General features: G+C 71.6%; 221 protein-coding genes, 1 tRNA gene, 1 pseudogene and 1 riboswitch (1 of these 224 only partly in view). Of the genes and pseudogenes, 154 read left to right on the top strand and 69 right to left on the bottom strand.

The window, feature by feature from the left end:
* The 8 genes from rpsB to rlmN all read left to right on the top strand — a co-directional run.
* On the top strand, positions 1–25 hold the end of the coding sequence (gene rpsB / locus ABD091_RS02475) for a 30S ribosomal protein S2, sunset domain variant (protein WP_343915547.1). Its footprint begins 1,154 nt before the window's first position; only the last 25 of its 1,179 coding nucleotides appear in the window; the start codon falls outside the window, past its left edge; the stop codon is at positions 23–25.
* 80 nt (positions 26–105) lie between these two features.
* Positions 106–915 (top strand): translation elongation factor Ts, encoded by an 810-nt coding sequence (gene tsf / locus ABD091_RS02470; protein WP_343915546.1) that lies wholly within the window; start codon positions 106–108, stop codon positions 913–915.
* A 70-nt stretch (positions 916–985) separates the two neighbouring features.
* Positions 986–2,071 carry a phospholipase D-like domain-containing protein gene (locus tag ABD091_RS02465; protein WP_343915545.1) on the top strand — a complete coding sequence of 362 codons (1,086 nt, stop codon included), beginning with the start codon at positions 986–988 and terminating at the stop codon, positions 2,069–2,071.
* A 60-nt stretch (positions 2,072–2,131) separates the two neighbouring features.
* Positions 2,132–2,845, top strand: a complete 714-nt coding sequence (gene pyrH / locus ABD091_RS02460) for a UMP kinase (protein ID WP_343915544.1) — start codon at positions 2,132–2,134, stop codon at positions 2,843–2,845.
* Between the two features lie 63 nt (positions 2,846–2,908).
* Positions 2,909–3,463 carry a ribosome recycling factor gene (frr, locus tag ABD091_RS02455; protein WP_343920873.1) on the top strand — a complete coding sequence of 185 codons (555 nt, stop codon included), beginning with the start codon at positions 2,909–2,911 and terminating at the stop codon, positions 3,461–3,463.
* A 6-nt stretch (positions 3,464–3,469) separates the two neighbouring features.
* Positions 3,470–4,330 carry a phosphatidate cytidylyltransferase gene (locus ABD091_RS02450; protein WP_343915543.1) on the top strand — a complete coding sequence of 287 codons (861 nt, stop codon included), beginning with the start codon at positions 3,470–3,472 and terminating at the stop codon, positions 4,328–4,330.
* A 52-nt stretch (positions 4,331–4,382) separates the two neighbouring features.
* Complete coding sequence (locus tag ABD091_RS02445) at positions 4,383–4,733, top strand: hypothetical protein (protein ID WP_343915542.1); 351 nt, start codon at positions 4,383–4,385, stop codon at positions 4,731–4,733.
* Between the two features lie 42 nt (positions 4,734–4,775).
* Positions 4,776–5,918 (top strand): dual-specificity RNA methyltransferase RlmN, encoded by a 1,143-nt coding sequence (gene rlmN / locus ABD091_RS02440; protein ID WP_343915540.1) that lies wholly within the window; start codon positions 4,776–4,778, stop codon positions 5,916–5,918.
* Positions 5,919–5,932: 14 nt separating this feature from the next.
* Here the strand turns inward: rlmN and ABD091_RS02435 are convergent, their stop codons facing one another.
* The 4 genes from ABD091_RS02435 to ABD091_RS02420 all read right to left on the bottom strand — a co-directional run bounded on the left by ABD091_RS02435 (position 5,933) and on the right by ABD091_RS02420 (position 11,129).
* Positions 5,933–7,534, bottom strand: coding sequence for a metallophosphoesterase (locus ABD091_RS02435; RefSeq protein ID WP_343915539.1), 1,602 nt, complete (start codon positions 7,532–7,534; stop codon positions 5,933–5,935).
* 22 nt (positions 7,535–7,556) lie between these two features.
* Entirely contained in the window at positions 7,557–8,654 is a 1,098-nt protein-coding gene (locus ABD091_RS02430) for an LOG family protein (protein ID WP_343915538.1), read from the bottom strand.
* A 30-nt stretch (positions 8,655–8,684) separates the two neighbouring features.
* Entirely contained in the window at positions 8,685–9,593 is a 909-nt protein-coding gene (locus ABD091_RS02425) for a serine protein kinase RIO (RefSeq protein WP_343915537.1), read from the bottom strand.
* A 180-nt stretch (positions 9,594–9,773) separates the two neighbouring features.
* A complete protein-coding gene (locus tag ABD091_RS02420; protein WP_343915536.1) occupies positions 9,774–11,129 on the bottom strand; it encodes a rhodanese-like domain-containing protein in 1,356 nt (451 codons plus the stop codon).
* A gap of 99 nt (positions 11,130–11,228) precedes the next feature.
* On the opposite strand from ABD091_RS02420, the gene ABD091_RS02415 reads away from it, so the two are divergent.
* The gene (locus tag ABD091_RS02415) at positions 11,229–12,680 is read left to right on the top strand and encodes a M1 family metallopeptidase (protein WP_343915535.1); all 1,452 of its coding nucleotides are present in this window, start codon (positions 11,229–11,231) and stop codon (positions 12,678–12,680) included.
* Here ABD091_RS02415 and ABD091_RS02410 read toward each other — a convergent pair whose 3' ends face one another.
* Both ABD091_RS02410 and ABD091_RS02405 read right to left on the bottom strand, forming a co-directional pair.
* On the bottom strand, positions 12,681–14,063 hold the full coding sequence (locus tag ABD091_RS02410) for an NAD(P)/FAD-dependent oxidoreductase (protein WP_343915534.1): 1,383 nt from the start codon (positions 14,061–14,063) through the stop codon (positions 12,681–12,683).
* The gene (locus ABD091_RS02405; protein WP_343915533.1) at positions 14,048–14,521 is read right to left on the bottom strand and encodes an Lrp/AsnC family transcriptional regulator; all 474 of its coding nucleotides are present in this window, start codon (positions 14,519–14,521) and stop codon (positions 14,048–14,050) included. The genes ABD091_RS02410 and ABD091_RS02405 overlap by 16 nt, the downstream gene beginning before the upstream one ends.
* A gap of 173 nt (positions 14,522–14,694) precedes the next feature.
* On the opposite strand from ABD091_RS02405, the gene ABD091_RS02400 reads away from it, so the two are divergent.
* Genes ABD091_RS02400 through ABD091_RS02385 form a run of 4 tightly spaced genes read left to right on the top strand, consistent with a single transcriptional unit; the run spans position 14,695 to position 18,668 of the window.
* On the top strand, positions 14,695–15,870 hold the full coding sequence (locus ABD091_RS02400; RefSeq protein ID WP_343915532.1) for a polyamine ABC transporter substrate-binding protein: 1,176 nt from the start codon (positions 14,695–14,697) through the stop codon (positions 15,868–15,870).
* Complete coding sequence (locus ABD091_RS02395) at positions 15,863–17,017, top strand: ABC transporter ATP-binding protein (protein ID WP_343915531.1); 1,155 nt, start codon at positions 15,863–15,865, stop codon at positions 17,015–17,017. The genes ABD091_RS02400 and ABD091_RS02395 overlap by 8 nt, the downstream gene beginning before the upstream one ends.
* On the top strand, positions 17,014–17,874 hold the full coding sequence (locus tag ABD091_RS02390; protein WP_343915530.1) for an ABC transporter permease: 861 nt from the start codon (positions 17,014–17,016) through the stop codon (positions 17,872–17,874). The genes ABD091_RS02395 and ABD091_RS02390 overlap by 4 nt, the downstream gene beginning before the upstream one ends.
* A complete protein-coding gene (locus ABD091_RS02385) occupies positions 17,871–18,668 on the top strand; it encodes an ABC transporter permease (protein ID WP_343915529.1) in 798 nt (265 codons plus the stop codon). Before ABD091_RS02390 ends, ABD091_RS02385 begins: the two co-directional genes overlap by 4 nt.
* Positions 18,669–18,982: 314 nt before the next feature.
* On the opposite strand, the gene ABD091_RS02380 is transcribed toward ABD091_RS02385, so the two are convergent.
* Positions 18,983–20,368: an aspartate aminotransferase family protein gene (locus tag ABD091_RS02380; protein ID WP_343915528.1), complete on the bottom strand. Its 1,386-nt coding sequence runs from the start codon at positions 20,366–20,368 to the stop codon at positions 18,983–18,985.
* Between the two features lie 110 nt (positions 20,369–20,478).
* Between ABD091_RS02380 and ABD091_RS02375 the strand changes: the two genes are divergently transcribed.
* The 13 genes from ABD091_RS02375 (at position 20,479) to ABD091_RS02315 (ending at position 34,658) form a co-directional block, all read left to right on the top strand.
* Positions 20,479–22,101 (top strand): amidohydrolase, encoded by a 1,623-nt coding sequence (locus tag ABD091_RS02375; RefSeq protein ID WP_343915527.1) that lies wholly within the window; start codon positions 20,479–20,481, stop codon positions 22,099–22,101.
* An 80-nt stretch (positions 22,102–22,181) separates the two neighbouring features.
* Positions 22,182–23,615, top strand: a complete 1,434-nt coding sequence (locus ABD091_RS02370) for a gamma-aminobutyraldehyde dehydrogenase (protein WP_343915526.1) — start codon at positions 22,182–22,184, stop codon at positions 23,613–23,615.
* A gap of 1 nt (position 23,616) precedes the next feature.
* Positions 23,617–24,849 carry a saccharopine dehydrogenase family protein gene (locus ABD091_RS02365; protein WP_343920871.1) on the top strand — a complete coding sequence of 411 codons (1,233 nt, stop codon included), beginning with the start codon at positions 23,617–23,619 and terminating at the stop codon, positions 24,847–24,849.
* An 11-nt stretch (positions 24,850–24,860) separates the two neighbouring features.
* On the top strand, positions 24,861–25,964 hold the full coding sequence (locus tag ABD091_RS02360; RefSeq protein ID WP_343915525.1) for an ABC transporter ATP-binding protein: 1,104 nt from the start codon (positions 24,861–24,863) through the stop codon (positions 25,962–25,964).
* A complete protein-coding gene (locus tag ABD091_RS02355) occupies positions 25,961–27,169 on the top strand; it encodes an ABC transporter substrate-binding protein (RefSeq protein WP_343915524.1) in 1,209 nt (402 codons plus the stop codon). The genes ABD091_RS02360 and ABD091_RS02355 overlap by 4 nt, the downstream gene beginning before the upstream one ends.
* A 9-nt stretch (positions 27,170–27,178) precedes the next feature.
* Positions 27,179–28,039: an ABC transporter permease gene (locus ABD091_RS02350; protein ID WP_343915523.1), complete on the top strand. Its 861-nt coding sequence runs from the start codon at positions 27,179–27,181 to the stop codon at positions 28,037–28,039.
* Positions 28,036–28,842: an ABC transporter permease gene (locus ABD091_RS02345; RefSeq protein ID WP_343915522.1), complete on the top strand. Its 807-nt coding sequence runs from the start codon at positions 28,036–28,038 to the stop codon at positions 28,840–28,842. The genes ABD091_RS02350 and ABD091_RS02345 overlap by 4 nt, the downstream gene beginning before the upstream one ends.
* A gap of 36 nt (positions 28,843–28,878) precedes the next feature.
* Positions 28,879–30,213 (top strand): 4-aminobutyrate--2-oxoglutarate transaminase, encoded by a 1,335-nt coding sequence (gabT, locus tag ABD091_RS02340; RefSeq protein WP_343915521.1) that lies wholly within the window; start codon positions 28,879–28,881, stop codon positions 30,211–30,213.
* A gap of 53 nt (positions 30,214–30,266) precedes the next feature.
* Positions 30,267–31,376, top strand: a complete 1,110-nt coding sequence (dxr, locus tag ABD091_RS02335) for a 1-deoxy-D-xylulose-5-phosphate reductoisomerase (protein WP_343915520.1) — start codon at positions 30,267–30,269, stop codon at positions 31,374–31,376.
* Complete coding sequence (locus tag ABD091_RS02330; RefSeq protein WP_343915519.1) at positions 31,373–32,740, top strand: M50 family metallopeptidase; 1,368 nt, start codon at positions 31,373–31,375, stop codon at positions 32,738–32,740. Before dxr ends, ABD091_RS02330 begins: the two co-directional genes overlap by 4 nt.
* A 31-nt stretch (positions 32,741–32,771) precedes the next feature.
* The gene (gene ispG, locus ABD091_RS02325) at positions 32,772–33,923 is read left to right on the top strand and encodes a flavodoxin-dependent (E)-4-hydroxy-3-methylbut-2-enyl-diphosphate synthase (RefSeq protein WP_343915518.1); all 1,152 of its coding nucleotides are present in this window, start codon (positions 32,772–32,774) and stop codon (positions 33,921–33,923) included.
* A 9-nt stretch (positions 33,924–33,932) separates the two neighbouring features.
* Positions 33,933–34,331, top strand: a complete 399-nt coding sequence (locus ABD091_RS02320) for an SHOCT domain-containing protein (protein ID WP_343915517.1) — start codon at positions 33,933–33,935, stop codon at positions 34,329–34,331.
* Positions 34,332–34,334: 3 nt separating this feature from the next.
* Complete coding sequence (locus ABD091_RS02315) at positions 34,335–34,658, top strand: SHOCT domain-containing protein (protein WP_343915516.1); 324 nt, start codon at positions 34,335–34,337, stop codon at positions 34,656–34,658.
* 3 nt (positions 34,659–34,661) lie between these two features.
* Here ABD091_RS02315 and ABD091_RS02310 read toward each other — a convergent pair whose 3' ends face one another.
* The gene (locus ABD091_RS02310; protein ID WP_343915515.1) at positions 34,662–35,597 is read right to left on the bottom strand and encodes an SDR family oxidoreductase; all 936 of its coding nucleotides are present in this window, start codon (positions 35,595–35,597) and stop codon (positions 34,662–34,664) included.
* Positions 35,598–35,784: 187 nt separating this feature from the next.
* On the opposite strand from ABD091_RS02310, the gene ABD091_RS02305 reads away from it, so the two are divergent.
* A complete protein-coding gene (locus ABD091_RS02305; protein WP_343915514.1) occupies positions 35,785–36,630 on the top strand; it encodes a GNAT family N-acetyltransferase in 846 nt (281 codons plus the stop codon).
* Here ABD091_RS02305 and ABD091_RS02300 read toward each other — a convergent pair.
* A complete protein-coding gene (locus ABD091_RS02300; protein WP_343915513.1) occupies positions 36,627–37,601 on the bottom strand; it encodes a hypothetical protein in 975 nt (324 codons plus the stop codon). The genes ABD091_RS02305 and ABD091_RS02300 overlap by 4 nt on opposite strands.
* A 126-nt stretch (positions 37,602–37,727) precedes the next feature.
* Here ABD091_RS02300 and ABD091_RS02295 point away from each other — a divergent pair, with 126 nt between their 5' ends.
* The 4 genes from ABD091_RS02295 (at position 37,728) to ABD091_RS02280 (ending at position 42,220) form a co-directional block, all read left to right on the top strand.
* On the top strand, positions 37,728–39,497 hold the full coding sequence (locus ABD091_RS02295) for a proline--tRNA ligase (RefSeq protein ID WP_343915512.1): 1,770 nt from the start codon (positions 37,728–37,730) through the stop codon (positions 39,495–39,497).
* Positions 39,490–40,203 carry an HAD family hydrolase gene (locus tag ABD091_RS02290; RefSeq protein ID WP_343915511.1) on the top strand — a complete coding sequence of 238 codons (714 nt, stop codon included), beginning with the start codon at positions 39,490–39,492 and terminating at the stop codon, positions 40,201–40,203. The genes ABD091_RS02295 and ABD091_RS02290 overlap by 8 nt, the downstream gene beginning before the upstream one ends.
* A gap of 52 nt (positions 40,204–40,255) precedes the next feature.
* Positions 40,256–41,203, top strand: a complete 948-nt coding sequence (locus ABD091_RS02285; RefSeq protein ID WP_343915510.1) for a zinc metalloprotease — start codon at positions 40,256–40,258, stop codon at positions 41,201–41,203.
* Positions 41,204–41,287: 84 nt separating this feature from the next.
* Entirely contained in the window at positions 41,288–42,220 is a 933-nt protein-coding gene (locus tag ABD091_RS02280) for a zinc metalloprotease (protein ID WP_343915509.1), read from the top strand.
* A 153-nt stretch (positions 42,221–42,373) separates the two neighbouring features.
* Here the strand turns inward: ABD091_RS02280 and ABD091_RS02275 are convergent, their stop codons facing one another.
* Together ABD091_RS02275 and ABD091_RS02270 are read right to left on the bottom strand one after the other, a co-directional pair.
* Positions 42,374–42,808: a ferritin-like domain-containing protein gene (locus tag ABD091_RS02275; protein ID WP_343915508.1), complete on the bottom strand. Its 435-nt coding sequence runs from the start codon at positions 42,806–42,808 to the stop codon at positions 42,374–42,376.
* Entirely contained in the window at positions 42,805–43,341 is a 537-nt protein-coding gene (locus ABD091_RS02270) for a hypothetical protein (protein ID WP_343915507.1), read from the bottom strand. The genes ABD091_RS02275 and ABD091_RS02270 overlap by 4 nt, the downstream gene beginning before the upstream one ends.
* Before the next feature lie 84 nt (positions 43,342–43,425).
* On the opposite strand from ABD091_RS02270, the gene rimP reads away from it, so the two are divergent.
* The 8 genes from rimP (at position 43,426) to ABD091_RS02230 (ending at position 51,615) form a co-directional block, all read left to right on the top strand.
* Positions 43,426–43,917 carry a ribosome maturation factor RimP gene (rimP, locus tag ABD091_RS02265; protein WP_343915506.1) on the top strand — a complete coding sequence of 164 codons (492 nt, stop codon included), beginning with the start codon at positions 43,426–43,428 and terminating at the stop codon, positions 43,915–43,917.
* 1 nt (position 43,918) lies between these two features.
* Positions 43,919–44,896, top strand: a complete 978-nt coding sequence (gene nusA / locus ABD091_RS02260) for a transcription termination factor NusA (protein ID WP_343915505.1) — start codon at positions 43,919–43,921, stop codon at positions 44,894–44,896.
* Between the two features lie 106 nt (positions 44,897–45,002).
* On the top strand, positions 45,003–45,320 hold the full coding sequence (locus ABD091_RS02255; protein WP_343915504.1) for a YlxR family protein: 318 nt from the start codon (positions 45,003–45,005) through the stop codon (positions 45,318–45,320).
* A 133-nt stretch (positions 45,321–45,453) separates the two neighbouring features.
* Positions 45,454–48,261 carry a translation initiation factor IF-2 gene (infB, locus tag ABD091_RS02250; protein WP_343915503.1) on the top strand — a complete coding sequence of 936 codons (2,808 nt, stop codon included), beginning with the start codon at positions 45,454–45,456 and terminating at the stop codon, positions 48,259–48,261.
* 78 nt (positions 48,262–48,339) lie between these two features.
* Positions 48,340–48,786, top strand: a complete 447-nt coding sequence (gene rbfA, locus ABD091_RS02245; protein WP_343915502.1) for a 30S ribosome-binding factor RbfA — start codon at positions 48,340–48,342, stop codon at positions 48,784–48,786.
* Positions 48,787–48,790: 4 nt separating this feature from the next.
* Positions 48,791–49,666: a tRNA pseudouridine(55) synthase TruB gene (gene truB / locus ABD091_RS02240; RefSeq protein WP_343915501.1), complete on the top strand. Its 876-nt coding sequence runs from the start codon at positions 48,791–48,793 to the stop codon at positions 49,664–49,666.
* 9 nt (positions 49,667–49,675) lie between these two features.
* Complete coding sequence (locus ABD091_RS02235) at positions 49,676–50,611, top strand: bifunctional riboflavin kinase/FAD synthetase (RefSeq protein ID WP_343915500.1); 936 nt, start codon at positions 49,676–49,678, stop codon at positions 50,609–50,611.
* On the top strand, positions 50,611–51,615 hold the full coding sequence (locus ABD091_RS02230) for a hypothetical protein (protein ID WP_343915499.1): 1,005 nt from the start codon (positions 50,611–50,613) through the stop codon (positions 51,613–51,615). Before ABD091_RS02235 ends, ABD091_RS02230 begins: the two co-directional genes overlap by 1 nt.
* A gap of 63 nt (positions 51,616–51,678) precedes the next feature.
* On the opposite strand, the gene ABD091_RS02225 is transcribed toward ABD091_RS02230, so the two are convergent.
* The 4 genes from ABD091_RS02225 to ABD091_RS02210 are packed head-to-tail and all read right to left on the bottom strand — an operon-like array spanning position 51,679 to position 55,724.
* Positions 51,679–51,921, bottom strand: a complete 243-nt coding sequence (locus tag ABD091_RS02225; protein WP_343915497.1) for an HPr family phosphocarrier protein — start codon at positions 51,919–51,921, stop codon at positions 51,679–51,681.
* Between the two features lie 30 nt (positions 51,922–51,951).
* Positions 51,952–54,003 carry a PTS fructose transporter subunit IIABC gene (locus ABD091_RS02220; RefSeq protein WP_343915496.1) on the bottom strand — a complete coding sequence of 684 codons (2,052 nt, stop codon included), beginning with the start codon at positions 54,001–54,003 and terminating at the stop codon, positions 51,952–51,954.
* A 12-nt stretch (positions 54,004–54,015) separates the two neighbouring features.
* A complete protein-coding gene (locus tag ABD091_RS02215; RefSeq protein ID WP_343915495.1) occupies positions 54,016–54,960 on the bottom strand; it encodes a 1-phosphofructokinase family hexose kinase in 945 nt (314 codons plus the stop codon).
* Positions 54,957–55,724, bottom strand: a complete 768-nt coding sequence (locus ABD091_RS02210) for a DeoR/GlpR family DNA-binding transcription regulator (RefSeq protein WP_343915494.1) — start codon at positions 55,722–55,724, stop codon at positions 54,957–54,959. The genes ABD091_RS02215 and ABD091_RS02210 overlap by 4 nt, the downstream gene beginning before the upstream one ends.
* A 104-nt stretch (positions 55,725–55,828) precedes the next feature.
* Between ABD091_RS02210 and ptsP the strand changes: the two genes are divergently transcribed.
* The 4 genes from ptsP to ABD091_RS02190 all read left to right on the top strand — a co-directional run bounded on the left by ptsP (position 55,829) and on the right by ABD091_RS02190 (position 61,456).
* Positions 55,829–57,514, top strand: a complete 1,686-nt coding sequence (gene ptsP / locus ABD091_RS02205; protein WP_343915493.1) for a phosphoenolpyruvate--protein phosphotransferase — start codon at positions 55,829–55,831, stop codon at positions 57,512–57,514.
* 43 nt (positions 57,515–57,557) lie between these two features.
* Positions 57,558–59,294, top strand: a complete 1,737-nt coding sequence (locus tag ABD091_RS02200) for an alcohol dehydrogenase catalytic domain-containing protein (protein WP_343915492.1) — start codon at positions 57,558–57,560, stop codon at positions 59,292–59,294.
* 175 nt (positions 59,295–59,469) lie between these two features.
* Entirely contained in the window at positions 59,470–60,981 is a 1,512-nt protein-coding gene (locus tag ABD091_RS02195; protein ID WP_343915491.1) for a PTS mannitol transporter subunit IIBC, read from the top strand.
* Between the two features lie 37 nt (positions 60,982–61,018).
* Positions 61,019–61,456 (top strand): PTS mannitol transporter subunit IIA, encoded by a 438-nt coding sequence (locus tag ABD091_RS02190; RefSeq protein ID WP_343915490.1) that lies wholly within the window; start codon positions 61,019–61,021, stop codon positions 61,454–61,456.
* A 64-nt stretch (positions 61,457–61,520) separates the two neighbouring features.
* On the opposite strand, the gene ABD091_RS02185 is transcribed toward ABD091_RS02190, so the two are convergent.
* Positions 61,521–63,674 carry a molybdopterin-dependent oxidoreductase gene (locus ABD091_RS02185; RefSeq protein ID WP_343915489.1) on the bottom strand — a complete coding sequence of 718 codons (2,154 nt, stop codon included), beginning with the start codon at positions 63,672–63,674 and terminating at the stop codon, positions 61,521–61,523.
* Positions 63,675–63,828: 154 nt separating this feature from the next.
* Between ABD091_RS02185 and ABD091_RS02180 the strand changes: the two genes are divergently transcribed.
* The 4 genes from ABD091_RS02180 to ABD091_RS02165 all read left to right on the top strand — a co-directional run bounded on the left by ABD091_RS02180 (position 63,829) and on the right by ABD091_RS02165 (position 68,383).
* On the top strand, positions 63,829–64,092 hold the full coding sequence (locus tag ABD091_RS02180; protein WP_343915488.1) for a DUF6458 family protein: 264 nt from the start codon (positions 63,829–63,831) through the stop codon (positions 64,090–64,092).
* A gap of 166 nt (positions 64,093–64,258) precedes the next feature.
* Positions 64,259–64,534: a 30S ribosomal protein S15 gene (rpsO, locus tag ABD091_RS02175; RefSeq protein ID WP_343915487.1), complete on the top strand. Its 276-nt coding sequence runs from the start codon at positions 64,259–64,261 to the stop codon at positions 64,532–64,534.
* Between the two features lie 259 nt (positions 64,535–64,793).
* A complete protein-coding gene (locus tag ABD091_RS02170) occupies positions 64,794–67,019 on the top strand; it encodes a polyribonucleotide nucleotidyltransferase (protein ID WP_343915486.1) in 2,226 nt (741 codons plus the stop codon).
* A 95-nt stretch (positions 67,020–67,114) separates the two neighbouring features.
* On the top strand, positions 67,115–68,383 hold the full coding sequence (locus ABD091_RS02165) for a M16 family metallopeptidase (protein WP_343915485.1): 1,269 nt from the start codon (positions 67,115–67,117) through the stop codon (positions 68,381–68,383).
* Between the two features lie 111 nt (positions 68,384–68,494).
* Here ABD091_RS02165 and ABD091_RS02160 read toward each other — a convergent pair whose 3' ends face one another.
* On the bottom strand, positions 68,495–69,010 hold the full coding sequence (locus ABD091_RS02160; protein WP_343915484.1) for a class I SAM-dependent methyltransferase: 516 nt from the start codon (positions 69,008–69,010) through the stop codon (positions 68,495–68,497).
* Between the two features lie 76 nt (positions 69,011–69,086).
* Between ABD091_RS02160 and dapB the strand changes: the two genes are divergently transcribed.
* A complete protein-coding gene (dapB, locus tag ABD091_RS02155) occupies positions 69,087–69,833 on the top strand; it encodes a 4-hydroxy-tetrahydrodipicolinate reductase (RefSeq protein ID WP_343920869.1) in 747 nt (248 codons plus the stop codon).
* Between the two features lie 7 nt (positions 69,834–69,840).
* Here dapB and ABD091_RS02150 read toward each other — a convergent pair whose 3' ends face one another.
* The 4 genes from ABD091_RS02150 to ABD091_RS02135 are packed head-to-tail and all read right to left on the bottom strand — an operon-like array spanning position 69,841 to position 71,645.
* On the bottom strand, positions 69,841–70,146 hold the full coding sequence (locus ABD091_RS02150; RefSeq protein WP_343915483.1) for an AzlD domain-containing protein: 306 nt from the start codon (positions 70,144–70,146) through the stop codon (positions 69,841–69,843).
* Positions 70,143–70,826: an AzlC family ABC transporter permease gene (locus ABD091_RS02145; protein WP_343915482.1), complete on the bottom strand. Its 684-nt coding sequence runs from the start codon at positions 70,824–70,826 to the stop codon at positions 70,143–70,145. The genes ABD091_RS02150 and ABD091_RS02145 overlap by 4 nt, the downstream gene beginning before the upstream one ends.
* 28 nt (positions 70,827–70,854) lie before the next feature.
* Positions 70,855–71,067: a hypothetical protein gene (locus ABD091_RS02140; protein ID WP_343915481.1), complete on the bottom strand. Its 213-nt coding sequence runs from the start codon at positions 71,065–71,067 to the stop codon at positions 70,855–70,857.
* Positions 71,068–71,090: 23 nt separating this feature from the next.
* A complete protein-coding gene (locus tag ABD091_RS02135; RefSeq protein WP_343915480.1) occupies positions 71,091–71,645 on the bottom strand; it encodes a GNAT family N-acetyltransferase in 555 nt (184 codons plus the stop codon).
* Positions 71,646–71,730: 85 nt separating this feature from the next.
* Between ABD091_RS02135 and paaA the strand changes: the two genes are divergently transcribed.
* The 5 genes from paaA to paaE are packed head-to-tail and all read left to right on the top strand — an operon-like array spanning position 71,731 to position 75,310.
* On the top strand, positions 71,731–72,735 hold the full coding sequence (paaA, locus tag ABD091_RS02130) for a 1,2-phenylacetyl-CoA epoxidase subunit PaaA (RefSeq protein WP_343915479.1): 1,005 nt from the start codon (positions 71,731–71,733) through the stop codon (positions 72,733–72,735).
* On the top strand, positions 72,732–73,013 hold the full coding sequence (gene paaB, locus ABD091_RS02125) for a 1,2-phenylacetyl-CoA epoxidase subunit PaaB (RefSeq protein ID WP_343915478.1): 282 nt from the start codon (positions 72,732–72,734) through the stop codon (positions 73,011–73,013). The genes paaA and paaB overlap by 4 nt, the downstream gene beginning before the upstream one ends.
* Positions 73,010–73,753, top strand: a complete 744-nt coding sequence (gene paaC / locus ABD091_RS02120; RefSeq protein ID WP_343915477.1) for a 1,2-phenylacetyl-CoA epoxidase subunit PaaC — start codon at positions 73,010–73,012, stop codon at positions 73,751–73,753. Before paaB ends, paaC begins: the two co-directional genes overlap by 4 nt.
* Positions 73,750–74,229 (top strand): 1,2-phenylacetyl-CoA epoxidase subunit PaaD, encoded by a 480-nt coding sequence (gene paaD / locus ABD091_RS02115; protein ID WP_343915476.1) that lies wholly within the window; start codon positions 73,750–73,752, stop codon positions 74,227–74,229. The genes paaC and paaD overlap by 4 nt, the downstream gene beginning before the upstream one ends.
* Before the next feature lie 22 nt (positions 74,230–74,251).
* Positions 74,252–75,310 carry a 1,2-phenylacetyl-CoA epoxidase subunit PaaE gene (paaE, locus tag ABD091_RS02110; RefSeq protein ID WP_343915474.1) on the top strand — a complete coding sequence of 353 codons (1,059 nt, stop codon included), beginning with the start codon at positions 74,252–74,254 and terminating at the stop codon, positions 75,308–75,310.
* A gap of 15 nt (positions 75,311–75,325) precedes the next feature.
* Here the strand turns inward: paaE and ABD091_RS02105 are convergent, their stop codons facing one another.
* Positions 75,326–75,925, bottom strand: a complete 600-nt coding sequence (locus ABD091_RS02105) for a DUF3043 domain-containing protein (protein WP_343915473.1) — start codon at positions 75,923–75,925, stop codon at positions 75,326–75,328.
* A 119-nt stretch (positions 75,926–76,044) separates the two neighbouring features.
* Here ABD091_RS02105 and ABD091_RS02100 point away from each other — a divergent pair, with 119 nt between their 5' ends.
* Genes ABD091_RS02100 through ABD091_RS02080 form a run of 5 tightly spaced genes read left to right on the top strand, consistent with a single transcriptional unit; the run spans position 76,045 to position 79,789 of the window.
* Positions 76,045–76,830, top strand: coding sequence for a PspA/IM30 family protein (locus ABD091_RS02100; protein ID WP_343915472.1), 786 nt, complete (start codon positions 76,045–76,047; stop codon positions 76,828–76,830).
* Positions 76,831–76,832: 2 nt separating this feature from the next.
* A complete protein-coding gene (gene pspAA / locus ABD091_RS02095) occupies positions 76,833–77,111 on the top strand; it encodes a PspA-associated protein PspAA (protein ID WP_343915471.1) in 279 nt (92 codons plus the stop codon).
* 1 nt (position 77,112) lies between these two features.
* Positions 77,113–78,018, top strand: a complete 906-nt coding sequence (gene htpX / locus ABD091_RS02090) for a zinc metalloprotease HtpX (RefSeq protein ID WP_343915470.1) — start codon at positions 77,113–77,115, stop codon at positions 78,016–78,018.
* A complete protein-coding gene (pspAB, locus tag ABD091_RS02085) occupies positions 78,018–78,599 on the top strand; it encodes a PspA-associated protein PspAB (protein ID WP_343915469.1) in 582 nt (193 codons plus the stop codon). The genes htpX and pspAB overlap by 1 nt, the downstream gene beginning before the upstream one ends.
* Complete coding sequence (locus tag ABD091_RS02080) at positions 78,596–79,789, top strand: sensor histidine kinase (protein WP_343915468.1); 1,194 nt, start codon at positions 78,596–78,598, stop codon at positions 79,787–79,789. The genes pspAB and ABD091_RS02080 overlap by 4 nt, the downstream gene beginning before the upstream one ends.
* Positions 79,790–79,796: 7 nt before the next feature.
* Here the strand turns inward: ABD091_RS02080 and nadA are convergent, their stop codons facing one another.
* Together nadA and ABD091_RS02070 are read right to left on the bottom strand one after the other, a co-directional pair.
* Positions 79,797–80,969 (bottom strand): quinolinate synthase NadA, encoded by a 1,173-nt coding sequence (gene nadA, locus ABD091_RS02075; protein WP_343915467.1) that lies wholly within the window; start codon positions 80,967–80,969, stop codon positions 79,797–79,799.
* Between the two features lie 122 nt (positions 80,970–81,091).
* A complete protein-coding gene (locus tag ABD091_RS02070) occupies positions 81,092–81,976 on the bottom strand; it encodes a GNAT family N-acetyltransferase (RefSeq protein ID WP_343915466.1) in 885 nt (294 codons plus the stop codon).
* Between the two features lie 36 nt (positions 81,977–82,012).
* Between ABD091_RS02070 and ABD091_RS02065 the strand changes: the two genes are divergently transcribed.
* The 3 genes from ABD091_RS02065 to erpA all read left to right on the top strand — a co-directional run bounded on the left by ABD091_RS02065 (position 82,013) and on the right by erpA (position 83,850).
* Positions 82,013–83,083 carry a glycerate kinase family protein gene (locus tag ABD091_RS02065; protein WP_343915465.1) on the top strand — a complete coding sequence of 357 codons (1,071 nt, stop codon included), beginning with the start codon at positions 82,013–82,015 and terminating at the stop codon, positions 83,081–83,083.
* Positions 83,080–83,403 carry a hypothetical protein gene (locus ABD091_RS02060; protein WP_343915464.1) on the top strand — a complete coding sequence of 108 codons (324 nt, stop codon included), beginning with the start codon at positions 83,080–83,082 and terminating at the stop codon, positions 83,401–83,403. Before ABD091_RS02065 ends, ABD091_RS02060 begins: the two co-directional genes overlap by 4 nt.
* A gap of 90 nt (positions 83,404–83,493) precedes the next feature.
* On the top strand, positions 83,494–83,850 hold the full coding sequence (gene erpA / locus ABD091_RS02055) for an iron-sulfur cluster insertion protein ErpA (protein ID WP_343915463.1): 357 nt from the start codon (positions 83,494–83,496) through the stop codon (positions 83,848–83,850).
* A gap of 56 nt (positions 83,851–83,906) precedes the next feature.
* On the opposite strand, the gene ABD091_RS02050 is transcribed toward erpA, so the two are convergent.
* The gene (locus ABD091_RS02050) at positions 83,907–84,119 is read right to left on the bottom strand and encodes a hypothetical protein (RefSeq protein WP_343915462.1); all 213 of its coding nucleotides are present in this window, start codon (positions 84,117–84,119) and stop codon (positions 83,907–83,909) included.
* 64 nt (positions 84,120–84,183) lie between these two features.
* Between ABD091_RS02050 and ABD091_RS02045 the strand changes: the two genes are divergently transcribed.
* Entirely contained in the window at positions 84,184–85,167 is a 984-nt protein-coding gene (locus ABD091_RS02045; RefSeq protein ID WP_343915461.1) for a carbohydrate kinase family protein, read from the top strand.
* A gap of 67 nt (positions 85,168–85,234) precedes the next feature.
* Here the strand turns inward: ABD091_RS02045 and ABD091_RS02040 are convergent, their stop codons facing one another.
* Both ABD091_RS02040 and ABD091_RS02035 read right to left on the bottom strand, forming a co-directional pair.
* Positions 85,235–85,465, bottom strand: coding sequence for a sulfurtransferase TusA family protein (locus ABD091_RS02040; protein ID WP_343915460.1), 231 nt, complete (start codon positions 85,463–85,465; stop codon positions 85,235–85,237).
* The gene (locus ABD091_RS02035; RefSeq protein WP_343915459.1) at positions 85,465–86,580 is read right to left on the bottom strand and encodes a cysteine desulfurase family protein; all 1,116 of its coding nucleotides are present in this window, start codon (positions 86,578–86,580) and stop codon (positions 85,465–85,467) included. The genes ABD091_RS02040 and ABD091_RS02035 overlap by 1 nt, the downstream gene beginning before the upstream one ends.
* 95 nt (positions 86,581–86,675) lie before the next feature.
* Between ABD091_RS02035 and ctaC the strand changes: the two genes are divergently transcribed.
* From ctaC to ABD091_RS02010, 5 genes are all read left to right on the top strand, one after another.
* On the top strand, positions 86,676–87,548 hold the full coding sequence (gene ctaC, locus ABD091_RS02030) for an aa3-type cytochrome oxidase subunit II (RefSeq protein WP_343915458.1): 873 nt from the start codon (positions 86,676–86,678) through the stop codon (positions 87,546–87,548).
* A complete protein-coding gene (ctaD, locus tag ABD091_RS02025) occupies positions 87,545–89,293 on the top strand; it encodes an aa3-type cytochrome oxidase subunit I (protein ID WP_343915457.1) in 1,749 nt (582 codons plus the stop codon). Before ctaC ends, ctaD begins: the two co-directional genes overlap by 4 nt.
* Positions 89,290–89,688, top strand: a complete 399-nt coding sequence (locus ABD091_RS02020; RefSeq protein WP_343915456.1) for a cytochrome c oxidase subunit 4 — start codon at positions 89,290–89,292, stop codon at positions 89,686–89,688. The genes ctaD and ABD091_RS02020 overlap by 4 nt, the downstream gene beginning before the upstream one ends.
* 143 nt (positions 89,689–89,831) lie before the next feature.
* Positions 89,832–91,040 carry a L,D-transpeptidase gene (locus tag ABD091_RS02015; RefSeq protein WP_343915455.1) on the top strand — a complete coding sequence of 403 codons (1,209 nt, stop codon included), beginning with the start codon at positions 89,832–89,834 and terminating at the stop codon, positions 91,038–91,040.
* Between the two features lie 140 nt (positions 91,041–91,180).
* Complete coding sequence (locus ABD091_RS02010; protein ID WP_343915454.1) at positions 91,181–92,104, top strand: type IV toxin-antitoxin system AbiEi family antitoxin domain-containing protein; 924 nt, start codon at positions 91,181–91,183, stop codon at positions 92,102–92,104.
* Positions 92,105–92,175: 71 nt separating this feature from the next.
* On the opposite strand, the gene qcrB is transcribed toward ABD091_RS02010, so the two are convergent.
* From qcrB to ctaE, 4 genes are read right to left on the bottom strand one after another with little or no spacing between them, the layout of a single operon-like run.
* Complete coding sequence (gene qcrB, locus ABD091_RS02005) at positions 92,176–93,927, bottom strand: cytochrome bc1 complex cytochrome b subunit (RefSeq protein ID WP_343915453.1); 1,752 nt, start codon at positions 93,925–93,927, stop codon at positions 92,176–92,178.
* On the bottom strand, positions 93,927–94,994 hold the full coding sequence (gene qcrA / locus ABD091_RS02000) for a cytochrome bc1 complex Rieske iron-sulfur subunit (RefSeq protein WP_343915452.1): 1,068 nt from the start codon (positions 94,992–94,994) through the stop codon (positions 93,927–93,929). The genes qcrB and qcrA overlap by 1 nt, the downstream gene beginning before the upstream one ends.
* Positions 94,991–95,860, bottom strand: a complete 870-nt coding sequence (qcrC, locus tag ABD091_RS01995; protein WP_343915451.1) for a cytochrome bc1 complex diheme cytochrome c subunit — start codon at positions 95,858–95,860, stop codon at positions 94,991–94,993. Before qcrC ends, qcrA begins: the two co-directional genes overlap by 4 nt.
* Before the next feature lie 31 nt (positions 95,861–95,891).
* Complete coding sequence (ctaE, locus tag ABD091_RS01990; protein ID WP_343915450.1) at positions 95,892–96,566, bottom strand: aa3-type cytochrome oxidase subunit III; 675 nt, start codon at positions 96,564–96,566, stop codon at positions 95,892–95,894.
* 38 nt (positions 96,567–96,604) lie between these two features.
* Between ctaE and ABD091_RS01985 the strand changes: the two genes are divergently transcribed.
* The 3 genes from ABD091_RS01985 to trpD are packed head-to-tail and all read left to right on the top strand — an operon-like array spanning position 96,605 to position 98,983.
* Positions 96,605–97,531 carry a cytochrome c oxidase assembly protein gene (locus ABD091_RS01985; RefSeq protein WP_343915449.1) on the top strand — a complete coding sequence of 309 codons (927 nt, stop codon included), beginning with the start codon at positions 96,605–96,607 and terminating at the stop codon, positions 97,529–97,531.
* Between the two features lie 10 nt (positions 97,532–97,541).
* Complete coding sequence (locus ABD091_RS01980; protein ID WP_343915448.1) at positions 97,542–97,955, top strand: Rv3143 family two-component system response regulator; 414 nt, start codon at positions 97,542–97,544, stop codon at positions 97,953–97,955.
* Positions 97,952–98,983, top strand: a complete 1,032-nt coding sequence (gene trpD / locus ABD091_RS01975; protein WP_343915447.1) for an anthranilate phosphoribosyltransferase — start codon at positions 97,952–97,954, stop codon at positions 98,981–98,983. The genes ABD091_RS01980 and trpD overlap by 4 nt, the downstream gene beginning before the upstream one ends.
* Positions 98,984–99,184: 201 nt before the next feature.
* Here the strand turns inward: trpD and ABD091_RS01970 are convergent, their stop codons facing one another.
* Positions 99,185–99,811 carry a hypothetical protein gene (locus ABD091_RS01970; protein ID WP_343915446.1) on the bottom strand — a complete coding sequence of 209 codons (627 nt, stop codon included), beginning with the start codon at positions 99,809–99,811 and terminating at the stop codon, positions 99,185–99,187.
* A gap of 43 nt (positions 99,812–99,854) precedes the next feature.
* On the bottom strand, positions 99,855–103,175 hold the full coding sequence (locus tag ABD091_RS01965; RefSeq protein WP_343915445.1) for an Ig-like domain-containing protein: 3,321 nt from the start codon (positions 103,173–103,175) through the stop codon (positions 99,855–99,857).
* A 271-nt stretch (positions 103,176–103,446) separates the two neighbouring features.
* Here ABD091_RS01965 and ABD091_RS01960 point away from each other — a divergent pair, with 271 nt between their 5' ends.
* Positions 103,447–104,955 (top strand): DUF2142 domain-containing protein, encoded by a 1,509-nt coding sequence (locus ABD091_RS01960; RefSeq protein WP_343915444.1) that lies wholly within the window; start codon positions 103,447–103,449, stop codon positions 104,953–104,955.
* On the opposite strand, the gene ABD091_RS01955 is transcribed toward ABD091_RS01960, so the two are convergent.
* The gene (locus tag ABD091_RS01955) at positions 104,952–105,656 is read right to left on the bottom strand and encodes a glycosyltransferase family 2 protein (RefSeq protein WP_343915443.1); all 705 of its coding nucleotides are present in this window, start codon (positions 105,654–105,656) and stop codon (positions 104,952–104,954) included. The genes ABD091_RS01960 and ABD091_RS01955 overlap by 4 nt on opposite strands.
* Before the next feature lie 80 nt (positions 105,657–105,736).
* On the opposite strand from ABD091_RS01955, the gene ABD091_RS01950 reads away from it, so the two are divergent.
* Together ABD091_RS01950 and ABD091_RS01945 are read left to right on the top strand one after the other, a co-directional pair.
* Entirely contained in the window at positions 105,737–106,084 is a 348-nt protein-coding gene (locus tag ABD091_RS01950; RefSeq protein ID WP_343915442.1) for a DUF2304 family protein, read from the top strand.
* A 1-nt stretch (position 106,085) separates the two neighbouring features.
* Positions 106,086–107,570: a DUF2142 domain-containing protein gene (locus tag ABD091_RS01945; protein WP_343915441.1), complete on the top strand. Its 1,485-nt coding sequence runs from the start codon at positions 106,086–106,088 to the stop codon at positions 107,568–107,570.
* Here the strand turns inward: ABD091_RS01945 and ABD091_RS01940 are convergent.
* Positions 107,567–107,845, bottom strand: coding sequence for an Lrp/AsnC family transcriptional regulator (locus ABD091_RS01940; protein WP_343915440.1), 279 nt, complete (start codon positions 107,843–107,845; stop codon positions 107,567–107,569). The genes ABD091_RS01945 and ABD091_RS01940 overlap by 4 nt on opposite strands.
* Before the next feature lie 9 nt (positions 107,846–107,854).
* A complete protein-coding gene (locus tag ABD091_RS01935; protein WP_343915439.1) occupies positions 107,855–109,627 on the bottom strand; it encodes a DEDD exonuclease domain-containing protein in 1,773 nt (590 codons plus the stop codon).
* 63 nt (positions 109,628–109,690) lie between these two features.
* On the opposite strand from ABD091_RS01935, the gene ABD091_RS01930 reads away from it, so the two are divergent.
* Both ABD091_RS01930 and ABD091_RS01925 read left to right on the top strand, forming a co-directional pair.
* Positions 109,691–109,951 (top strand): hypothetical protein, encoded by a 261-nt coding sequence (locus tag ABD091_RS01930; RefSeq protein ID WP_343915438.1) that lies wholly within the window; start codon positions 109,691–109,693, stop codon positions 109,949–109,951.
* 49 nt (positions 109,952–110,000) lie between these two features.
* A complete protein-coding gene (locus ABD091_RS01925; RefSeq protein WP_343915437.1) occupies positions 110,001–110,207 on the top strand; it encodes a hypothetical protein in 207 nt (68 codons plus the stop codon).
* A 4-nt stretch (positions 110,208–110,211) separates the two neighbouring features.
* Here the strand turns inward: ABD091_RS01925 and ABD091_RS01920 are convergent, their stop codons facing one another.
* Entirely contained in the window at positions 110,212–111,027 is an 816-nt protein-coding gene (locus ABD091_RS01920) for a class I SAM-dependent methyltransferase (protein ID WP_343915436.1), read from the bottom strand.
* Positions 111,028–111,239: 212 nt separating this feature from the next.
* Positions 111,240–111,389: riboswitch (cyclic di-AMP (ydaO/yuaA leader) on the top strand.
* Positions 111,390–111,414: 25 nt separating this feature from the next.
* Here ABD091_RS01920 and ABD091_RS01915 point away from each other — a divergent pair.
* Both ABD091_RS01915 and ABD091_RS01910 read left to right on the top strand, forming a co-directional pair.
* On the top strand, positions 111,415–112,407 hold the full coding sequence (locus ABD091_RS01915; protein ID WP_343915435.1) for a C40 family peptidase: 993 nt from the start codon (positions 111,415–111,417) through the stop codon (positions 112,405–112,407).
* 37 nt (positions 112,408–112,444) lie between these two features.
* Positions 112,445–113,647 (top strand): gluzincin family metallopeptidase, encoded by a 1,203-nt coding sequence (locus ABD091_RS01910; protein ID WP_343915434.1) that lies wholly within the window; start codon positions 112,445–112,447, stop codon positions 113,645–113,647.
* A 101-nt stretch (positions 113,648–113,748) separates the two neighbouring features.
* On the opposite strand, the gene ABD091_RS01905 is transcribed toward ABD091_RS01910, so the two are convergent.
* The 10 genes from ABD091_RS01905 to ABD091_RS01860 all read right to left on the bottom strand — a co-directional run bounded on the left by ABD091_RS01905 (position 113,749) and on the right by ABD091_RS01860 (position 124,953).
* On the bottom strand, positions 113,749–113,961 hold the full coding sequence (locus ABD091_RS01905) for a Flp family type IVb pilin (RefSeq protein ID WP_343915433.1): 213 nt from the start codon (positions 113,959–113,961) through the stop codon (positions 113,749–113,751).
* A gap of 99 nt (positions 113,962–114,060) precedes the next feature.
* Complete coding sequence (locus ABD091_RS01900; RefSeq protein ID WP_343915432.1) at positions 114,061–114,279, bottom strand: Flp family type IVb pilin; 219 nt, start codon at positions 114,277–114,279, stop codon at positions 114,061–114,063.
* Positions 114,280–114,430: 151 nt separating this feature from the next.
* Entirely contained in the window at positions 114,431–115,060 is a 630-nt protein-coding gene (locus tag ABD091_RS01895) for a response regulator transcription factor (RefSeq protein WP_343915431.1), read from the bottom strand.
* 14 nt (positions 115,061–115,074) lie between these two features.
* Positions 115,075–116,679: a sensor histidine kinase gene (locus ABD091_RS01890; protein WP_343915430.1), complete on the bottom strand. Its 1,605-nt coding sequence runs from the start codon at positions 116,677–116,679 to the stop codon at positions 115,075–115,077.
* On the bottom strand, positions 116,679–117,599 hold the full coding sequence (locus ABD091_RS01885) for a type II secretion system F family protein (protein WP_343915429.1): 921 nt from the start codon (positions 117,597–117,599) through the stop codon (positions 116,679–116,681). The genes ABD091_RS01890 and ABD091_RS01885 overlap by 1 nt, the downstream gene beginning before the upstream one ends.
* 2 nt (positions 117,600–117,601) lie before the next feature.
* Positions 117,602–119,491 (bottom strand): type II secretion system F family protein, encoded by a 1,890-nt coding sequence (locus ABD091_RS01880; protein ID WP_343915428.1) that lies wholly within the window; start codon positions 119,489–119,491, stop codon positions 117,602–117,604.
* On the bottom strand, positions 119,488–121,002 hold the full coding sequence (locus ABD091_RS01875) for a TadA family conjugal transfer-associated ATPase (protein WP_343915427.1): 1,515 nt from the start codon (positions 121,000–121,002) through the stop codon (positions 119,488–119,490). Before ABD091_RS01875 ends, ABD091_RS01880 begins: the two co-directional genes overlap by 4 nt.
* A 3-nt stretch (positions 121,003–121,005) precedes the next feature.
* On the bottom strand, positions 121,006–122,193 hold the full coding sequence (locus ABD091_RS01870) for a CpaE/TadZ family protein (protein ID WP_343915426.1): 1,188 nt from the start codon (positions 122,191–122,193) through the stop codon (positions 121,006–121,008).
* A 6-nt stretch (positions 122,194–122,199) separates the two neighbouring features.
* The gene (gene cpaB, locus ABD091_RS01865) at positions 122,200–122,934 is read right to left on the bottom strand and encodes a Flp pilus assembly protein CpaB (protein WP_343915425.1); all 735 of its coding nucleotides are present in this window, start codon (positions 122,932–122,934) and stop codon (positions 122,200–122,202) included.
* Positions 122,935–123,141: 207 nt separating this feature from the next.
* Positions 123,142–124,953, bottom strand: coding sequence for an AMP-dependent synthetase/ligase (locus ABD091_RS01860; protein ID WP_343915424.1), 1,812 nt, complete (start codon positions 124,951–124,953; stop codon positions 123,142–123,144).
* Between the two features lie 91 nt (positions 124,954–125,044).
* Between ABD091_RS01860 and ABD091_RS01855 the strand changes: the two genes are divergently transcribed.
* Genes ABD091_RS01855 through ABD091_RS01835 form a run of 5 tightly spaced genes read left to right on the top strand, consistent with a single transcriptional unit; the run spans position 125,045 to position 129,047 of the window.
* Positions 125,045–125,485 carry an SRPBCC family protein gene (locus ABD091_RS01855; protein ID WP_343915423.1) on the top strand — a complete coding sequence of 147 codons (441 nt, stop codon included), beginning with the start codon at positions 125,045–125,047 and terminating at the stop codon, positions 125,483–125,485.
* A complete protein-coding gene (locus ABD091_RS01850) occupies positions 125,482–126,720 on the top strand; it encodes an ArsA family ATPase (RefSeq protein WP_343915422.1) in 1,239 nt (412 codons plus the stop codon). The genes ABD091_RS01855 and ABD091_RS01850 overlap by 4 nt, the downstream gene beginning before the upstream one ends.
* On the top strand, positions 126,717–127,121 hold the full coding sequence (locus ABD091_RS01845) for a hypothetical protein (RefSeq protein ID WP_343915421.1): 405 nt from the start codon (positions 126,717–126,719) through the stop codon (positions 127,119–127,121). The genes ABD091_RS01850 and ABD091_RS01845 overlap by 4 nt, the downstream gene beginning before the upstream one ends.
* Positions 127,118–128,071, top strand: coding sequence for an ROK family glucokinase (locus ABD091_RS01840; RefSeq protein WP_343915420.1), 954 nt, complete (start codon positions 127,118–127,120; stop codon positions 128,069–128,071). The genes ABD091_RS01845 and ABD091_RS01840 overlap by 4 nt, the downstream gene beginning before the upstream one ends.
* The gene (locus ABD091_RS01835) at positions 128,046–129,047 is read left to right on the top strand and encodes an ROK family protein (protein ID WP_343915419.1); all 1,002 of its coding nucleotides are present in this window, start codon (positions 128,046–128,048) and stop codon (positions 129,045–129,047) included. Before ABD091_RS01840 ends, ABD091_RS01835 begins: the two co-directional genes overlap by 26 nt.
* Here ABD091_RS01835 and ABD091_RS01830 read toward each other — a convergent pair.
* Genes ABD091_RS01830 through ABD091_RS01820 form a run of 3 tightly spaced genes read right to left on the bottom strand, consistent with a single transcriptional unit; the run spans position 129,032 to position 131,504 of the window.
* The gene (locus ABD091_RS01830) at positions 129,032–130,276 is read right to left on the bottom strand and encodes an ornithine cyclodeaminase, nickel-pincer nucleotide-dependent (RefSeq protein ID WP_343915418.1); all 1,245 of its coding nucleotides are present in this window, start codon (positions 130,274–130,276) and stop codon (positions 129,032–129,034) included. The two genes, ABD091_RS01835 and ABD091_RS01830, sit on opposite strands and share 16 nt — an antisense overlap.
* Positions 130,277–130,307: 31 nt before the next feature.
* Positions 130,308–130,700, bottom strand: coding sequence for a hypothetical protein (locus tag ABD091_RS01825; protein WP_343915417.1), 393 nt, complete (start codon positions 130,698–130,700; stop codon positions 130,308–130,310).
* 15 nt (positions 130,701–130,715) lie between these two features.
* A complete protein-coding gene (locus ABD091_RS01820; protein ID WP_343915416.1) occupies positions 130,716–131,504 on the bottom strand; it encodes an alpha/beta hydrolase in 789 nt (262 codons plus the stop codon).
* A gap of 126 nt (positions 131,505–131,630) precedes the next feature.
* Here ABD091_RS01820 and ABD091_RS01815 point away from each other — a divergent pair, with 126 nt between their 5' ends.
* The 6 genes from ABD091_RS01815 to ABD091_RS01790 are packed head-to-tail and all read left to right on the top strand — an operon-like array spanning position 131,631 to position 136,088.
* Positions 131,631–132,389, top strand: coding sequence for a lysophospholipid acyltransferase family protein (locus tag ABD091_RS01815; protein WP_343915415.1), 759 nt, complete (start codon positions 131,631–131,633; stop codon positions 132,387–132,389).
* A complete protein-coding gene (gene macS / locus ABD091_RS01810) occupies positions 132,386–133,552 on the top strand; it encodes a MacS family sensor histidine kinase (RefSeq protein ID WP_343920867.1) in 1,167 nt (388 codons plus the stop codon). The genes ABD091_RS01815 and macS overlap by 4 nt, the downstream gene beginning before the upstream one ends.
* Positions 133,549–134,058: a flavin reductase family protein gene (locus tag ABD091_RS01805; protein ID WP_343915414.1), complete on the top strand. Its 510-nt coding sequence runs from the start codon at positions 133,549–133,551 to the stop codon at positions 134,056–134,058. The genes macS and ABD091_RS01805 overlap by 4 nt, the downstream gene beginning before the upstream one ends.
* Positions 134,059–134,068: 10 nt before the next feature.
* Positions 134,069–134,746 carry a response regulator gene (locus ABD091_RS01800; protein ID WP_343915412.1) on the top strand — a complete coding sequence of 226 codons (678 nt, stop codon included), beginning with the start codon at positions 134,069–134,071 and terminating at the stop codon, positions 134,744–134,746.
* On the top strand, positions 134,743–135,213 hold the full coding sequence (locus ABD091_RS01795) for a GNAT family N-acetyltransferase (protein ID WP_343915411.1): 471 nt from the start codon (positions 134,743–134,745) through the stop codon (positions 135,211–135,213). The genes ABD091_RS01800 and ABD091_RS01795 overlap by 4 nt, the downstream gene beginning before the upstream one ends.
* Complete coding sequence (locus ABD091_RS01790) at positions 135,210–136,088, top strand: hypothetical protein (protein ID WP_343915409.1); 879 nt, start codon at positions 135,210–135,212, stop codon at positions 136,086–136,088. Before ABD091_RS01795 ends, ABD091_RS01790 begins: the two co-directional genes overlap by 4 nt.
* 1 nt (position 136,089) lies before the next feature.
* Here ABD091_RS01790 and glpK read toward each other — a convergent pair whose 3' ends face one another.
* The gene (gene glpK / locus ABD091_RS01785; RefSeq protein ID WP_343915408.1) at positions 136,090–137,562 is read right to left on the bottom strand and encodes a glycerol kinase GlpK; all 1,473 of its coding nucleotides are present in this window, start codon (positions 137,560–137,562) and stop codon (positions 136,090–136,092) included.
* Positions 137,559–138,380, bottom strand: coding sequence for a DUF1028 domain-containing protein (locus ABD091_RS01780; RefSeq protein ID WP_343915406.1), 822 nt, complete (start codon positions 138,378–138,380; stop codon positions 137,559–137,561). The genes glpK and ABD091_RS01780 overlap by 4 nt, the downstream gene beginning before the upstream one ends.
* Positions 138,381–138,497: 117 nt before the next feature.
* Here ABD091_RS01780 and ABD091_RS01775 point away from each other — a divergent pair, with 117 nt between their 5' ends.
* Complete coding sequence (locus tag ABD091_RS01775; RefSeq protein ID WP_343915405.1) at positions 138,498–139,526, top strand: 6-phosphofructokinase; 1,029 nt, start codon at positions 138,498–138,500, stop codon at positions 139,524–139,526.
* 3 nt (positions 139,527–139,529) lie between these two features.
* Here ABD091_RS01775 and ABD091_RS01770 read toward each other — a convergent pair whose 3' ends face one another.
* The gene (locus tag ABD091_RS01770) at positions 139,530–140,012 is read right to left on the bottom strand and encodes an SRPBCC family protein (protein WP_343915404.1); all 483 of its coding nucleotides are present in this window, start codon (positions 140,010–140,012) and stop codon (positions 139,530–139,532) included.
* Positions 140,013–140,143: 131 nt separating this feature from the next.
* Between ABD091_RS01770 and ABD091_RS01765 the strand changes: the two genes are divergently transcribed.
* The 3 genes from ABD091_RS01765 to ABD091_RS01755 all read left to right on the top strand — a co-directional run bounded on the left by ABD091_RS01765 (position 140,144) and on the right by ABD091_RS01755 (position 144,253).
* Positions 140,144–141,592 carry an APC family permease gene (locus tag ABD091_RS01765; RefSeq protein ID WP_343915403.1) on the top strand — a complete coding sequence of 483 codons (1,449 nt, stop codon included), beginning with the start codon at positions 140,144–140,146 and terminating at the stop codon, positions 141,590–141,592.
* 102 nt (positions 141,593–141,694) lie between these two features.
* Complete coding sequence (locus ABD091_RS01760; RefSeq protein WP_343920865.1) at positions 141,695–143,008, top strand: class II 3-deoxy-7-phosphoheptulonate synthase; 1,314 nt, start codon at positions 141,695–141,697, stop codon at positions 143,006–143,008.
* Positions 143,009–143,071: 63 nt separating this feature from the next.
* Entirely contained in the window at positions 143,072–144,253 is a 1,182-nt protein-coding gene (locus ABD091_RS01755) for a hypothetical protein (RefSeq protein ID WP_343915402.1), read from the top strand.
* 4 nt (positions 144,254–144,257) lie between these two features.
* Here the strand turns inward: ABD091_RS01755 and ABD091_RS01750 are convergent, their stop codons facing one another.
* Complete coding sequence (locus ABD091_RS01750; protein WP_343915401.1) at positions 144,258–144,605, bottom strand: hypothetical protein; 348 nt, start codon at positions 144,603–144,605, stop codon at positions 144,258–144,260.
* Positions 144,606–144,666: 61 nt separating this feature from the next.
* Here ABD091_RS01750 and ABD091_RS01745 point away from each other — a divergent pair, with 61 nt between their 5' ends.
* Positions 144,667–145,662: a threonine aldolase family protein gene (locus ABD091_RS01745; protein WP_343915400.1), complete on the top strand. Its 996-nt coding sequence runs from the start codon at positions 144,667–144,669 to the stop codon at positions 145,660–145,662.
* A 6-nt stretch (positions 145,663–145,668) separates the two neighbouring features.
* On the opposite strand, the gene ABD091_RS01740 is transcribed toward ABD091_RS01745, so the two are convergent.
* From ABD091_RS01740 to pknB, 3 genes are all read right to left on the bottom strand, one after another.
* Entirely contained in the window at positions 145,669–146,688 is a 1,020-nt protein-coding gene (locus tag ABD091_RS01740) for an NADase-type glycan-binding domain-containing protein (RefSeq protein ID WP_343915399.1), read from the bottom strand.
* Between the two features lie 47 nt (positions 146,689–146,735).
* Positions 146,736–147,785: a 3-deoxy-7-phosphoheptulonate synthase gene (gene aroF, locus ABD091_RS01735; RefSeq protein WP_343915398.1), complete on the bottom strand. Its 1,050-nt coding sequence runs from the start codon at positions 147,783–147,785 to the stop codon at positions 146,736–146,738.
* Between the two features lie 69 nt (positions 147,786–147,854).
* Positions 147,855–149,858: a Stk1 family PASTA domain-containing Ser/Thr kinase gene (gene pknB / locus ABD091_RS01730; RefSeq protein WP_343915397.1), complete on the bottom strand. Its 2,004-nt coding sequence runs from the start codon at positions 149,856–149,858 to the stop codon at positions 147,855–147,857.
* A gap of 127 nt (positions 149,859–149,985) precedes the next feature.
* Here pknB and ABD091_RS01725 point away from each other — a divergent pair, with 127 nt between their 5' ends.
* Genes ABD091_RS01725 through ABD091_RS01715 form a run of 3 tightly spaced genes read left to right on the top strand, consistent with a single transcriptional unit; the run spans position 149,986 to position 151,188 of the window.
* Positions 149,986–150,345: an Rv2175c family DNA-binding protein gene (locus tag ABD091_RS01725; protein WP_343915396.1), complete on the top strand. Its 360-nt coding sequence runs from the start codon at positions 149,986–149,988 to the stop codon at positions 150,343–150,345.
* A gap of 4 nt (positions 150,346–150,349) precedes the next feature.
* Positions 150,350–150,751, top strand: coding sequence for a guanyl-specific ribonuclease (locus ABD091_RS01720; RefSeq protein ID WP_343915395.1), 402 nt, complete (start codon positions 150,350–150,352; stop codon positions 150,749–150,751).
* A gap of 5 nt (positions 150,752–150,756) precedes the next feature.
* Positions 150,757–151,188 (top strand): barstar family protein, encoded by a 432-nt coding sequence (locus tag ABD091_RS01715; RefSeq protein ID WP_343915394.1) that lies wholly within the window; start codon positions 150,757–150,759, stop codon positions 151,186–151,188.
* A gap of 9 nt (positions 151,189–151,197) precedes the next feature.
* Here the strand turns inward: ABD091_RS01715 and ABD091_RS01710 are convergent, their stop codons facing one another.
* Positions 151,198–152,259: a polyprenyl synthetase family protein gene (locus ABD091_RS01710; RefSeq protein ID WP_343915393.1), complete on the bottom strand. Its 1,062-nt coding sequence runs from the start codon at positions 152,257–152,259 to the stop codon at positions 151,198–151,200.
* Positions 152,260–152,286: 27 nt separating this feature from the next.
* Between ABD091_RS01710 and metF the strand changes: the two genes are divergently transcribed.
* Positions 152,287–153,174: a methylenetetrahydrofolate reductase [NAD(P)H] gene (gene metF, locus ABD091_RS01705; protein ID WP_343915392.1), complete on the top strand. Its 888-nt coding sequence runs from the start codon at positions 152,287–152,289 to the stop codon at positions 153,172–153,174.
* A gap of 12 nt (positions 153,175–153,186) precedes the next feature.
* Here metF and ABD091_RS01700 read toward each other — a convergent pair whose 3' ends face one another.
* From ABD091_RS01700 to ABD091_RS01690, 3 genes are read right to left on the bottom strand one after another with little or no spacing between them, the layout of a single operon-like run.
* Positions 153,187–154,482: a phytoene desaturase family protein gene (locus ABD091_RS01700; protein ID WP_343915391.1), complete on the bottom strand. Its 1,296-nt coding sequence runs from the start codon at positions 154,480–154,482 to the stop codon at positions 153,187–153,189.
* Positions 154,483–154,512: 30 nt separating this feature from the next.
* On the bottom strand, positions 154,513–155,094 hold the full coding sequence (locus tag ABD091_RS01695; RefSeq protein WP_343915390.1) for a DUF4126 domain-containing protein: 582 nt from the start codon (positions 155,092–155,094) through the stop codon (positions 154,513–154,515).
* Complete coding sequence (locus tag ABD091_RS01690; RefSeq protein WP_343915389.1) at positions 155,094–155,591, bottom strand: YbaK/EbsC family protein; 498 nt, start codon at positions 155,589–155,591, stop codon at positions 155,094–155,096. Before ABD091_RS01690 ends, ABD091_RS01695 begins: the two co-directional genes overlap by 1 nt.
* Positions 155,592–155,641: 50 nt before the next feature.
* On the opposite strand from ABD091_RS01690, the gene ABD091_RS01685 reads away from it, so the two are divergent.
* The 7 genes from ABD091_RS01685 (at position 155,642) to ABD091_RS01655 (ending at position 163,487) form a co-directional block, all read left to right on the top strand.
* Positions 155,642–156,145, top strand: a complete 504-nt coding sequence (locus ABD091_RS01685; RefSeq protein ID WP_343915388.1) for a hypothetical protein — start codon at positions 155,642–155,644, stop codon at positions 156,143–156,145.
* Between the two features lie 175 nt (positions 156,146–156,320).
* Positions 156,321–156,704 (top strand): DUF6504 family protein, encoded by a 384-nt coding sequence (locus tag ABD091_RS01680; protein WP_343915387.1) that lies wholly within the window; start codon positions 156,321–156,323, stop codon positions 156,702–156,704.
* A 14-nt stretch (positions 156,705–156,718) separates the two neighbouring features.
* Positions 156,719–157,165, top strand: coding sequence for an SAV_6107 family HEPN domain-containing protein (locus ABD091_RS01675; RefSeq protein ID WP_343915386.1), 447 nt, complete (start codon positions 156,719–156,721; stop codon positions 157,163–157,165).
* Positions 157,158–160,931 (top strand): DNA polymerase III subunit alpha, encoded by a 3,774-nt coding sequence (locus ABD091_RS01670; RefSeq protein WP_343915385.1) that lies wholly within the window; start codon positions 157,158–157,160, stop codon positions 160,929–160,931. The genes ABD091_RS01675 and ABD091_RS01670 overlap by 8 nt, the downstream gene beginning before the upstream one ends.
* 22 nt (positions 160,932–160,953) lie before the next feature.
* Entirely contained in the window at positions 160,954–161,682 is a 729-nt protein-coding gene (locus ABD091_RS01665; protein WP_343915384.1) for a methyltransferase, read from the top strand.
* 24 nt (positions 161,683–161,706) lie between these two features.
* The gene (gene dinB, locus ABD091_RS01660; RefSeq protein WP_343915383.1) at positions 161,707–162,933 is read left to right on the top strand and encodes a DNA polymerase IV; all 1,227 of its coding nucleotides are present in this window, start codon (positions 161,707–161,709) and stop codon (positions 162,931–162,933) included.
* 92 nt (positions 162,934–163,025) lie between these two features.
* On the top strand, positions 163,026–163,487 hold the full coding sequence (locus ABD091_RS01655) for a DUF3040 domain-containing protein (protein ID WP_343915382.1): 462 nt from the start codon (positions 163,026–163,028) through the stop codon (positions 163,485–163,487).
* Positions 163,488–163,769: 282 nt separating this feature from the next.
* Here ABD091_RS01655 and ABD091_RS01650 read toward each other — a convergent pair whose 3' ends face one another.
* From ABD091_RS01650 to ABD091_RS01640, 3 genes are read right to left on the bottom strand one after another with little or no spacing between them, the layout of a single operon-like run.
* A complete protein-coding gene (locus ABD091_RS01650) occupies positions 163,770–166,169 on the bottom strand; it encodes a transglutaminase TgpA family protein (protein ID WP_343915381.1) in 2,400 nt (799 codons plus the stop codon).
* Positions 166,166–167,437: a DUF58 domain-containing protein gene (locus ABD091_RS01645; RefSeq protein ID WP_343915380.1), complete on the bottom strand. Its 1,272-nt coding sequence runs from the start codon at positions 167,435–167,437 to the stop codon at positions 166,166–166,168. Before ABD091_RS01645 ends, ABD091_RS01650 begins: the two co-directional genes overlap by 4 nt.
* Before the next feature lie 27 nt (positions 167,438–167,464).
* Complete coding sequence (locus ABD091_RS01640) at positions 167,465–168,463, bottom strand: AAA family ATPase (RefSeq protein WP_343915379.1); 999 nt, start codon at positions 168,461–168,463, stop codon at positions 167,465–167,467.
* Positions 168,464–168,852: 389 nt separating this feature from the next.
* On the opposite strand from ABD091_RS01640, the gene mraZ reads away from it, so the two are divergent.
* The 28 genes and pseudogenes from mraZ to ABD091_RS01500 all read left to right on the top strand — a co-directional run bounded on the left by mraZ (position 168,853) and on the right by ABD091_RS01500 (position 199,168).
* Positions 168,853–169,281 carry a division/cell wall cluster transcriptional repressor MraZ gene (gene mraZ / locus ABD091_RS01635; protein ID WP_343915378.1) on the top strand — a complete coding sequence of 143 codons (429 nt, stop codon included), beginning with the start codon at positions 168,853–168,855 and terminating at the stop codon, positions 169,279–169,281.
* Positions 169,282–169,547: 266 nt separating this feature from the next.
* The gene (locus tag ABD091_RS01630) at positions 169,548–169,703 is read left to right on the top strand and encodes a hypothetical protein (protein ID WP_343915377.1); all 156 of its coding nucleotides are present in this window, start codon (positions 169,548–169,550) and stop codon (positions 169,701–169,703) included.
* Positions 169,704–169,705: 2 nt separating this feature from the next.
* Positions 169,706–170,662 (top strand): 16S rRNA (cytosine(1402)-N(4))-methyltransferase RsmH, encoded by a 957-nt coding sequence (gene rsmH / locus ABD091_RS01625; RefSeq protein ID WP_343915376.1) that lies wholly within the window; start codon positions 169,706–169,708, stop codon positions 170,660–170,662.
* Entirely contained in the window at positions 170,659–171,240 is a 582-nt protein-coding gene (ftsL, locus tag ABD091_RS01620) for a cell division protein FtsL (protein ID WP_343915375.1), read from the top strand. The genes rsmH and ftsL overlap by 4 nt, the downstream gene beginning before the upstream one ends.
* Before the next feature lie 13 nt (positions 171,241–171,253).
* Entirely contained in the window at positions 171,254–173,041 is a 1,788-nt protein-coding gene (locus ABD091_RS01615; protein ID WP_343915374.1) for a peptidoglycan D,D-transpeptidase FtsI family protein, read from the top strand.
* A 48-nt stretch (positions 173,042–173,089) separates the two neighbouring features.
* Complete coding sequence (locus ABD091_RS01610; RefSeq protein ID WP_379189103.1) at positions 173,090–174,613, top strand: UDP-N-acetylmuramoyl-L-alanyl-D-glutamate--2,6-diaminopimelate ligase; 1,524 nt, start codon at positions 173,090–173,092, stop codon at positions 174,611–174,613.
* 5 nt (positions 174,614–174,618) lie between these two features.
* Positions 174,619–175,977: a UDP-N-acetylmuramoyl-tripeptide--D-alanyl-D-alanine ligase gene (locus tag ABD091_RS01605; protein WP_343920861.1), complete on the top strand. Its 1,359-nt coding sequence runs from the start codon at positions 174,619–174,621 to the stop codon at positions 175,975–175,977.
* Entirely contained in the window at positions 175,974–177,080 is a 1,107-nt protein-coding gene (gene mraY, locus ABD091_RS01600; RefSeq protein ID WP_343915372.1) for a phospho-N-acetylmuramoyl-pentapeptide-transferase, read from the top strand. Before ABD091_RS01605 ends, mraY (ABD091_RS01600) begins: the two co-directional genes overlap by 4 nt.
* Positions 177,081–177,194: 114 nt before the next feature.
* Entirely contained in the window at positions 177,195–178,265 is a 1,071-nt protein-coding gene (mraY, locus tag ABD091_RS01595; protein WP_343915370.1) for a phospho-N-acetylmuramoyl-pentapeptide-transferase, read from the top strand.
* Positions 178,265–179,731: a UDP-N-acetylmuramoyl-L-alanine--D-glutamate ligase gene (gene murD, locus ABD091_RS01590; RefSeq protein ID WP_343915368.1), complete on the top strand. Its 1,467-nt coding sequence runs from the start codon at positions 178,265–178,267 to the stop codon at positions 179,729–179,731. The genes mraY (ABD091_RS01595) and murD overlap by 1 nt, the downstream gene beginning before the upstream one ends.
* A 21-nt stretch (positions 179,732–179,752) precedes the next feature.
* Positions 179,753–181,045: a putative lipid II flippase FtsW gene (gene ftsW / locus ABD091_RS01585; protein WP_343915367.1), complete on the top strand. Its 1,293-nt coding sequence runs from the start codon at positions 179,753–179,755 to the stop codon at positions 181,043–181,045.
* A 12-nt stretch (positions 181,046–181,057) separates the two neighbouring features.
* Positions 181,058–182,137 carry an undecaprenyldiphospho-muramoylpentapeptide beta-N-acetylglucosaminyltransferase gene (murG, locus tag ABD091_RS01580; RefSeq protein ID WP_343915366.1) on the top strand — a complete coding sequence of 360 codons (1,080 nt, stop codon included), beginning with the start codon at positions 181,058–181,060 and terminating at the stop codon, positions 182,135–182,137.
* Positions 182,134–183,555, top strand: coding sequence for a UDP-N-acetylmuramate--L-alanine ligase (gene murC, locus ABD091_RS01575; RefSeq protein WP_343915365.1), 1,422 nt, complete (start codon positions 182,134–182,136; stop codon positions 183,553–183,555). Before murG ends, murC begins: the two co-directional genes overlap by 4 nt.
* The gene (locus ABD091_RS01570) at positions 183,548–184,309 is read left to right on the top strand and encodes a cell division protein FtsQ/DivIB (protein ID WP_343915364.1); all 762 of its coding nucleotides are present in this window, start codon (positions 183,548–183,550) and stop codon (positions 184,307–184,309) included. The genes murC and ABD091_RS01570 overlap by 8 nt, the downstream gene beginning before the upstream one ends.
* 201 nt (positions 184,310–184,510) lie before the next feature.
* Positions 184,511–185,450: pseudogene (gene ftsZ, locus ABD091_RS01565) on the top strand (cell division protein FtsZ); the annotation flags it as partial.
* 284 nt (positions 185,451–185,734) lie between these two features.
* Positions 185,735–186,427, top strand: coding sequence for a purine nucleoside phosphorylase YfiH/LACC1 family protein (locus ABD091_RS01560; RefSeq protein WP_343915361.1), 693 nt, complete (start codon positions 185,735–185,737; stop codon positions 186,425–186,427).
* A complete protein-coding gene (locus ABD091_RS01555) occupies positions 186,424–187,122 on the top strand; it encodes a YggS family pyridoxal phosphate-dependent enzyme (RefSeq protein ID WP_343915360.1) in 699 nt (232 codons plus the stop codon). The genes ABD091_RS01560 and ABD091_RS01555 overlap by 4 nt, the downstream gene beginning before the upstream one ends.
* 58 nt (positions 187,123–187,180) lie before the next feature.
* On the top strand, positions 187,181–187,675 hold the full coding sequence (locus tag ABD091_RS01550; RefSeq protein WP_343915359.1) for a cell division protein SepF: 495 nt from the start codon (positions 187,181–187,183) through the stop codon (positions 187,673–187,675).
* Between the two features lie 7 nt (positions 187,676–187,682).
* Positions 187,683–187,970, top strand: a complete 288-nt coding sequence (locus ABD091_RS01545) for a YggT family protein (protein WP_343915358.1) — start codon at positions 187,683–187,685, stop codon at positions 187,968–187,970.
* Positions 187,971–188,060: 90 nt separating this feature from the next.
* Entirely contained in the window at positions 188,061–188,864 is an 804-nt protein-coding gene (locus tag ABD091_RS01540; RefSeq protein WP_343915357.1) for a DivIVA domain-containing protein, read from the top strand.
* A 182-nt stretch (positions 188,865–189,046) separates the two neighbouring features.
* Positions 189,047–189,883, top strand: a complete 837-nt coding sequence (locus tag ABD091_RS01535) for a TraR/DksA family transcriptional regulator (RefSeq protein WP_343915356.1) — start codon at positions 189,047–189,049, stop codon at positions 189,881–189,883.
* Positions 189,856–190,446: a signal peptidase II gene (lspA, locus tag ABD091_RS01530; RefSeq protein WP_343915355.1), complete on the top strand. Its 591-nt coding sequence runs from the start codon at positions 189,856–189,858 to the stop codon at positions 190,444–190,446. Before ABD091_RS01535 ends, lspA begins: the two co-directional genes overlap by 28 nt.
* Complete coding sequence (locus tag ABD091_RS01525; protein ID WP_343915354.1) at positions 190,443–191,378, top strand: RluA family pseudouridine synthase; 936 nt, start codon at positions 190,443–190,445, stop codon at positions 191,376–191,378. Before lspA ends, ABD091_RS01525 begins: the two co-directional genes overlap by 4 nt.
* The gene (locus ABD091_RS01520) at positions 191,365–192,072 is read left to right on the top strand and encodes a GNAT family N-acetyltransferase (RefSeq protein WP_343915352.1); all 708 of its coding nucleotides are present in this window, start codon (positions 191,365–191,367) and stop codon (positions 192,070–192,072) included. Before ABD091_RS01525 ends, ABD091_RS01520 begins: the two co-directional genes overlap by 14 nt.
* A gap of 108 nt (positions 192,073–192,180) precedes the next feature.
* Positions 192,181–193,167: a glycoside hydrolase family 26 protein gene (locus ABD091_RS01515; protein WP_343915350.1), complete on the top strand. Its 987-nt coding sequence runs from the start codon at positions 192,181–192,183 to the stop codon at positions 193,165–193,167.
* Between the two features lie 175 nt (positions 193,168–193,342).
* The gene (gene dnaE / locus ABD091_RS01510) at positions 193,343–196,903 is read left to right on the top strand and encodes a DNA polymerase III subunit alpha (protein WP_343915349.1); all 3,561 of its coding nucleotides are present in this window, start codon (positions 193,343–193,345) and stop codon (positions 196,901–196,903) included.
* Entirely contained in the window at positions 196,888–197,448 is a 561-nt protein-coding gene (locus ABD091_RS01505; protein WP_343915348.1) for a hypothetical protein, read from the top strand. Before dnaE ends, ABD091_RS01505 begins: the two co-directional genes overlap by 16 nt.
* A 94-nt stretch (positions 197,449–197,542) precedes the next feature.
* A complete protein-coding gene (locus ABD091_RS01500) occupies positions 197,543–199,168 on the top strand; it encodes a DUF3352 domain-containing protein (RefSeq protein WP_343915346.1) in 1,626 nt (541 codons plus the stop codon).
* A gap of 10 nt (positions 199,169–199,178) precedes the next feature.
* Here the strand turns inward: ABD091_RS01500 and ybaK are convergent, their stop codons facing one another.
* Complete coding sequence (gene ybaK, locus ABD091_RS01495; protein ID WP_343915344.1) at positions 199,179–199,670, bottom strand: Cys-tRNA(Pro) deacylase; 492 nt, start codon at positions 199,668–199,670, stop codon at positions 199,179–199,181.
* A 2-nt stretch (positions 199,671–199,672) separates the two neighbouring features.
* A complete protein-coding gene (locus ABD091_RS01490) occupies positions 199,673–200,335 on the bottom strand; it encodes an LON peptidase substrate-binding domain-containing protein (RefSeq protein ID WP_343920859.1) in 663 nt (220 codons plus the stop codon).
* A gap of 81 nt (positions 200,336–200,416) precedes the next feature.
* Between ABD091_RS01490 and hisD the strand changes: the two genes are divergently transcribed.
* From hisD to pyk, 20 genes are all read left to right on the top strand, one after another.
* Positions 200,417–201,730, top strand: coding sequence for a histidinol dehydrogenase (gene hisD / locus ABD091_RS01485; protein ID WP_343920857.1), 1,314 nt, complete (start codon positions 200,417–200,419; stop codon positions 201,728–201,730).
* Positions 201,727–202,836: a histidinol-phosphate transaminase gene (locus tag ABD091_RS01480; protein WP_343915342.1), complete on the top strand. Its 1,110-nt coding sequence runs from the start codon at positions 201,727–201,729 to the stop codon at positions 202,834–202,836. The genes hisD and ABD091_RS01480 overlap by 4 nt, the downstream gene beginning before the upstream one ends.
* Positions 202,833–203,438: an imidazoleglycerol-phosphate dehydratase HisB gene (gene hisB / locus ABD091_RS01475; RefSeq protein WP_343915341.1), complete on the top strand. Its 606-nt coding sequence runs from the start codon at positions 202,833–202,835 to the stop codon at positions 203,436–203,438. Before ABD091_RS01480 ends, hisB begins: the two co-directional genes overlap by 4 nt.
* Positions 203,435–204,070 carry an imidazole glycerol phosphate synthase subunit HisH gene (hisH, locus tag ABD091_RS01470; protein WP_343920855.1) on the top strand — a complete coding sequence of 212 codons (636 nt, stop codon included), beginning with the start codon at positions 203,435–203,437 and terminating at the stop codon, positions 204,068–204,070. Before hisB ends, hisH begins: the two co-directional genes overlap by 4 nt.
* Positions 204,067–204,399 (top strand): hypothetical protein, encoded by a 333-nt coding sequence (locus ABD091_RS01465; RefSeq protein WP_343915340.1) that lies wholly within the window; start codon positions 204,067–204,069, stop codon positions 204,397–204,399. The genes hisH and ABD091_RS01465 overlap by 4 nt, the downstream gene beginning before the upstream one ends.
* Before the next feature lie 23 nt (positions 204,400–204,422).
* A complete protein-coding gene (priA, locus tag ABD091_RS01460) occupies positions 204,423–205,181 on the top strand; it encodes a bifunctional 1-(5-phosphoribosyl)-5-((5-phosphoribosylamino)methylideneamino)imidazole-4-carboxamide isomerase/phosphoribosylanthranilate isomerase PriA (RefSeq protein WP_343915339.1) in 759 nt (252 codons plus the stop codon).
* Entirely contained in the window at positions 205,178–205,951 is a 774-nt protein-coding gene (hisF, locus tag ABD091_RS01455) for an imidazole glycerol phosphate synthase subunit HisF (RefSeq protein WP_343915338.1), read from the top strand. Before priA ends, hisF begins: the two co-directional genes overlap by 4 nt.
* 95 nt (positions 205,952–206,046) lie before the next feature.
* On the top strand, positions 206,047–207,861 hold the full coding sequence (locus ABD091_RS01450) for an ABC transporter ATP-binding protein (RefSeq protein ID WP_343915337.1): 1,815 nt from the start codon (positions 206,047–206,049) through the stop codon (positions 207,859–207,861).
* The gene (locus tag ABD091_RS01445) at positions 207,858–209,669 is read left to right on the top strand and encodes an ABC transporter ATP-binding protein (protein ID WP_343915336.1); all 1,812 of its coding nucleotides are present in this window, start codon (positions 207,858–207,860) and stop codon (positions 209,667–209,669) included. The genes ABD091_RS01450 and ABD091_RS01445 overlap by 4 nt, the downstream gene beginning before the upstream one ends.
* 17 nt (positions 209,670–209,686) lie before the next feature.
* Positions 209,687–210,031: a phosphoribosyl-AMP cyclohydrolase gene (gene hisI / locus ABD091_RS01440; protein ID WP_343915335.1), complete on the top strand. Its 345-nt coding sequence runs from the start codon at positions 209,687–209,689 to the stop codon at positions 210,029–210,031.
* The gene (locus tag ABD091_RS01435) at positions 210,028–210,615 is read left to right on the top strand and encodes a Trp biosynthesis-associated membrane protein (protein WP_343915334.1); all 588 of its coding nucleotides are present in this window, start codon (positions 210,028–210,030) and stop codon (positions 210,613–210,615) included. The genes hisI and ABD091_RS01435 overlap by 4 nt, the downstream gene beginning before the upstream one ends.
* A 58-nt stretch (positions 210,616–210,673) precedes the next feature.
* The gene (locus ABD091_RS01430) at positions 210,674–210,874 is read left to right on the top strand and encodes an HGxxPAAW family protein (protein WP_343915333.1); all 201 of its coding nucleotides are present in this window, start codon (positions 210,674–210,676) and stop codon (positions 210,872–210,874) included.
* A 46-nt stretch (positions 210,875–210,920) separates the two neighbouring features.
* The gene (gene trpC / locus ABD091_RS01425) at positions 210,921–211,703 is read left to right on the top strand and encodes an indole-3-glycerol phosphate synthase TrpC (RefSeq protein WP_343915332.1); all 783 of its coding nucleotides are present in this window, start codon (positions 210,921–210,923) and stop codon (positions 211,701–211,703) included.
* Positions 211,700–212,935: a tryptophan synthase subunit beta gene (gene trpB / locus ABD091_RS01420; RefSeq protein WP_343915331.1), complete on the top strand. Its 1,236-nt coding sequence runs from the start codon at positions 211,700–211,702 to the stop codon at positions 212,933–212,935. The genes trpC and trpB overlap by 4 nt, the downstream gene beginning before the upstream one ends.
* Positions 212,932–213,735: a tryptophan synthase subunit alpha gene (gene trpA / locus ABD091_RS01415; protein ID WP_343915330.1), complete on the top strand. Its 804-nt coding sequence runs from the start codon at positions 212,932–212,934 to the stop codon at positions 213,733–213,735. The genes trpB and trpA overlap by 4 nt, the downstream gene beginning before the upstream one ends.
* On the top strand, positions 213,728–214,336 hold the full coding sequence (locus tag ABD091_RS01410) for an SCO family protein (RefSeq protein WP_343915329.1): 609 nt from the start codon (positions 213,728–213,730) through the stop codon (positions 214,334–214,336). Before trpA ends, ABD091_RS01410 begins: the two co-directional genes overlap by 8 nt.
* A complete protein-coding gene (lgt, locus tag ABD091_RS01405; RefSeq protein ID WP_343915328.1) occupies positions 214,336–215,250 on the top strand; it encodes a prolipoprotein diacylglyceryl transferase in 915 nt (304 codons plus the stop codon). Before ABD091_RS01410 ends, lgt begins: the two co-directional genes overlap by 1 nt.
* A 111-nt stretch (positions 215,251–215,361) precedes the next feature.
* The gene (gene gltB, locus ABD091_RS01400) at positions 215,362–219,927 is read left to right on the top strand and encodes a glutamate synthase large subunit (RefSeq protein WP_343920853.1); all 4,566 of its coding nucleotides are present in this window, start codon (positions 215,362–215,364) and stop codon (positions 219,925–219,927) included.
* A complete protein-coding gene (locus ABD091_RS01395) occupies positions 219,920–221,380 on the top strand; it encodes a glutamate synthase subunit beta (protein WP_343915327.1) in 1,461 nt (486 codons plus the stop codon). The genes gltB and ABD091_RS01395 overlap by 8 nt, the downstream gene beginning before the upstream one ends.
* 30 nt (positions 221,381–221,410) lie before the next feature.
* Positions 221,411–222,856, top strand: a complete 1,446-nt coding sequence (gene pyk, locus ABD091_RS01390) for a pyruvate kinase (protein ID WP_343915326.1) — start codon at positions 221,411–221,413, stop codon at positions 222,854–222,856.
* 3 nt (positions 222,857–222,859) lie between these two features.
* Here the strand turns inward: pyk and ABD091_RS01385 are convergent, their stop codons facing one another.
* Positions 222,860–223,606 carry a helix-turn-helix domain-containing protein gene (locus ABD091_RS01385; protein ID WP_343915325.1) on the bottom strand — a complete coding sequence of 249 codons (747 nt, stop codon included), beginning with the start codon at positions 223,604–223,606 and terminating at the stop codon, positions 222,860–222,862.
* A gap of 30 nt (positions 223,607–223,636) precedes the next feature.
* A tRNA-Leu gene (locus ABD091_RS01380) sits at positions 223,637–223,709 on the bottom strand.
* A 298-nt stretch (positions 223,710–224,007) separates the two neighbouring features.
* Between ABD091_RS01380 and ABD091_RS01375 the strand changes: the two genes are divergently transcribed.
* Together ABD091_RS01375 and ABD091_RS01370 are read left to right on the top strand one after the other, a co-directional pair.
* The gene (locus tag ABD091_RS01375; RefSeq protein ID WP_343915324.1) at positions 224,008–224,616 is read left to right on the top strand and encodes an ANTAR domain-containing response regulator; all 609 of its coding nucleotides are present in this window, start codon (positions 224,008–224,010) and stop codon (positions 224,614–224,616) included.
* 159 nt (positions 224,617–224,775) lie between these two features.
* Positions 224,776–226,050 (top strand): ABC transporter substrate-binding protein, encoded by a 1,275-nt coding sequence (locus ABD091_RS01370; RefSeq protein WP_343915323.1) that lies wholly within the window; start codon positions 224,776–224,778, stop codon positions 226,048–226,050.
* Between the two features lie 152 nt (positions 226,051–226,202).
* Here the strand turns inward: ABD091_RS01370 and ABD091_RS01365 are convergent, their stop codons facing one another.
* Positions 226,203–226,466, bottom strand: coding sequence for a hypothetical protein (locus tag ABD091_RS01365; protein ID WP_343915322.1), 264 nt, complete (start codon positions 226,464–226,466; stop codon positions 226,203–226,205).
* Positions 226,467–226,637: the final 171 nt, after the last annotated feature.

Raw genomic sequence — 226,637 nt, 5'->3', positions numbered from 1 at the left:
GGCCGACGAGAAGGCCGACGCCTGATCGACCGCAGTCGCTGGGTGGCCCGGTCCGCCGGGCCACCCGCCTGCTCACCACCACAGAACCACGGAGGAAGAGGGAACATGGCGATCTCCGCCGCTGACGTGAAGAAGCTCCGCGAGCTGACCGGCGCGGGCATGATGGACTGCAAGAAGGCGCTCGACGAGGCGAACGGCGACTTCGACAAGGCTGCCGAGCTGATCCGCATCAAGCTGGGCAAGAAGATGGCCGAGCGGGGTGCCGAGCGCGAGGCGTCGGCCGGCCTGGTCGCCACCTCCGGTGGCGCGCTGGTCGAGCTCAAGTGCGAGACCGACTTCGTGGCCAAGGGTGACGACTTCGTCGCCGCGGCCCAGCAGATCGCCGACGCGGCCGCCGAGGCCAAGGCCGGCGACGCGGAGTCGCTCAAGGCCGTCTCCCTCGGCGACAAGACCGTCGGTGAGGTCGTCGAGGGCCTCGCCATGACGATCGGCGAGAAGATCGAGCTCGGCAACGTCGCCTACTTCGACGGTGAGGTCGTCTCCTACATGCACAAGCGTGCGGCCGACCTGCCGCCCGCCGTCGGCGTCCTCGTCGAGTACGCCGGCGAGGAGTCCGGCGCCCGCACCGCGGCGATGCAGATCGCCGCGATGCGCCCGAAGTTCCTCACCCGTGACGAGGTCCCCGCCGACGTCGTCGAGAAGGAGCGCTCCATCGCCGAGGCCACCTCGCGCGAGGAGGGCAAGCCCGAGCAGGCGATCGCCAAGATCACCGAGGGCCGCCTCAACGGGTTCTTCAAGGAGGTCGTCCTCCTCGAGCAGCCGTCGGTGACCGAGAACAAGAAGACCGTGAAGTCGGTCCTCGACGAGGCCGGCACCCAGGTGACCCGCTTCGTCCGCTTCGAGGTCGGCGCCTGACCTGAGCCACATCGCTCCGCGACGCGCCGGTCGGACCCACGGGTCCGGCCGGCGCGTCCTGCTGTGCGGGGTGCTGCTGCTCCTCGCCGTGGGGTGCACCACGCCACCACCACCGGCCGAGGCCCCCTCCGCCCGGGTGTCGGACTACCGTGCGCCGGCGGGACTGCTGCTTGCCGCTCCAACCCGTGAGGGCCAGGAGGCCGAGAACCGCACGTTCCGGGTCCTGGAGGACCTGATCGCCCACACGCCGGCGGGGGAGCGGATCCGCATCGTCGGCAGCTCCTTCTCCTACGTCCCGGTCGCCGAGGCGCTCGTCGCCGCCCACGAGCGCGGGGTGCAGGTCCAGGTGCTGCTGCACGACGTCGCGAACCGCGGCTGGAAGGCCCCGGAGGTCCTGCGTGCCGGTCTGGGCCAGGACCCCGAGGCCGACTCGTGGGTGCGGCTCGCACCCGGGGGCCTCCACCAGAAGGTCTGGTCGTTCACCCGCACCGGCCGCTCCCGCGACGTCACCCTGACGGGGTCGATGAACCTCACCTACCACTCGGCCGGCCAGTACACCGACATGTGGTCGTGGGTCGACCGCCCCGACGTACGCCGCGCGCTGGACCGCCGGTTCGACCAGCTGGTCCGCGGCCTGCCCGACCCGCCGCCTGCCGGTCCGCGGGAGCTGGGACGGGAGCGGATCTGGTTCCACCCCGGTCGCGACGGCGCTCCGGACCCGGTGGCCGTCCAGCTCGCGGCCGTCCCGCCGGAGGGCGCGCGGATCCGGGTCGTGATGTATGCCTGGCTCGACGAGCGTGGCCTCGACCTGGCCCGGCTGCTGGTCGCGAAGGACCGGCTGGGGGCGGACGTCGAGGTGGTGCTGGGGCGCAGCACGGGCCCCCAGGTCCGGGACCTGCTGGTCGGCTCCGGTGTCGAGGTCCACCCCGGCGTCTTCGAGGACGGTGACGACGTCCACCACAAGCTCACCGTCGTCGCCGGCCCGGGGCGGGGACACGACTTCGCGCTGACCGGTTCCGACAACTTCACGCAGGCGTCCCTCGGCCGGCCCGAGCTGCTGCTGCGGCTCGACCGCCCGCAGGCCCTGGCGGCGTACGACCGCTGGATCGACCGGCTCATCGCCCGGGGCGAGCGGGAGCAGGCAGGCGGGAACTGACCGCGCACCACCGGCCACGATAGGGTCGGCGTGGCCGTGCCCGATCGACGAAGGAGCCCCTTGACCAGGTACCAGCGCGTGTTGTTGAAGCTCTCCGGCGAGGTCTTCGGCGGGGGCAGCGTCGGCGTCGACCCCGACGTCGTGTCCCAGGTCGCCCGCGAGATCGCCAGCGTCGCCCGGCAGGGCGTGGGTGTGTGCATCGTGGTCGGCGGCGGCAACTTCTTCCGGGGTGCCGAGATGCAGCAGCGCGGCATGGACCGCGCCCGCGCCGACTACATGGGCATGCTCGGCACCGTCATGAACTGCCTGGCGCTCCAGGACTTCCTCGAGAAGGAAGGCATCGAGACCCGGGTGCAGACGGCCATCACCATGGGCCAGGTCGCCGAGCCCTACATCCCGCGGCGGGCGATGCGCCACCTCGAGAAGGGCCGGGTCGTCATCTTCGGCGCCGGCGCCGGGATGCCGTTCTTCTCCACCGACACCGTGGCCGCGCAGCGCGCCCTCGAGACCCGGTGCGAGGTCGTCCTCATGGCCAAGCAGGGTGTCGACGGCGTCTACACCGCCGACCCGCGCCAGGACCCGACCGCGACGAAGCTCGACGAGGTCACCTTCCAGGAGGCGCTCCAGCAGGGCCTGCGCATCGCCGACGCCACGGCCTTCGCGCTCTGCATGGAGAACAAGATGCCGATGATCGTCTTCGGCGCCGAGGAGGAGGGCGCCATCGCGCGCATCGTCGCAGGTGAGAAGATCGGCACGCTGGTCAGCGCCGGCTGACCGACCAACCCGACCAGCACCGCACCACCCCACGCACCGACAGCAGCCACAGGAGCAGCCGTGATCAACGACATCCTCAACGAGGCCGACCAGAAGATGGACAAGTCGGTCGAGGCGACCCGTGAGGAGTTCGCGACCATCCGGGCCGGCCGGGCCAACCCGGCGATGTTCGCCAAGATCACGGCCGACTACTACGGCACGCAGACCCCGCTCCAGCAGCTCGCGTCGTTCACCTCGCAGGACGCGCGCACGATCGTCGTGGCGCCGTTCGACATCGGTGCCATGGCCAACATCGAGAGGGCGATCCGCGACTCCGACCTCGGCGTCAACCCGGCCAACGACGGCAAGACGATCCGCTGCGTCTTCCCCGAGCTCACCGAGGAACGCCGCAAGGAGTACATCAAGCTCGCGCGCTCCAAGGCCGAGGAGGGCCGGGTGGCGGTGCGCAACCTGCGCCGGAACGCCAAGCAGAACCTCGAGAAGCTCGAGAAGGACGGCGAGGTCGGCAAGGACGACGTCACCGGTGCCGAGAAGCGCCTCGACGGCATCACCAAGAGCCACACCGACGCCATCGACGACCTGCTCAAGCACAAGGAATCCGAGCTCCTCGAGGTCTGAGGCGCGATGACCACCCCACCCGCGGCGAAGGACCACGGTCGCGCGGGCCGCAACCTCCCGGCCGCGATCGGATCGGCGGTCGTGCTGCTCGGCGCGATCGCGGCCTCGCTGGCGTTCTGGAAGATCGGCTTCCTGTTCATCGTCGCGGCCGCCGTCGTGGTCGCGGTGTGGGAGCTCCACCAGGGATTGCTGGCCAAGGGGATCGACATCCCCGAGCAGCCGCTGATGGCCGGCGGCGTCGTGATGGTGGTCGTCGCCTACTTCTACGGCGCCCCGGCGCTCGTCACCGCCACGGCCGTCACGGCGCTGGTGATCATGCTCTGGTTGCTGCGCCGCGGCGTGGACGGCTACGTGCAGAACGCCACCGCCTCGGTGTTCACGCTGGTCTACGTCCCCTTCCTCGGGTCCTTCGTCGCGCTGCTGCTGGCCGAGGGAGGAGCGACCGACTTCGACCGCTGGGACGACGGGGTCCGCGGCATCGTCACCTTCATCCTGGTGACCATCGCGTCCGACATCGGGGGCTATGTCGCGGGCGTGCTCTTCGGCAGGCACCCCATGGCTCCGGTGATCTCGCCGAAGAAGTCGTGGGAGGGCTTCGCCGGGTCCCTGGTCTTCTGCGTCGCCGCCGGTGTCGCGCTGGTGGTGCTGCTCCTCGAGGGGGAGTGGTGGGTCGGCGTCGCCCTGGGGCTGATCGCGGTCGTCATGGCCACGCTCGGCGACCTCTGCGAGTCGGTGATCAAGCGCGACCTCGGGGTGAAGGACATGAGCCAGGTCATCCCCGGCCACGGCGGCCTCATGGACCGTCTCGACTCCCTGCTGGCCACGATCGCACCGATCTGGTTGCTGCTCCACTACACGGTCTTCTGACGGGCCGGACCACCTCCCCGGCGCTGCGCCCGCGGGACAGTACGGTGACCGCATGACCGAGGCAGACGTGCGCGATCCGGCGCAGGAGCGCCACTGGTGGGACTGGTGGCACGACTCCCACCCCACGTTCGCGGCGCTGACCGGCTTCTTCGCCGGCATGGTCTTCGTCACCGCCGTCCCGGGGGCGTTCGCGGCCCTGCTGCGGCTGCTGTTCACCTACGACCGCGCCACCGAGCTCTTCCCGTGGGTCCTCGCGTTCTTCGTCGTGCCCCTGGCCATGCTGTTCCCGCGCCGGACCCGCCGCTTCGCCCAGTTCGTGTGGCTGGGCATGGTCGTGACCGCGGTCGTGGTGCTCGGGGTCGCCTCGCTGGTGCTCTACTTCATGGTCCGCTACGACGGCTGAGGATGTGACCCCCGCGCGGGGCGGTGCGACACTGGAGCGGTCATGAGCGACTCTCCCCGCACCCTCCCGCTGGTCATGTCCGAGCCGCGCGGCCGCAAGAAGCCGCCGCGCCACCTCGCCGACCTCACCGAGGCCGAGCGGAGCGAGGCGCTGGTCGAGGCCGGCCTCCCCGCCTACCGTGCGAAGCAGCTGTCGAACCACTACTTCACGCGCCTCGTCGACGATCCGGCCGAGATGACCGACCTTCCCGCGGCGCAGCGCGAGGAGCTGGTCTCCACGCTCCTGCCCGAGCTGATGACGCCGCTGCGGACGATGGAGGCCGACAAGGGCACCACCCGCAAGACGCTGTGGAAGCTCTTCGACGGCGCGCTCGTCGAGTCGGTGCTGATGCGCTACCCGAACCGCACCACCATGTGCGTCTCGAGCCAGGCCGGCTGCGGCATGGCGTGCCCGTTCTGCGCCACCGGCCAGGGTGGTCTCCAGCGCAACATGTCGACCGCCGAGATCGTCGAGCAGGTCGTCGCCGGTGCCCGGTCGCTGGCGCGGGGCGAGGTGCCCGGCGGCACGGGCCGTGTCTCCAACGTCGTGTTCATGGGCATGGGCGAGCCGCTGGCCAACTACAAGGCCGTCATCGGTGCCGTACGCCGCCTCACCGACCCGAACCCCGGGGGGCTCGGGATGTCCGCGCGCGGCGTGACCGTCTCGACGGTGGGGCTCGTGCCGCGGATCCGGCAGCTGACCGACGAGGGGATCCCCGTGACCCTCGCCCTCAGCCTGCACGCCCCCGACGACGAGCTGCGCAACGAGCTGGTGCCGATCAACACGCGCTGGTCGGTCGCCGAGACCGTGGAGGCGGCGTGGGACTACGCCGCCCGCACCAAGCGCCGCGTGTCGATCGAGTACGCCATGATGCGCGGCATCAACGACCAGGCGTGGCGGGCCGACCTGCTCGCCGACGTGCTCAACTCCTACGGCGACTGGGGCTGGGTCCACGTCAACCTGATCCCGCTGAACCCGACCAAGGGCGGTCCGGTCTTCCAGGGGAAGATCTTCACCCGCTCCGAGGACGGCGACATGGACGAGTTCGTGCGGCGCCTCGAGGCCAAGGGCGTCCCGACGACCGTCCGCGACACCCGCGGCAACGACATCGACGCCGCCTGCGGCCAGCTCGCCGCGCTGGAGTAGGGCCCAGGCTCGGCTCAGACGAGCGCCGGCATCGGGAGCAGCAGCTCCACGTTGCGCGCGTTCTTCTTGCCGCGGCTCTCGGTGTGGAGCTGCCAGTCGTTGGCGGACAGCTGCCGCGAGAGCGAAGCCAGTCGCAGCACGCCGTCGTAGGTCTTGGCCCGCCGCCGGGCCGCGTGGTCGACCATCGTGCAGAAGATCGACAGCGAGCCGTCCTGGTTGTCCATGAGCTCGATCAGCCGTGACTGCTGGGGCCAGTCGATGTGCGAGGCGGTGTTGATCTCCCAGAAGCCACCGCCCTCGCGGGCGTGGGGACGGACCTGGTTGTCGTGGGTGTGGCCGTTGACCCACGCCACGACGTTCGGGTGAGCGAGCAGCAGGTCGACCACCGCCGGTCCGAGCACCCGCGGCTCGGCACCGGTCTGGAGCCTGTCGTTGCCCATCGACCAGGAGGTGTGGTGGCTGGCCGCCACGACCAGCTTGTCGGTGGCCGCCGCGAGCTGTGCCTCCAGCCACGCGAACTGCGACTCGGGGAGGGAGCCGTCTTGCCCACCGTTCTCGTTCACGGTGTCCATGACCACGAACCGGACGTCGCCCTGGTCGAAGGTGTAGTAGCCCAGCCCGCTGCTGCGGTTGTCCTCGGTGAAGCCGTGGCCGACGGGCGACCCGGTCGTGGTGAAGTGCTCCTCGATCGTGTCCGCACGGGAGAGCAGGCGACGGTCCGGGTCGGGTGTCACCTCGCGGACCGTGGTCTTGTAGGCCTTCTCGCCGCTGACCGCCTTCTCCTGCCAGAGGGCGATCTGCTGGAAGTTGCCCTGCACCAGCTGGTCGTGGTTGCCGAAGACGGCGTACCACGGCATGGCGAGGCCCGTGGCCTGGAACGGTGCCCGAGCGCGGTCGAGCAGCCCGGGGATCCGCGGGAAGCCGTGCTTGGTCATCGGCACGTCCTTCTTCTTGCCCGCCGGCGGCCCGTCGGGGTGCCAGAAGTAGCGGTCGTAGAAGTCGGGGTCGTCGTCCATGACCCCCTCCCACCGGCTGAGGTCACCCGAGTCCGGGGTGATCTCACCGCCGTCGAGGAGGTCGATGTTCCAGCGGATCTCGTTGTACTGGCTGTTGTCGGAGTTGTCGCCGGTCTGGATGGCCAGCGCGAGCGGGACGCCCGAGACCGGCCCGACCCCGATCCTGTTCAGGCGCCGGACCATCGACTCCGCGACGTGGGCCGTGAGCATCTCCTGGGGCCGGTAGGCCGACGACGAGACGCCTTCCTCACGCTCGAAGCGCATCGGCGACTGCGCGTCGAGGACGTGCACGTCGCTGAGCTGGGCGAACGCCAGCAGCGGCGTACGCCGGCTGGCCCGACCGCGCTGGGCGGGGGCACCGAGGCCCGCGCGCACCACGTGGGGCTCGCCGGGCCCGGCCACGACCCGTGACCAGCCACGGTCGTTCGGCCGGCTGATCCGGAAGGTCTTCTCCAGGGTCGTCAGCCGCCCCGTGACGGCCCGGGGGCCGGCGACCGCTCGGGCGGCGAGCCCGGTGCCGGCGACCGCCGCTCCGGAGAGGGCGGCGACCGCGGAGGCGGCGCCCGCGGTGCGGAACAGGTGACGACGGGTGAGATCCATGCGCGAACCCTAGGGCCCGGGGTCAGGTCGCGGGAGGATTTCTGGTGACGACCTTCACAGCGTCGTCGACGTCCTCGACGAGGTGGACGTGGTCCTCCATGCCGCGCCCGGCCGCCAGCCGCTGCAGGAGCGGCCAGACCGGGAGCTCCTCGGTCCAGTGACGGCGCCCCACGAGCACCATCGGGGCGACCCCGGCCGGGTCGGCGTAGTAGTTCTCGCAGGCGTCCTGGAAGACCTCCTGCACCGTCCCGGCCGCGCCCGGGAGGAAGACGATGCCGGCCCGGCAGACCTCGAGCAGCACGGCCTCCCGGACCGCGTTGCGGACGTACTTCGCGATCGCCGTGGCGAAGACGTTGGGCGGCTCGTGGCCGTAGTGCCACGTGGGGATGCCGAGCGACTCGACCGGTCGCGCGACCCGGTCGACCACGTCGAAGCCGACCCGCGCCCAGGCGCCGATGTGGCAGTCGAAGCCCGGCACGGTGGCCAGGTGGCGCAGCGCGTCGTCGAGGACGTGGAGCGGCTCGCGGGAGAGCGCCGCGCCGAGGTTCGCCGCCTCCATCGCACCCGGGCCCCCGCCCGTCGCGACGGTCAGGGAGCGGCCGAGGCCGCGGCCCAGCCGTGCGGCGTCGGCGTACGCCGCCTCGCCGCGGCGAACCGCGTGCCCACCCATCACGCCGACGACGTGCCGCCCCTCGACCCAGCGGCCGAGGGCGCTGTCGACGGCGTGGTCGTGCAGGGTCGCGGCGAGCGCGGCGTCCGGCCCGTCGTGACCCACCTGCTGCGACCACGCGTAGCCCCGGGCGTCCAGGCTGTCGTGGTAGCGCCCCGTGCCGTAGAGCTCACGGGCGGTGTAGAGCTCGCTGCGCCACGAGTCGAGGGGGACGTCGGGCAGCGTCGGGAAGACGACGGCGCCGCGCGACTGGAGGTCGGCCACCGCGGCGTCGCCAAACGTGCAGCCGAGGAAGATGGCGCCCGCCACGCGCCGTCCGCCGAGGTCGACCCCCGTGAGGTCGACCGACCGGATCCGCCACCCCTCGAGGTCGTGGGCCCCGCCGGCGAGCCGCGACTCCAGCTCGCGGCGGGTCTCCACCTCGACGACGCGTCCTCGGGTGTGCCTCATGGGGCCGACCCTAGGTCTCGGCTGGTCGTCTCAGAAGGCGTGGGCCAGCAGCTCCGAGAACAGCTCGTGCTCGTCCGCGGCGAGCCCGCGCGACTGGAACCAGCGGCAGACGTTGGTGCAGTCGCGGAGCAGGAAGTCCATGCCGGCAGGGTTGCCGACCAGGTCGATCACCTGCGGCAGGTCGATCACGACGAGCCGCTCGCCCGCGGCCAGGATGTTGTAGGCCGACAGGTCGCCGTGGACCAGGCCGTGGCGGGCCATCTCGGCGAGGAAGTCCCTCACCTGGTCGAAGTACGACGCCAGCAGGTCGGCGTCCGGCCTGGTCTGCGCCAGCCGCGGCGCGGTCTCGCCGTCGTGGGTGATCCACTCCATCAGCAGCTCGGTGCCGTCGAGCTGGACGGGATAGGGGACGGCCAGCCCGAGGCTCCAGAGCTGCTTGAGCGACTCCCACTCGGCGCCGGCCCACTGACCGGCGGCGACGGCCCGCCCGAAGCTGGACTTCTTCGCCATCGCGCGGGTGTCGCGGGTGTTGCGGACGCGCCGGCCCGACGTGTAGTCGGAGGAGCGGTTGAAGTCGCGGTGGTCCTCGCCGCGATAGCGCTTGGCGACCATGACGACCGACTCGCCTGTCGCGTCGCTGCCGGGGACCGCGCGCTCGAGGAGGAAGGCGTCGGCCTCCTTGCCGGTCTTGAGGACCCCCAGCTCGGTGTCGACCGCGGCGCGGGAGGTCACGACCCAGTCGGGTCGCGGCTCCGGGCCACGGCACAACGGCTCGACGCTGTGCCAGGTCGACCAGCGCTGGGTGTCGTCGTCGGGCTCGTCGTAGGACGCGAAGTCGAAGACGAACCGGGGATCGATCCCCTCGAGGGGATCGGTGTCAGGACGTGCGGTGGAGAAGGGGTCCGGAGATGGGATCTGCGGAGGGAGAGACGTGCTCAACGGTGCTCCAGGGGAGAGAAGGGGTGCGGTCTGCGGGCAGGCCAGCGACAGTCGTGGTCATGTCACCCCTCCTTCTCGTCGGTTCCTCGTCGGGCACAGCACGGGCGACGCCGTGCGGCGCGACCATGGTGCGGTCCGCGCCGCCCGGCGTGCAACCGAATTAACGCACCGATCTGTCGGTCAGGCCGCGGCGGCACCGTCGACCGACAGGTGGACGGCGGGAACCCGGTCCCAGTCGTCGTCGAGGTGGACCACGGCGCGACCGGCGCGCTGCAGCAGGCTCGCTGCGGTGCCCGCCCGGAACCCGGACCGGCAGTGGACCCAGATCTCGCCGTCGGGGAGCTCGGGGATGCGCATCTCCAGCTCGTGGAGGGGGATGTGCCGTGCGTCGGTCAGGTGGCCCGCGTCGAACTCGTCGTGGCGGCGTACGTCGAGCACGACGGGCGGGTCGCCGAGGGCCGCGAGGTCCTCCCATCGGGCACGCCGATAGCCCGCGGGCATCCGGTGGCCGGGCGCCAGGGCGTGGGTGGCGACGCCCTCGATCCCGATCGACTCCAGCTCGCGCACGGCCGCTGCGATCGCCCCCGGCTCGTCTCCGAGCAGCACGATGTCGTCCTGCCACGGCACGAGCCAGCCGACGTAGGTCGCGAACTGGCTGGTGTGCTCGACGGACACCGCCCCCTCGAGGTGGGCTTCCGCGAAGAGCGCCCGGTCCCGCACGTCGATCACCCACTGGCCGGCCCGGAGCGCGTCGGTCACCTGGTCGGCCGTGACCGGGCGGCTCGCCGCGGGGACCTCCGCGCCACGACCCGCGCGGTTCAACCCACCCATGTGGGAGTAGTAGGTGGGCACCGGTCCGTAGCCGGCCACGAGCCGGGCCACGAACTCCTCCCGGTTCGTCGTGAGGGCGGCGTTGGTGACGAGCTGGTGGCCGAGCGTCACGGAAGCCCCGCCCGTGCCCGCGACGTCGCCTCCGGCGCAGAAGCTGCCGAACCCGTGCGTCGGCAGCAGCGCCGTCGTGGTGGGCAGGGTGGCGAGCCGTCGCGCCGACCACCACTGGGCGCGGGCGAGGTCGAGGGTGTGCTCGGGGCCGAGGAGGTCGGTGCGCCCGACGGTGCCGTGGAGCAGGCTGCCCCCGCTGAGGACGGCGCCGCCCGCTCCGGCGTGGGCCCGGTCGGTGACGTGGAAGGACTGGTGGTGGTGGGTGTGGCCGGGAGTGTCGATGACCTCGACCCGGAGCGTGCCGACCGCCAGCACGTCGCCGTCGTGCACGCCGATGCGGGGCACGTCGACGCGCTCAGCGGCCGCGACGAGGTGGTCGGCGGCATGGCGCCGCGCGAGCAGGGGGGCACCCGAGACGTAGTCGTTGTGCACGTGGGTGTCGGCGACCGCGGCGATCTCGACACCTGCCGCGGCCGCCGCCGCCTCCACGACGCGGTGGTCACGGGGCGGGTCCACGACCAGGGCCAGCCGGCCGTCGTGGACGAGGTGGCAGCGGTTGCCCAGGTGGGGGACCGGGACGGGCACGACGTCCATGCACTCACTCCTTGATCAAGACGACTGAATTACTCAACTTTGGCACGGAGCATCGGGTTCGGACCAGCCGGGGTGGGCGTGTCGAGTAGATTTCGGGGCATGACCCACCCCCGCTCGCTGCGTCGCGCCCTCGTGGCGCTCGTGGCCGGCGCGCTCGTGGCCGGGCTCGCGGGGGCGTCCGTGGCGGCGGTCGCCGATCCGGACGAGCAGGTCGGCGCGGACGGCATCGGCGACGGCTACTTCCCGCTCGACGGCAACGGCGGCCTCGACGTCCTGCGCTACCGCGTCCAGGACCGCTACCGCTTCGGAGCCCGCACGCTGTCGGGGACCACGCGTCTGACCGTGCGTGCCACCCAGGACCTCGACGCGTTCCACCTCGACCTGCTCCTGCCGGTGCGTTCGGTACGGGTCGACGGGGTGGCGGCCGACCACCGCCGGCCGTCGCGCCACGAAGTGCTGGTCCAACCGGCGGCTCCCATCGCCGAGGGCCAGGAGTTCTCGGTCCTGGTCTCCTACGCCGGACGCCCCGGGGAGCTCGGCTACCTCGGCGAGCGCAACTGGCTGGCCAACCGCCGCGAGGTCGTGGCGATGAACCAGCCCCACATGGCGCCCTGGTGGTTCGCCGCCAACGACCACCCCAGCGACAAGGCGCTGATGGACATCTCGATCACGGTGCCCCGGCGCAAGCAGGTCTTCGCCAACGGGGAGCGCGTGTCCCGCGAGCGGCGCGGCAAGGTCACCACCCACCGCTACGTCTCGGCCGAGCCGATGTCCACCTACCTCGCGATGTTCGCCGCCGGGCGCTTCGACGTACGCCGGGGCGAGCGCGGCGGGCTGCCGTGGACGGCGGTCGTGTCACGGCTCCTCCCGCCGGCCTCGCGCGAGGCCAACCTGGACCTGATGCGGCGTACGTCGCGCGTGGTGGAGACGCTCGAGGAGGACCTCGGCGACTACCCCTTCGCGCAGGTCGGCGGACTCGTCACCGGCCTCGACGTGGGCTTCGCGCTCGAGAACCAGACGCTGCCGACCTACCCCGAGACGGGACGTGGCTACACCTGGCTGGTGGTGCACGAGATCGCCCACCAGTGGTTCGGCGACTCCGTGGCACTGCGCCGGTGGCGCGACATCTGGCTCAACGAGGGTGCGGCGACGTTCATGGAGTGGCGCTGGGAGGAGACCCACGGTGGTCGCTCCGCCTCGGCGACGCTGTGCCACCAGTACCGTCAGCGACCGGAGTCGAGCAGCTTCTGGCACCTCCGGATCGGCGACCCCGGTGCCGACGACATCTTCGCCGGGGCGGTCTACTACCGCGGGGCGATGACCTTCCAGGCGCTGCGCAACCGCATCGGTGAGCAGCACTTCTGGACGCTGCTCCAGCGGTGGGTCGCGGAGCGCCGCGACGGGCTCGGCACCCGGTTGGCCTTCAAGCGGCTGGCCGAGGAGGTCTCGGGTCGCGAGCTCGACGCCTTCTTCCGGGTGTGGCTCGACACCGGCAGCAAGCCGGCCGACCTGCGCCGCAACGGCCTCAACTGCTCGGTCTCGACCGGCTGATCAGCCCAGCAGGGGAGCGACGGCGCGGGCCACCAGGCTCGGCCGTCCCGTCACCCGCTCCTCGGCGTCCGCCCAGGTCATCGCCCGCAGGCCCGCGTTCACGCCCAGCCACCGCAGCGGTTCCGGCTCCCACCGGGGCGACTGGTGTCCCACCCACGGCAACCGGGTGAGCTCCGTGTCGCGGTCGAGGACGAGGTCGCGGAGGGTGCGGCCGGCGAGGTTGGTGGTGCTGACGCCGTCGCCCACGTAGCCGCCTGCCCACGCCACCCGCGTGTGCCGGTCGAGGCCGACCGACGCGCACCAGTCACGGGCGATGCCGAGCGGACCTCCCCAGGCATGGCTGATCCCGACGTCGGCGAGGACGGGGAACATCTCGACGAGCGTGGCCCGGAGACCCGCGAAGACGCGCTCGTCGCGGTCGAAGGCGGGGGAGACGCGGGAGCCGAAGTGGTAGGGCGCGCCGCGGCCGCCGAACACGAGGCGGTCGTCCGCGGTGCGCTGCCCGTAGATGATCAGGTGGCGGTGGTCGGTGAACGTCTCGCGCTCCCGGAGCCCGATCCGCTCCCACGTGGCGGCGGGGAGCGGCTCCGTGGCGATCACCAGGGAGTAGACGGGGATGACGTCGCGCTGGTGACCCGGCAGGCCCGGCGTGTAGCCCTCGGTGGCGCGGACGACGGTGCCGGCGGTGACGGTGCCGGCGGCGGTCGTGACCGTCCCGGGGGCGATCGCGGTCGCCCGGGTGTGCTCGTGGACCACGACGCCTCGGCCCGTCAGGGAGTCGGCGAGTCCCCGCACGAGCCGCAGCGGGTGGAGGGCGGCGCAGTCGGGGGTGTAGGTCGCTGCGAGGGTGCGGGTCGCGTCGAGCCGTGCCCGGGCTGCGCCGGCGTCGAGCAGGCGCAGCTCGTCCTCGCCGACTCCCCAGCCTCGGGCGTGGGCGAGCTCGGCCTCCGCGCGCCGCAGCTGTGCGGGCGATCGGACCAGGGTGATCGTGCCGCCCCGGGCGGCCTGGGCGTCGACCCCGAGGCGGTCAGCGGTCTCGACGACCTCTCGCACGCTGTCGCGCATCGCCGCGTGCTGCGCCAGCGCAGCGGCACGACCGCCCAGGGCGGCGAGCGAGTCCAAGGAGGCCGGGAAGAGGGCCGAGCACCACCCGCCGTTGCGGCCCGAGGCGCCGTAGCCCACGGTCTCGGCCTCGAGGACCGCGATCCGCAGCGACGGGTCGGCCTCGGCGAGGTAGTGGGCCGTCCAGAGCCCCGTCAGGCCGCCTCCCACGATCGCCACGTCGACGGTCGCGTCGCCGGCCAGCGGAGGTCGGTCCGGCGCCGCGGGTGCGGTGTCGGACCAGAGGGACCTGCCGGTCGTCGCGGTCAGCGGACGCCCCACGAGTAGGTCTGCTTGCGGAGCTTGAGATACATGAAGGTCTCGGTCCGTGCGACGCCCTCGATCTGGCGGACCTTTTCCGAGAGCAGCTCGAGCAGGTGCTCGTCGCTCTCGCAGACGACCTCGGCGAGGATGTCGAACGTGCCGGCCGTGATGACGACGTAGTCGACCTCGTCCATGGCGGCGAGCGCCTCGGCCACCGGCTCGAGCGCTCCCTCGACCTCGACCCCGACCATCGCCTGCCGGGCGAAGCCGAGCTGCAGGGGGTCGGTGACGGCCACGACCTGCATCACGCCGCTGTCGATCAGGCGCTGCACGCGCTGTCGCACGGCGGCCTCCGAGAGACCGACCTCCTTGCCGATGGCGGCGTACGAACGGCGGCCGTCTTGCTGGAGCTGCTCGATGATGGCCTTGGCCACGTCGTCGAGGAGTGCCCCGCTGCGCTCCTGCTTCCTGCTCATGGGGCGTCACTCTGTCACAGACATCCGCCTCACGGCCACGGTTGACCGTGGATTCCGTTGTTTCGTGCATGTTTCCCCACGGAATCACTTGTCAGCGGGGGGTGCCCGTGACACGATCCGAGAGTTCCGGGGGGATCGGGCACTCGCACGACGTCTGTCGACGGAAGGGTCACATGAACGCAGGCAGGGGTGGGACGACGCGGCGCGGCTTCCTCCAGGGAGCCGGGATCGCGGCCTTCGGGATCGGGAGCGCCTACGCGTTGACGTTCTTCGACGCCGAGGGGGCGCAGCAGGACCCGGCACAGTGCACGACCCGCGACCTGTCGGACTCCGACCCGCGGCTCGTGATCTCCAACTGGCCGGCCTACATCGACCCGCGCAAGAAGACGACGTCGACGCTCGCGGTCTTCCAGGAGCAGACCGGCATCACGGTGGACTACACCGACGACGTCAACGACAACGCCGAGTTCTTCGCGAAGGTCCGCAACCAGCTCGGCGCGTGCGAGCCGATCGACCGCGACATGATGATGCTGACCGACTGGATGGCGGCCCGCATGATCTCGCTCGGCTGGATCCAGCCGATCGACAAGGCGAAGGTGCCGAACCTCCACCAGAACCTGATCAAGCCGCTGCGCGACCGGCAGTGGGACCCCGACCTCACCTACCACGCGCCCTGGCAGAGCGGCCTGACCGGCATCGCCTACAACGCGGCCAAGACCGGGGAGGTGCGCTCCTTCGAGGAGCTCCTGACCCGCGAGGACCTCAAGGGCCGGATCACGCTGCTGACCGAGATGCGCGACACGATGGCCTTCATGCTCCGCGTCGTCGGGGCCAGCCCCGACGAGTTCACCGAGGACGAGTGGGCCAACGCGATCGACCGGCTCCGCTCGGTCGTCTCCGCCGGGCAGATCCGGGCCTTCACCGGCAACGAGTACATCCAGGACCTCACGGCCGGCAACATCGTCGCCTGCGAGGCCTGGTCGGGCGACGTGATCCAGGCGCAGTTCGACAACCCCGACATCAAGTTCGTCGCACCCGAGGAAGGGCTGTCGCTCTGGAGCGACAACATGATCGTGCCCAACCTCGCGTCGCACACGAACAACGCCGAGCAGTGGATCGACTACTACTACGAGCCCGAGGTCGCGGCGAAGCTCGCCGCCTGGGTCAACTACATCTGCCCCGTCGAGGGGGCGAAGGAAGCGATGGAGAAGATCGACCCGTCGCTGGTCGACAACAAGCTGATCTTCCCCGAGGACAGCGACCTCGCCGACACCTTCGACTTCATGCCGCTCGACGACCAGCAGTCGATCGCCTACGAAAGGGACTGGTCCAATGTCATCGGTGGCTGAGCAGGAGAAGCCCATGTCCGAGGCGGTCGGGGGCGGCCTGGAGCTGCGGTCCCTCACCAAGGAGTTCGCCGGGTTCACCGCGGTGAAGTCGCTGGACCTCGACGTACCCAAGGGTGCGTTCTTCGCGCTCCTCGGTCCCTCCGGCTGCGGCAAGACCACCACACTGCGGATGGTCGCCGGGCTGGAGTCGCCCACGAGCGGCACGATCACGCTCGGCGGCCAGGACATCACCCGCACGAAGGCCTACCAGCGCCCGGTCAACACGGTCTTCCAGAACTACGCGCTGTTCCCGCACCTCGACATCTTCGAGAACGTGGCCTTCGGTCTCCGCCGTCGCAAGGAGAGCGACGTCGACCGGCGGGTGACCGAGATGCTCGAGCTCGTCGAGCTCAGCAGCCAGGCCCGCAAGCGGCCGGCCCAGCTCTCCGGCGGCCAGCAGCAGCGCGTGGCCCTGGCGCGGGCCCTGATCAACCAGCCGGAGGTGCTGCTGCTCGACGAGCCGCTCGGCGCGCTCGACCTCAAGCTGCGGCGCTCGATGCAGCTGGAGATCAAGCGGATCCAGACCGAGGTGGGCCTGACCTTCATCCACGTCACCCACGACCAGGAGGAGGCCATGACGATGGCCGACACGGTCGCGGTGATGAACGCCGGGGTCATCGAGCAGATGGGCGCGCCCAGCGAGCTCTACGAGAACCCGCGCACGACCTTCGTCGCCAACTTCCTCGGCCAGTCCAACCTGATCGAGGGCCGGATCAAGAGCCGGGACTCCGACGTGGTGACGGTCGACATGCACGGCACCGACGTGTCGGTCACCACCGCGCGGAGCCACGCCGACGGCGAGATGGGCTGGATCGGCATCCGGCCGGAGAAGGTGCTCATCGGCGACGAGGGCGAGAACCTCGACGCTCCCGGCAACTCGATCCCGGGCGGTCGGGTGGTCGACGTCAGCTTCGTCGGCGTCAGCACCCAGTACCTCGTCCGGATGCCGTGGGGCCAGGAGCTCCAGGTCTTCGAGCAGAACACCGGACGCCGCAGGATGTTCCGTCGCGGCGACCAGGTCGAGCTGTCGTGGCGTCCGGAGTTCGCGTTCCTGCTCGACCACAGCCAGGACGCCTCGGCCGGCGCGCAGCGCATGGACGCCTCGTGAGCGAGACCGTCCGCCGGAAGGGGCGGACCGGCTACCTGCTGCTGCTGCCGGGCGTGGTCTGGCTCAGCCTCTTCTTCGTCATCCCGTTCTACTCGCTGGTCGCGACCAGCCTCTACAACGCCGACGGGTCGGTGTTCCGGGGCTACGAGATGTCGTGGGCGTTCGGGAACTACACCAACGCCATCCAGGAGTACTGGGGCCCGCTGGTCCGGTCCCTGGTCTACGGCGGTATCGCGACGCTGATCTGCCTCGTGCTCGGCTACGTCCTCGCCTACGCCATCGCGTTCAAGTCCGGCCGGTGGAAGAACCTGATGCTGGTGCTGGTGATCGCCCCGTTCTTCACCAGCTTCCTGGTCCGCACGCTCTCGTGGAAGCTGATCCTCGCCGACGACGGTTTCATCGTGAACACGCTGCAGGCACTCCAGCTGCTCGGTGACGACGGGCGGCTGCTGGCGACACCCATCGCCGTCGTCGCAGGCCTGACCTACAACTTCCTGCCGTTCATGGTCCTGCCGCTCTACGCCAGCATCGACAAGATCGACCACCGCCTGATCGAGGCGTCGAGCGACCTCTACGCCAACCCGATCGTGGGCTTCTTCAAGGTGACCTGGCCACTGTCGCTCCCGGGCGTCATCTCGGGCACACTGCTCACCTTCATCCCGGCCTCGGGCGACTACATCAACGCCCAGCTGCTCGGCAGCCCCAACGAGCGCATGGTCGGCAACGTCATCCAGGACCTCTTCACCGACGCCGGCGACTACCCGGCGGCCGGCGCGCTGTCGATGATCATGATGATCCTGATCGTGGTGATGGTCCTGTTCTACATCCGCCGCTCAGGGACGGAGGACCTGCTGTGAACTGGATCCGGGAGCGGATCGTGCTGCTGCTCGGCATCGCGGTCCTCGTCTACACCTTCGTGCCGATCTTCGTGGTCGTGCTCATGTCCTTCAACGACCCCGCGAGCCGCCTGGTCTACCGGTTCGACGGCTTCACCCTCCACAACTGGCTCAACCCGTGCGAGGACCCGTCGATGTGCGAGGCACTCGCGCGCTCGGTCGAGATCGGGCTCCTCGCGACGCTGGTCTCCACCGTGCTCGGCAGCCTCGCCGCGTTCGCGCTCGTGCGCCACGACTTCGTGGGCCGCTCGTCGATGAACCTGCTGATCTTCCTCCCGATGGCGACACCGGAGATCGTGATGGGCTCCTCGCTGCTGGCCCTCTTCGTGGCGGCCGGCTTCGCGGGCCAGCTGGGCTTCTGGACGATCCTGATCGCCCACATCATGTTCTGCCTGTCCTTCGTGGTGGTGACGGTCCGCGCCCGCCTGGCCGGCATGAGCGACACGCTCGAGCAGGCAGCCATGGATCTCTACGCCACGCCCCAGCAGACCTTCTGGAAGGTCACCTTCCCGCTGGTCTTCCCGGGCATCCTCGGAGCGGCGCTGCTGAGCTTCTCGCTGTCGTTCGACGACTTCATCGTCACCAACCTCAACGCCGGCACGACCACGACCTTCCCGATGTACGTGTGGGGCGTCGCGCAGCGCGGCGTACCGATGCAGGTCAACGTCATCGGCACCGTCATGTTCGTCATCTCGATCGCCATCGTGCTCGGCGGCGAGCTGCGCAACCGACGCCGCCAGGCCGCCCTCGCCTGACCGCCTCGCCCGCACCTCGACGGCGGGCTGGGGTCGCGAGGGTGCCGGTGGTCGCCGATTGGTCACCAACGGCGATCCTGAGGGCGGATTCTCGCCGTTGGTGACCAATCGGCACGCGCAGCGGCCGCCCAGGCCGCACCGCGGCGTACGCCGGGCGGGGGAAGGAGGCGCAGGGCGGGGAAGTCCCTGGCAGCGGATCGGTTCCGCGCCCTGCGCCTCCGAACGGGGCAGCCGCAACCCCTCCGCCGCGGCCGGCGCCCGTTCCCCTCCCTCCGGGGTCTGCTGGGTCGAGCGTGTCGGGACCCGAGAGCTGCTCAGAGCAGCGTGTAGGCCTTGTCGAGCACGACGCGGAGGATCTGCTCCATCTCGTCGAAGTGCTGCTGGTCGCAGATCAGCGGCGGAGCCAGCTGGATGACCGGGTCGCCGCGGTCGTCGGCGCGGCAGTAGAGGCCCTCGTCGTAGAGCGCCTTGGAGAGGAAGCCGCGCAGCAGCTTCTCGGCCTCCTCGTCGTCGAAGGTCTCCTTGGTGGCCTTGTCCTTGACGAGCTCGATGCCGTAGAAGTAGCCGGCGCCGCGGACGTCGCCGACGATCGGCAGGTCGCCGAGCTTCTCGAGGGTGGAGCGGAAGGCGCCCTCGTTGGCGCGCACGTGCTCGTTGATCCCCTCCTTCTCGAAGACGTCGAGGTTGGCCATGGCCACGGCCGTCGAGACCGGGTGACCACCGAAGGTGTAGCCGTGGAGGAAGGTGTCGCCGTGGAGGAACGGCTCCATCAGCCGGTCCTGGGCGATCATCGCGCCCAGCGGTGAGTAGCCGGAGGTCAGGCCCTTCGCGCAGGTGATGATGTCGGGCTCGTAGCCGAAACGCTCCGCGCCGAACATGTGGCCCAGCCGCCCGAAGGCGCAGATGACCTCGTCGCTGACCATCAGCACGTCGTACTCGTCGCAGATCTCGCGCACGCGCTCGAAGTAGCCCGGCGGCGGCGGGAAGCAGCCGCCGGAGTTCTGCACCGGCTCGAGGAAGACAGCGGCCACGGTGTCGGCGCCCTCGTTCTCGATCGCGACCGCGATCTGGTCGGCGGCCCAGCGGCCGAAGCGCTCGGGGTCGCTGCCGTCGAGCAGTCCGCTGCTGACCTCCTCGGCGCGGTAGATGTTGGTGTTCGGCACCCGGAAGGTGCTGGGCACCAGCGGCTCGAACGGCGCCTTCATCGGCGGCAGGCCGGTGATCGACAGCGCACCCTGCGGCGTGCCGTGGTAGGCGATGGCGCGGCTGATGACCTTGTGCTTGGTCGGCTTGCCGGTGAGCTTGAAGTAGTTCTTCGCGAGCTTCCAGGCGCTCTCGACCGCCTCGCCGCCGCCGGTGGTGAAGAACACCCGGTTGAGGCCACCGGGTGCATAGCCGGCGATGCGCTCGGCGAGCTCGATCGCGGAGGGGTGGGCGTAGGACCACAGCGGCATGAACGCCAGCTCGCGTGCCTGCCTGGCAGCCGCGTCGGCGAGCTCCGTGCGCCCGTGGCCCAGCTGGCTCACGAAGAGACCGGCCAGCCCGTCGAGGTACTTCTTTCCCTTGTCGTCCCAGATGTAGGGCCCCTCACCCCGCACGATCACGGGCACGTCGGCGTGCTCGTAGGTCGAGTGACGGGTGAAGTGCATCCAGAGGTGGTCCTTCGCGGACTGCTGGAGCTGCTCGTGGTCCAGGGGCATGGGCACATCATCACCCTCGCCACTCTCGATCTGCAAGTGAATCCGTGGTGAACTTGGCCTCAGAACTCGAAATCCGTAGTCAAGCATGGAGTTTGCGGAGGGATGGGCGCGTGGAACGCACGGTGTTCGCGGGAGGACGGGTCTTCGACGGCCATCGGTACGTCGGCGCCGCCGAGGTCCTGGTCGAGGGCGGACGCGTCGTCGCCGTCGGGAGCCTCGACCCCGCGCAGCGAGCGGGCGCCGACGTGGTCGACGTCAACGGTGGCCTGGTCGCGCCCGGATTCACCGACGCCCACGTCCACACGATCCAGGGCGGCGTGGAGCGCACCCGGTGCGACCTCTCCGAGGACGAGACCCGCGAGGCCTACCTGACGCGGGTGTCGGCGTACGCCGCCGCCCACCCCGAGCGACCGTGGATCCAAGGCGGTGGCTGGGCGATGGCCGCCTTCCCGGGCGGCACGCCGACCGCGGCCGACCTCGACACCGTGACGGGTGGGCGGCCGGCCTACCTGCCCAACCGTGACCACCACGGCGCGTGGGTCAACAGCCGGGCCCTCGAGCTCGCCGGCATCGACGCCGACACCCCCGACCCGGTCGACGGCCGGATCGAGCGGGACGCCGACGGCCGCCCGACCGGAACGCTGCACGAGGGGGCCATGGCACTGGTGAGCCGGCTCGCGCCCGCCACCACCGAGGAGGAGTACGACGCCGGCCTGGTCGCCGGGCAGGCCTACCTCCACTCGCTGGGCATCACGGCGTGGCAGGACGCCATCGTCGGCGCCTACGCAGGGATGGACGACCCGGGCCCGGCCTACCGGCGTGCGGCCGAGCGCGGCACGCTCACCGGCTGGGTCGTCGGCGCGCTCTGGTGGGACCGCGACCGCGGCCTCGAGCAGCTCGACCACCTGCGGGCCCTCCGGGAGGAGTTCTCGCACGGCCGGTTCCGGGCGACGAGCGTGAAGATCATGCAGGACGGCGTCGCGGAGAACTTCACCGCCGCGATGGGGACGCCCTACCTCGATCGCTGCGGCCACGCGACCACCAACCGCGGACATTCCTTCGTCGACGGTGAGGTGCTGCGCGAGGTCGTGCCGGCGCTGGCCGACGCCGGGTTCCAGGTGCACGTCCACGCGATCGGCGACCGCGGTGCCCGCGAGGCGCTCGACGCGTTCGAGGCGGCCCAGGGGCGCGGCGACGACCTCCGCCACCACATCGCCCACCTCCAGGTCGTCGATCCGGCCGACGTGCCGCGGTTCGCGGCGCTCGGCGTCGCGGCCAACGCCCAGGCACTGTGGGCCTGCCTCGACGACCAGATGGTCGACCTGACCCTGCCGTTCCTGGGCGAGGAGCGCGCGGCCTGGCAGTACCCCTTCGGCGCCCTCCACCGCAGCGGCGCCCGGCTCGTGATGGGCAGTGACTGGCCGGTCTCGACCCCCGACCCGATGGCCGCGATCCACACCGCCGTCACGCGCACGGCGTACGGCGCCGAGGGCCGCGAGGGCAACGAGCCGTTCCTCCCGGAGCAGGCGGTGGACCTGACGACGGCCTTCGCGGCCTACACCTCGGGCAGCGCCTGGGTGAACCACCGCGACGACGCGGGGACGCTCACGCCGGGCGCGGTCGCCGATCTCGTCGTGCTGGACCGCGACCCCTTCGACGGTCCGGAGGGCCTGATCGGGGCAACCCGAGCCGTGTCGACCTGGGTCGACGGAAGGCCCGTCACCTCGTCGTAACAGGTCATTGACAACGGATTCCGTCAGTTCGGTGGGCCTACCTCTACCGAATCCGTAGGGGTGCGGTTAGGGTTCGGCGCATGGCTGACACGAGCTTCCACAACATCGTCGACGGGGAGAAGGTGCCGTCCGCGTCGGGCGAGACCTACGACGTCGTCGACCCCACCACCGGGGAGACCTACGCGACCGCCCCGCTCTCCGGGCCCGAGGACCTCGACCGCGCCTACGGCGCCGCCGAGAAGGCGTTCGAGTCGTGGGGCGAGGCCACCCCGCAGGACCGCTCCAACGCGCTGCTGAAGCTGGCCGAGGCCATCGACGCCCGGATCGACGAGATCAACGAGGTCGAGTGCCGCGACACCGGCAAGCCCCGGGGGCTGACGATGGAGGAGGAGATGCCCTACGCCTCCGACCACTTCCGGTTCTTCGCCGGCGCTGCCCGCGTGCTCGAGGGCCGCTCGGCGGGCGAGTACATGGCCGACCACACCTCGTGGGTACGCCGCGAGCCGATCGGCGTCGTCGGCCAGGTCACGCCGTGGAACTACCCGCTGCTGATGATGATCTGGAAGATCGCCCCGGCCCTGGCCGCCGGCAACACCGTCGTCCTCAAGCCCAGTGACACGACCCCCGCCAGCTCGACGCTGCTGGCCGAGATCGCCCAGGAGTTCCTGCCGCCCGGCGTGCTCAACGTCGTCTGCGGCGACCGCGACACCGGCCGCGCCCTCGTCGAGCACCCGACGCCCCAGATGGTCGCGATCACCGGCTCGGTCCGCGCGGGCATGGAGGTCGCCGGCTCGGCGGCGAAGGACCTCAAGCGGGTCCACCTCGAGCTCGGCGGCAAGGCCCCGGTCATCGTCTTCGACGACGCCGACGTCGAGGCCGCTGCCGAGGGCATCGCCGGCGCCGGCCTGTTCAACGCCGGCCAGGACTGCACGGCCGCCACCCGCGTGCTCGCCGGCCCCGGCATCCACGACGAGTTCGTCGCGGCGCTCGCGGAAGCGGCGAGGGGGATGCCGACCGGTGACCCGCTGGCCGAGGGCACCTACTACGGCCCCCTCAACAACGCCAACCAGCTCAGCCACGTCACCGGGATGGTCGACCGGCTGCCCGACCACGCCAGCGTCCAGACCGGCGGCACCCGTCAGGGCGACCGCGGCTACTTCTACGAGCCGACCGTCCTCTCCGGGCTCCAGCAGGACGACGAGCAGATCCAGACCGAGATCTTCGGACCCGTGATGACGGTGCAGAAGTTCAGCGACGAGGCCGAGGCGCTGCGGTGGGCCAACGGCGTCCAGTACGGGCTCGCCTCCAGCGTCTGGACCACCGACCACGCCCGCGCCATGCGGATGTCCAAGCGGCTCGACTTCGGGTGCGTGTGGATCAACACCCACATCCCCTTCATCTCCGAGATGCCCCACGGGGGCTTCAAGCACTCCGGCTACGGCAAGGACCTCTCGATGTACGGACTCGAGGACTACACCCGCATCAAGCACGTCATGAGCTACATCGGTGAGTGAGATGAGGATCCTCCTGGTCGGGGCCGGCGGCGTCGGTGGCGCCTTCACGGCCATCGCTGCCCGACGTGACTTCTTCGAGGCGATGGTCGTCGCCGACTACGACCTCGAGCGCGCCGAGAAGGCTGCCGCCACCGACGAGCGCTACGTCGCCGCGCAGGTCGACGCCTCCTCCCAGGAGTCGGTCGAGGCGCTCTGCCGCGAGCACCGGATCACCCACGTGATGAACGCGGTCGACCCGGTCTTCAACATGCCGATCTTCGACGGTGCCTTCGCCGCCGGTGCCGACTACGTCGACATGGCGATGTCGCTGAGCAGGCCCCACCCGGACACGCCGTACTCCAAGTGCGGCGTCAAGCTCGGGGACGAGCAGTTCGCGGTCGCGGGGGAGTGGGAGCAGGCGGGCCGGCTCGCGCTGGTCGGCATGGGCGTCGAGCCCGGGCTGTCCGACGTCTTCGCGCGCTACGCCGCCGACCACCTCTTCTCCGAGATCGACGAGCTCGGCACCCGTGACGGCGCGAACCTCGTCGTCCGCGACGACGACGGCCACGAGATCTTCGCGCCGTCGTTCTCGATGTGGACCACGATCGAGGAGTGCCTCAACCCGCCGGTCATCTGGGAGCGGGCGAGTGCCGACGTCGACGGCGGCTGGTTCACCACGCCACCGTTCAGCGAGCCGGAGGTCTTCGACTTCCCGGAGGGGATCGGCCCGGTCGAGTGCGTCAACGTGGAGCACGAGGAGGTGCTCCTCATGCCGCGCTGGGTGGACTGCCAGCGGGTCACCTTCAAGTACGGCCTCGGTGACGAGTTCATCAACATCCTCAAGGTCCTCAACACCCTGGGCCTCGACAAGACCGAGAAGGTGAGGGTCAAGGGCGTCGAGGTCAGCCCGCGCGACGTGGTCGCCGCGGTGCTGCCCGACCCGGCGACCGTCGGGCCCCGGATGACCGGGAAGACCTGCGCCGGCCTGTGGGTGACCGGCACCGGGAAGGACAGCCGGCCGCGGTCGACCTACCTCTACCACGTCGTCGACAACGAGTGGGCGATGCAGGAGTACGGCCACCAGTGCGTGGTGTGGCAGACCGCCGTGAACCCCGTCGTCGCCCTGGAGCTGGTGGCGCGCGGGACCTGGAGCGGTGCCGGCGTGCTCGGACCGGAGGCGTTCGACGCGCAGCCGTTCCTCGACCTGCTGACGGAGTACGGCAGCCCCTGGGGCATGGTCGAGAAGCCAGTCTGAGGAGCATCCTGATGACCGTGAGCACGAGCGCGACCGTTGGTCCGGCGGCAGGGACGGGAGCGGCTCCGGCCATCTCGCTGCGCGAGCTCGCCAAGCACTACGGAGACGTGCGTGCCGTGGCGGGTGTCGACCTCGACGTCGAGGACGGCGAGTTCTTCTCCATGCTCGGGCCGTCCGGGTCCGGGAAGACGACGGTCCTGCGGCTGATCGCCGGCTTCGAGGAGCCGACCGCGGGGCGCGTGGTGCTCGGCGGCACCGACGTGACCGCCCGTCCGCCCTTCGCGCGCGACGTCAACACGGTCTTCCAGGACTACGCCCTCTTCCCGCACCTCGACGTGCTGCGCAACGTCGAGTACGGGCTCCGGGTCAAGAAGGTCCCGCGCGCCGAGCGCCGCGAGAGGGCCCTCGAGGCCCTCGAGACGGTCCGACTGGAGGGCTACGCCGACCGCCGGCCGGCCCAGCTCTCCGGCGGTCAGCGGCAGCGGGTCGCCCTGGCCCGCGCCCTCGTCAACCGGCCGCGGGTGCTGCTGCTCGACGAGCCGCTCGGTGCCCTCGACCTCAAGCTGCGCCGCGAGATGCAGATCGAGCTCAAGCACATCCAGCGCGAGGTCGGCATCACCTTCGTGTTCGTGACCCACGACCAGGAGGAGGCCCTGACGATGAGCGACCGGATCGCCGTCTTCAACAACGGGCGGATCGAGCAGGTCGCCACCCCGGCCGAGCTCTACGAGTCCCCGGCCAGCTCGTTCGTCGCCGGCTTCGTCGGTACCTCCAACCTCCTCACCGGCGACCTCGCGAAGGCGGTCGTCGGTCGCGAGGGCACCTTCTGCATCCGACCGGAGAAGATCCACCTCGGCGCGGACACCGACGCGCCCGTCCGTGCCACGGGCGTGGTCCGGGACGTGGTCTACCTCGGCTCGGTCAACCACTACCTCGTCGAGCTCGACGGCGGCACCACGCTGACGGTGCTCAGCCAGAACCTGCGCGGGGACACCGCCCAGGCCATGGGACGACGCGGGGAGCGCGTCGAGCTCGCATGGGCGGACGCCCACCTCATCGACCTCAGCCGCGGAGAGCCCCTCACCGCGACACCAGGAGAAGGAGAACCCACATGAGAACAACCAGGAGCCTGGTGGGGGTGATGGCTGTGCTGGCCCTGACGGCGGCCTGCGGCACCACCTCCGGCAGCGGTGGCGACGGCGGCTCGGCGTCCGAGGAGCAGGGGGGCTTCGTCGCCCCGGACCTGCCGATGGCCGAGGAGCTCGGCGACTACGAGGGCGAGCTGAGCGTGCTCGCCTGGCCTGGCTACGCCGAGGACGGCTCCACCGACAAGAGCGTCGACTGGGTGACGCCCTTCGAGGAGGAGACCGGCTGCGACGTCACGGTGAAGTACTTCGGCACCTCCGACGAGGCCGTCACCCTCATGCAGTCCGGTGAGTACGACGTCGTGTCGGCCTCCGGCGACGCGTCCCTGCGACTGATCGCCAGCGCCGACGCCGAGCCGGTCAACACCGACCTGATCGAGAACTACGCCGACGTGTGGCCCTTCCTGAAGGACCGCGACTGGAACTCCGTCGACGGCCAGATGTACGGCGTTCCCCACGGCTACGGCGCCAATCTGCTGATGTACAACACCAAGGAGGTCACGCCCGCGCCGACCGACTGGTCGCCGGTCTTCGACGGCGCGTCCGACTACAGCGGCAACGTCACGGCCTACGACAGCCCGATCTACATCGCGGACGCCGCGCTCTACCTCATGAACACCCAGCCCGACCTCGGCATCGAGCACCCCTACGCCCTCGACGCCGACCAGCTCGCGGCGGCGGTCGACCTGCTCAAGCAGCAGCGCGAGCACGTCGGGGAGTACTGGTCGGACTACCTCAAGGAGATCCAGGCCTTCACGACCGGTGACTCCGTGGTCGGCACTACCTGGCAGGTGATCGTCAACCTCGCCCAGGCCGACAAGGTCCCGGTCGAGGCGATCCTCCCCGAGACCGGGTCGACCGGCTGGTCGGACACCTGGATGGTCAACGCCAACACCGAGCACCGCAACTGCGCCTACGGCTGGCTGAACCACATCATCAGCCCGGAGGCCAACGCCGCCGTCGCGGAGTGGTTCGGTGAGGCGCCGGCCAACAGCAAGGCCTGCGACCTGACGAGCAAGGGCTTCTGCGAGAGCTACCACGCCGGTGACGAGGCCTACGCCGAGGGCATCTGGTACTGGACGACCCCGATCTCGGACTGCCTCGACGGCCGGACCGACGTCGAGTGCACGACCTACCAGGACTGGACGCGTGCCTGGACCGAAGTGAAGGGCTGACCCACGACGATGAGCGCCGCAGGGACCGCTCCCGGCCGCCGGTCACGGTGGCAGCTGGGACTGCTGCTCGGCCCGCCGATGGCGTGGCTGGTGGTGGTCTACCTGGGGTCCCTCGCGGCGCTCTTCGTCACCTCGTTGTGGACGGCCGACGAGTTCGGTGGCACCATCAGCCGGACCTGGACGCTGGACAACTTCCGCGACCTGTTCACCCTGGAGGTCTACCGGACGATCACGGTCCGGACGATCCTCGTCGCGGTCGCCGTCACGGTGATCGACGCGGTGGTGGCGCTCCCCGTGGCGCTCTTCATGGCGAAGGTGGCCTCGCCACGCGCCCAGCGGCTGCTGGTCATCGCGGTGCTGACGCCGTTGTGGGCGTCCTACCTGGTGAAGGCCTACGCCTGGCGGGGGATGTTCTCCAACGGCGGCCCGGTCGACTGGCTGCTGGCCCCGCTCGGGCTGGACACCCCGGGCTACGGCCTCACCGCCACGGTCATCACGCTCGCCTACCTGTGGTTGCCCTACATGATCCTGCCGATGTACGCCGGCCTCGAGCGGCTGCCGGGATCGCTGCTGGAGGCGTCGGCCGACCTGGGCGCGACGGGCTGGACGACGCTGCGCCGGGTCGTGCTCCCCGTGCTCTTCCCGGCGGCCGTCGCCGGGTCGATCTTCACCTTCTCGCTGACGCTCGGTGACTACATCGCCGTCAAGATCGTGGGCGGTGCCAACCAGATGCTCGGCAACGTCGTCTACGACAGCTTCCTGACCGGCAACAACATGCCGTTCGCTGCGGCCGTGTCGACGATCCCGGTCGTGATCATGCTGGCCTACCTGACCGGCGTCCGCCGGACCGGAGCCCTGGAGAACCTGTGACCCTCTCTCCCTGGACCCGTCGCCTGCTCGGCGCCTTCACGGCGCTGACGCTGCTCTTCGTCTACGCGCCGCTGATGCTGGTGCTGCTCAACTCCTTCAACACCTCCCGCACCTTCGCGTGGCCCCCGCCTGGTTACACGACCGAATGGTGGGGACGGGCGTGGGAGTCCAGTGGTGCCCGGTCCGCGGTGGTGGTCTCGCTCGAGGCCGCGGTGATCGCGACCGCGGTCGCCCTGGTTCTCGGCACCATGGCGGCGCTCGCGCTCCAGCGCTTCGAGTTCTTCGGGCGCGACACCGTCTCGCTGCTGATCATCCTGCCCATCGCCCTGCCCGGCGTGGTCACGGGCATCGCGCTCGCGAACGCCTTCCTCACGATGTTCGGGATCGAGCTCGGCTTCTTCACCCTGGTCGTGTCCCACGCGACCTTCTGCATCGTCACGGTCTTCAACAACGCCGTCGCCAGGCTCCGCAGGCTCGGCAACAGCCTCGAGGAGGCCTCCGCCGACCTCGGGGCAGGCAGCGTCACCACGCTGAGGCTGGTCACGCTGCCGATGCTGCGCTCGGCGCTGCTGGCGGGCGCGCTGCTGTCCTTCGCCCTCAGCTTCGACGAGATCATCGTGACCACCTTCACCGCCGGCGGCGGCGTCCAGACGCTGCCGATCTGGATCTACCAGAACCTCTTCCGCCCCAACCAGGCGCCGGTGGTCAACGTGGTGGCCGCCGTCCTGGTGGTGCTCTCCGCCGTCCCGATCTACCTGGCCCAGCGGCTCGCCGGCGGCGACGTCGAAGCCACCACCCACTGACCCGACCACCCACCCGAACCTGAAGGAACCACCGCGATGTCCACCGCTCCGACCGTGCACCAGCAACGACTCCTGCTCACCGAGATCCCCGGCCCGGAGTCCCGGGCCCGCCTCGAGCGCAAGAAGCAGCTCGTCGCCGACGGCGTCGGCACGATGCTGCCGGTCTTCGTGACCGAGGCCTCGGGCGGGATCCTCCGCGACGTCGACGGCAACCAGCTGATCGACCTGGGGTCCGGCATCGCCGTGACGACGGTCGGCAACAGCGCGCCGGCCGTCGTACGCCGGGTGCACGAGCAGGTCGACGCCTTCACCCACACCTGCTTCATGATCACGCCCTACGACGGCTACGTCGACGTGTGCGAGCAGCTCGCCGAGCTGACCCCGGGCGACCACGCCAAGAAGTCGGCGCTGTTCAACTCCGGCGCCGAGGCGGTCGAGAACGCGGTGAAGATCGCGCGGGTGGCGACCGGTCGCGACGCGGTGGCGGTCTTCGACCACGCCTACCACGGCCGGACCAACCTCACGATGGCGATGACCGCCAAGAACATGCCCTACAAGCAGGGGTTCGGGCCGTTCGCGGGCGAGGTCTACCGGGCCCCGATGTCCTACCCGCTGCGCGACGGGCTCTCCGGTGCGGAGGCGGCGGCGCGGGCCATCGACCACCTCGACAAGCAGGTCGGCGCCGGCAACCTCGCCTGCCTCGTGATCGAGCCCATCCTCGGCGAGGGCGGCTTCGTCGTCCCCGCGCCCGGGTTCCTGCCCGCCCTAGCGGAGTGGTGCACCGCGAACGGGATCGTCTTCGTCGCGGACGAGATCCAGTCCGGTTTCTGCCGTACCGGTGACTGGTTCGCCTGCGACGACGAGGGTGTCGTGCCCGACCTCGTGACGACCGCCAAGGGCATCGCCGGTGGCCTGCCCCTGGCTGCGGTCACCGGGCGCGCCGAGCTGATGGACTCCGTCCACACCGGCGGCCTCGGCGGCACCTACGGCGGCAACCCGGTCGCCTGCGCCGCCGCGCTCGGCGCGATCGAGGAGATGCGCACCCACGACCTCGCCGCCCGGGCGCGCGAGGTCGGCGCGATCATCCGGCAGCGGCTCGAGGGCATCCGCGCGGTGCACCCGGTGGTGGCCGACATCCGTGGCCGGGGAGCCATGATGGCGATCGAGCTGGTCGACCCGGAGACGGGTGCCCCGGACGCCGCGCGTGCTGCAGCGGTCAACGCCGCCTGCCACCAGGCGGGGGTCGTGACCCTGACCTGCGGCACCTGGGGCAACGTCTTCCGGTTCCTCCCGCCGTTGTCGATCTCCGACGACCTCCTCCACGAGGGCTTCGACGTCGTCACCGAGGCCTTCGCCGCCACGGCGGGCTGAGCGAAACCGTGCCCGGCTCACCCTGACGGAGCACGACTGGGAGGATGACGGCCGTGAGCAGCCGTCGTGACGTCGTCATCCTGGGGTCGACCGGATCCGTCGGCACCCAGGCGCTCGACCTGGTGCGTGCCAACCCGGAACGCTTCCGCGTCGTCGGCCTGTCGGCCGGCGGGTCGCAGCAGGAGCTCTTCGACCAGCAGGTCACCGAGTTCGCGCCGGCCTACGCCGGGCTGGGCGAGCAGGCCAGCGTCGAGGCCGCCTCGATGGAGTGCGACGTCGTGCTCAACGGCATCACCGGGGCGGTCGGGCTGCGGCCGGCCCTCGCCGCGCTCGAGGCCGGCACGACCCTCGCGCTCGCCAACAAGGAGGCGCTGATCATCGGCGGCCCGCTCATCGTCGACGCGGCCAAGCCGGGCCAGATCGTGCCGGTCGACTCCGAGCACTCCGCGATCGCCCAGAGCCTGCGCGCCGGCCGGCGCGACGAGGTACGCCGCCTCGTGCTCACCGCCAGCGGGGGACCGTTCCGCGGCCGGACCCGCGACGAGCTCGCCACGGTCACGCCGGAGCAGGCGCTCGCCCACCCCAACTTCGCGATGGGCCGGGTGATCACCACCAACTCGGCGACGCTGGTCAACAAGGGGCTGGAGGTCATCGAGGCCCATCTGCTCTTCGACGTGCCCTTCGACGACATCGAGGTCGTGGTCCACCCCCAGCAGATGATCCACTCGATGGTGGAGTTCACCGACGGCGCCGTCGTCGCCCAGCTGGGGCTGCCGACGATGCTGGTGCCGATCGCGATGGGTCTGGCCTGGCCCGACCGCGTGCCCGGCGCCGAGACGCCGATCGACTGGCGAACGGCCGCCGACTGGCGGTTCGAGCCGCTGGACGACGAGGCCTTCCCCGCGGTCGAGCTCGCGCGTCGCGCCGGGAGGGCCGGCAGCACCGCGCCGGCGGTCTACAACGCCGCCAACGAGGTCTGTGTAGATGCCTTCCACGAGGGTCGCCTGGCCTTCGTCGACATCGTGCCCACGGTCGCCAGCGTGCTGGGGCGGCACGACGTACCCTCGGAGCAGGAGCTCACCGTCGACGCCGTGCTCGGGGCCGACGCGTGGGCCCGGACCGCTGCCGCCGCACGTATCGAGGGACACACCGACCGACCATGACCGCCGTCTTCTACACGCTGGGCGTGCTCATCTTCGTCGTGGCCATCCTGGCCTCGATCGGGCTCCACGAGTTCGGCCACATGATCCCGGCGAAGAAGTTCGGCGGGAAGGTCACCCAGTGGTTCATCGGCTTCGGGCCGACCGTCTGGAGCAAGCAGATCGGCGAGACCGAGTACGGCCTCAAGGCGATCCCGCTCGGCGGCTACGTCAAGATCGTCGGCATGCTCCCGCCGGGGGCTGACGAGCTCGACGAGGACCGCGACCACCCCGTCTACGACGAGGACGGCGAGCGCGTGGTCCGGGTCCGCAAGTCCAACACCGGCCTCTTCACCCAGCTGATCTCCGACGCGCGGGCGGCGGAGTGGGAGCACGTGAAGCCCGGCGACGAGGACCGGCTGTTCTACAAGATGGCGTGGTGGAAGAAGGTCATCGTGATGGCCGGCGGGCCGACGGTGAACATCCTCATCGCCTTCCTCATCTTCCTGCCGGTCTTCGCGTTCTACGGCAACGCCGGCGACCTGCGCACCCAGACCACGGTCGCCGAGGTCGCACCGTGCCTGGTGCCGGCCGCCGAGGACGGGCGCGCGTGCAGCGCGGAGGAGCTCCGCGACAACCCCACCCCGGCGGCCGCGGCCGGCATCGAGCCGGGTGACCGGTTCGTCTCCTTCAACGGCACCCCGGTCACCACCTGGGACGCGCTGCAGCGCCAGGTCCGCGCCAACGACGACGGCAAGGCCGTGATCGTCCTCGAGCGCGACGGCGAGCAGCGGACCGTCACCACCAACACCACCGCCCAGATGCGTCCCACCTCGATGGAGGACGACACCCTCACGCAGGTCGGGTTCCTCGGCGTCGTCCCCGAGGTCGAGCTCGGCACGGGCGGCCCCCTCTACACGCTCGAGCAGATGGGCACGATGACCGTCGACTCGCTCCACGCGCTGGCGACGCTGCCCGTGAAGGTGTGGGACGTCGGCCAGGCGATCGTCGGGCTCGAGGAGCGTGACCCCAACGGGCCCGTGAGCATCGTCGGCGGGGGTCGGCTCGCGGGCGAGACGGTCGCCCACGACGGGTTCCCCGTCCTGGAGAAGACGATCTTCCTGCTGATGCTGGTCGCGGGGTTCAACTTCTTCATCGGCATGTTCAACTTCGTCCCGCTGCTGCCGCTCGACGGGGGTCACATCGCCGGCGCCCTCGCCGAGGCCGTACGCCGTGCCGCGGCCCGGCTGCGCGGCCGGCCGGACCCCGGCTACGTCGACGTCGCCAAGCTGTTGCCGGTGGCCTACGTCGTGGCGTCGGTGCTCCTCGTCTTCGGCCTGGTGCTGATCGTCGGCGACCTCGTCGTACCCCTCCACCTCGAATCCTGACCGCGGCACGTCCGGCAGTAGTCTCGGAGCCATGACCGAGATCAACCTGGGCATGCCCGAGGCGCCCCCGCCCGTCCTCGCTCCCCGCCGCCAGACCCGTCAGATCAAGGTCGGGTCGGTCGGGGTCGGCAGCGAGAGCCCGATCTCCGTGCAGTCGATGACGACGACGCTGACCTCCGACATCAACAGCACCCTCCAGCAGATCGCCGAGCTCACGGCGTCCGGGTGCGACATCGTCCGCGTCGCCTGCCCGAGCCAGGACGACGCCGACGCGCTCCCCGCGATCGCCCAGAAGTCGCAGATCCCGGTCATCGCCGACATCCACTTCCAGCCGAAGTACGTCTTCGCGGCCATCGACGCCGGGTGCGCGGCGGTCCGCGTCAACCCCGGCAACATCCGCAAGTTCGACGACCAGGTCAAGGAGATCGCGCAGGCCGCGAGCGACCGCGGCACCTCGATCCGGATCGGCGTCAACGCCGGCAGCCTCGACAAGCGGCTGCTGGAGAAGTACGGCAAGGCCACCCCCGAGGCGCTCGTCGAGTCGGCGATGTGGGAGGCGAGCCTCTTCGAGGAGCACGGCTTCCGTGACTTCAAGATCTCGGTCAAGCACAACGACCCGGTCGTCATGGTGCGCGCCTACGAGCTGCTCGCCGAGGCCGGCGACTGGCCGCTCCACCTCGGCGTGACCGAGGCCGGCCCGGCGTTCCAGGGCACCATCAAGTCCTCGGTGGCCTTCGGCCACCTCCTCAGCCAGGGCATCGGCGACACGATCCGGGTCTCGCTCTCGGCGCCGCCGGTGGAGGAGGTCAAGGTCGGCATCCAGATCCTCGAGAGCCTCAACCTCAAGCCGCGCCGGCTCGAGATCGTCTCCTGCCCCTCGTGCGGTCGGGCGCAGGTCGACGTCTACAAGCTCGCCGACGAGGTCACGGCCGGTCTCGACGGCCTCGAGGTGCCGCTGCGCGTCGCCGTCATGGGGTGCGTCGTCAACGGTCCGGGCGAGGCCCGCGAGGCCGACCTCGGCGTCGCCTCCGGCAACGGCAAGGGCCAGATCTTCGTCAAGGGCGAGGTCATCAAGACCGTCCCCGAGAGCAAGATCGTCGAGACCCTCATCGAGGAGGCGATGCGGATCGCCGAGGGCATGGATCCCGTTGAAGGCAGCCAGGCGAACGTCTCCGTGTCGTAGGGTCCGCCCGTGACCCACACCGCGCTCCTCCCCACGGGGCTCGACTACGGCCCGGGCTTCGGTGGCGCGCCCGACCCGGCGATGCCCGACGGCTTCGCGGCGCTCTTCGTGCTGGCTCTCGTCGCAGGGATCGCCACGACGGTCTGGAAGGTCTCGACGGCCCGCAGGATGGCCCGCGACGCCGGGATGGACGAGGACGACGCCACCGCGATGACGCTGCTCACCGACGACGGCTTCGAGGCGGCGTACACGGCCAGCAGCATCCGGGCCGGCCTGCGCGAGCCCGCGACGCCGCCGCCACCGACCGCCGAGGCACGGCTGACCGAGCTCCGCGGCCTCCTCGACCAGGGCCTGGTCACCCAGGACGAGTACGACGCCGCCCGCCGGCGCATCATCGAGGGGCTCTGACCCGTGCCGACCTGGTTCGCCGTGGGCGTCACGCTGATGCTCGTGGTGGCCGTCGCCTCCGCGGTGTGGCGGGCGAGCACCGCTCGCCGGATGGCGCGCGACGCGGGCATGAGCGAGGGCGACGCCACCGCGATGGCGCTGCTGACCGACGACGGTCTCGCAGCGACCTACACCGCCAGCAGCATCCGCGCCGGAGATGACGCACCCACCGCCGCGCCGGCCTCGGCCGAGGCGCGCCTGAGCGAGCTCCGCGGCCTCCTCGACCAGGGTCTGGTCACCCAGGAGGAGTACGACGCCGCCCGGCGCCGGATCATCGACGGCCTCTGAGGCTCAGCGGTAGCCGCTGACGTCCACGTGCTTGTGGTCGAAGCCGTGCTCGGCGATCAGCCGCCAGCAGTCCGGCTGCGAGCCGTCGACGTCGGTGACGCCGTACGCCGCCGCGAGGTCGTGGGACGACAGCGTGGCGCCCCGGTGGCGCTCGTGGCCGGGATCGCCGGCGAGGGCGGCGATCCCGCGTCCGACGTAGGCCGGCGACTCGCTGATCGCGAACCCCGGCACGCGCCCGAGGGCGTCGCGCCAGTTGTCCTCGCGCACCCCGAAGTGCTCGAGCATCGCCTCGGAGCGGATCCAGCCAGGGGTGACGGCCAGCGGCGTGACGGGGTGGTCGCGCAGCTCGTGGGTCAGGGCCATGACGATCCGCGTGACGTTGGCCTTGACCAGGTCGTAGTAGAGGCCGACCCCCTGCCGGAACCCGGCGTTGGCCTCGGCCGTGCCGTCGGTCATCTCGACGAGCAGGCCGGGGGAGTCCGGGGTCGCGGTGCGCAGCAGCAGCGGGAGCGCGTGGTGGGCGGTCACGAGGTGGGTGTCGACCCCCATGCGCAGCATCCGACGCCCACCCTCGAGGTCGTGCTCCCAGAGCGGCTTGTCGAACTCGGCGTAGCGGTCGCCGCCGAAGATGTCGTTGACGAGGATGTCGAGACGACCGTGGTCGCCCTCGATCCGGGCGACCAGGGCCGCCACCTGGTCGGAGTCCTCGTGGTCGACGACGAGCGCCGTCCCGACGCCACCGGCCGCCTCGATCAGGTCGCCCGTGTCCTCGATGGTCTCCGGCCTCCTGATCTCCGAGGCTCCCGCCCTGCTGCTGCGGCCGGTCGCGTAGACGTGCGCCCCCGCCCTCGCCAGCTCGACCGCGATCGCCCGCCCGCACCCCCGCGTCGCGCCCGCCACCAGCGCGACCCTGCCGCTCAACGTCCCCGTCGTGTCCATCTGCCCATCCCACCACCAGCTGGTCGCCGGCGACCTGACCGTGCTTGCGCTCCGCCCCTGCCGATTGGTCCCCAACGACAGTTCTGCCCCCTGATTTCTGCCGTTGGGGACCAATCGGCGACCGCGATGTGACCCGTGGGGCAGGTGAGGCGACCCGGGAGGTGTCGGGAGGTCGTAGGCTCCGGCTGTGCTGTCCACCCGCCACGGGGTCCGGGTGCTGGGCTCGCCGGACCTCGCGGCCTTCGGTGACCTGGTGGCCGAGGACCCGGTCGTCAACGTCTTCGCGGCGCACCGTGCCCGCGTGACGAACCTCGAGCCGCGCTGGCTCGGTGGCGAGGTGTGGGGCCGCTTCGACGAGGGGCGGCTGACGGCGGCCTGCCACGTCGCCGCCAACCTGGTCCCGGTGCAGGCGGGGGAGGACGACGCCCGGGTCTTCGCCGAGCGTGCGCTGACCCGCAGCCGCACCGTGTCCACGATCCTCGGTCCGCAAGCGCCGGTGCGGGCGTTCTGGGACGTCGTGGCCGACACGTGGGGGACACCGCGCGACCAGCGGTGGGACCAGCCCCACCTCGAGATCGACCGTGACCCGCTGGTCGACGGCGATCCGCTGGTGCGGCGTACGACGCTCGCCGACGTCGAGGTGCTCTATCCCGCCTGCGTGTCGATGTACACCGAGGAGGTGGGGGTCAGCCCCGAGCTGTTCGGGGGCTCGGACTTCTATCGCACCCGCGTCAAGAACCTCGTGTCCCGCGGCTGGTCCTTCGCCCGGATCGAGGACGGCCGCGTCGTCTTCAAGGCCGAGGTCGCCTCCCTCAGCCCGGCGGCGGCGCAGGTGCAGGGCGTCTGGGTCGACCCCGAGCTCCGGGGGACCGGCCTCGGTGCTCGCGGCATGGCCGCCGTGGTCGAGGCCGTACGGCGTGACCTCGCCCCGGTGGTGTCGCTCTACGTCAACGACTACAACGTGGCCGCCCGCCGGGCCTACGACAGGGTGGGCTTCCGGCAGACGGCCACGTTCGCGACGGTGATGTTCTAGGGGTTGCTGGGCGCGACGTCCGACGCCAGCTCGCAGACGTCGAGGTCGCAGCGCACGGTCGCCCCGTTGCGGCGGCTGTTCGCGTCGAGCAGCAGGGTGTCGTCGTCCTCCCAGTCGATCCCGCCGAACCAGCGCGACGTGTAGGTGACCAGGGTGCTGCCGTCGACGTTGCGCAGGTCGACCTCGCCGGGTCCGACACCGTCGGTGAGGATGTGCATGGTCACCATCCGCTGGCCGTCGGGCGAGAACGTCGCGACCTTCTGCCGGCACGACTCCCACAGCAGGTCGTCGGGCGCGCTCAGCGTCGAGACCTCGGTGCAGCCGTCGAGGTAGGGGTCGGCGGTGAAGGTCGCGAGCCGGTCGGTCGAGATGTCGGCGAGGTAGGCGTCCTTCTTGGCCACGAGCGTCCGGCCCCCCTCGACGAAGTCCCACGAGACGGCGCGTCCCTCGCCCGCCCACGAGCTCACCACGGCGGTGCCGCCGTCGGCGTCGAGCACGTAGCCGTAGCCGCGGAAGCGTCCGCTGGCGACGGGGCTGCCGTCGCTGGCGTCGTAGACCGAGATCGTCGCCCGTCGACGGTTGTCGTTGCGCAGCAGGTGCTGGCCGTCGGACGACAGGTCCACCCCGAGAGCGTCCTTGCCCTCCAGGAGCACCCACTGCTCGCTCGTCACCGACACCCGCTTGACCCGGTACTTCCCCCGTCGCGACCTGGTCGAGACGACGTAGTCGTCGCCGGTCCGCCCGAGGAGGGACATGACGTTCCGCACCTCGATCCGGCGGTCGCCGTCGACGACCACGTTCCCCTCCAGGTGCGGGGTCCGTACGTCGTCGCCGCGGGTCAGGGTGCCGGGCCGGGTGAGGTCGACGGTCGTGGTGTCCCGGCCGTCGGGGACGGAGGTCGGCGGGACGGTCGGCGCCATCAGGCCGAGTCCGGCGACGGCGGCGACGAAGGTGGTCAGCAAGGTGGACATCGTGTCTCCCCCGAGTCACTGGGCCGGGCGGATCCCGGTCTCAGGCGTGGGACGCCACGTCGGGGCTGTTTGGTTGCGCGGGAACTGGTTCGAGGAACGCGGCAGGTCACAAGTAGCCTTCGCCGCATGATCCTGCGGATGTCCAACCTCTTCGTGCGCACGCTCCGGGACGACCCGAACGACGCCGAGGTCCCGAGCCACAAGCTCCTCGTCCGCGCGGGCTACGTCCGCCGGGCCGCTCCGGGCATCTACACCTGGCTGCCGCTGGGTCTGCGCGTGCTGCGCAACGTGGAGAACATCATCCGCGAGGAGATGAACGCGATCGGCGCCCAGGAGCTGTCGTTCCCGGCGCTGCTGCCGCGCGAGCCCTACGAGGCCAGCAACCGGTGGACGACCTACGGCAACGGCATCTTCCGGCTCCAGGACCGCAAGGGTGGCGACTACCTGCTCGGTCCGACCCACGAGGAGATGTTCACCCTCGCGGTGAAGGACATGTACTCCTCCTACAAGGACCTGCCCGTCTGGCTCTACCAGATCCAGACGAAGTACCGCGACGAGGCACGGCCGCGCGCCGGCGTGCTCCGCGGGCGCGAGTTCATCATGAAGGACTCCTACTCCTTCGACACGACCGACGAGGGGCTCGACCGCTCCTACGCCGCCCACCGCGAGGCCTACGTCAAGACGTTCGACCGGCTCGGGTTCGACTACGCGATCGTCAAGGCCACCAGCGGCGCCATGGGCGGCTCGAAGTCCGAGGAGTTCCTGGCCAAGGCCGACGTGGGCGAGGACACCTACGTGCGCTGCACCCACTGCGACTACGCGGCCAACGTCGAGGCCGTGGCGGTGCGGCCGCCCGCTCCCGTCCCCTTCGACGACGTGCCGGCCGCCCACGCCGAGGACACCCCCGACACCCCGACCATCCAGACGCTGGTCGACCACCTCAACGCCGAGTTCCCCCGTGACGACCGGCCCTGGGAGGCGGGCGACACCCTCAAGAACGTGCTGGTCGTGCTCAAGCACCCCGACGGTCGCCGCGAGCCGCTCGCGATCGGCCTGCCCGGCGACCGCGAGGTCGACCAGAAGCGCCTCGAGGGCCAGCTCGAGCCGATCGAGGTCGAGCCCATGGACGACGTCGAGATGAAGAAGCACGAGGCGCTGGTCAAGGGCTACATCGGTCCCGCGGCCCTCGGTGAGGAGTCGCCGTCCGGGATCCGATTCGTCGTCGACCCGCGGGTGGCCGAGGGCACGCGCTGGGTCACCGGCGCCAACGTCCACGGCAGCCACGTCATCGACCTGGTGATGGGCCGCGACTTCACCGCGGACGGCACCATCGAGGCCGCCGAGGTCCGCGACGGCGACGCCTGCCCGAACTGTGAGGAGGGCACGCTGGAGTCGGCCCGCGGCATCGAGATGGGTCACATCTTCCAGCTCGGACGGTGGTTCGCCGAGGCGCTCGGCCTCCAGGTGCTCGACGAGAACGGCAAGCTCGTCACGGTCACGATGGGCTCCTACGGCATCGGCGTCACGCGCGCCGTGGCCGCCATCGCCGAGGGCAACAACGACGAGCTCGGGCTGTGCTGGCCGCGCGAGATCTCGCCCGCCGACGTCCACATCGTCGCTGCCGGCAAGGACGGTGCGGTCTTCGACGAGGCCGCCCGGATCGCCGACGACCTCTCCGCCCGCGGGGTGACCGTGCTCTACGACGACCGCACCGGGAAGGTGAGCCCCGGCGTGAAGTTCAAGGACGCCGAGCTGATCGGCGTGCCGACGATCGTGACTGTCGGCCGGGGACTGGCCGACGGCAACGTCGAGGTGCGCGACCGGGCGTCCGACGAGCGCACGGAGGTGCCGGTCGCCGAGGCGGTCGACCGGATCGTGGGGATCGTGCGTGGCTGACTCCCACGGCGTCACTGCCGTCATCTTCGACTGGGGCGGCACCCTCACGCGCTGGCACGACGTCGACTTCCATGCGGAGTCGTTCGCGCTGGCGCGCGCCGTCGTCGACAGCCACCACGACGACGACGAGATCTCGGCGCGACTCATGGCCGCCGGCGACGTCGTGTGGGGTCGCAGTCGTGACCACCAGCAGAGCGCGACCATCGCCGACCTCTTCGACGAGGCCGGCCTCGACCACGACCCCGAGCTGCTGAGCGCCTACTACGAGTTCTGGGAGCCCCACACCACGACGGACCCGGAGGTCGGGCCGATGTGGGAGGCGCTGCGGTCCCGCGGCCTCAAGGTCGGTGTCCTGTCGAACACGGTGTGGCCGCGCGCGTGGCACCGCGGCTTCTTCGAGCGCGACGGGGTCCTCGACCTCGTCGACGGCGACGTCTACACGAGCGAGGTGCCGTGGACCAAGCCGTCCCCCGAGGCGTTCCGGGCCGCGGCCGAGGCGGTCGACGTCGACGACCTCGCACGCTGCGTCTACGTCGGGGACCGGCTCTTCGACGACATCTGGGGCGCGACGAACGCCGGCATGAAGGCGGTCCACGTGCCCCACAGCACCATCCCTGCGGGGCAGGTCGGCCACACCGAGGGCACCCCCCACGCGGTCGTCCAGCGGCTGTCCGAGATCCCGGGCGTCATCGACCGCTGGCTCTGACGGGCCGGACCCGGGCTGGTCGCGGTGCCACCCGCTGGTGCACGCTGCTGGCATGCAGCCGAGCGTGTCGTCCACCGCTTCCCGGGCAGCAGCGGTCCTCCTGGCCACGGCCGCCCTGCTGCTGGCGGGTCTCCAGGCGCCGGCCGGGGCCGCGGTCACCGAGGGGACGCCCCCCTGCTTCGACCCGGCCGCCCACGGGCTCGCACCGGCCTCCGGCGCGGCCCGAGGCGGCGACGGCCTCGACCACCGGCCGATCACGGCTGCCGACCAGCAACGCATCGCCGCCCGGACCGCACGCCTGCTCGCGCAGCAGCGGGCCGGCGGACGGCAGCAGCGGATCCGGGTCCCGGTCCGGGTCCACGTGATGGCGGCGAAGAACGGCGCGGGCAACGTCTCGAAGCGGGCGATCGAGCGTCAGGTCGCGGTGATGAACCGGCACTTCGCAGGTGCCGAGTCGGACGTGGCCGCGCAGACCAAGGTGCGCTTCGTGCTCAAGGGCGTCGACCGCTTCCGGAACACCCGCTGGCACCACGACGAGCAGACCAGGAAGTACCGCAAGGCGACCCGGATCGGCGGCGCCAGGACGCTGAACATCTGGCTGGTCGACTTCGGCTACCTCGGCATCGCCACCTTCCCGTGGGACTACCGGGCACGCCCGCACGTCGACGGCGTCCGAGTGCAGTTCACCTCCTTGCCGGGTGGGTCGCAGACCAACTACGACGAGGGCAAGACCGCGACCCACGAGGTCGGCCACTGGCTCGGTCTCCTCCACACCTTCCAGGGCAGCTGTTCGGAGACCAACGACGAGGTGTCGGACACGCCCGCGCAGCTCGACGCCACCTCGGGCTGCCCGCCCGATGACACCGACACCTGCCCGCTCCGGGCCGGGGTCGACCCGATCCACAACTACATGGACTACTCCTACGACTCCTGCATGGACCAGTTCACGCCCGGTCAGAAGAGGCGGATGCGCCAGATGTGGCGCGCCTACCGGGGCTGAGGGTCTTCCCGGTCGGCCCACCGTGCGGCAGGGTAGGGCCGCGGCCGGGTGGTCCGGCCGCACTCTCGGGAAAGGTCCACCGCCATGCCACGCTCGTCCCGCCGTACCGCCGCGGCCGTCCTGGGGGTCGCCACCCTCGGACTGGTCGGTCTCCCGGCCACCCCCGCCTCCGCGGTGGTCACCGCCTCCGACGCCGGCACGACGCCGGTCTGCGTCGAGTCCCACGACGACCACGGGTCGTCCGCCCGTGGCGGCTGGGGGCCCGACACCCGCTCGGTGTCGAGTTCCGAGCAGCGCGCGATCGCCCGCCGTACCGACCGGATCCTCGACACAGGACGGGGCACGTCCGCCGCCGGTGAGGTCTCGGTGCCGGTCTACGTCCACGTGATGGCGGCCAAGGACGGCACCGGCGACGTCACGAACCAGCAGATCGCCGACCAGGTCGCGGTGCTCAACAAGACCTACGCGGGCCAGGAGTCGAGCGCGGCCGCCGACACCTCCTTCACCTTCTCCCTCGCGGGCACCGACCGCTACTACAACAACACCTGGCACCGCGACGGGGCGTCGGCGAAATACCGCAAGGCCACGCGCCAGGGCGGCGCCGGTGCGCTGAACATCTGGCTGGTCGACTTCAGCTATCTCGGCATCGCCACCTTCCCGTGGGACTTCGCCCGGAACCCGGGAGTCGACGGCATCCGGGTCCACTGGGACTCACTCCCGGGCGGCTCGATCGCCAACTACAACCTCGGTGAGACCGCCACCCACGAGGCCGGGCACTGGCTCGGGCTCTACCACACCTTCCAGGGCGGCTGCACCGCCACCAACGACGAGGTCGCCGACACCCCCGCCCAGGGCAGCGCCACCAACGGGTGTCCCGCGGGCCGCGACTCCTGCTCGCTGCCGGGCCTCGACCCGATCCACAACTACATGGACTACAGCTACGACAGCTGCTACACCCAGTTCACCCCGGGGCAGAGCACCCGCATGGACGACATGTGGGCGGCCTACCGCGCCTGACCACCCGTTGGTTGCAGAAACCTGCAATGCGAAAAGGTGAGGAGGCGCGACTCTCGCGCTTCCTCACCGCCACGTGCAGGATTGTGCACGAGGCACCAGTCGTGGGACCCCCACTCCCGCGGCGGGCGACCCGGCCGGCTCGGGTTCCGGTTCTCAACGGTCCGCGTGCTCGCCGATTCCGGGGAAGATCTCGGGACTTCCCCGGAAGGCGAGCGCGCGGACCGCTGCACTCGTCAGGGCGGTGACCGCCAGCTGCCGGTCCTCCCGGCTGGTCTGCTCGACCACCCAGGCGTAGGTCTCCTCGCAGGCGCGCTCGACCGCGAGCGCCGCCGCGGACACGTCGGCGGGGGAGCGCAGTGGCTCCGGCACGGCGTACGCCGCGTCGGCGGCGACCGGCTCCGCGCCTCGGTCGCGCAGCCGGGCCGTGAGGAGGTCGCGCCGCGCGCGGTGCTCGCCGTAGGCGGCCGCGACCGACGCGAACAGGCCGGGGGTCGCCGACACCGACGTCGCGGCGCCGATCGCGCCGTAGACGTAGGTGGCCGCGTGCTCGGCCGCGAGGGCTCGCTGGAGCGCGTCGACCGGGCTCATGCGAGCGCTCCCGTGGCGAGCTGCTGCGCGATCGCGGCCGCCATGCTGGCGAGCAGCGCCCCGAGCGGCCCGCTCCGCGCGTCGACGGCCGCCTCGGCGAGCCGGCGCTGGAGCCGTTGCTCGGCGGTCCGGGTCCGGCGCAGGGCGGCCGCGTCGTCGCCACCGACGCGCACCCGTCGCGTCGTGGGCCGCGAGTCCACGAGCTCGTCGAGGTGGGCCCGGTGGGTGCGCGCCACGCCTCGCAGCGAACGCCTGACCGACGGGCGGCCGCGGCCCGCCGACTCGACGAGAGCGAGCGTGCGCGCGACGTCGTCGGCGACCCGCTCGACGAGCTGCTCGTCCGCGTCGGCGTCCGCGCCGGCGCCCGTGGTGTCCGAGGGCGTCGCGGTGGGCGTGGAGCGATCCTCGCCCGAGGGCTCGGGCACCGGCGCCACCACGTCGCAGCCGGCGGTGCCGAGGACCACGGGCGCGAGGACGGCGGAGGCCGTCAGGACGCGGCGGCGCGACGTACGCAGGGGCGGGGAGGCGGGCACGGCCAGACCCTATCCCCGGTCCAGACGGCACCACGGGGGAGCCGGTAGGGTGACAACTTCCAACTGCACAAGGAGGTCGCCCCCGTGACAGCCAGGCACGACGCCACCCGGGACCGCATCGAGGCGGAGCTCGTCGACCCCTTGGGAGCCCTCGGTCTCGACGTCGAGGCCGTGGAGATCACGCCCGCCGGCAAGCGTCGGATCGTGCGCGTCGCCGTCGACCGCGACGGCGGTGTCAACCACGACGACCTCGTCGAGGCCGAGCACGAGGTCTCGCGCGTCCTCGACGACGCCGATGTGCTGGGTGAGCAGCCCTACACGCTCGAGGTGACCTCCCGCGGAGTCGATCGGCCCCTGACGTTGCCGCGCCACTGGCGCCGCAACGCCGACCGCCTCGTGAAGGTGACGACCACGGACGGTGAGACGCTCACCGGGCGCATCACGGGGTGCGACGACGAGGCAGCCCACCTCGACGTCAGCGGCCAGGGCCGCACCCTGCCCTTCGGCGAGGTCGCCAAGGCGCTCGTGCAGATCGAGTTCAACCGCCCCGGCGGTTCCCCCCACCAGGAGGCCTGACATGGACATCGACCTCAACATCCTGCGGTCGCTCGAGCGCGAGAAGGAGATCTCCTTCGAGGTGCTCGTCGAGGCGATCGAGCAGGCCCTGCTGACCGCCTACCACAAGACCCCGGGCGCGGTGGAGCAGTCGCGGGTGGAGCTCGACCGCAAGACCGGGCACGTCACGGTGTTCGCCGCCGAGCTCGACGATGACGGCAACCAGGTGGGCGAGTACGACGACACCCCCGCCGGGTTCGGCCGGATCGCGGCGACGACGGCGAAGCAGATCATGCTCCAGCGCCTCCGCGACGCCGAGGACGACATCAAGTTCGGCGAGTTCTCCGGCAAGGAGGGCGACATCATCTCGGGCGTGATCCTGCAGGGTCGCAACCCCGACGACGTCATGGTCGACCTCGGGCGCCTCGAGGCGCTGCTGCCGGCCGGCGAGCGCGTGCCGGGAGAGGACTACAAGCACGGAACCCGCATCAAGTGCATCGTGGTCTCGGTCCGCAAGGGCATGCGCGGTCCCCAGATCACGCTCTCGCGCACCCACCCCAACCTCGTGAAGAAGCTTTTCGCCCTCGAGGTCCCCGAGATCGCCGACGGCTCGGTCGAGATCGCTGCCATCGCGCGCGAGGCCGGCCACCGGACGAAGATCGCCGTGAAGTCGACGGTGTCCGGGGTCAACGCCAAGGGTGCCTGCATCGGCCCGATGGGCCAGCGGGTCCGCAACGTGATGTCGGAGCTCCACGGCGAGAAGATCGACATCGTCGACTGGTCCGACGATCCCTCCCAGCTCGTCGCCCACGCGCTCTCCCCGGCCCGGGTCACCTCGGTCCAGATCGTGTCCGAGGCCGACCGGTCCGCGCGGGTGGTCGTCCCCGACTTCCAGCTCTCGCTCGCCATCGGCAAGGAGGGCCAGAACGCCCGGCTCGCCGCCCGGTTGACGGGCTGGCGGATCGACATCCGGTCCGACGAGGAGCAGCCCGCCGACTGAGCCTGCCCGTCGCACCCGGCACCAGCGTCGTGATCGCCGCTGTTCACGACCGTGAGGTCGGGTACGACGGAGCGGGGCGGCAGGAGGTCGGTTCGGTGTTGCACCCGTGGACCGGCTAAGGTTGTCTGCGGTGATCACCCCGACGTCCTCGCCTGTGAAGACACCTGTCCGCACGTGCGTGGGATGCCGGGAGCGGACCACCAAGCGCGAGTTGTTGCGTGTCGTGGCGGGCACGGACGGCGAGGGCCACCCGGCCGTCGTCCCCGATCCCTCCGGCACCGCACCCGGCCGCGGGGCGCACCTGCACCCCACGACCGCGTGCTACGAGTTCGCGGTGCGCCGGAAGGCGTTCGCCAGGGCCCTCAGGGTCCCGGGCGGGCTCTCCGACGAGCCGCTGGCCCAGCACCTCGCACGACAGCAGTGACCGACCAACAGGAACTGGAGCAACAGCTCATGAGCACTCGATGAGTACCTCGCGATGAGCCCGCTGTTCGCAGCACACCCACCAACGGTCTGAGAGTCACCCCGGAATCGGGTCTCAGGCCAGAAGGAGAAACGTGGCCAAGACCCGAGTCCACGAACTCGCCAAGGAGTTCGGAGTCGAGAGCAAGTTCGTTCTCGAGAAGTTCAAGGAGATGGGGGAGTTCGTCAAGTCGGCGAGCTCGACCGTCGAGCTCCCCGCGGAGATGCGTTTCCGCAAGGAGTACGGCGCTGCGCTGAAGGAGGCCACCCCGGCCGCCGGCGCCGCGCCTGCTGAGTCCGCACCCGCCGAGAAGAAGCCGGCCGCCAAGCCTGCTCCGGCCAAGAAGGCGGCTCCGGCGGCCCCGGCCGAGGAGCCGGCTGCACCCGCGCCCGCCGCCGAGGCGGAGCCGGCCGCTGCCGCGACCCCGGCCGCGCCGAAGCCCGCCGCGCCCAGGCCGCCCGCCAAGAAGGCGGCTCCGGCTGCTCCGGAGGCCCCGGCCGAGAAGCCGGCCGCGAAGTCGGCCGAGCCGAAGCCGTCGGGTCCCGCCGGTGGCGCCACGCCCGGTCCCAAGCCGGCCCCGCGTCCCGTCGGCCGGCCCGGCGCCCCGCGCCCGGGCAACAACCCCTTCGCCTCCAGCCAGGGCATGGGCCGTCGGCCCGCCCCGGCGCCGCGTGAGGGCGCTCAGGACGACAACCGTCCGCCGCGCCCGCCGGCCGGTGGCGGCGGTCGGGGCGGTGCCCCCGGCATGCCGCGTCCGAACCCGGCGATGATGCCGAAGTCCCCGGCCGCCTTCGGCTCCGGCCCCGGCGCCCGTCCCGCCCCCGGTGGCGGTCGCGGCGGCCCGGGCGGTGGCCGCGGCGGTGCGCCCGGCCGTGGTCGTGGCGGCGCCCCCGCGGGCGCCGGTGCCCCCGGTGGCGGCGCTCCCGGCGGCGGTCGCCCCGGCGGCTTCCGCGGTCGTCCCGGTGGTCGTGGCCAGACGCAGGGCGCCTTCGGCCGCCCCGGCGGTCCCTCGCGACGTGGTCGCAAGTCCAAGCGGGCGCGTCGCCAGGAGTTCGAGGCCATGGAGGCCCCGACGATCGGCGGCGTGCGGGTCCGCAAGGGCAACGGCGAGACGGTCCGTCTCGCCCGTGGCTCCTCGCTGACCGACTTCGCGGAGAAGATCAACGTCGACGCGGCTGCCCTGGTGCAGATGCTGTTCTCGCTCGGCGAGATGGTCACCGCCACCCAGTCCGTGGGTGACGAGACCTTCGAGCTGCTCGGTGAGGAGCTCAACTACGTCGTCTCGGTCGTCTCGCCCGAGGACGAGGACCGCGAGCTGCTCGAGTCGTTCGACATCGAGTTCGGGTCCGACGAGGGCGACGAGGACGACCTGGCCATCCGGCCGCCGGTCGTCACCGTCATGGGTCACGTCGACCACGGAAAGACCAAGCTGCTCGACGCGCTGCGCGACGCCAACGTCGTCGACAAGGAGGCCGGTGGCATCACCCAGCACATCGGTGCCTACCAGGTCACGACCGAGGTCGAGGGCCAGGAGCGGCGGATCACCTTCATCGACACCCCGGGTCACGAGGCGTTCACCTCGATGCGTGCCCGTGGTGCGCAGGCGACCGACATCGCGATCCTCGTGGTGGCGGCCGACGACGGTGTGATGCCCCAGACGATCGAGGCGCTCAACCACGCCAAGGCGGCCGAGGTGCCGATCGTGGTGGCGGTCAACAAGGTCGACAAGCCCGACGCCGACCCGACCAAGGTCCGCGGTCAGCTGACCGAGTACGGCCTGATCCCCGAGGAGTACGGCGGCGACGCGATGTTCGTCGACGTCTCGGCCAAGGCCGGCACCAACCTCGAGGGTCTGCTCGAGGCGGTCGTCCTGACGGCCGACGCCTCGCTCGACCTGCGCGCCAACCCCGAGCAGGACGCCCAGGGCCTGGTCATCGAGGCCCACCTCGACCGCGGTCGCGGTCCGGTGGCCACGGTGCTGGTCCAGCGCGGAACGCTCAAGGTCGGCGACTCGATCGTCGCCGGTCCGGCCTACGGCCGTGTCCGCGCGATGCTCGACGAGCACGGCGACAACATCGAGGAGGCCGACCCGTCGCGTCCGGCCATGGTGCTGGGTCTGAACGCCGCCCCCGGCGCCGGTCAGAACTTCCTCGTGGTCGAGGACGACCGGATGGCCCGCCAGATCGCCGAGAAGCGCGAGGCGCGCGAGCGTGCGGCCATGCAGGCCAAGCGTCGCGTCCGCCGTACGCTCGAGGACTTCATGGCCTCCATGGAGAAGGGCGAGAGCCAGGAGCTCAACCTCATCCTCAAGGGCGACGTGTCCGGTTCGGTCGAGGCGCTCGAGGACGCGCTGTCGCAGATCGACGTGGGTGACGAGGTCAGCCTCCGGGTCATCGACCGCGGTGTCGGTGCGATCACCGAGACCAACGTCGACCTCGCTGCTGCCTCCGACGCGATCATCATCGGGTTCAACGTCCGCCCCCAGGGCAAGGCGACCGAGATGGCCGACAAGGAGGGCGTGGAGATCCGGTACTACTCCGTGATCTACCAGGCGATCGACGAGATCGAGGCCGCGCTCAAGGGCATGCTCAAGCCGGAGTACGAGGAGGTCTCGCTCGGCCAGGCCGAGATCCGCGAGATCTTCCGCTCCAGCCGGGCCGGCAACATCGCGGGCTGCATGGTCACCAGCGGCGTCATCCGCCGCAACGCCAAGGTCCGCGTGCTCCGCGACGGCGCGGTGATCCAGGACAACCTGGACCTCGCCTCGCTGCGGCGCGAGAAGGACGACGTGTCCGAGGTCCGCGAGGGCTTCGAGTGCGGTCTGGTGCTCCGGAACTACCAGGACATCAAGATCGACGACGTCGTCGAGGCCTTCGAGATGCGCGAGATCCCGCGCGACTGATCGCCTTCGGCACACCCGACGGGCCCGGCCGGAGACGGCCGGGCCCGTCGGGCCCCGCACCACTGACAGGATGAACCGATGAGCTCCACCAACCCGCGCGTGCGCAAGATCGCCGACCGGATCCAGGTGATCGTCGCCGAGATGCTCGAGCGGCGGATCAAGGACCCGCGGCTCGGCTTCGTGACGGTCACCGACGTCCGGGTCTCCGGCGACAGCCAGCAGGCGACGGTGTTCTACACCGTGCTCGGCGAGGCCGAGTCCGTCGACAGCACCGCCGCGGCCCTGGAGTCGGCCAAGGGACTGCTGCGCTCCGAGGTCGCCAAGCAGCTCGGCATGCGCCACGCCCCGTCGCTGGCCTTCGTCCACGACGCGCTTCCCGAGAACGCTCGTCACCTCGACGAGGTGCTGGCCCGCGCGAAGGCGCTCGACGAGGAGGCCGCGGCGCGTCGCGGCTCGACCTTCGCCGGCGAGGCCGACCCCTACAAGAAGCCGCGCGAGATCGAGGACGAGCAGGACGAGGCCTGACGGCGTGGGCGCCACCCCCGGCCTCGTCGTCGTCGACAAGCCCGGCGGCCTCACCTCCCACCAGGTCGTGGGCCGCGTACGCCGCCTGGCCGGCACCCGCAAGGTCGGGCACGCCGGCACGCTCGACCCGATGGCGACCGGCGTGCTGGTCCTCGGCGTCGACCGGGCCACCCGGCTGCTCGGTCACCTGATGCTGACCGAGAAGCGCTACGAGGCCACGGTCCGGCTCGGCGTGACCACGACGACCGACGACGCCGAGGGCGAGGTGGTGGCGACCGCGTCCACCGACGCCCTGGAGGAGGCGGCTGTCCGGGCCGCCTTCGCCGACCAGGTGGGGGAGATCCAGCAGGTCCCCAGCGCCGTCTCGGCGATCAAGGTCGACGGCAAGCGCGCCTACCAGCGGGTCCGTGACGGCGAGCAGGTCGAGCTCGACTCCCGGACGGTGACCGTCCACGAGCTCGACGTGACCGACGTGCGGGGTGACGAGGTCGACATCGCGGTGCGCTGCTCGAGCGGCACCTACATCCGCGCGATCGCGCGGGACGTGGGTGCGGCCCTGGGGGTCGGTGGCCACCTCACGGCCCTGCGGCGTACGGCCGTCGGGCCCTTCGACCTGGCCTCGGCCCTCACCCTCGAGGAGCTCGAGGCCGACTTCCGGCAGACCGCCATCGCCGTCGCGGCGCGGGCGGCCTTCCCCTCCGTCGACCTCGACGCCGAGCAGGCGGTCGACGTCCGGTTCGGCCGTCGTCTCGACGTGGCGCTGCCGGGGTCCGGCCCCGCGGCGGTCTTCGCCCCGGACGGCACCTTCCTCGCCCTCTACGAGGAGTCCGGGGGTCGCGCCCGCCCCGTCGCCGTCTTCGTCGACGGTGCCGGTCAGTAGGGTTCCCCCGTGCAGGTCTGGCGAACCCTCGAGGAGATCCCCGGCGGCCGCGGCCGCAGCGTCGTCGTCATCGGCAACTTCGACGGCGTCCACCGTGGCCACCGCACGGTCATCGACCGGGCCAGGGCGCTCGCCGACCGTGACGGCCACGAGGTCGTCGCCGTCACCTTCGACCCCCACCCGATGGCGGTGCTGCGACCCGAGCACGCCCCGTCCGCGCTCACGACGCTCGAGGACCGGGCCGTCCTGCTCCGGGAGGCCGGGGTCGACCACGTCTTCGCGCTTCCCTTCTCGCGCGACATCGCGGCCTGGTCGCCCGAGGAGTTCGTCGACCGCGTGCTCGTCGGTGCGCTCCACGCCTCCACCGTCGTCGTCGGCGCGAACTTCCGCTTCGGGAGCCGCGCGTCCGGCGACGTGGCGACCCTCGTCGAGGCCGGCGCCACCCGCGACTTCGTCGCCGACGGAGTCGAGCTCGACGGCGGGCCGCAGGTCTGGTCCTCGACCTACGTCCGCACCTGCCTCACCGCCGGCGACGTGGCCGGCGCGGCCGAGGCCCTGGGCCGACCGTTCGCCGTGAGCGGCGTCGTCGTCGAGGGGGACCGCCGCGGCCGCGAGCTCGGCTACCCGACCGCCAACGTCCCGATCCGCAGCGGCAGCGCCGCCCCTGCCGACGGCGTCTACGCCGGGTGGCTGACCCGCCGTGACACCGGCGACCGGTTCCCGGCCGCGATCAGCGTCGGCACCAACCCGACCTTCGCGGGCGACCGCGAGCGCCGGGTCGAGGCCTACGCGCTCGACCGCGACGACCTCGAGCTCTACGGCGTCGAGGTCGAGGTCGCCTTCGTCGACCGGATCAGGGGCATGGTGCGCTTCGACGGCATCGAGCCGCTGCTGGAGACGATGGCCGACGACGTACGCCGCACCCGCGAGCTGCTGGAGGGCTGATGCGCGACCGGGCCTGGCGCCGGGACATCGAGCCGTGGTTCGTCCGCAACGGGCTGCCCTACTTCGTGCCCTCCGAGCGCGCGCTCGCACGGGCAGCGCTCCGACCGCGGCGGACGGTCCCGGTGATGCTGCTCGTCGCCGTCGCGGCCGTCGGGGGAGCGGTGGGTCTGACGTGGCTCACGGGGCAGGCGTCCTTCGCGCCCGCCACGCTCACCTTCCTGGCGGTGCTGGCGGCGCTGTCCTACGGGCTCACGGCCCTGCGGGCCCGGCCGATCCTGGGCTGGGCGCTGCGGCGGACGCGCGCCAGCCTCCGCCAGCTGCTGCCCCTCGTCACCCGTGCCCTGCCGCTGCTCCTGCTCTTCATCACCTTCCTGTTCATCAACGCGGAGGTGTGGGAGCTGTCGGCGAGCCTCGACGGCTCGGTGCTGTGGCTGACGCTGGTGCTCTTCGGCGGCATCGCGGTGCTGTTCCTGCTGGTGAGGCTGCCCGAGGAGGTCGACCGGGTCGACGACGACATCGACGTCGCCCTGGTCCGGCGCGCGGTGCGCGGCACCCCGATCGAGGGGCCGGCCACGGAGATGCTCGACCGGCGGGGGGAGGAGCTGTCGCTGCAGGGCTACGGCGACGTCCCCGGCTTCGAGCGGTGGAACCTGATCCTGGTCCTGCTCGTCACCCAGGTCGCCCAGGTGCTGCTGCTGGCCGTGTCGGTGCTGGTCTTCTTCGTCGTCTTCGGGGGCATCGTCATGACGTCGCAGGTCCAGCAGCACTGGACCGGCGGCACCGTCCACCACCTGCCCTACCTCGACAACCTGTCGGTCGAGCTGCTGCAGGTGTCGGTCTTCCTCGCGGCGTTCTCGGCGCTCTACTTCACCGTCGCGGTGCTGACCGACGAGACCTACAAAGAGCAGTTCTTCAGCGACGTGCTGGCTGAGCTCGAGCGCGCCGTCGGCGTACGCGCCGGCTACCTCGCCCTGCGCGCCGACAGCGACGCCGGCGACGGGTAGTCCGGTTGATTCGTGTCGCGATCGACGACGCGACGAGCACGAATCAACCGGACTACCGCTGCGTCAGGCGTCGAGGTCCTGCTCGACGAGGGCGGCGATGGTGTCGAGCGCGGCCTCGTCGTCGCTCTCGACCTCGACGGTGTCGCCGTTCTTGGCGCCCAGCGTCATGAGCATCAGCGACGAGCTGGCGTCGACGCCGTTGATCGTGACATCGGCGTCGAGCTCACCGGCCTTCTCGGCGATGATGGCGGCGGGGCGGGCGTGGAGGCCGACGGCAGAGCCGACGACGACGGACTTGCTGGGCATGGGTTCCCTCTCCTGTTGGGTGTGGCTGGGTCAGACGGTAGCGACGTCGGTGGTGGTCCTGAAGGCCGTCTTGAGACCGACCACCGCAGCGGTGGCCACGAGCGTGCCGACGACCAGGCTCACGAGGAACCCGAGGATGTTCCCGACGGCGAACAACACGAAGATGCCGCCGTGCGGTGCACGCAGCGTGACGTCGAGCGACATGGCTAGCGCCCCGGTCACGGCCGATCCGGCCATGATCGACGGGATCACGCGCAGCGGGTCGGCGGCGGCGAAGGGGATGGCGCCCTCGGTGATGAAGGAGGCGCCCATCAGCCACGCTGCCTTGCCGTTCTCACGCTCCGGCACGGTGAAGAGTCCGGGCCGCACCACGGTGGCGAGGGCGAGCGCGAGCGGCGGGACCATGCCCGCGAGCATGACGGCAGCCATCACCTTGAGCTCTGGCGCATCGCCGGTCGCGGCCGCGGCGGCACCGAGTCCGGTGGTGGCGAACGCATAGGCCACCTTGTTCAGGGGACCGCCCATGTCGAAGGCCATCATCAGGCCGAGCACGGCCCCGAGCAGGATCGCGAGACCGGGGTTGTTGCTCATGCTGGTGAGGCCGTCCGACAGCGCGCTCATCAGGCTGCCGAGCGGCTTGCCGAGGACGACGACCATGACGAAGCCACTGAGCAGCGTCGCCAGGAGCGGGATCACGAGGACCGGCATCAGTCCACGGGCCCACGAGGGCACCTTCCAGCCCGCGATCCAGTGGGCGACCAAGCCAGCCAGGACGCCTCCGATGATGCCGCCGAGGAACCCGGTCTGCAGCGTGCCGGCGATTGCTCCCATGACGAAGCCGGGAGCGATGCCGGGACGGTCTGCGATGGCGTAGGCGATGTAACCCGCCAGCGCCGGCACGAGGAATCCGAATGCCGCAGCGCCCAGCACGAAGAAGAGGGCGCCGAGGTAGGCGAAGAACGGGCTGCCGAACAGGGCGTGCTCGAGGCCCAGGGCATCCGGGTCGGGGAGGTCGAAGAGCGAGTTGCCGGTGGCGATGTCCCCGCCTGGTCCGGTGATCTCGTAGCCTCCGAAGAGGAACCCGAGCGCGATCAGGAGACCACCAGCCGCCACGAACGGGATCATGTAGGAGACACCGGTCATCAGGACCCGCCGGATCCGGCCGCCCCACGTCTCCTCGGCCGCACCGCCGCCCTCGCTCGCGGCGGCCGATCCCTCGACGCGGGGGGCGTTCGGGTCGTCGGCGTAGCGCAGCGCCTCGGCGATCATCGCGTCCCCGTCGTCGATCGGCCGCTTGACGCCGGAGGAGACGACCGGCTTGCCGGCGAACCGACCGCGGTCGCGCACACCGACGTCGACGGCGAAGATCACGGCGTCGGCCGCGGCGATGACGTCGGGGGAGAGGGGCGTGGAGCCCGCCGACCCCTGGGTCTCGACCTGGAGGTCGACGCCGGCCCGCTCGGCGGCCGCCTCGAGGGCCTCGGCGGCCATGTAGGTGTGGGCGATGCCCGTCGGGCACGCGGTCACGGCGACGAAGCTCCGGCGTCGGCCGGAGTCGGTCGACGCCGCGGCCGGAGCCGGCGCCTCGGCCGGGGCGGCGTGCTTGGGAGCCGCGGCCGCCGGGGCGCCACCCAGGCCGAGCTCGCGGTGGACGAGCTCCACGACGTCCTCGGGGGTCTCGGCCGACCGCAGCGAGTCGGTGAAGGCCGGCTTCACGAGGGCCCGCGCGAGCTGGGTGAGGATCGTCAGGTGGTCGGCGTCGCCGCCGGCGGGAGCCGCGATCAGGAAGGCGAGGTCGGCCGGTCCGTCCTTGGCGCCGAAGTCGACGCCGGGGGAGAGCCGCGCGAAGGCGAGCGTCGGCTCCTCCACGCCGGTGGTGCGGCAGTGGGGGATGGCGATGCCGCCGGGCAGCCCGGTCGCGGAGGTCTCCTCGCGGGCGAAGGCGTCGGCGACCAGCTGGTCGACGTCGGTCGCCCGGCCGGCGTCGCCGACGACGGCGGCAAGGGACCTGATGACGTCCTGCTTGGTGTCGCCGAGCCCGGCGTCGAGCCGGACCAGGTCGGTGGTGATGAGGTCGGACATGGGTGGTGCTCCTCAGGGGAGGTCGGTCACGGAGACCCGGGTGGGGTCGACGTGCTGCGGGGTGGGGATGGTGGTCCCCGGGAGGCCTGCGGCGGCGCTGCCGTAGGCGACGGCGAGGGCGAGACGATCAGCGGGCGGCCGGCCCTCGATGGCCGCCAGCAGGTATCCGAAGAGGCTGGAGTCGCCGGCACCGACGGTGCTGACCACGGTGGTCGGCGGAGGAGCGGCGTGCCACGCCCCGGCCTCGGTGACGAGCACGGCACCCCGGCTGCCCAAGGTGACCAGCACGGTCGCGACCCCGCGGGCGACCAGGTCGCGCGCCGCGGCGGCCGCCGCGACCGGGTCGGCCTCCAGCGCGTCGCCGTCGTGACCGGTGAACGAGGCGAGCTCGTGGCCGTTGGGCTTCATCAGGTGAGGCGCCGCCACGTCGAGGCGGTCGACCAGGGCCTGCAGCGGGGCGTCGCTGGTGTCGACCGCGACGTGGGTGCCGGTGCCGGCCAGCGCGGTCACCAGCTCGGCGTACCACTCCGGCGGTGCACCCGGCGGCAGCGAGCCGGCGAGCACCACCCAGTCACCCGGGGTGGCGCGCAGCCGCAGCGTCTCGGCGACGGCGGCGCGGGTCGCGTCGGTCATCTGGGGGCCGGGGCTGTTGAGCTTGGTCGTGGTGCCGTCCGGCTCGCTGATGGTGATGTTGACGCGGAGGTCGCCCGGGTGGGTGACAGGACGGCAGTCGATGCCGGCGGCGAGGAGCTCGTGGACGAAGGGGTCGTCCTTCGGCGCGGGGAGCACCGCCAGCGTCGGTACGCCGGCCGACACCGACGCGCGCGAGATGTTAACCCCCTTTCCGCCGGCCTGGCTGATGACCGACGCCGCGCGCTGCACCGCACCGCGCTGGAGCGGCTCGGGGAGCGCCACGGTGCGGTCGTGGCTGGGGTTGGCGGTGAGCGTGATGATCATGTGACCACGACCTCGATCCCTGCCTTCTCGAAGGCGCGCTGGTCGGCGGCCTCGATGCCGGCGTCGGTGATGAGCACGTCGACGTCGCCCAGCGAGGCGAACCGCTGGGACGTCTCGACCCCGATCTTCGAGGAGTCGGCGAGCACGACCACCCGGCGGGCCGAGCGTGCGATGGCACGCTTCGTCGCCGCCTCGTCGCGGTCGGGAGTCGTCAGCCCGTGGTCGGTGCTGATCCCGTTGGTGGCCAGGAAGGCGACGTCGGCCCGCAGGTCGTGGAGCGCGGCGACCGTGTCGGAGCCGACCGCGGCGTGGGTCGTGGGCCGCACGCGGCCCGGGAGCAGGTGGAGCTCGATGTGGGGGAGGCCGGCCAGGCGCGCCGCGACCGGGACGGCGTGGGTGACGACGGTCAGCCGGACCTCGCGCGGCAGCACGCCGGCGAGCCGCGAGGTCGTCGACCCGGCGTCGATGACGACGATCGACCCGGTGGGGGGGAGCTGCTGGACTGCGGCCACCGCGATCGCGTCCTTGGCGGCGGTGTTGGCCTGGTCGCGCTCACCGAGGCCGGACTCGATGACCGACAGCGAGCTGGCGGGCACGGCACCGCCGTGGACACGCCGGACCAGGCCGATCCGCTCGAGCGAGGAGAGGTCGCGGCGTACGGTCTCGGTGGTCACCGAGAAGGTGTCGGCCAGCTGGGCCACCGACAGCCGTCCCTGCTGGCCGATCAGCTGGGCCATCGCCTGTTGCCGCTCCTCGGCGTACATGCGCATCCTCCAGCAGTGGTCGTCGGGCCGGCACATCTGTGCATATGTGGTTTTACGTCCGAATGTGTTGACTGTCAAGGGGGGCGCGCGGGTAACTTGTGGTCATGGCCACACTCACCGGCACCCCTGTCGTCCCCGGCATCGCCTACGGGCCGGTGCTCGTCGCCCGTACGGACGTCTCCCCTGACGCCATCGCCGCCTACGACGGCTCCGACCTGACCGAGCCGCAGGCGCTCGAGCGCTACGACGAGGTGGCCGGCAAGGTCGCCGACGGCTTCGCGGCGAAGGCCGCCGCTGCGTCGGGAGCGGCCGCGGAGGTGCTCACCGCCTCGGCGGGGCTGGCCCGCGACAAGGGGCTGCGCGGCGCGGTCGCCAAGCAGCTCAAGGCGGGCGACGACCTGCTCGCCTCCGTGCAGGCGGCCGTCGAGTCCTTCGTCACGATCTTCACCGGCATGGGTGGGCTGATGGCCGAGCGCGTCACCGACCTGCGTGACATCGAGCGACGCATGGTCGCCCGGCTCGTCGGCGAGCCCGAGCCCGGCGTCCCGGTGCCCGAGGAGCCGTCGGTCCTGGTCGCGGCGGACCTCGCCCCCGCCGACACGGCGGGTCTCGACCCGTCGGTCGTGCTGGCGCTGGTGACCGAGCGCGGCGGACCGACCAGCCACACCGCGATCATCGCCCGCCAGCTCGGGATCCCCTGCGTCGTCGGCACGGCCGGTGCCCTCGAGCTCGAGACGGGCGGGACCGTGCTGGTCGACGGCACCTCCGGCGTCGTCGAGGTCGACCCCGACCCCGAGGAGTCGCAGCGCCGCGTCGCGGCCGACGCCGAGGAGCGCGCCGCCCTCGCGTCCTGGTCGGGGCCGGGAGCCACGGCCGACGGCAAGCCCGTGCGGGTGCTGGCCAACGTCGCCGACGGAGAGTCGGCCCGCTCGGCCGCCGGCCAGGCGCCCGTCGAGGGCGTCGGCCTCTTCCGGACCGAGCTCAGCTTCCTCGGTCGCAAGGACGAGCCGTCGGTCGACGACCAGGCCGCGATCTACAGCGAGGTGCTCGAGGCGTTCAAGGGTGCCGGCCCGGGGGACCGGGAGCGCTACGTCGTGATCCGCACCCTCGATGCCGGGTCGGACAAGCCGCTCGCGTTCGCCAACATGCTCGACGAGGAGAACCCGGCGCTCGGCGTCCGCGGGCTCCGGCTCTCCTTCGACAACCCCGGGTTGCTCGACCGCCAGCTCGACGCGATCGCCGCCGCGGCGCGCGCCACGGGCACCGAGACCTGGGTCATGGCGCCCATGGTGGCGACCGTCGCCGAGGCCGAGGCCTTCGGCCAGGAGGTCCGCGACCGCGGCCTCAAGGCGGGCGTGATGATCGAGGTGCCGAGCGCCGCGCTGCTGGCCCACCGGATGCTGGAGGTCGTCGACTTCCTCTCGATCGGCACCAACGACCTCACCCAGTACACGATGGCCGCCGACCGCATGGCCACCGACCTCGCCCACCTCACCGACGCCTGGCAGCCGGCCGTGCTCCAGCTGATCGCGATCACCGCCGAGGCCGGTCGTCAGGCCGGCAAGTCGGTCGGGGTCTGCGGCGAGGCCGCCGCCGACCCGCTGCTCGCCTGCGCGCTCGTCGGCATGGGCATCACGTCGCTCTCGATGGCCGCGGCCGCCGTGCGCCCCGTCGGCGCCCAGCTCGGCCGGGTCACCTTCGACCAGTGCGAGGACGCCGCCGAGGCCGCCCTCGCCGCCCACGACCCGATGGCGGCCCGCGAGGCCGTGCGTGCTGTCCTGCAGCCCTGAGCCCCCTTCTGACCACCACGACCCCGCACCCCTCGGAGGAAGCATGACGTCAGCGTTCGACCACTACCGGGCCGCCGACGGCGACCTGCCCGACCAGAGCTGGGCCTGGAACCTCTGGGGCGCGGGTGAGGACAACCTGGGCAAGGACGGCGGCCCGGAGCTGGTCCCCGTCCCCGAGCCTGATGCCGACCACATGCTCGTGCGCATCGACAGCGTGGGCCTGTGCTTCTCGGACGTGAAGATCATGCGCCAGGGCGGCAGTCACCCCAAGCTCTACAACCGCGACCTCGCCACGGATCCGACCCGGCTGGGTCACGAGGTGAGCCTCACGGTCATCGAGGTGGGTGAGAACCTGCAGGACCGCTACCACGCCGGCCAGCGGCTCGCCGTCCAGCCCGACATCTACCAGGACGGCACCAGCACGGCCTACGGCTACACCATCCCCGGCGGGCTCATCCAGTACCACCTGATGGGCACGGAGATGCTCGACACCGACGACGGCGCCTGCCTGCTGCCGCTCCCCGACTCGATGGGCTACGCAGAGGCCTCCACGCTGGAGCCCTGGGGATGCGTGATGGCCGCCTACACCCAGCGCCGCCGCCTCGAGCCCAAGGCCGACGGGACCATGTGGATCCTCGGCCGGCCCGGCGACGAGCGGGACTACGACTTCTCGGCCGGGCTCGACGCGCCGGGCACGATCGTGCTGACCGACGTGCCCGCCTCGGTGAGGGCGCTGGTGGAGTGCACGTCGGCCGAGATCGTCGTGCGCGACGGGCTCGGCGTCGACGAATACCAGGGGCTGGTGGACGAGCTGACCGACGGTGCCGGCTTCGACGACATCGTGATGCTCGATCCCCGGTCGGCGGCGACGGCCGGTGCCGTGGCGACGCACATCGCCCGACGGGGAACGATGAACCTCGTCGGCGAGACCGCGCTGGACGGGCTGGTGGACCTGGACGTGGGGCGCCTGCACTACGACTACACCGCCTACCTCGGCGGCCGGGGCCCCGACATCGCCGCGTCGTACGGCGAGGCGCGCAACCGCTGCGACCTCCGTCCGCAGGGCGTCACGGTCTTCGTGGGCGCCGGCGGTCCCATGGGGCTGATGCACGTCCAGCGGGCCATCCAGCAGCCCGACGGCCCCCGCACGATCGTCGCCACGGAGGTGAGCGACGAGCGGCTCAAGAGCCTCGAGGACCGTCTGGCCCACCTGGCGGAGAGCAACGACTGCGAGCTGATCACCTTCAACTCCGCGACCTCGGAGGTGTCGCTGCGTGACTTCGTCCTGGAGATCACCGACGGCCAGGGCGCCGACGACGTGGTGGTCAGCGTCCCCATCTCTCCGGTGATGGCCGAGGCCGACACGTTGATGCGGTCCGACGGCATGCTCGTCTTCTTCGCCGGCGTCCCCAACGGCACGCTCGCACCGATGAACCTGAGCGCGGTCTACCTGGACAACGCGCAGTACACCGGCACCTCGGGGCTGACCATCCACGACCAGCAGCAGGTGGTCGACCTGGCCACCCAGGGAGCGCTCTCCCCGGGATCCATCGTGGGCGCCGTCGGCGGCATGCGGGCGGTCAGGGACGGCCTCCAGGCCCTCGTCGAGGGCCGCTACTCCGGCAAGGTCCTGATCTTCCCGCAGATCCACGACCTCCCCCTCACGGGGCTGGACGAGCTCGCGGACACGATGCCGGAGGTGGCGGCCGCGCTCGGCCCCGGTGACACGTGGAACAGCGAGGCGGAGCGGGCCTTCTTCGACAGCCAGCTGAGCGGCTGACCCGAGCTCGCTCTGCGCGAGGGAGCCAAAGCCAAGCATTCGGACACAAAATGTGTGCCCGAATGCTTGGCAATGGGCCCGCTTGTGAGGTTTACTGCCTGACAGAGCGTGTGATCGGAGTCACGGGACACCAGTCGCGGGGTATCGGTCACAAAGGAAAATCCGGAGGAAACACATGTCCACCACCACCGCAGCGGACTCGCGCACCGGCGCGCGGGTGAAGGTGCAGCAGTTCGGGACGTTCCTGTCCAACATGGTCATGCCCAACATCGGCGCGTTCATCGCGTGGGGCTTCATCACCGCCCTCTTCATCGAGGTCGGCTGGCTGCCCAAGCTCGGGATCGGCGACGCGGCCGACAGCTGGGTCGCCCAGCTCGGCGGCTGGGGCGACTACGCGGGCGGCGGCATCGTCGGCCCGATGATCACCTACCTGTTGCCGATCCTCATCGGCTACACGGGTGGCTACAACCTCTACAAGACCCGCGGCGGCGTCGTCGGTGCGATCGCGACCATGGGGGCGATCGCGGGTGCCGGCGTGCCGATGTTCATGGGCGCCATGGTGATGGGGCCGCTCGGCGGCTGGTCGATGAAGAAGATCGACGCGATCTGGGACGGCAAGATCCGCCCCGGCTTCGAGATGCTGGTCAACAACTTCTCCGCCGGCATCTGGGGCCTGATCCTGGCCGTCTTCGGCTTCTTCGTGACGGCCAACCTGGTCGAGCGCGTCGCCGGCTGGCTCGGCAACGGCGTCGACTACCTGGTGTCGAACAACCTGCTCCCGTTCACCTCGGTCATCATCGAGCCGGCGAAGGTGCTGTTCCTCAACAACGCCCTCAACCACGGGGTGCTGACCCCGCTCGGCCTCGCGGAGGCCAAGGAGACCGGCCAGTCGGTGCTGTTCCTGCTCGAGGCCAACCCGGCCGCCGGTGCGGGCCTGCTCCTGGCCTTCATGGTCTTCGGCAAGGGTGCGGCCAAGGCCTCCGCCCCGGGCGCGTTCATCATCCACTTCTTCGGTGGCATCCACGAGATCTACTTCCCCTACGTGCTGATGAAGCCCAAGCTGATCCTCGCGATGATCGCGGGTGGCTTCACGCAGATCCTGATCAACGTCATCTTCGACACCGGGCTCCGCGCTCCGGCGGCCCCGGGGTCGATCATCGCGGTCTACGCCAACACCGCCGACGGGTCCTTCGTCGGGGTGACGCTGTCGGTCATCGGTGGTGCCGCAGCCACCTTCGCCGTGGCGGCCGTGCTGCTGAAGTTCGACAAGACCGACGAGGCCGGTGACCTCACCGCCGCCACCTCGTCCATGGAGTCGATGAAGGGCCGTTCCTCGGTCGCCTCCTCGGTCCTCGCCGGTGGCGGCGCCGCCACCGCGGTGGCGACGGGTCGCATCACCAACATCGTCTTCGCCTGCGACGCGGGCATGGGCTCCTCCGCGATGGGCGCATCCGTGCTGCGCAAGAAGATCCAGGGCTCCGGCCACGACGAGGTGACGGTCGTCAACAAGGCGATCGCCAACCTGACCGACGACGTCGACCTGGTGGTCACGCACCAGGACCTGACGGCGCGGGCGCAGCGGCAGGCCCCGTCGGCGGTCCACGTGTCGGTGGACAACTTCATGGCGAGCCCGAAGTATGACGAGATCGTCGACATGGTCCAGCAGGCCAACGGCGACAAGTCCTGACCGACCCGAGGAATCGACCACACGGAGGAGACACGGAGTGAGTGACCAGGTGCTGTCAGAGGAGTCGATCGTGCTCGACGGGTCCGCGAGGACGCGCGACGAGGCGATCACCGAGGCGGGGCGGCTGCTCGTCGCCGCCGGCGCGGTCGACGACTCCTACGTCGATGCCATGCACGAGCGCGAGACCTCGGTCTCGACCTACATGGGGAACGGGCTCGCGATCCCCCATGGCACCAACGAGGCCAAGCCGTCGATCAAGCGGACCGCGATCTCCTTCGTGCGCTACGCCGACCCGGTCGACTGGAAGGGCCAGCCTGCCGAGTTCGTGGTGGGGATCGCCGGCGCTGGCGACGACCACCTGACGGTGCTCTCCGCCCTGGCGGGGATCTTCACCGACGACGACGCCATCGCGCGGCTGCGCAGTGCCTCGGCCCCCGCCGACGTGCTCGCCGCGCTGGGCGAGGTGAGCGCCTGACCGCACCCCCGGTGAGCCGGGCCCCCGCGACGCCCCCCGTCGTCGCGGAGGCCCGGTTCGTGCGTCAGAGGGGAGTGACGGTGACCGGGACACCGTTGAGGGCGGCGTTGCCGGAGACGTCGAGCCGCTCGGGGTCGGTGAGGTCGTTGACGCTCACGCCCGGGACCCGCGCCGCCCCCGCCATCCGGGTGCCGGGGACCTGGTGGCCGTAGCCGTGGGGGAGCGAGACCACGCCTCGCATCACCTCATCGCTCAGGCGCGCCTCGACCTCCACCGATCCGACCCGGGACACCACGCGGACCCGGACCCCGTCGGCCACCCCGCAGGACGCGCCGTCGTCGGGGTGCATCAGCAGCTGGTGGCGCTGCCGGCCCCGGGTCAGCCGGTCGAGGTTGTGGAGCCAGGAGTTGTTGTCGCGCTGGTGGCGCCGGCCGATCAGGAGCAGTCCCTCGGGGGGCTCGGCCAGCTCGCGGCGTACGCGCTCGAGGTCGGTGAGCAGCAGTGGCTGGGCGAGGTCGATGCGACGGTCGCCGGTCCGGAGCCGGTCCGGCAGCGTGGGGCGCAGCGGCCCGAGATCGACGCCCTCGGGCCGTTTGCGGAGCTCGGTGATGGTGGTGCGACCGCCACGGCGCAGCAACGTCCCGATGGCGAACGTGGGGCTGATGGTGAGTCGCAGGCGTTGCTGGACCCGCTGCTTCAGCGACGGCTGGCGCTCGAGACGTCCCGCGATCCGCAGCGCCAGGTCGCGGAAGATCTCCCAGTCGTGGCGCGCGTCGCGCGGCTTGTCGACGACCGCCGGGGTGAACCGTGCGGTGTTCCGGACGGCCAGCCCGTGGAACACGATGTCGTAGTGGTCGCGCTCGAGGATCGTGGTCGGCGGCAGCACGACGTCGGCGTGGCGCGTGGTCTCGTTGAGGTAGATGTCCACCGCGACCATGAAGTCGAGTGAGTCGAGCGCGGCGGCGAGCCGCCGTCCGTCGGGCGTCGACAGCACGGGGTTGCCGGCGATCGTGAGCATCGCGCGCACCTGGCCGTCGCCCGGGGTCTCGATCTCCTCGCTGAGCACCGCGACCGGCAGCTCCCCGCCGACCTCGGGGGCGTCGCGCACCCGGCTGCGGTAGAGGTCGTGGTGCCCGCGACCGATCAGGCCGGTGGTGACGAAATCGATGGCCGGCTCGGTGAAGAGGACGCCGCCCTCGCGGTCGAGGTTGCCGGTGAGGGCGTTGAGGCAGCCGATCGCCCACTGGCAGACCGAGCCGAAGCCCTGGGTCGACAGCCCCAGCCGTCCGTACGCCGCCGCGCCGTCGGCGGCGACGTACTCACGCGTCAGGCGGCGGATCGTCTCGGCCGGGACGCCGCTGATCCGCTCGGCCCACTCCGGGGTGAAGTCCAGGACCGCCGTGCGCACCGCGTCCACGCCGTCGACGTAGGCCGCCGGCCGGACCGCGCCCTCGAGCTCGAACAGCTCGCGGACCATCGCCAGCAGGACGACCGCGTCGGTGCCGGGCCTCACGAACACGTGCTCGTCCGCGACCTTCGCGGTCTCGGTCCGACGGGGGTCGACGACGACCATCCGGCCGCCGCGGGCCTTGAGGTCGCGCAGCCGCTGCGGGAAGTCCGGCACGGTCATCAGGGAGCCGTTGGAGGCCATCGGGTTGGCGCCGAGCACGAGGAAGAACGACGTCCGGTCGATGTCGGGGATCGGCAGCAGCAGCTGGTGGCCGTAGAGGAGGTGGGCGACGAGCTGGTGGGGGACCTGGTCGACCGAGCTCGCGCTGAACCGGTTGCGGGTGCGCAGCGACTTCACCATCGCGACGCCGTGGGTCGCGAAGCCGAGGGAGTGGGCGTTGGGGTTGCCGAGGTAGACGCCCACGGCGTCCGGTCCGTGCCGGTCGATCGTCGAGGCGAGCCGGTCGGCGACCAGGTCGAGGGCCTCGTCCCAGCCGATCTCCTCCCACTCGGCCTCGTCGGTGGTCGAGCCTGTCGAGCGTCGTCCTGAGCCTGTCGAAGGGACCCGGCGTACGGGACGGCGCAGCCGGTCCGGGTCGTGGTGGAGGTCGCCCAGGGACACGCCCTTGGGGCAGATGTGGCCGCGGGACAGGGGGTCGTCGGGGTTGCCGCGCACCTCCACCACCCGGTCGTCCTCGAGGGTGATCCGCAGTCCGCAGATCGCCTCGCAGAGGTTGCAGACGCCGATCTTCTCGGTCCGGTTCGTCACGCGCTGCATGCTGCCACCCGCGCCGCAGCGGCGACAGGAGGCGTCCTCACCCTTTCGGGTGCTGACGGCGCGGATCCTCGCAGGAGTGGTCCGTGACCGTTAGCGTGCCGGGCGTCCCGGTCACCGAGGACCGGGCGACGAGAGGAGCACGACCATGGGTTACGGAGGTGGCATCGGCCTGATCGTCATCGGGCTGATCCTGGCGCTGGGTGTCAACGAGGAGACGGTCGGACCGGTCAACGTCGGCATGATCGGCTGGATCCTGGTCCTGGGTGGTGTCGTGCTGCTCGTGCTCGCGATCGCGCAGAACAACAGCAAGCGCACGCACACGACGACGGCGACGACCACCCACGCCGACGGCACGCAGACGACGCAGCAGCGCTCGACCGAGCGGCAGGACCCGCCGCCGGCCGTCTGACCGACCGGCGGGAACACCGCACGTGCCGGAGCCGGCTCCCGTTGATTTCGGGAGCCGGCTCCGCCGTTGGTAACCTCCTCCGGATGCCGTGCAACGGCCGCGGACCTGTAGTGCCCGGGTGGACATGCCCCGGCGCGCCGCGCAACGAGAACCCGAAGGAGCCCCCATGTCGATCGGTACCGACGCGGAGACCAAGAAGAAGATCATCGCCGAGTACGCCACCGTGGAGGGCGACACCGGTTCGCCCGAGGTCCAGGTCGCGCTGCTGAGCCACCGGATCAGCCACCTGACCGAGCACCTCAAGCAGCACAAGCACGACCACCACAGCCGCCGCGGGCTGCTGCTCCTCGTGGGCCAGCGCCGCCGCCTGCTCAACTACCTGCGCGACACCGACATCGAGCGCTACCGCTCGCTGGTCGAGCGCCTCGGTCTGCGCCGCTGACGTGAGGATGGAGGGTCTGCCCGAGGGGCAGGCCCTCCTTCTGCATCAGGCGCGCTAGATTGCACAACTGAACACCAGAGAATCCATCCAAGGAGCGATCCGCTCGCGTCGGCCCGGTCCTCGGTAGTGGCTCTCAGATCCGGACCCCTCGGTCCGGTTGCTGCGGGCCTCGATCGAAGACCGGCCGCCCAGCACCTGACACTGGGCGCGGGTCAACCCGCGGGATCGCTCCGCACACAGAAAGTGGAGACCACTCTCCATGTCTGAACCCACCATCTCCGCCGTCGAGACCGTTCTCGACAACGGCAAGTTCGGCACCCGTACCGTCAAGTTCGAGACCGGGCTGCTCGCCCGCCAGGCCGCCGGTTCGGTGACCGCCTACCTCGACGACGACACGATGCTGCTCTCGGCGACCACCGCCGGCAAGCACCCCAAGGACCACTTCGACTTCTTCCCGCTGACGATCGACGTCGAGGAGCGGATGTACGCCGCGGGCCAGATCCCCGGCTCGTTCTTCCGCTCCGAGGGCCGTCCGGGCGAGGACGCGATCCTCACCTGCCGCCTCATCGACCGCCCGCTGCGCCCGACCTTCAAGAAGGGCCTGCGCAACGAGGTCCAGGTCGTCATCACCGTCCTCGCGCTCAACCCCGACGCCCCCTACGACGTGCTCGCGATCAACGCCGCGTCGATGTCGACCCAGCTCTCCGGCCTGCCGTTCTCCGGCCCGGTCGGCGGCGTCCGCGTCGCCCTCATCGAGGGCCAGTGGGTCGCCTTCCCGTCGCACAGCCAGCTCGAGAACGCCGTCTTCGACATGGTCGTCGCCGGTCGCGTGACCGAGACCGGTGACGTCGCGATCATGATGGTCGAGGCCGAGGCGCCCGAGCAGGCCTGGAACCTGATCCAGAGCGGCGCCAAGGCGCCGAACGAGGAGCTCGTGGCCAGCGGCCTCGACGCCGCCAAGCCCTTCATCAAGCAGCTCGTCGAGGCCCAGGTCGAGCTCGCCAACGTCGCCGCCAAGCCGGTCCAGGAGTTCCCGGTCTTCCTCGACTTCGAGGACGACGTCCACGCCGCCGTCGAGTCGGCCGTGAAGTCCGACCTGCAGGCCGCCATGACCATCGGTGACAAGCAGGAGCGCGAGGCGAAGACCGACGAGCTGAAGGCTGGCCTCCTGGAGAAGCTGGCCGAGCAGTTCGAGGGTCGCGAGAAGGAGATCGGCGCGGCCTTCCGCGCGGTCAACAAGGAGGTCGTGCGCGAGCGCGTCCTGCGCGACAAGGTCCGCATCGACGGCCGTGGCCTCGCCGACATCCGGCCGCTGCACGCCGAGGTCGGCCTGCTCCCGCGCGTCCACGGCTCCTCCCTGTTCGAGCGTGGCGAGACCCAGATCATGGGCGTCACCACCCTCGACATGCTCAAGATGGAGCAGCAGCTCGACACGCTGAGCCCGGAGAAGCACCGTCGCTACATGCACAAGTACGTCTTCCCGCCGTTCTCCACCGGCGAGACCGGTCGCGTCGGCTCGCCGAAGCGCCGCGAGGTCGGCCACGGTGCGCTCGCCCGCCGGGCGCTGCTGCCGGTGCTGCCCAGCCGCGAGGAGTTCCCCTACGCCATCCGCCAGCTGTCGGAGGCCATGGGCTCCAACGGCTCCACCTCGATGGGTTCGGTCTGTGCCTCGACGATGTCGCTGCTCCACGCCGGTGTGCCGCTCAAGGCGGCCGTCGCGGGCATCGCGATGGGCCTCATCTCCGGTGAGGTCGACGGGCAGACCCAGTACGTCGCGCTCACCGACATCCTCGGTGCCGAGGACGCGTTCGGCGACATGGACTTCAAGGTCGCCGGCACCCGCGAGTTCGTCACCGCGCTCCAGCTCGACACCAAGCTCGACGGCATCCCCGCCGAGGTCCTCGCCTCGGCGCTGACCCAGGCCAAGGACGCCCGCCTGGCGATCCTCGACGTCATGGCCGAGGCCATCGACGCCCCCGAGGAGATGTCGGTCCACGCGCCGCGCATCATCACCGTGACCGTGCCGGTCGACAAGATCGGCGAGGTCATCGGCCCCAAGGGCAAGGTCATCAACCAGATCCAGGACGACACCGGCGCAACGCTGTCGATCGAGGACGACGGCACCGTCTACATCGGTGCCACCAACGGCGAGGCTGCCGAGGCCGCCCGCGCCGCCGTCAACGCGATCGCCAACCCGACGATGCCCGAGGTCGGCGAGCGCTACCTCGGCACCGTCGTGAAGACCACCAACTTCGGTGCCTTCGTGTCGCTGCTCCCGGGCAAGGACGGCCTGCTCCACATCAGCAAGCTCCGCTCGCTGGCCGGTGGCAAGCGCGTCGACGCCGTCGAGGACGTCGTCTCGGTGGGCCAGAAGCTCCAGGTCCAGATCGCCGAGATCGACGACCGCGGCAAGCTGTCGCTGGTCCCCGTCGTCGAGGAGTCCAGCGACTCCGCGGACGAGGCGGGCGCGGACGAGTCCGAGTGAACTCTCGCACCACACGGCCGACCGGCCAGCAGCGTCACGCTGCTGGCCGGTTGTCCGTTGACCAGAAGATCGGTGCGACCCGCACCCTCGAGACCGTGAGGAACGACGACGGTGTCGTGACCGGTCGCGTGCGGCGTACGGTCCTGCCGGGCGGGCTGCGGGTCATCACCGAGCACATCCCCGGCGTGCGCTCGGCGAGCGTCGGGGTCTGGGTCGGCGTCGGCTCACGCGACGAGACGCCGGCCCTCCACGGCTGCTCCCACTTCCTCGAGCACCTGCTCTTCAAGGGCACGAGCAGCCGGTCGGCGATGGACATCTCGGTCGCGCTCGACGCGGTCGGCGGCGAGTTCAACGCCTTCACCGCCAAGGAGTACACCTGCTTCCACGCGCGGGTGCTCGACGACGACCTGCCGCTCGCGGTCGACGTGCTCGGCGACATGGTCACCGACTCACGGCTCGCCCCCGAGGACGTCGAGGCCGAGCGCGACGTGATCCTCGACGAGATCGCGATGCACGACGACGACCCCGACGACGTCGTCCACAACCTGTTCGCCGAGCAGGCCTGGGGCGACAGCCCGCTGGGCCGGCCGATCGCGGGCACGACGTCCTCGATCGAGGCGCTGAGCCGCGACCAGGTCGCGCGTTTCTACAAGCGTCACTACCGGCCCGCCAACCTCGTGGTTGCCGCCGCGGGCAACCTCGACCACAACGCGGTCGTCCGGCTGGTCCGCACGGCGTTCGGCCGCAACGGGTTCCTCAACCGCGACGAGACGCCGGTCGTGCCCCCGCACTCCAGCCGCGTACGCCGGGTCCACCCCGGCACGAGCACGGTCATGCGGCCCTTCGAGCAGGTCAACCTCGTGCTCGGCGTCAACGGCTTCACCCGCCACGACGAGCGGCGCTACGCGCTCGGCGTCCTCAACACCGCGCTCGGCGGTGGGACCTCCTCGCGGCTGTTCCAGGAGGTGCGCGAGCACCGCGGCCTGGCCTACAGCGTCTACAGCTTCGGCTCCCACCACCACGACGCAGGCCTGGTCGGCGTCGCCGTGGGCTGCCTGCCCCACCGCGTCGACGACGTCCTCGCGACCGTCCGGGCCGAGCTCGCCGCTGTCGCGGCCGACGGCATCACCGACGAGGAGCTCGAGCGCGGCAAGGGCCAGCTGCGCGGGGGACTGGTGCTGGGGCTGGAGGACTCCGGTGCCCGGATGTCACGCCTGGGCAAGGCGGAGCTGATCTACGACGAGCTGATCCCCATCGACGAGGTGATCGCGCGGATCGACGCGGTCACCGCCGACGACGTGCGTACGGTCGCCCGTGCGCTGTTCACCCAGCCCGAGATCCTGGCGGTCGTGGGCCCGTCCTGAGGCCGACCGGGCACTTGCAGGCCCTGGAACAGCATCGACCGGGCACTGGTAGGCATCCCCAGGGACGCCGAGTGCCCGGTCAGGAGGTGTGGTGGGCAGGTGAGTGCCCGGTCAGCGCTTCGCGACGAGGCCGATGACGGGGGGAGCCTTCTGCTCGACGACGGAGACGCGGAAGCCAGCCTGGGTGAGGGACTCCGAGGCCTTCTTGACGATGGTGGGGACCAGCTCGGGCTGCGTGGCCTCGTAGAAGAGGTAGAGCGCACCGCCGGGGACCAGGCGCTCGTGGAGCAGCGCGACCTCGTCGCGCGCCTCGCGCACCCAGAACAGGTTGACGTTGAAGGCGAAGACCTTCGTCAGCCGCTTGACCGGGACGCGGAGGGTCGCGAGGTCGATCTGCCGGACGGTGAGCCGGCCGCTGTCGACGTACTGCTGGCAGCGGCGCTTGGTGCGGTCGACCCCGGACTCGGAGCGGTCGATCGCGAAGAGCTTGCCGGTCTGGAGCCGCTGGCAGATCAGCTCTGCTCCGTGACCGGGGCCGCAGCCGATCTCGAGGATGTTGTCGTTGGGCTGCACGTCCATGAGGTCGACGGCCCACCGGATACGCGGCGGGATCTGCGGCAGGGGCATGGGTCCGATCCTGCCACTACCGGCGCTGCACAGTCAGCGACCCCCGGATAGGTTGGACGCCGTGAGTGACGCACGCGTGACGAGGGTGGCGGTGCTCGGCGCCCTGGGCAAGGTCGGCCGCGAGGTCTGCCGGGCCGTGGAGGAGTCCGACGACCTCGAGCTCGTGGCCCGGGTCGACGCCGGCGACAGCCTCGACGCGCTGGTCGAGTCCGGCGCCCAGGCCGTCGTGGACTTCACCCACCCCGACGTCGTGATGGACAACCTCCGCTTCTGCGTCGAGCACGGCATCCACGCGGTCGTCGGCACCACCGGGTTCGACGACCCGCGGCTCGACACCCTGCGTGGCTGGCTCGCCGACGCGCCCGGCGTCGGTGTCCTGATCGCCCCCAACTTCTCCATCGGCGCCGTGCTGATGATGCGCTTCGCCGCCCAGGCCGCCCCCTTCTACGAGAGCGTGGAGATCGTCGAGCTCCACCACCCCGACAAGGCCGACGCGCCCTCCGGCACCGCCCGGCGTACGGCGCAGCTGGTCGCCGCTGCGAGGGCGGAGGCCGGCAGCGGCCCGGTGCCCGACGCGACGTCGACCGGCCTCGAGGGCGCCCGGGGCGCCGAGGTCGACGGGGTCCACGTCCACGCGGTGCGCTCGCGCGGCCTGGTGGCCCACCAGGAGGTGCTCCTCGGCGGGCTGGGGGAGACCCTCACGATCCGCCACGACTCGATGGACCGGGCGTCGTTCACGCCCGGCGTCCTCACCGGTCTGCGTGCGATCGCCGACCACCCCGGCCTGACGGTCGGGCTCGAGGAGTTCCTCGGCCTCGACTGAGCCCGGCTCAGGTCACGAGCCGCAGCAGCGCCGCGGCCAGCGCAGCCCCGAAGACGACGACCAGGAACGGCGCCCGCAGGACCAGCAGCAGGACGGCCACGGCGAGCCCGGCCAGGCGGGCGTCGACGACCAGGGTGGGCCCGTCGGCGAACACCTGGACCGCGACGAGCGCGGCGAGGAGTGCGACCGGGATGTGGTCGGCGACGCGGGCCGCGACGGGGTGGTCGAGGACCTTCTCGGGCACCGACAACCCGGCGAGCTTGAGGAGGTAGCAGCCGATCCCGCCGGTGACCACGGCCACCCAGACGCTCATCGTGGGCCTCCCCGGCCGAGGACGCCCGCGAGGAGGGCGACGCCGCCCGCGGCGAGCACCGGGACGCCGGCGGCCGTGACCGGCACCAGCCCCAGGGCGAGGGCGGCCGCGACGACGGCCACGACCTGGTTGCGACGTTCCGAGAGCCGCGGCCAGACGAGGGCGAGGAAGGCGGCCCCGACCGCGGCGTCGAGCCCGTAGGCACGCGGGTCGCCCATCGCCGCGCCGGCGACGGCGCCGAGCAGGGTGAAGAGGTTCCAGAGCACGAAGATCGCGATGCCCGTGGTCAGGAAGCCGGTCCGGGCCAGCGATCGGTCCTCGTGGTTCACCGACATCGCCGTCGACTCGTCGATGAGCACGTGGGCCGCCGCCACGCGTGCAGGGCCGCCGAAGCCGAGCAGCGGGCCGACCCGCAGGCCGTAGAGGGTGTTGCGGGTGCCGAGCAGGAGGGCCGTGACCGCGCCGGTGACCGGCGTGCCCCCGCCGGCGAGGACGCCCACGAACGCGAACTGGGAGGCGCCGGTGAACATCAGCAGCGACAGCGCGCAGGTCTGCCACACGTCGAGGCCGGCAGCCACCGAGACCGCACCGAAGGAGGTCCCGTAGAGCCCGGTCGCGATCCCGACGCCCAGGCTGTCACGGACCACGGCGGCGCGGTCGGCCGTGGGGGCAGAGGTCACCCGGCGACCCTACGGCCCGCGCGGTGGGTCAGCGGCGACGGTGGACGCGCGTGGGACGCGGGGAGGAGTCGGAGAAGTCGTGGGTCGCGACGAACGCCAGCAGCAGCCCGGCACCGAGGCCGACCCCGACGCCGCCGAGGGGGAGCGCCAGCCAGCCGGCGAGCCAGACGCCGCCCGCGAGGCTCAGGACGAGCACGACCCCCGCGATCAGGAGTCGGTAGAGCTGCGGCAGCGGGCCCATGGCGCCCATCATGCCCCGGGAGGTCAAGCCTCGCTGCTGATCGCCGTGTGCAGCCGCACCTGCTTGACCGTCACCGATCCGGACCCGTCGAGGTCGAGCTCGCGGTGGGCGGTGTCGGGTGCCCAGCCGGCCGAGTCGAGGAAGCGGCGTACGGCGTCGTCGGCGGCGTTGGTCCAGGCGACGGCCCGGGTGAAGCGGTCGGCGGCGAGGGTGTCGACGGCCGCCTGGAGCAGCCGCGACCCGTGGCCGCGCCCGCGCTCCGGCGGGTCGACCGTCAGCTCGAGGACCTCGCCGTCGGCGACCGGGTCGCAGTCGGGGTCGGTGGCGGGGGAGGTGATCGCGAACCCGACGACGCGGTTGCGCTCGAGCGCGACCAGGACCCTCACCCGCGCGTCGACCGGCCGGCCGAGGACCTGGCGCCACGCGGCCTCGGCGTCGACGGCGTCAGCCGCGAGCGCCTCGGGTGGCAGCAGCGCGGCGAGGTCGACCGCGCGGGCCCGCAGCTGGAGGGCCGCGACGGCGGGAGCGTCGTCGGCCCAGGCGACCCGGCAGGAGACGTCGGCGGAGGGGCGTTCCATGGCCCCATCCTCGCACCGCGCGCGGTTGTTACAGCGATGGCGCTCGATTGTCGATTCGTGTAACAAACGGTGGTACCGTCGAGGCATGTACGGCAACGACTTCAGTGCGCCGGGTGAGGCGCCCGGCGAGGCTCCGCGGCCCCGGCCCGCGACCGCGGACGAGCCCGTCTCGTTCGCGGCGGTGATCGCCGACGACGGCCGGGTGGAGCCGCGCGACGAGATGCCGGAGGGCTACCGTCGGACGCTCGTTCGTCAGATCGCCCAGCACGCCCACTCCGAGATCATCGGCATGCAGCCGGAGGGCAACTGGATCTCCCGCGCCCCGAGCCTGCGTCGCAAGGCGATCCTCATGGCCAAGGTCCAGGACGAGGCCGGCCACGGCCTCTACCTCTACGCCGCCGCCGAGACGCTCGGCGCCGACCGCGCCGACCTGCTCGACCAGCTCCACTCGGGTCGCCAGAAGTACTCCTCGATCTTCAACTACCCGACGCTCACGTGGGCCGACGTCGGCGCGATCGGCTGGCTCGTCGACGGGGCCGCGATCGTGAACCAGGTCCCGCTGTGCCGCTGCTCCTACGGGCCCTACGCCCGCGCGATGGTGCGCGTGTGCAAGGAGGAGTCCTTCCACCAGCGGCAGGGGTTCGAGATCCTCCACACGCTGTCCCACGGCACCGCGGAGCAGAAGGCGATGGCGCAGGACGCCGTCGACCGCTACTGGTGGCCGTCGCTGATGATGTTCGGCCCGCCGGACGACGACTCGCCGAACTCCGCGCAGTCGATGGCGTGGGGGATCAAGAGGTTCTCCAACGACGACCTGCGCCAGCGGTTCGTCGACATGACGGTCCCGCAGGCCGAGGCGCTCGGCCTGACGCTGCCCGACCCCGAGATCCGGTGGAACGAGGAGCGCGGCCACTACGACTTCGGTGACATCGACTTCACCGAGCTGTTCGAGGTCATCAAGGGCAACGGTCCCTGCAACGCCCAGCGCCTCGCCCATCGGGTGAAGGCCCACGACGACGGGGCCTGGGTGCGCGAGGCGGCGTCGGCCTACGCCGCCAAGCAGTCGGCCCGGTCGGAGGGTGCCGCATGAGGGACTGGCCGCTCTGGGAGGTCTTCGTGCGCTCGCGCCGGGGCCTGTCCCACGTCCACGCCGGGTCGCTCCACGCCCCCGACGCGGAGATGGCGCTGCGCAACGCCCGTGATCTCTACACCCGCCGCCAGGAGGGCGTCTCGCTCTGGGTGGTGAGGTCCTCCGACATCGAGGCCTCCACCCCCGACGAGCGCGACTCCTTCTTCGACCCGGCGGCCGACAAGATCTACCGCCACCCGACGTTCTACGACGTGCCCGAAGGGGTCGAGCACCTGTGAGCGCCCCGGTGGTGACCGACCGTGACGGCTACGCGCTCGCCGTCGCCGACGACGCGCTGATCAGCGCCCAGCGGATGGGCTGGTGGATCAGCCGTGCCCCCCAGCTCGAGGAGGACGTCGCGCTGGCCAACATCGGGCTCGACCAGCTCGGACAGGCGCGCGCTCTGCTGGCCTCGGTCGGCGACGAGGACGAGCTCGCCTACCTCCGCGACGAGCGGGCCTTCCGCAACGTCCACCTCGTCGAGCGCGACCAGTCCGACTTCGGGGTCGCGATGGTGCGGCTGCTGCTCTTCAGCGCCTGGCAGAGCGAGCTCTACGCCGCGCTGCGGGCCAGCAGCGACCCCACGCTCGCCGGCGTCGCCGGCAAGGCGGTCAAGGAGGTCGCCTACCACCTCGACCACGCCTCCCGCTGGGTCGTGCGGCTCGGCGACGGCACCGGCGAGAGCCACCGCCGCGTGCAGGACGCCCTCGAGCAGGAGTGGCCGTTCCTCGACGAGCTCTTCGACGGCTCCTGGCTCGACTCCGCGCTGGTCGACCAGGGTGTCGCGGTCGATCCGGCCGGTCTCCGCGACGGCGTGCTCGCACGGGTGCTGCCGGTGCTGGAGGAGGCGACGCTGACCGTGCCCGAGGTCTCCCCGGCGCGCGGCGGCGGCCGCCAAGGCCTCCACACCGAGCAGATGGGCTATCTGCTGGCCGAGATGCAGCACCTCGCCCGTTCCCACCCGGGGGCGACGTGGTGACGACCACGACCGCCCGCGACGTCGCCGGCAGCGTCCTCGACCCCGAGCTGCCGGTCCTCTCCATCGACGACCTCGGCATCCTCCGTGACGTGACCGAGGACGACCAGGGTCGGGTCCATGTCCAGATCACGCCGACCTACTCAGGGTGTCCGGCGATGGAGACGATCCGGACCGACCTCGTCGAGGCGCTCACCACCGCCGGCTACCAGCACGTGTCGGTCGAGTTCGTGCTCTCGCCCGCGTGGACGACCGACTGGATCAGCGACGAGGGGCGCCGCAAGCTCGAGGAGTACGGCGTCGCACCCCCGGCACCCGCCGGTGCCGACGGCCCGGTGGCCCTCACCCTGTCGGTGCGGTGCCCCCACTGTGGGAGTGTCGACACCCGCGAGTCGAGCCGGTTCGGGTCGACCGCCTGCAAGGCGCTGTGGGTCTGCCAGTCCTGCCGCGAGCCCTTCGACCACTTCAAGACCCTGTGAGCGAAGCGAACGGACCCGTGCTGTGACGACCCACTCCGAGCTCCACCGCCTGGAGGTCGCCGCCGTCGACGAGCTGACCGACGACGCCGTGGCGATCACGTTCGCCGTGCCCGACGAGCTGCGGGCGGCGTACGCCTTCAGCCACGGGCAGCACCTCTCGATCCGTGGCGCCGACGACAAGAGACGCAGCTTCTCCATCTGCAGCTCACCCGCCTCCGGGGTGCTCCGGATCGGCGTGAAGCGGCTTCCCGGCGGCGCGTTCTCCGACGGGGTCGTCGGCTCGCTCCAGGTCGGCGACGAGCTCGAGGTCATGACCCCCGCGGGCCGCTTCACCACCGAGCTGGACCCCGAGGCCGCGCGCACCTACGTCGCGGTCGCGGCGGGCTCGGGCATCACGCCGATCCTGTCGATCATCACCGCGATCCTCGAGGGCGAACCCGCGGCGCGGGTGACCCTGGTCTACGCCAACCGCACGAGCCGGTCGGTGATGTTCCTCGACGAGGTCCACGACCTCAAGGACCGGTTCACCGAGCGCTTCCAGGTCATCCATGTGCTCTCACGCGAGCAGCACGACGTCGAGCTCCTCTCCGGACGCCTCGACACCGAGCGGTTCGGCCGCATCGTCGAGGAGTTCGGCCTCGGCGACGCCGACGACTGGTTCCTCTGCGGCCCCCAGCAGATGGTGGTCGACCTGCGGGAGCTGCTCACCGACCTCGGCGCCAAGCGCGTCCACACCGAGCTCTTCCACGCCGACCCCGCGCCGCGCGCGCCGGTCGCCTCGCTCGCCGACGGTGCCGACGGCGCTGCGGAGGTGACGATCCGGCTCGACGGCCGCAGCAGCAGCTTCGCGCTGCGCCCCGACGGCCCGCCCGTCCTCGAGGCCGCGCTCGACGTACGCTCCGACCTGCCGTTCGCCTGCAAGGGCGGCGTCTGCGGCACCTGCCGCGCGCGGCTGGTCGAGGGGACCGTCCAGATGGACGCCAACTACGCGCTCGAGCCCGACGAGGTCGAGCGTGGCTACGTCCTCACCTGCCAGTCGCACCCGACCGCACCGACGGTCGTCCTCGACTACGACGCGTAGGCCGGGTCGGGAACGTCAGCGGTAGCGCTCGGCGAGCGCCTGGCCGATCCGCACCTGCGGCTTCGGCAGCCGCATGAAGCGCAACTGCATCGAGCGCGACACGGCGTACCAGGTCGTGCCCCTGGTCGACTCGCCGGAGTCGGCGAAGCGGCGCTTGAGCTCGCGACCGAGGCGGAAGCGCAGGAAGAAGATGTCGAGGATGATCAGGAAGAACATGCCGACGAGGGTGAAGCTCCCGGCGTTCATCAACGCCGGGATGCCGGAGTACTGCATCACCAGCGTCACGAGCATCACCGGGATCACGATCTCCAGGAACGAGAAGCGGGTGTCGACGAAGTCGCGCACGAAGCGGCGCACCGGGCCCTTGTCGCGAGGCATGTAGTAGCGCTCGTCGCCGGTCTTCATCGCCTCGCGGATCTTCTGGCTCGACTCCATGCGCTGCTTGCGCTGCACGGCGGCCCGCTCCTTGCGGCTCCGGGGCGCCTTCGCCCTCGCCTTGGCCGCGGCCTCGGCCTCCTTGCGGGTCGGCGTCGGACGGCCCTTGCCGGTGGTCTTGCCCTGCTCCTCGGCGGGGTCGGTCGTGGGAGCGGGCTCGGACTTGGTGCGGCGGAACAACGCGAGGGCCTCTACTGGTCGGTGACTGCCCGGTGGCAGGGTGGGAAAGGAACGGGACAACCCTACCGGGGTCGGCCCGGACGCTCGCACGCGTTGGCTCTGGACCGTAGGGTTGGTCCATGAGCCTCATGAAGCGCATCAGCCTCATCTTCCGGTCGAAGGCCAACAAGGCGCTCGACCGTGCCGAGGACCCCCGCGAGACCCTCGACTACAGCTATCAGCGCCAGCAGGACCTGCTGGTGAAGGTACGCCGGGGTGTGGCCGACGTCGCCACCTCGCGCAAGCGCGTGGAGCTCCAGGTCAACCAGCTCGAGCAGCAGCAGGCCAAGCTCCAGGCCCAGGCCGAGAAGGCGATCTCCGTGGGGCGCGAGGACCTCGCCCGCGAGGCGCTGACCCGCAAGTCGGGGCTCAACCAGCAGATCACCGACCTCAAGACCCAGCACGCCCAGCTCCAGGGGGAGGAGGAGAAGCTCACCCTCGCCCAGCAGCGGCTGCAGGCGAAGGTCGAGGCCTTCCGGACCCGCAAGGAGACGATCAAGGCGACCTACACCGCCGCCGAGGCCCAGACCAAGATCAACGAGGCGATGTCCGGCATCGGCGAGGAGATGGGTGACGTCGGGCTGGCGATACAGCGTGCGGAGGACAAGACGGCCCAGATGCAGGCCCGCGCCGGCGCCATCGACGAGCTGATCGCCTCCGGTGCGCTCGACGACGTCAGCGCCCACGGGAGCGGCGACGACATCGCCCGCGAGCTCGACGCCCTCAGCTCCGGCTCCGACGTCGAGGCCGAGCTGGCCCGGCTCAAGGCCGGGTCGCAGCCGCAGGCGATCGAGGCCTCGGAGGGTGACATCCTCCGCGCCGAGCCGGAGAAGGTCGCCGAGTCGGACGACGAGACCAAGGCCTGACGGTGATCATCCGGATCCTCGGCGAGGGTCAGTTCGACGTCCCGGACGACGCGCTCGACCGGCTCAACGGTCTCGACGACGCCGTCGAGTCGAGCGTCGACGCGGGCGACGAGGGCGCGTTCGCCGGTGCGCTGGCGGCCCTGCTCGACGGGGTCCGCGACAGCGCGGTGCCCCACGAGCCCGGCACGCTCGACACCTCCGACCTGATCCTGCCCCACGCGGGGGCCACGCTCGAGGAGGTCCGCGACCTCCTCAGCGGCGACGGCCTGATCCCCGGCTGAGATGGCATCCTCGCGCTTCGTCCCCGACACCGGCCTCACCGTCCGGATGACCACGGTGCTGTTCCTGCTCGGTGGGCTCTTCGTGGCGCTCGTGGTCGCGATGATGTATCTCTTCAGCGACTTCTGGCTGCTCATCGGTCTCGCCGGCATCGGGGTGGCCTTCTACCAGTGGTGGTCCTCCGACACCGTCGCGATGCGCGCGATGCGGGCCCGCGAGGTGACCCCTCAGGAGGCGCCCGAGCTCCACGGCATGATCGACCGGCTCTGCGCGCTGGCCGACATGCCGAAGCCCCGTGTCGGCGTCGCCGACCTGGCGATCCCCAACGCCTTCGCCACCGGTCGCTCGCCGGACCGGGCGGTCGTCTGCGTCACCACCGGGATCCTCGGCAAGCTCACACCCGAGGAGCTCGAGGCGGTCCTGGCCCACGAGCTGTCCCACGTCGCCCACCGCGACGTGCTGGTCATGACCCTCGCCTCGTCGGCCGGCATCGTGGCCGGGATGCTGACCCGCGGCGCCCAGTTCGGAGCCCTCAGCCGGGGTCGCAGCAACAACAACGCGGGAGTGGCCTTCCTGGTCGCGCTCGTCGTCAGCCTCGTCGTCTACGCGATCAGCTTCTTCCTGACCCGGCTCCTGTCGCGCTATCGCGAGCTGTCGGCCGACCGGGCCGGTGCCTACCTCACGATGAAGCCGGCGGCCCTGGCCAGCGCGCTGCAGAAGATCACGGGCGAGATGTCGGCGATCCCCCAGAAGGACCTGCGCGCGAGCAAGGCGATGAACGCGTTCTTCATCGCGCCGGCCGTGAAGGGCGTCGACCTCAAGACCCTCACCTCGACCCACCCGTCGCTCGAGCAGCGGCTCGAGCAGCTGGCGCGGATCCAGGCCGAGCTGGGACGCCCGGAGGCCTGATGGGCCTCTGGAAGGCGATCACCGGCCGCAGTGAGCCGGTGCGCGCGGACCTCGACGCGCTCTTCGAGGTGCCGTCGGCGGCGATCATCCTCGAGACCGAGATGGGGCTGAGCCCGGTCGGCGAGGCGTCGGTCTGCTACCGCGCGGCCGGCGGTGCGGCCTTCCACCACACCCAGCGCGAGGCGATCGAGCTGCTCGAGGCCGATCCGGACGCGCCCGCCGTCCGCACCACCACCGACGACTTCGGCTTCACCTGGCTCACCGTCACGGCGGGGGAGACCGACCCCGTCGACGTGGCGGGGCTCTGCACCGACCTCCACGCCGTCAACACCGCCCTCGAGGGGGCCGGCTTCGGCCCGGCACTGCTGTGCACGCTGGTGCCGTTCGCCGACCCGGGCGGCCGCACCGTCGGGCTGGTCTACCTCTACAAGCAGGGCACGTTCTACGCCTTCGCCCCGACCGGTCCCCAGCAGCGCGACAACCTCACCGAGATCGCCCTGCGGGACGCGCTGTCCGCCGAGCTCCCGATGGAGAAGGACCTGAGCCGCTGGCTCGCGGTGTGGGAGGCTCCGGGGCTGTGAGCGAGACCGGGTCCGACGCCGACGAGCGGCGTATGGCGGCGCTCGAGCGTTACGGGGTGCTCGACCAGGCCGCGGCGCCGGGTCTGCAGGCCCTCGTCGACCTCGCCAGCCGGGTGGCGGGCGTGCCGAAGGCGACCATCAACCTCCACACCGACACCGAGCAGGTGCAAGTCGCCACGGTGGGCTTCGAGGCCGGGACGGTGCCGCGCGAGGCCTCGATGTGCGTGGTGGTGGTGGACCGGGAACAGCCGATCCTGCTGCCGGACGCCTCTGTCGACCCCCGCTACGCCGACAACCCCCACGTGACGGGCGAGCTGGCCAACATCCGTTTCTACGCTGCCCACCCCCTCCGCACTCCCGACGACGTGGTGATCGGGACGCTGTGCGTCTACGACGAGGAGATCCGCCCGGTCGACCCCGGCATGGAGGCGGAGCTGAAGGTCCTGGCCGACCGGATCGTCGACGTCCTCGAGCTCGACCTGACCTCGCGACGCCTGGCGGCCGCCAACGAGCAGCTGACCGTCGCGAACGAGGCGCTGGGTGCGTTCGCCGGCCAGGTCAGCCACGACCTCAAGAACCCCTTGGCCGCCGTCATCATGTCCCTGGGCCTGGTCCTCGAGGAGATCGGCGACCACCCGTCGCGCGACCTGGTGGAGCGTGCGGGCCGCAGCGCCCAGCGGATGTCGACCATGATCGGCGACCTGCTCGACTTCGCGGGCGGCCGCGTGAGCGACGTACGCCAGCCCGTCGACCTCGCCGGAGTGGTCGCGGAGGTCGTGGAGGACCTCGGCAGCGCGCTCGACGGTGCCGAGGTGGTGGTCGGCGACCTGCCCGTCGTCGACGCCGACCCCGCCCCGATCCGGGTGGTGGTGCAGAACCTGCTGGCCAACGCCGCCAAGTTCGCCCGGTCCGACGTCCCCACGAGGGTCGAGGTCGCGGGCTACCGCACCGACCGGTTCTGGCGCCTCGAGGTCGCCGACAACGGTCGTGGCATCCCCGTCGCCGACCGCAAGCGGGTCCTCGAGCCACTGGTCCGGCTCGACCGGAGGGTCCAGGGCTCGGGCATCGGCCTGGCCACCTGCGTGCGCATCGTCGCCGGCCACGGCGGCGCGCTCGGACTCGGTGACGGGCTCGCCGTCGGCGACGGCGAGCACGGCACCATGGTCTGGCTCGAGGTGCCGGTCGGCTGACGCCTGCTCAGTCCTTGTGAGACTTCCCCGGGAGGTCGAGCATCCGCTGGAGCGCGATCCGGGCCCACCGCTCGGTCTCGGGGTCGACCTCGATCCGGTTGACGACCTGGCCGGCGACGAGCGACTCCAGGGCCCACACGAGGTGGGGGAGGTCGATCCGGTTCATCGTCGAGCAGTAGCAGACGTTGCGGTCGAGGAACGAGATCGTCTTGTCGGGGTGGGCGGCCGCGAGCCGCTTGACCAGGTTGAGCTCGGTGCCGATCGCCCAGTGGGAGCCGGGCTCCGCCGCCTCGATCGTCTTGATGATGAACTCGGTCGACCCGATCAGGTCGGCCCTGAGCACCACGTCGTGGGTGCACTCGGGGTGGACGAGGATCTGGACGTCGGGGTCCTTCGCGCGCAGCTCGTCGACCACGTCGGCGGAGAACCGTCCGTGCACGGAGCAGTGGCCGCGCCACAGGATCATCCGGGCGTCGCGCAGCTGCTGCTCGGTGAGCCCGCCGCCGGGGAGCAGCGGGTTCCAGACCACGCAGTCGTCGAGGGAGAAACCCATCTCGAGCACGGCGGTGTTGCGGCCGAGGTGCTGGTCGGGCAGGAAGAGCACCTTCGCGTCGGGCTTCTGGGCGAAGGCCCAGTCGAGGGCGGTCTCGGCGTTGCTCGAGGTGCAGACGACGCCGTCGTGCCGGCCGACGAAGCCCTTGATGTCGGCGCTGGAGTTCATGTAGGTCACGGGGACGACGCTGTCCGCGACGCCGGCTGCGGTGAGGGCGTCCCAGGCGTCCTCGACCTGGGCGAGTCGCGCCATGTCGGCCATCGAGCAGCCGGCGGCGAGGTCGGGCAGCACGACCTGCTGGTGGTCGGCGGTGAGGATGTCGGCCGACTCGGCCATGAAGTGGACGCCGCAGAAGACGATGAACTCCGCCTCGGGGCGCGCTGCCGCGTCGCGCGCCAGCTTGAAGGAGTCGCCGGTGACGTCGGCGAACTGGATGACCTCGTCGCGCTGGTAGTGATGGCCGAGCACGAACACCCGCTCGCCCAACGCCTCCTTGGCGGCCCTCGCGCGTGCCACCAGGGCGGGGTCCGAGGCCTCGGGAAGATCGCCGGGGCACTCCACCCCGCGCTCGGTGTCGAGGTCGCGGCCACGACCGAGGGGGAGCAGGGGCAGGTCCACGGTGCTCATGACCAGATCCTAGAGCGGTGGGGTCTGGGGCCCTGGGGCGGTACTCCGGTGGATTTGTGTCGCGAAACGAGCGCTGGAGGACACAAATCGACCGGAGTACCCGCGTCAGCGGCCCGAGCAGCTCACAGCAGCGTGGGGTGCGGGAGGTAGGGCGCGGGGTCCTTCATCCGGCGCAGGGCGAGGAAGCCGCGCGACCAGACGTCGAGGCGTGCCGCCATCGCGAGGTCGATCGCCCAGTCGTTGGCGGCCGAGACGTGGGGCACCTCGACGGGGACGGCGGGATCGGCGGCGGCGAGCGCCTCCCACGTCAGCGACGCCGCGGCCTTGCGCGTCGTGGCGGCCAGGAGGATCGGGGCGCCGAGGTCGTTGACGTAGGCGTAGCCGGAGCCGGCGGGCCGGTCGGTGACGACCAGCCGGAGCTCCCGACCGAGCACGTCGTGGTCGGGGCCGTGGGCCGCTCCACGCGTACGCCGGTCGAGCGAGTCGAGCAGGTCGCGGTCGCCGGGCGTACCCTCCCGCACGTGGCGGACCACGGGCAGCACGTCGCGGGCCACGGTGCCGTGCAGCAGCATCTGCGGCTGCAGCCGGAAGCCGGCCAGCACGTAGCGGCGCAGCGCCTGCGGGTCCGCCGAGGCGTTGAGCATGCCGCGCAGGCAGCCGCGGCCGTGGTGGAGCGCGGCCTCGAGCAGCGCCCGGCCCAGCCCCTGGCCCTGCAACCCCGGCCGCACGGCGTACGACGCCAGGATCCACATCAGCTCACGCACGAGCGACGTCGCGAACCCGACCACCTCTCCGTCGACCTCCGCCACCCAGCAGCCGCCGGGGTCGGTGGCGAGCAGGTGGCGGGTCCGGACGTGCCACGCCGTCGAGCGGTGGGGTGGCCTGGCCGTCGGGTCGGGCCAGGCGCGCTGGAAGGTCCGCTGGTCCAGCGCCAGGAACGCCTGTGAGCTGAGCTGCTCGCAGGCCTCCACGTCGTCGTCACGCATCGGCCGGATCCGGGGACTCATCGCTCGGCAATGTACGGGGTCGGACAGGATGGGGGCATGCGAGTACTCGTGGCGCCCGACAAGTTCGCCGGCACCCTGACCGCGGTCGAGGCGGCCGAGGCGATCGCCGAGGGCTGGCACCGCCACGCCCCGGACGACGAGGTCGACCTGCTGCCGATGTCCGACGGCGGGCCGGGCTTCGTCGACGTCCTCGCGACCGCGCTGGGGGGCAGCCGCGAGCCCGTCGTGGTGCGCGGCCCCTTCGGCGACCCGGTGCCGGCGGAGGTCCTGCTCGTCGACGACACGGCCTACGTCGAGTCGGCCCAGGCGTGCGGTCTCCACCTCACCGGTGCCGAGCGGGCCGAGGAGGCCACGACGTACGGCGTCGGCGAGCTCGTCGTGGCCGCCCGCGAGGCCGGTGCGCGGACCGTCGTGGTCGGGCTCGGCGGCAGCGGCACGAACGACGGGGGAGCGGGCCTGCTGGCGGCTCTCGGCGCGACCGCCGACCGGCCCCTCGACCGCGGCTGCGCCGGGCTCGAGGGGATCTCGACCATCGAGCTGCCCGACCCCGGGGTCGCGCTCGTCGCCGCCAGCGACGTCGACAACCCGCTGACGGGTCTCTTCGGCGCGACCAAGACCTTCGGACCCCAGAAGGGCATCCCCGAGGAGCGGCTGCCGGCGGTGGACGGCCTGCTGGAGGGCTTCGCCGCGGCGGCGGGTCAGCGCACGGCACTGGAGAAGGGGGCCGGCGCCGCCGGCGGGCTCGGCTACGCGCTGCTGCTGCTGGGCGGCGAGCGGCGGGCGGGGCTCGACCTGGTCGCAGCCGCCACGGGGCTGCTGGAGCGGTGCCGCGCGGCCGACCTCGTCGTGACCGGGGAGGGGGCGTTCGACTTCTCCAGCCGGGCCGGCAAGGTCCCCTACGGCGTGGCGACGGTCGCGGCCGAGGCGATCCGGCCGTGCGTCGCGCTCGCGGGCGCGGTGCTCGTCGGTTCCCGGGAGATGCGCGCCCTGGGTGTCGAGTCCGCCCACTCCCTCGTCGACCTCGTGGGGGAGGAGCGTGCCTTCGCCGAGCCGGCTGCCTCGCTGGCCGAGCTCGCGGAGCGCGTGGCCAGGACCTGGTCGAGGTGAACGACGCGCGGCGGGCGCTGCTCGCCCTCGCCGCGGGCGGCGCGGTCGCCGTCCTCGGGTACGGCGCCTGGCGGCTCGCCTCGGCGCGTTACCTGGAGGACTACTGCCTGACGCGCGCCCCGCTGCCGCTGGGCGACCTCGAGATGTCGGTGGTGCGCGGCCCGTCCTTCGACGCGCCGTGGCGGCTGCGCTGCGACTGGCAGGCGGTCCCGGACGTCGTGGTCACCGACCCGGTCCCGGCCCTGGGGCTCGTGGCGGTCGGGGTGGTCGCGCTGGTCGTCGCGCTGGCAGTGCTGCGCAGCAGGCGAGTGGCCGCCTGACGGTCGGGATGGGGCTGGAATAACCCGCGGTGTGCGACCATTGAGCACGTAGGACCCCGAACCACTCCAGCGAGCCAGGGAGCGACAGACATGACCGAGCAGGTCGAGACCGAGCGCCGTACCGACCAGATCAACCTGAGCGCGGTCGCGGCGTCGAAGGTGAAGAGCCTCCTCGAGCAGGAGGGTCGCGACGACCTCCAGCTGCGTATCTCCGTGCAGCCCGGCGGCTGCTCCGGCCTGCGCTACCAGCTGTTCTTCGACGAGCGCACCCTCGACGGTGACGTCACCACCGACTTCGACGGCGTGACCGTCGTCGTCGACCGGATGAGCGTCCCCTACCTCAACGGCGCGATGATCGACTTCGTCGACAGCATCGAGAAGCAGGGCTTCACCATCGACAACCCGAACGCCACCGGCTCCTGCGCCTGCGGCGACTCGTTCCACTGATCTGACCGCAAGAGCCCCCTCCGGCCGTGCCGGAGGGGGCTCTTCGCGTCTGCTGGTCAGTCCGTGTAGAGCGCCCGCGCGAGTCGTGCGGCGGCCTCGCTGACGCGGATCTCCCGCTTCGGCACCTCGCGGTAGTCCTCGAAGCGGATGCTCGGGGCCGGGGCGACGGCCTTCTCGGCGGCCCGCTCCAGTCGCAGGTGGCGTCCGGCCTCGAGGCAGTCGGCGCGCATCTGGGCCGGGGTGGCGAAGTCGTCGGAGGCGTGGCTCATGTCGACGACGCTAGGGGCTACCGCGGGGTATCCCCACAGGTACCGATCGGTAGTCTTCCGTGTCGTGTCCCTGCTGATCGCCGGTTCCATCGCCACCGACCACCTGATGAGCTTCCAGGGGAAGTTCTCCGACTCCCTCGTCGTCGACCAGCTCGACAAGCTGTCGGTGTCGTTCCTCGTCGACGACCTCGACGTGCGCCGCGGCGGCTGCGCGGCCAACATCAGCTTCGGCCTCGGCAACCTCGGCCTCGAGCCGGTGCTGGTCGGTGCGGTCGGCGAGGACTTCGGCGACTACCGCGCCTGGCTGGAGCGCCACCGCGTCGACTGCGGTTCGGTCCACGTCTCCGAGACGCGGCACACCGCCCGGTTCGTCTGCACGACCGACTCCGCCGACGCCCAGATCGCCAGCTTCTACCCGGGCGCGATGAGCGAGGCCCGCGAGATCGAGCTCAAGCCCATCGTCGACCGGGTGGGGGAGCCCGACTACGTCCTCGTCGGCCCGGACGACCCGGAGGCGATGATCCGCCACACCGACGAGTGCCGCCAGCGCGGCTACCCGTTCGTCGCCGACCCGAGCCAGCAGCTCGCCTTCGGCGACGGCGACATGATCCGGCCGCTGGTCGACGGCGCCCACATCCTCGTCTCCAACGAGTACGAGTCGTCGCTCATCACCCAGAAGACCGGCTGGACCCACGACGAGGTGCTCGAGCGGGTCGGGACGTGGGTGATCACGCTCGGCCCCCGGGGCGTGCGGATCGAGCGACAGGGCGAGGAGCCGTTCGAGGTCGCGGCCGTGCCCGAGGTCGACAAGAAGGAGCCCACCGGCGTCGGCGACGCCTTCCGGGCCGGCCTGCTCGCTGGCCTGAGCTGGGGGCTCTCCGCCGAGCGCGCGGCCCAGCTGGGCTGCCTGCTGGCGGTCTACGTCGTCGAGCAGGTCGGCACCCAGGAGTACACGCTCACCCGGTCCCACTTCCTCGCCCGCTGCGAGGCGGCGTACGGCGGGGACGCGGCCGCCGAGATCGGCGAGCACCTCCGCACCCTGCGCTGACCGAGTCGCGGGTTCGTGACGGCCGAGTCGCGGACTTGTGACCGCCGAGTCGCGGGTTGGTGACGGTCTACGCCCGTCGGCGTACGACGAACACCGGGGTGCCGTCGTCGGCGACCTCCTCGCCGACGTAGTCCTGCTCCCGCATCCGGCACCACGCCGGGACGTCGACCCGGGCGGCGACGTCGGTGGCCGCCACGGCGACGGTGCCGCCGACCGGGACGTCCTCGATGCGCCGGGCCAGCTCGATCACCGGCATCGGACAGCGCATGCCGCGGCAGTCGAGCTCGAGGTCGGCCACTATAGACCCACCTCGGCGCGCAGGTCCGTGACGACGCCGGGCAGGACGGCGAGGAACCGGTCGACCTCCGCCTCGGTCGTGGTGCGCCCCAGCGAGAGCCGGACGTTGCCGTGGGTGAGCACCCGCATCGCGCTGAGGACGGCGCTCGGCTCGAGGGTCGAGGCGGCGCACGCCGACCCGCTCGCGACACCGAAGCCGTGGCGGTCGAGGGCGTGGACCAGCGCTTCGCCGTCGACGTAGAGGAACGAGAAGGTCACCAGGTGGGGGAGCCGGCGGTCGGGGTCGCCGACGACCTCGGCGTCCGGGATCCGCGCCACCGAGGCCCGGATCCGGTCGACCAGGGCGTGCTGCCGTGCGTTGACCTCGTTGCGCTCGGCGACCACCGCCTGCAGCGCCGCGGCTGCGGCGAGCGCCCCCGGCACGTTCTCGAAGCCGGCCACCCGCTCGTCGACCCGGTCGTCGCCGGGGAACGGGTTGCGCCACCGGGCTCCCTTGCGCACCAGCATCACCCCGACGCCGGCGGGTCCGCCCCACTTGTGCGCCGACCCGGCCGCGACCGCCCAGCCGCCGGGGAGGGGGAGGCGACCCATGGAGGCGCAGGCGTCGGTGAACAGCGGGATGTCGTTCGGCAGGTGGAGCTCGCCGACGTCCTGCAGCGTCCCGACCTCGTGGTTGGCGGTCTGGAGGGCGGCCACGGCCACACCCGGCGCGATGCCCTCCTGGACCAGGTCGCCGTCGTGGACCCGGCCCCACTCGTCGCACTGGACCTCGACCGGGTCGCCGGCCCAGGCCGCGGCGTGGCGGACGGCGGAGTGCTCCACGGCCGAGTGGACCACCCGCCGACCCCGCGAGGAGCCCTGCACGAGCCCCAGCAGGCCCCGGTGGACGGCCTCGGTGCCGGAGCCGGTGAACGACACCTCGTCGGGTCGTACGCCGAGCGCCTCGGCGGTGGCCGCGCGGGCGTTGTTCAGCATCAGCCGGGCGTGGCGTCCGGGCCGGTGGAGGCGCCGCGGATCGGCGTACCCCTGCTCGTACGCCGCGCGCAGGACCTCCTGTGCCGCCGGGTGGAGCGGCTCCCCGGACGCCGTGTCGAGCTCGGTGCGGGGCGCGGTCACGGGGGCCAACCTACGCCGGTGCCCCGTGCGCTCCGCGGGGTGACGTTGGGATAGTCTGAGCGAGTCCTGTCCGCACGTGAACGAAAGGCTCGTTCGTGGGTCAGCAACTCCACCGGGCTCCGATGCGACGGCTGCGTCGCGCCGCCCTGGTCGCCACGATGGGTGCACTCGTCCTCCTCGCCGGATGCTCGGCGCAGACGCAGGACGAGTGGAAGAACTTGGCGATGCCCGATCCGGCCACTGAGCAGGCCGTCCACACCTTCGAGCTGTGGCGCTGGTCGTGGGTCGCCGCGATGATCACCGGTGTCATCGTCTGGGGCCTCATCGGCTGGGTCGTGGTGCGCTACCGCCGCAAGCACGACGACGAGATCCCGGTGCAGACGCGCTACAACCTGCCGCTGGAGATCTTCTACACGATCGCGCCGATCGTCATGGTGGTCGTGTTCTTCTACCACACGGTCAACGTGCAGAACATCGTCCTCGACGACACCGACCAGGACCAGACGATCGAGGTCGTGGGCCAGCAGTGGAGCTGGACCTTCAACTACCGCCTCGACGGCTCCACCGACGGCCCCGTCGTGTGGACCTCGGGCACCGGCTCCCAGATCCCGACGCTGGTGCTGCCGGTCGACCAGACGATCCAGTTCAACCTGACCTCGCCCGACGTGATCCACAACTTCGGCATCCCCGCGTTCCTCATGAAGATGGACGTGATCCCGGGCCGGACCAACCACTACGAGGTCACCCCGACCACGACCGGCGACTTCGTCGGCAAGTGCTACGAGCTCTGCGGGACCTACCACTCGCGGATGCTCTTCAACGTGAAGGTCGTCGAGCAGGCGGAGTACGAGCAGTACCTCTCCGACCTCGAGGACCAGGGCAACTACTCCGAGGAGCCCCTGCTCGGCGGCAACTTCGTCAACGAGCAGGCCGGCCTCGACGACCACAGCGAGGAGGAGGCGGAATGACCGCCACCGCAGCCCAGCCGACCGCCACGGCGACGAAGAGGCCGCTGGGCCAGCAGGTCGTCCGGATCCTGACGACGACCGACCACAAGCTGATCGGCAAGCTCTACCTCGGGACGTCGTTCGCCTGGTTCCTCGTCGGTGGCGTCATGGCGCTGCTGATCCGCGCCGAGCTGGCCAACCCCGGCATGCAGGTCGTCAACGACGAGCTCTACAACCAGCTCTTCACGATGCACGGCACGATCATGCTGCTGCTGTTCGCGACGCCGCTGTTCTTCGGCTTCTCCAACGTGATCATGCCGCTCCAGATCGGCTCGCCCGACGTCGCGTTCCCGCGGCTCAACATGTTCAGCTACTGGCTGTTCCTCTTCGGCGGCCTGATCACCGCCTCCGGCTTCCTGACCCGTGACGGCGCGGCCTCCTTCGGCTGGTTCGCCTACACGCCGCTCTCCGACGCGGTGCGCTCGCCCGGTGTCGGCGGCGACCTGTGGATCATGGGCCTGTGGATGGCCGGTCTGGGCTCGATCCTCGGTGCGGTCAACTTCATCACCACGATCATCTGCATGCGCGCTCCCGGCATGACCATGTTCCGGATGCCGATCTTCGTGTGGAACACGCTGATCACCTCGCTGCTCGTGCTGATCGCGTTCCCGATCCTGGCCGGCGCGCTGCTCTCGCTCGAGGCGGACCGGCTCCTCGGGGCCCACGTCTTCGACCCGGCCCACGGCGGCCCGATCCTGTGGCAGCACCTCTTCTGGTTCTTCGGCCACCCCGAGGTCTACATCATCGCGCTGCCGTTCTTCGGCATCATCACCGAGATCCTGCCGGTCTTCAGCCGCAAGCCGATCTTCGGCTACGTCGGCCTGGTCGGCGCGACGCTCGGCATCGCGATCCTCTCGGTTGCCGTGTGGGCCCACCACATGTTCGTGACGGGTGCCGTCGACCTGCCGTTCTTCTCCGGCATGACGTTCCTCATCGCGGTCCCGACAGGCGTGAAGTTCTTCAACTGGATCGGGACGATGTGGGGGGGAAGTCTGTCCTTCGACACACCCATGCTGTGGACCGTCGGCTTCCTGACCACCTTCCTGTTCGGCGGCCTGACCGGCATCATCCTGGCCAGCCCGCCGCTGGACTTCCACGTCTCCGACTCCTACTTCGTGGTGGCGCACTTCCACTACGTGGTGTTCGGGACGGTCGTGTTCGCGATGTTCGCCGGCTTCTACTACTGGTGGCCGAAGATGACCGGCCGGATGCTCGACGAGCGCCTCGGCAAGGTCCACTTCTGGCTGCTGTTCGTGGGCTTCCACACCACCTTCCTGGTGCAGCACTGGCTCGGCGTCGAGGGCATGCCCCGCCGCTACGCCGACTACCTGCCCGAGGACGGCTTCACCACGCTCAACCAGGTCTCCACCGTGGGTGCGTTCCTGCTGAGCTTCTCGATGCTGCCGTTCTTCTACAACCTGTGGGTCTCGCGCAACGCGCCGATGGTCGAGACCGACGACCCGTGGGGCTGGGGCCGCTCGCTCGAGTGGGCGACCAGCTGCCCGCCCCCGCGCCACAACTTCGTGACCATCCCGCGGATCCGCTCCGAGTCGCCCGCGTTCGACCTCCACCACCCTGAGGTCGCGGCGATGGAGCTCGACGACAACGACGCGATGCGCGAGGGGCGCGTCGCCGACGCGCCGGACGTGAACGGTCGCGAGGACGCGATCGCTGACGGCTTCGACGGAAAGGGCGAGACCCGATGAAGGCAGAGGCCTGGATCTTCGGCATCACCGCCGCCTTCCTGGTGGTGGTCACGCCTGCCTACTGGTTCATCACCGGCGACTGGACCGGCACCTCGGCGCTCACCATGACCACGCTGCTGGCGGGCATGATGACCCTCTACCTCGGCTTCCACGCCGCGAAGATGGACCCGCGCCCGGAGGACCGCCAGGACGCGGAGATCGCGGACGGCGCTGGCGAGCTCGGCTTCTTCCCGCCCTACTCGTGGTGGCCGCTGTGGTGCGCGCTGACGCTGGGCGTGATCGTCTACGCGACGGCCCTGGGTGCCTGGTGGATGTTCATCATCGGCGCGGCGCTGGGCGCCATCGCCCTCTCCGGGTGGATCTTCGAGTACTACCGGGGCGAGCACGCCCACTGAGGCACCGCCCGACCCGCTTCTCGGGGCTGTGGGATCCGACGGATCTCACAGCCCCGTGGTTTTGGATCGGGTGAGGGGTGCCCGGTTACGCTGATGGGGACGCCCACCGCACCACCGCACGTCCCTCTGGAGGGATCCCGCCCATGTCCCGGAAGCCGCTGACCGGCCTCGCCGCGCTCCTGCTCGCCTGCTCTGCGCTGAGCGCCTGCACGAGCGCGTCCACCGACTCGACCGACTCCGCCGACCCGCAGGCGGCCGGCTCCGACGGCGTCGAGGCGGCCGCGGAGAAGCCCGAGCCGCTGAAGATCTCCACCAACCTGCGTGGCGACGGCATCGCCGTCGACCGGGTCCTCGAGGTCTCCGCGACGGGCGGCACGCTGCGCGACGTACGCGTGACCTCGGCCGGAGCCCAGCTGCCCGGCAAGCTCACCCAGGACGACACCACGTGGCGGGCCAGCGGGCGCCTCGAGCCCGGTCAGGCCTACTCCGTGAAGTCCGTGGGTGAGCGGAGCGACGGCAAGAAGGTCGTGCGCACCTCGTCCTTCAACACCCAGGACCTCACGCTCGACGAGCAGACCTATGCCTCCGTGGCGCCCCTCCAGGGCGAGACGGTCGGCGTCGGCATGCCGGTGATCGTCACCTTCGACGTCCCCGTGACCGACAAGGCGTCCTTCGAGAAGCACATGCACGTCGACAGCACCCCGGCCCAGGCCGGCGCGTGGCACTGGCTGAGCGACACCGAGGCCCACTGGCGTCCCAAGTCCTACTGGAAGTCCGGCACCGACGTCTCGGTCGACATCGACGTCAACAGCGTCGACGCCGGGGCGGGCATCTACGGCCAGGAGAACCGCGAGGTGGACTTCACCGTCGGTGACGCCAACATCTACCGGGTCAACATGGACACCCACCAGATGAAGGTGTTCTCCAACGGCAGCCTGCTGCGGACCCTCCCGATCACCACGGGGGAGGAGCCGAAGTTCACGACCCGTTCGGGTGTGAAGGTCATCATCGAGAAGTTCCGCAAGAAGCGGATGGACTCCGAGACCGTCGGCATCGCCAACGACAGCGAGGACGGCTACAACATCGCCGGCGTCGAGTACGCCATGCGGGTGACCTACTCCGGCGAGTTCATCCACGCCGCCCCGTGGTCGGTCGGCTCCCAGGGCAGCGCCAACGTCTCCCACGGCTGCACCGGCATGTCCACGGCCGACGCCGGGTGGCTCTACAACATGTCCAAGCGCGGCGACGTCGTGGAATACACCGGCACCGACCGTCCGATGACCCTCGACAACGGCTACGGCGACTGGAACGCCGACTTCGCCAGCTGGAAGCAGGGCTCGGCGCTCTCCTGAGGTCGAGTCGTGGGTGTGTGACACGCGAGTCGCGCATGTGTGACAGCCGAGTCGTGCGCCTGTGAGGCGCTGACGCCCCGTTCTCCACAGGTGCTCGGGGGGCTGGTGTAGGACGGGCCGCGACCGGGCATCTCCCGGTCATGAGGAGACCGCCACTTCCGTCCGCTGTTCCCTTCACGACCCGGGAGGCCGAGACACTCGGCCACTCCCGCAAGGCGCTGTCGAGGCTTGTCGACCAGGGCGAGCTCCGCCGTCTGTTCACCGGCGTGTACGTCGCCGCCGACGTCGTGCTGGACACCGACCTCAGGGCACGGTCGCTCGCGTTGGTCCTGGCTCCTGACATGGTCCTCTGCGATCGCACGGCCGCCTGGATCTGGGGCGTCGACTGCTTCGCCCACGCCGAGCTCGACGGTCCGATGCCGATCGAGTGCGTGAGCCCGCGGTTCCGTCGAGCCACCGACCGCGTCGGCTGCGACGGTGGCAGCCGGGACCTCCTCCCGGAGGACTGGTGCACGGTCGGCGGCGTACGCGTGACGACGCCGCTGCGCACGGCGCTCGACCTCACCTGCAACCTCCCGCGACGCAGTGCGCTGGGGGCGGCGGACGCCCTCGCGCGGGCCCACGGCTTCACGAGCCGGGATCTGCAGCGCCTGCTGCCGCGCTACCGCGGGCGCAGGGGAGTGGTGCAGGCGAGGCAGCTGGTGCCGATGGTCGACCCGCGCGCCGAGTCCCAACCGGAGTCGTGGATGCGCGAGGTGCTCGCCAGCCACGAGATGGAGCTCCCCGAACCGCAGTACTGGGTCCACGTCGACGGAGTGCCGACCTACCGGCTCGACCTTGCGTGGGCCAGGGCGAAGGTGGCGCTGGAGTACGACGGCGAGGAGTTCCACAGCTCGCCCGAGGCCAGGGAGCGCGACCAGCGACGTCGCGCGTGGCTCCGCGATCACGGCTGGTACGTCGTCGTGCTGACGCGGGAGTCCCTCATGATCGAGGCGGTCGACGCATGGGTCCGTGAGCTGCGCGAGGAGCTCGCACGGCGTACCCGCTCACGCCGACGGTTCTGAAACGAGTCACGCCCCCGCGACTCGATGGTCACGGGGGCGCGATTCGCGTGTCACAAGGGCGCGACTCGCCCTCAGTGCTTGCCGCGGAGGGCTTCCTCGTCGACGGTGTGGTGACCGTCGAACTGGTGGCCGTCGGCGGGGTGGTCGAGGCCGGACTGTAGCTCGTGCTCGTGCTCGGCGTGGTGGTGCGCCTCCTCGAGCTCGGCCGCCGTCGGCTTCTGCACGTTGTGCTGGTACCACCGACGGTTCAGCGAGAGCCGCAGCCGCTCGACCCGGGACGTGCCCGGACCGCGGACGCCGTTCTCGTCGGTCGCGGGGGTCTCGCTGGCGATCTCGTCGCGGTCACGCGCCGTGAGGGAGTAGGCGCTGCCCTCGGAGATCGGCAGGTGCCGCTCGGAGTAGCCGCCCTCGGTGGAGCGCATGATGATGCCGGTCTCGTAGCCGTGCATCAGCCGGTCGTTGTCGGCCCGCTGCAGCGAGATGCACCAACGACGCGCGATGAAGAAGGCGATCACCGGTCCGATGAACACCGCCGCCCGCATGAAGTAGGTGATCTGGTTGATGCTGAAGCCGAACTGGATCGCGATGATGTCGTTGCCGGCAGCAGCCCACATCAGGCCGTAAAACGTCATCAGCGCGACGAACAGGGCGGTGCGGGTGGGGGCGTTGCGCGGCCGCTGGAGCAGGTGGTGCTCCCGCTTGTCGCCGGTGATCCAGGCCTCCAGGAACGGGAGCGCGATCAGGATCGTGAGCAGCACCCCGGGCAGGACGATGATCGGCAGCAGCACGTTCCACGACAGCGTCACGCCGAGGAAGTGCGACTCCCAGCCGGGCATGATCCGCAGCGCGCCGTCGGGCATGCCCATGTACCAGTCGGGCTGGGAACCGGCCGTCACCTTCGACGGGTCGTAGGGGCCGTACTTCCAGACCGGGTTGATCGAGAGCAGGCCACCCATCACGGCGGTGAGGCCGAAGACGATGAAGAAGAAGCCGCCGGCCTTGGCCATGTAGACGGGCATCAGCGGGTAGCCGACGACGTTCTGCTCGGTCCGGCCGGGACCGGGGTACTGGGTGTGCTTGTGGTAGACGAGCAGCAGCATGTGGGCGGCGATGAGCGCGAGGATCAGGCCCGGGATCAGCAGCACGTGGGCGACGTAGAAGCGCGAGATGATCGCGTCGCCGGGGAACTCGCCGCCGAAGAGGAAGAACGAGATGTAGGTGCCGACCACCGGCATCGACTTCACGAATCCGTCAGCGGCCCGGACGCCGGTGCCGGAGAGCAGGTCGTCGGGGAGCGAGTAGCCCGTGAAGCCCGCGAGGGCGCCGAGCACGAGCAGGAGGCACCCGATGACCCAGTTGAGCTCGCGCGGCTTGCGGAAGGCGCCGGTGAAGTAGACGCGCATCATGTGGACGAACATCGCCGCGATGAACAGCATCGCCGCCCAGTGGTGCATCTGCCGCATGAGCAGGCCGCCACGGACGTCGAAGGAGATGTCGAGCGACGAGGCGTAGGCCTCGGACATGTGGATGCCGCGGAACTGGTCGTAGGACCCCATGTAGGTGATCTCGGCCATGCTCGGCTTGAACCACAGGGTCAGGAACGTGCCCGTGAGCAGCACGACGACGAAGCTCCACAGCGCGATCTCGCCGAGCATGAACGACCAGTGGTCGGGGAAGACCTTCCGGATCTGCTTCCGCATCCCGGTGGCGAGCCCGAGGCGGTCGTCGGCCCAGGTCGCGGCAGCGCCGACCTTGCTGGGCTTGCTCGCGGTGGCGGCCTTGGTGGAGTTGCTCGTGGCGACCTTGCTGGTGTCGATGCTCATCATCCACGCTCCCAGAAGCTGGGTCCGACGGGTTCGTTGAAGTCCCGCTGCGCTACAAGGTACCCCTCGGAGTCAACCATGAGAGGAAGCTGCGGCAGCGGACGGGCAGCCGGACCGAAGACCACCCGCGCGGAGTCGGCGAGGTCGAAGGTCGACTGGTGGCAGGGGCAGAGCACGTGGTGGGTGGTCCGCTCGTAGAGCGAGATCGGGCAGCCCACGTGGGTGCAGATCTTGGAGTAGCAGAGGATGCCGTCGACGCCCCAGTCCTCCCGGCCCTTGCCGGGGGTGATCTCGTCGGGGCCCATCCGGACGAGGATGACCGCGCCCTTGGACTTGGCCACCTGGAGGTCCACGCCCTCCACCAGCGGCTCGCCCTCCTCGTCGGTCTCGAAGATCGCGGCCGGCTCGGCGTTGATCAGGTCGCCGATCTGCATGTCGGAGGGACGGATCGGCGTACCGACGACGTCGCGCACGACGCGCATGCCCTGCTCCCAGATGGTGTGGAACAGCGCGTCCTTCGGCAGCGGGCCGAGGTCGCGCAGCAGCACCAGCGGCACCGGCAGCGCGAGGACGCCGACGGCGCCGAGCAGCGAGTTGCGCACGAGCGGGCGCCGGGCGATGCCCGACTCCTCGAGACCGGTGGTCAGGTCGGCCACGGCCGCCTCGCGGTCCTCGTCGCTGGAGCGGGCCGGGTGGCGCATCTCCACGATCTCGTGGTCGGCCATGAGCTTGCGCGCCCACTGGATGATGCCGATGCCGATGAGGAGCAGCGCACCGCCCAGGGTCAGGCCGAGGGCCAGGGTGGAGGCGCCGAGGCCGCCGATGGTGGTGGTGACCTCACCGATCTCGAGGGTGAAGTAGGAGACCACGAAGAGCACGGTGCAGACGGCCGAGAGCCCGAACAGCGTCGCGATCTGGCGCTCGGCGCGCTTCTCGGCCTTCGGGTCGACGTCGGTCGGGCGCCACGTGTGGGCGGGCAGACCGGGGTCGGCGATCGGGTCGGCGGCCTCCAGCTCGCCCGACGTGGGCTGCTTCTCCGGGAGGTTGTCGCCCTCGTGGGTCGTCATGACTCCACCTTCTCCTTGCTCGTGCGGGTGGTGTGGGCCGCGATCCAGACGGCGAAGCCGACCAGCAGACCGATGCCGGCGATCCAGGCGTACATGCCCTCGGCGACCGGTCCGAGGCCGCCCATGCCGAAGCCGCCGTACGCCGGGTCGTCGCGCAGCGACTGGAGGTAGGCGATGACGTCGCGCTTCTCGTCGGGCGACAGATTGCCGTTGGAGAAGGTCGGCATCGACTGGGGACCGCTCAGCAGCGCCTCGTAGACGTAGCGCGGCTCGACGTCGAGGATGCGCGGGGCGTAGCCGCCGCGCGGCATGGCGCCGCCGGAGCCGGTGAAGTTGTGGCAGGCGGTGCAGTTGGTGAGGAAGATCTGGCCGCCGCGGGCGATCGCGGCCTCGCGCTCCTCGGCGCTCATGCCCTCGATGCTGTAGTCGGACTCGTCCGGGATCGCCGGGCCGGGGCCGAGGGAGGCGACGAACGCCGCCATCGCGGCGGTCTCCTCGTCGCTGAACGAGACCGGCTTGCGCGGCACCTGGGCGCCGGGCTGGGCCATCGGCATCCGGCCGGTGCCGACCTGGAAGTCGACCGCAGCGGCACCGACGCCGACCAGCGACGGGCCGAGCTGGTCGCCGTCGACCGTGCGCACGCCCTCGCCGTTCTGACCGTGGCAGAAGGAGCAGTTGACGAGGAACAGCTCGCGGCCCTGCTGCACCAGCTCCTCGTCGGAGGCGCTCGTGTCGGCCTGCGCGGGGGAGAAGGCGGTGTAGAGGCCACCGGTCAGCAGCAGGCCCAGGAGCAGCACCATCAGCCCGGCCACGGGGCCGCGGCGGTGGCGGGAGATCCGGCCGGCGGATCGGTTCAGGAAGCGCACATCGAGTCCTTGGTCGGCGAGTCGGCGGGGGTCACTGGACGAGGTAGATCGTGGCGAACAGCCCGATCCACACGACATCGACGAAGTGCCAGTAGTAGGACACGACGATGGCGCTGACGGCTTGCTCGTGGGTGAACTTGCGGGCGATGTAGGTCCGGCCCAGCACGAAGAGGAAGGCGATCAGGCCGCCGGTCACGTGGATGCCGTGGAACCCGGTGGTGAGGTAGAACATCGTGCCGTAGGCGCTGTCCTGGATGGTGACGCCCTCCTGGACCAGGGTGGCGTACTCCAGCGCCTGGCCGCCGATGAAGATCGCGCCCATGACGTAGGTGAGGATGAACCACTCGCGCAGGCCCCACTTGCCGACCTGGAGCAGCCCGCCGGCGCGACCCACCTGACCGCGCTCGGCGGCGAAGACACCGAGCTGGCAGGTCAGCGAGGACAGCACCAGGATCGTGGTGTTGACCGACGCGAACGGCACATCGAGGAAGGCCGTGTTCTGGGCCCAGAGGTCCTCCGACACCGCACGGATCGTGAAGTAGGCCGCGAACAGGGCCGCGAAGAACATCAGCTCGCTGGAGAGCCAGATGATCGTTCCGACCGAGACCATGCTCGGACGGTCGTGGTGTCCGTGGAGTCGGGAAGCCGGGATCGCTGCTGCAGTCGCCACGGGATCATTATGGCTGGTGAAGGACCGCAGGCCCATCCCGCCCCCCGCTTTCCGTGGGTCCTATCGTTCTGGGCGTGGCGAGCGCACTTCCCCCGAACGCGCCGGACCTCCCGAGGTTCACGCTCGAGCGTGCCCTGACCGACTGGTACGTCGCGCCGTTGCCGTTCGTGATCACCGTCTGGGTGGTGGGTCTCTACGTCCTCGGGGTGGTCGTGATGCGCCGGCGTGGCGACGCCTGGCCGTGGGGGCGGACCCTGGCCCTCGGGGTCGGGATGGCGGCGTTCGCCTTCGCCACGATGAGCGGACTGGCGGCGTACGACACGACGCTGCTGAGCGCGCACATGGTCCAGCACATGGTGCTGTCGATGGTGGTGCCGCTGGCGCTCGCGCTGTCGGCTCCGGTGACCCTGGCCTTGCGCACCCTGCCGCGTACGCCGAAGAGGTGGCTGCTCGCAGTCCTCCACTCGCGGGTCGCCAAGGCACTGTCGTTCCCGCCGCTGACCCTGGCGCTCTACATCGTCTCGCCGTGGGCGCTCTACTTCTCGCCGTGGTATCGCGCTTCGCTCGAGTCGGCGTACGTCCACGAGATGATGCACGTCCACCTCGTCGTGGTCGGCGCACTGTTCTTCTGGCCGCTGATGGGCATCGACCCCGTGCCGGGACGCGTGAGCCACGTGTTCCGGGTGTTGCTGGTGGTGCTGACGCTGCCCTTCCACGCCTTCCTGGGCGTCACGATCATGCAGCAGGAGTCGCTGATCGGCGGCGACTGGTATCCCTCGCTCCACGAGGGCCCGATGGGCGCGTGGCTGCCCGACCCGCTCGCCGACCAGCACCTCGCCGGCGGGATCCTGTGGGGGAGCGGTGACCTGATCGGGCTGATGTTCTTCGGGGTGCTGTTCGCCCAGTGGGTGAGGTCGTCGATGGCCGAGGCGAAGCGGGAGGACCGGCGGCTCGACCTGCTGGAGGCGAGGGCGCGCACGGCGGCGGAGAGCGACCGGTAGCATCGGGCGCGTGACCGACCAGAACGCCCGGCCGCTGAAGGTGCTCGTCTACTCGGACGACGTGAACACCCGCCAGCAGGTGATCCTCGCCCTCGGCCGCCGTCCCCACCCGGACCTGCCCGAGCTGCAGTACGTCGAGGTCGCCACCGAGCCGGTCGTCATCCAGAACATGGACGCCGGCGGCATCGCCCTCGCCATCCTCGACGGCGAGGCCGTGCCCGCGGGTGGCATGGGCATCGCCAAGCAGCTCAAGGACGAGATCTACGAGTGCCCGCCGGTGCTGGTCCTGACCGGTCGCCCGCAGGACGCCTGGCTGGCCGCCTGGTCGCGCGCCGAGGCCGCGGTGCCCCACCCGCTCGACCCGGTCCAGCTGGCCGAGACCGTCGTCTCGCTGCTGCGCTCGCGGGTCCCCGCCACGCAGTGAGCGCGCCCACCTGGGCCGACCTGCTCACCACGCTCGTAGGCGGTGGGGACCTCGACGCGGGTCAGACCTCCTGGGTGATGTCCCAGATCGTCACCGGCGAGGCGACGGCGGCCCAGATCGCCGGCTTCGCGGTCGCGCTCCGGGCGAAGGGGGAGACCCCCGTGGAGATCATCGGCCTCACCGACGCGCTCTTCGAGGTCGCGACCCCGATCTCGGTCCCGGGCCGGCTGCTCGACGTGGTCGGGACCGGCGGCGACCGGTCGATGTCGGTGAACATCTCGACCATGGCCGCGATCGTCGCCGCGGGCGCCGGCGCCCGGGTCGCCAAGCACGGCAACCGGTCGGCCTCGTCGCAGTCGGGTTCGGCGGACGTGCTCGAGTCGCTCGGCATCCGCCTCGACCTGCCGCCCGACCGGGTCGCGGCGCTGGTCGACGAGGTGGGCATCACCTTCTGCTTCGCGGCCGCCTTCCACCCCGGGCTGCGCCACACCGCCGTCCCGCGGCGGGAGCTGGCGATCGCGACCACGTTCAACCTGCTCGGCCCGCTGGCCAACCCCACCCGGCCCCAGGCCCAGGCGATCGGCTGCGCCGACGTCACCAAGGCCCCGGTGATGGCCGGCGTCTTCGCCGCCCGCGGGGTCGACGCGTGGGTCTTCCGCGGCGACGACGGCCTCGACGAGCTCACGACCACCACGACGTCGTCGCTGTGGCACGTGCACGGGGGAGAGGTCACCACGGCGACCATCGACCCCCGCGACCTCGACATCCCGACCGCGACCGCCCAGGACCTCCGTGGCGGCGACGCGGCCCACAACGCGGACGTGGTCCGCCGGCTGCTCGACGGTGAGCGGGGCCCGGTCCGTGACGCGGTGCTGCTCAACGCAGGTGCCGCACTGGCCGTCCACGACGACCCGGCCTCGGATCCCGCGACTGCTCTGGCGGCTGGCTACGCCAAGGCAGCCGAAGCCGTCGACTCCGGCGCTGCCCGGGCGACCCTGGACCGCTGGGTCGCCGCATCCTCCGGCTGAGCTCTTCTCAGAGGTGGAGCGAGCCTTGTTCCAGGTGGTCGAGCCGCGAGGAGGCCCAACGAGCCTCGTTCCAGGTGGTCGAGCCGCGAGGAGGCCCAACGAGCCTCGTTCCAGGTGGTCGAGCCGCGAGGAGGCCCAACGAGCCTCGTTACAGGTGGTCGAGCAGCGAGCGCAGCGAGCGACGTCGAGACCTCCGGGCTTTCAGAGGTCCAGAACGTACGACGAGCCCTCGCGACGGAACCCGACGTCGATCCGGTCGTAGTAGGCACCCACCATGTCCGGCGGGGTAACCACCCGTCGGAAGCCGCGGTCGCGCAGGTCCGGCGCGTCCTTCCAGACGAACTCGCCGGGGGAGAAGTCGCGGAAGCGGGGTGTCACGTAGTCCAGCTGGACCCGCGCAACGTCGCCCTCGCGCCGGATCACAACCACGCCGACCGTCTCGTCGCCCCGCAGGACGAGCCAGGCCAGGTCGTCGTCCGACGTGGCGTCGTACGACGGGTAGTAGCGGGAGATGTCGGCACCGTGGACCCCGAGGAAGTGGTGGAGATAGGCGTCGTCGCTGGCGACCCGCAGGACGGTGAACGCGGCCTCGTCGTGCCGGTCACGCGTCAGCCGCACGATGAACCAGATGTTGATCGCACTGAGCACGATGTTCATCGCCACCATCGGCCAGATCCCGAGCAGCCCGTTGAAGCCGGTGAGGATCAGGCACGCGGCCAGGTTGAGCACCCGGAAGCGCAGCACCCGTGCCTGGAGGAGCGAGAAGACCAGGAGCGCGCTCCCCGCCCACCCGACGACGTCGAGCCAGTAGTCAGAGAGCCAGTCCACGGCGGAGAAGGCTAGCGAGCCTTCTCCGCCGAGGAGGAATCGTCTACTTGGCGGTGACCGTCCAGGAGTAGGTCACCAGCGCGTTGCCGGAGTCATCGCTGATCTTCGGAGTCAGCTTGATGGTGTATGACTTGCCCTTCTTGAGGCTCGCCACGGGGTTGAGGACGGCCTTGGTGCGGCTGTCGGACGGCTTCACGACCGCTGACAGCTTGCGCTTCGATCCGGTCGGCGTGATCTTGTACGTCGCCTTGGTGACTCCGTTCACGGGCTCACTGAAGGTCACCGTGAAGTTGGCGCCTCGCTTGACGCTGCCGGTCGGCTTGACCGCGGACACCCGCGGAGCCGTCTGGTCGACCGTGAAGGTCTGCCACGGCGACGACCCGATCTCCCCTCCCACGCTGTTGAGGCTCGTCACTCGCCACTCCCACACGGCGTCCCCGACGCGGGACGGCGCCCAGGCGAGGCCCGGGGTGCGGAAGGTGGAGGAGGAACCTCCGCCGACGACCCGGAGGTCAACCCGGTAGTCCGTGGCCCCGTCGACGCCGGCCCACGTGAACAGGACATCATTGGCGCGCAGCAGCGAACCCGGCGTCGGTGCGGTCTGCACCGGTGCCTGACCCATGACCCGGAACCGGGCGCCGGGATCAGCCAGGTTGGTCCACTGACCGGGGCGGCCTTGGGCATCACGCGGACGCACCCGCCAGGTATACGACGTGGCCGAGACCGGGAGCGGCTTGGTGTTGGTCAGGGCCACCTGCTTGCTCGTGCCCGAGTAGACGAGGTTGGCCGCCTGACCGATGGTGTCGGCGTTCTTGTAGACCTCGACGTCATAGCTGGCGGCGTAGGCCAGGGGGTTCCAGCGGAGAGGCGCAGAACCTCCGGTCGCCGCGTTGCCTGTCGGCGAGTCGAGCGTGACGGCGGGGGACAGCTTCGTCATCGAGCGCACGTCGCTCCATGTCAACGGGTTGCTGCTGCCGTCGATCGCCTGGACCCGCCAGTAGAGCGGACCTTCGGGGTAGGTCTTGTTGAACGCCGTGTAGGTCGTCTGGTCGACCTTGATGTCGTCGACGAGCGACTGGAAGTTGGGGTCGTCGTCGACCTGGATGCGGTAGGTCATCGCCTCCACGTCGGGGTCGGGGGACAGCTTCTCACCCACGCAGTCCTCGTCCACGTCCGCCGTGATGACCTGCACCTGGTTGGTGCAGAGGTAGTCCTGCCACCGGAAGGTGACGTCATTCGACACCGTCGCGTTGGCCGCCGGCGACAGCAGCTCGACCGGCTTCGAGATCTTGTTGAACGCGTGCTGGGCCGCCTTCGGGGCCGTGCAACCGCCGGGGGTCTTGCACGGCTGGATGTGCCAGTAGAAGGCTGAGCCTGCCTGGCTGTCGATGAGGGCATCGGGCGGAATGTAGGCCGACTGCTCAGTCTTCTCCTTGAGGATGACGTTGGTCAGCTGCTGGTCGCGGCTGATCCACACGACGTACTGCGCCACATTCGGGTCCGGCGTCCATCGCAGCACAGGGGTCTGCCGCAGCCCCGTGCATTGGGTCTCGCTCAGCGGCCGGGTCGGGTCAAGAGTCTTGGAGCAGGAGGTACCAGCCGCTCCTGACTCGGTCCCGCTCTGGGCAACACGCTGCCCGGTTGCAGCAGCGGCAGGCGTCACGGTGAAGCTACCTGGACTGGTCGTGTCTGCGAGGAAGGTCGACCCGTTGTAGGCCTCGACCTTCCACTGGTAGGTGCCTTCCGCGAGCCAGCGGTCCGTGATGTCGTCACCGGCGGGGTACGAAAAGTTCGTCGCGACGGTAGTCCAGCCGATGGCCCCAGCGCTCCGCACATAGAGTTGATAGCGCGTCGCGGAGGCGACGGGGGCCCAGCGAAGATTGGGGAATCGGCCCACAGACGGGTTGACGGCACCAAGCGGCTCGGGCGTCGCAGCGGTCGAGGCCGTGGACCCGGTGACAGTAAAGGTGGGCTGAGAACCGGTCATGAGCGTCGGGCCCAGGCGACCCGAGGCCGACACTGAACGCACAGACCACCGGTACTGAACGTCTAGCGGCAGCAAGCTCCGCGAAGTCCAGGTAGTGCTGTAGGTAGTGGCGTTCGCGACAACCTGACCCGTGTCGACCCGGGTCACGCTCACTTGGTACTGGCTCGCGCCCGCTACCGGCTCCCAATTGAGCGTAGGAATCTGTACTGACGCTCCGTCCACGGGTGACAGGGAAGTCACCAGGGCGGGGTTGTAGTTGAACTCGAAGATCTCGGCGTCTACAGCCTCGCTGATCACGGCGGGCCGCCGAGGCCCGTCGTATGCGAGAACGCGCCAGTAGTAGTGTCCCAATGCCTGCGGGAAGCAGTCGCCCGAGGTGGGGATGTATGTCGTCTGCACGGTGGGGCAGGTGCCGAACATGCTGTTCTGGCTAAAGTCAGCAGACGTGGCGACCTGCACCTCGTAGCTGGTCGCGTGCTTCACAGGGGTCCACTGATAGAAGAAGGGGTCGCCGACTGTCGACTCGTCAGCGGGGTACTCCAATCCAGGCTGGAACGGCCAGTTGCGTCGGAACTCCCACACATCCACGGCGTTCCAGTCGAGGGTGTTGCCGGCGCCATCCACTGGTGCCACGCGCCAGTAGTACTGGTCGTTGTCGAGGGTGATGGGCGGCGAGTAGCGCGTGCCCATGACGCCCGTGCGGACGTCATCAAGCGTGTTGAAGTTGCGGTCGGTGCTGATCTGGAGGTTATAGGTCTTGGCGCCGAGCACCGGTTCCCAGTCGAGCACGACGTCCTGCAGCGGCTTCGCCTGCGCGCTGTCGGACGGTGAGGTCAGCACGGGCTTCTCGAGGCCGCCCATCTGGTAGCTCCGGTTGGGCGACCACTCGGTGACGATGCCGCCGCCGAGCGTTGCTCGGACGCGCCAGAAGTACTCCGTCGCGACCAGCGGGTCGGGCACGACGTACGACGAGGACTGCGTGGTGTAGCTCTTGACCTTGGCCGTGTCGACGAAGAGCGGGTCGGTGCTCACCTGAAGGGTGTAGGAGATCGCGCCGTCGACGGGGCCCCAGCTGGTCAGCGCCGGCTCCTCCGGCGGGTTCAGCAACGTGCCGTCCGCGGGGGCGACTGGAGCCGGCGCCGCGAGGGCGCTCCGGGAGAAGTCGGCCTCGCTCCACGCACTGCCGCCGGAGGAGTCCTTCGACCGCACCCGCCAGTAGATCGTGCCGCCGGGCAGCTGGACGTTCGGGGTGGCCCTCCGGTTCTCGGTCGAGGTCGACCAGAGCAGGGTGCCGAAGCCCGAGGAGCTCGAGACCTGGACGTCGTACGCGGCAGCGCCCCGGCTGCGCTCCCACTCGAGGACGGGGATGCCGGTCACGCCTGTGCTGGTGGGGCTCAGGCCCGTCGGGGGCGGGGGCGCCGCCGAGGCGGGCATGAGCGTGAGCAGACTGATGACGAGTGCAGCGACGATGGCGCCCGCCAGTCGCTCGAGGCGATGGATTCGCACAGGGTCCCCCGGTTGATGTGGTTCTCGGCAGGCCGAGGATAGGTCTGGTCCAGTCCGGTGGTCCTCGAAACGGGAAAACTGCCCCGATGGCCTCGTGCGCGTCGCCGGGGCCGTCGCCCCCCGTGCCGGGATCATGGCTCGCATGCCCACCAGCAGGCACTCCTCGAGCGAGAAGCGCGCGGTCTTGCCCGAGCTCGGAAGGCGGGTCCCCGCGTGGGCGGTGGCCGGTGTGCTCGTCGGACTAGCCCTGCTCCAGGCCGCGTGGATCGCGGCCCTCCCTCCCTTCCGCGGCGCGGACGAGGTCGACCACGTGTTCCGGGCCTCGGCGGTGGCGTCCGGGGACTGGAGCTCGCCCGCGGCCGCCGCGACACGGGGGACCGGTGCCCGGGTCGCGGCGAGCCCGGAGATGGTCGAGGCCGCCGGCGAAGCGTGCCTGCGACTCGCCTACAAGGAGCCCGACGACTGCCGGCTCGTTGATCGGTCGGGTGGGCCGGTCGTCGCGTCGGCAGCTGGCCGCTACCTCCCTACCTATTACGTGGTCGTGGGCTACGCGACGCGGCTCGTCGACGGGGCGGCCGGGGCGACGCTCATGCGCGCCTGGAGCGCGCTGCTGTGCCTGGCCTTGCTGGCGGCCGGGCTGGTCGGCCTGCGTCGCTGGGCCGACCGTCGAGTCTTCGCCGCCGCGGTGCTCGGGGTGACACCGACGGTCGTCTACTCCACCACGGTGGTGGCTCCCAACGGGCTCGAGCTCATCGCGGGTTTGGTGCTGTGGACGTCCCTCGCGGGCTTGGCTGCCGTGCCGCCAGCCCGGGCTCGCTACCACTTGGCGACGCTCACGCTCTCACTCTCGGCGTTGATGCTGCTCCGGTCCCTCGGGCCGTTGTGGGCCGCGACGATCGTCGCGGCGTCAGTCCTCGCGTGGCCGGGGCTGGCCGGCCGTCTCGCCAGGCTGGTGCGCACCGCCTCCGGGCGGGCGGCCGGGGGCGTGGTCGCAGTGGCCGCGGTCGTGGGGGTGGGCTGGACCCTCGCCGAGCACTCGCTGGTGATGAGCCAGGACGGACCGGGCGGCTCCCTGCCGCTCGGGTTCCGTGTCGGCAGGGCGCTGCGCGAGGTCCCCCTCTGGCTGCTCCAGGACGTGGCCGCCTTCCCCTTCCGCAACCAGCACGCGCCCCTGCTCGTCTATCCGCTGGCCCTGCTCGTGGTCGCGGCGCTCGCTGTGGTGGGGCTCCGGTCCGCCGCGCGCCGGCTGCGCTGGTCGGTCGCCGTGATCCTGGCCGTCGGCCTCGGGCTTCCCTACGTCGTGACGGTCGCGACGATGTCCGAGATCGGGACGGCTTGGCAGGGCCGTTATGCGCTGCCCCTCCTCATCGGGGTTCCGCTCTTGCTCGGGGCGGGATGGGCCCGCTCGCGCGACGGCGGGTTGCGCCGGCTGGCCGCACTGGTGGTGCTGTCCGCGCTCGCGGTGGTTCATGCCGCCGGGGTGTACGCCGTCGCGGCCGAGATGTCGACCGCGCGCGACTGGACGGTCTCCGGGGACGTCGTCGGTCATCCCCCGGTGTGGGTGGTGGGCGTGCTCGCGGCGGCCGGGTCCGTGGTGCTGGCAGGCTCGACCGTGTTGAGCGTGGCGGGGCGGCCCGCTGACGCGGACTAGCGGGCGCCGCGGAGCCGTTCGACCGCGAGGTCGAAGACGATGTTCAGCGCGTTCAGGTTCGACTGGCCCCGGGCCATGGAGTACTCCGTGTAGGAGATGGTCACCGGCACCTCGGCATAGGAGAGCTGGCGCCGCGCCACGTGGTTGAGGAGCTGGCTCGCGTAGGCCATGCCGTCGAGGGTGAGCTCGAGCCCGTCGACCGTGGACCGGGAGAGGACACGCAGGCCGTTGTGGGTGTCGGTGAGGTCGAGCGCGGTGGTCATCCGGGTGAAGGAGGTGGCGGCCCTTAGCAGGCACCGCCGCGCCCACGGCATGTTCACCGGAGGCGTGTCGAGGAACCGCGACCCCAGCACCACGTCGAGCCCGCGCTCGCGGGCCACCGCCAGCAGCCTCACGGCGTCGTCGACGTCGTGCTGTCCGTCGGCGTCGAAGGTGATCACGTGGCGCATCGCCGCCCGACCGCGGGCCCAGGTGAGCCCGGTCTGCAGCGCCGCGCCGCCGCCGAGGTTGTCGTGATGGCGGACCACCGTCGCCCCGGCGGCGCGTGCGATCAGGTCGCAACCGTCGGTGCTCCCGTCGTCGACGCAGACCACGTGAGGGAAGTGCTCACGCAGCTGGGTGACGACCGCCCCGACGCTCCGAGCCTCGTCATACATGCGCACGACGACGACCACGTCGTCGTTCGCAAGGTCGGGCGCCATGAACCGAGGCTAGGGCGCGCTCGCGACCCGCGTGGCCGTTTCGCCCAATTGTGCGGTGCGGATTCGCCTACCCTCGGCCCGTGACGATCATCAAGGTGCTGCTCCTGCTGGGGCTGCTGCTCGTCGGGCTCCAGGCCTTCCGCGGCAGCTCGCGCCCCGTCCACAAGGTGCTGTGGCGTGGCTTCCTGGTGCTGGTCCTGGTCGTGGGGGCCCTCGCCGTGATCTTCCCGGATGCGCTCACGTGGATCGCGAACCGAGTCGGGGTCGGCCGTGGTGCCGACCTGCTGCTCTACGGCCTGTGCGTCACCTCGATGCTGGTGGCCGTCGTCATGTTCCGACGCCTTGCGGAGCTGGAGCGCCGCTACACCGGACTGGCGAGGGCACTCGCGCTCCACGAGGCGGCCGAGCACCCCGGGGGAGAGGCCTGACATGCGTCCCGTTCGTTTCGCGGCCGTGGTGGCCGTCGGCTACCTCCTGATGCAGACGCTGTGGATCCTCACGGTGCCACCCTTCCGGGGCGTCGACGAGTTCGACCACGCCTTCCGGGCCGCCGGTGCGGCGACCGGCCAGTGGCGACTGACTGAGCCGGCCGCCGACGGACGCGGCATGGAGGTCGTGGTGCCCGCCGACCTGGTCGCGGCGGCCAGCGCCCAGTGCGACTGGCTTCCCTACCCGGGACCCGACAACTGCTTCCCCATCGACGAGGTGGGCGAGGACCAGGTCGTCATCGCGACCTCGGCAGCGCTCTACAACCCCGTCTGGTATGCCGTGGTCGGGCAGGCCGGGCGGCCCTTTGAGGGTGCCGGATCGCTCTATGCCATGCGCATCTTCACCTCGCTCGTCTGTGCGGTCGGAGTGGGCCTGGCCGCCTGGGCGCTGGCCCTGCGACGTCCCGGCCGATGGACCCGGTTCGGGTTCGTCGCCGCCCTCACACCTGTCTGGATCTACAGCACCGTCGTGCCTGGTCCGAACGGTCCGGAGATGACCGCCGGCCTGATCCTCTGGATGAGCTTGCTCGCCGTCTTCGACCCGGAGGTGCCCCCGCGCCACGAGCGATGGCTGCTGTGCCTGGCAGGCGGGGCGGCTTGTGTGCTCGCCACGTTGCGGCTCTTGGGGCCGATGTGGCTGGGCGTGGTCGTGCTCGCGGTGGTCGCGCTTGTCGGCTACCGGCAGGTGTTCGCAGTCGTCCGGCGGCGCGCGCGCTGGTGGGCCGCGGTCAGCGGAGTGGTGGTCGTGGCGGTCGTCGCGGGGTCGTGGTGGAGCCTCGACCAGGGGATGACCGGGACCTCGCTCGACGTCCAGGGGAAGGGCCCGATGCCGGAGTTCGAGGTCGGCACGAAGCCTTTCGCCTGGACCCTCGGCATGGTCGCGGCCTTCCCGCTCCGGCGCGAGACCGCCCACCCAGCCGTCTACATGTGCGTGAGCCTGGCCCTGGGATTCATCCTGGTCGCCGCCGTCATCCGGGCGCGGGGGCGCCACCGCGTCGTACTGGGCGCCATGCTGCTGCTCGTCGTCGCTCTGCCCGTCGTCCTCACCGCCGCCACGATGGACACCCAGGGCGTCATCTGGCAGGGCCGCTACCAGCTGGCTTGGGCTGTCGGGATCCCCGTGGTCGCCGGCGCGGTCCTGGATCACACCGGCTTCCTGAGGGGCGAGCGGGACAAGCCCGTGGTGCTGCTCGTTGTCCTATTGGCGATCGCGCACGGGATGTCAGTGTGGGGGGTCTCCCTCGGCGAGACACGGCGACCTGTGTCCGCGGACGACCCGAGCTGGGTGTCGCTCCCCCCGGTCCTACTGGGGGTGCTGTTCTTCCTGCTGGCTCTGGTGTGGGCGACGTGGCTCTGCACGCGACCTTGGGCGGACGAGGGCGAGGCCGTGGGCAAACCCTCGGCGGTCGAGACAGCCAGGGGCTAGTCGAGGCCCAGGGAGAACGCCGACTCGAGGTCATGCCTCGAGTAGGTGCGGAAAGCGATGTGGGTCTCGGTGGCGGTGACGCCGTCGACCTTGTTGAGGCGGTCGGCAACGACGGCGGCGACGTCGTCGTGGTCCTTGACGCGCACCAGCGTGATCAGGTCGATCTGCCCGGTCACCGAGTAGACCTCGCTGACCCCGTCGATCGCGGCGATCTGCTGTGCAACCTCGGGGATGCGGGCCACGTCGGCCTTCACGAACACGATGGCGGTGATCATGGGGCGAGGCTATCGGGCTGGCCGGTGCACCGGGCTCGGGGCACGACGTTCGTCGAAAGGGACGACCGCGTGACGGGAGTCGGACGCCGCTTCGAACATGGCGAGGTGCCGGCGTGAGCCGCCGACGGGACAGCTCCACTCTCCCTCAACCTCAACCAGGCGGACCCCGTCGGACTCGAGCCAGCGCAGGATCCTTTCGGACTCCTCCGCCGTTGCAGGGGCGCCCGGCACGGCGCGGACCGTCTCGGCGGCGCCCCTGAGCCTGTCGACGTAGCTGCGCGCGTCGGCACCCGCCGGAATCACGCCCGCCGCTGCGAGGCGGCCGTGGCGCACGACGTGAACCGCCCACCGGCCGTCGTCCCCGCGGCGGGTGGCGACGATCTCGCGGCACCGAACCAGCGAGGCGAGCCGCTGGGCCCGCGCGGAGCCGCGCACGAATGCCGCGAGCCGGTCGCGATGAACGCCAGCCTCCTCGAACCGTTCTTCGGCCGCAAACGCCTCCATTCGCCGGTTGATGACCCCGAGCACGTCGTTGGGTTGTCGCAGCAGGCTGTCGCGGATGCGGCGCACGAGCGCGCCATAGGTGGCGGGGTCGACGCTGCCATCGCACGGCGCGAGGCACTTGGACATCTCGGCCAGGACGCACGGTGTCCGGTTGCCGTGGCGCGGGAGTCGGTCAGTGCACTGACGGACCGGGAAGGTGTCGTGGAGGGCAGCCAGACAGCGCTCGGCCGCCTTCTTCGACGAGAACGGGCCGACGTAGTCGGCGTCGTCGTCGACGACCTTGCGCACCAACGAGAGGCGCGGCCACGCCTCGCGGGTGAGCTTGAGGTAGTGGGCCTTCTCCGGAAACCGTGAACGCCGGTTGTAGCGCGGCTTGTGCTCGGCGATTAGACGCAGCTCGCGAACCTCGGCCTCGAGGGGGGTCGCGCACGTGATCGAGTCGACCCTGGAGGCCAGCCCGACCATCTCACCCATCCGCGTCCGCGTCTCCGAGGCGGTGAAATAGGTGCGGACGCGGGTTCGCAGGTCCTTGGACGTGCCGACATAGAGGACACGCTGCTGCTCGTCGCGGAAGAGGTAGACCCCGGGTGCGTGGGGGACCGACTCCGCGAGGTGACGCTTGCGCCGTTGGGCGCTCGAGACCTTGGCCGAGAAGGTCTGGAGCTCCTCGAGCGTGTGGACGCCGAGGCCGCCCAGGCGCTCCATGAGCCCGTGGAGCACGTCGACGGTGGCGCGTGCGTCAGCGAGCGCCCGGTGGTTCGGCGTCGTGGAGGCGTTGAAGACCTTCGCCAGCGACGAGAGCTTGCAGTTGGGGGCGTCGTCACGCGTGATCACCCGGCGAGCCAGCTTGGCGGTGTCGACGACGTCGAAGCGCGGCCAGGCCCGGCCCTGCTGCTCCGCGAAGTGGCGGAGGAAGCCGACGTCGAACGGTGCGTTGTGGGCCACCAGCACGCAACCCTCCGCGAACTCGAGGAACGCCGGGAGGACGGACTCGATCGGTGGGGCGTCGACGACCATCGAGTTGGTGATGCCCGTCAGGACGGCGATGAACGCGGGTATCTCGCCGCGTGGGTCAACCAGGGTCTGGAACTCGCCGAGGACCTCGCCGCCACGCACCTTCACCGCACCGACCTCGGTAATCATCGACCCGCCGGCCGCGGATCCGCCCGTCGTCTCGAGGTCGACCACGCAGAAGGTCACGTCACGCAGGGGGCGCCCCAGCTGGTCGAAGCTGCGCTGCGCCTCCCAGCGGGTCGCTGCCGGTGCGATCGTGCTCACGTCGTCGACGCTAGATCGCACCGCCGACAGTCCGTGGCACGACGCGCCCTACGCTGGCTCGTCGTGAGCACCCAGATCCCCGGTCCCGCCGAGCGTTGGCGCTGCGCCGGCTGCGGCAACCTGACCAGGTTCGACGTCAGCCGCTCGCGGCGCACGACGGAGTACTGGCACTTCGACCTGGCCGGCGAGCACGCTGTCGAGGAGACCCGCCTGCAAGACGAGACGGTCGACCAGGTCACCTGTCGCTGGTGCGGCCGGTCCGACGCGATCGAGCTCGTCGCCCGGAAGGACGCGGCCGCCGCCGAGGTGCGCGACACGCCGTGATCGGGCGCTCGACGCCCCGGTTGTCAGTGGGCTTCCACATCCTGCGGTCATGGCAACCAGAATCGACTGCGACACCTGCGTGGTGCGTGGACTCCACTGCCACGACTGCGTGGTGACCATCCTGCTCGGGCCGCCGCCCGAGCTCACGATCGAGGACGACGAGATGCGTGCACTCTCGGCGCTCGCCGAGGGAGGGCTCGTCCCGCCCCTGCGCCTCGTCGAGCCGGTCGACGGGCCCGACATCGCGTCGGCCTGACGTCTCAGGGACGTCGACGCAGGACGAGGTGCATGATGTCGCCGCCGCGGTTGAGCACCGGCGCGCCGAGCGCTGCGGCCCCGACGCCGGCGACGGTCAGCGGGCTCGGGGACCGGTCCATGTGGGCGCGACCCCACAGGCCCCTCCAGGACATCGTCGGCAGCCGCTGGCCGGCCACGAGGTCGAAGCCCTCCTCGTCGCACAACCGGGACAGGCCGGCGAGATCGAAGAACCACAGGTGGGGCGACGGCAGGCCGACCTGCCAAAGCCGGTCGAAGAGCGCCGTGGCGCGGCCGCGGCGCCGCGCGACCACCGCCGTCCCGAAGAGGAGGCCGGCGCTGCTCGGGATGTTGATGCTCAGGATGCCGCCTGGTGCGAGGTGGTCGCGGCAGGAAGCCACAACCTGGCGGGGGGCCGGCACGTGCTCGAGCACGTCGTTGAACGTGATCACGTCGAACTCCTCGCCGGCATCGACGTCGTCGGGGAAGTAGCCGAGCCTGGTAGGCGTCACCGCGGCCCCGGCCACCGCCGCGTCCGGCTCGATGCCTGCGGCGTCGAACCCGCGAGCTGCCGCCATGGCCACGAACCATCCGTGCGCCGAGCCGATGTCGAGCAGCCGCGGTCCGGGGGGTGAGGCGTCCTGCACGGTCGCGAGAACCTGCCGCCCCACCCGGGCGCGGACGTGCCGCAGACCCGCCTCGCGCGCCGGCTCGTCGAGGGGGTGGTCAGGGTCGTTGATGCCGATCGGGAGGTCCGACCCCCACGTCCCGCAGCGCTCGCACCTGAAGCACCAGGCAGCGAGGTCGGCCTGCGGGGTCATCGGCGCGTGGCATACGCAGCAGGGGGGCACGCGGGCAGCATCGCACGGCAGCTCGGCTGCCGGGGGAGGCCCAGCGGCGAGGGGCCGGCGTAGTACGTATGTACCGACCTGTGAAATCGGCAGGGGAGGAGTTGGACTGCGCCTGCCGACCCATTAGTGTGTCGCGCTAGGTGCTCGTGGACGTGGATCAGACCGGATCCGCGCGGGCACCGCGCCGAGTCCGGGCCAGGGGGATGGCCATGACGGAGCCGGGGAACCACCACCACCTGGGGTGAATCCCCTGCAAGGCGGCCGCACCACGGGCCGAGGAGCAGGGGTAGGGCATGTCGTGCCCGAACCCGTCAGCTCACCCGGTAGGCGTACGACACCCAAGGAGAACGCCCGCTCGTGCTCGACGGTCGGAAGCGACTCATCAGCGTCCTGTCCGGTGCCGCCCTCGTGGCCACCGTGTCCCTCGTCCCCGGGACCGCCCAGGCGGACCCCGACATCGACGACGTGCAGGCGCGCGTCGACGACCTCTACCACGAGGCCGAGGCAGCTCAGGAGCGCTACCACGACGCCAAGCTGGAGCTCGACGAGCTCCAGCAGGACCTCACGTCCCTGAAGGCCGACCAGAAGCGGCAGGACCGCCAGATGGAGGCTGCGCGCGACCTCGTCCGCGACTCGATCATCCGGCAGTACCAGGGCGAGAGCATGTCCGCGGTCGGCGAGGTCTTCGTCAGCGACGACCCGAGCGCGTTCCTCGACCAGCTCTCGACGCTGACTTCCTACAACGACCTGCAGTCGCAGATGTTCTCGGCCTACTCCCGCGAGGCCAAGGCGCTCGACATCCGGCAGGGTGCCACCCAGCAGCGTCTCGACGAGATCGCCGCGGTCGAGAAGCAGCTCTCCCAGGAGAAGGCGACCGTCGACGAGAAGCTCGCCGACGCCAAGGAGCTGCTCAGCGAGCTCGAGGCTGAGGAGCGCGAGGCACTGGAGCGCGAGGAGGCCGCCTCCCGCGACACCACGCGCCTCCCGGACGTCGCCGCATCGGGCAATGCCGCTGCCGCCGTCAACTACGCCATGGCGCAGGTGGGCGACGCCTACGTCTACGGCGCCGCCGGACCGGACGCGTTCGACTGCTCCGGCCTGACCATGATGGCGTGGGCGCAGGCCGGCGTGTCGCTGCCGCACTCCTCCAGCGGCCAGTACGGCTCCGGGCCCCACGTTGCGGCGAGCGCCCTCCAGCCCGGCGACCTGGTCTTCTACTACCAGCCCATCAGCCACGTGGGCATGTACATCGGCAACGGCATGATCGTGCACGCCGCCAACCCGGGTTCCGGCGTGACCACGGCGGGCCTCTACTCGATGCCCTACTCCGGCGCGGTCCGCCCTGGCTGACCCGTCGTCGTCGAAGGCCGGTCGCCCACGTCTGTGGGTGGTCGGCCTTTCGTCGTTCCTGGCCCTCGTCATGGGGGCCACCCTGTGGCTGTTCATGCGGGACGACCCGTACGTCGCGCCTCCGCCCGGTCCGGGTGCCGCTGCAGCGCGACCGGCCGAGGCCGCCGCAGCGCTCCAGGAGCTCCTCAGGGCGATGGAGGCGAACGACCCGGACGCGGCGAGGACATTGGCGGCCGCGGACGACTCCTCAACCGCACAGCTGCTGTCGGCCTTAGTGGAGAATGTCCACGCCATCCCCCTCGACGACGTCGACCTCCGCTACATCGACGAGCTGGACGGGCCGGACACCTCGGGTCGCTGGTCGGCCACCGTGGCCACCACCTGGCGGGTCGCCGACGCTGACGACGAGACCCTCTCGGCCGACGTACGCGTCGACTTCGCGTCCGACGGTGAACGCGTGGTCATCGCCGGGGTCGGGGGAGCGCACGGCACGACGCCGGTATGGATGTCGGGACCGCTTGACGTCCGTCGTGATGGCGCGGTCGTCGTCATGGCGGCTGCGGGGGTCGACCGCTACGCGACGCTGGCACGCCGTGCCGTGGTCGTCGTGAGACGTGTCCTCCCGGGCTGGGACGGCTCTCTGGTCGTCGAGGTGCCGCGTCGGGCATCAGGCGTGGACGACGCGCTCGCCGTCGAGCGCGGGACCTTCCGCAACGTGGCTGGCGTGACGGCAGCAGCCGACGGGAGTGACGGGGGAGGAGACGCGCCCGTTCACGTCCTCCTGAACCCGCAGCAGATGCGCCGGCTCCGCGCCGTGGGAGCCCAAGTCGTGGTGAGTCACGAGGCCGTCCACGTGGCCACGAACGCACCTGCCAAGGAGCTCCCCACGTGGCTCTCGGAGGGGTTCGCCGACTACGTCGCGCTCCGCGATGTCGATCTGCCGGTGGCAACGACCGCGAGCCAGGTCATCGCGCAAGTAAGGCGTGAGGGGCTACCTCGCGAGCTCCCGGGTGATCAGGACTTCAACGAGCAGTCCGACAGCTTCGGTGCCGCCTACGAGGCGGCGTGGCTGGCCTGTCGGCTGCTTGCGCTTCGATCGGGCGAGAAGACTCTGCTGCAGCTCTACCGCCGGGCGGACGGTGCGCGCGACTTCGGGGCGGTGTTCCAACTGGTCACCGGTCAACGCGTGGTGGCGTTCACGCGTGAATGGGGCAGGTTCCTGGCTGACTCGGCTGACTGAGCCCGAGGGGATGGTGCAGCACGTCACGATCTGTGTGACCAGCCTGCAGGTGCTCCTTGGCGACGAGTCTGCGGCTTGGCTGGGTTGGACCGCGCATCCGTTCAGGAGTCGCAGGTCGCCGACATCGAAGCGCCAGCCTCAGCCACCACGGAGTCACACGTGTCGGAGAACACTTCCTTGACGATAGGCCCCATGGCGAAAATCGCAAGGACGATCAGAGCCGCGATTCCGGCGATCAGGAGGCCGTACTCGACGGCGGACGCACCGCGTTCGCTGCTGCGGGACGTACGAAGGTTCTGAAGAAGCTCATTCATCGGGGGTCCTAACGCCGGGGGGTCGGCTTGGTGCTGGGGTGTAGAAGCGTCGACCCCGACCGCCATGGCGACGGTCGGGGTCAACGTGAATGCCTGGGATCAGGAGTCGCAGGTCGACGCGATGTCGGTGTTGCCCGCGACGATCTCGTCACAGGTGTCGCTGAACGCCTCCTTGACGATCGGGCCGAGCGCGAAGACCGCGACCACGATCAGAGCGGCGATGCCAGCGATGAGCAGGCCGTACTCCACGGCCGAGGCGCCGCGCTCCTCCATCTTGGCGAGGCGGGCGTCCAGCAGGATCTTGAGGGTCTTGAACATGGGGGCTCCTTGTGCCTGGTCGGTGTTTCTTCCGAGAGGAGGCGAGGACCTCCATCGAGGAAATCATCGTGGATTCGCTACGCCGTCCGCAGGAGAATTTCGGAGGTTTCCTTCTAGTCACTTCGGGCTATGCGAGGTGGGAGCACCGGGGTCAGAAACCGTTGCGGCGGGGGTCGATGCTCGACAGGAGGCCGATGCGCATGGCGGTCACGAGGGCCTGGGCGCGGTTCGCGGCCCCGAGCTTCTGGTAGATCCGGGCGACGTGGGACTTCACGGTGGACTCCGAGAGATGGAGCCGAGGACCGATCTCCGCGGCACTGAGCCCTTCGGCGAGATGAAGGAGCACGTCGTGCTCACGCTCGGAGAGCCGTGCGGAGGCTCCCGTCGTGCGGCGGACCATCGCTTGCGCGAGCCCTGCACAGAGGAACGATCGAGGCGACACCGCCGCATGCCTGGCGGCCTTGACGACCTCGGTGGACGGAGCGTCCTTCCCGACGAACGCGGACGCGCCCGCTTCCATGGCGGCGAAGATCTGGTCGTCGCCGGCGTGCATAGTCAGCACGACGAGGCCGACCTTGTCGGTCTGCCGGCGCACCCGACGCACGACGTCCAGGCCGGTGCCGTCAGGAAGCTGTAGATCGGTGACGACCACGTCGGGGTTGGTCCGTTCGTAGATCTCGAGCGCCTCGCCGACATCCTTGGCGGCGCCAAGGACTTCCATGTCCTCCTGGGCGGCAAAGACGCCGGAGAGGCCGTCACGGATCAGCTCGTGGTCGTCCACGAGGAGTACGGTCGTCATGCGGTCACCTTGTCAGGTCGGGGGTCCCGCGTATGTGAGGGTCCAGCGTGTCGTGCGGGCACGCGCACCGTCACCACGGTTCCCTGGGGCTCCGCGGCGGAGATAGTGAGGTCGGCGTCGATCAGTCCAGCCCTCTCGCGCATGATGGCGAGACCGTACGAGTCCGGCCGACCGGTACCGAGGCCCGTGCCGTCGTCGCGGACCACGATCTCGGCGGAGGGGGCGGCCACCCGGCAGCTGACGTCGATCGTGCTGGCCGACGAGTGACGCACCGCGTTGTTCATGGCCTCCTGGGCGATGCGCAGCAGCTCGGCCTCGACCTCGGGACGCAGGCGTGCCGTCCGCTCGTTCACCGTGACCCGGATGGGGATTCCCGAACTCTCACTCAATGGGCGGGCGAGGCCACTGATGGCGGCGCCCAGGCTTTCGCTCGCTTGGACGTCGGTCCGGAGTGTCTGCACCGAGATCCGGACCTGGGACACCACGTCGGTGATGCGTTCGCGCAGGCGACGCAGCTGTTCTGCCTGCGCGTCGGACGCCGGCGCCGCGGCAAGCGCGTCGACCAGGTAGCCCAGCGACGCGATGTCCTGAGCCACACCGTCGTGCATCTCTCGTGCGAGGCGCCGCCGCTCGTCCGAGGTGGCGGCATCGCGGAGCCGGGTGAAGAGCATCGCCGTGTCCAGTTGTACGGCGAGCGGTGCCAAGGACGCGCTGAGCTCATCGAGGCGTTCAGCGAGGCCGTCGTCGTTGGCGCTCATGCCGAAGGTACTGGGGATCAGCCCGGTGATCACGGCCACGGGACCGTTGTTCGTGACCAGAGGCAGGGCGAAGGCTGCGCGACTCACCAACCGGCGCTGTTCGTCCCAGGCCTCGAGTGCCAGCGGCTCGAGCTCGGACTGGTCCACCGCAGAGGAGCTCGAGCCCGCTACGAGTGGGGTCAGGTGGTCGCCGCGGAAGACGTGGACCGCGATCGCCGCGACCGGGAGCTCATTGCGCACCGCCACGGCAATCCGGGTTCCTAAGGTGATCGGATCGAGACCGGATCCGAGGTCGCCGGAGAGGCTGAGCAGCTGGCGAATCAGGCGCTGCGCATCTCGGTAGGGGGTCAGCGGATCACCGATCAGGCGCTGGGCCTCCGCCCACAGATAGCTCGCGATCAGCCCCAGGCCCAGTCCCGTGACGATCCACACGAGCGCGTCGGTGGCCTCGGCGGGGGTCAGACGACCCACGCGTGCGAAGTGCACGCCGACCAACGCAAGGATCTCGGTGGACAGCGCGAGAGACACATATCGGACACCGCCGCGCAGCCCCGCCGTGAACGCCGGCACCGCAAGCGCGCCCAGGACACCTGCTTCCTGGGGCAGGGTCAGCGCCGCGATACCGCCCACTAGAACGCCCTCGAACAGGGGGACGAGCAGACTGGTCGGCACGTAGCGGTCAGCGACGGTGGCCAACGTCCACACGCCAGCCAGAGCAGCCAGTGCAGCCACGGAGTAGCCATCGCCAAGGACGACGACGGGGATGGACAGGACCAGCAGGGCAAGGAGGCGGGCACGCACCGCCAGCTGGAGGTGGGTGGCGTCCCGCGCCCGCGCAGGCATCAGCCCAGATTGTCCATGATGCTGATGACCGCCGGTCCCATGACGGCGACGAAGAGGCAGGGGAGGATGGTGAAGATCAGGGGGATGGTGATCTTCACCGGCACCTGCTGGGCCTTCTGCTCGGCCCGCTGCCTGCGCTTGACCCGGATCTCGCCCGACTGGACCCGGAGGACCTGGGCGATGGGGATTCCGAACGCGTCGGCCTGGATCATCGCGCTGACAAAAGTATTGACCTCGGGCACCGTCGTTCGGTTGGCGAGGTTGCGCAATGAGTCGGAGCGGCTGGAACCGATCTGCATCTCGCGGAGCACGCGAGCGAACTCATCGGCGAGCGGCCCCTCGGTGTTGGTCGCCACCTGCTGGACCGCAGCGTCGAAGCCGAGGCCGCTCTCGACGCTGATGGTCATCAGGTCGATCGCGTCGGGGAGCTCCCGCTGCATCTTCGCCGCTCGGTCGTAGCCGACTTGGTAGAGGTAGAGGTTGGGGGCCATGAAACCGATGAACACCCCGACGCCGACGCCGACGATGGTGACAGACACCCCGGCGCTGAAGAGCCGAGTGACGAGGAAGGCGAGCAGGAGGCCGACGACGGCGCCGATCACCTTCGAGGCGATGACTCGGTCGGCATCCCAGCCCGGCGGATTCCCGGCGAGGTCGAGCTTGTGCTGGATCCGATCGGCAGAACCGCGCCCCGTGAGGCGCTTCCCCAGCCCGAGTGACCGCGCCTGTAGGGGAGCCAGCACCCGCTCGCTGAACGGGCGATCGAGCTCCTGAGTCAGCTCGGTGGGAGCGGTGGACATCGCCTCGAGAACTGCTAGAGAGCGGTGCATACCCTGGGGCTGCGGCTTGCCGACCGCCATCGCCACGAGCACGATGGCGGCAAGTACGAGCAACACACCCATGATGAAGACCAGAGTCATGACTAGACCTCTACCTTGACGAGTCGTGACATCCAGAAGGCGCCGACGCTCAGGAGGATCCCGGCTCCAGCGAGCATGATCCACCCGACCGGTTCGGTGAACATCGGCATGATGTACTCCCTCTGCGTCAGCAGTAGGTAGACCATGAACAGGGGCGGCAACAGCCCCAGGACCCACGCCGAGAGCTTGCCTTCAGCGGCGAGCGCCGATACCTGACGTCGCATGTATTCCCGCTCACGCATGGTCGCGGCCACCGTGTCGAGAAGCTCGGCGAGGTTGCCGCCGACCTGACGCTGGATGCGGATCGCCATGACGACCCAGGCGAAGTCCTTGCTTTCGAACCGGCCAGCGACCCCTTCAAGAGCGTCATCAAGACTGATGCCGAGCCGGGTCTCGACCAGCACCCGCTTGAACTCACCAGCGATGGGGTCTTGTCCTTCCTTGACCACGGTGTCGATGGACTGAGCCAGCGATAGTCCGGCCGCCAGTGATCCCGAGATCAACTGGAGCGTTTCAGGGAGCAGGCTTTCGAACTTCTTGCGACGGCGGTTCCGCCGGAAGCCGAGGTACTGCCAAGGACCGAGCGCGCCCACGATCAGGAAGATGATCCCGAGCACCAGATTGCCCCCGCCGAGCAACAGCCCGACGACGCCGGCGAGCATGAAGATGCCCACGTGCATCAGCAGCCACTCGGCCGGCTTGAACGGGTTGCCGGCGCCTTCGAGACGTTCGGCGATGCGAGTTTCGAGCGTCTTGTTGGCGGACAGCACCCTTTCGGCCGTGTGGGTCGCCTGGGCGAGGGCTGCCTCACCTGCGTCGTCGTTGCCACGACCGACGCCCGCGACTCGCTCGGTGTAGGCCGACGCGAGGGCGGCACCCGTGAGGGGTTCGGCCTTCTTGGGCACGAGCATGACCAGCAAGCCGATGAGGCCGAGGCCGACGGCGGCGAGGCCGCCGTAGAACCAGTACGACGTCAACACGAGGCCCGAGTTCTCGGCTGCCACGTCGGGCACGGCCACAGCAGCATCGCCGATCGGGGTGAACGCCTCGGCGGACAGGTCGCCCTGGTCGGAGCCGAGCGTCACGGCGACGGTCGCCTCCGCGGCCGTCACCTCCGAGGGCACCTCGGCAGTGACCAGCACCTGCCGGGCCAGGACGTCGGCCTGGGCGCTGAAGGCAGCAGCCAAGGCGGTCGGGTCGGCGCTGATGACCTCGCCCTCGCCGGCGGCGGCCAGCTCGGACAGCGCGCGGGGCGGCGTCTGCTCGAGCGAGACGACGCTGACCTGGGTCCCCGAGTCGGTGACCGCTTCGGTCACGTCGGCCAGCTGGGTGTCGCTGGTGTCGGCGCCGTCGGAGAGGACGAGCAGCTGACGCTGGCCCTCCGTGCCTGCCATCGCGATGCCCTCGGCGACGCCGTCGTAGAGGTAGGTCTCCTTGGCGAGCTCCAGGTTCTCGATGACGTCGCGGGCGGCGTCACGGTCGAGCGTGGGCTCGAGGGCGTCATCGACCTCGATGTCGAAGGTGATGATGCCGACGTAGACGTCCTCGGGGACGGTCTCGAGGAACGACAGCGCCGCGGCCTGGGCGGACTCGATCCGGTCGCCGCGCATCGAGTCGCTGGTGTCCATGACCAGCACGGCCGTACGCCGGACCGACGTGGTCGAGTCGGCCGGGCTGGCCGTCGCCGGAGCGGCCGTGCCGTCGATGGAGACCGAGACGCTGTCAGTGTCGACCTCGGCCTCGGGCGGGACGGAGACCAGGATCTGGAGGCCCTCGTCGGTGCGCTCGACGTAGTCGATGGTGGTGCCGCTGACGGTGTCGGCGTACGCCGGGGCCGCGGCCGTGAGTGCCGCGGCCGCGACGAGCCCGAGGGCGAGGCCGCGCCGGATCACTGCATCCTGCCGGGGGCGAAGATCAGCGGGTCGACGTGGACGTTGGCGTGCTGCATCTTCTCGAGGAACTTCGGGCGCAGGCCGGTCGAGCGCAGCGTGCCCTTCGACTTGCCGTTCTCGTCGAAGCCGGCGTTGTGGTCGAAGGCGAAGATGTCCTGCAGCGTGATGATGTCGCCCTCCATCCGCTCCACCTCGGTGATGTGGGTGATGCGGCGGGTGCCGTCCTTGAGGCGGGCCTGGTGCACGACGACGTCGACGGCGGAGGCGACCTGCTCGCGGATCGCGCGGATCGGGAGGTCCATGCCGGCCATCAGCACCATCGTCTCCATGCGGGCGAGCGTGTCGCGCGGGCCGTTGGAGTGGAGGGTACAGATCGAGCCGTCGTGACCGGTGTTCATGGCCTGGAGCATGTCGAGCGCGGAGGCGTCGCGGACCTCACCGACGATGATGCGGTCGGGTCGCATGCGGAGGCTGTTCTTGACCAGGTCGCGGATCGTGACCTCGCCCTTGCCCTCGATGTTGGAGGGGCGGGACTCGAGCCGGACCACGTGCTCCTGCTTGAGCTGGAGCTCGGCGGCGTCCTCGATGGTGACGATGCGCTCGTCGTCGGGGATGAAGGACGACAGGACGTTGAGGGTCGTCGTCTTCCCGGCGCCCGTACCGCCGGACACGATGACGTTGAGGCGGCCGCGCACGCAGGCGTCGAGGAAGTCGGCGGTGGCGGGGCTCAACGAGCCGAAGCGGATCAGGTCGTCCACGCCCAGCGGGTCGGTGGAGAACTTCCGGATCGTCAGCGACGAGCCGTCGACGGCCAGGGGCGGGATGACGGCGTTGACACGGCTGCCGTCGGGGAGACGGGCGTCGACCATCGGGCTGGACTCGTCGACGCGGCGGCCGATGCGGGAGACGATCTTGTCGATCGTGCGGCGCAGGTGGGCCTCGTTGGCGAAGTGGGCGTGGACCGGTGCCAGCCGGCCGGAGCGCTCCACCCAGATCGAGTCGGGGCCGTTGACCATGACCTCGGAGACGTCGGAGTCGCGCAGGAACGGCTCGATCGGCCCGTAGCCGAGGATGTCGTCGCTGATCTCCTGCGTGATCTGGATCCGGTCGCTGTTGCTGATCGGACGGTCCTGGCGGGCGAGCACGTCGCCGAGGACGATCCGGACCTGCTTGTCGAGGTCCTCGGGGCTCATCTCCCCGCCGTAGAGCTTCGGACCGAGCTGCTTGAGCAGCTCCGCGTGCACGGTCTGCTTCAGCTCCTCCATCCGGTCCTGGGCGCTGACCGGGAGCGCACGCCGGCCGCCGCCCGAGGACGGCGTGGCGGACTCGGGCTTCGGCGGGGTGGAGCCGCTGGTCGTACCGGCGTGCTTCGCCGAGTACGTCGGGGTCGCGTCGGACTCGGCGACGGGCTGCTCGGCGGTCGCGTCGAGCTGCTCGTCGGCCTCGAAGGGGGTCTCCTCGTCGTCCGTCGACTTGCGCGCGGCGGAGAGGCGGTCACCGAGACTGCTCATGGGTCACTTCTTCCTGCGGAACCGACGTCCCGACTTCTCGGCTTCCTCGGCGGTCTGCGGTCGGCCGGCGGCCGAGGCAGGGGCCGCGGGCTCGCCCGTGAGACGCGACGAGAACTCCCGCAGCGTGGCGCTGAAGGCGTGCTGGGGGTTCTGGCTCATCAGCGGCTGGCCGGCGTTGGTCGCCGCCGCGATGTCCATCGACGTCGTGACCATGCTGGCCACGGGCATACCGAGGATGGACTCGACCCGCTCGGCACCGAGCCCGACGTTGTCGTCGGCCCGGTTGAGGAGCAGGTGGCGGTGGTCCCGGGCGATGTCGAGCATCTCCAGGGTCTCGAGGGCCACCTTGACGTTCTTGAGCGTGGGCACGTCGAGGGTGGCGATGATGACGCACTCGTCGGTCTCGTCGAGCGCGGTCAGCGTCTGCTCGTCGAACGCCGGGGCGGTGTCGACGACGATGTAGTCGAAGGACTCACGCAGGCCCTTGAGGACCCGCGAGACCAGCATCGGGGTCACGCGCTCGCGCACGTCGGGGTGGTTGGGCGCGGCCAGGACCATCACCGAGTCGCCGTGGCGGGTCAGCAGCGTCTCCAGCAGGGGAGCGTCGATCGCGTCCTCGGACCCGATGGCGTGCTCGATCGTGTGGCTGGGGAAGAGCTGGAGCGTGATCGCGACGTCGCCGAAGGCGAGGTCGAGGTCGACCAGGCAGACCTTCCGGGCGCCGCGGTCGGCGAGGGCGAGCGCGAGGTTGACCGACACGGTCGTCTTGCCGACGCCTCCCTTGGGGGAGAAGACGGTCACGATCCGGCCCTGGTGCATCGCACCGCCGGGACCGCGCAGCGCGACGTAGAGCTGGTAGGCGCGGTCGACGGCGGCCTTGATCGACTGGGGGTCGTTGATGGCGACGACGTCGCGGATGCCGGCGTGCATGGCCTCGCGCAGCGTCTGGGCGTCGACCTCCTCGCGGACGAGGATCACGCTGGTGGACGGCCGCGTCAGGCGCATCCCGTCGGCGAGGGCCGTGGCGTCGGCCTGCTCGACGTGCGGCCCGAGCACGACGACGTACTCCTCGGGCCGGTTGTCCAGCCAGGCCGCCAGCCGGTCCATCTGGTCGATGGCGTGCGCGCCGGCGGGGACCGTCGGGAGGAGCTCCTCGATGGTCTCGGACTTGGGGTCGACGACAACAGGCATGTCACATCACCGGAACAGGTCGGCGTTGGTGGTACCGGGCCCAGCCTGCACCCGACTGTCGTCGTTGATCAACGCGAAGACCAGCTCTCCGGCGCCCTGGGAGTAGAGCACCTTCTCGGCGTCGGCCTGGTCGAGCGCCAGGGTCATCAGCGTGCGAGGCAGCTGCTCGACGGTCTGGGTGCCCTCGGCGTCGGTGGTGGTGGTCTGGGTCGTGGTCGTCGACCCGACGGCGATGACCTGGACGTCGTTGAGCAGCAGGCGCGTGTAGGCCTGACCGGTGTCGTCGGTGCCGTTGAGGAAGATCGCGACCCGGCTGCCCGGGTTGATGAAGCCGGCGACACGAGCGGTGTCGCTGAGGCTCACCGAGATCGCGAGCTGCCCGCGGTCCAGCGTCAGCGCCGAGGTGGCCGTCTCGACCTGGCTGCCGAACTTGTCGGCGACGATCTGCTCGCCGGCCAGGATCCGCTGCGTGGCGACGCTGCCGGCCAGCTCCTCGGTCGAGGTCTGGTAGCCGGGGAGGAGGTAGTCCTGCGCGATGGGCTTCAGCGTCAGCTTGCCGTTCGCGGCGGCGTCCTCGATGGTCTCACCGGGCTCGATCGGCTGCACCGCGACGAGCGCGTCGACGGTGTCGAAGCGCGACTCGGCGCGCTGGTCGGCGCCGCGCACGTAGAGGAAGACGAGGGCCGTGCCCACGAGGGCGATGATCACCGCGACGACGAGCAGGATCCTTCTGCGATCCATGGGCACCTCTCCACAATCCAGGCCGATCTCCGGGGTTGGTCGGCTCGTCCCGCCCGTTCGTCGATCCCGAGATCTCCGAACCACTGGGGCAGGCTCGCAAAACTGTAATGAGAAACCTCGTGAGTCACACTTGTTTCACGAAACTGCTGCCATGAAAAGTAAAGAGGGCGTCAGACCCGCCCTGACGTACGCCGCCCGGAGGCCGACTCAGGGCAGGTAGAGGGCCGCGATCTCGTCGCGCTCCTCGCGGGTGACGACGGAGCGCTTGAGCTTGAGGCTGGGAGTCAGCTGGCCACCCTCCTCGGTCCAGTCGTGGGGGAGCACGACGAACTTCCGGATCGACTCGGCCTTCGAGACCGCCTGGTTGGCGTCGTCGACCGCCAGCTGGATCGCGGCGAGCAGCTCGTCGTCCCGGGTGAGCCGGGCCGGGTCGGTGGGCTTGCCGCGCTCCTCGGCCCACGGCGCGACCGACTCGGCGTCGAGGGTGACGAGGGCCGCCACGAACGGCTGCCCGTCCCCGACGACGAGGCACTGGCTGACGAGGGCGTGGGCGCGCACGCGGTCCTCGAGGACGGCGGGGGAGACGTTCTTGCCGCCCGCGGTCACGATGATCTCCTTCTTGCGACCGGTGATCCGGACGAAGCCCTCGTCGTCGACCTCGCCGACGTCGCCGGTGTGGAACCACCCGTTCTCGAGCACCTCGCGGGTCGCGGACTCGGCGTCCCAGTAGCCGGCGAAGACCTGGTCGCCGGAGAACAGCAGCTCGCCGTCCTCGGCCACCTTGACGGTGGTGCCGGGCAGCGGCCGCCCGACGGTGCCGATCTTGTGGGCGTCGGGGAGGTTGACCGTGAGCGCAGCCGTCGTCTCGGTGAGGCCGTAGCCCTCCAGGATGGTCAGCCCGATGCCGCGGTAGAAGTGCCCGAGCCGCTCGCCGAGGGGTGCGCCACCCGAGATCGCGTGGCGGCAGCGCCCGCCCATCGCCTGCTGGAGCCGCGGATAGACGGTGCGGGAGAAGAAGGCGTGCTCGGCGCGCAGCCGCAGCGGGACCCGGCCCTTGTCCTGTGCCCGCGACCACTCGATCGCGCACCGGGCCGCGCGGTCGAACACCCCGCCCTTCCCGTCGGCCGTCGCCCGCTGGGAGGCGGTGTTGAACACCTTCTCGAAGACCCGCGGCACCGCCAGCACGAACGTCGGCCGGAACTCCTGGAGCCGGTCGACGAGGTGGGGGACGTCGCTGGTGTGGCCGAGCCGCACCCGCCGCTTGATGCAGCCGACCTGGATGATCCGCGCGAAGACGTGGGCCAGCGGGAGGAACAGCAGCGTCGAGGGCTCCTCGTCGCCGCCCTCGGGGTCCGACGCCGGGTCGAAGAGGGCCGACAGCTCGTGGGTCGCCACGCCGAGCTCGGTCATGAAGTTGCCGTGGGTGAGCATGCAGCCCTTGGGCCGGCCGGTCGTGCCCGAGGTGTAGATCAGGGTGGCCAGGTCGAGCGGCGTGGCGGCCGTACGTCGGGCCTCGAGCTCGGCGTCGCTGACGTCCGCGCCGAGGCGGGTGAGGACGTCCACGGCGTTGTCGTCGATCGACCAGACATGGCGGAGCTCCTCGAGGTCGCCGCGGACCTCGGCCACCTTGGCCAGGTGGCCCGCGCCCTCGGCGACGACGGCGGTGGCGGCGGAGTCGCGCAGGATCCAGCCGACCTGCTCCGCGGAGGAGGTCTCGTAGACGGGCACGGTCACGGCGCCGGCGAACCAGATCGCGTAGTCCAGCAGGGTCCACTCGTAGCGGGTGCGCGAGATGAGCGCCACGCGGTCGCCGGCGGCGACTCCGGCCGCGACGAGTCCCTTGGCCACGTCGCGCACCTCGAGCAGGAACTGGGCGGCGGTCACGTCGACCCAGTCGCCGTCGGCGAAGCGCGCCAGCACGACGGCGTCGGGGTGGTCGGTCCCGTTGGCGACCACGTCGTCGGTGAGGTTGCCCGTCGTCGGGATCTCGATCACGGACGGCGTGGAGTACTCACGCACGCGGGCCTCCTGGGCGGTGCTGGGACGCTGCTCTGGAAAAGGGACGGTCGCGCGAAAGGCTATCGCCCCGGGTGGGCTAGGCTCGCTGGCCATGGCGGAGCAGACCACTTCCTCGATCGTCGTCGACGCGGAACCCGCCGCCGTGATGGAGGTCATCGGCGACTTCGGGTCCTACCCCGACTGGGCCAAGGGCGTCCAGGAGGCGCGGATCGTCGAGGACGGCCCCGACGGCTGGGCGCGCAAGGTGTTCTTCCGGCTCGACGTCTCGCCGATCAAGGACGAGTACACGCTCGTCTACGACTGGGACGGCTACGACGAAGTCACCTGGACCCTCGACGAGGGCAAGATGCTCAGCGCCCTCGACGGGGCCTACGTGCTCCGCGACCTCGGCAACGGCCGCACCGAGGTGACCTACCGGCTCGCGCTCGACCTCTCGATCCCGCTGATCGGCATGCTCAAGCGCAAGGGCGAGAAGATCCTGATCGACACCGCGCTCAAGGGCCTGAAGAAGCGCGTCGAACAGCGCTCGTGAGGATCCTGCTCTTCACGGGCAAGGGCGGGGTCGGCAAGTCGACGGTGGCAGCCGGCACGGCCGCCCTCGCCGCGGCGTCCGGCCACCGCACCCTCGTCCTGTCGACCGACGCGGCCCACTCCCTGGCCGACGCGTTCGGACAGCCGGTCGGCCCCGAGCCCACGGAGGTGGCGGAGCGCCTCTTTGTCCAGCAGGTCGATGCCCAGCTCCGCTTCGAGCAGTCGTGGGCCGAGATCCAGCACTACCTGCTGTCGGTGCTCGACGTCGCGGGCGTCGACCCGGTCGCGGCCGAGGAGCTGACGGTGATCCCCGGCGCCGAGGAGGTCCTGGCGCTCCTCGAGCTGCGCGAGCAGGCACGGTCGGGGGAGTGGGACGTCGTGGTCGTCGACTGCGCGCCCACCGCCGAGACCCTGCGGCTGCTCGCGCTGCCCGAGGCGCTGGGCTGGTACATGCAGCGGGTGCTGCCGGTGCAGCGTCGTGTGGTCCGCACCCTCAAGCCGGTCCTGAACCGCGCGACCGGCGTCCCGATGCCGGAGGGATCGGTCTTCGACGCCGTCGAGCGGCTCCACGCCGAGCTCGACGAGGTCCGCGCGCTCCTGACCGGGCCGGACGCCAGCGTCCGGCTGGTGCTGACGCCGGAGTCCGTCGTGCTGGCCGAGGCACGCCGGTCGTGGACGACGCTGTCGCTCTACGGCTACCGGGTCGACGGCGTGGTCGCCAACCGGGTCTTCCCGGCCGAGGGCGCCGACGAGTGGCGCGCCGGCTGGGTCGCGGCCCAGGCCGGCGTCCTCGAGCAGGTCGTCCAGTCGTTCGCCGGTCTGCCGCTGTGGCGCTCGCCCTACCGCCCGGGGGAGCCGGTCGGTGTCGAGGCGCTGTCAGCCCTCGCCGCCGAGGTGTACGCCGCCGACGACCCGCTCGCCTCGCCGACCGGCGACGGGCCGTTCCGGGTGGTGCGGACCGCGGGCGGCGCGGTGCTCCACCTCGCCCTGCCCTTCGTCAACCGCGCGGACGTCGACCTCGCGCGCCACGGTGACGAGCTCGTCGTCACCCTCCGCCCGGCCAGCGGCGCGCCGTCCATGCCCGGGAGCGGTGCGCCGGGCGCGGCGGTGGGGTCGTATCGTCGGCTGCTGACCCTGCCGGCCGCGCTGGCCCGCCACCGCACCGCGGGGGCGCGCGTGGAGCAGGGTGAGCTGCAGGTCCGGTTCGAGGAGACCCCGGGGGTGAGTCAGAGTTGAGCGAGCACGGAGGACCCGAGGGTCCCGAGGACGTCGGGAGCGTCGGCGAGGAGGCCGCGAAGCTCTTCGGCGCGCTCTCCGACTGGGCGCGCGACCACGGCGGCGACCTCGGCAGCGGCCTCTCCGGCGGCCTCGGCGACCTGGCGAGCCACGCCTCCGACGCCGTCCGCAGCGTCGACGAGCACCTCGCCACCGGCGCCCCGGAGTGCCAGTGGTGCCCGGTGTGCCGCACGGTCCACGCGATCCGCGAGGTGAGTCCGGAGGTGCGCGAGCACCTAGCGAGCGCCGCGGCCTCCCTCATGCAGGCCGCCGCAGGCGTCCTCGCCGCCACCCAGCAGCACGGCAACGCCCGGCAGTCGGGCGTGGAGCACATCGACCTCGACCCGGAGGACCAGGCATGACTCTCGCGTGCGGCATCGACGTCGGTGGCACCAAGATCGCCGGTGGCGTGGTCGACGAGCAGGGCACCATCGTCGACCAGCTCCGGGTGGAGTCGCCCGCCGAGGACCCCGCCGCCATCGAGCACGCGATCGTCGAGCTCGTACGGCAGCTGGCCGAGCGCCACGACTTCTCCGCCGTGGGCGTGGGTGCGCCCGGCTACGTCGCCGCCGACCGCGCCCGGGTGCTCTTCGCGCCCAACGTCGCCTGGGTCGACGTCGACGTGAAGGGCGACCTCGAGGCCGAGCTCGGCGTCGACTCCGGCATGACCGTCGTCGTCGAGAACGACGCCAACGCGGCCGCCTGGGGCGAGTTCCGCTTCGGGGCCGGCCACGACGTCGACGACCTGATGCTCGTCACCGTCGGCACCGGCGTGGGCGGCGGGCTCGTCCTCGACGGTGAGCTCTACCGCGGCGCCTACGGCGTGGGCGCCGAGATCGGCCACCTCCGGGTCGTCCCCGACGGCATCCTCTGCGGCTGCGGACACCACGGCTGCTTCGAGCAGTACGGCAGCGGCAGCGCCCTGGTCCGCGAGGCGCGCCAGATCGCCGCCAACGGGGTCCCGGCCGCGGAGCCGCTGCTTGCCCGCGCCGACGGCAAGGTCGACGCCATCGACGGCCCCATGATCACCGCGGCCGCCCGCGAGGGCGACGCCTTCGCCCTCGGCCGGCTGGCCGAGCTCGGCCGCTGGCTGGGCGCAGGCATCGCCTCGCTCGTCACCGTCCTCGACCCGGCCGTGGTCGCGATCGGCGGCGGCGTCAGCGAGGCCGACGACCTGCTGCTCGAGCCGCTGCGCGAGTCGTTCGGCGTCCACCTGCCCGGCCGCGAGCACCGCCCCCTCGCCGAGATCCGCCGGGCGACGCTCGGCAACGCCGCCGGGATCATCGGTGCCGCCGACCTCGCCCGACGCTGACGCCTCCCTCGACGACGCGGTCGTCGTCGGGGTCGACGTCGGGGGCAGCAAGGTCCTCGCGGCGGCCGTCGCGGCCGACGGGCGCCCGGGTCGGCTGGCCCGCGGCGTCACGCCGGGACGCGTGGTCGCGCCCGAGGCCGTCGAGGACGCCCTCGTCGAGTCCGTACGCCGCGCCGCAGGCGACCGGCCGGTGGCGGCCGTCGGGGTCGCCGCCGCGGGCTTCGTCGACGCCGTCGGCTCCCGGGTGATGTTCGCGCCCCACCTGCCGTGGCGGGGTGAGGACGTCAAGTCGGTCCTCGCCGACCGGCTCGGCGTCCCGGTGCTGCTCGACAACGACGCCAACTGCGCCGCCCACGCCGAGTCGACCTTCGGCGCCGGCCGCGGCAGCGGCTCGATGCTTCTGGTGACGATGGGGACCGGCATCGGCGGGGCGCTGGTCCTCGACGACCGGGTGTGGCGGGGCGCGACGGGCATGGCCGGCGAGTTCGGCCACATGCAGGTCGTGCCGGACGGCGCGCCGTGCGAGTGCGGGAGGCGTGGCTGCTGGGAGCAGTACTGCTCCGGCAACGCCCTGGTCCGTGACGCCCGGGCCCGCATCGGCAGCGAGCCCACGGTCCTGGCCGAGCTGTGCGGCGGCGATCCCGCTCGCCTCACCGGGCCGATGGTGACCGAGGCTGCCGAGGAGGGCGACCTCGTCGCCCGGGGTGCGTTCGCCCGCGTCGGGGACTGGCTCGGGGTGGGCATCGCCAACCTCGTGGCTGCCTTCGACCCGGAGCTGGTCGTCATCGGTGGCGGGGTCTCCGAGGCCGGGGACCGGCTGCTCGACCCCGCCCGCGAGGCGCTCGCCCGGACCCTGGTCGGGGCGGGTCACCGCGACCTGCCGTCGGTCGTCCCCGCCACGCTCGGCCCGGCCGCCGGGCTCGTCGGGGCCGCCGCGCTGGCCCGCGCGGCGTACCGGGACTACGGCCGCTTGTAGTCCGGGACCAGCTCGCGCGCCAGCTGCTCGAGGAAGAGACCGACGTCGGTGACGATGCCGCGGGCCTGCGAGGAGCCGCGGTCGGCGAGCTTGGTGACGGTCGCCGGGTTGATGTCGACGCAGACGAGCGGGATGGACGCCGGCAGGATGTTGCCGGTCGCGACCGAGTGGAGCATGGTCGCCACCATCAGGCAGAAGCCGACGTCGGGCAGCGCCGCGCGCATCGCGCGCTGGCCGTCGATCACGTCGGTGTGGACGTCGGGGAGCGGGCCGTCGTCGCGGACCGAGCCGACGAGGACGAACTCCTTCTCGTGGGTCACGAGCGCGTGCATGATGCCGCCGGTCAGGACGCCCTGGTCGACGGCCGCCTTGATCGAGCCGGCCTTGCGGATCGTGTTGAGCGCCCGGATGTGGTGCTCGTGGCCGTGCTCCACGCCGTGGCCGTGGGAGAGGTCCACGCCCAGGCTGGTGCCGTAGAGCGACGACTCGATGTCGTGGGTGGCCAGCGCGTTGCCGGCGAAGAGGATGTCGACGAAGCCGGCGTGGGCCATCGCGACCATCGCGGGCGCGGCGCCGGTGTGGACGACGCCGGGGCCGCCGACCCACAGCACCTTCTTGCCGGCCGCCTTGGCCTCGCGCATGCCGTCGGCGACCTGGCGGACGAGCACGGCCTGCGGCTTCTCCGACGACACGTCGGACTCCATGAAGCCGAAGGACTCGCCGGAGCCCTCGACCTCGGGGACCTCGACCCGGATGCCGGAGGCGCCGGTGACGACCCAGGTGCCGGCCCTGATGTCGGACATCGGGAGCGTGCGCACGGTCGTCGGAGCTCCCGCGTCGTCGACGGTGACCACGAGGCCGCAGTCCATCTCGGGGTTCTCGACCTCGAGCCACCTGCCCTGCAGCCGCACCTTGGTGGGCAGGTTGGTCGTCGAGTAGAAGCCGTCCGGGAAGACCCCGTCCTGCTCGGCCTGCGCCATCGTCGCCTCGCCCGGGTCGGTCTGGTTGACCCCACGGGTCTGCAGCCGCATCAGCAGCCGCTGCAGCGACTCGTCGTCGTCGGCGGTGACGTCGATCCACGCGGTGGACTGGTCGGCCGCCTCGTGGCCGACGTCGATCTTGGTGATGACCCAGTCGCCGCCGTACTCGCGGATGTCGTCGAGGATGCGGCTGAGGATGCCGCTGTCCATGAGGTGGCCGGTGACTTCGACGGTTTCCTTGACGCTCACGGTCGCGAGCGTAGCGACAGTAGGGCGGAGGTCAGACCCGCGCCCCGTCGTCCCACGGGTCGCGCCCGCCGCGCTTCATCGTCAGCACGAGGTAGACGAAGCTCCCGACGAACCCCACGACCATCAGGTAGCCCAGCCACGACGGCAGCGAGACACCGCCGAGCAGCGCGACCAGCATCACCGCGGGGATGCCGAGGACGCCGAGCCAGGGGAGGTGCTCCGGGAACCGGATCGGCGGCAGCGGGCCGGGGTCGGGCGGCACGAAGCGGTCCTCCGGCTCGACCTCGGGGGCCGCGGCCGGGAGCGCGACCTCGAACGAGGTGGTGAACGTCGGCGGAGCGGGCGGGTCGTCGACCTCGGCTCGCTCGCCGTAGTTCTCGACGATGGCCTGCCAGGCCTCGTCGTCGTTGCTCGTGCCGCTCACGCGGACGAGGGTACGTCAGCCCCGGTCGGTGACCCGGGCGACGAACTCGGCGGATCCGGCGAAGATGTCGTCGGCGTCGTGGTCGAGCGTCGCGACGTGATAGCTGTTGGTCAGCACCCGGTGGTCGGTGTCGCGCGAGGAGACCGCGGTCAGCACCGTGTCGGCCGACGACTGGTCGATGACGTGGTCCTCGGCGGACTGGAAGTAGAGGACCGGCTGGGTGACCTTCGGCAGGTCCGGCACGAGCGCCTGCCACAGGCGCGTGACCTGGTAGAGCCCCTTGATCGGGAGCCGGGGGTAGCCGACCTCGTCCTGGCCCGGCTTCTTGATGTCGTTGACGACGCCCTTGAGCGACGGCACGACCCGCTGGAGCACGGGCAGGGCGAGCAGCTCCTTGCGGGTGCTCGAGACGAACGGGTTGACCAGCACGATGCCGGCGACGTCGCCCGGGCGCTCCTCGGCCAGCCGCAGCACGACGGAGCCGCCCATCGACAGCCCGGCCACGACGACGGCCTCGCAGGAGGCGAGCAGCCGGTCCAGCGCAGCCGACGCGGTGTCGAGCCAGTCGGTCCACGCCACCTCGTTGAGGTCCTGCCACCGGGTGCCGTGGCCCGGCAGCAGCGGCACCTCCACGGCGTACCCCTGCTCGGCGAGGTGTTCGCCCCACGGTCGCATCGACGCCGGCGACCCGGTGAAGCCGTGGACGAGCAGGACGCCGATCGAGCGGCCGCCCGTCCGGTCCGGGGTGGCGGGCGCGGACCAGGGGCGCGTGAGCGGGTGCGACGACGCGGGCGACGAGGGCATGGCGGGATTGTGCACCAACTGTGGCGGAGGTGGGGCCGTGATGAGTACGAGTGAGGATGGGATTCACCGGCGAGGAGGGTCTAGAGTTCCGGCGTCGGGCTGAGACCGTTCCTGGGAGGTCGTGCGGTGTTCTACTGGTTCCTCAAGTGGATCGCCATCGGCCCGTTGCTCCGGGTCGTGTTCAGGCCCCAGACCGAGGGCGCCGACAACGTCCCCGCGGAGGGCCCCGCGATCCTCGCGAGCAACCACCTCTCCTACGCCGACTGGCTGTTCATGCCGCTGACCCTGCCGCGCCGGGTCACCTTCGTCGCCAAGGCGGAGTACTTCACGACGCCCGGCATCAAGGGCTGGTTCCAGAAGAAGTTCTTCGCGGGCTCCGGGCAGGTCCCGATCGACCGCTCGGGCGCGTCCGCCGCCGAGGGCGCCCTCAGCGCGGCGAAGCGGATCCTCGGGGAGGGCGAGCTCTTCGGCATCTACCCCGAGGGCACCCGCTCCCACGACGGCAAGCTCTACCGCGGCAAGACCGGTGTCGCCCGGCTCGCGCTCGAGACCGGCGTCCCGGTGATCCCGGTGGCGGTGCTCGGCACCGACGTGGTGGCGCCGCCGGGCAAGAAGTTCGGCACGTTCACGCGTCCCGGTGTGCGCTTCGGCAAGCCCCTCGACTTCTCCCGCTACGAGGGCCTCGAGAACGACCGCTACATCCTCCGCTCGATCACCGACGAGATCATGTACGAGATCATGCGGCTCTCCGGCCAGGAGTACGTCGACATGTACGCCACCCGCGCCAAGGAGGAGTCCAAGCGGCTCGAGCGGGAGGCGAAGGCCGCCAAGGATGGCTCGGACGAGGCTTCCGCCGAGCCCGAGGACGGGAAGCTCGCGTCCTGAGCGACGCGGCGCCGCGCTGGCGGCTCTGGACCCGGCCGGACCTCGCCGTCGAGGACCGGATGTTCCGCGCGCTGGCGGTGCTGCGGGTGGTCGTGCTCGTCAACGCGGTCGCGCTGAACGTCTATCGCGCCGACAACTTCCGCCACCCGGTCGCGGGGATCTTCTGCGTCGTGGTGATGATCGCCTGGACGGCCTACGCGGTCTGGGCGTACGCCGAGCCGCTGCGGCGCACCGCCTGGTTGCTGGTCGCCGACCTCGGCGTGGCTGCCGGGCTGATCCTGCTCTCCCCGCTGGTCAAGGGCGAGACCCTGCGCGCGACCATCCCGGGCTTCTGGGTGATGGGCGCGATGCTCGCGTGGGCGATCCACTGGCACGCCCGCGGGGGGCTGGCGGCGGCCGTGGTCGTCGCGGCCGCCGACCTGTCGATCCGCCAGGACCTCACCCAGGGCAACTACGGCAACGTGTTCCTGCTGGTGGTGGGCGGGCCGATCGTGGGGTTCATGGCCGGCTCGCTGAGTCGCATGGAGGACCAGCGCGACGCCGCCCTCAGGCAGGCGGTCGCGGGGGAGGAGCGGGCCCGGCTCGCGCGGGCCGTGCACGACGGCGTCCTCCAGGTGCTGTCCCTCGTGCAGCGACGCGGCACCGAGCTCGAGCGGCTCTCGCCCGAGTTCGCCGAGCTCGGCCGGCTCGCCGGCGAGCAGGAGACCGCGCTGCGCTCCCTGATCCGTCAGCAGGACCGTCGGGGGGATCCGGGGGAGGCCGACCTCGCGGCCGCGCTCGAGGAGATGACGCGCGGGCACTCCGTCCCGGTCACGCTCTCGACGCCCGGTGTACCGGTGGCGCTCCCCGGAGACGTCGCCGCGGAGCTGACCGCCGCGGTCCGCGCCTGCCTCGACAACGTCGCCACCCACGTCGGCGCCGACGCCCCCGCATGGGTGCTGCTCGACGACACCGGTGGCACCGTCGTCGTCAGCGTGCGTGACGAGGGCCCGGGCATCCCCGCCGACCGCCTCGCGGTCGCCGAGGAGGAGGGCCGTCTGGGGGTCGCCCAGTCGATCGTCGCGCGGCTCCGCGAGCTCGGTGGCGACGCCGACCTCGACTCCGGCCCCCACGGGACCGAGTGGGAGCTGCGCGTCCCCCGCCCGCCTACGCTCGGCTCGTGACCATCCACACCAGCCACCCCTTCGCCGATCCCGACCCGGACCCGGTCCGCCGGTTCCGTGGCCGGCTGGGCGGGGCCGTGACGCTGTGGACGGCAGGCGCCGGCTCGGCACGGGCCGGGCTCACCGTCACGTCGTTGATGGTGGCGGGTGGCGAGCCCGGTCGGGTCCTGGCGCTCCTCGACCCGGACGCGGACCTCACCCTGGCGCTCGAGGAGTCCGGGAGGGCCGTCGTGCACCTGCTCTCGTGGCAGCACCGGCACCTCGCGGAGGCCTTCGCGGGCACGGCCCCGGCTCCGGGTGGGGCGTTCCGCACCGGTGACTTCACCGACGGCGACCACGGGCCTCGGCTGGCCGACGCCGACGCGTGGGCAGCGGTCTCCCTCGAGGACGTGCGCGACGTCGGCTGGTCCCGGTTGGTCACCTGCACCCTGGGCGAGGTCGAGGTCGGTGACGACACCGACCCGCTGCTGCACCGACGCGGCCGCTGGAGCCGTCCGGGGCACTAGGGTGCCCCGCATGACCGAGACCGGGGGAGAGCGCAAGATCCGTGTGATGGTGGTCGACGACCACCCGATGTGGCGCGACGCCGTCGAGCGCGACCTGCAGGACGCCGGGTTCGACGTGGTCGGCGTGGCCGCCGACGGCCACCAGGCGATCGCCCGCTTCCCCGCGGTCCGGCCCGACGTCGTCGTGCTCGACCTCCAGATCCCCGGTCCCGGCGGCGTCGAGGTCACCGCCGACGTCCTCACCAAGGACCCGTCGGCCCGAGTACTCATCCTCTCGGCCTCCGGCGAGCAGGCCGACGTCCTGGCCGCCGTGAAGGCCGGTGCGACCGGCTACCTCGTGAAGTCGGCCCAGCGCTCCGAGCTCGTCGACGCCGTGCGCCGGGTGGCGCAGGGCGACACCGTCTTCACCCCCGGCCTCGCCGGGCTGGTCCTCGGCGAGTTCCGCCGCATGGCCGACGCGCCGCCGGAGGAGGAGACGCCGAGTGACGGCCTGACCGAGCGCGAGACCGAGATCCTCAAGATGGTCGCCAAGGGCATGTCCTACAAGCAGATCGCCGAGCGCCTCGTCATCTCCCACCGCACGGTCCAGAACCACGTCCAGAACACGCTCCGCAAGCTGCAGATGCACAACCGCGTCGAGCTGACCCGCTACGCAATTGAGCGCGGCCTCGACGACGACGAGTCGTGACCGGCGAGTGGCGGGCGGCCACGGCAGCCGACGCCGGACCGCTCGCCGACCTCGAGCGCGACGCCAACCTCGTCGCGCTCGCCCACGTCTTTCCGGCGGACCTTCCCTTCCCCTACGACGAGGTGCGGCAGCGCTGGGAGCGCACCCTGGCGGAGCCCGGAGCGACCGTGGAGGTCGTCGACGGCGCGGGTCGGCTGGACGCCTATGTCGCCCACGACGGTGAGACGCTGCGCCACCTCGCGGTCCACCCCGGCCGCTGGGGCGAGGGCCTCGGTGCCGACGCGGTCGCACGCGCCGTCGCCCGCGGTGCGCACCGCCTGTGGTGTCTCGAGGCGAACGAGCAGGCCCGGCGCCTCTACACGCGGCTCGGGTGGCGACCGTCGGGGCTCACCGGGACGGCCGAGTGGCCGCCCCACCCGGTCGAGATCGAGTACGTCGTGCCGGGGGCCCTACGATCGCCGACGTGACCGAGCAGCTGCTGGAGATCGCCGACGGCCTCTACGCGCTGCCGCTCGGCGACTTCACGGCCGCGCGTGACGCCCGCGCCAAGGAGCTGAAGGGCACCGACCTCGCGGCACCCGTGAAGGCGTTGAGGAAACCCTCGCTCGCCGCGTGGGTCGTCAACCTGCTCGTACGCCGCGACGCCGACCAGGTGACGCAGGTGCTGGACCTCGGGGCGGCCCTCCGCGACGCTGCGGCCGGGATGCAGGGCGAGGAGCTACGCGCCCTGACGCGGCAGCGCCGCCAGCTGACGGCTGCCGTGACGACCGGTGCCAGGGCGCTGGCCTCGGGGGAGGGCGTGAAGGTGACGCAGGCCGTCGCCGACCAGGTCGAGGCCACGCTGACGGCGGCGATGGTCGACGCCCGCTGTGCTGACGCCGTCCGGAGCGGGCTGCTGGTCACCGCTCTCGCGTCGACCGGCGTCGACGAGGTCGACCTCGGCTCCGCAGTCGCGACCCCGGACGCTCTCGGCTTCACCGCCTCCACGACCGAGCGGCCGCCGCCCGATCTCCACGTGGTCCCCGATCCCGACGCCGACGAGAAGGCCGTCGCGGCCGCACGCGAGGCCGTCGAGGACGCCCAGCGGGTGGTCGACGACGCCCGACGGACGGCGACCGAGGCGGCGACCGCGGTCGCCGAGCTCGAGGCCCGGGCCCTGCAGCTCCAGAGCGAGGCCGACGAGCTCAAGCGCAAGCTCTCCGCGCTCGAGGACGAGCAGGAGGAGGTCGACGACGACCTGTCGGACGCCGAGTCCGAGAGGTCCGAGGCGGACGCGGCTGCGGCGGAGGCCGAGCGCGAGCTCGCCGCGGCGACGGCGTCGCTCGAGAAGCTCGGCGGCTAGCTCAGAGCGTCGCCCACCCGCCGGAGCGGCGTACCGCCTCGAGCCAGCGGGCGTGCGCCGCGTCGTGGTCCGCCCGGTCGCCGCCGGGCTCGAAGCGACGGTCGAGCGACCACGTGTCGCGCAGCTCGTCGGTCGACGACCAGGTCCCGGTGCCGAGCCCGGCGAGGAACGCGGCGCCCAGCGCCGTGGTCTCGACGATCTCGGGACGTTCGACCGGCACCCCGACCTGGTCGGCCTGGACCTGGCAGAGCAGGTCGTTGGCCGCCGCGCCGCCGTCGACCCGGAGGGACGAGAGCCCCGGCATGGTCTCCAGCACGTCGCGGACCTCGAAGGCGATCGCCTCCAGGGTCGCCCGCACGATGTGGGCCCGGGTGGTGCCGCGGGTCAGTCCGATGATCAGCCCGCGCGCGTGGGGGTCCCAGTGGGGAGCCCCGAGCCCGGTGAGCGCCGGCACGAAGACCACGCCCTCGGAGGAGTCGACGGTCGAGGCGATCGCCGCGGTCTCGGCCGCCGACCCGACGATCTGGAGGCCGTCGCGCAGCCACTGGACCGCCGCGCCGGTCACGAAGATCGCGCCCTCGAGCGCGTAGGTGAGGTCGCCGTCGGGGGAGCGCCAGGCCGCGGTCGAGAGCAGCCCGGCGTCGGAACGCTGGAGCTCGCTCCCGGTGTTGGTGAGGATGAAGGAGCCGGTGCCGTAGGTGCACTTGGAGTCGCCGACGTCGAAGCAGGTCTGGCCGAACAGCGCCGACTGCTGGTCACCCGCGATGCCGGCGATCGGCAGCGACAGCCCGCAGAACGACTTCGGGTCGGTGGTGGCGACCTCACCCCAGTTGGGGACCAGGTCGGGCAGGGCGTCGCGGGGCACGCCGAACAGCCCGCAGAGCTCGTCGGACCAGTCGCCCGCGGCGAGGTCGAACAGCAGCGTGCGGCACGCGTTGGACACGTCGGTGACGTGCTGGACCCCGCGCGTCATCCGGGCGATCAGGTAGGAGTCGACCGTGCCGACGGCATAGCGGCCGGACTCGACGTGGGTCCACGTGTGCGGCTCGTGCTCGGCGATCCACGCGAGCTTGGTGCCGGAGAAGTAGGGGTCGAGCCGCAGCCCGGTGAGCTCGGTGACCCGCTCCTCGTGGCCCTCCTCGCGCATCCGGCTGCAGATGTCGGCCGTGCGCCGGTCCTGCCACACGATCGCGCGGCGGGGCGACCCGAGGGTCTCGCGGTCCCACAGCACGACGGTCTCGCGCTGGTTGGTGATGCCGAGCGCGGTCAGCTCCTCGGCGTCGACCTGCTTGAGGACGTCGCGGGTCGCCTCGATGGTGGCCTGCCAGATCTCCTCGGGCGCGTGCTCGACCCAGCCCGGCTGGGGGAAGTGCTGGCGGAACTCCTCGTAGCCCTTGGCCACGATCCGTCCGTCGGGGCTGACGACGACGGCGGTGACCCCCGTCGTCCCGGCGTCGATGGCGAGCACGCTCATGAGGCAGCCCCCCTGACGACGTCGAGGATCCGTTCGTCGATCCAGGCGAGCTCCGGGTCGACGCGCATCTCGTAGTTCTCGGTGCCGACCCAGGCGGCGAAGTCGCGATGACCGCGGGAGGTGGCGAAGTCCTCGAGCTCGCGCCGCAAGTCGTCGGTCACGGGCACCTTCTCCTCGTCGGTCGAGGCCGTGAGGTAGAGGTCGTTGAGGTCGAGCAGCCGCGCCAGCTCGGTCACCGGGTCGGTGTGGTCGTCGACCCGCAGGTCGACCTCGAGGTCGTCGCCCCCGCCGTAGCCCGCCCCGTCCCGTACGACGAGCAGCGCGGCGCTCTGGCGCCCCCGCCGGTCACCGCCCGCGTCGTCGCCGGCCGTCAGCGCGGCGAGCAGCCGCCGGCCCAGCGGCGCGTCGTCGTCGGAGGTGTCCCACGCGGCCTGCATCGCGAGCACGACGTCCTCGCCGGCCAGCACGTTGCCCTGGATGGCGTATCCCTCACCGGTCACGCCGCCGGCCCAGTCGAGGCAGGCGCTCCCCGTGTGGGAGGCGGCGTTGCCGTCGAGGTCGACGATGCCGGCCTGGCGGTGGTCGCGGCCGTCGTCCTCCTCGAGCAGGCGCTGGAGCGCGACCGCGGCGGTCGCTCCCTCGTCGAGGTGGGCGAGCGCGAGCCCCTTCCAGGCGACGTTGGCATCGGCCTGGGTGGCGATCGCGCCGACCTCGGCGACCGCTGCGGGGACGACGGCACCGACCCCGAGGAACTTGGAGGCGACGGCCACGCCCCACGCCTCGCCGTCGGCGGAGCGGGCCACGATCGAGAACGTCATGGCCCGCACCCTAGCCACCGTCCGTCCACGCTCCGGGCCGGTCGACAGCCGGGTCGCACGACCGCTAGCGTCGGCGAGTCCGTGTGAACGATCCAACAGGAGTGACCCACTGTGTCGATGCGTGTCGGAGTGCTCACCGGTGGCGGCGACTGCCCCGGGCTGAACGCCGTGATCAGGGCCGTGGTCCGCAAGGGTGTCAAGACCCATGGCTTCGAGTTCGTGGGCTACCGCGACGGCTGGAAGGGCCCGCTCGAGGGCTACACGATGGAGCTCGGCGTCCCGCAGGTGCGCGGCATCCTGCCCCGCGGCGGCACCATCCTCGGGTCGAGCCGCACCAACCCCTTCAAGATCGAGGGCGGCGTCGAGCAGATCAAGGACAACCTCGCGAAGGACGGCGTCGACGCGCTCGTCGCCATCGGCGGCGAGGACACCCTCGGTGTCGCGACCAAGCTCGCCGACCTCGGCGTGAATGTCGTCGGCGTGCCGAAGACGATCGACAACGACCTCTCCGGCACCGACTTCACCTTCGGCTTCGACACGGCGGTCAACATCGCCACCGAGGCGATCGACCGCCTCCACACCACGGCCGAGTCCCACCACCGCGTGCTCGTCGTCGAGGTCATGGGCCGCCACGCGGGCTGGATCGCGCTCCACAGCGGCATCGCGGGCGGCGCCAACATCGTGCTGATCCCGGAGCAGCCCTTCGACATCGAGGAGGTCTGCCGCCTCGTCGAGTCGCGCTTCGAGTCGCGGTTCTCGCCGATCCTGGTCGTCTCCGAGGGAGCGATCCCGAAGGAGGGCGGCGACATGACCCTGATCTCGGGGGAGAAGGACGCCTTCGGCCACGTCCGCCTCGGCGGCATCGGCGACCGGATCGCCGCGGAGATCGAGAACCGCACCGGCAAGGAGGCGCGCGCCGTCGTCCTCGGCCACGTCCAGCGCGGCGGCACCCCCACGGCGTTCGACCGCTGGCTCGCCACCCGGTTCGGGCTCCAGGCCGTCGACGCCGTCGCGGACCGCGAGTTCGGCACGATGATGGCGCTGCGCGGCACCGACATCATCCGGGTGCCGCTCATCGAGGGCACCGGCGAGCTCAAGCTGGTCAGCCCCGAGGAGTACGCCGAGGCCGAGGTCTTCTTCGGCTGACCGTCACTCGCCGGGCGCCGTCCACTCGCCGGCCTCGAGGACCTGCTTGATCCGGTTCACGCTGCGCTCCGTCTCGGACTCGAACAGGCCCTGCAGGTGCGCCGCCCGGCCGGGTCCGGGACTCATCCACACCTCCTGGGTGTAGTCCGTGCCGCCCGACGTGCTCGCGGCGCAGGTGTAGGCCACGGTGATGTTGCCCGGACTGGTCAGGTTCACGCTCACGGCCCGGTGGGGGTAGTCGAGCTCGACGAGCTCCTCGACCTCGGCCACCAGCAGGCCGTCCTGGCGGGAGATGCTGACGAACTGGGCGCCCCGCTCGCGGGGCGGCGTGTCGGTGAGGTGCAGCGACCGCTCGGTCAGCTGGCCGGTCAGCACCGCGCTCCGGGGGTCGAGCAGGAAGTCCATGACCGTGCTCGGCGGGCGGGCGATCGTGACCGACGCGCGTGCGTGGACCGCCTCGGGCCTCCTCGTGCTCCTTCCGAACATGGCTGCAGTCTGGTGCGGGTCGCCTCACCCATGTGGGCGAACCGCCCATCCGGTACTGGCGTGGCGCTGGCACACGGTGGCGGTCTGGTCCACGATGGCCGGACTGCATCTCTTCTCGGAAAGGAAGAGCCATGAGCGCCTCCACCCCAGAGACCCGGGACGTGACCGCCTCCGAGCCCGAGCTGAAGCGGGTGATGGGCCCCAGGCTCCTCCTGCTCTTCATCGTCGGCGACATCCTCGGCGCCGGCATCTACGCCGTCACGGGCGACATCGCCGGCGAGGTGGGTGGGATGGCGTGGCTGCCCTTCCTGATCGCCTTCACGGTCGCGACCCTGACGGCCTTCGCCTACCTCGAGCTGGTCACGAAGTACCCCCAGGCGGCCGGAGCGGCGCTCTACGCCCACAAGGCCTTCGGCCTCCACTTCGTCACCTTCCTGGTCGCCTTCACCGTGGTGTGCTCCGGCATCACCAGTGCGTCCACCTCGTCCAACCTGCTGGCGGCGAACCTCCTCACCGGGCTCGGGGTCCAGGGCGGCGACCCCGGCACGACGCCGATCCTGCTCGTGGCGCTCGCCTTCATGGTGGTCCTGGCGGTGATCAACCTGCGGGGCGTCGGCGAGAGCGTGAAGTTCAACGTGGTGCTGACGCTGATCGAGCTGACCGCGCTGGCGATCGTGGTGCTGATCGGCTTCTACGCGATGGCCACCAAGGGGGCCGACCTGGGCCAGATCGTCGTCTTCGAGACCTCCTCGGACCGCAGCATGTTCGCGGCGACCACCGTCGCCACGGCGATCGCCTTCTTCGCGATGGTCGGCTTCGAGGACTCCGTCAACATGGTCGAGGAGACCAAGGACCCGCAGAAGATCTTCCCGCGCACGATGCTCACCGGCCTCGGCATCGCCGTCGTCCTCTACATGCTGGTGGCCGTCTCGGTGGTGATGGTCCTGCCGCTGGGGGAGATCGAGTCCTTCGACGGCGAGACCGGCATCCTCCTCGAGGTGGTCAAGGCGGGGGTGCCCGACCTCCCCGTGGGCGAGATCTTCCCGTTCCTCACCGTCTTCGCCGTCGCCAACACGGCGCTGATCAACATGCTGATGGCCAGCCGGCTCATCTACGGCATGGCCCGGCAGGACGTCCTGCCCCGGTCGCTCGGCAAGGTCCTGCCCGAGCGGCGTACGCCGTGGGCGGGCATCGCGTTCACCACGGTGCTGGCCCTCGGGCTGATCACCTACGTCTCGCTCGACTCCGAGAGCTCGGTCGTCGGTGCGCTGAGCGGCACCACCGGGCTGCTGCTGCTCGTGGTGTTCTCGATCGTCAACGTGGCGTGCCTGATGCTGCGCAAGGACACCTCGGTCGAGACCACCTTCCGAGCACCGACGCCCTTCCCCGTGATCGCGGCCGTGCTGTGCCTGTTCCTCGCCGGCCCGTGGGCCCGTGACCCGGAGGACTGGATCCAGTACCGCATCGCCGGGGTGCTGCTCGCGATCGGCGTGGTGCTGTGGGTCTTCACCTGGCTGACCAACCGCGGGGTCCGTGCGCAGAAGACGGGGTTCCGTGACATCGACCACCTCGAGGACTGACCCGGCTGTCCATCGGGCGTCGGCGGTTCCGGGAGGGACCGCACCGCGCCGTACCCTTGAGCGGTGACCAGCTCCGTCCCCGACCTCGCCGCGCTGCACGCGATGGGCCCCGCCCAGCAGCCGACGTACCCCGACCCCGTGGCTGTCGACGCCGCGGTGTCCCGGCTCCGCACCCAGCCGCCGCTCGTCTTTGCCGGTGAGTGCGACGAGCTGACCGAGAAGATCGGGGCGGTCGCCCGGGGCGAGGCGTTCCTGCTCCAGGGTGGTGACTGCGCCGAGACCTTCGCCGGCGTGACGGCCGACAACGTCCGCAACAAGCTGCGGGTCATCCTCCAGATGGCCGTCGTCCTGACCTACGCCGCCAGCGTGCCGGTGGTGAAGGTCGGGCGGCTCGCCGGCCAGTACGCCAAGCCCCGGTCCAGCGATTTCGAGACCCGCGGCAGTGGCGACCATGAGGTGACCCTCCCGGCCTACCGCGGCGACGCCGTCAACGGCTTCGAGTTCACCCCCGAGGCGCGCGCCCACGACCCGCAGCGACTCGTCGACGTCTACAACGCCTCGGCCGCGACGCTCAACCTCGTCCGCGCCTTCGTCACCGGCGGCTACGCCGACCTGCGCCAGGTCCACGCCTGGAACACCGACTTCGTCAAGGAGAGCGCGGCCGGCCAGCAGTACGAGGCGATGGCCAACGACATCGAGCGCGCCCTGACCTTCATGCAGGCCATCGGCGCCGACCCCGACGAGTTCCACCGGGTCGACTTCCACTCCAGTCACGAGGCGCTGGTGCTGGAGTACGAGCACGCGATGACCCGCATCGACTCCCGCACGCAGGCGCCGTACGACGTCTCTGGCCACTTCGTCTGGATCGGCGAGCGGACGCGCCAGCTCGACGGCGCGCACGTCGAGCTGCTGAGCCACATCAAGAACCCGATCGGCGTGAAGCTCGGCCCCACCACCACGCCCGACGACGCGCTGGCGCTGGCGGAGAAGCTGAACCCCCACAACATCCCCGGGCGCCTGACCTTCATCACCCGCTTCGGTGCCGGGAGGATCCGCGACGGGCTGCCGACCCTGATCGAGAAGGTCACCGCGGCCGGCGTGCAGGTGGCGTGGGTGTGCGACCCGATGCACGGCAACACCTTCGAGGCGTCCTCGGGCTACAAGACCCGCCGCTTCGACGACGTCATCGACGAGGTCCAGGGCTTCTTCGACGTCCACCGCTCCCTCGGGACGTGGCCGGGTGGCGTCCACGTCGAGCTGACCGGGGACGACGTCACCGAGTGCGTCGGCGGCGGCGAGCTCCTCGACGAGGCCGGCCTCGCCGACCGCTACGAGTCGGTCTGCGACCCCCGCCTCAACCGGGTCCAGAGCCTCGAGCTCGCCTTCCTCGTCGCGAAGATGCTTCGCGCCGCCTGATTCGTTGTGGCGACGTGACCGGTTCGCGTCCTGTCCGGGCGGCCGGTCGCCCATGATGACCGCATGCCGGAGCAGCGGGGGGCCGAGTGGCGCACGGCGCTGCGCGCGCTCGGGTCGCCGCTCGCAGCCTTCTGCCTGGTCCTCCTGGTCCTCAACGACCACCTGCTGAAGCAGGCGTGGCCGGGTTGGGTCACCGGGAAGCTCAGCGACCTGGTGGGGCTGGTGGTCGCGCCGCTCCTGCTCGGTGTCGCGCTCGCCGCGCTCGGCGTACGCCGCTGGCGGCGGTGGTCGGTCGGGCCGGTCGTGACCGGCTTCGTGGTCACCAAGACGTCGGTGGCCGGCGCGGCCGCCGTGAGTGCCGCGTGGTCCTTGTCCGGTGTCCCCACCCACATCCGGGCCGACGCCACCGACCTGGTCGCCCTCCCTGCGGTGCTGCTGGCGATGCTGCTGTGGCGGGAGGCCGGGGGCGCGGACGGCCGGCGGCGGACCGCGGCGGTGCTCGGGGCGGCGCTGCTGCCGCTCGGGGTGCTCGCGACGGCCGCCACAGGCGCCTGCGACACCGACGACGGCCTCACCTCCGCGGACGTCGTGACCGGTCGCCTCAGCGGAGGGGACGGCACACGCCGCACGATCCTCGTCCTCCAGGACCACCACGACCTGCGCGCGATCGACGCGGAGGGCGAGGTGAGCACGCTGCCCCGCGACGAGCGGGAGCGGATGGGTGACCTCGACCTGACCGACGGGGCCGGCTGCCTGCCGGACGCCCTCACCTGCTGGCGGGTGGTGGTCGGGAACGACGCCGTGGAGTCCTCGACCGACGGTGGCCGGTCGTGGGACCCCGAGCTGGGCTTCTCCGCGGAGCAGCAGGAGGAGGCGCTCGACGGCGTCGCGGAGACCTGCGGCGAGGAGCCCCGGGGGTGGCTGGGGGACCTCGCGGTCATGGCGACGCCGGACGGACCGCTCGTGACGGTGACGGCCTTCCACGCCGGCGTCTGGCTGCGGGACACGACGGGGGAGTGGCGCCGACTCGACCTCGACGAGCTGCGGGCGCAGCCGGCGCCGGAGGGTGTCGAACCTGCGCCGGGTTGGTTGCGCTCGGTGCCGCCCGTCGTGCCGCCGTACGCCCCGCCCGGCGAGCCGACGCCCGTACCGGCCACCCCGGGCCCGCCGACCTGCCCGCCCCGGGAGCGGACGACGATCACACCCCACCCGGCGAACGGGGATCCCTTCGAGGTGTGTGGCTGAGGCGTCAGCGCAGCACGTCGGCGACCCGCCGGGCGAGGACCGGCAGCGCGTCCTCGACGCGACGACCGACCAGCCCGTCGTCGAGGTCGAGGCACTCCATGAAGGCGGTCTCGAGCAGGCCGTCGTCGTCGACGTGGACCCACAGGTCGATGCAGCCGTCGGGGTGCTCGGTGTCCAGCGGAGCCGTCGCGTCCGGGTGGCAGCGCACGAACTCCGGCGTGGCGGCGCACCACACCACGCCGGCACGAGCGCCGCCGTCGTCCTCGGGCCGTCCGTCGTGGTAGCCCTCGAACGCCGTCCCGACGAGGACGGGCCGGAGGGCGTCGTGGATCAGGGTCGTGGAGCCGGGCACGCCTCCGATGGTGCGCCGACCGCCGACGGTCCGCCACCGCTTTCCTGACAGGATCGACCCCATGATCGACCTGCGCAGCGACACCGTCACCCGACCCACCGCCGCGATGCGGCGCGCGATGGCCGAGGCCGAGGTGGGCGACGACGTCTACGGCGAGGACCCCGCGGTCACGGCGCTCGAGGAGCGGGTCGCGGGGATGTTCGGTCACGAGGCGGCGCTCTTCACGCCCACCGGCTCGATGGCCAACGTCCTCGCCGTGCGGGGCGTGGTCGAGCCGGGCCAGGAGGTCCTCTGCGAGGAGCGGGCCCACATCGCCCGCGCCGAGCTCGGGGCCCACGGGGCGATCGGCGGCGTGACGATGCGGACCTGGCAGTCAGCGGACGGCCGCGTCCCGCTCGAGCGCGTGCAGGACCTCTTCGCGCCCGACCTCGGCGTCTACTTCGTCGCGACCGCCGCCGTCTCGGTCGAGAACACCCACAACTTCGCCGGCGGGACCGTCGTGCCGATAGAGGAGCTCCGGGGGCTACGTGCCTGGGCCGACGAGGTCGGCACCGCCGTCCACGTCGACGGCGCACGACTCTGGAACGCCCACGTCGCCACCGGCACGCCGCTGGAGCAGTACGGCGCGTGCGCCGACGTCCTCGCGGTGTGCCTGTCGAAGGGGCTGGGCGCTCCGGTCGGCTCGCTCGTCGTGGGCCGGAGCGAGCTGGTCGCCGAGGCGCGGGTGCGCCGCAAGCGGATGGGCGGTGGCATGCGTCAGGCAGGGGTGCTGGCGGCGGCGGGGCTGCACGCCCTGGACCACCACGTCGAGCGGCTGGCCGACGACCACGTGCACGCACGGCTCCTCGCCGAGGCCTGCGGCGTCGACCCGGAGTCGGTCGACACCAACATCGTGGTGGTGCCGCACGACGACGCGCCCGGATATGTCGCGGCGGCGGCGGAGGCCGGCGTGCGGATCAGCGCGGTCGGCCCGCGTACCGTCCGGCTGGTCACGCACCTCGACGTGGACCGGGCCGCGGCCGACGAGGCCGCGGCGGTGCTGTCGAAGCTCGCCTGACCTCGCTCAGGCCGTGTGGCCGAAGAGCTGGACGTCGCTGATGGCGGTGTAGTCGCGCGAGGCCCGGCCGGGCCCTGGCGGTGAGACCTTGAGGAGCTTCAGCTTCACGGCCGTCGTCTCCACCTGGGGCAGCGACACCGTCTGCATGATCGTGGTGTCGCCGAGCTTCTGCGTCTTCACCGTGCCGTCGTCGAAGCTCCACTCGACGGCCAGGACCCGTCGGTTGCCGTGGTACCAGTCGAGGATCCCCTGCTTGTCCTGGCCGACCTTGGCGTAGCCGTTGATCAGCCCGACCTCCGAGAGCACGGTGGGTTCGTCGAAGGTCAGCGTGATCGTCGCGCCGGTCGCGTCCCCCGGGGTCCGCCATGTCGTCTCGGGGACACCGTCGACCATCTGCTCGACGTCGTACCTCACCACGTTGCCGCTGTTGTCCTGGCTCGGCGGCGCCGGCTTCGGGGCCTCGATCCCGACGTAGCGGGCGAGGTCGGCGGGGCCGTCAGGTGCGGGCTCCGGCTCGGTCGTCTGCTCCGGCGTCCGGTCGCGGGAGCGGTTGGCGGGTCGCTCCCGTGGCTCGCGCTCGGTCGCCGCCGGGTCGGCGGCGCTCTCGGCCGGGTCGTCGCTGTCGGCGAGCAGGAGGAACGCGCCGAGGCCCGCGATCAGCGCCATCACGGCGAAGCCGGATGCCCACGGCACCCACGACCCGCCGCCGCGGCGCGGGGTCGCGACATCGTCGGCCTCCTCCTCGTAGGCCGCGTCGTACGCCGCCACAGGGACGACCCGGGTGGGCTCGGTGTGGTCGTCGTCCTCGTCGTCCTCGTCGGCGAAGAGCCGGAAGCGCGCGGGCTCCGGGGCGGTCGCGGTGGTCGGCGGCTCGGCGGGGGCGCTCGGCCCGGCCTCGACCCGTGGCCGCTCGGCGGTGTCGGTGCGCCAGTCCGCGAGGGTGTCGACCGGCTCGCCGCAGCTGGTGCAGAACCGACCGTCACCGAGGCCCGCGCCGCAACGCGCGCAGTGGTGGGTGGTGGGCATCGGACCTCCTCTCGCCGGCCAACCCTAGGGGCAGGTCGTCGTCGGCGTCAGCCGCGTCGGACGTGGTCGGCGGCGTCGGCGCGCCCCAGCACGGGTGGCAGCCGGCGGCACACGGAGGCCAGCTCGCGCAGCGCAGGACCGTCGAGGGCCTGTGGTCCGTCGCACAGGGCGGTCTCCGGGTCGGGGTGGACGTCCACGATGACGCCGTCCGCGCCGACCGCGATGGCCGCGCGCGACAGGGGCACGACGAGGTCCTTGCGCCCGGCCGCGTGGGAGGGGTCGACGATCACCGGCAGGTGGCTGGTCGCCTGCACGACCGGCACCGCGGAGACGTCGAGGGTGTTGCGGGTGGCGGGCTCGAAGGTGCGGATGCCGCGCTCGCAGAGGACGACGTCGAGGTTGCCCCGCTGTGCGACGTACTCCGCGGCCATCAACCACTCCTCGATGGTGGCCGTCATGCCCCGCTTGAGCATCACCGGCTTGCCGGCCTCGCCGACGGCCTGCAGCAGTCCGAAGTTGGCCATGTTGCGGGTACCGACCTGCAGCATGTCGGCGTGCTCGGCGACGACGGCGACGTCGCGGGCGTCCACGACCTCGGTGACCACCGGCAGCCCGGTCGCCTCACGGGTGGCGGCCAGGATCTCGAGCCCGCGCACGCCGAGGCCCTGGAAGGCGTAGGGCGAGGTCCGCGGCTTGAAGGCGCCTCCGCGCAGCAGCGTCGCGCCCGCCGACTGGGCCATCCGCGCGGCGGCCAGGGTCTGCTCGGGGGTCTCGACCGCACAGGGTCCGGCGAGCAGCGTGAAGGTGTCCGGTCCGATCGGGACCTGGTGGCCGGCCGGGCCGACCCAGACGGTCGAGCGCTCGGAGTGGTGCTGGCGGCTGACGAGCTTGTAGGGGTCGGAGATGCGGTGGACGTCGGCGACGCCGGGCAGCGTGCGGAGGTTGAGGTGGTGGAAGGAGTCGATGTCACCGACCAGCCCGATGATCGTGCGGACCAGGCCCTTGGACACGAAGGCCTCGCCGCCGACCGCCTCCACGCGCTCGACGACGTGCGCCACCTCCTCGTCGGTGGCGTCGGGGCTCATCACGACGACCATGGCGGGAGGCTAGACCCAGTCGTGACGGTCCTCACTCGTGGTCTTGCGCCGTGGAACGGTCGGACGCGCTCAGATCAGGTAGAGCGTGATCGTCGAGCCCTTCGCCACCATCGAGCCCGAACGCGGGTCGGTCCGGAAGACGTAGCCGAGGCCGATGTAGGACGAGGAGTTCTCGACCTCGACGACGAAGCCGAGGGACTCGAGCTGCTGACGGGCGGCGTCGACGCCGGAGGCGACCAGGCCCCCGGGCACCTCGACCAGCTCGGGGCCGCGGCTGACGACCAGCTCGACCGACTGCCCGCGGTAGAGCGTGCCGCTCGCCGGCGTCTGGCTGATCACGCCGCCCTCGGGCACTGAGTCGGAGTACTGCTCCTCGCCGTAGGTCACCTCGATGCCGCGCTGCGCGAACCACGCGGCGGCCCGCTCGGCGTCCTTGCCCGTCCAGTCGCGCACGTCGACGGGCTTCGGACCCTGGCTGACGAAGACGTCGACGAGGGCGCCGGGCTTCAGCGACGTCCCGCGCTTCGGGTCGCTGGCCAGGACGGTGCCCTCAGGCACGTCGTCGGACCAGCGGCCGACCGCCTCGCCGAACTCGAGGTTGCGCGCGGCGATGGCGTCCTGCGCCTCGTCCTCGGTCAGTCCGCGCAGCTTCGGGACCTGGTAGCGCTCCTTGCCCAGCGAGAGCACCACGGTGACGGTGCCGCCATCGAGGACCCGGTCGCCGGCGGCCGGGTCGGTGCTGAGGACCTCGCCCTTCGGCACGGTCTCCGAGTAGGCCGGCGTGCCGACGCTCGCCTCGAGGCCGGCGGCCCCCAGCCGCTCGGTCGCTGCGGTCTCCTTGAGGCCCAGCACGCTCGGGGTCTGGGTCCAGCGCGCCCAGCCGAACCAGTAGGCGCCGACGCCGAGGCCCACGGCCAGCAGCAGCGCGAGGAGCAGCAGCAGCGGACCCCGCCGGGACCGGCGCGGTTGCGGGCGGGCGGGCTCGGGGTCGCTGCCGATGGTGGTGGTGTGCTCGTGGTGGTCGTCGTCGGGCACGGGAAGCCGTGACACGGCCTGCGCCGGCGTCAGCAGGGTGGCCAGCTCGCCGGTGTCGAACGGGTCGGGCTCGGTGTCCTCCGCGGCCACCGGCACGGGCCGGGGCCGCAGCTCCTCGGCGAGGTCGGCGTCGCTCGCGACACCGGTCGCCAGGGCCTGCGACACCCGGTGGACCTGGTGGAGCAGCACGCTGGCGTCGGCCGGCCGCTGGTCGCGGTCGCGGGCGGTGGCGCGGGCCACCAGCGCGTCGACGTAGTCGGGGAGGCCGGGGACCAGGCGCGACGGCGGCGGGACGTCCTCGTGCACGTGCTTGTAGGCGACCTGGATCGGCGACTCGCCCTCGTGGGGCTTCTGGCCGGTGAGGAGCTCGTGGAGCACCACGCCCGCGGCGTAGACGTCGGCACGCGCGTCGGAGCGCCCGTCGACCACCAGCTCCGGGGCGAGGTAGGAGACGGTGCCGATCAGCACGCCGCCGGTGGCGGTGTGCTGGGTGTCGGCACTGACGGCCTTGGCGAGGCCGAAGTCGGCGACCTTCACCCTCCCGTCGTCGGCGATGAGGACGTTCTCGGGCTTGATGTCGCGGTGGACGAGGCCGGAGCGGTGGGCGTGGGCGAGCGCGGAGAGCACCGGCTCGAGCACGGCGAGCGCCCGCGCCGGCGTCATCGGCGCCTCCTTGCGGATCGTGTCGCGCAGGGTGTGGCCGGGGACCAGCTCCATGACCAGGAAGACGGTGCCGTCGTCGTCGCCCTGGTCGAAGACCCCGACGACGTTCGGGTGGCTCAGCCGGGCGGCGGCACGCGCCTCGCGGACGAAGCGCTGCGCGAAGTCGTCGTCGTCGCCGAGCCCGGGATGCATGATCTTGACCGCGACCGTGCGGTCCAGCCGGAGGTCGGTGGCCTCGTGGACGCTGGCCATGCCGCCGCGCGCGATCCGGGGACCGATGCGGTAGCGGCCTTCGAGGAGCCGTCCCTCGATGGGGTCGCCGACGACACCCTGCTGGCCCTGCTGGCCTGCCTGGGCGTGCTCGTCGGACTGCACGTCGGCCTCCTGGCTCCGGACGGGGAAGGATCCGGGGCTCCATCGTACGGACGACACGCGTCAGGCGTGAGCTGGCGGCCGATCCCCGGCGTGGCGGCAGGTGGGTCGCGGTGGGAGACTGGGACCCATGTCCGGCACCACCGAAGACCTGTCCGTGCTCGTCCCCGAGTGGCTCGACTGGGCCACCGCCGCCGAGCGTCTCGGCGTCACCCCGGCCAAGGTCCGCACCATGATCCGCGACCACCAGCTCGCGGCCGCCGTACCCGCCCCGGGCTCCGGGCCGCAGGTGCCGGCCGGCTTCCTCGACGGCGGCGACATCGTCAAGGGGCTCCCGGGCCTGCTGACGATGCTCCACGACAACGGCTTCGACGACCGCGAGTGCATCGTGTGGATCCACACCGACCTCGACCTCCCCGGAAGGCCGATCGACGCGCTGCGGGAGAACCGTGGCTCGGAGGTCAAGCGCCGGGCCCAGGCGATGGCCTGACCCGATGACCGGGCGGCGCAGCGGGACGGCGGTCGTCGTTGCCGCGCTGCTGGCCGCACTGGCGTGGTGGTTGGTCGACTCGGGCCTCACCACGTCGGCGGTGTTCACCACCGACGACGGTGGGTTGCCGGTCGTGGCCCTGGCGGACCTGCCTCCCGAGGCCGCGGAGACCGTCGACCTGGTCGACGCCGGTGGCCCCTACCCCCACGACCAGGACGACGGGACCTTCTTCAACCGCGAGGGCCTGCTCCCCGAGGCTCCCGACGGCTTCTACCGCGAGTACACCGTCGGGACCCCGGGGTCCGACGACCGCGGCGCCCGGCGCATCGTCGCCGGCGACGACGGCTCGCTCTGGTGGACCGACGACCACTACGCGTCGTTCTCACGCATCGACCGAGGAGGCTGACCACGATGAGCGGACTGGCATCGCTGCTGGCAGGACGGACGCCGCCCGGCCTCTACGCCTGGCACTCGGGCTTCGGCGTCGACGAGGTGCGCCACACCGTCGAGCACGCCGGCTGGGGGTTCGCGCACGTCGACGGACTGCGGGCGCAGACCAAGCCGGAGCTGCTGCATGCCATGGGGGAGGCGCTCGAGTTCCCGGACTGGTACGGCCAGAACTTCGACGCGCTCGCCGACTGCCTGACCGACGTCGGCAGCAGCGGGGTCGGCACCGTCCTGCTGTGGGACGGCTGGGCGCCGTACGCCCGGGAGCACGCGCGGGCGTTCTCGGTGACCCTCAGCGTCCTCGGTGGGCGGGTCGCCGCCGACCGGGGTGGGCCGTTCGCCGTCCTGCTGCGCGGCGAGGGGCCGGCGGTGGCCGGCGTGACCGAGCTCGACTGAGCCTGTCGGTCACACGACGCGGTCGGTGGCGGCAGCGGCGAGGTCGCGGAGCACGCCACGGGCGTCGTCAGGCGCTCCGGTGGCGTCGAGGGCGGTGAGCGCGTGGTCCACCAGCTCGCCGATCACCTGCTCGACCTGCGCGTGGGCGCCGGAGTCGTCGATCACGGCGCGGAGGCGGGCGAGCAGGTCGGGGGAGAGGTCGGTGCCGAGGCTGGCGTCGAGCAGCGCCGCGTCCTCGTCGGGGGCCGCGTCGAGCGCGAGGGCGACCAGCACCGTGCGCTTGCCCTCGACCAGGTCGTCGCCCGCCGGCTTGCCCGTCGTCGCGGCGTCGCCGAAGACGCCGAGCAGGTCGTCGCGCAGCTGGAACGCCTCGCCCAGCGGGAGGCCGTAGGCCGTGAGGGCGGCGAGGTCGTCGCCCGTGGCGCCGGCGAGCGCGGCCCCGATGTGGAGGGGTCGCTCGATGGAGTACTTCGCGGACTTGTAGCGCAGCACCGTCATCGCGGCGTCGACGTCGGCGCGCCCGCGGGCCTGGACCGACACGTCCAGGAACTGGCCGGCGATGACCTCCGTGCGGCAGAGGTCGAAGACGCCCATCGCGGCCGCGACCCGCTCGATCGGCAGTCCGCAGCGGCGCAGCAGCTCCTCGGACCAGCTGAGCAGCAGGTCGCCGAGCAGGATGGCGGCCGCGGCGCCGTACTGCTCGGGGTCGCCGCGCCACCCGTCGCCCCGGTGCTCCGCCTCGAACCCCCGGTGGGTGGCGGGACGGCCGCGTCGGGTGTCGGAGGCGTCCATCAGGTCGTCGTGGACCAGCGCGCTCGCGTGGAGCAGCTCGAGGGCCGCGCACGCCCGCAGCAGCGGGCGCTCGTCGTACGGCGCCGGGGCGACGCTGCGGAACCCCCAGTAGCAGAACGCGGCCCGGAACCGCTTGCCGCCGCTCACGCTCGCGCGGGCCTCGGCGAGCAGCCGGGCGGCATCGGGGCCGAGCGGCTCCAGCCGGGCCCCCATCTCGTCGAGGAACTCGTCGAGCACCTCCTGGATGCTCGTCCGGAAGGCGGTCCCGTCCCAGGTCACGCGGCGATCCTACGTACGATCGATCGTGTGACCACCGACCGGGGCCGCAGCATGGCCGAGCTCATCGCCGAGGGCGGCCGCTCCTTCTCCTTCGAGTTCTTCCCGCCCGCCGACGAGGCCGGCGAGGAGCAGCTGTGGAACGCCATCAGCGCGCTCGAGCCCTACCGCCCGACCTTCGTCTCGGTGACCTACGGCGCCGGCGGCTCCAGCCGCGACACCACCGTGCGGCTGACCTCGCGCATCGCGCGGGAGACCGACCTGCTGCCGGTCGCCCACCTGACCTGCGTCGGCCACACCCGCGAGGAGCTCGACGCGATCCTCGCGGAGTACGCCGCCGGCGGGGTGCGCCACGTGATGGCGCTGCGCGGCGACCCCGAGGGCGGGCCGCGCGCGGAGTGGACCGCGACTCCGGGCGGCCTCGAGTACGCCTCCGAGCTCGTCGCGCTCGCCGCGGCCCGCGACTTCCGGATCGGCGTGGCCGCCTTCCCCGACCGCCACCCCACGTCCCCGTCGCTCGACCACGACGCCGACGTGCTCGTCGCCAAGGCGCGGGCGGGCGCGGAGTTCGCGGTCACCCAGATGTTCTTCACCGCCGCCGACTACGTCGCCCTCGTCGAGCGGGTACGGGCCAAGGGAGTGGACATCCCGGTGCTGCCGGGGATCATGCCGATCCTCAACCTCGCCGCGATCAGCCGGCAGTCGGAGCTGATCGGCGCCGACGTGCCCGACCACGTCGTGCGGCGGATCAGCGCCCACGACGGCGACCCCGCACGGATGCGCGCCGAGGGCATCGCGCTGGCCACCGAGCTCTGCGAGGAGCTGCTCGACGGCGGCGCCCCGGGCCTGCACTTCTACACGCTCAACCGCTCCCGGGCGACGCTCGAGATCTTCGAGCAGCTCAACATCCGGGTCTGACCCGGCAGCGACCTAGCGCTCCGCGGGGCCGACGACCTGCGCGACCAGCGCGGCGGAGAGGCCGACGAACGGGACGCCGCCACCAGGCGCGGCGTGGGCGCCGGCGGCGTACACGTTCGGGACGGGGGTGCGCGGGCCGAGCCGCTGGCGCACGGTGCCGCGGCCCTGCCACAGCACGCCCATCGAGGAGCCGCCGCCCTCGACCTGCGCGCGGGGCGAGCGGTCGACCCGGGCGACGACCCTGTCCCGCACGTCGACGTGGTGGCGGGCGAGGGCCGTGAGGAGGTCCTCCGAGACCTGCCCGCGCGCGTGCAGGGTCCACGCCGTGTGGCCCTCCGGCGCCCGTCCGCCCGCGCGCACGACCACCACCGGATCTCCGTGCAGCACCAGCTCGTGGCCGACGTCGGGGACCGGCCCGACGAGGCCGAGGTGCGTCACGACCGGCGGGATCGCCGGCATCGTGCGGGCGACGTGGGGCGCGAGCGTCGGCAGCAGGCGCGGGTCGACAGCACAGACCACGGCATCCGCGTCGACGATGCCGGCCGAGGTGACGACGCCCACGCATCGGCCGTCGCGCACGACGAGGTCGACGACGGTCGTCCCGGTGACGACCTCCACCCGGCGGGTCGTGAGCCGTCGGGCGAGCGCGTCGGTGAGGGCGGCGAAGCCGCCGGGCACGGTCCACGCGCCGAAGCGCTGCTCGAGGTAGGAGTGGAGGCCGAGCCAGGACGGGACGTTGCGCAGGTCGTGGCCCTCCGCCACGAACCGGTGGCCGGCGACGAGCCGGAGCCGCTCGTCGCGGAAGTCGCGACGCAGCCGCTTGTGGAGCGTCTCGCGGTCCTCGAGCGCTCGGGTGACCTCCCGCGGCCGCGGGTCGGTCGGGACCTCGACGTAGTCGCGGCGCAGCAGCTCCCAGGTGTCCGCGTAGGACGCCACGTGGTCGGCCCAGGCCTGTCCGCGCCCCGGGCCGAGCTCGTCGAACGCCGCGACCTGGGCCGCGCGCGACCCGCCCGGCAGTCGGACCTCGCTGCCGTCGGCGAACCGGTGGCGGCGGATCACCTCGACCGGCTCGAGGTCGAGCTCCTTCTCGAGCGGCCGACCGGACTTGCGGAACAGGTCGCGCAGCACGGCGGGCAGCAGCGTCGAGTGGGCGCCTCGGTCCCACGCGAAGCCGTCGGCCTCCTCGAACGTCAGGGCCCCGCCGAGGGCGTCGCCGCGCTCGACGAGGGTGACGGCGTGGCCGAGCTTGGCGAGCCGGGCCGCCGCGGCCGCCCCGCCGAGCCCACCACCGACGACGACCACGCGCATGGCGCAGAACCTATCCGGTGGGCAACCGGGTCAGGCGGGTGCCGGCGTACGACGCCAGCGGCGCCAGCCGCGCCGGATCAGTCGCGCCACGAGGTAGAGCACGACCAGCCCGCCGGCGAGCAGCACCCCCGCGATGCCGGCGGCGGCGCGCGGGTGCTCGATCGCGAACCAGACGACCGCGAGCACGGCGACGTCCTCGGTCAGGCTCGCGAGGACGTTGGAGACGGGCTCGGGGGAGGAGTTGATGGCGAGCCGGCTGCCGGCCTTGACCGTGTGGGACAGCAGCGCCGTGCCGCCGCCGACGACGCCGAGCACGGCCTGCTCCAGGGAGGACGCGTCGCCCGCGAGCAGCACCCCGATCACGGCACCGGCCGTGGGGCGGATGGCGGTCGAGATCGCGTGCCACGTGGAGTCGATGTAGGGGATCTTGTCGGCGACGAACTCCATCGCGTAGAGGAAGCCCGCGACCGCCAGCACGTCCCAGCGGCCGAGGGCGTCCGGGACCTGTGACAGGTCACCGACACGGTCGGCGATGCCGAGCACCAGCACGACGAGGTAGGCGTTGACGCCGCTGGCCCAGCCGCTGGAGAAGGCGAGCGCGAGCGACTCCACTAGTCGACGTCGATCTCGGTCGCGCCGGTCATGGCCAGCAGCTCGTCGACGGACGTGGAGAAGACGGCGGCCGGGTGGCCGGCGGCGGCCCAGATGACGTCGTGGCGCCGCAGCCAGGTGTCGAGGTAGGTCGGCACCGGCGCCGGGTGGGCGATGGGGGAGACGCCTCCGATGACCTGACCGGTGTGGCGGCGTACGAACTCGGCGTCGGCCCGGCCGAGCCGGCCGACCCCGATCCGCTCGGCGGTCGCCGTGACGTCGACCCGGTGCGCCCCCGAGGTCAGGACGAGGACCGGGCTGGCGTGGGGGCTACCGTGGTCCCCCTGGTCCGACGTGAAGACCAGGCTGTTGGCGATCGCACCCACCTCGCAGCCCAGGGCCTCCGCGGCCAGGGCAGCGGTGTGGACCGACGCGGGCAGGACCACCACCTCCCCGGTGCCACCGAGGCGGGCGTGCTCCTCCCGGAAGCGGGTGATCCCGGCGTGCTCGCTCGTCATACTGGGCGAGCCTACGAGACTCGGCTCGAGAGACGGATGAGGAGCGAGGAGTGACGGGACGGCAACGACCGGCGGCGGTGAGCAACGCGTTGCGCGTGCAGTGGGCGCTGGTGGCGATCGGCACCATGAGCGCGGTGCTGGCGGTGGTGCTGCGCGACGACCTGCTGATCTCGTGGATCGAGTCCAACCCGGCCGCCCAGGCCTACTACGACCAGGGTGGGCTGGAGGCGCTCGAGCAGAGCTCCATCTCGATCCCTGCGTTCGTCCCCGTCGCCGTGGTCTCCTTCATCGTCTACGCGTGCCTGGCGTGGGTGATCGGGGCGATGTTCCGTGCCGGGCACCGCTGGGCCCGCTGGTCGCTGCTCGCCCTCGCCGTCGCGATGCTCTTCGCGGCCTACGTCGTCGCGCAGGCCTCGCCGCCCACGCCGTTCGTGGTGCTGGGCGCGGTCGCCGTGGTGCTCGACCTGGTGCTGGTGTGGCTGGTCCTCCAGCGCGACTGCGGCGAGTGGGTCCGTGCCGCGGAGCTCGCTGAGGAGCACCAGCAGCCCGCGTGAGCTCCCTGCGGGACGGGCTGCCGCCGATTCCTTGACGGCCTGTCGGGGGACGGGTGTACCTTGGGATTGTTCGAACACGCGTTCGAACGATCCCCGGCGGGGCGACCTCGACCCCCGCCCCGCCGGGTCCACGTGTCCGGGGTCGGCGGGGTCGACGAGGCGCGAGGAGGCTGGGATGAGGCTGTACGACGACCCCGTGGAGGTACGGCGCGGCTGGGTGGAGGGGCCTGGCCACCACGGCGAGGGGCCCGAGCAGTTCCTGTGGCGTGGCCGGCTGTGGAAGGTCCGGTCCGTGCTGGCCCACTGGGTCGAGACCGGTCCGTGGTGGCAGGCCGCCGGCGTGCGGGCCGTGATCGGTTCGGACGTGCCGGCCGGAGCGGTCGCGCAGGAGCCGCAGCCGACGGGCGGGCTCGCCACCGACCTCCTCGTCGAGCGCGAGCTCTGGCGGGTGGAAGCCGGACGGGGCCTCGCCGCCGGGGACGGTCCCGGCGCCGGGATCTTCGACCTGTCCTTCAGCTGGGGCGACGGCCGCTGGCAGCTCGTCGGCTGCGTCGACTGAGGGGAGTGGCCGCCATGACTGCTCACCACGCCGGTCCGACGCTGCTGCCCGCGACCACCCACTCCTATCTCGGGCGGGCCGCCGAGTCGCTCCAGGAGGCGATCACCGCCCCGGACGTGCCGACTCGCTACGCGTGCGCCCACGTGGCGGCGCTGCGGGCCGCCGCGGCGCTCCTCGCCGCCCGGGCCCGTCCGACCGCCGGGCGGCGACGGCCCCAGCGCAACGCCTGGGTGCTGCTGGCCGAGGTCGCGCCCGAGCTGGAGGAATGGGCGCGGTTCTTCGCCGCCGGTGCGGCGAAGCGCGCCGCCGCCGAGGCGGGGTCGACCCGCGCGGTGACCGAGCGCGAGGCCGACGACCTGGTGCGCGACGCCGACCGGTTCCTCGCGCTGGTCGAGCAGGCGCTGGGGCTGGTGCCCCACGCTGCGCTCGACCACCACCTCCCGGTCGCCAGCGGTGCCTGACCCCTTCGTCCACCTCCACGTCGCCTCCGGCTACTCCCTGCGCTACGGCGCCTCCCACCCGCATCTGCTGGTGGAGCGGGCGGTCGAGCAGGAGATGGACACCCTCGCCCTCACCGACCGCGACGGCACCTACGGCGCGGTCAAGTTCGCCCGCGCCTGCCACCAGGCGGGGGTTCGGCCGGTGCTGGGCGTGGACCTCGCCCTGGCGGAGCCACCCGGCGTCGCGAGGACCACCCCGCCGCGCACTCCCGTGCGCGGTGGGTCCCACCGCGACCTGCCCACGGCCCGGGGCGGTCACCCCCGGGTCCGGCTGCTGGCCCACGCGGGCGGCCCGGGTGGGGGATCGGCCGGCTGGGCCGCGATCTGCCGGCTGCTGTCCGCGACCCACCTCGCGGGTGAGCGTGGCCGGCCGCTCGCCACCCTCGACCTGCTGGCGCCCCACCTCGCCGGGGGTGACGTGGTGGTGCTGCTCGGCCCCGACTCGGCCGTCGGTGCTGCCCTCACCCGCCGTCGCGACGACCTCGCACTCGCCGCCCTCGCCCCGTGGCGCGAGCTCGTGCCGACCGACAACCTGCTGCTCGAGGTGGTCAGCCACCGGCTGCCCGGCAGCGGCGGTGACTGGGGCCCCGGCACCTCCGTCCACGCCGCCCGCACCCTGGGGCTGGCCGAACAGGCCGGGCTCGGAGCAGTCCTCACCAACGCCGTGCGCTACGCCGACCGGCGCGACGCGCCCACCGTCGACGTCCTCGACGCGGCCCGTCGGCTGGTCGCCCTCGACCGCCGCCACCTCGATCGCCGCAACGCCGAGGGCTTCCTCAAGTCCGGCAAGCAGATGGCGGACGTCGCCGAGGAGGTGTGCCGCCTCGCCGGGGTGGGGGAGTCCGACCGCGAGGCGCGCCGGCTGCTGGCCGCGACCCGCGCGGTCGCCGACCGGTGCGCGCTCGACCCGCGCGCCGACCTCGGTCTCGGCGTGGTCCACCTGCCCGAGCTCGAGGTCGCCTCCGGCGGCCGCGACGGGAGCGGGGAGGGAGTGGCCGACGCGCTGCTGCGCGAGCGGTGCGAGGCCGGCATCGGACGGCGCTACGGCGCGGCACCGCGCCAGCGGATCTGGAAGCGGCTCGACGACGAGCTCGAGACGATCCGGACCCTCGGCTACGCGTCCTACTTCCTCACGGTTGCCGACATCACCGACCTGGTCAGGACGCTCGGGGTGAGGTGCGCTGCCCGTGGATCCGGTGCCGGCAGCCTGGTGAACTACCTGGTCGGGATCTCCGGGATCGACCCGATCCGCCACGACCTCCTCATGGAGCGCTTCCTGTCGCCGTTGCGCCACTCGCTGCCCGACGTCGACCTCGACGTCGAGTCCGCGCGCCGGCTCGAGGTCTACGAGGCGATCCTCGACCGCTACGGCGGCGAGCGCTGCGTCTGCGTCTCCATGATGGACACCTACCGCGTCCGCCACGCGGTCCGTGACGTCGGTGGCGCGCTCGGGATGCCGCCCGGCGAGACCGATGCGATCGCCAAGGCGTTCCCCCACATCCGGGCCCGCGATGCCCGGCTGGCGCTGCGCGACCTCCCCGAGCTCGCAGCGAGCGGCCTCACCGATGCTCGCCTCGAGCTGTTCTTCGACCTCGTCGAGCGGCTCGACGGGCTGCCGCGCCACGTCGCGATGCACCCCTGCGGTGTGCTGCTCTCCGACGCGACGCTGCTCGACCGCACCCCGGTCGAGGCCTCGTTCGCAGGCTTCCCGATGAGCCAGTTCGACAAGGACGACGTGGAGGACCTCGGCCTCCTCAAGCTCGACGTGCTCGGGATCCGCATGCAGTCCGCGATGGCCCATGCGGTCGCCGAGATCGCCCGGGTCGACGGCGCGCAGGTCGACCTCGACGACGAGGCCCAGGTCCCCCACGACGACCCCGAGACCTACGCCTTGATCTCGAGTGCCCGCACCCTCGGCATCTTCCAGATCGAGTCGCCCGGCCAGCGCGAGCTGGTCGGCAAGTCCGGCCTCGACGGCTTCGGCGACATCATCACCGACATCTCCCTCTTCCGGCCCGGCCCGGTCAAGAGCGACATGATCACCCCCTACCTCGAGGTCAAGCAGGGGTGGAAGGACGTCGCCTACCTCCACCCCGACCTGGCGCCGATCCTGCGCGGCACCCACGGAGTGGTCGTCTTCCACGAGCAGGTGATCGAGATGATCGCCTGCTTCGCCGGGGTCACCTACGCCGAGGCCGACGAGAAGCGCCGGGCGCTCGGCGACGTCGAGGGGATGGCCGAGACCAAGGCCTGGTTCCTCCCTCGTGCGCTCGGACGGGGCTACCCGCTCCCCGTGGTCCAGCGGGTCTGGGAGGTCCTGGCCGCGTTCGCCAGCTTCGGCTTCTGCAAGGCCCACGCCGCGGCGTTCGCGCTGCCGACGTTCCAGTCGGCCTGGCTCAAGACCCACTGGCCGGCCCACTTCCTCGCCGGCGTCCTGACCCACGACCCCGGCATGTACCCCAAACGGCTGATCCTCGACGACGCGCGCCAGTGCGGCATCCAGGTGCTCGGCCTCGACGTCGACCGCAGCGGCCGCCACTACCTCGTCGAGCGGGTCGACAGCCCGCTCGGCTACGGCATCCGGCTCGCCCTCGACGAGGTCAAGGGCATGAGCGCGGCCGAGGCCGACCGGATCCTGGCCGCCCGCCCCTACGCCTCCCTCACCGACTTCTGGCACCGCGCACGGGTGTCGCAGCCGATCGTGGAGCGGCTCGTGCTCACCGGAGCCTTCGACCGGATCTACGGCATCGGCGACGCTCGGACCGGATCCCGTCCGGTCCCGACCACCCGGCGAGACCTGCTGCTCCAGGTGATGGAGCTCGACCGCCACGCCCGGTCCCTCGACCGGGCGACGCGGGGTCGAGGACTCGGCGGACGGCGCCGGTCCGCGACGCCGGCGCGACAGGAGCCGGTCGGCGACATGGCCGCCCGCAACAGCACCGACCCGCACGACCGCGACGCCGCGCGACCGACGGAGCGACACGCGCTGGCCGACGGCGGGGTGTGGGCGCGCGCCAGTGCCCAGTCGAGGGCGACCCCCGATCCCGACCCGGTGGCGTCGGTCCAGCTGGCGCTCGACCTCGGCGACGCGCCGGGGGAGGGCGAGGTCTCCGGCCTGCCCGAGATGGACGACGAGGAGCGGCTGCGCGCCGAGCTCGAGATCCTCGGGCTCGACGTCTCGACCCACGTGGTCGAGCGCTACGCGCCCTTCCTCGACGAGGTCGGAGTGACCCGCAGCCGCGACCTGCTCCGGCGGCGCAGCCGGGCCGAGCTGCTGGTGGCCGGGGTCAAGGTCGCGACCCAGACCCCGCCGGTCCGCTCGGGACGCCGGGTCGTCTTCCTCACCCTCGACGACGCCACCGGGCCGGTCGACGCCACCTTCTTCGAGGACGCCCAGGGCCCCTACGCCGCCACGGTGTTCGGCTCCTGGTTGCTGGTGGTCCGCGGTGAGCTGCGCCGTACCGGCCCGAGGGGGGTCTCCGTGCGCGCCACCGGAGCGTGGGACCTCCCCGCCCTCCACGACGTGTGGGAGCGCGAGGGCCTCGATGCCGTCCACGCCGCGATCTCGGCCGTGCCGGAGGGGTTCGCCCCGCCGGAGCGACAGCGTGTGCTGGTCCACTCCAGCGGCTTTCGGATGTCGCCCTACGCCGACGTGAGGCCCGCGGGCGTCCCCGCCAAGGACGTGTCGAGGACGCTGTGGCACCGCAGCCCCGGGAGCCCGGGATGAGCGACCCCCTAGGGTTGGGGACATGCCGAACGAGCGCCCCAGCGAGCGCCGCCAGTCCGCCCGTACCGCGGTCGTGTGGGGCGGGCTCCAGCCCGTGCTCGACCGTCCGGCCGGTCAGGACGTCCTCGACATCGGCGGCGGGACCGGCGGCTTCGCCGTCCGGGTGGCCGAGCTCGGCCACCGCGTGCGGGTCGTCGACCCCAGCCCGGACGCGCTCGCCGCGCTCGACCGGCGCGCCCGTGACCACGGCGTCGAGAATCGCGTCCGCGGCCAGCAGGGCGACCTCTCCACCCTGCTCGACGTCGTCGAGCCGGCCAGCGCCGACGTGGTGCTCTGCCACGGCGTGCTCGAGGTCGTCGACGACCCGGCCGCCGCGCTCGCCACGATCACCGAGGTGCTGCGCCCCGGCGGTGTGCTCAGCCTGCTGGTCGCCCAGCGCCACGCTGCTGTGGTCGCCCGCGCGATGGCGGGTCACTTCGAGCAGGCCCGCGCGCTGCTCGACACCACCGAGGCCGTGGGTCGGTCGGGCCGCCGGTTCACCCGCGACGAGCTCGAGTCGCTGCTCGCCTCGGCCGGACTCTCCGTCGACTCGGTCCACGCCGTCCGGGTCTTCAGCGACCTGGTCCCCGGGAGCTTGCTCGACCTCGAGCCCGGAGGGACGGCCGCGTTGCTCGAGCTGGAGCAGGCGGTCGCGGAGCGTCCCGAGTACGCGCCGCTCGCCGCGCAGCTCCACGTCCTCGCCCGGCGCTGAGCCGCGCCCCCTCGTGGGGCTGCCGTGACCGATCCCGCGGACCTGTCCTGGGACTGCCCCGTCCTCCACGTCGACATGGACGCGTTCTACGCCTCCGTGGCTGCCCGCGGTCGCCCTGACCTCGCCGGCCGTCCGGTCGTCGTGGGCGGCGGCAGCCGGGGCGTGGTGCTCTCGGCCAACTACCTCGCCCGCGAGCGCGGTGTCCGGTCGGCGATGCCGATGACCCGAGCCCGGCGCCTGTGCCCCCGGGCCGTCGTCCTCGCACCCGACTTCGACACCTTCTCCTCGGTCTCGTCCTCGGTGATCGAGACCTTCCGTCGCGTGACTCCGCTGGTGGAGGTGCTCTCCCTCGACGAGGCGTTCCTCGACGTCAGTGGCTCGACCCGACGGCTCGGGTCCCCCCGGGAGATCGCCGAACAGGTGCGCTCCTACGTCCACGACGAGCAGGGCATCACCTGCTCGGTGGGCGTCGCCGCCGCGCCGAGCGTCGCCAAGCTCGGGAGCCGCCTCGCGAAGCCGGACGGCGTGGTCGTGGTCCCGCCCGACCAGGTCGTCGCGGTGCTCCACCCGCTCGACGTCGGCGACCTCTACGGCGTGGGCGAGAAGACCCGGTCCCTGCTCCACCGGTTGGGGCTGGTGACCGTCGGCGACGTCGCCCGCACCCCGGTGCCCACGCTCCAGCGGGCGCTCGGCCACCACCTCGGAGCCCACCTCCACGAGCTGGCGTGGGGGGCGGACCGGAGGCCGGTCGTCGCCCGGCACGCACCGGCGTTCTTCGGTGGCGAGCCCGACCGCTCGATGGGCGCCCAGGAGACCTTCGGGTTCGACACCGACGACCGCGACGTGGTCGTCCGCGAGCTGCTGCGGCTGGCTGGGCGTGTGGGTCGCCGGATGCGGGTGGCCGGTGTCGCCGGACGCACGGTCGCGATCACGGTGCGCTTCGCGGACTTCACCACGATCACTCGGTCCCGCACCCTCCCCGAGGCCACCGACGTCACCAGCGAGATCCACCGTGCCGCGACCCGGCTCTACGACGCCCTCGGCCTCCAGCGTGCCCGGGTCCGGCTGGTCGGTGTGAGGGTCGAGGGTCTCGTGCCGTGCGTGCGGGTCCACCGGCAGCTGCTGCTCGGCGAACCGGAACGGGGCTGGCGCGAGGCCGACCGGGCGGTCGACCGGGCGATCCGCCGGTTCGGGAGCGACGCCGTGGCGCCGGCGAGCCTCCTCGGCGGTCGGGCCACGCGTAGTGCGTAGGTAGGAAATCTGGGGGAAGGGATACCGCCCCAACCAGAGGCTGCCTATGCTGGGAGGCACCCCCTTGCTGGACCCGACGCCTGGAGGAACCCGTGCCTCTCTCCGAAGAGGAGCTGCGACTGCTCGAGCAGATGGAGCGCGCTCTCGTCGAGGAGGACCCGAAGTTCGCCTCCACCCTGCGCGGCACCTCGCTGCGCAGCGTCGCCCGGCGCCGCGCCATCCTCGCCGGGGTCGTCTTCATCGGTGGCATCGCGCTGCTGATGGTGGGCGTGACCGTCCACTGGGCGTGGGGCATCGCCGGCTTCCTGGTCATGCTCGGTGCCGCCACCCTCGGCCTGGCCGCGATCCGCGGTCAGCGGCCCTCGGCGGCCCAGCCGCAGCAGGCCCCCGAGGCCCCGACCGCCGACGGCCTCACCCTCATCCAGGGCGGCCGCAAGCAGCGTCGCCCCAAGGCTCCCAAGGCCCCCAAGCAGTCCCGCTCCCGCTCCCACGGCTCCTTCATGGAGCGGATGGAGCAGCGCTGGCGCCGTCGCCGCGAGTCCGGCGGATTCTGAGCGCAGCCGCGTCAGCGGATGCGCTGATGGTGGTCGAGCGAGGCGCGCGACCGAGGCACGAGGTCGCGACCGCCGTGTCGAGACATGGCAGCCGCGTCAGCGGATGCGCTGATGGTGGTCGAGCGAGGCGCGCGATCGAGGCACGAGGTCGCGACCGCCGTGTCGAGACCTGGCAGCCGCGTCAGCGGATGCGCTGATGGTGGTCGAACGGGGCGCACGGTCGAGGCACGAGGTCGCGACCGCCGTGTCGAGACCTGGTGCCTCCGGGGTCCGACTCAATCGCTAGCCCACGTGGTCGACCACGCTTCCGTGGCGGACGAGCTCGGGCGGCGTGTCGGCCGCACGACGTGACGCGCGGGTGCGCCAGGGGAGCACCGAGGCAGGCCACCACGTCGCACGGCGTACGGCGCGGTCGCCGGCGCCGCCCCGGAGCGAGGCGACCACGAGCTCGACGTCTGCCACCACCCGCGGGTCGGTGGTCACTGGCTCGTCCCCTCGAGGACGGGCGTAGCGCTCCCGCTCCTGCCGCTCCACGAGTCGGTCGAGCGCCTCGGCCGCCTCCGGGGCGGTGTCGCGACCCCGCGGCGGGCGGTGCACGGAGTCGGCCGGGTCGGTCGCACCGAGCCAGCCGGCGACGACGCGACCGGTGTCGCGAGGTGACCGGTGGTCCGGCCACGGGAGCCCGAGGTCGATCGACGTCGCGCGCACCTCGGCCCACGCGGGCTCGATCGCTCCGGTGAGGCGCTCGCGCATCCGGCTCCGACGGACGATCCGTGGCGCGAGCGCGAGCAGCACGAGCAGGAAGCCTCCCGCTGCCCAGCCCACCGCTCGCGTCCACGACCGGTCCTGGCCAGCGCCCCCGGTGGTGTCGGCCTCGGGGATCGCGCCGGGGTCCGGCTGCTGGTTGGGTCCCTGGTTCTGGCGGGGGTCCTGGCTGGCCTGCGACTGGCTGGGCTCGTTGTCGGGGTCGACGCTCGGGATCCGGCCGAGGGTGTAGGCGGGCACCTCCGCGGCGCGGTCCGAGGGTGTGGGTTCGAAGGCGATCCAGCCCGCACCCTCGAAGTAGAGCTCGGGCCAGGCGTGGAGGTCGTCGGTGGAGTACTCGTAGGTGCGCGGGCCGATCTGGTCGGGCGTGAGGAACCCGACGGCCACCCGGGCGGGGATGTTGAGCGAGCGTGCCATCGCCGCCATGGCCGAGGCGAACTGCTCGCAGTAGCCGACCCGACCGCCGTCGCCCTCGGTCAGGAAGGCGACCAGCTCGTCGGTGCCGTTGCCGGTGTCGACGTTCTGGGTGGAGTACTCGAACCCGCCACGCTCGCGGAACCAGTCCTGGAGCGCGACTGCCTTCTCGTAGCGGGTGGGGTACTCCCGGGTGACCTGCTGGGCGAGCGACCGGACGAACGTCGGGAAGTCGTCGGGCACCTCGATGTAGTCGCGGCTGACCTGACCGGCCCACGAGCCGGCCTCGGAGAGGTCGACGGCGTCGTGGTCCACGACCACCTCGGTGGCCTGGTAGCTGCTGCCGCCGGCGTTGAGGTCGTCGTCGGCGGCGAGGAAGTCCAAGGTGGTGGTGTCGTAGCGCCAGTCGCCCGGAGCGACGACGCGCTCGCTCGGGAAGGGGGTCGGCAGCCAGTTCGAGTTGAAGCCCACCATGCCGGTGAGCTCGGTCTGGTAGCGCTCGCGGGGGAGTGAGGGATCGATGTCGTCTGCGATCGGGATCGGCCCGTCGGCTCGCTGCTCCTCGGGGATGTCGCGGTCGCCGGTGCTCCACTCGTTGTCGTTGAAGCGAGTGAGCGCGGCGATCCGGAGGTAGCGCGGATCGGGGTTGTCGGTCGTGACGCGCACCAGCGGCTGGTCCTCGCTGCTGAGGAAGTCACGACGCAGGTCGGTCATCGGGTTGTCCACGGTGATGTCGCCCCCACCGCCGCCGCCCGAGCCGAACCCGAGCACGTCGAGCGAGAGGGTCGGGACGAACTGGGGCACCAGCACGGCGAGGAGCAGCGTGGCCGAGCCCATCGTCGCCGCGGCTCCCCGCACCGCGTGGGCGCTGCCCGCGGGCGAGCTGTCGGCCGCACCGCCGAGGCCGCGACCCCACCGCGCGGTCTGGTCGCGCTGCTGGAGGAAGAGCAGCAGCAGGAACCCGCCGGCGGTCAGGACGAAGCTCCACCACGGCACGCCACCGCCGAGCATGCCGACGGGGATGGAGTAGATGACCAGCAGCGGCAGCCCGACCAGCGGCACCCGACGCAGCCCGCCGACGATGGTGTCGATCGCGACCAGGCACAACCACCCCCCGAGCACGAGGAGCGGGTCGATGCCGGGTGCGTCGGCGGGAACGGGCGCCTGGTAGCGCTGGGCGGTGGTGACGGCGGTCGTGATCTCCGACCCCAGGCTGAGCCACCCTGCACCGGTGACGACCGGAGCTCCCGCGACCAGGCTCGTGGCGACGAGCCCGCCGACCACGAGCTGGAGCAGGAGGACCAGCGCGGCCGGCACCCGCAGCCGGCGGGAGACGGCGCCGATGAGCAGCACGACGACCGCCAGGCCGAGGAGGGGGACCAGGAACTCGCCGGGCACGTCGGTGAACCCCCGCCACGCGGTGGTCGCCAGCCAGCCCGTGGCGAGGGCGGTCGCGGGCAGCACGAGGACGTCGAGCAGGCCGGGGCGACGCAGGCGGCTCACCGGACCGACCCCACGGCGTCGCCGGGTCCTCTCGCGGCCTGCGCGTTGGAGAGGGCGAGGTCCTGCCAGACCTGGGGGAGCCGGTCGCGCGGACCGAGCGTCACCGCTCGCCAGCCCTGGCTGGTGAGCAGCGGGGTCGCGGGACCGGCGCCTGGCCGACCGCCCCACGCCTCCACGTCGAGCGCGATGGCCAGGGCGGGGACGGAGTGGTGGAGCATCCGTCGGAAGACCGGGGCGTCGAGCTCGCCGACGGCTCCCGTCACCGCGACGAGCAGCCCGCCGTTGTGGGGGTCCGCGAGCCACCCGGTCTCGAGCCAGGACTGATCGACGGCGTGGACGACGGCCAGCGACTCCAGCAGCGGTCCGGTGTTCATCTCCGCGTCGCGGACGTGCCACGACGTCGAGGGGTCGTCACCGGTGGCCGTCACCAGCCGGACCATGAAGCCGCGCTGGGCGAGGTGGACGGCGAGCGACGCGGTCGCCGACACGGCTGCCTCGAGGGACGACGCGACACCCTGGCCGCGGTGGCTCCTGGCCCGGTTGTCGAGGAAGAGCGTCGCGCGGCTCTGCCACGGCTGCTCCTCGCGGCGGACCATCAGCTCGCCCGTCCGTGCCGAGCTCAGCCAGTGGACGCGGCGCAGGTCGTCGCCGCGGCGGTACTCCCGCACCGTGACGTCCTCCGCGCTGCCGCTCGCGAACGCTCGGGGCCGGTTGTCGCCGGACCCGGTCCAGGCGCCGCCGATGGGCACCTGGGGGAGGGGCACGGTGCGGGGGATGATCGTGATCGGCACCGTGGTGCGGAACGAGCGCCCGAGCTCGACGAGACCGAACGGGTCGGAGACCCGGACGGTCATGGGGCCGATCTCGTACTGACCCCTCACGTCGGAACGGATCTGGTAGGTGACGTCACGACGCCAGCCGTGCCCGATGCCCTCGAGCACGAACCGGGGCCGGGTCCCGAGCACGTAGGGGACGTGGTCCTCCAGCATCAGCACGCCGCTGGGTGTGCGGCCCTCGTTGGTCATCGACAGCGTGACGGTGGCGGGGTTGCCCGCGGTGATCAGCTGGGGGTTCACGGTCCTCACCAGGGACAAGCGGTAGCGGCTGCGGCCGATGAGCGCCGCTGCGAGCAGCGGCAGCACCGCCACCAGCACGCCGACGCGCGTCAGCTGCTGCTGGCCCATGACGACCGCGCAGACACCGGCAGTGATGCCGGCGGCGAGGAACGCGCGGCCGCGTACGGTCAGCCCCGCCAGCGCCTCACGCACGTCGGGCCCCCGGACCACCGTCGGTCGTCACGACAGCGGTGCCCCACCCGGGACCGGCACGGAGGTGACGATCGCCTGCAGGATGTCGCGGGTCGACCGACCGCTCATCGCGGCCTCGACGCTCGGCAGCAGCCGGTGCGCCAGCACCGGCTCGGCCAGTGACTTGAGGTCGTCGGGCAGGACGTAGTCGCGACTGTGGATGGCGGCGCGCGCCTTGGCAGCACGCACGAGGTGGAGCGTCGCTCGCGGCGAGGCGCCGAGGGTGAGGTCGCTGGAGCGGCGCGTGGCCGCGGTCAGCGCGACGGCGTACTTCTGCACGGCGTCGGCGACGTAGACCTGCGCCACGATCGCGGCGAGCTTGCGGATCTCGGACGCGTCGGTGACCGGCTCGAGGTCGTCGAGCGGGTTGCTCTGGGTGTGGGAGGAGAGCATCGCGATCTCGGCCGCCTCGACGGGGTAGCCGACCGACACCCGCGCCATGAACCGGTCGCGCTGGGCCTCGGGGAGTGCGTAGGTGCCCTCCATCTCGATCGGGTTCTGGGTCGCGATGACCATGAAGGGGGAGTCGAGCTGGTAGGTCGTGTTGTCGACCGTCACCTGCCGCTCCTCCATGCACTCCAGCAGTGCGGACTGGGTCTTGGGAGAGGCGCGGTTGATCTCGTCGCCGACGACGATGTTGGCGAAGATGCCGCCCGGTCGGAACTCGAACTCGCGGGTGTTCTGGTTGAAGACCGAGACGCCGGTGACGTCGGAGGGCAGCAGGTCGGGCGTGAACTGGATGCGCCGCACGGAGCAGTCGATGCTGCGCGCGAGTGACTTGCTGAGCATCGTCTTGCCGACACCGGGGACGTCCTCGATGAGCAGGTGCCCCTCGGCGAGCAGCACGACCAGCGCGGCCGAGACGACGTCCGGCTTGCCCTCGATCACGCGCTCCACGTTGGCGCGCACCCGGCCCACCACCCGGGTGACGGTCTCGAGGTCGGCCCCTCCGGCGCCGGTGCTGGTGCCGGTCTCGTGCGTCTCCACTGCGTCGTCCTCCCTGGCTGCGATCTGGGTCACCCCGAACCTATGTGGTCGCCCGTGACGCCGTTGTGACACCGGACGTCACGAAATGGTTGCGATCTCCTCCAGCGTCCTCCACCGGGGGCTCGTGGGCCACCCCCGGTGCTCCACCACGCTCCACCCGACGCTCCACGCCCCTCCACCCCGCACCCCCGGCCGGCGTGCGAGCTCCGGACGAGTCCCTGACCTGCGGGTTCGCAGGGACCGGCGAGGCCGAGGCGCTGGGGACAAAACCACACAACACGCAGGCGAAACGGGCCAAAGATGGTTGACGGTGGAGGGAAGTGGCGTATGGTGGAGCGCAGTGGAGGAGGATCCCGCCTGAGTGGGGTCCCGGGGAGGGAGGTCGCCCGATGTTTCTGGGCACCTACACCCCGCGGATCGACGACAAGGGCCGGCTGTTCCTCCCGGCGAAGTTCAGGGACCAGCTGACGGAGGGGCTCGTGGTCACGAGGGGACAGGAACGCTGCCTCACCGTGTGGCCGCGCCCTGCCTTCGAGCAGGTGGCCCTCCAGGCGCAGGCGGCGCCGGTCACCGACCGCGCCGTCCGTGACTACACCCGACTGCTGTTCGCCGGCGCGTCCGACGACCAGCCCGACAAGCAGGGTCGGCTCTCGATCCCGCCGATGCTCCGCGAGTACGCCTCCCTCACTCGGGACGTGGTCGTGATCGGCGTGGTCAACCGGCTCGAGATCTGGGACTCCGGTCGCTGGCAGTCCTACTCCGACACCCACGAGGAGTCCTTCTCCGACCTGGGCCAGGAGGTCTTCCCGCGGGACTGACCCGCACGCTCCACCCGGCTCCACCAGCAGCACCTCTCGGGAACCACCACACAACAGCACAGCGGATCGCACGGCGAGGTCTCGGGCCCGCTCCCTTCCCTCTGGGGCACCTTCCCCGGTTCCAGAGGACCAGCATCTGGGGCACCTTCCCCGGCTCCAGACGCCGACTTCCCACCCGGGAGCGGGCAGGGACCTGGTCGGGCGATCCACCTGTCGAGCAGTCGTCAACCGCCCAGCAGCACCGGACATCCGTGGGGTCGAGAACCATGAGCGTCACACCAGTCGACATCGGGTCGCCGCCGCGGCCCCGCGTGCGCCACCAGGCGCGCGACGCGGTCGCGCTGATGGCGTTCTCGGCCGCGGCCTCGTGCGCCCTGGCCGGGTGCCTCCTGCTCCTCACCACGCTGGGCCACCAGGGCTGACGATGACGAGCCCCGCCCACGTCCCGGTCCTCCTCGACCGGGTCGTCTCCCTCCTCGCGCCCGCTCTCGACCGCGACGGCGCCGTGCTGGTCGACGCCACCCTCGGCCTCGGCGGACACTCCGAGGCCGTCCTCGAACGGTGCCCGCGCGCCCGGGTCGTCGGCATCGACCGCGACCCCGAGGCGCTGCGGCGGTCTGGGGAGCGGCTCGCGTCCTACGGCGACCGCTTCACCGGCGTGCACGCGGTCTACGACGAGATCGCCGACGTCGTCCACGACCAGGGCCTCGACGGCGTCGACGGTGTCCTGTTCGACCTCGGGGTCTCCTCGATGCAGCTCGACGTCACCGAGCGCGGCTTCGCCTACCGCGAGGACGCCCCGCTCGACATGCGCATGGACTCCACCGTCGGTGCGACCGCTGCCGACGTCCTCAACACCTACTCCGCCGCCGACCTGACGCGCGTCCTCAAGGAGTACGGCGAGGAGAAGTTCGCGCGCAAGATCGCCGCGGCCGTGGTCCGGGAGCGAGAGCGGGAGCCCTTCTCGACCTCCGGCCGCCTCGTCGAGCTGCTCTATGCCGAGATCCCGGCGCCTGCCCGGCGTACGGGCGGGCACCCCGCCAAGCGCACCTTCCAGGCGCTGCGGATGGAGGTCAACGACGAGCTGGCCGTGCTGCGGCGCGCCCTGCCGGCCGCGGTCGACGCGGTCCGCGTCGGTGGCCGGGTCGTCGTCGAGTCCTACCACTCGCTGGAGGACCGGCTGGTGAAGCAGACCTTCACCGCGGTGACCCGCAGCGACGTACCGCCGGACCTGCCGTTCGTGCCCGAGGGCATGGAGCCGCCGTTCCGGGCCGTGACCCGGGGCGCCGAGCAGGCCACCCCGCAGGAGATCGAGGACAACCCGCGCGCCGCCTCCGTCCGGCTGCGCGCGGTCGAGCGAGTCAAGGGAGACAACTCATGAGCAGCCCCGCCACCCAGCTCCGCACCCGGATCGCGCCCCTCATCGGGAGTCCCGCGGTCGAGAAGGCGCGGCTGCGGGTCGTGCCGCGGCGGGCTCCGCAGCGCACGCGCGTGCCCTTCGTCTTCCTGGTGACGCTCGTCCTGCTGGGCGGCGTCGTGGGTCTGCTGCTCTTCAACACCTCGATGCAGCAGGCGGCGTTCGCGACGACCGCGCTCGAGGACCAGGCCGCGACCCTCGCTGCCCGTCAGCAGACGCTGGAGATGGAGATCGACACCCTCCGTGACCCGCAGCGGCTCGCCGAGCGGGCGCAGCAGATGGGGATGGTCGTGAGCGGTACCCCGGCCTACCTCGACCTCGAGACGCACCGGGTCCTCGGCGAGCCTTCCCCCGCAACGGCCGAGCAGGGCCTCAGGCTGCTCCCGAGGCCGGAGGCCAAGCCGGCCGTGCTCGACCCCGAGCCCATCGTCGAGGAGGTGCGCCAGGTGATCGGTGACGGTCCCACCGCCGGCTCGCTCGACGACCTGCCCGACGCCGAGTCCCCGCTCGGTGGTCGCCCTGTCACCCGCGACCGCGACTGAGGGGAGCAGCTCCGTGCCCAGCGACACCCGCACCCCCCGCCCGGGGCGGCCGCGCAAGCCGCGGGGGAGCCTGCGCGGCTCACCGCTCTTCCGCCTCCGCTTCGGGTTCCTCGCGATCGCGATGGTCCTGTCCGTCTTCGGCGCCCGCCTCGTGCAGCTCCAGGGGATCGACCCGAAGGCGTACGCCGAGATGGCGGCCGCCGAGGGGATCGTCAACGTGTCGCTGCCGGCGAAGCGTGGCGACATCCTCGACCGCAACGGCGAGCCGCTGGCCCGGTCGGTCGAGGGCCTGCGGATCGTGGCCGACCCGCTGCTGACCACCGACCAGGCGCCGGAGCTGGCCAAGTTCCTCGCCAACCGCCTCGACGTCGACTACTTCTCCCTGCTCCCGCGCCTGCGCGAGGAGGGCAGCCGCTACGAGTACGTCGCGCGTCGCGTGCCGTCGACCGTGGCGACGCGCGTGGTCGACGAGGCCGCCGACCGCGGGTTCAAGGGACTGTTCACCGAGCGCGACCCGGTGCGTGACTACCCGGCGCACGACGTCGCCGCCAACCTTGTCGGCTTCATGGGGATCGACAAGCCGTTGGCGGGCTTCGAGCAGACCTTCGACGGCCTGCTCGCCGGCACCGACGGGTCCGCCCGCTACCAGGTCGGCGGCGGCAACCGGCTGCCGCTCGGCGACAACACCGTCGTCGAGCCCGTCGACGGCCAGGACATCACCACGACCCTCGACCAGGACCTGCAGTGGTACACCCAGCGGGTGCTGCGGCAGACCGTGGAGGACGCCCGCGGCGACTCGGGGTTCGCGGTCGTGATGGACACCCGGACCGGTGAGCTGCTGGCGCTGGCCGACCACCCGACCTTCGACGCCGCCGACCCGGCGGCCTCCGACGCGACGGACCGCGGCTCGCGCGCGATGAGCGACGTCTACGAGCCCGGCTCGGTGCAGAAGGTGCTGACCGTCGCGGGCCTCCTCGACGCAGGCAAGGCCACCCCGGAGAGCCGTCTCAGGGTGCCGTCGGAGCTGCGGCGCGACGGGCGGGTGATCAACGACTGGTTCCCCCACGACGAGCTGAAGCTGACGCTGGCCGGGGTGATCGCCAAGTCCTCCAACATCGGCACCGTGAACGCGGCCGACCACTTCGGACGCGGCGAGCTGCGCCGCTACCTGGCGAAGTTCGGGCTGGGGGAGAAGACCGACATCGGCGTGCGGTCCGAGGCCTCCGGCGTGCTGCCGTCGAGCTCGATGTGGAGCAGCCTGGTCGACGACCGGGTGGCCTTCGGCCAGTCGCTGTCGGTCAACGCGGTCCAGATGGCGGCGGCGGTCAACACCATCGCCAACGGCGGCGTCCACGTCGACCCGTCGCTGATCCAGGGCTCGGCGACGACCGACGACGGGGTCGAGGTCGGCACCGACGTGGCGACGACCCGCCGCGTGGTGAGCGAGAAGGCTGCCCGCGGCACGGCCCGCATGATGGAGCGCGTGCTCGACCCGGAGGGCGGCACCGCCCCCGGTGCCGCCGTCCCGGGCTACCGCGTCGCCGGCAAGACCGGCACCGCCCAGCGGGTCGGTGAGGAGTGCGCCTGCTACGACGGCACCTTCACGGTCTCCTTCGCCGGGTTCGCCCCCGCGGACGACCCGCGCTTCACCGTCTACGTCGTGGTCCAGAACCCCCGCAACGGCGGGGGCGGCGGCTCGGTCGGCGGGCCGGCGTTCAGCAAGATCATGAGCTACGCCCTCAAGCGGTACGGCGTGCCGCCGACCGGCACCAAGCCCTCGAACCTGCCCCTCGAGTGGTGACCGGACCGGGCGCCCGTGCCGGCCGTCGCCAGCGATAGCCTCGGCGCCGTGGTGAGCGACGAGCAGCTGGCACGGACCCGGCCCTCCCGGCCGGAGCACACCCCGCTCTCGACCCTCGCGGAGTGGCTCCGTGGCCGGACCGAGGTGGTCGAGGTCCGCGGTGACCTCGACACGGTCGTCACCGGCCTGACCCTGAGCTCGCGGCGGGTCCTCGCCGGCGACCTGTACGCCGCACTGCCGGGCGCCCGGGCCCACGGCGCCGACTTCGCCGACGGCGCCCTCGCCGCCGGCGCCGTCGCGGTGCTCACCGACCCGGCTGGCGCCGAGCGTGTCGGCGACGACGTCCCCGTGCTCGTGGTGGCCGATCCCCGGGCTGTCCTGGGCGGTCTCGCGGCCCGGGTCCACGGCGATCCGGCGTCGTCCCTGCGGCTGCTCGGTGTCACGGGCACCCAGGGCAAGACCACGACGACCCGGCTCGCCGAGGGTGGCCTGCAGGCGGTCGGTGTCCCTGCCGGTGTCATCGGCACGGTCGGCACGCGCGTGGCGGGCGAGGACGTGAAGACCGACCTCACCACGCCCGAGGCGCCCGACCTCCACGGGCTCTTCGCGATGATGCGCGAGCGCGGCGTCGAGGCCTGCGCGATGGAGGTCTCGAGCCACGCCCTCGTGATGGGGCGCGTGGACGGCGTCGTCTTCGACGTCGCGGTCTTCACCAACCTCGGCCGCGACCACCTCGACTTCCACGCGGACCTCGAGGACTACTACCGCGCCAAGGCGTCGCTCTTCACCCCCGAGCGGGCCCGCCGGGCGCTCGTCAACGTCGACGACGAGCACGGCCGGCGGCTGGTCTCCGAGACCACGATCCCGGTCCGCACGTTCTCCGCGACGGGCGCGGAGGCCGACTGGCGCGCCGTCGACCTCCAGCTCGAGGCGACGGGGAGCCGGTTCACGCTGGTCACCCCGGACGGCGAGCGGATCGCTGCCGGTGTGCCCCTCCCCGGCGACTTCAACGTCGCCAACGCGCTCGCGGCGATCGCCGCCTGCGCGGAGGTGGGGTACGACGCCGGGCGGATCGCCGCCGGCATCGCGGCCGGACCCGGCGTACCCGGTCGGCTCGAGCGGGTCGAGGCGGGCCAGGACTTCGTGGTCGTCGTCGACTACGCCCACAAGCCGGACGCGGTCGAGTCGGCGCTGCGCACGCTACGGCCGCTGACCGAGGGCCGCCTCCTCGTGGTGATCGGCGCCGGCGGCGACCGCGACCCCGGCAAGCGCCCGCTGATGGGCGAGATCGCCGCGCGGCTGGCCGACGTCGTCGTCGTGACCGACGACAACCCGCGCACCGAGGACCCGGCCGCGATCCGCGCGGCCGTGCTCGCGGGCACGGGGGAGGGGCGCGCCGAGGTCGTCGAGGTCGGCGACCGGCGGGCCGCGATCCGCGAGGCGCTCGCGCGGGCCGCGCCGGGGGACGTCGTCCTCGTCGCGGGCAAGGGCCACGAGACCGGCCAGGAGGTCCACGGCACCGTCCATCCCTTCGACGACCGCGAGGTCGTCCGGCAGGAGCTCTCCTCGTGATCCCCATGACCTTGGCCGAGATCGCCGCCGTCGTCGGCGGAACGGTCCACGGCGACCCCGCCACGACCGTGACCGGCACGGCCTACCTCGACAGCCGCCACCCGGTCGAGGGCGGGCTCTTCGTGGCGATCGCCGGGGAGCGGGTCGACGGCCACGACTTCGCCGCTGGCGCCCACGCCGTCCTCGGCAGCCACCCGGTCGACGCGCCGTCGGTCGTGGTCGGCGACCCGGTGGACGCCCTCGGACGGCTGTCGCGCCACGTCGTCGACAGCGTCGACGCCGGCGTCGTGGCCCTGACCGGCTCGCAGGGCAAGACCGGCACCAAGGACTACCTCGCCCACGTCCTGGCCGGGGACGGGCCCACGGTGGCGACCCGGGGCAACCACAACAACGAGCTGGGCGTCCCCATCACCGTGATGGAGACCGAGCACGACACCCGCCACCTCGTCGTCGAGATGGGCGCCCGCGGCGTGGGCCACATCGGCTACCTCTGCACGCTCGCGCCCCCGGTCGCGGCGGCGGTGCTCAACGTGGGCACGGCCCACCTGAGCGAGTTCGGGAGCCGCGAGCAGATCGCCCGTGCCAAGGGTGAGATCGTGGAGGCGCTGCCGCACGACGGTGTCGCCGTCCTGAACGCCGACGACGCGCTCGTCGCCCCGATGGCCTCCCGGACCCGGGCCGGGGTGCTGACCTTCGGCGAGACCGGTGATGTCGCGTGGCGCGACGTACGCCTCGACGACCTGGGGCGGCCGTCCTTCGAGCTCGGTCACGCCGGCGCCTGGCGGCCGGTCACCCTCACCCAGTCGGGCCGTCACCAGGTCGCCAACGCAACGGCGGCCGCCGCGCTGGCGATCGCCCGCGGCCTCGAGCTCCCGCTCGTCGCCGAGCGGCTGTCGACCGCCCGCCCGGCGAGCCGGTGGCGGATGGAGCTCCACACCCGTGGCGACGGACTGGTGGTCGTCAACGACGCCTACAACGCCAACCCGGCGTCGATGACCGCCGCGATCGACGCGGCGGTCCAGATCGGTGTCCACCGGTCCGGCCGCACCGTGGCCGTGCTCGGCGAGATGCTCGAGCTCGGCGACGGAGCGGACGAGGCCCACCGGGACGTCGGACGGCACGCCGCGCAGGCGGGGGTCGACTGGCTGGTCGTGGTCGGTGAGGGGGCCGGGCCGCTCGCGGAGGGTGCCCGCTCGGTGTCCGCGTGGGCCGGCGAGGCCGTCGTGACGGACGGTCGCGACGAGGCGCTCCGGCTGCTGCGCGAGCAGCTGGCGGCGGACGACGTCGTCCTGGTCAAGGCCTCGCGTGGCGCCGCGCTCGAGCTCGTGGCCGACGGACTGCTGGACGAGGACGTCGACCGGTGAGGGCGATCCTCCTGGGTGGAGGGCTCTCGCTGCTGATCTCGCTGATCGGGACCCGCTACGCGATCCGCGCCTTCACCAACCTCGGTCTGGGGCAGGAGATCCGCGACGACGGTCCCACCACCCACCACGTCAAGCGGGGGACGCCGACCATGGGCGGCCTCGTCATCATCGTGGCGAGCGTGGCCGGCTACTTCCTGGCCAAGCTGATCACCCTGGACGCGCCCTCGGCCTCGGCGCTGCTCCTGCTCCTGCTCTTCGTCGGCTGCGGGGCCGTCGGCTTCCTCGACGACTACATCAAGGTCGCGAAGCGGCGCAGCCTCGGCCTGCGGAGCAAGGCCAAGATGGTCGGGCTCACCGTCGTCGCGGTGACCTTCGGCGTCGTCGCCCTGCTCCCCGCGATGGCCGACGACGCGGGGCTGACTCCGGCCAGCACCTCCATCTCGTTCATCCGCGACATCCCGTGGCTCACGCTCCCCGCCGTGCTCGCCGTGCTGCTCTTCTGGCTCGTGGTCACCGGGACCAGCAACGCCGTCAACCTGACCGACGGCCAGGACGGGCTGGCGGCCGGGGCGTCGGTGATGGTCTTCGGCGCCTACACGCTGGTGAACATCTGGCAGAACAACCAGTCCTGCGAGCTCGTGGGCGGCAACACCTGCTACGACGTCCGCGACCCGCTGGACCTCGCGGTCGTCGCCGCCGCGATCACGGGGGCGTGCTTCGGCTTCCTGTGGTGGAACGCACCGCCCGCCGCGATCATCATGGGTGACACCGGGTCGCTCGGCCTCGGCGGTGCGCTCGCCGGCTTCGCGATCCTCACGCGCACCGAGCTGCTCCTGCCGATCCTCGGCGGGCTCTTCATGGTCGTCACGCTGTCGGTGGTGATCCAGGTGGGGGTGTTCAAGGCCAGCCGCGGCTCGGCGCTGTTCCGGCGGGTGTTCCGCGTCGGGCCCGGTCACCGGGTCTTCCGGATCGCGCCGATCCACCACCACTTCGAGCAGATCTGGACCGAGGTGACCGTGACCATCCGGTTCTGGATCATCACCGGTCTCTGCGTGGCCACGGGGCTCGGCGTCTTCTACGCCGAGTGGGTCGTGGGCTACTGACGGCGGGCCGCGACCACCATCCGGGCCCGGTGCGCGACAATGTCGCCGCTGACGTGATGCTGCCCGACCGGGCAGGACCCCCACACATGTACGCGACGAAGGGAACCTGACCCGGTGAGAGCGATCCTCCTCGGCGGTGGGCTGGCGCTGCTGATCTCGCTGATCGGCACGCGCTACGCGATCCGGGCGTTCACGAACCTCGGCTACGGCCAGGAGATCCGCGACGACGGCCCGACGACCCACCACACCAAGCGCGGGACGCCGACCATGGGCGGCGTCGTCATCGTGGCGGCGACGGTCCTCGGCTACTTCCTCGCGAAGCTCATCACGCTCGACGCCCCGTCGGCGTCGGCCCTGCTGCTGCTCTTCCTCTTCGTGGGATGCGGCCTGGTCGGCTTCCTCGACGACTTCATCAAGATCGCCAAGCAGCGCAGCCTCGGCCTCCGGAGCAAGGCCAAGATGATCGGCCTCACCGTCGTCGCGCTGACCTTCGGCATCGTCTCGCTGCTCCCGACGCTCGAGGACGACCGCGAGCTCACCCCGGCCAGCACCGCCATCTCGTTCATCCGTGACATCCCCTGGCTCACGCTCCCGGCCGTGCTCGCGGTGCTGCTCTTCTGGCTGGTCATCGCCGGCACCAGCAACGCCGTGAACCTCACCGACGGCCTCGACGGGCTCGCGACCGGGGCGTCGGCGATGGTGTTCGCCGCCTACACGCTGGTCAACATCTGGCAGTACAACCAGTCGTGCGCGCTCACCGGGGGGCGGACCTGCTACGAGGTCCGCGACCCGTTCGACCTCGCGGTCATCGCCGCCGCGATCACCGGCGCCTGCTTCGGCTTCCTCTGGTGGAATGCGTCCCCGGCCGCCATCTTCATGGGCGACACCGGCTCGCTGGCCCTCGGCGGTGCGCTCGCCGGCTTCGCGATCCTGACCCGCACCGAGCTGCTGATGGTGATCCTCGGCGGCCTGTTCGTCGTCGAGACGCTCTCGGTGATGCTCCAGGTCGGCTTCTTCCGTCTGACCAAGGGGCGGCGCATCTTCCGGATGGCCCCCCTCCACCACCACTTCGAGATGCTCGGCTGGGAGCAGGTGACGGTCGTGATCCGGTTCTGGATCATCACCGGCCTCTGCGTCGCCGCCGGGCTCGGCGTCTTCTACGCCGAGTGGGTGGCGGGCTACTGATGGACGTCTCGGCCCACTCCCGCACCAGCGACTGGTCCGCGGTCCGCGCCACCGTCGCCGGCTTCGGCGTCAGCGGCTTCGCGGCCGCCGACAACCTCACCCACCTCGGCGCCTCCGTGACCGCGCTGGACGAGCAGTCGACCGACACCAAGGCCGAGCAGGGCGAGCTGCTCGAGGTCCTCGGCGCCACCGTGCGGCTGGGCGAGGGTGCGACCGCCACGCTCCCCGACGACTGCGACCTGCTCGTCGTGAGCCCGGGCTGGCGCCCCGACCACCCGTTGCTGCGGCAGGCCGACGCGCGCGGCGTCCCGGTGTGGGGAGAGGTCGAGCTCGCCTGGCGGCTGCGCGACCCCGAGCGTCCGGTGCCGTGGCTCGCGGTCACCGGGACCAACGGGAAGACGACCACGGTCCAGATGCTCGACGCGATCCTCACGGCGGCCGGGCTCCAGAGCGCCGCCGTCGGCAACGTCGGGAGGCCCGTGGTCGAGGCCGTCATGGACCCGACGCCCTACGACGTGTTCGCGGTCGAGCTCTCCAGCTTCCAGCTCCACTACACCCGGTCGATGTCGTGCGAGTCGGCTGCCGTCCTCAACGTCGCCGAGGACCACCTCGACTGGTACGACGCCCTCGGTGGCATGCGCGGCTACGCCGGCGACAAGGGCCGCATCTACGACCAGGTCCGGCGGGCGTGCGTCTACAACGTGGCCGACCCGGTCACCGAGGAGCTCGTCCGCGAGGCCGACGTGGTCGAGGGGGCGCGCGCGATCGGGTTCACGCTCGGCATGCCGGGCGTCGGCATGGTCGGGGTCGTCGACGACATCCTGGCCGACCGCGCCTTCGTCGAGGAGCGGCGTACGAGCGCCGCGGAGCTCTGCACGCTCGACGACCTCGCCTCCCCAGCGCCCCACTTCGTGGCCAACGCGCTGGCCGCGGCAGCGCTGGCCCGCGCCCACGGCGTGTCCCAGGCGGCCGTGCGCGACGGCTTGCGCGGGTTCCGCCCCGACGGTCACCGGATCGCGACCGTCGCCGAGGTCGGGGGCGTGACCTGGATCGACGACTCCAAGGCCACCAACCCCCACGCGGCGCAGTCGTCGCTGGCCGCCTACGACCCGGTCGTCTGGGTCGCCGGCGGGCTCGCGAAGGGGGCCCGTTTCGACGACCTGGTCACGTCGGTGCGCGACCGGCTGCGGGGCGTGGTGCTGCTCGGACGCGACCGCCACGTGATCGCCGACGCCCTTTCGCGACACGCCCCGGATGTGCCGGTCATCGCCGTCGACGACGGCGAGACTGAGCGCGAGCAGGCCCCCATGGCCCGCGTGGTGTCCGCCGCCGCCGAGCTCGCTCGACCCGGCGACACGGTGCTCCTCGCACCGGGCTGCGCGTCCATGGACATGTTCGCCAACTACGCCGAGCGCGGTGATGCCTTCGCCGCGGAGGTCAGACGCCGGGCCGCCGAGGGCGGCTGAGAGAGAGGGGGAGGGGAGCCCGTGACCACCACCAGCCCTCCTCCCCACGACAGCCTCGACGGCGTCGGTGGCTCCGGTGACGCGGCCGAGGCCCCGCGTCGGAACGGTCCCCTGCGCTGGTTCGGGGCGCTCCGCGACGCGGTCGACCGTCCCCTGACCTCCTACTACCTGCTGCTCGGGGCGTCGGCGCTGCTGCTGACGATCGGGCTGATCATGGTGCTGTCGGCCTCCAGCGTCTACTCCTTCGAGCAGCACGACGGCGACTCCTACGCGATCGTGAAGCGCCAGCTGATGTGGGTCGCCCTCGGCCTGCCGTGCGCCTGGATCGCCTCACGGCTGCCCTACCGCGCGATCCGGCAGATCTCCTGGCTGGCGATCCTCGTGTCCGTCGTGCTGCTGGGCCTGACGGCGAAGTTCGGGGTGGTCGTCAACGGCAACAAGAACTGGCTCGCGGTCGGTCCCTTCCAGATCCAGCCCTCCGAGATCGCCAAGCTCGCGATCGTGCTGTGGGCGGCCCACGTCTACGCCCAGAAGGAGCGCCGGCTCGGCAGCCTCCACCAGGTGATGGTGCCGGTGGTCCCGATGCTGCTCGGCATCACGCTGCTGGTCATCGTCGGCAAGGACCTCGGCACGGCGCTGGTGCTCTTCGCCATCCTGCTCGCCCTGCTGTGGGTGGTGGGTGCCCCCGCGCGGCTCTTCACCCTGGCGCTGTCGGTGATCGGGGTGGCGGCGGTCTGGCTGGCCACGACGAGCACCGAGCGGCGCGAGCGGCTGACCAACTTCGTCGACCCGTTCAAGGACTACCACGACGCGGGCTGGCAGCCCGCCCACGGACTCTTCGCCCTCTCCTCGGGCGGGGTCTTCGGCGAGGGCATCGGTGCCAGCACCCAGAAGTGGGGCGACCTGCCCGAGGCCCACACCGACTTCATCTTCGCCGTGCTCGGCGAGGAGCTCGGTCTCGTCGGCACCCTGCTCGTCATCGCCCTGTTCCTCACGATCGCCTACGCCGCGATCAAGGTCGCGACCCAGACCGACGACCCGTTCGTCCGCTACATGTCCTTCGGGATCGTGGCGTGGCTCATCGGCCAGATGATCGTCAACGTCGGCATGGTGCTGGCGCTGCTGCCCGTCATCGGCATCCCGTTGCCTCTGATCTCCTACGGCGGCTCCTCGCTGGTGCCGACCCTGGTCGCGCTCGGCTTGCTGATCGGCTTCGCCCGCCGGGAGCCCGAGGCGGCGCGCGCCCTGCGCCAGCGTCGCCGCCAGCGCTCGGCCGGGCTGGCGGCCGGGCGGTCCACCGGGGCCGACCTCTAGGCTGGGGCCGCCATGCGGATCCTCCTCGCCGGCGGTGGTACCGCCGGCCACACCTCGCCCCTGATCGCCACCGCCGACGCCCTGCGACGGCTCGACCCCGAGGTCGCGATCACCTGTCTCGGCACCCCGCGCGGCCTGGAGAACCGGGTCGTCCCCGAGGCGGGCTATCCCCTCGAGCTGATCCCGCCCGTGCCGCTGCCGCGGCGGCCGAACGCCGACCTCGCGCGGGTACCGGTCCGGCTGCGCCAGGCGGTCCGCGCGACCTACGACGTCCTCGACCGCGTCCGGCCCGACGTGGTCGTCGGCTACGGCGGCTACGTCTCGATGCCGGTCTACCTCGCTGCGCGCCGGCGCAAGCTCCCGTTGGTCGTCCACGAGCAGAACGCGGTCCCCGGCCTGGCCAACAAGATCGGCGCCCGCGTCGCGACCCGGGTCGCGGTGAGCTTCCCCGACACACCGCTGCCCGGGGCGGAGTACGTCGGGCTGCCGCTGCGACGGATGATCTCGACGCTCGACCGCGCGGCCGTGCGCGCCGAGGCGCGTGAGTTCTTCGGCCTCGATCCCGACCTGCCGACCGTCATGGTCACCGGCGGGTCCCAGGGATCGCGTCGACTCAACCAGGCGGTCTCGGGCGCCTCCGCCGCCCTGTCGGCAGCCGGGGTGCAGGTGCTCCACATCCAGGGGAAGCACGGCGGCGCGGAGCCGGGCCCGACCGACGTCCCCTACGTCGTCCTCGACTTCTGCGACCGGATGGACCTGGCCCTGGCCGCGGCCGACCTCACCATCTGCCGCGCCGGTGCCAGCAGCGTGTCCGAGGCGGCGGCCACCGGGTTGCCGGCGGTCTTCGTGCCGCTGCCGATCGGCAACGGCGAGCAGCACCGCAACGCCCGGGCGATCGTCGAGGCCGGGGGTGCCCTCCAGGTCGCCGACGAGGCGATGACCGCCGAGTGGGTGACCGCGACGGTGCCCGAGCTCGCCACCGACCGCGACCGGCTCGCCGCGATGGGCAGTGCATCCGCCGCGCTCGTGCCGCGCGACGCCGACGACCAGCTCGCGCGCATCGTCGCCGACTGCGCGGGGGCCGGCAGGTGAGGATCCCCGTCCCCGACGAGCTGCTGCCCGCCGACCGGCTCGGACACGTCCACTTCGTCGGCATCGGCGGCGCCGCGCTGTCGGCCATCGCCCGGATCATGGCCCGCCGCGGTGTCCCCGTCAGCGGCAGCGACAACAACGAGACGCCCTTCCTCGCAGGCCTGCGAGAGCTCGGCGTCCCGGTCTCGATCGGCTACGACGCCACCCGGGTCGAGGGCGCGGACACCCTCGTCGTGACGACGGCCGCCCGCGAGGACAACCCCGAGGTGCTCGAGGGGCGGCGTCGCGGGCTGCGGATCCTGCCCCGGTCGGCGGGGCTCGCCGCCGTCATGCACGACCTCGACGTGCTCGCGGTCGCCGGCACCCACGGCAAGACCACCACGACGGCTCTGCTGACCGTGGCGCTGCTCGCCGCCGGCGCCGACCCGACCTACGCCGTGGGCGGTGTGCTGCGTACGACGGGCCGCAACGCCGACGCCGGCGACGGGCCGTGGTTCGTCGCGGAGGCCGACGAGTCCGACGGCGCGTTCCTGGTCTACTCGCCCCACGCCGCGATCGTGACCAACGTCGAGGCCGACCACCTCGACCAGTGGGGGAGCGAGGAGGCCTACCGGGCCGCCTTCGTGGAGTTCCTCGACCGCATCGACGACGGCGGCGTCCTCGTGCTGTGCGTCGACGACCCCGGCGCTGCTGCCCTGGCGGACCCTGCCCGCGAGCGCGGCCTGACCGTCGTCACCATCGGCACCGGCGACGACGTCGACTACCGGGCGACCGACCTCGTCTTCCAGGGCACGACCTCCCGCTTCACCGTCGTCCACGACCACCGCGCGCTGTCGGAGGTGACCCTCCAGATCCCGGGCCGCCACTACGTCCTGGACGCCCTGGCCGCCTTCGCCCTCGGGCACCGGCTCGGCCTCGATGCCGAGGGACTGCGTCGTGGCCTCGAGGCCTTCACCGGCAGCGGTCGACGCATGGAGCCCAAGGGCGAGGCAGGGGGCGTCCGGGTCGTCGACTCCTACGCCCACATGCCCCAGGAGATCGCCGCCGACCTCGCCGCGGCGCGCGGGGTGGCGGGGGAGGGGCGTGTGGTCGTCGCGTTCCAGCCCCACCTCGTCTCCCGCACACGCACCTACGGCGCTGCCATGGGCGAGGCGCTCGGTGCCGCCGACGAGGTCGTCGTGGCCGACGTCTACCTCGCGCGCGAGGACGCCGACCCGGCCGTCACCGGCGCGCTGGTGGCCGAGGCCGTGCCGCTGCCGGAGGCTCGGGTGTCCTTCGTCCCGCAGCTGGCCGACGTGCCTGCCGCGCTGGCGGCGCGGGCCCGTCCGGGCGACCTCGTGCTGACGCTGGGTGCCGGTGACATCACCGAGCTCGGTCCCCAGGTGCTCGCGTTGCTCGAGGCCCGCGCCGATGGCTGAGCGCGCGGAGGCCGCGGCACGCCGCAGCCGACGCGCCTTCGCCCGTCGGCAGTGGGGGCGCCGGTGGCTGCGCTGGAAGCCGGTCCTCGCGACGCTCGTGCTGGTCGGGGTCGTGGCCGGAGCCGTCTGGCTGGTGTGGTTCTCCCAGGTGCTCGCGGTGACCGCGGTCCGGGTCACCGGCACCGACGACCTGCCGTCCGCGGAGGTGCTGTCCGCCGCGCGCGTCGTCGACGGCACGCCCCTGGTCCGGGTCGACGTCGACTCCGTCCGCAGCCGGGTGCAGGCGATCGCCGACGTTCGCGAGGTGACCGTCACGCGCGAGTGGCCGCACACGGTCGTCATCGCGGTGGCCGAGCGTGAGCCGGTGGCGGTCGTCGACATCGGTGGACGACTGCGCGCCCTCGACCAGGAGGGTGTCGTCTTCGACTCCTACCGCTCCGCCCCGGCCGACCTGCCGCGCGTCACGACCCAGGCGGGCGCAGGGCGTGAGGCGCTCGAGGAGGCTGCGTCCGTCGTCTCCGCGCTGCCCGACGACCTCGCGACCCGGGTCGACCACGTGGAGGTCGCCACGGTCGACCAGGTGTCCCTGGTGATGCGCGACGGCCGCACCGTGGCGTGGGGGAGCGCGGACGACTCCGACCTCAAGGCGGAGGTCCTCGTCGCGATGCTCGAGGACGCGCAGCCGTCCCCGGGAGGCGACGGCCCGGCCGACATCGACGTGAGCGTCCCGGGCCGTCCCAGCTTCCTGCCCTGACGGGGCTCCTCGTCGGGTGCAATCTCGGCGACACGCGGCGTGTCTGCGCGCTCCGCGTCGCCCCGGCGCCTAGTTTCGTGGTCATCACGAGGTTGACATAACTATAACCCTCCACCTCAGGGTTACAGTTCCGGCCCCTCCCCGGGGGCCGCCCACGACACCAGCAGCACACCCACACCGGAAGCGAGAGGCGAGAGCCCCATGGCGGCAGCACAGAACTACCTGGCGATCATCAAGGTCGTCGGCATCGGCGGCGGCGGCGTCAACGCCGTCAACCGCATGATCGAGGTCGGTCTGAAGGGCGTGGAGTTCATCGCCATCAACACCGACGCCCAGGCGCTGCTCATGAGCGACGCCGACGTCAAGCTCGACATCGGCCGCGAGCTCACGCGCGGCCTCGGTGCCGGCGCCAACCCCGAGGTGGGCGCCAGGGCGGCCGAGGACCACTCCGACGAGATCGAGGAGGTCATCAAGGGCGCCGACATGGTCTTCGTCACCGCCGGTGAGGGCGGCGGCACCGGCACCGGTGGTGCGCCCGTGGTCGCGCGGATCGCGCGGTCGCTCGGCGCGCTCACGATCGGGGTCGTGACCCGGCCGTTCGCGTTCGAGGGTCGGCGCCGCGCCAACTCCGCGGAGGAGGGCATCGCCCAGCTGCGCGAGGAGGTCGACACCCTCATCGTCATCCCCAACGACCGGTTGCTCTCGATCAGCGACCGCAACGTGTCGGTCCTCGACGCCTTCAAGCAGGCCGACCAGGTGCTCCTGCAGGGTGTCTCGGGCATCACCGACCTGATCACCACCCCGGGCCTGATCAACCTCGACTTCGCCGACGTGAAGTCGGTCATGGCCAACGCCGGGTCCGCCCTCATGGGCATCGGCTCCGCGCGCGGCGAGGACCGGGCCGTCGCGGCGGCGGAGATGGCGGTGTCCTCGCCGCTGCTCGAGGCGAGCATCGAGGGCGCCCACGGCGTGCTGCTGTCGATCGCCGGCGGCTCCGACCTCGGTCTCTTCGAGATCAACGAGGCCGCGGCGCTGGTCGCGGAGTCGGCGCACAACGAGGCCAACATCATCTTCGGTGCGACGATCGACGACGCCCTGGGCGACGAGGTCCGGGTCACCGTGATCGCTGCCGGCTTCGACGGCGGGATGCCCAAGCGCCGCAACGAGGGCACCGTCCTCGGTCGCCAGAGCGCACCCCAGCAGACTCAGGCCGAGACCCGCGCCGCCGCCGAGGCGCTCGCGACCAAGGCGCCCGCCCGCCCCAAGCCGAGCCAGCAGGTCACCCAGCCGGCCCCGGCGACGGAGCAGACGCGCCCCTCGCCGGCACCGCAGGCCCAGCCCGTGACCCCCAAGCCGCAGCCACGTCAGGTCCAGTTCGACGACGACGACCTGGACGTGCCCGACTTCTTGAAGTGAGTCCGACTGGTGTCACTGAGACTGCGTGATCGGATCGAAGGCGACCTCGTCATCGAGGTCGCCTTCACCGGCGCCTCCCTCGACGTCGGCGACCGCGCACCCGCCGACGTACGCCGGGCCGCGCTCGACGCGGTCGCGGTCGAGACGGGCGCCCTGCCCGTGGTGATGCACCAGGTGCACGGCGCCACCGTGTCGGTGACCAGCGGCGACGACGGTCCGGCCCCCACGTGCGACGCCCTCGTGACGACGACGCCCGGGGTCGCGCTGCTGGCCCGCGCGGCCGACTGCGTGCCGGTGCTGCTGGCCGATCCGGTCGCCGGTGTCGTGGCCGCGGTCCACTCGGGCCGTCCCGGCCTGGCGGCGGGAGTGGTGCCGGCCGCGGTCGAGCGGGTGCGCGCGCTCGGCGCCGCCGACCTCGTCGCCTGGGTCGGGCCCCACGTCTGCGGTTCCTGCTACGAGGTGCCGGCCGCGATGCGCGACGAGGTGGCAGCGCTGGTGCCGGAGTCACGGTCCGAGACCAGCTGGGGCACGCCGGCGCTCGACCTCGGCGCGGGGGTGCGCGCCCAGCTCGCGGGGGCCGGTGTCCGCGACGTGCGCGACGTGGGCGGGTGCACCCGGGAGACCCCTGACCTGCCGTCCTACCGGCGTGACGGCGATGCCGCCACCCGGTTCGCCGGCGTGATCTGGATGGTGGCGCCATGACTCGTCGCGACGAGATATCGCACGGCCTCCAGACGGTCCGGGACCGGGTCGACGGCGCCTGTCGCGAGGCCGGCCGCGACCCGGGCGACGTCACGCTCGTGGTCGTCACCAAGTTCTTCCCGGCCGCCGACGTGGCGCTGCTCGCCGAGCTGGGCGTGCGCCACGTGGGCGAGAACCGCCATCAGGAGGCGGTCGACAAGTCGGCCGAGTGCGCCGACCTCGACCTCGTCTGGCACTTCATCGGCGGGCTCCAGAGCAACAAGGCCGCCGCGGTGGCCTCCTACGCCGACGTCGTCGAGTCCGTCGATCGCGCCAAGGTGCTCAAGGGCCTCCAGCGTGGGGCCCACGACCGCGGCACCGACCTCGACGTGCTGCTCCAGGTCAGCCTGGACCCGCCGGGCACCGACGGTCGCGCCGGCGTCGACGCGGTCGACCTGCCGGAGCTGGCGGCCGCGGTGTCCCAGCACCCGTCCCTGCGGCTGCGCGGGTTGATGGCCGTGGCGCCCCTGGGGGAGGACCCTGCGGCGGCCTTCGCCCGCCTCGCCGACATCAGGTCGGACTTCCTCGCCGACCACCCCGACGCCACCTCGATGTCCGCCGGCATGTCCGGCGACCTGGAGGCCGCGATCCACGCCGGCGCGACACACGTGCGCGTCGGCTCCGCAATCCTCGGCCCGAGGCCGGTGGACAAGTAGTGTCACACACACAGCAGGTGCCCCCACGGGCGCCGGGACCCCGGAGGACAACCACGTCATGAGCGGCGCGATGCGCAGGATCGGCGAGTACCTCGGCCTGCTCGAGGACACCGGCCGGTACGACGACGACTACGACAGCGACCACGAGACGGCCGAGACCTCGGCCGTCCCCGCCCGGGGGCACCGGGAGTCCCGCCCTGCCCCCGTGTCCGACCTCTCCGAGCGCCGGCGACCGGCCTCGGGGCCCACCGCAGTGACTGGAGTCGTCGCAGAGATGTCCCGCATCACCACCCTCCACCCGCGTACCTACAACGAGGCGCGCACCGTCGGGGAGAACTTCCGCGAAGGGGTACCGGTGATCATGAACCTCTCGGAGATGGACGACAACGACGCCAAGCGGCTGGTCGACTTCGCCGCGGGCCTGGTGTTTGCCACGCGTGGCAGCATCGAGCGCGTGACGAACAAGGTCTTCCTGCTCTCGCCCCCCAACGTGACCGTGGCCGCCGAGGAGAAGCAGCGGCTCGCCGAGGGCGGTTTCTTCAACCAGAGCTGAGACCCTCGTGAATCCTGTCGGGCAGGTCGTCTACGGCCTGCTCACCGCCTTCATCGCGCTGCTCTGGATCCGGTTCATCATCGACTGGGTCCAGGTCTTCGCGCGCTCGTGGTCCCCTCGCGGCGTCCTGCTGGTGCTCCTCGAGGTGGTCTACTCGATCACCGATCCGCCGATCAAGGCACTCCGGCGGGTGGTGCCGCCACTGAGGCTGGGACAGGTGGCGCTCGACCTGAGCTTCATCATCGTCCTGATCGCCGCGTTGCTGTTGCGCTCGGTGGTGCTCCGGGTCTTCTGACCTGCACGATCTGCCTGACCCCGGCGCGCTGACCTGCAGCGGGGCAGGCGCTATTGTTCCCACGACAGTCATTTCCGTACGCGATCAAGAATGGGTGAGATCATGCCGCTGACGCCTGAGGACGTGAGCAACAAGCGATTCACTCCCGTCCGGCTCCGCGAGGGCTACGACATGGGGGAGGTCGACCAGTTCCTCGACGAGGTGGAGGCCGAGCTCGCACGGCTCACCAAGGAGAACGACGACCTCCGGTCGAAGTTGTCCGCTGCCCAGTCCGGGCAGACCGTGTCCTTCGACCCGCCGCCGGCGCCGAAGGTCGAGGAGCGAGCCCCGGAGCCCGAGCCGGAGCCGGAGCCCGAGCCGGAGCCGGAGCCGGAGCCGACCCCGGCGCCTGCGCCTCCCGTCGCCGCGGCCGCCGCAGCCTCCTCCCCGGTCGAGACCATCAAGGTCGAGACGGTCCCCGAGGCCTCCAGCGCCGCCGCACGGCTGCTCGAGATCGCGACCCGTAACGCCGACGAGCTCGTCGAGGAGGCCAAGAACGAGGCCGACCGGATCATCGGCGAGGCCCGCACCAAGGCCGAGCGCATGGACTCCGAGTCCAAGGACAAGGCCGACCGGCTCGAGGCCGACGCCCGGCGCCGCGCCGAGATGCTCGACGGCGAGACCGCCGAGCGCCGCCAGCAGATGTTCGGTGACCTGGAGCGTGAGCGCGACAAGCTCAACACCGAGGTCGAGAACCTGCGCTCCTTCGAGCGCGAGTACCGCTCCCGGCTCAAGTCCTACTTCACCCAGCAGCTCGAGTCGCTCGAGTCGCCGTCGGAGGGTGGGCGCCCGATGAGCCCCGCCGAGCCGGCGCCGAAGCGTCTGCGCTCGATCCTCGGCGACGACGAGGGCTGAGCGCCCGCCCAGCCGCGCACGGACCTGTCCGACGGGCCCGACTCACCCACCGGGGTGAGTCGGGCCCGTTGTCGTGTCCGCACTGGCGTGGGGTGCTTGATGGACCCTGCGCACCGGGCTAACCTTCCGCCGACGTCGTGGCTGTCGCCACGGGCGCCACGCACCCAGGAGGCCTCGACCCCATGGCTCGCACCACCAAGAAGTCGCTCGCCAGCTCGGCGGTGTCCGCGGCGAAGAAGGCGATCCGCCGCAAGCCGGCCGCCGAGGGGTCTCCGACGACCAACCAGGCGCCCGCGAAGAAGGCGACGCCGGCGAAGAAGGCGGCGCCCGCCAAGAAGGCCGCGCCCGCGAAGAAGGCGGCGCCCGCGAAGAAGGCCGCGCCCGCGAAGAAGACCGCGGCGAAGAAGGCCGCGCCCGCGAAGAAGGCCGCGCCCGCGAAGAAGGCCGCGCCCGCGAAGAAGGCCGCGCCCGCGAAGAAGGCCGCGGCGAAGAAGACCGCGGCGAAGAAGACCGCGGCGAAGAAGACCGCGCCCGCCAAGAAGGCTGCGCCGGCGAAGAAGGCTGCGCCGGCGAAGAAGGCCGCGCCGGCGAAGAAGGCAGGAGCGACGACGTCGGCTGCGAAGGTCAGCGCACTGCGGGTCAAGGAGGGTGAGAGCGCCTGGACCCGGGCCGAGATCAACGAGGTGCGCTCCGAGCTCACCCAGATGCGCGACAAGGTCTCGCAGACCCTCGAGGCGCAGGAAGCCGAGCTCGACGGGCTGATGCGCGACGCCGGTGACGGCGCCGGGCACGACCAGGCCGACATGGGCGCGACGAGCTTCGAGCGCGACCACGAGCTGACCGTCGTCAACAACGAGCGGGAGAAGCTGGCCCAGATCGACCGCGCGCTCGCACGCATCGTCGACGGCACCTACGGCACCTGCGAGTCGTGCGGCAACCCCATCGGCAAGATGCGGGCCATGGCATTCCCGCGTGCCACACTGTGCATGACATGCAAGCAGCGCGAGGAGCGTCGCTGAACGACGCCGACACCACCGCAGGGCCGGGCACCGGCAACCCGGCCGACCCGCGACGGGCCACCCGGTTCAAGCTGGTCTTCGCGGCCGTTGCCGCTGCTGCCTACGCCACCGACCTGGTCACCAAGCACCTCGCTGTGACCCGCCTGGCCGACGGCGACGTCGAGGTGTTCGGTGACTGGTTCGTGCTCCACCTCGTCCGCAACCCGGGCGCGGCGTTCAGCACCGGGACCCAGTACACGTTCGCGCTGAGCTGCCTGGCCATCGCGGCGGTGTGCGTGGTGCTGTGGTTCTCCCGTCGCATCGCCGACCCGTGGTGGGCCGTCGGTCTCGGCTGCCTGCTCGGCGGAGTGGCCGGCAACCTGACCGACCGGCTGTTCCGCGACCCCGGGCCCATGCTCGGCCACGTGATCGACCTGTTCATGGTGCCGAACTGGCCGGTGTTCAACGTGGCCGACATCTGCATCAACGTCGCGGCGGGCGTGATCCTGCTCCAGACCTTCCGCGGCGTCGGGCTCGACGGACGACGTGAGGGCGCCGACGCGAGCGGGGTCGAGCAGTCGTGACCGAGGTCGACCACCGCACCCTCAGCATCCCCGACGGCCTCGACGGCGAGCGCGTCGACGCGGCCCTGGCCCGACTCTTCGGGCTCTCGCGCACCCGAGCCGCCGACCTGGTCGCCTCGGGCCACGTGAAGGTCGACGGCGACGCCGTGGCCAAGAGCCACCGGGTCGAGCCCGGCGCGTTGCTCGAGGTCAGCATCCCCACCGAGGCAGACCCGCTCGAGGTGGTCCCCGAGATCGTCGAGGGCATCAAGATCATCCACGACGACGACTCGATCGTCGTGATCGACAAGCCGGTCGGTGTCGCGGTGCATCCCTCACCCGGCTGGGGAGGCCAGACCGTGGTCGGCCACCTCGCCGCGGCGGGGTTCCGGATCGCCACGAGCGGGGCGTCCGAGCGTCAGGGCATCGTCCAGCGCCTCGACGTCGGCACCTCGGGTGTCATGGTGATCTGCAAGTCCGAGCACGCCTACTCGCTGCTCAAGAACGCCTTCCGGCGCCGCACGGTCGACAAGACCTACCACGCCCTCGTCCAGGGTCACCCCGACCCGTTCGAGGGCACCATCGACGCGCCCATCGGACGGCACCCCCGGCACGACTACAAGTTCGCGGTGATGGCCGACGGCCGACACAGCGTGACCCACTACGAGACCCTCGAGGCCCACCGCTTCGCCAGCCTGCTCCAGGTCCACCTCGAGACCGGCCGCACCCACCAGATCCGGGTCCACATGCAGGCGCTCAAGCATCCCTGCGTCGGCGACCTGACCTACGGCGCGGACCCGGTGCTCGCCCGCCGCGTCGGGCTGGAGCGGCAGTGGCTGCACGCCGTCCGCCTCGGCTTCGAGCACCCCGACACCGGCGACTACGTGAGCTATGACTCGACGTATCCCGACGACCTCCAGCACGCCCTCGACGTGATCCGTGACGCCGACTGAGCTGACGCTCCGCCCCGCCGATGCAGGGGACGCCGACACGATGGCGGACCTCCACGTCGACTCCCGCGAGGCCAACGTCCCGAGCATGCCGCCGATGGTGCACGACCGGACCACCACGCGTCGCTGGATGCACGGTCGGCTCGAGGGCGCCAGCTCGGGCTGGCTGGCCGAGGAGGACGGCGTGGCGGTGGGCTACGCGGTGCTGACCGGCGACTGGCTCGACGACCTCTTCCTCGCCCCGGCCGCCACGGGTCGTGGCGTCGGCGCGGCGCTGCTCGACGTGGTCAAGGCGGAGCGGCCGGGCGGGTTCTGCCTGTGGGTGTTCGAGTCCAACGCCGGAGCCCGACGGTTCTACGCCCGGCACGGACTGGTCGAGCTCGAGACCACCGACGGCCACGCCAACGAGGAGGGTGCGCCCGACGTGCGCCTGGCCTGGCCGGGGCGTGACCCGGTGTCCTTCTTCCGGCGGTTGATCGACGAGGTCGACGACGAGCTCGGCGACCTGCTGGCCCGACGGGCCGCGCTGACGCGAGCGACCCAGCCCCACGAGGTGGACCCGAGCAGGGACCCGGACCGCGAGCGCGACATCGTGGCGCGCCTCGCGAGGAGGGCGCCCTCGCTGGGGGAGGAGCGCGTGGCGCGGATCATGCACGCCGTGATCACCGAGAGTCTCGGCGCTGCGGAGGACGACTGAGGAGAAGATCCACAGAACGGCAACAAATCGTGCACAAGACTTCTACTCTGGTGCCGTTGCCGCAGCCCCAGCCCACCCCGCGGCGCCTCTCCACCCCCGGGAGACCCGATGCCCCGCACGCGCACCCGCGCCCTCCTGCTCGCCGTCGTGGCCGGAGCCGTGACGCTCTCGGTCCTGCCTGCGCCGGCGCAGGCCGCCCGCACGGTCCGCGCGGCGTCGCGTCCCGCGGCGCTGGCGGCGCCCGACCAGGTGCTGGGCCTCGCCGTGGCCGGCGCCCCCACCGACCTGTCGGAGATCGAGGCGATCGAGGCACGGACCGGCGTCGACGTCGACCAGGTGACCTTCTACCGGGCCTGGTCGCTGCGCGGGGACTTCCCGGTCGCCGATGCCGACCGCGTCGTCGCTGCCGGCGCGGTCCCCGAGCTCGTCTGGGAGCCCTGGGACCCCGCCGCCGGCCCTGCGCAGCCCGACTACTCCCTCGACCGCATCGTGGCCGGCGACTACGACACCTACCTGACCCGGTGGGCCCGCCAGGTGCGTGCCTGGGGGCAGCCGCTGGTGATCCGGTTCGCCCACGAGGCCAACGGCGACTGGTACCCCTGGTCAGCGGGGGTCAACGGCAACACCGCCGCCGACTACCGCGCCGCCTGGAGGAAGGTGGTGTCGGTCTTCGACAAGCAGCGCGCCACCAACGTGACCTGGCTGTTCACGGCCAACGTGCCCTACCCGGGTTCGAAGCCCCTGGAGAACCTCTACCCCGGCGACGGTGTCGTCGACCGGGTCGGGCTGGACGGCTACAACTGGGGCACGACCCAGTCCTGGTCGACGTGGCAGTCCTTCGGCGACGTGTTCGGACCCGGGGTCGCCGAGCTCGACGCGTTGTCGACCAAGCCCATCCACGTCACCGAGACCGGCGCCCCGGAGTGGGCGGGCGGCGACAAGGCCGCCTGGATCACCGACATGTGGGCCTGGCTCGACACCCACCCGGAGGTCAGCGGCCTGACGTGGTTCTCGCTGGCCAAGGAGGCCGACTGGCGGGTCGACTCCAGCGAGGCCTCGCTCTCGGCGTACGCCGCCGGCGCGCTCGGCTTCTGAAGGCGGCGCTCCCGCGCCGCCACGTCCCGGCAGGGAGGGTTGTCGGTGCGTCCTGCCACGGTGACTCCGAGCGCTGCCGTAGGCTTCTGGTTCTTCCCCCAGCACGACCGACGGCCCTGGCAGCCGTTGATGCTGCCTGCCCGTCCGACCCCCGAGGGGAGTGGCTCCACCACCGATGGCTGGATCCTCCAGTGGCTCCTTCGCCCACCTGCACGTCCACACCGAGTACTCCATGCTCGACGGGGCGGCACGGCTGGACGACCTCTTCGCGCGCACCGCCGAGCTCGGCATGGGCTCCATCGCGATGACCGACCACGGCAACGTGTTCGGCGCCTACGAGTTCTGGTCCAAGGCCAAGGCCCACGACGTCAAGCCGATCATCGGCATGGAGGCCTACTTCACGCCCAACACCTCGCGCTTCGAGAAGAAGCGGGTGCGGTGGAACGACGGCGGCCAGGACGACGTGTCGGGCTCGGGCTCCTACACGCACATGACCCTCCTCGCCGAGACGACCGAGGGCATGCACAACCTCTTCCGGCTCTCCAGCCGCGCGAGCATGGAGGGTTACTTCTACAACGCGCGTGCCGACCGCGAGCTGCTCTCGGAACACGGCCGCGGCATCATCGGCACCACCGGCTGCCCCTCGGGCGAGGTCCAGACCTGGCTGCGCATCGGCGACTACGAGAAGGCCCGCCAGGCTGCGGCCGACTTCCAGGACATCCTCGGGCGCGACAACTACTTCCTCGAGCTGATGGACCACGGGCTGTCCATCGAGAACCGGGTGCGGGAGGGCCTGCTCCGGCTCAGCAAGGACCTCGGGATCCCGCCGATCGCGACCAACGACTCCCACTACGTGCGCCAGGAGGACGCCCCCTCCCAGGAGCACCTGCTGTGCGTGTCCTCGGGCAGCGTGATGAGCGAGCCGCCCTACGACAAGGGCGGCAAGCGCTTCGCCTTCCAGGGCGACGGCTACTACATCAAGTCGGCTGCCGAGATGCGCGAGCTGTGGGGCGACCGCAACGGCCTGCCGGAGGCGTGCGACAACACCCTCCTCATCGCCGAGCGCTGCGACGTCTCCTTCACCCAGGGCAACGGCACCTACATGCCGAAGTTCCCCTGCCCGCCGGGCGAGAACGAGGACTCCTGGCTGGTCAAGGAGGTCGAGCGGGGGCTGCAGGTGCGCTACCCGAGCGGCATCCCCGACGCGGTGCGCAAGCAGGCCGACTTCGAGATCGGCGTCATCACCCAGATGGGCTTCCCCGGCTACTTCCTCGTGGTCGCCGACTTCATCAACTGGGCCAAGGACAACGGCATCCGGGTCGGTCCCGGTCGCGGCTCCGGCGCGGGCTCGATGGTCGCCTACGCGATGCGCATCACCGACCTCGACCCGCTCGAGCACGGCCTGATCTTCGAGCGGTTCCTCAACCCCGACCGCGTGTCGATGCCCGACTTCGACATCGACTTCGACGAGCGCCGGCGCGGCGAGGTCATCAAGTACGTGACGGAGAAGTACGGCGACGACCGGGTCTCCTACATCGTCACCTACGGCACGATCAAGGCGAAGCAGGCCGTCAAGGACTCCTCGCGCATCCTCGGCTACCCGTTCGCGATGGGCGACCGCATCACCAAGGCGATGCCGGCCGCGGTCATGGGCAAGGACGTGCCGCTCAAGCAGCTCTTCGACCCCGCCCACGGGCGCTACGGCGAGGGTGGGGAGTTCCGGGGGCTCTACGACTCCGACAACGACGTGAAGACCGTCGTCGACACCGCGATCGGCCTCGAGGGCCTCAAGCGCCAGTGGGGCGTCCACGCCGCCGGCATCATCATGTCGAGCGAGCCGCTGCTCGACGTGATCCCGCTGATGAAGCGGCCGGCCGACGGCGCGATCATCACCCAGTTCGACTACCCGACGTGCGAGTCGCTGGGCCTGATCAAGATGGACTTCCTCGGCCTGCGCAACCTCACGGTGCTCGACGACGCCATCAAGAACATCGCCGCGAACCGCGACGAGACGGTGGTGCTCGAGGACCTCACGCTCGACGACCCCGCGACCTACCAGCTCCTCCAGCGTGGCGACACGCTCGGCGTCTTCCAGCTCGACGGCGGGCCCATGCGCGCCCTGCTGCGCTCGATGCGGCCCGACACCTTCGAGGACATCTCCGCCGTCGGCGCGCTCTACCGACCCGGTCCGATGGGTGCCGACTCCCACAACAAGTACGCCCGGCGCAAGACCGGCCGCGAGCCGGTGGAGGCGATCCACCCCGAGCTCGCGGAGCCCCTGCAGGACATCCTCGGCGAGACCTACGGCCTGATCGTCTACCAGGAGCAGGTCATGGCGATCGCCCAGAAGCTCGCGGGCTACACGCTGGGCGAGGCCGACATCCTGCGCCGGGCGATGGGCAAGAAGAAGAAGGCCGAGCTGGACAAGCAGTTCGAGGGCTTCTCCTCCGGCATGGCCGAGCGCGGCTATTCCGCGGCAGCGGTCAAGACGCTGTGGGACATCCTGCTGCCGTTCTCCGACTACGCCTTCAACAAGGCGCACTCCGCGGCCTACGGACTGGTGTCCTACTGGACCGCCTACCTCAAGGCCAACTACCCGGCTGAATACATGGCCGCGCTCCTGACGTCCGTGAAGGACGACAAGGACAAGATGGCGATCTACCTCAACGAGTGCCGCCGCATGAAGATCCAGGTGTTGCCGCCCGACGTCAACGAGTCCCACGCCAACTTCACCCCGGTCGGCCAGGACATCCGCTTCGGACTCACCGCCGTGCGCAACGTCGGCAGCAACGTGGTCGCCGCGATCGTCGAGGCGCGCGAGCAGGAGAGCCGCTACACCGACTTCAACGACTTCATGTCCAAGGTGCCGGCCCTGGTCTGCAACAAGCGGGTCATCGAGTCCCTGGTCAAGGCCGGCGCGTTCGACGACATGAAGCACTTCCGGCGGGCGCTGGTCCACGTCCACGAGACGGCCGTCGACCAGTACGTCGACATCAAGCGCAACGAGGCCATCGGACAGGACTCCCTGTTCGACGGTCTCGACGACGACGGTGCCTCGGGTTTCGGGATCTCGGTGACGATCCCCGACCTCGACGAGTGGGACAAGATGACCCTGCTCGGCCACGAGCGGGAGATGCTCGGCCTCTACGTCTCCGACCACCCGCTGCTCGGCCTCGAGCACCTCCTCTCGCGCGGCACCGACTGCACGATCGGCCAGCTGATGCTCGACGAGGAGCGGCCCGACGGGTCGCCGATCACGATCAGCGGTCTGGTCACCTCGGTGCAGCGCAAGGTCACCAAGCGCGGTGACACCTGGGCGCTGGTGACCCTCGAGGACCTCGACGGCGCGATCGACGTCCTGCTGTTCCCGAGCTCCTACCAGCTCGCCAGCACGCTCCTGTCCGAGGACGCGATCATCACGGTGAAGGGACGGCTCTCGCGGAGCAAGGACCAGCCCGAGATCCACGCCCAGGAGGTGACCGTCCCCGACCTCACCGACGGGCCCTCCGGCCCGGTCGTCCTGAAGCTGCCCCAGACCCGGGTCAACGCCGGCACCGTCGAGCAGCTCAAGGACGTCCTGCGCACCCATCCCGGTGTCACCGAGGTCCATCTCCAGCTCCTGATGCGCGACAAGACGCTGATGATGAAGCTGGGTGACGCCCACCGCGTCAGCCCGAGCCCCGCCCTCTTCGCCGACCTCAAGCAGCTGCTGGGACCCGGGTGTCTCCAGAGCTGACCACCCACCCGGCTCCGGCCCACCACGCCTCACCGTGGTGGGGGCTGCGCGACGTCGTGATCGTGCTGCTGGTCTTCGCCGCTGTCGGCTCGCTCGCCGGTGTCGTCTGGGAGCTCTGGTGGACACCCCCCACCGGTGTCGTCGTCGACCACGCGTGGGTGCCGGACGACGCGGGGCTGCGCGAGCTCTTCACGGGCACCGGCCAGTACGTCGTGGTGGCGCTCGTCGCCGGCCTGCTCGCGGGGGCGGCGTGCGCCTGGTTCGTCGACCGGGTGGCCCTGCTGACGCTCGTGACCGTCGTCCTCGGGTCAGCCCTCGGAGCCTGGCTCATGCTGCAGGTCGGTCTCTTGCTCGCGCCGCCCGACCCGGCGGTCGCCGCCCGCACCGCCGCAGACGGCACGACGCTGCCGGGCGCCCTCGAGGTCTCGGGAGCCGGGGCGCTCGCGAGTCTGCCCGCCGGGGCGCTCACCGGGCTCGTCGTCGTCTTCATCGGTCTCACCCCCGCTCAGCCCGAACCGGGCCGGGGCAGCACTCCCACTCGGTAGGATCGAGCCACGGGAACCGACGCCCCACCGCGTCCGTCCCACGACCACCGGCCGTCCAACGCGGGCGTCCGAGCACACCCTGGGGAGACACACCATGTCCAGCAGCACCCCGCCGCCGTCCGGCGGTCCGGAGTTCCTCGACCAGACCGGCGGCGAGCCGGTCGGTCCCGACACCACCCGGTCCGGCGGCGGGGGCGGCGCCCGTCGTACCGCCCTCGTGGCCGGCGGCGCCGTGGTCGGCCTCGGCCTGGTCGGCGGCGCTGCCTGGGCGGCGATGTCGTTCTTCGCCACCGGCTCGCAGCCCGCCGAGGCGCTGCCGGCCGGCACCCTCGGATACGCGTCGGTCGATCTCGACCCGAGCGGCAGCCAGAAGATCGAGGCGCTCGAGATGATCAAGAAGTTCCCGAGCCTCGACAAGGAGCTGGGCGGCATCAACGCCGACGACGACCTCCTCGCGAAGGTGTTCGCGGAGGCCGATTGCGAGGGCCTGTCCTACGACGACGACGTCAAGCCGTGGCTGGGCTACCGGTTCGCCGTGGCCGCCGTCGACCTCGGCGACGACGCGCCCACCCCGGTGGGCGTGCTCCAGGTCTCCGACGCCGGCGCGGCCGAGGACGGGCTGGCCCAGCTGGCCGCGTGCCACGGTGAGGGCGACGCGATGGGCTGGGTCGTCGAGGGCGACTGGGCCGTCGTGGCCGAGACCGACGACCTCGCCCAGCAGGTGGTCGATGCCACCGGTGACGGCACGCTCGCCGACGACGAGGACTTCCAGCGCTGGACCGGTGAGGTCGGTGACCCCGGCGTCATGACGATGTACGCCGCTCCCGAGGCTGCCCAGGCCCTCGCCGAGCTGTCCGACGAGTTCTCGCCCGGCACCATGCTCGGCATGCCCATGGACCCCATGGGTGCCGAGGGCATGGAGTCGAGCCCCGAGATGACCCAGGCGCTGGAGAACTTCCAGGGCATGGCCGCCACCGTGCGGTTCTCCGACGGTGCGCTGGAGATCGAGGGCGCCGCAGCCACCGGCTCCGAGCAGACCGCCGCACTGTCGACCGACCGCGGCGACGACGTCCTCGCAACGCTGCCGGAGGACACGGCGGCCGCCCTGGGCTTCGGCCTCGGCGAGGGCTGGCTGACCACCATCGTCGATCAGGCCGTCGCGTCGTCGGGCGGCGAGATGTCCGCCGAGGACCTCGAGGCGCAGCTGCAGGCCATGGCCGGCCTGAGCTTCGACGACGTCGAGACCGCCTTCGGCGAGTCCGCGGTCCTCGCGGTCGGCAGCGACATCGACCCCGAGGCGATCTTCAGCTCCGCCGACGGCAGCAGCATCCCGGTGGGCGCCAAGATCCAGGGCGACGCCGCGGCCATCGAGGACGTGTTCGGCAAGATCTCGCAGTCCATGGGGCCCGAGGCCGGCACCTTCCTCGGCACCGACGCGGACGGTGACTACGTCGCCGTGGGGCCGAGCCCCGACTTCCGCAGCAGCCTGCTCGGCGACGGCAACCTCGGCGACTCCGCGGTCTACCAGAACGTGATCCGCGAGGGTGACGACGCGAGCGCGGTGTTCTTCGTCAACTTCGACGCCAACGACTGGCTCGCCGGCCTCCTCGAGGGCCAGCAGGAGGCGCAGGACGACGTCGCGCCGCTCGAGGGGCTGGGCATGACCTCGTGGGTCGACGACGGGACCTCCCACGGGGTCCTGCGCCTGACGACCGACTGACGCCGTCTCGTCAGCTCCGGCCGATCTGGCACGTGATCGCTCCCGTGATCGCGACCAGGTCGGCCGGAACCATCTCCAGGTCGAGCCCGCGGCGCCCGGCGGACACGAGGATCGTGTCGTGGGCGGTCGCGGTCTCGTCGAGCACGGTGCGCAGCGACCGCTTCTGGCCCACGGGGGAGATGCCACCGGCGACGTACCCGGTCGCGCGCTCGGCGTCCGGGACCGGTGCCATGGCCGCCCGGCTCCCGCCGAGCGCCCGCGCGAGTGCCTTGAGGTCGAGCTGCCCCGAGACCGGGACCACGCCCACGACCAGCTCGCGGCCGTCGAGCCGGGCGACCAGCGTCTTGAACACGCGGGCCGGGTCGATCCCCAACGCCTCGGCCGCCTCGAGGCCGTAGGACTCGGCTCGGGGGTCGTGGTCGTAGGGGAGAAGGGCGTAGCTGATGCCGGCCGCGTCGAGCGCGACGGTGGCCGGCGTACCGCCCTTCTGCCTCTTGGCCACGCCTAGTTGGGTGACCAGCGGGTGCGGGCGACCTCGGTGGCCGGCAGCGACGGGATCACGTTCATGGCCCGGAGCTCGGTCCGCAGCAGGTCGGTGACCAGCCGGAGCCTCAGACCGGCGTCCTCGGCCTCGAGCAGGGACTGGCGGTCGGGCATCGGGAGCGGGGCGACGGCCGCGAGCGTCCACGACAGGTAGGTCGGGTCCTGGGGGAGCGGTGCGGGGTAGGGGTCGGAGCGGATCTCGGCCAGCGCGACCCGGTAGGCGGTGAAGACGGCCCGGGCCTGCTCGACCACCTCCGACGCCACGGCCCCGCCGTGCTCGGGCCGCGCGCTGACGTGGCCGAGCGGGAACGACCCGGTGGTGTCGAGCCGCTCGAGCTCGATCCGGTCGAGGCCGACGGCGACGAGGTCGAAGGTCCCGTCCGGGCGCGGCTCGACGTCGGTCATCCGGACCCGGCACCCGACCTTGTAGAGCGACTGGGCGCCGTGGTCGCCGACCTCGTAGCCCTCCCGGATCGCGACCGTGCCGAAGAGCCGGTCGGTGGGATCGGCGACGCGCAGCAGGTGGTGGACCAGGGCGCGGTAGCGGTCCTCGAAGACCCGCAGGGGGATGCTGACCCCGGGGAACATGACCGAGTTCAGCGGGAACATCGGCAGCGGGTCCATCACCCCTCCGACGGTAGCCCTGGTCCAGTCACCGGCGCCGACTCGGCGCGACGACGCGCCGAAACTAGAATCGGGCGGGTGATCATCCGACGCATCGACCTCCGGGCCACGGACGGCTCAGCCGGGCCCGTCGACTACCGCGCGGTCGTGCCGCGCGCGGAGCTCGACGTGGAGGCCGCTGCCCATCTCGTGCGGCCGGTCGTCGACGCCGTGCGCGACCGTGGTCTGGAGGCGGTCCTCGAGTACACCGCCCAGTTCGACGGCGTGGACCTCGACGACGTCGTCGTCTCGCGCGAGGTGATGGCCCGCGCGCTCGAGGAGCTCGACCCCGACGTGCGGGCGGCCCTCGAGGAGTCCGTGCGCCGCCTCCGGGCGACCTGCGAGGCCGAGCTCGAGCGCGACGTGACGACCGAGGTCGCGGCCGGCGCGGTCGTCACCCACCGCAAGGTCCCGATGGACCGGGTCGGCCTCTACGTCCCCGGCGGTCTCGCCCCGCTGGTGTCGAGCGTCGTGATGAACGTCGTTCCCGCCCAGGTCGCCGGTGTCGGGTCGATCGCCCTGGCCAGCCCGCCGCAGAAGGACCACGGTGGACTGCCCGAGCCGACGATCATGGCGGCCTGCGCGCTGCTCGGTGTCGACGAGGTCTACTCCGTCGGCGGTGCCCAGGCGATCGCCATGTTCGGCCACGGCGCGGGCTCGTGCCGCAAGGTCGACCTCGTCACCGGGCCCGGCAACGTCTACGTGGCGGCGGCGAAGCGGCTGCTGCGCGGCGTCGTGGGCATCGACTCGGAGGCCGGCACCACCGAGATCGCCGTCCTCGCCGACGACTCCGCCGACGCGGGCCACGTCGCCGCCGACCTGATCAGCCAGGCCGAGCACGACCCGGCCGCGGCGAGCGTCCTCGTCACCGACTCCGAGCGGCTCGCCGACGACGTCGTGGTCCAGCTGGAGAAGCAGGTCCCGGCCACCCGCCACGACCAGCGGGTGCTCACCGCCCTCGGGGGACCCCAGTCGGGGATCGTGCTGGTGGACGACGTCGACCAGGGCCTCGACGTGGTCAACGCCTACGCGGCCGAGCACCTCGAGATCCACACCCGCGACGCCCGCGCCCACGCGGCGCGCGTCCGCAACGCCGGCGCGGTCTTCGTCGGCCCGTGGGCCCCCGTGAGCCTGGGCGACTACGCCGCCGGGTCCAACCACGTGCTGCCGACCGCGGGCTGCGCGTGTCACTCCTCGGGACTGTCGGTGCGCGCCTTCCTGCGCTCGATGCACGTCGTCGACTACTCGCGCGAGGCGCTCGCGGAGGTCGCCGGGCACGTCACGGTCCTCGCCGAGGCGGAGGACCTCCCGGCCCACGGCCGGGCCGTCTCGATCCGGCTGGACGACGACCGGTGACCGCGGCCGAGACCTGGCCGCCGCTGCGCGAGGAGCTCCGGGGGCTCGAGCCCTACGGCGCGCCCCAGCTGAGCCTCGAGCAGGCGCCGGTCCAGCTCAACGTCAACGAGAACCCCTACGGCCCCAGCGAGGCCTGCGCCGCCGCCATCGCCCGTGCCGTGGGCGAGGCGGCCTCCAGCCTCAACAGGTATCCCGACCGCGAGTTCGTCGCACTGCGCGGCGCCCTGGCCGCCTACCTCAACGCCTCGGGCGGCAGCGACGTCACTCCCGACATGGTGTGGGCCGCCAACGGGTCCAACGAGGTGATGCTCCAGCTGCTCCAGGCGTTCGGCGGGCCCGGGCGGCGGGCGTTGAGCTTCGCGCCCACCTACTCGATGTATCCCGAGTACGCGCGCGACACGATCACCGAGTGGGTGGTCGGCCACCGCGAGCACGACTTCACCCTCGACCTCGACCACGCCCGGTCGCTGGTCGAGGAGGTCGGGCCCTCGGTCGTGCTGCTGCCGAGCCCCAACAACCCGACCGGCACCGCACTCCCGCACGACGCGATCGGGGTGCTCTGCGAGGCCGCCGGGGACGGCCTGGTCGTGGTCGACGAGGCCTACGGCGAGTTCCGGCGTACGGACACCCCGAGCGCTCTCGAGCTGTTGCCCTCCCACCGCAACCTCGTCGTCACCCGGACGATGAGCAAGGCGTTCGCGCTCGCCGGCGGCCGGCTGGGCTACCTCGCCGCCGACCCGGCGATCGCCGACGCGATCCGCGTCGTCCGGCTGCCCTACCACCTTTCGGCGGTCACGCAGGCGGCCGCGCTGGCGGCCCTCGGGCACGCCGACGAGCTGCTCGCGAGGGTCGACGACCTGCGGGCCGAGCGCGACGCCACCGTCGACTGGCTGCGGGCGCGGGGGCTCACGGTCGCCGACTCCGACGCCAACTTCGTCCTCTTCGGGACCTTCGCCGACCGCCACGCGGTCTGGCAGGGCCTGCTCGACCGCGGGGTGCTGATCCGCGAGACCGGTCCGGCCGGATGGTTGCGGGTGTCCATCGGCACCCCGGTGGAGATGGGACAATTCCGCACGGCACTCACCGAGGTCATGGAGGAACTGTGAACCGCACCGCCACGCTCGACCGCGCGACGTCGGAGTCGAAGGTCCACGTCGAGGTCGACCTCGACGGCACCGGACGCCACGACATCGCGACCGGTGTCGGCTTCTACGACCACATGCTCACCGCCTTCGCCCGCCACGGGTTGGTCGACCTCGTCGTCCGCACCGAGGGCGACACCCACATCGACGCCCACCACACCGTCGAGGACACCGCGATCGTGCTCGGCCAGGCGATCCGCGAGGCGCTGGGCGACAAGAGCGGCGTCCGCCGGTTCGGCGACGCGACCGTCCCGCTCGACGAGGCGCTGGTCCAGGCCGTCGTCGACATCTCCGGCCGGCCCTACTGCGTCCACACGGGCGAGCCCGAGGGCCAGGCCTACGTCGTGATCGGCAGCGACCCGGGCTACTCCGGCTCGCTGACCCGGCACGTCTTCGAGACGCTCGCCTTCCACGCCCACCTCGCGCTGCACGTGCGGGTCCTCGGGGGCCGCGACCCCCACCACCTGGTGGAGGCGCAGTTCAAGGCGTTCGCCCGCGCCTTCCGCGACGCCGTGGCGATCGATCCGCGCGAGACCGGGGTCCCCTCGACCAAGGGTGCGCTCTGAGCACTCCGAAGGTCGTCGTGCTCGACTACGGGTCGGGGAACCTCCGTTCCGCGGTCCGTGCTGTCGAGCGCGCCGGCGCGACCGTCGAGCTGACCTCGGACTTCGAGGCGGGGCTCGCCGCCGACGGCCTGCTCGTCCCCGGTGTCGGCGCCTACGCCGCGTGCATGGCCGGCCTGCGCTCGGTCAAGGGCGACCGGCTGATCGGCCGCCGGTTGGCGGGCGGACGTCCCGTGCTCGGGATCTGCGTCGGGATGCAGGTGCTGTTCGCACGTGGCGTCGAGCACGGTGTCGAGACCGACGGCTGCGACGAGTGGCCCGGCGTCGTCGAGCGGCTGCAGGCGCCGATCGTGCCCCACATGGGCTGGAACACGGTCGACGCACCCGACGGCACCTCGCTGTTCGCCGGCATCGAGGACGAGCGGTTCTACTTCGTCCACTCCTACGGCGTCCGCGACTGGATCCTCGAGACGAACGACCGCACCCGCGCCCCGCTCGTGACCTGGGCCGAGCACGGCGGCGACCGCTTCGTCGCCGCGGTCGAGAACGGCCCCCTCACCGCCACCCAGTTCCACCCCGAGAAGTCCGGCGACGCCGGTGCTGCCCTGCTCCGCAACTGGGTGGCGTCGCTGTGAGCAAGGAACGGCGGCGCCGTCGGGAGGAGCGGGAGCGCCAGGCCGCCCTCCTGGCAGCGGCGCGCGCGGCCGAGGCCGAGCGCCGGGAGCGCCGGGCCGCTCGCCGTCGTGCGCTGACCGGCTGGCTCCCCGACCGTCGCCGCAACCGGCAGAGCGGCATCCTCGCCGAGCGCCGCCGCCGCCAGACCGGCGCGACCGTCGCCCTGGTGCTGGCCGCGGTGGTGCTGACCTGGGTGGTGACCTCCAGCCTCACCGCGGTGGTCCTCGCCCTCATGATCGGCGTGCTCGCCGCCCCCGTGATCCACACGATGCTGTTCCGCAGGGCCTGACCGGCCACGACCGAGAGAGAGACATGAGCGACTACCCTTCGACAGGCTCAGGACGACGCCTCGAGCTGCTCCCCGCCGTCGACATCAAGGGCGGCCAGGCCGTCCAGCTGGTGCAGGGCGTCGACGGGTCGGAGAAGCGCTTCGGCGACCCGGTCGAGGCGGCGCTGCGGTGGCAGGAGGCCGGCGCGGAGTGGATCCACCTCGTGGACCTCGACGCCGCGTTCGGCCACGGTCACAACCGCGAGCTGCAGGCGAGGATCGTCGGCGCGCTCGACATCGACGTCGAGATGAGCGGCGGGATCCGCGACGACGAATCGCTCGCCGCCGCGATGGCGACCGGCTGTCGCCGCGTCAACATCGGGACGGCGGCGCTCGAGCAGCCGGCGTGGTGCGCGGCCGCCATCGCCGACCACGGCGACCGCGTGGCCGTCGGGCTCGACGTACGGGGCCGGACGCTGGCGGCGCGCGGCTGGACGCGCGACGGCGGCGACCTCTACGAGGTGCTGGCCCGCCTCGACTCCGAGGGCTGCGCCCGCTACGTCGTCACCGACGTCAACAAGGACGGCATGCTGCAGGGCCCGAACCTCGACCTCCTCCGGGACGTCTGCTCGGCCACCGACCGCCCGGTCGTCGCCAGTGGGGGAGTGACGACCATCGAGGACGTCCGCGCACTGATGGAGCTGGTGCCCGTCGGTGTCGAGGGCGCGATCGCCGGCACCGCGCTCTACGAGGGCCGCTTCACCCTGGAGGAGGCGCTCGCGCTCACGAAGGGGGCCCCGTGACCCTCGCGGTGCGTGTCATCCCCTGCCTCGACGTCGACGCCGGCCGGGTGGTCAAGGGCGTCAACTTCCAGGAGCTGAGGGACGCCGGCGACCCGGTCGAGCTCGCCCGCACCTACGACGCCGAGGGCGCCGACGAGCTGACCTTCCTCGACATCTCCGCCTCCCACGAGGGACGGGCCACCACCCTGGAGGTGGTGTCGCGCTGCGCCGAGGAGGTCTTCATCCCCCTCACCGTCGGTGGCGGCATCTCCAGCATCGAGGACGTCGACCGGCTGCTGCGCGCGGGGGCCGACAAGATCGCGGTCAACACCGCGGCCATCCACCGGCCCGAGCTCGTCGCCGAGATCGCCGACCGCTTCGGCAACCAGGTGCTGGTGCTCTCGGTCGACGCCCGCAGGGCGACCGGCGAGCGTCCCACGGACTCCGGCTTCGAGGTCACCACCCACGGCGGGCGGAAGTCCGCCGGCCTCGACGCGATCGAGTGGGCGCGGCGGGCCGAGGAGCTCGGTGCCGGCGAGATCCTGCTCAACGCGATGGACGCCGACGGCACCACCGACGGCTTCGACCTCGAGCTCATCGAGGCCGTACGCCGCGAGGTGCGCGTCCCGGTGATCGCCAGCGGGGGAGCGGGGCGGCTCGAGCACTTCCCGCCGGCGGTCCACGCCGGGGCCGACGCGGTCCTCGCCGCGACCGTCTTCCACTTCGGCACCCTGCGCATCGGCGAGGTCAAGCAGACCCTGGCCGACGCCGGCCACCCCGTCCGCCACTGACGCGCGAGCGATTCGTCGCCTGTCACCGCCCGGGAATAGCCTGACCGGGCCCCCGGTTGGGGGCAGGCGGACGAGTCGAGGGAGCGCGGAGCAGAGTGACGGACGAGCGGGACACCCGGGAGTCGACCCAGGGATCGGGCAGGGGATCGACGACCGGCGATGGTTTCGCCGTCCTCGGCGTGGCGATCCGGCGCGAGCCGTGGATCTTCACCCTCTCCACCATCGGCAGCCTGCTCTTCGGCGTGATGACGGTCGCCGACGCCTGGGTGCTCGGCTGGGCCACCGACCACGTCGTGGTCCCCGCCTTCCGCGACGGGGAGATCGCCAGCGGCCTGCTGTGGGCGGTGCTCGGACTCTTCATGGCGGTCGCCGTCCTGCGTGCCGTCGGCATCGTGGCCCGCCGGCTCGGCGCGGGCCTCATGCAGTACCGCATGCAGGCCCACTCACGGCGTGAGGTGACCCGGCAGTACCTCTCGCTCCCGATGGAGTGGCACCAGCGCCACCCGACCGGTCAGCTGCTCTCCAACGCCTACTCCGACGTCGAGGCCGCGTGGGGTCCGATCGCGCCGCTCCCGATGGCGGTCGGCACCCTCGTGATGATGATCGTGGCGATCGTCCAGATGCTCGCGGCCGACGTGGTGATGGCGCTGGTCGGCCTGCTCGTCTTCCCCGCCGTCGTCGTCGCCAACCTCTTCTACCAGCGGCTGTCCTCGCCGCTGATGACGCGGGCCCAGGGCCTGCGGGCCGAGGTCAGCGAGATCGCCCACGAGTCGTTCGACGGCGCGATGGTCGTGAAGACCCTCGGCCGCGAGGCCGAGGAGACCGCACGGTTCACCGCCAAGGCCCACGAGCTCCGAGACGTCAACGTCCGGGCCGGCCGGATCCGCGCGGTCTTCGACCCGACCCTCGCGTCCCTGCCCAACTTCGGGGTCCTCGTGGTCCTCGCCGTGGGCGTCGAGCGCGTGCTCAGCGGTGCCACCGATCCCGGAGACGTGGTGACGGTCGCCTACCTTCTCACCATCGTCTCCTTCCCGATCCGCTCGATCGGGTGGCTGCTCGGCGAGTTCCCGCGCAGCGTGGTGGGGTTCCGCCGGACCCAGCGGGTCCTCGACGCCACCGGGGCGATGCCCTATGGCGACGCCGTGCTCCCCGCCCCGGCCTCGGGCGCCCGGCTGGAGGTCGAGGGTCTCGGGTTCTCCTACGAGCAGGCCGTCCCGTTGCTCGACGGCGTCACCTTCGACGTCGAGCCCGGACGGACCGTCGCGCTCGTCGGCCCGACGGCGTCCGGCAAGAGCACCCTGACCCACCTGCTGGCGCGCCTCTTCGACCCCCAGCGCGGTCGGGTCCGAGTCGACGGCCTCGACCTGCGCGACCTCGCCCACGGCACCTTGTCCGACTCGGTCTCGGTCGTCGGCCAGACGGCCTTCCTCTTCGACGACACCGTGCGCGACAACGTCACCCTCGGTGCCGACGTCTCCGACGAGCAGGTCTGGGCGGCGCTGCGTGCGGCCGAGGCCGACGGCTTCGTCGCGGCCCTGCCCCACGGTCTCGACACGGCGCTGGGCGAGCGCGGCACGTCCCTGTCCGGCGGCCAGCGGCAGCGGATCTCGCTGGCCCGGGCGCTCGTACGCCGCCCGCGACTGCTCGTGCTCGACGACGCCACGTCGGCGGTCGACCCCGAGGTCGAGGCGCGCATCCTGGCGACGCTGCGCGAGGACGACCGCGGCGCGACCCTGGTGGTCGTCGCCTACCGCAAGGCGACCATCGCGCTGGCCGACGAGGTCATCCACCTCGACCAGGGCCGGGTCGCCGACCGCGGCACCCACGAGGAGCTGCTGGAGCGCAGCGTCCGCTACGGCCGCCTCGTCAACGCCTACGAGCACGCCGCCCACGAGGAGACCACCCGATGAGCGCCACGACCGAGCAGGGCACCCGGTTCGACACCGGCGAGGACCTCGCGCCGATCGAGACGATCCGGCGTGGCCTCGCCGTCAGCCCCGAGCTGAAGGACGGTCTGCGACTGACGCTGGTCTTCGCCGTCGTCGCCTCGTTCGGGCAGGTGATCATCCCGATCGCGGTCCAGCAGACGATCGACCGGGGGCTGCGCGGCCCGGGCGGGCCCGACGTCTCCTTCGTGGTGCTGATGGGGCTCGTCGCCGCCCTCGGCATCGTCGTGACCAGCACCGCCTCCTACCTCATGACCAGCCGGCTGTTCCGAACCTCCGAGCGCGGGCTCGCCACGCTGCGGGTCAAGGCGTTCCGCCACGTCCACGACCTGCCGCTGCTCACCCAGAACACCGAGCGCCGTGGCGCGCTCGTCTCGCGCGTCACCACCGACGTCGACCAGATCAGCCAGTTCCTGGTGTTCGGCGGCCTGATCTTCGTGGTCAGCATCGGCCAGGTGCTGGTCGCGACGATCGTGATGGTGGCCTACAGCTGGCAGCTCGCCCTCGTGGTGTGGCTCGCGTTCGCGCCGCTCTTCTTGTCGATCCGGTGGTTCCAGCGCAAGCTCACCGCCGCCTACGCGGTGGTGCGCCAGCAGGTCGGCGTGATGCTGTCGGCGATCTCCGAGCCCGTGGTGGGCGCGGAGGTGGTGCGCTCCTACGCCGTGGAGCGGCGTACCCAGGACCGCATCGACACCTCCATCGACGCCTTCAAGTCGGCCAGCATCACCGCCCAGCGCTACACCGTGGTGTCGTTCTCGCTGGGCGGCCTCTCGGCCGGTCTCGCCAACGCCGGGGTGCTGGTGATCGGGGTGCTGCTCGGCTTCACCGGTGACATGACCTCCGGCACGGTGCTCGCGTTCGCCTTCCTGGTCACCCTCTTCGTCGGCCCGGTGCAGATGGGGACCCAGATCCTCACCGACGCCCAGAACGCGATCGCGAGCTGGCGCCGCGTCATCGGGATCCTCGAGACGCCGGCCGACCTCGTCGACCCCGGGTCCGAGGGCGAGGTGCTGCCGCGCGGGCCGGTCGACATCGCCTTCGACGACGTCACGTTCGCCTACCCCGCCGGCCCGCCGGTCCTCCACGACGTGACGATGGCGATCGACGCCGGCACCCGGGTCGCGATCGTGGGGGAGACGGGCTCGGGCAAGTCGACCTTCGCGAAGCTGCTCACTCGCCTCATGGACCCCACGGCGGGTCGCGTGCTCCTCGACGGCATCGACGTGCGCGACGTCGCCGCGGCCAGCCTCCGGCGCAGTGTCGTGCTCGTGCCGCAGGAGGGCTTCCTCTTCGACGACACCATCACGGCCAACGTCCGCTACGGACGGCTCGACGCGACCGAGGCAGACATCCTCGCGAGCGCCGAGGAGCTCGGCCTCGCCGACTGGGTCGCGGGCCTGCCCCGGGGACTGGCGACGCGGGTCGGCCAGCGCGGGGAGTCGCTGAGCGCGGGGGAGCGGCAGCTCGTCGCGCTGCTGCGGGCCCACCTCGCCGACCCCGACCTGCTGGTGCTCGACGAGGCGACCTCGGCCGTCGACCCCCAGCTCGAGATGCGCATCGGGCGTGCGCTCGAACGACTCATGTCGGGCCGGACGTCCGTGACGATCGCCCACCGGCTGTCGACGGCCGAGAACGCCGACGAGGTGGTCGTCGTCGACCGGGGACGCATCGTGCAGCGCGGGCCCCACGCCGAGCTCGTCACCCAGTCCGGGTCGGTCTACGCCGGGCTCCACGCCTCGTGGGTCGCCCAGCGGACGGCGCCGACGGGCTGAGGGCGATACTGGTCGACATGACCGAGCTCGACCCCACCATCTCCGACCGCGTCCGCTGGAACGCCGAGGGGCTGCTGCCGGCGGTGGTCCAGCAGCACGGCACCGGTGAGGTGCTGATGCTGGCGTGGATGGACGATGTCGCCCTGGCCCGCACCCTCGACACCGGCCGCGCGACCTACTGGTCCCGCTCGCGCCAGGACTACTGGGTGAAGGGCGAGACCTCGGGCCACGTCCAGGACGTGCGAGAGGTCCGGCTCGACTGCGACGGGGACACCCTCCTGCTCACGGTCCACCAGCACGGGGCGGCGTGCCACACCGGCGACCGCACCTGCTTCGACGCCGACCTGGTGCACCGGGCGTGACCGGGCGCCGCACCTTCGGCCCCACCGTCCTCGCCGGGCTCGCGGCCGCGACTCTCGCGGCCGTCGCCGGCACTCGCCCGTGGGTGGTCGAGCGGGGCGCCGCCCCGGCGGGGGACCCGGTGCCCGGCATCGACCTCGCCGACCCGGTGGCCTCGGCGGGTGAGATGCCGGTCGCCCTCGCCCTCGGCCTCGTGGTGCTCGCCGCCTGGGGCGTCGTGCTGGTGACCCGTGGACGGTTGCGTCGCCTGGTCGCCGGCCTGGCGCTGGTGGCCGCGGTCGGCCTGCTGGCCGCCGTGGTCCTGGCCGCCCTGACGCTGCCGGACCAGGTGGCCCAGGCGATCCGCGAGCAGGGGAGCGACGTGGGCGCCGCGGGCTTCTCGGCCTGGTTCTGGTCGGGCGCATTCGCCGCCGTGGTGTCGGTCGTGGCGACCGCTGCCGCCGTGCGCCTGACGCCGTCGTGGCCCGAGATGGGCAGCCGCTACGACGCGCCCGGCAGCGGCGAGGACGTCCGGGTCGAACCGGCCGAGCGCAGCCACCTCGACCTGTGGAAGTCCATGGACGAGGGGCACGACCCCACCGCGTGAGCGGCTCACTACACTGGTGCCGCCTGACCGGTCCGTCCCTGCCCCGAGGAGCCCGCACATGTCTGACAGCCACGGCAACACCCCCGCCGCCTGGACCGGGGTCTCGGTGGCGATGCTCGGGTTCGTCGTCGGCGGCGTGGCACTCATGCAGGACCCCGTCAGCATGTCGCTGTTCTGGATCGGCTGCGCCATCGGCGTCGGCTCGCTGGTCGTCTTCGCCGTCATGGCCAAGATGGGCCTCAACAGCTCTGACCACTGACCCCACCCCCGATCCGGGCCCTCGCGGGTCCACCCAGGAGCACGCCGTGTCCGTCCTCGACGACATCGTCGCGGGGGTGCGTGTCGACCTCGAGCGCCGGCAGACCCAGTTGTCCGAGGCAGACCTCCGAGCAGCCCTCGCCGACGCACCCGCGCCGCGCGACCCGATGCCCCACTTCCGCGGTGCCGGGTCGAGCGTGATCGCCGAGGTCAAGCGCCGCAGCCCGAGCAAGGGTGACCTCGCCGACATCCCCGATCCCGCCGCCCTGGCACAGCAGTACGCCGCGGGCGGAGCCGCCGCGATCAGCGTCCTGACCGAGGAGCGACGCTTCGGCGGCAGCCTCGACGACCTGCGCGCCGTGCGCGCGGCCGTCGACGTCCCGCTGCTGCGCAAGGACTTCACCGTCGAGCCCTACCAGGTGCTGGAGGCTCGTGCTGCCGGGGCCGACCTGGTGCTGCTGATCGTGGCGGCGCTCGACGACGACGACCTGCGTCGGCTCCACGACCTCGCCGGGGAGCTGGGCCTCGCGGTCCTCGTCGAGGTCCACGACGAGGCGGAGACCGAGCGGGCGGTCGACCTCGGGGCGGAGCTGGTCGGGGTCAACGCGCGCAACCTCAAGACGCTGGCGGTCGACCCGACCACCTTTGGCCGGCTGGCACCGTTGGTCCCGGACGACCGGGTGCTCGTCGCCGAGTCCGGCATCACCGGTGTCGCCGACGTGGCGCGCTTCGTGGGCGAGGGAGCCCGCGCGGTGCTGGTGGGCGAGGCCCTGGTCAGGGACGGTGACCCGACGGCCGCCGTCCGTGCGATGACAGGAGTGACGCGATGACGCAGCAGCCCGACCCGGCAGGCATCGACAGCTGGGACGCCGACGCGCTCGGCTGGTTCGGTGACTTCGGCGGACGGTTCATGCCCGAGGCCCTCGTCGCGGCGCTCGACGAGCTGACGGCCGCCTGGCAGGAGGCCCGGGCCGACGACTCCTTCAACGAGGAGTTCGACCGCATCCTGCGCGACTACGCCAACGTGCCGAGCCCGCTCTACGACGCGACCCGGCTCAGCGACCGGCTCGGCGGTGCACGGATCCTGCTCAAGCGCGAGGACCTCAACCACACCGGCGCCCACAAGGTGCGCAACGTGCTCGGCCAGGCCCTGCTGACCAAGCGGATGGGCAAGCAGCGCGTCATCGCCGAGACCGGAGCGGGCCAGCACGGCGTCGCCTCGGCGACGGCGGCGGCCTACTTCGGCCTCGACTGCACCGTCTACATGGGCGCTGTCGACACCCGTCGACAGGCGCTCAACGTCGCCCGCATGCAGCTGCTCGGCGCCACGGTCGTGCCGGTCGAGTCGGGCAGCGCCACCCTCAAGGACGCGATCAACGAGGCGCTGCGTGACTGGGTCGCCAGCGTCGACCACACGGCCTACCTGTTCGGGACGGCGGCAGGCCCCCACCCCTTCCCGAGCATGGTCCGCGACTTCACCCGCGGCATCGGCGACGAGGCCCGCGCCCAGTGCCTGGACCTCACCGGCCGGCTGCCCGACGCGGTCGCGGCCTGCGTCGGCGGCGGCTCCAACGCGATCGGGCTCTTCTCGGCGTTCCTCGACGACCGCGACGTCGCGATCCACGGTTTCGAGGCCGGGGGAGAGGGCTTCGAGACCGGCCGTCATGCCGCGACGATCCACGCCGGTGAGAGCGGCGTGCTCCACGGCGCACGCACCTTCGTCCTCCAGGACGAGGACGGCCAGACGATCGAGTCCCACTCGATCTCCGCCGGTCTCGACTACCCCGGTGTCGGCCCCCAGCACGCCCACCTCGCCAAGTCCGGTCGGGCCGACTACACGCCGGTCACCGACGCCCAGGCCATGGACGCGCTCGCGCTGCTCGCCCGCACCGAGGGCATCATCGCGGCGGTCGAATCGGCCCACGCGCTGTCCGGCGCCTACGACCTCGCCCGCGAGCTCGGCCCCGAGGGCCTGGTGCTGGTCAACCTCTCCGGCCGTGGCGACAAGGACATGGAGACCGCGATGGAGTGGTTCGGACTGGGCGAGGAGAAGCAGCGGTGAGCACTCCCACGACGGCCGCCGCGTTCGACCGGGCGCGCGCGGAGGACCGCGCCGCGCTCGTCGGATACCTGCCGGCCGGCTTTCCCGACGTCGAGGGCTCGATCGAGGCGCTCCGCGTCATGGTCGACGCGGGCTGCGACGTGATCGAGGTGGGCCTGCCCTACACCGACCCCGTCATGGACGGTCCGACGATCCAGGCCGCGGCCCAGCAGGCGCTCGAGGGCGGGGTCCGCACCCGCGACGTGCTGCGCACCGTCGAGGCGGTCGCCGACACGGGAACGCCGGCCGTGGTCATGACCTACTGGAACCCGGTGGAGCGCTACGGCGTCCGCCGTTTCGCCCAGGACCTCGCCTCCGCCGGCGGGTCGGGGCTGATCACGCCCGACCTGACGCCTGACTCCGCGCCGGAGTGGATCGCCGCGGCCGACGACCTCGACCTCGACAAGATCTTCCTGGTCGCCCCGAGCTCGACGCTCGAGCGCATCACGCTGACCACAGCCGCGTGCCGTGGCTTCGTCTACGCCACCGCGGTCATGGGGGTCACCGGCGCCCGTGACTCCTCCAGCGACCTCGCCGCCCCCCTGGTCGCTCGCACCCGCGAGACCACCTCGCTCCCGGTCGCGGTCGGGCTGGGCGTCGGCACCGGTGCCCAGGCCGCCGAGGTGGCGTCGTACGCCGACGGCGTCATCGTCGGGTCCGCGTTCGTCCGCACGTTGCTCGACCACGACGACCGCTCGGCGGGTCTGAAGGCGCTCGGCTCGCTCGCGGGGGAGCTGGCCCGGGGTGTGCGGGGTGACTGACCGCCGGTCCGCGGCCGGGTGGCTCGCCGGCGTGGCGCTCGGCGCCACGCTCCTGGCAGGCTGCAGCTCCGCGTCGGGCGAGGTCGCCGGGGCGGTCCTCACCGAGCCCTACACCGTGCCTGCGACGAGCCTGACCGACACCGGTGGTGAGCCCTACTCCTTGGCCGACGACACCGCCAAGCGGCTGACGCTCGTCTTCTTCGGCTACACGAACTGTCCCGACATCTGCCAGACGGTGATGGCCAACGTGACCGCCGGGCTGACCCGCCTCGACGACGCCGACCGCGACCAGGTCGACGTCGTCTTCGTGACGACGGACCCGGCGCGGGACGACGAGCAGGTGCTGCGGACCTACCTCGACCGGTTCGACCCGTCCTTCGTCGGGCTGACCGGCGACCTCGACACGATCACGGAGATCGGGGCCGACGTCGGGGTGGCCGTCGAGGAGGGGAAGAAGCTGCCCAGCGGCGGCTACGAGGTCACCCACTCGACCCAGGTGCTCGGCGTCGACGGCAACGACCGGGTCCCGATCGTCTGGACCGAGGGCACCTCCGCCTCCGAGTTCGCCTCCGACATCCACACGCTGCTGGGAGATGGCTGATGGTGCTGCCCGACCTGCTTCCCGAGCTGCTGCCACTGACGATCCCGAGCCCGTCCCAGGGCGTCTGGTACGTCGGGCCGGTGCCCATTCGTGGCTACGCGCTCTCGATCATCCTCGGGATCGTCGCCGCGATCTGGATCGGTGAGCGCCGCTGGATCGCTCGCGGCGGCCGCAGTGGCGAGGTGACCGACCTCGCGCTCTGGGCGGTGCCCTTCGGCCTGGTCGGTGGCCGGCTCTACCACGTCATCACGGACTACCAGCTCTACTTCGGCGAGGACAAGAACCCGATCACCGCCCTCTACGTCTGGCGTGGCGGACTCGGCATCTGGGGTGCCGTGGCGCTCGGCGCCCTCGGCGTCGTGATCGGGGCCCGTCGCAGCGGCATCAAGGTGCTGCCGATGCTCGACGCCCTCGCACCGGGCGTCCTCGTCGCGCAGGCGCTCGGGCGCTGGGGCAACTGGTTCAACCAGGAGCTCTTCGGACGTCCCACCGACCTGCCGTGGGGCCTGGAGGTGAGCCCGGACACCGCCCTCGCCGCCGGGTTCCCGGTCGGCACGACGTTCCACCCGACGTTCCTCTACGAGTGCCTGTGGAACCTCGCCGCCTTCCTCGTCGTGGTCTGGGCCGACCGACGGTTCCGTCTGGGCCACGGCCGGGTCGTCGCGCTCTACGTCATGACCTACACGCTGGGCCGGGGCTGGATCGAGTACCTCCGCATCGACGACGTCCAGATGGACGACATCTTCGGGCTCCGCCTCAACGTGTGGACCTCGATCGTGCTCTTCGTCGTCGCGGCGGCCTACTTCTTGATCTCGGCCCGGCGCCATCCCGGCCGCGAGGAGGTCGTGCGCCGCGCGGACGCGGGGGACGACCGAGGGGTGAGAGAGGCCGAGGAGCCCACGGCCACCGAGTGATAGCGTGACCTCGCCGCTCGGGCCAACGTCGTCCCCTGCGCGAAGCACCACCGCACGCTTTCGCTGAGTCCGCCCGCCTCACGGCGCCGGACGACGACGACGGGAGAAGAACTGGTGTCCACGCACGCGTTCCCGCCGCCCCAGGGCCTCTACGACCCCCGCCAGGAGCACGACGCCTGCGGCGTGGCCTTCGTGGCGACGCTGACCGGGGAGCCCAGCCACGACATCGTGGCCAAGGCGCTCACGGCCCTGCGCAACCTCGACCACCGCGGCGCCGCCGGTGCCGAGCCCAACTCCGGTGACGGGGCCGGCATCTTGATGCAGGTCCCCGACACCTTCCTGCGCCAGGTCGCGCAGGACACCGGCGTCGAGCTCCCGCCGCTCGGTTCCTACGCCGTCGGCACGGCGTTCCTCCCCGCCGACGACGAGGGCGCGGCCAAGGCGCGCGCCCGGATCGAGCAGCTGGCTGCCGAGGAGGGTCTTGCCGTCCTCGGGTGGCGCGACGTCCCCACCAGCCCCGACGTGCTCGGTGCCACCGCGCGCAGCGTGATGCCGACGTTCAGCCAGCTGTTCGTGGCCGGCTCCGGAGCCCGGGTGTCGGGGATGGCACTCGAGCGCCAGGCCTTCTGCCTGCGCAAGCGCGCGGAGAAGGAGGCCGACGTCTACTTCCCGTCGCTGTCCTCGCGCACGCTCGCCTACAAGGGCATGCTGACCACCGACCAGCTCGACCACTTCTTCCCCGACCTGGTCGACGAGCGGATCGCCTCGGCGCTCGCCGTGGTCCACTCGCGGTTCTCCACCAACACCTTCCCGAGCTGGCCGCTGGCCCACCCGTTCCGGTTCATCGCCCACAACGGCGAGATCAACACCGTGATGGGCAACCGCAACTGGATGCGCGCTCGCGAGGCCCTGCTCGAGTCCGACCTGATCCCGGGCGACCTCGAACGGCTCTACCCGATCTGCACGCCCGGCAACTCCGACTCCGCGTCCTTCGACGAGGTGCTCGAGCTGCTCCACATGGGGGGCCGCTCGCTGCCCCACTCGGTGCTGATGATGATCCCCGAGGCGTGGGAGAACCACGGCGAGATGGACGACGCACGCCGGGCGTTCTACGAGTTCCACTCCGCGCTGATGGAGCCGTGGGACGGCCCCGCCTGCGTGGTCTTCACCGACGGCACCCAGATCGGCGCCGTGCTCGACCGCAACGGCCTGCGGCCCTCGCGCTACTGGGTGACCGACGACGGGCTCGTCGTGCTCGCGTCCGAGGTCGGCGTGCTCGACCTCGACCCGGCCTCCGTGGTCCGCAAGGGCAGGCTCCAGCCGGGCCGGATGTTCCTGGTCGACACCGACGAGCACCGCGTCATCGAGGACGAGGAGATCAAGGCCGAGCTGGCCGCGGAGAACCCCTACGACGAGTGGCTGCACGCCGGCCTGATCCACCTCGACGACATCCCCGAGCGCGAGCACATCGTCCACACCCACGCGTCGGTGACCCGGCGCCAGCAGATCTTCGGCTACACCGAGGAGGAGCTGCGGGTGCTGCTGACGCCGATGGCCAACACCGGCGGGGAGCCGCTGGGCTCGATGGGCACCGACACCCCGATCGCGGCCCTGAGCGACAAGCCCCGGCTGCTCTTCGACTACTTCACCCAGCTCTTCGCCCAGGTCACCAACCCGCCGCTCGACGCGATCCGCGAGGAGCTGGTGACCTCCCTCAACGGCACCATCGGACCGGAGGCCAACCTGCTCGAGCCGGCGCCCGCGTCGTGCCGCCAGGTCGTGCTGCCGTTCCCGGTGATCTCCAACGACGACCTCGCCAAGATCCGCCACATCAACCGCGACGGCGACATGCCGGGCTTCACGACCCACGTGGTCCGCGGCCTCTACGACGTCGAGGGCGGCGGCGAGGCGATGGCTCGCCGCCTCGACGAGCTGTGCGCCGAGGTCTCGGCGGCGATCGCCGAGGGGGCCCGCGTGATCGTCCTGTCGGACCGTCACTCCACCCAGGAGCGGGCACCGATCCCGTCGCTGCTCCTCACGGGTGCCATCCACCACCACCTGGTGCGGGAGAAGACCCGGACGCAGGTCGGCCTGCTGGTCGAGGCCGGCGACGTCCGGGAGGTCCACCACGTCGCGCTGCTCATCGGCTACGGTGCCGCGGCGGTCAACCCCTACCTCGCGATGGAGTCGGTCGAGGACCTCGCGCGCGACGCCTACTACGTCAGGACCGAGCCCGAGCAGGCCGTCGCCAACCTCGTGAAGGCGCTCGGCAAGGGCGTCCTCAAGGTGATGTCCAAGATGGGCGTCTCGACGGTCGCCTCCTACACCGGCGCCCAGATCTTCGAGGCGGTCGGGCTCTCGCAGGCCGTGGTCGACCGCTACTTCACCGGCACCACGTCCAAGCTCGGCGGCATCGAGCTCGACACGATCGCCGAGGAGGTCGCGCGCCGGCACGCGGTGGCCTACCCGCTGTCCGGCATCGCGCCTGCCCACCGGGCGCTCAAGATCGGTGGCGAGTACCAGTGGCGCCGCGAGGGCGAGCCCCACCTCTTCGACCCGGAGACGGTCTTCCGGCTCCAGCACTCCACGCGGGCCGGCAAGTACGACGTGTTCAAGCAGTACACGTCCCGCGTCGACGAGCAGTCCGAGCGGTTGATGACGTTGCGCGGCCTGTTCCGGTTCAAGGACGCCGAGGGCACCGGCCGCGGGCCGGTCCCGATCGAGGAGGTCGAACCGGTCTCGGAGATCGTCAAGCGGTTCTCGACCGGGGCCATGTCCTACGGCTCGATCTCGATGGAGGCCCACGAGACCCTCGCGATCGCGATGAACCGGCTGGGTGGCAAGTCCAACACGGGCGAGGGCGGCGAGGACCCCGAGCGGCTCCACGACCCCGAGCGTCGTAGCTCGATCAAGCAGGTCGCCTCCGGTCGCTTCGGCGTGACGTCGGAGTACCTCACCAACTCCGACGACATCCAGATCAAGATGGCGCAGGGTGCCAAGCCCGGCGAGGGCGGCCAGCTCCCCGGAAACAAGGTCTATCCGTGGGTGGCGAAGACCCGGCACTCGACGCCGGGCGTGGGCCTGATCAGCCCGCCGCCCCACCACGACATCTACTCGATCGAGGACCTCGCCCAGCTCATCCACGACCTCAAGAACGCCAACCCGTCGGCCCGCGTCCACGTGAAGCTGGTCTCCGAGGTCGGCGTCGGAACGGTCGCGGCAGGCGTCTCCAAGGCCCACGCCGACGTCGTCCTGATCTCCGGCCACGACGGCGGTACGGGCGCCTCGCCGCTGACCTCGCTCAAGCACGCGGGCGGTCCGTGGGAGCTCGGCCTGGCCGAGACCCAGCAGACGCTGCTGCTCAACGGTCTGCGCGACCGGATCGTCGTCCAGACCGACGGCCAGCTCAAGACCGGCCGCGACGTCGTCGTGGCGGCCCTGCTGGGCGCCGAGGAGTTCGGGTTCGCGACGGCGCCGCTCGTCGTGTCGGGCTGCATCATGATGCGGGTCTGCCACCTCGACACCTGTCCGGTGGGCGTCGCCACCCAGAACCCGGTGCTGCGCGAGCGCTTCAGCGGCAAGGCCGACTACGTCGTGACGTTCTTCGAGTACATCGCCGAGGAGGTGCGCGAGCTGCTCGCCGAGCTCGGGTTCCGGAGCCTCGACGAGGCGATCGGACGCGTCGACTCCCTCGACGTCGAGCGGGCCGTCGACCACTGGAAGGCCGCGGGACTCGACCTCGCGCCGATCCTCCACCAGGCCTCCGCCCACGGCGAGTTCGGCCAGTTCGAGGGCCAGGACCTGCGCAACACCAAGACCCAGGACCACGGCCTCGACAAGGCGCTGGACAACCAGCTCATCGAGATCGCCGCCCCCGCCCTCGAGTCGGGCGAAGCGGTGCGCGGCCAGGTCGAGGTGCGCAACGTCAACCGCACGGTCGGCACGATGCTCGGCCACGAGGTGACCAAGCGCTACCGCGGTGAGGGCCTGCCCGAGGGGACGATCGACCTGACCCTGACCGGCTCCGCCGGCCAGTCCTTCGGTGCCTTCCTGCCGCCCGGCATCACGCTGCGGCTCGAGGGGGACGCCAACGACTACGTCGGCAAGGGCCTGTCGGGCGGCAGGATCGTGGTGCGTCCCGCCGCCACCGCGCCGTTCCGCTCCAACGAGCAGATCATCGCCGGCAACACCATCGCCTACGGCGCCACGTCCGGGGAGATCTTCATGCGCGGCGGTGTGGGAGAGCGGTGCTGCGTGCGCAACAGTGGCGCCACCGTGATCACCGAGGGCGTGGGCGACCACGGCTGCGAGTACATGACCGGCGGCCGCGTGGTCGTGCTCGGCAAGACGGGCCGCAACTTCGGCGCGGGCATGTCCGGCGGCTACGCGTTCGTGCTCGACCTGAAGCCGTTCCGGGTCAACCCGGAGCTGGTCGACCTGCTGCCGGTGGGCGAGAAGGCCGACGAGCTGGAGGAGCTGGTCCGGCGCTTCGCCGAGGAGACCGGCTCGGAGGTCGCCGAGGGGCTGCTGGCCGACTGGTCGTCCGCGGTGGAGCGGTTCACGACCGTGATGCCACGCGACTTCGCCCGCGTGCTCGCCGTACGCGACGAGGCGGAGGCCGAGGGCCTCGACGAGAAGCAGACCGACGCGAAGATCATGGAGGTGCTTCATGGCTGACCCCAAGGGATTCCTCAAGAACGGCCGCGAGGTCGCGACCCGCCGGCCCGTCGACGAGCGCGTCCACGACTGGGACGAGGTCTACCCCGACGGGGTGGGCCGGGCGCTGCTGCCGATCATCAACACCCAGGCCGGGCGCTGCATGGACTGCGGCATCCCGTTCTGCCACCAGGGCTGCCCGCTGGGCAACATCATCCCCGAGTGGAACGACCTGGTCTGGCGCGACGACTGGGACGGGGCGATCGAGCGGCTCCACGCGACCAACAACTTCCCGGAGTTCACCGGGCGGCTGTGCCCGGCGCCGTGCGAGACCTCGTGCGTGCTCGGCATCAACCAGGACCCGGTGACGATCAAGAACGTCGAGGTCTCGATCATCGACCGGGCGTGGGAGTCGCGGGCCGTGCGGCCGCAGCCGCCCGAGTGGCTGTCGGGACGGACCGTCGCCGTCATCGGATCCGGCCCCGCCGGCCTGGCCGCCGCCCAGCAGCTGACGCGGGCCGGGCACACCGTGGCGGTCTACGAGCGCGCCGACAAGGTCGGCGGCCTGCTCCGCTACGGGATCCCCGAGTTCAAGATGGAGAAGAAGCACCTCGACCGGCGCCTCGACCAGATGCGGCGTGAGGGCACCATCTTCCGCACCGGCGTCGACGTCGGCTCCGACGCGCTGACCGCCGAGCGGCTGCGCGACCGCTACGACGCGGTCGTGCTCGCCGTCGGCTCGACCCTCGGCCGTGAGCTGCCGATCCCGGGCCGCGAGCTCGACGGCATCCACCAGGCGATGGAGTTCCTGCCGCAGTCCAACCGCGCCTCCCTCGGCGAGGAGGTCGACGGGCAGATCCGGGCCGACGGCAAGCACGTCGTGATCATCGGTGGTGGCGACACGGGAGCCGACTGCCTCGGCACGTCGATCCGGCAGGGCGCGGCGTCGATCACGCAGCTGGAGATCATGCCGCAGCCGGGGGACACCCGCCCGGCCAACCAGCCGTGGCCGACCTACCCGATGCTCTTCCGGGTCTCGTCGGCCCACGAGGAGGGCGGCGACCGGGTCTACTCGGTCTCGACCCAGGAGTTCCTCGGCGACGACGAGGGCCGGGTGCGCGCGCTGCGGCTGTGCGAGGTCGACGCGAAGTTCCAGCCGGTCGAGGGCACCGAGCGGGAGATCCCGGCCGAGCTCGTGCTGCTGGCGATGGGCTTCACCGGCCCGCAGCAGGAGGGCCTGGTCGAGCAGCTCGGCGTGGACCTGGACGAGCGCGGCAACGTCGCGCGCGACGGGTCCTACGCCAGCTCGCTGCCGGGCGTCTTCGTCGCCGGCGACGCCGGTCGCGGCCAGTCGCTGATCGTCTGGGCCATCGCCGAGGGCCGGGCCGCGGCAGCGGCGGTCGACACCTACCTGACGGGGTCGACCAACCTGCCGGCGCCGATCCCGCCGACGGAGCGACCACTCGTTGTTTGATCGATCCAAGAAGTCGCTAGGGTAGGGGTCGTGGCCACGTCGAAGATCGTCTGCACCCTCGGTCCTGCAACTGCCTCCCAGGAGATCGTCCGCGAGCTGATCGAGGCGGGCATGGACGTCGCCCGGCTCAACATGAGTCACGGGTCCCACGCCGACCACGAGAAGGCCTACCGCTGGGTGCGCAAGGCGGCCGACGAGGTGGGTCGCGGCGTCGCGATCTTCGCCGACCTGCAGGGTCCGAAGATCCGGCTGGAGAACTTCGCCGACGGACCGGTGGAGCTCGAGAAGGGCGCGACGTTCACGATCACGACCCGTGACGTGCCGGGCGACGCCTCCGAGTGCGGAACGACCTACAAGGGCCTCCCGGGCGACGTGGCCGAGGGTGACCAGGTGCTCGTCGACGACGGCAAGGTCCGGCTCAAGGTCCTCAAGGTCACCGACACGGACGTCGAGACCGAGGTGGTCGTGGCGGGCCGGGTGAGCGACCACAAGGGGATCAACCTCCCCGGCGTCGCGGTGAGCGTCCCGGCCCTGTCGGAGAAGGACGAGGAGGACCTGCGCTGGGCGCTGCGGATGTCGGTGGACTTCGTGGCGCTGTCCTTCGTGCGCCAGGCCTCCGACGTCGACCGCGTGCGGGAGATCATGGACGAGGAGGGCCTGAGCCTCCCGGTGATCGCGAAGATCGAGAAGCCGCAGGCGATCGACAACCTCGACGAGGTGGTCAAGGCCTTCGACGCCTTCATGGTCGCCCGTGGCGACCTCGGCGTGGAGTGCCCGCTCGAGCAGGTCCCGCTGCTCCAGAAGCGCGTGGTCGAGAAGGCCCGCCGCAACGCCAAGCCCGTCATCGTCGCCACCCAGATGCTGGAGTCGATGATCACCAACCCCGCGCCGACCCGCGCCGAGGTCTCGGACGTCGCCAACGCGGTGCTCGACGGCGCGGACGCGGTGATGCTCTCCGGCGAGACCAGCGTGGGCGAGTTCCCGATCGAGGCCGTGCGGACCATGAACCGGATCGTGCGCCACGTCGAGGAGTACGACCCCCGCCGGATGGCCGCCATCGAGTGGCAGCCGCGCACGCGCGGCGGGATCATCGCCAAGGCCGCGGCCGAGGTCGCCGAGCGCGCGGGGGCGAAGTTCCTCGTCGCGTTCACCCAGTCCGGGGACTCCGCCCGGCGGCTCGCGCGCTACCGCGGCAACGTCCCGGTCCTCGCGTTCACTCCCGAGGACAAGGTGCGCTGCCAGCTCGCGCTGACCTGGGGCGTCGAGACCTTCCGGACGGACCCGGTCGAGCACACCGACGAGATGGTGCGCCAGGTCGACGAGCAGCTGCTGACGTACGGCCGGGTCGCCGAGGGTGACCTCGTCGTCATCATCGCCGGCTCGCCCCCGGGCATCCCGGGGTCCACCAACGCACTGCGCATCCACCGGATGGGCGATGCCATCAACGAGGCCGCGCCGGCCTACCGCCGCGGCTGACCCTCACCGCTTCGGTCCGATCAGCTCGTCGAGCCTGGCGACGGCCTCCCGACGGGAGACGCTGATCGTCGTGGCGTTGGACTGTCGCCACGGAACCTCCGCCATGTCGAGCGCCCAGCAGCAGAGCTCGCGGATGTCGGTCGAGACATTGGTGAACTGCCATCGTGGATAGTCGTAGCGCTTCGGGACGCCCGCCACGGTACGTCGAGCCCAGTTGCGCGCACGGCACCCGTCGGAGTGGAAGAGCCCCCGGAGGAAGGGACCGGGCTGCTCCTCGACGATCGCGCGCTGCCAGTCCTCCAGGACGATCGGCCGCTGGTGCTTCCGTCCCGGACCATGCTGCGGGAAGAGGCAGGTCCAGTGTTGCCAGTGGGACTGGACGACGACGACGCCCGGCGCTCGGATCCGGAAGACGCGCCCCGTGGGTCTGACCGCGGTGATCAGCCTCGCCACGTCGTCGATGATCCCCGGGAGCTTCGCGTCGCAGGAGACGCGCAGTGCCCAGTAGCGCTGCGCGCGGGACAGGCAGCCGTCTCCGAGGTAGTAGCCGAGAAGGGCGGCGTAGGCCGGGGCGTCGAGGGGTACTGACGCGCACAGGTGACACCCGGTGCCCCGCTCCGTGGCCCGGGGATCGGAGCGCCACGCCCGTAGGGTCGACCGACTGACACCGGTTTCGCGACTCGCCTGCGAGAGCGTCAGCCCCTGCTCGAGCAGGGCCAGCGCCAGATGGCGTGTGGAGGCGTCGTGCACACCCCGAGGATCGGCACGGGCACTGACACGTGCCCCGGGTGAGATTCGAACTCACACTGGATGGTGTTTGAGACCACTGTCTCTGCCGTTGGACTACCGGGGCTGAAGGCGCCCACAGGGTAGCCGAGGCTTGTCCGATCCCGCCGTTGAGGTAAAGTCTAGTCATTCACTCTACTTTGACTTCCGGAGGCGACGTGCGGGTGACGATGGTGGTGCTTCGGTGGGCGGCGCGGAGCAACGAGCGCGGGCTGGCCAACGCGCGGGAGGCCGCCACAGCGCTGAGCAGGCTCCGGGTCGAGCGCGAGGAGGTCGAGCTGTACCTCGCTCGCCGTCACGCGCTGCCCCCGCAGGCAGTCGTCACCGATGTCCGGGTCGCGGGGGAGCCTCGATAACCTCGGGGCGTGAGCACGCCGTCGACCGATTCCGCCGTACGCCGCGTCGTCATCGCCGAGGACGAGGCGCTGATCCGGATGGACCTCGCCGAGATGCTCGGCGAGCAGGGCTACGAGGTCGTCGGCCAGGCCGGTGACGGGGCCCGGGCGATCGAGCTGGCCGAGGAGCTGCGGCCTGACCTGGTGATCCTCGACGTCAAGATGCCGGTGCTCGACGGGATCGCCGCCGCCGAGCGGATCGCCGCGGCCCGGATCGCGCCCGTCGTGATCCTCACGGCCTTCTCCCAGCGCGAGCTGGTCGACCGGGCGCGGGACGCAGGGGCGATGGCCTACCTGGTCAAGCCGTTCTCGGCCTCCGACCTCGTGCCGGCGATCGAGATGGCGGTGAGCCGGTTCGCCGAGGTCCACGCCCTCGAGCAGGAGGTCGCCGACCTCGCCGAGCGGCTCGCGACCCGCAAGGCGGTCGACCGGGCCAAGTCGGTCCTCCAGACGAGCCTCGAGCTCTCCGAGCCCGACGCCTTCCGGTGGATCCAGAAGACGGCGATGGACCTGCGACTCTCGATGAGGCAGGTCGCGGAGGGCGTGGTCGAGCACGGGCCGGGGCTCGGCGGCAGCTGATCCGGGGTCTCCGTCGCATACCCATCGAAGGTCACGAAACGACAACGACCGTGACCGTTACCCGGATGTGCTCCCGAAGTGGACTTCCGGACGATACTTTCGGCGCCAGCACCCATTCCGGGCGACGGTCCGGAGTATGTCTAGTGAGCCGGAGGCCTCATGATCCGCACTACCCGAGCCGCCCGAATCGGGGCGTCGCTCGCTGCAGCCGCCCTCGTGCTGACCGCCTGTGGCGGCGGCGACGAGGACCCGACCGCGTCGCCCACCGACGAGGACTCCTCGTCGTCGAGTGAGGCTCCTGCCGGCGACGGCGTCCTCACCATCGGCAACCTGCTCCCGCAGACCGGTGACCTCGCGTTCCTCGGTCCCCCCGAGTTCGCGGGCGTCAAGCTCGCCGTGGAGGAGATGAACGCGGCCGGCGGTGTCCTCGGTGAGGACGTCGTCAACATCGACGCCGACTCCGGTGACGGCACCCCCGACATCGCGGGCTCCGAGGTCGACAAGCTGTTCAACCAGGACGTCGACGCCATCATCGGCGCCGCCGCGTCCGGCGTCTCGGTGTCGGTCATCGACAAGATCACCGGCGCGGGCGTCGTCCACTTCTCGCCCGCCAACACCGCCGCGGGCTTCGACACCTACGACGACAACGGCCTCTACTTCCGCACCGCGCCGTCCGACGCCCTCCAGGGCGCCGTGCTCGGCAACCTCGCGGTCGAGGACGGCTTCTCCAACGTCGCCGTCATGGCTCGCCAGGACTTCTACGGCGAGGGTCTGGCCGAGCAGGTCCAGACGACGCTGCAGGAGAAGGGCGCCAACGTCGCCGAGTTCGTCCTCTACTCCGCCGACGCGCAGAACTACACCGCGGAGGTCAACAAGATCGCGGCGGCCAAGCCCGACGCGCTCGTCCTCGTCGCCTTCGAGGAGACCACCAAGATCATCCCGCAGCTGATCGCCAAGGGGATCGGCCCGCAGGACATCCAGATCTACTTCGTCGACGGCAACCTGGCCGACTACTCGGACGAGAAGTTCGACCTGACCGGCGTCAAGGGCACCCTCCCGGTGTCCGGCAACCCCGACCCGGCCTTCAACGACAAGCTGCTGGGCATCGACCCCAAGCTGAAGGACTTCTCCTACGGTCCGCAGTCCTACGACGCCGCGATGATCATCGGCCTGGCCGCCATCGCCGCGGGTAGCGACAACGGTGAGGCGATCGGTTCCGAGATCATCAACGTCACCCGTGAGGGCACCCAGTGCTCCACGTTCGAGGAGTGCGCGCAGCTGCTCGAGGACGGCGAGGACATCGACTACGAAGGTGCCTCCGGTCCGACCGACATGAACGACACCGGCTCGCCGGCGTCCGGCACCATCGGCATCAACGAGTACACCAAGAACAAGTACGAGCAGGTCGACCAGGTCTCCGGCCTCGTCGAGTGACCCTGGCGTACTGACTGCCTGACACACCACAGGAGCCCCCGGCCGCACGGCCGGGGGCTCCTGTGCGTCTGTTGCACGGAGCAGTCGGTTTCCCCGGTCGGCCGGGGAAACCGCGACGGTGCTGGCGACGCACTGCCGGCGACCTCGCAGACTCACTGACGAAGTTCGGGCCCCGAGGCGCGGCGGCTCGCGATCAGCCGTCTGATGCGTCCTGCGGTGGAGAGGGGCCGCTCGAGATCCAGCTCGATTCGTCGCTTCTCGCGAAGCACGAAGGACTCCATGGACTCACCCGGCCTGCGATGTCGGACATACTTCTCCTTGCCCTGGAACTCGAAGAAGATGCCGGCGTCCTCGAGCAGGAAGTCCGTGCGCCCGACGAGACGCCCGCGCTCGTCGCGGAGGCGCAGCACGTGCATCGGTGTGTTCCTGCTCGATCAGCTCGCGCCGGAGCACGACCATCCGGATCAGGTCGACAGTCGGGGCCATGGGGAGACGGCGCCCCGCACACCGTCGCTTCGAAACCGGGTGCTGGCACGTCTGTGGACAACTGCCCGCACCTGGGGCGGGGCGCTCCAGGAACTGCCCGG

It is taken from the genome of Nocardioides aestuarii (genome assembly GCF_039527245.1).
Taxonomy (GTDB): Bacteria; Actinomycetota; Actinomycetes; order Propionibacteriales; family Nocardioidaceae; genus Nocardioides; species Nocardioides aestuarii.
This window is presented reverse-complemented; position numbering and strand designations above follow the sequence as displayed.

Excerpts from the sequence above, each read along its gene's own strand:
- ABD091_RS01715 (WP_343915394.1), top strand. The coding sequence starts at position 150,757 with ATGAGCGGACTGGCATCGCTGCTGGCAGGACGGACGCCGCCCGGCCTC.
- ABD091_RS02310 (WP_343915515.1), bottom strand. The coding sequence starts at position 35,597 with ATGGACACGACGGGGACGTTGAGCGGCAGGGTCGCGCTGGTGGCGGGC.
- ABD091_RS01515 (WP_343915350.1), top strand. The coding sequence starts at position 192,181 with ATGCCCCGCACGCGCACCCGCGCCCTCCTGCTCGCCGTCGTGGCCGGA.
- ABD091_RS02280 (WP_343915509.1), top strand. The coding sequence starts at position 41,288 with ATGCCACGCTCGTCCCGCCGTACCGCCGCGGCCGTCCTGGGGGTCGCC.
- qcrA (WP_343915452.1), bottom strand. The coding sequence starts at position 94,994 with ATGACGACCCACGAGGGCGACAACCTCCCGGAGAAGCAGCCCACGTCG.
- ABD091_RS02355 (WP_343915524.1), top strand. The coding sequence starts at position 25,961 with ATGAGAACAACCAGGAGCCTGGTGGGGGTGATGGCTGTGCTGGCCCTG.
- ABD091_RS02195 (WP_343915491.1), top strand. The coding sequence starts at position 59,470 with ATGTCCACCACCACCGCAGCGGACTCGCGCACCGGCGCGCGGGTGAAG.
- priA (WP_343915339.1), top strand. The coding sequence starts at position 204,423 with ATGAGCGACTACCCTTCGACAGGCTCAGGACGACGCCTCGAGCTGCTC.
- ABD091_RS01555 (WP_343915360.1), top strand. The coding sequence starts at position 186,424 with ATGACTCGTCGCGACGAGATATCGCACGGCCTCCAGACGGTCCGGGAC.
- ABD091_RS01680 (WP_343915387.1), top strand. The coding sequence starts at position 156,321 with ATGAGGCTGTACGACGACCCCGTGGAGGTACGGCGCGGCTGGGTGGAG.
- ABD091_RS02360 (WP_343915525.1), top strand. The coding sequence starts at position 24,861 with ATGACCGTGAGCACGAGCGCGACCGTTGGTCCGGCGGCAGGGACGGGA.
- htpX (WP_343915470.1), top strand. The coding sequence starts at position 77,113 with ATGGCATCCTCGCGCTTCGTCCCCGACACCGGCCTCACCGTCCGGATG.
- ABD091_RS01665 (WP_343915384.1), top strand. The coding sequence starts at position 160,954 with ATGCCGAACGAGCGCCCCAGCGAGCGCCGCCAGTCCGCCCGTACCGCG.
- ABD091_RS02010 (WP_343915454.1), top strand. The coding sequence starts at position 91,181 with ATGAGGAGACCGCCACTTCCGTCCGCTGTTCCCTTCACGACCCGGGAG.
- ispG (WP_343915518.1), top strand. The coding sequence starts at position 32,772 with ATGACCGAGATCAACCTGGGCATGCCCGAGGCGCCCCCGCCCGTCCTC.
- ABD091_RS01765 (WP_343915403.1), top strand. The coding sequence starts at position 140,144 with ATGAGCGCCTCCACCCCAGAGACCCGGGACGTGACCGCCTCCGAGCCC.
- tsf (WP_343915546.1), top strand. The coding sequence starts at position 106 with ATGGCGATCTCCGCCGCTGACGTGAAGAAGCTCCGCGAGCTGACCGGC.
- ABD091_RS01870 (WP_343915426.1), bottom strand. The coding sequence starts at position 122,193 with ATGCCTGTTGTCGTCGACCCCAAGTCCGAGACCATCGAGGAGCTCCTC.
- ABD091_RS02160 (WP_343915484.1), bottom strand. The coding sequence starts at position 69,010 with ATGCCCCTGCCGCAGATCCCGCCGCGTATCCGGTGGGCCGTCGACCTC.
- ABD091_RS02380 (WP_343915528.1), bottom strand. The coding sequence starts at position 20,368 with ATGCCCCTGGACCACGAGCAGCTCCAGCAGTCCGCGAAGGACCACCTC.
- nusA (WP_343915505.1), top strand. The coding sequence starts at position 43,919 with ATGGACATCGACCTCAACATCCTGCGGTCGCTCGAGCGCGAGAAGGAG.
- ABD091_RS02445 (WP_343915542.1), top strand. The coding sequence starts at position 4,383 with ATGACCGAGGCAGACGTGCGCGATCCGGCGCAGGAGCGCCACTGGTGG.
- ABD091_RS02295 (WP_343915512.1), top strand. The coding sequence starts at position 37,728 with ATGATCCTGCGGATGTCCAACCTCTTCGTGCGCACGCTCCGGGACGAC.
- ABD091_RS02400 (WP_343915532.1), top strand. The coding sequence starts at position 14,695 with ATGAACGCAGGCAGGGGTGGGACGACGCGGCGCGGCTTCCTCCAGGGA.
- murG (WP_343915366.1), top strand. The coding sequence starts at position 181,058 with ATGCGGATCCTCCTCGCCGGCGGTGGTACCGCCGGCCACACCTCGCCC.
- ABD091_RS01570 (WP_343915364.1), top strand. The coding sequence starts at position 183,548 with ATGGCTGAGCGCGCGGAGGCCGCGGCACGCCGCAGCCGACGCGCCTTC.
- glpK (WP_343915408.1), bottom strand. The coding sequence starts at position 137,562 with ATGAGCGTGCTCGCCATCGACGCCGGGACGACGGGGGTCACCGCCGTC.
- trpB (WP_343915331.1), top strand. The coding sequence starts at position 211,700 with ATGACGCAGCAGCCCGACCCGGCAGGCATCGACAGCTGGGACGCCGAC.
- ABD091_RS01955 (WP_343915443.1), bottom strand. The coding sequence starts at position 105,656 with ATGGCGCCCGACCTTGCGAACGACGACGTGGTCGTCGTCGTGCGCATG.
- ABD091_RS02415 (WP_343915535.1), top strand. The coding sequence starts at position 11,229 with ATGACCCACCCCCGCTCGCTGCGTCGCGCCCTCGTGGCGCTCGTGGCC.
- ABD091_RS01840 (WP_343915420.1), top strand. The coding sequence starts at position 127,118 with ATGACTCTCGCGTGCGGCATCGACGTCGGTGGCACCAAGATCGCCGGT.
- ABD091_RS01755 (WP_343915402.1), top strand. The coding sequence starts at position 143,072 with ATGCCGGAGCAGCGGGGGGCCGAGTGGCGCACGGCGCTGCGCGCGCTC.
- ABD091_RS01395 (WP_343915327.1), top strand. The coding sequence starts at position 219,920 with ATGGCTGACCCCAAGGGATTCCTCAAGAACGGCCGCGAGGTCGCGACC.
- ABD091_RS01675 (WP_343915386.1), top strand. The coding sequence starts at position 156,719 with ATGACTGCTCACCACGCCGGTCCGACGCTGCTGCCCGCGACCACCCAC.
- ABD091_RS01920 (WP_343915436.1), bottom strand. The coding sequence starts at position 111,027 with ATGACCCCGCAGGCCGACCTCGCTGCCTGGTGCTTCAGGTGCGAGCGC.
- ABD091_RS02140 (WP_343915481.1), bottom strand. The coding sequence starts at position 71,067 with ATGGGCCCGCTGCCGCAGCTCTACCGACTCCTGATCGCGGGGGTCGTG.
- ABD091_RS01780 (WP_343915406.1), bottom strand. The coding sequence starts at position 138,380 with ATGACGTTCTCGATCGTGGCCCGCTCCGCCGACGGCGAGGCGTGGGGC.
- ABD091_RS02170 (WP_343915486.1), top strand. The coding sequence starts at position 64,794 with ATGTCTGAACCCACCATCTCCGCCGTCGAGACCGTTCTCGACAACGGC.
- pspAB (WP_343915469.1), top strand. The coding sequence starts at position 78,018 with ATGGGCCTCTGGAAGGCGATCACCGGCCGCAGTGAGCCGGTGCGCGCG.
- ABD091_RS02230 (WP_343915499.1), top strand. The coding sequence starts at position 50,611 with ATGCGCGACCGGGCCTGGCGCCGGGACATCGAGCCGTGGTTCGTCCGC.
- ABD091_RS02200 (WP_343915492.1), top strand. The coding sequence starts at position 57,558 with ATGACGTCAGCGTTCGACCACTACCGGGCCGCCGACGGCGACCTGCCC.
- ABD091_RS01875 (WP_343915427.1), bottom strand. The coding sequence starts at position 121,002 with ATGAGCAGTCTCGGTGACCGCCTCTCCGCCGCGCGCAAGTCGACGGAC.
- ABD091_RS01885 (WP_343915429.1), bottom strand. The coding sequence starts at position 117,599 with ATGACTCTGGTCTTCATCATGGGTGTGTTGCTCGTACTTGCCGCCATC.
- ABD091_RS02350 (WP_343915523.1), top strand. The coding sequence starts at position 27,179 with ATGAGCGCCGCAGGGACCGCTCCCGGCCGCCGGTCACGGTGGCAGCTG.
- ABD091_RS01720 (WP_343915395.1), top strand. The coding sequence starts at position 150,350 with ATGACCGGGCGGCGCAGCGGGACGGCGGTCGTCGTTGCCGCGCTGCTG.
- murD (WP_343915368.1), top strand. The coding sequence starts at position 178,265 with ATGGACGTCTCGGCCCACTCCCGCACCAGCGACTGGTCCGCGGTCCGC.
- gabT (WP_343915521.1), top strand. The coding sequence starts at position 28,879 with ATGTCCACCGCTCCGACCGTGCACCAGCAACGACTCCTGCTCACCGAG.
- ABD091_RS02150 (WP_343915483.1), bottom strand. The coding sequence starts at position 70,146 with ATGAGCGTCTGGGTGGCCGTGGTCACCGGCGGGATCGGCTGCTACCTC.
- ABD091_RS02065 (WP_343915465.1), top strand. The coding sequence starts at position 82,013 with ATGCGAGTACTCGTGGCGCCCGACAAGTTCGCCGGCACCCTGACCGCG.
- ABD091_RS02135 (WP_343915480.1), bottom strand. The coding sequence starts at position 71,645 with ATGGAACGCCCCTCCGCCGACGTCTCCTGCCGGGTCGCCTGGGCCGAC.
- ABD091_RS01925 (WP_343915437.1), top strand. The coding sequence starts at position 110,001 with ATGGCAACCAGAATCGACTGCGACACCTGCGTGGTGCGTGGACTCCAC.
- ABD091_RS01945 (WP_343915441.1), top strand. The coding sequence starts at position 106,086 with ATGCGTCCCGTTCGTTTCGCGGCCGTGGTGGCCGTCGGCTACCTCCTG.
- ctaD (WP_343915457.1), top strand. The coding sequence starts at position 87,545 with ATGACCGCCACCGCAGCCCAGCCGACCGCCACGGCGACGAAGAGGCCG.
- ABD091_RS01605 (WP_343920861.1), top strand. The coding sequence starts at position 174,619 with ATGACCTTGGCCGAGATCGCCGCCGTCGTCGGCGGAACGGTCCACGGC.
- ABD091_RS02215 (WP_343915495.1), bottom strand. The coding sequence starts at position 54,960 with ATGATCATCACGCTCACCGCCAACCCCAGCCACGACCGCACCGTGGCG.
- ABD091_RS01820 (WP_343915416.1), bottom strand. The coding sequence starts at position 131,504 with ATGCCCTCGTCGCCCGCGTCGTCGCACCCGCTCACGCGCCCCTGGTCC.
- ABD091_RS02220 (WP_343915496.1), bottom strand. The coding sequence starts at position 54,003 with ATGTCCGACCTCATCACCACCGACCTGGTCCGGCTCGACGCCGGGCTC.
- rpsO (WP_343915487.1), top strand. The coding sequence starts at position 64,259 with ATGTCGATCGGTACCGACGCGGAGACCAAGAAGAAGATCATCGCCGAG.
- ABD091_RS02420 (WP_343915536.1), bottom strand. The coding sequence starts at position 11,129 with ATGGACGTCGTGCCCGTCCCGGTCCCCCACCTGGGCAACCGCTGCCAC.
- ABD091_RS01690 (WP_343915389.1), bottom strand. The coding sequence starts at position 155,591 with ATGACGAGCGAGCACGCCGGGATCACCCGCTTCCGGGAGGAGCACGCC.
- dnaE (WP_343915349.1), top strand. The coding sequence starts at position 193,343 with ATGGCTGGATCCTCCAGTGGCTCCTTCGCCCACCTGCACGTCCACACC.
- ABD091_RS01630 (WP_343915377.1), top strand. The coding sequence starts at position 169,548 with ATGAGCGTCACACCAGTCGACATCGGGTCGCCGCCGCGGCCCCGCGTG.
- ABD091_RS01430 (WP_343915333.1), top strand. The coding sequence starts at position 210,674 with ATGTCTGACAGCCACGGCAACACCCCCGCCGCCTGGACCGGGGTCTCG.
- ABD091_RS02330 (WP_343915519.1), top strand. The coding sequence starts at position 31,373 with ATGACCGCCGTCTTCTACACGCTGGGCGTGCTCATCTTCGTCGTGGCC.
- mraZ (WP_343915378.1), top strand. The coding sequence starts at position 168,853 with ATGTTTCTGGGCACCTACACCCCGCGGATCGACGACAAGGGCCGGCTG.
- ABD091_RS02285 (WP_343915510.1), top strand. The coding sequence starts at position 40,256 with ATGCAGCCGAGCGTGTCGTCCACCGCTTCCCGGGCAGCAGCGGTCCTC.
- ABD091_RS01725 (WP_343915396.1), top strand. The coding sequence starts at position 149,986 with ATGTCCGGCACCACCGAAGACCTGTCCGTGCTCGTCCCCGAGTGGCTC.
- cpaB (WP_343915425.1), bottom strand. The coding sequence starts at position 122,934 with ATGGATCGCAGAAGGATCCTGCTCGTCGTCGCGGTGATCATCGCCCTC.
- ABD091_RS01775 (WP_343915405.1), top strand. The coding sequence starts at position 138,498 with ATGCGTGTCGGAGTGCTCACCGGTGGCGGCGACTGCCCCGGGCTGAAC.
- ABD091_RS01370 (WP_343915323.1), top strand. The coding sequence starts at position 224,776 with ATGATCCGCACTACCCGAGCCGCCCGAATCGGGGCGTCGCTCGCTGCA.
- aroF (WP_343915398.1), bottom strand. The coding sequence starts at position 147,785 with ATGGTCGTCGTGATGAGCCCCGACGCCACCGACGAGGAGGTGGCGCAC.
- ABD091_RS01700 (WP_343915391.1), bottom strand. The coding sequence starts at position 154,482 with ATGCGCGTGGTCGTCGTCGGTGGTGGGCTCGGCGGGGCGGCCGCGGCG.
- nadA (WP_343915467.1), bottom strand. The coding sequence starts at position 80,969 with ATGAGCACCGTGGACCTGCCCCTGCTCCCCCTCGGTCGTGGCCGCGAC.
- paaA (WP_343915479.1), top strand. The coding sequence starts at position 71,731 with ATGTACGGCAACGACTTCAGTGCGCCGGGTGAGGCGCCCGGCGAGGCT.
- ABD091_RS02225 (WP_343915497.1), bottom strand. The coding sequence starts at position 51,921 with ATGCCCAGCAAGTCCGTCGTCGTCGGCTCTGCCGTCGGCCTCCACGCC.
- ABD091_RS01365 (WP_343915322.1), bottom strand. The coding sequence starts at position 226,466 with ATGCACGTGCTGCGCCTCCGCGACGAGCGCGGGCGTCTCGTCGGGCGC.
- ABD091_RS02435 (WP_343915539.1), bottom strand. The coding sequence starts at position 7,534 with ATGGATCTCACCCGTCGTCACCTGTTCCGCACCGCGGGCGCCGCCTCC.
- ABD091_RS02275 (WP_343915508.1), bottom strand. The coding sequence starts at position 42,808 with ATGAGCCCGGTCGACGCGCTCCAGCGAGCCCTCGCGGCCGAGCACGCG.
- ABD091_RS01550 (WP_343915359.1), top strand. The coding sequence starts at position 187,181 with ATGAGCGGCGCGATGCGCAGGATCGGCGAGTACCTCGGCCTGCTCGAG.
- ABD091_RS01740 (WP_343915399.1), bottom strand. The coding sequence starts at position 146,688 with ATGCCCACCACCCACCACTGCGCGCGTTGCGGCGCGGGCCTCGGTGAC.
- rbfA (WP_343915502.1), top strand. The coding sequence starts at position 48,340 with ATGAGCTCCACCAACCCGCGCGTGCGCAAGATCGCCGACCGGATCCAG.
- lspA (WP_343915355.1), top strand. The coding sequence starts at position 189,856 with ATGCAAGCAGCGCGAGGAGCGTCGCTGAACGACGCCGACACCACCGCA.
- ABD091_RS02100 (WP_343915472.1), top strand. The coding sequence starts at position 76,045 with ATGAGCCTCATGAAGCGCATCAGCCTCATCTTCCGGTCGAAGGCCAAC.
- ABD091_RS01890 (WP_343915430.1), bottom strand. The coding sequence starts at position 116,679 with ATGCCTGCGCGGGCGCGGGACGCCACCCACCTCCAGCTGGCGGTGCGT.
- ABD091_RS01905 (WP_343915433.1), bottom strand. The coding sequence starts at position 113,961 with ATGAATGAGCTTCTTCAGAACCTTCGTACGTCCCGCAGCAGCGAACGC.
- ABD091_RS02015 (WP_343915455.1), top strand. The coding sequence starts at position 89,832 with ATGTCCCGGAAGCCGCTGACCGGCCTCGCCGCGCTCCTGCTCGCCTGC.
- ABD091_RS02370 (WP_343915526.1), top strand. The coding sequence starts at position 22,182 with ATGGCTGACACGAGCTTCCACAACATCGTCGACGGGGAGAAGGTGCCG.
- ABD091_RS02050 (WP_343915462.1), bottom strand. The coding sequence starts at position 84,119 with ATGAGCCACGCCTCCGACGACTTCGCCACCCCGGCCCAGATGCGCGCC.
- rlmN (WP_343915540.1), top strand. The coding sequence starts at position 4,776 with ATGAGCGACTCTCCCCGCACCCTCCCGCTGGTCATGTCCGAGCCGCGC.
- ctaE (WP_343915450.1), bottom strand. The coding sequence starts at position 96,566 with ATGGGCCTGCGGTCCTTCACCAGCCATAATGATCCCGTGGCGACTGCA.
- ABD091_RS02210 (WP_343915494.1), bottom strand. The coding sequence starts at position 55,724 with ATGTACGCCGAGGAGCGGCAACAGGCGATGGCCCAGCTGATCGGCCAG.
- ABD091_RS01855 (WP_343915423.1), top strand. The coding sequence starts at position 125,045 with ATGGCGGAGCAGACCACTTCCTCGATCGTCGTCGACGCGGAACCCGCC.
- lgt (WP_343915328.1), top strand. The coding sequence starts at position 214,336 with ATGGTGCTGCCCGACCTGCTTCCCGAGCTGCTGCCACTGACGATCCCG.
- ABD091_RS01445 (WP_343915336.1), top strand. The coding sequence starts at position 207,858 with ATGAGCGCCACGACCGAGCAGGGCACCCGGTTCGACACCGGCGAGGAC.
- ABD091_RS01770 (WP_343915404.1), bottom strand. The coding sequence starts at position 140,012 with ATGTTCGGAAGGAGCACGAGGAGGCCCGAGGCGGTCCACGCACGCGCG.
- ABD091_RS02020 (WP_343915456.1), top strand. The coding sequence starts at position 89,290 with ATGAAGGCAGAGGCCTGGATCTTCGGCATCACCGCCGCCTTCCTGGTG.
- ABD091_RS01900 (WP_343915432.1), bottom strand. The coding sequence starts at position 114,279 with ATGTTCAAGACCCTCAAGATCCTGCTGGACGCCCGCCTCGCCAAGATG.
- erpA (WP_343915463.1), top strand. The coding sequence starts at position 83,494 with ATGACCGAGCAGGTCGAGACCGAGCGCCGTACCGACCAGATCAACCTG.
- rsmH (WP_343915376.1), top strand. The coding sequence starts at position 169,706 with ATGACGAGCCCCGCCCACGTCCCGGTCCTCCTCGACCGGGTCGTCTCC.
- qcrB (WP_343915453.1), bottom strand. The coding sequence starts at position 93,927 with ATGAGCATCGACACCAGCAAGGTCGCCACGAGCAACTCCACCAAGGCC.
- ABD091_RS01500 (WP_343915346.1), top strand. The coding sequence starts at position 197,543 with ATGTCCAGCAGCACCCCGCCGCCGTCCGGCGGTCCGGAGTTCCTCGAC.
- hisI (WP_343915335.1), top strand. The coding sequence starts at position 209,687 with ATGACCGAGCTCGACCCCACCATCTCCGACCGCGTCCGCTGGAACGCC.
- ABD091_RS02180 (WP_343915488.1), top strand. The coding sequence starts at position 63,829 with ATGGGTTACGGAGGTGGCATCGGCCTGATCGTCATCGGGCTGATCCTG.
- ftsL (WP_343915375.1), top strand. The coding sequence starts at position 170,659 with ATGAGCAGCCCCGCCACCCAGCTCCGCACCCGGATCGCGCCCCTCATC.
- ABD091_RS01490 (WP_343920859.1), bottom strand. The coding sequence starts at position 200,335 with ATGGACCCGCTGCCGATGTTCCCGCTGAACTCGGTCATGTTCCCCGGG.
- ABD091_RS01760 (WP_343920865.1), top strand. The coding sequence starts at position 141,695 with ATGGGCCCCGCCCAGCAGCCGACGTACCCCGACCCCGTGGCTGTCGAC.
- ABD091_RS01535 (WP_343915356.1), top strand. The coding sequence starts at position 189,047 with ATGGCTCGCACCACCAAGAAGTCGCTCGCCAGCTCGGCGGTGTCCGCG.
- ABD091_RS02430 (WP_343915538.1), bottom strand. The coding sequence starts at position 8,654 with ATGAGGCACACCCGAGGACGCGTCGTCGAGGTGGAGACCCGCCGCGAG.
- ABD091_RS02365 (WP_343920871.1), top strand. The coding sequence starts at position 23,617 with ATGAGGATCCTCCTGGTCGGGGCCGGCGGCGTCGGTGGCGCCTTCACG.
- ABD091_RS01800 (WP_343915412.1), top strand. The coding sequence starts at position 134,069 with ATGACCGAGACCGGGGGAGAGCGCAAGATCCGTGTGATGGTGGTCGAC.
- ABD091_RS02450 (WP_343915543.1), top strand. The coding sequence starts at position 3,470 with ATGACCACCCCACCCGCGGCGAAGGACCACGGTCGCGCGGGCCGCAAC.
- ABD091_RS02300 (WP_343915513.1), bottom strand. The coding sequence starts at position 37,601 with ATGTCCACCTTGCTGACCACCTTCGTCGCCGCCGTCGCCGGACTCGGC.
- ABD091_RS01960 (WP_343915444.1), top strand. The coding sequence starts at position 103,447 with ATGCCCACCAGCAGGCACTCCTCGAGCGAGAAGCGCGCGGTCTTGCCC.
- ABD091_RS02070 (WP_343915466.1), bottom strand. The coding sequence starts at position 81,976 with ATGAGTCCCCGGATCCGGCCGATGCGTGACGACGACGTGGAGGCCTGC.
- ptsP (WP_343915493.1), top strand. The coding sequence starts at position 55,829 with ATGGCCACACTCACCGGCACCCCTGTCGTCCCCGGCATCGCCTACGGG.
- ABD091_RS02405 (WP_343915533.1), bottom strand. The coding sequence starts at position 14,521 with ATGAGCAGGAAGCAGGAGCGCAGCGGGGCACTCCTCGACGACGTGGCC.
- ABD091_RS01745 (WP_343915400.1), top strand. The coding sequence starts at position 144,667 with ATGATCGACCTGCGCAGCGACACCGTCACCCGACCCACCGCCGCGATG.
- ABD091_RS01940 (WP_343915440.1), bottom strand. The coding sequence starts at position 107,845 with ATGATCACCGCCATCGTGTTCGTGAAGGCCGACGTGGCCCGCATCCCC.
- ABD091_RS01540 (WP_343915357.1), top strand. The coding sequence starts at position 188,061 with ATGGGTGAGATCATGCCGCTGACGCCTGAGGACGTGAGCAACAAGCGA.
- paaB (WP_343915478.1), top strand. The coding sequence starts at position 72,732 with ATGAGGGACTGGCCGCTCTGGGAGGTCTTCGTGCGCTCGCGCCGGGGC.